A 222,931-nucleotide genomic window follows, 5' to 3' on the forward strand; every position below is an offset into this window, starting at 1 on the left:
AAGAACTGAATGAGGTGATTCAGCGAGAGCCTTCTGAGATGTTCTCCCCTGAGTTACTGGGCATGGCGTCAGCGATTGGCATCCAAAAAGGCAAGCCTTTTGCCCCGGATGCGGAGCAAAAAGCACTCCTTACAGAATCTGTAGCCATTGGTAATGCCACGGCTCGTTCGATCCTGTTTTCCCCTCAGGATCCCAAGGCTTATATCTACCCAGGCAAAGCTGGTTATTGGCAAACCGGCTTTCCTGGAGGCAGTCACGAGTATCTCGTGAACAATGGCAATGGTGGTCGCGATATGGATGGCCGCACTCTGTTCTTCTATCTCGCCACGGTGAACACACCGGCGATGGCCCTCGAGCTGCCTGGTGTGGGATCTCAATACGCTTTCTCTTCTCGGGATGGTAATGGCGCCTATCTCGATGGAGCTAACACGTACAAACTGAGAGTTCCGGCCAATGCTCCGGCGAATCGCTTCTGGTCGTTTGTGGTCTACGACCCTCAGACCCGTTCGATGTTGCAAAGCAACGAGTCGCCCTACCCAAGTAAAAACAACAAACGCAATCAGGACATGGTGAGCAACGCCGACGGGAGCGTGGACCTCTACTTCGGTCCTGAACCTCCCGTAGGCAAGGAGGCCAATTGGGTAAAAACGGTTCCTGGTAAGGGTTGGTTTGGAATCTTTCGTTTGTACGGGCCCGAGCAGGCTTGGTTCGACCGGACCTGGAGGCTGGGCGCGATCGAAAAGCTCTAAACAACGTTGATCTGAATTCCTTCGTCAGGAGCCAGATTCTTGGCTCCTGACGTTGTTGCGAAGACTGGCAATGAAGAACACAAGGCAAATTCCCCAGATGATGCCTTTCACGATGATGGAGTTCACATCCTCAATCGGATGATCTGGCCTGAAGGTGTTACCACGCAAATAGGCCTCTAAATGGGCAAAAAATGGAACAAACATTCCGCCTGCGGCGTATCCCCAGGACCCGGCAAGGTATAGAGAGGCATTCGCCATCTTTGCGGTGCATGCTGCGGCCGCAAGAAGCAATAAAAGTCCTGACCCGTAATCTTCCAGCATCGTCGTGGCGTTGATGCTGAAATAATCAAGACCGCGTCTCGATGTTTCGCCAAGGATGAAGATGGCGCCCATGGCGTATGCCATAGAATGAACTGCTTTCATGGATAACTTCTCTTTGGGTTGTTATTTGCAGGTTAAATATAGGTCGTTGTTTTGATGGTCCCGTGAGTGCACATTCATGGTGTGATCTTGGGAACACGTTGCTTTCTTCTTTAAAGTTGATGATGGTCAATGTGTTTGAAGTGATCTGATGGCTGCTAAGACTTCATACGATGTTGTGATCATCGGGGGTGGATTTGCCGGTGTTACTGCGGCACGAGATCTTCAGAAGAGAGGACTGAGCACCATTGTGCTGGAGGCGCGAGATCGCTTGGGAGGCCGTACCTATTACGAGGAGCGCAATGGCTTTCATGTGGAGCTGGGTGGCACATGGATTCACTGGACTCAGCCGTTTGTATGGGCTGAGAAAGAACGTTATGGGCTGGAGGTTCAGGAAACACCAGGTTGTGTCGCTGAGCGCATAGCGATCAAGATCGACGGCACGGTTCAGGAGCTGCAGGAAGGCCAACTGGGTGAATTCGTCGAAGGCTTCAACCGCTTCTTTGCCGAATCAAAGGGGGTGTGGGAGCGCCCCTATGACATTCACCACTGCTGGGATGCTGTGTGTGAAAGGGATGTTCTGTCCGTTGCTGACCGTCTCAATGCGCTCGATCTCACACCTTTGCAGCGCACCAGTCTTGGAGGGTTTTTGGAGATCCTTTCCATGAATCAACCGCAGAATGCCTCCTATGTGGAGATGATGCGCACCTGGTCACTCACCGGTTGGAACTATGAGCTGTTCAACGACACAGCAGCTCGCTACAAACTCACAAAAGGAACCGGTGCACTCGTGGAGGCGATCACCCGAGATGGTGGTTTCGAGGTAGCACTCAGCACTGCTGTGCGCTTCATTCAACAAACCAGCGAGGGTGTGAGCGTCACCACGGAGTCTGGTGAGCGGGTGATCGCTCAGCGCGCGGTGGTCACCGTTCCTTTGAATGTGCTCCACAACGTGCAATTTGAACCTCCCCTATCTGATGTGAAGCTGGCGGCCTCGAAGCTCAAGCATGTCGGTGGGGGTTGCAAGGTGTTTTTTGAAGTGCAGGGCGATCCCGGCGCGGTGATGACTCTTTCACGCTCAACGGATTCAGCCCTGATCGGCAGCTTCACTTACAAGCGGGGTGAGAAGCACTCGGTGCTCGCTGGTTTCAGCCTTGAACCTGACGCTTTGGAGAAGTCGGTCGAAGATTGGCAGCCCGTGCTGGAGGAATTCATTCCAGGGATAAAAGTGCTCTCCACTTTCGGGCACGACTGGGGTGGAGACGATCTCTCCCGAGGCAGCTGGTGCACCTATCGCCCTGGAACAGTTGCACGATTCACCGATGAATTACCCCGCCAAGAAGGTCATCTCTTCTTTGCCTCTGGAGATCATGCCCAGGGTTGGCGTGGGTTCATTGAGGGAGCGATTGCCAGTGGATCCCGCACGGCAGTCAATGTGGCTGATAGCTTCGCTTCTTGAAAGGTTAGGGCTCACGAGCTGTTCTTATCAGTTAAAGAACCAGCGCAGGCCGAGGTTCACGCCGCTTTGATCCACGCTGTAGGCGTTGCCTCCGCCTCCGGCGTAATCAAGCCCGAAATACTTGTAGGAAAGTGAGATCTGGGCAGAGTTTCCAAGGGCGTAGGCGATCCCTGCCTGCGCCGTTCCGCTCAGATCCTTTTCCCCACTTAGGCCAAATCCGCCGGCATCCAGATAGGCAAACGCCTGCCAGTCTTCGCTGATGGCATAGGTGCCAAAAGCACCGATCAGAGGTTGCACCCAGGTGTTGCCAAAGCTTTCTCTCGAGGCTCTCTCCAGTTTGCGCGTGTTCTCACGACTTACACGCCGACCCTCCACGGAAACTGTGGATTCGTTGCGAGCGGAAAAGTTCGTGTTGATGTTGGCATCGATCACTCGCGCTCCAACTATGCCAAGGAAACTGCCACTTCCTTTTTCCATCCGTGGTTTTTGAATCGCTCCTGCCCGGTAGCGGAATGCCAGATCAACGATGGTCTGATTGGCATCAACATCGACATCAAGATCTCCTTTGACACGAATCGTGCGCTGTCTGAGTGCGGAAGGAAGTCCCAGCTGATTGCGCAAGGGGTTCGTTGATTCCTTGAAGAAGGATTTGGATCCGCTTGTAGATAGGCTCCCGTAGTAAACACCGGCCATCAAACCTAATCGGCCGTATTCAACCTGAGCTTTGAAGGTGAGCGCTTCGTCGATGGTCTCGATTACATCCGAGAGGGAAAGTTCGGCATCATTTTTATTACCGTTGATCGTTGTCGAGCTATAGGTTGTTGGTACCAAGAATGCATAGAGGTCAAGATAAACACGCCAACTATCTTCCTCTTCTTTCTCGTTGTTTTGTGCATCTTCTTTACTCTCTTGACTAAGGATGAGAGGTGTTATTGTTTCTGTCTCGCTGATATCACTTTCAACGTTGGCGGCTAACTCAGTCTTGTTTTGAGATTCGCTGTGATCAATGTAGTCCGCCGCATTCAATGGTTTTGTCGCGACGTCCATGCACAACGAGCTCAGCGGTGCGAGGAGAGCCAGGGGGAGAAGGCGTGTCACGAGCGGCATTGAAAGTCCTCGAAACTTAGGGGGAGTCCTCTGTTCCTGCTGCGCTGTCTGATCCCATTCGTGCTTGTTTTGGTGAAATCCTATTGGCGATTTGATTGGATGCAATAAAACTCACTTGCTTTTATTTATCGATTAATGTCTTCGCGTTTCCGTGGGTGTTTTGCTCTGACGTGGCTGCTTGGATGTGCTGCCCTTCTGGCCCCTTCAGGTGTGCGAGCGCAAGATCAGGCTCAATATTTGGTAGCCGACCCCGTTGATTTTGATTTCTCACCTTTAGTCCATAGTGAGATCGCCCAAGCTTCCAATAATGCTGAGCCTGGCACGGAGAATCAACCGGTCACGGTGACTCCAGGCGAAGCGAAAGCGGCGGAAGAGGGTTCATTGGCCAAAGCGGCACAAAACCCGATTGCTAGCTTGATCAGCCTGCCCATTCAATGGAATAGCACCCCAAACACACAATGGGCTCCGAATCTTTTGGATCCCAATGCCAAGCGCAATCAGACTCAAAATGTTGTCAATGTGCAGCCGGTCGTTCCCTTCAAGGTGAGCGATGGCCTGACATTGGTGACTCGTACGATTGTGCCTTTTATTTCCCAGCCTTGGGTTGGCGGTACCTCGATTCAGGCGCTTGGAGATATCAATCCTTCGGTTTTCATTGTGCCAACGTTGAAGGGCAATTTCACTGTTGGAGTGGGGCCTACGGTAGTTCTTCCAACGGCTACCGACAGTAGGCTCAGTTCCGGGCAGTGGAGTGCAGGGCCTACGGGCGTTTTGGTTTATACCAAAGGAAAGGTTGTGGCCGGTGGCCTAATTAATAATATTTGGTCGTTTGCTGGTGATGGTAAGAAAAGTGATGTCAATAAAATGCTGATCCAGCCTTTTTTGAATTACAATCTTCCTAAGGGTTGGTATTTGACCAGTTCTCCAATTATTACTGCAAATTGGAACACGCCAGATAATAAGGGTTGGACGGTTCCTGTTGGTGCTGGCTTTGGTAGAGTCTTTGTAGTGGGAAAGCAGCCAGTTAACGCTTCTCTTAGCGCTTATTATAATCTTGTTAAGCCTGAAATTGCTGGAGAAACTCTCTTGGGAGATTGGACATTCCGTGCTCAAGTGCAGTTTCTGTTCCCCACTGGCAGCTGAAGTTAATTGATAGCTATGGCAGTTGAATTCAGGATTTATGGAGCTTTTTGATGATTTAAGAGTGGGATGATGGCATTAAAATTTCTCAATAAGCCGTAGATTTGTGTTTTCTGGTGGCTTGGATTCGCTCCGGATTTTTCTGCTAGTCTTGGATTGTTTCTTTGCTCCTATGAGTATTCAAAATGATCAAATGATCGTTATCCCGTCAGGCAAGTATGTCGTTGGTTGTGATTCTTTTTATCCAGAAGAAGCGCCCGTTCGTTCCGTTGAGGTGAAGTCTTTTAGGATTGACCAATCTCCCGTTACCAATGTTGAGTTTGCCCATTTTGTTTCTGAAACGGGGTATGTAACGGTCTCTGAGAAGCCTCCCGATCCTGTTTTGTATCCAAACCTGCCGCCGGATCAACAGAATCCGGAGTCAGCGGTGTTCATTCCGCCGCCGCCAACCGTCGATCGCAATCAACCGATGTCTTGGTGGGCCTTGATCGAAGGAGCCGATTGGCGGCATCCCCAGGGGCCTGATTCCAGCATCGGAGACAGGATGGATCATCCTGTCGTTCATCTCGCCTACGAAGACACGCTTGCCTACGCCCAATGGATTGGCAAACGTTTACCGACTGCTGATGAATGGGAGGTTGCTGCCAGAGGCGGCTTGATTCAGCAGAACTATGCGTGGGGTCAGGAAATGACACCTGGTGGTCAGTGGCTTGCCAATGTCTGGCAAGGACCTTTCCCCTGGAAGAACGAGCAGGTTGACGGATGGTTTTGGACGTCTCCTGTGGGATCTTTTCCACCCAATGGCTACGGCCTTGTCGACATGTGCGGCAATGTTTGGGAGTGGACCTCCACATTGTTTCCTGTTCCCAAAGGTGAGCAAGAGCGTCGGATCATCAAGGGGGGATCCTTTCTGTGTGCGGAGAACTACTGCCACCGCTTCAGGCCAGCGGCTTTGATGGGACAAACGATTGATACGGCAACTTGCCATATGGGATTCCGTTGTGCAGCGGATTCAGACTGAGATCTTTCGGAGCTGATCACGAATCATCAACACGCTGAGTGTGAGGTGAATCCCAGTTCCAAGCCAGACGGCAACTCCACCTGACAAATCCCGGACCGCCAAGGCGAACAAGAGGATTGAGGCAGTGCAGTTGTAAATCAGTAACCCACGTTTTGCAGCCGCTGGGCATGGGTTGCCCCAGCACGCCACCCCTAGCCCTATGAGCGCCAGTCCGTACAGCTGTGTGAGCTGTTCGCCTGCGGCACTGGGAGGCGATCGGAACAGTAACTGCATGGCCAATGTTGGAAGGACCAGCAGCGATGCCCCTGTAACCAGTTCAATGACGGCAGCGAAACGGTACAGAAGGGAGGTATGGGCCACGAGCCTTACTTTTAACTTGACGATCGAAGTCAAGGCTACCTGCACTTTGTTTGGATTCCTTTTGGTGGGTCAATCTTTGGCTTGGCTTTGACTCATATGAGGCCTAATAGGGAGTGCGCTGATCCTCAGGATTACCCCTTTGTGGTACCACTCAAGTTTCTAGAATTTGTTTGATTTAGCATTCTTGTGATAGCAGATGCTGAATTGTCTCGAACGAAGGATGGTGATCCGATTCGTGCGAAATCAACACCTTTCGATGGCTGTTCTCGAACCAAGTTGCTAGGTCATAAGGAAGCTTTTTTTCTCGGATGCACCGGCTTGAAATTAGTCTGTTGATGTTGGCTTTGCTTTGCGGGGGGGTGCCCCTAGGAGGCTCTGCCCAAGCTGCGGAAGCACCACCTCACTGTGAATCCAACATTGGATCCCCTCCCGTGCTGAAGGAATTAAAACGTGGTCTTCTAGAGGGATATCTGGCACAAGAAGCACGGCCCGATTCTTTGAAACTGCTCGATCCGCCTCCCACGCCAGGATCGGCAGCCTTTGCTCTCGACGAAGAGGTTGCCACGGCGAGTTTTCCTGGTCAGGGAAGTTCGCGTTGGCAACTGGCGGCCGGTGATGCCGAACTCTCCTTCCCAGCAGCAGCTGCAGCCTTTTCATGCACCCTCGGGATCGAGATCTCTGAGGAGGAGACCCCACGGCTCTACACACTTCTGCGTCGAACACTGACGGATGCAGGGCTTGCGACTTACAAAGCGAAGGAGCATTACCAGCGGCGAAGACCTTTTTTGATTAATGGGCAGCCGATCTGCACACCCGATGAAGTGGATGAGCTCACCACCGACTGGTCGTATCCATCCGGCCATACCTCAGTGGGCTGGGCTTGGGCTCTGATCCTCAGTGAAATTGTGCCGAACCAACAGGATCAAATCCTTCAGAGGGGAAGGGAATTCGGCAAGAGCCGGAATGTTTGCAATGTGCACTGGTACAGCGACGTGCAGGCGGGCCTTCTGATGGGCGCAGCAACGGTGGCACAACTCCAGGCCAATCCTGTTTTTCGTGCTGACTTACGTGCGGCAGCACTAGAAATTCAGCAGCAACAAGCGTTGAATTCCAGCGCAACGGGCCTCGATTGCGAGCTTGAGCAGAACGCGTTGCGTCCCTGATGGCCAAGGGGAAAACGATTTCTCACTCCATCGCTAGACGACGACTTATCCCAGGACCGAGCAATGCCCTCAACCCTTGTTCTGAATGCTGATCTCGATGTTTGCCCGGCTCTGGGGACATGGATCGTTAACAACACCCAACTCCTCTCCGGGTTTTCACTCTTGATCGGAGACGACGTGTTGCAGGAGCTCGCCCGGCGACATGACTTCAAGGACCTCTCGATCATTCGGGGCCGGGCGATTCGCCAAGGTGGAGACATTGCGATGGCCGCCACAATCCTCAACGGAGAGATCAGTGGTCTCATCCACTTCCCTTCACCACCTGAACGTCAAGCCAGAGATGTGCTGTCAGAACCTCTGGTTCGTGCAGCACTGCTCAGCGACCTACCGATCGCCCTGAATCCAGCGACAGCATCTGCACTGATGCAGGGCGTCAAAAGGAGTCGTAGGGGGTATCTGATTTTTAACCCAGTTGCCGGCCAGGGAGATCCTGAAACTGAACTTGCCGAAATCCGCGGCCATCTCGAACCGCAGTTCATGCTGCAGATCTGGATGACTCGACCCGACTTAGATCCCGCGGAACAAGCCAAAGACTTGATCAAGGAGATCCAAGCCTTTGATTCTGATGGGGAAGGACAATCGATCATTATTGCTTCAGGAGGCGATGGAACCGTTGGCGCCGTTGCTAGCGCACTTCAAGACAGCAATATTCCCCTTGGCATCATTCCCCGTGGCACCGCCAATGCCTTCTCGGTTGCGCTGGGAATTCCTACAGGATTAAAGGCTGCCTGCACGAATTTGCTTCTTGGCAATCTCCGTCGCGTTGATGTCGCATTGTGCAACAACCGACCGATGATTTTGTTGGCAGGCCTCGGTTTTGAAGCGGGAATGGTTGACAAAGCGAGCCGCGAATTGAAGAACATCCTTGGCCCAATGGCCTACATTTTTTCAGGTGCTCGGCAGTTAGTGGATCAACAACCTTTCCATGCCACGATGCAGATTGACGGACAGGAATACAGGCTTGATGCCAGTGCTATCACGATGGCAAACGCCGCTCCGGCCACATCCCTGATGGCCCAGGGTTTCGGCGAGGTTATTCCCGACGATGGATTGCTCGAGGTCATCGTTGCCTCTCCGAAGGACCGCATTAGTGGACTTTCAGTGCTCTCAAGTCTTGCTTGGTCAGCGATCATGAGCAGCAGCGCCAATCACAACAACAACATTGCTTGTTTTCGAACCAAACAATTACAGATTGAGTTGAATGATGTACAGAAACTGGTGATCGATGGTGAAGTTCTCGATGCGAAAACCATCACTGTGAGCGTGAATCCCGGAGCCTTGCAGGTTGTAGCTCCAATCCCCCTCAAATCTTGAACTTCGCCAGCGATCCCAGTATCCAGCGGAAGATCAGCAAAATGTCCGCTCGCGTGCGCTGGAACCATCCGGAACTGATTCGCCAAGGAATTGACCAGACCAGGCTCGTGATCGACCGGGGGAAGAACAACCCTGGGATCGATGAAGCCTTTCACTTTCTGGTTCTGGGCGACAGTGGCACTGGTCGTCATCGCTTCCAGAGTCCTCCCCGTCGGATTGCTGAACGACTGCTACCCCATAAAGCGGATGCAGCCTTTGTGTTGCATACCGGAGATGTGGTCTACCTGGTAGGCGCTTTGGATCAGTATCGCCTCAATTTTATGAGGCCTTACCGGGAATGGCTTCATCACGGTAATGATTGGAACAGCATCAGCCCTGAAGGCCTGGTCTTTAACCAGCCATTCCTGCCAGTACCAGGCAATCACGACTACTACGATCTATCTCTGCCTGTTGCCTTACTCGCGGGCCTCACCCTTCCGTTGCGCCGCTATTTGCAATGGTTCGATGATATCGACGCGGGATGGCGAGGTTCTAGGCAAGGCGAGGCCTACGCCCGTGTTTTTTTGGATGTTCTGAATCAAATACCTCCAGCCCGACTCACAGCCCATCTCAACTTGCATTACGACGCAGTTTGGGATGGACAGCGATGTTTGCGATACCGGCCCGGTGTGAACACCCGTCTGCCAAATCGTTATTTCCGTTTCCGACATGCTGGTGTCGATGTGTTCGCGATCGATTCGAACACCCTGATTACCCCTGAAAAACCAACGAGCAACCGACGCAACCTCAGGGGGGATTTACGGATTCTGGAAGAACGCCAAACCCTTATCTACAAAACATTGGCGAGTAGCAGCCTCGATGAAGACCATCGGGATGAACTGTTTGATGAGCTAGAGACGCTCCAGGAGGAATGCTTCGATCTTCAACGTCAAATCAATCAAATCAATCAGATCAAACAAGGCGTGATGGTTGACCATGAGCAACTGGAATGGCTCAAAGAGGGGTTAATCGCATCCCATCGCGATCCATCGGTGAGGGGCAGGATTTTGACGATGCATCACCCTGCATATGTCACTGAGAAAACAAAATGCAACCAGGCCGATACGCATGCGATTCGCAGACAATTGCGCGATGTGTTCGATGCCGTTGTGAGGGCTCTAGGGGAGGAGCTCGGATCGACCAAACCCGTTGATCTTGTGCTCAGTGGCCACGCCCATTGCCTGGAGGTGCTGCGCACCCATGACACCGGACATGCAGACAGCCACCTCAACTGGGTGATTTGCGGAGGCAGCGGCTATGGATTGCGATCTCAGCGACGCGAAGGAGCCGAGCTCATCGAAGACCAAGCGGAAGGCGAGGCCAAGGTGGTGGCAACCAGCAAGCTGTTTGTCGGTCGGAACTGGACAGCTGCGCAGGGACGCAATGGCTATAGCGGCCTGCGGGTCGACATTGCAGAGGGTCGCCCCCTCAGCATCCGTTTAACGCCTTTGGTTTCGTGTCGAGACAGCAACGGTTGGCTTGATGCAGACCCGGAGCCGATCACCCTACGGACGTGACTCAGGGCTCATCAGGATTTCAGTTCTGGCATCGACACCACCGTGATTGCAGGTTGAGCCCTAAGGACGGCTACGGACCCAGTGTTGAACGATGGCAAGGATCAATCTTGATGGGTCTTGTGAAGATTATTGAGACAGCTGAATGATGATCTTTTGTGATTGATCAATGGGCAAAAAGCATGAATCTGCCCATTCTCGTGGAGCTATCCAGCCGGCGACCTGCAAGGAGCAATGCCTGACTCCGCACTGAGGCTGGTCCTAATCGTGCAAATTTGCGGAGAGTCTCAGACAAACGTCGATGACCCGTCTAAACAATAAGTTCACCTTGAATTGGAAGTGTCTCCAATGGGTCACTGAAGATTCTGGTGTCGCTCCGGGTGGATACCTATCGATCCAATCGGCGGCAACAGCTCGATTACTCGTGATTTTTAACCATTTGCGCTTTGGAATTGTTTCAAAGCCCAAACGCCGTTGAACCAACCATTTTCATTTCCCTGCGTTATGTCTGTTCGATCCCGTTTCACTCGCCTATCCAAACAGATTGCTTTGGGCGGTGGAATCATGATTCTTTCAACAGCATCGATTAGCCAAGCCGCACCCAATCAAAATTCCAGAGCAGTTTTTAATCGAACCAGGCTCCCGATCGCTGAGCCGAGGCCAGAAAAGGTCACCAAGGTGCTCCCTTCGGAGGTTCCATTGCCAGCTCAGTGGGAGGTGACGGCACCAGCCGGTGCTCCCAATGTGGTGATCATTCTCCTGGATGATGTGGGTTATGCAGCTCCGTCCGCATTTGGCGGCGTGGTGAACATGCCGACGGCGGAAAAGCTTGCCGATAATGGGTTGCGTTACAACAAATTTCACACCACAGCCCTCTGTGCACCGACTCGGGCGGCGTTGAAGTCCGGTCGCAATCACCACAAGGTCAATACGGGATCGATCCCAGAGATCGCCACTGGTTATGCGGGGAATTCCACCGTGGTGCCGGACTATGCCGTGCCAGTTGCAGAAATCCTGAGACTCAATGGCTACAACACTGCGGCCTTCGGCAAGTGGCATGAAACACCAGGCCGTGAGACCACGGCGGCCGGCCCTCAGACCCGTTGGCCAACGCGCCAGGGCTTTGAGAAGTTCTACGGCTTTGTTGGGGCGGAAGACAATATGTGGGAACCCACCATTCACGATGGTGTCACCGTTGTCGATGCACCGAAGAAAGATCGATATCACTTCACAGAAGACATGACCGATCAGGCGATCGGCTGGGTACGCCAACAGAAGTCAATCAAGCCGGATAAGCCATTTTTCGTCTACTACTCCTCAGCCGGTGCGCACTCCCCGCATCATGTGGGTAAGGAATGGATTGCCAAATACAAAGGCAAGTTTGATGAGGGCTGGGATGTTCTTCGAGAGCGCAATCTTCAGAATCAAATCAAGGCAGGGATTGTTCCCGAAGGCACTCAGATGGCCAAGGCTCCAGACAGTATTCCCAAATGGAATAGCCTCACGCCTCAGCAGCAGCGAATCTATGCCCGTCAAGCAGAAGTTTTTGCTGCCTTTACTGAGCACTCCGATCACGAAGCCGGACGTTTGATCAAGGCGATCGACGATCTTGGCGAGTTAGATAATACTTTGGTGATTTACATCACTGGTGATAATGGCGCCAGTGTTGAAGGGGATAGGACTGGTCAGTGGAATTGGAACCACTACCTCAACGGTGTTGGAGAAACGCCTGACGAACAGGAGGCCAAGCTTGATGAGTGGGGAGGACCGACGACTTATCCCATGTATCACATGGGCTGGGCAATCGCCTTCAATTCACCCTTTGCTCTCTCTAAACAGGTTGCTGGTGATTTCGGTGGAACACGCAACGGCACGGTGATTCATTGGCCGAAACGCATCAAACAAGGTGGTGGGCTACGCACACAGTTCTCGCATGTGAATGATGTGGCCCCAACAATTCTTGAGGCGGCCAATCTGCCGATGCCCACCATGATCAATGGCATCCCACAGATCCCCATGCAAGGAACCAGCCTGATGTACACATTCGATAATCCAGGTGCGAAAGAAAGGCACAACACGCAGTATTTCGAGATTATTGGTAATCGTGGGATCTATCACAATGGTTGGATGGCGCGGGCAACAATCATGTATCCCTGGATGGCGCCGAAGAGAATGAACACGGTTGCGGCAGATGATGGTTGGGAGCTGTATGACACCACGGTTGATTTCAGCCTTTCGAATGATCTGGCTGCCCAATATCCTGAGCGTCTTGAGGCCATGAAGGCGAAGTTTATGGAGGAGGCGATTGAGAATCAGGTATTGCCACTGGATGATCGTCTTCTCGAGCGTCTTGTGCCTTCTGTTGCCGGGCGGCCAACGCTTTTAGGTGATCGAACCTCCATGGATTTGTATCCCTATGCCTGGAACATGGTCGAAGACTCGATCATCAATGTGAAGAACGTTTCGAACAGTGTGACGGCCTATGTTGATGTGAAAGGCGGTGGAGAAGATGGCGTGATCTTCTCGCAGGGCGGGCGATTTGGCGGCTGGTCGTTGTACGTTGAGAATAATAAGCCTGCATATACCTACAACTACATGGGAGATCTCTTTACCTTCAAGAGCAATAAGCCATTGCCTATGGGTAAATCTGTTGTTCGCTTTGAGCTCGATTACGATGGTGGTGGCACTGGGAAGGGTGCTGATGTGCGTATGATCCTCAACAACGAGGTGGTGGCTGAAGGTCGTTTAGATAAAACGATCGCATCTCGCTTCTCGATCGATGAGGGTGCGGACGTGGGTCTCGACCGCGGATCTGCGGTGACGGTTAAAACGATCGGACCTCGTCGCTATAGCGCTTACGGCGGCCAGATCGACAAGGTTACCCTTGAGATTTATCCCAAGGAGAGTGATGCAAAAAGCTGATTGAACCGATCAATTGCTTCAATAGCGGTGGTGTTTCCTTATGAGAAATACCACCATAGAAGTATTCGAACTTTGCCTTCGACCAGGATCTCAAATTTGCACGGATGGGATCGATGGCAAGGATCAACTATTTATTTGTTGACTTCAGCCATGTGTCGCTTGGGGCCTCTGCAAACAGGTTTTGGTAAGCCTTGGCGAAATGTCCACGACTTTGAAACCCATAGTGTTGAGCAACTTGGGTGATCGTTTTAAAATTTTCATCTGCACGCGCTTCGGTTGAACGCAAGATCCAATTCACTTGCTCGAGGCGTACACGTTTCATCATTTCCATCGGACCCATGCCAAGTGATTCTTTGCTTCCCTGGATCAGGGTCCGTCTCGATGCAAATAGCGATTCGCTGATTTGATCAAGGCTGAAGTCATTGCGAGAATTCTTGAAGGCCCAATCTATAAATTCTCTGACTAGTTCTTGACGGGGAGATGGTGCAAAAGTTATGTAATCCACATTGTGCTTGTCATTCAGAGCATTCAGGAATGAACTGTATAGATGGTTTGTTGCCTCTCGTCGATGCAGCGTTGTCAGGGGTGGATTTAGGAGTAAATTTTTAAACTTTTTCCGAAACTGTGCATGCATTACAGGCGTAATCTGCAATGAATTGTTGGTTTCTAGTTGAGGGATAAGCTCTTCTCCTGTGTAATGGCAGATGAAAGAGTTGAATCGACGGATCGACAGGATTGCTAGGAAAGTGGTGCTGTTGGCTGTGAGTTGGAAATGGGATTCGACTTGTCCCTGACGAAAACCATTGAGGGAGTAAGGGGCAATTGGCTGGTTGAATAACCGATGTTCATCGGCTACTCCCGTCGCTTCAAAACAAAAACTCATGCAGTCGTCTCCCCTCTCTCCATTCAGAAGTAGACGCTGATTGGTGCGAATTTCGAGCAGGCACATGTTGCCTAAGTTGAGCATGGTGAAGCATCCCTCTAGAGGGCCTGGGCTGAGTTGAACGGCATCAAGTGATTTGCCAATCCGTTTGAACAGCTGCTTTAGTTCGCTAGCAGAGTGAAAGGTGGTTTTCGTGCTCTGATCAGCCTGAGCACCCGTACCACGAGGTGTCAAGACTCCACTTCTCACAGTGCATGTGATGCTGGTAGACAAGAGATTGATTTGGTGAACCTTAGAATATGTGTTTTGTGTAGTGCGTGACGATTTGATCAACCCTTTCTGAGGTGGCCCATTGCTGAGACGATAGAAAGGTTGGTTGCGGTCAAGATAGAATGGCCGTGAGAATTAGCCTGAGCACGCTTGATTGACAAGCGAAAGTATATGTAATCATTCCTGTATTCGCTGTTAAGTAGGAGCAGTTGAATGCTATGGATGCTGAGATCTTTAAGGTGGACCACGGAGAAGTGGCCTTCAAGAGGACCGAGTGTCAGCTGCAGAATGTAAATATTTTCCCCAGCCTCGACAGGGCAACAGCCAACTCGCTGGCGCTGTTGAAGTTCGTGCTCAAGGAGCAGCTTGCAGACGTTGTGGAGGGGATGGAGCTCTGGCTGGGTGTTGCGCTTGGCATCTGCACCATGCGCACGCCTCTTTCAGCGACATTGCAAATCATGCATAAATTTTTCAATCGCTGGCGAATTGCTCACGCAAGTGAGGATTTGCGAAACATTGAAGATGCGCAAATCGCTGCATTTCTGCAGCTGTGGGCTGCTGTATCCAGAGGTGGTGTTGTCTTTTTCCAGCCTTTCTGACGCATTAGTTGCCGGGGGATGCATTCGTCCCACCACGTTGCTTGCGGGTTTAAGGCATGGCGCCGTGTCGCCCAGGCGTTTTCCCGTTGCTCTATTGCTCACGACCAGTGGCTTGGTGGTGGAGCCGTTTGCATGGCTGCAATCCCTTGGCTTTGGCAGCACGATTCAGACTTGCGCTGTCCCCGATGACCCGGTGGTGGTGATCGGCCACTGGCGCAGCGGCACCACCTATTTGCATCAGCTCTTGGCAGCTGACCCTTGTGCCGCCACCGCTCGCAACCACTTCACTATTGCTCCCCAGGCTGCATTAGTGCTGAAACCGTTGCTCAAGCCTTTGTTGAAGAGGTTGATGACACAGCATCGCCCGATCGACGCCGTGCCTTGGGGGGGCGATGATCCTCAAGAAGACGAGGTGGGGTTGGCCCGGCTCAGCATGGATACCAACATGGCTGGTATCGCTTTCCCGCAGCACTACCTAAGGCATTTCCGGCGCGCTGTGCTCAATAGTCCCCCCGAATTTGAGCAGCAGTTGCTTCATTTCACACGGCTCACCTGGCTGTATGAAGGTGCTGGGAAAACCCACCTCGTGATCAAAAATTCCGCCCACACCGCTCGGATTGCCTTATTGCTTCGGTTGTTTCCAAGGGCGCGTTTTGTGTATCTGCGCCGGCGGCCTATCGATTCGATTCGTTCACTCGTGCAGGTCAAGCAGCGTTTGGCCCACTTGGTTGGTCTTCAAGAGCCGCCATCCAGCCTCCAGCAAGTGGAGGAAACAGCGGCGGCCCATCACCAATTGCAAGAAGCCTTCGCGCGGTCGCGGCATTTGATCCCCAAGGGGCAGCTGGTGGAGATTGTGTACGACGACTTGGTGCAGTCACCGCTAGAGACGCTGCAGCGGATTTACAGCGCTCTTGAGATTGGCGGCTGGGACAGCGCACGCGATGCGATTGCGGCCCGTATTGCCAAGGGCAAGGCTTACAAAGCCAAGCCAGTTGTGTTGGAACCGGCGGCTGAGCAACGCCTGCAGGCCTTGCTCAGCTGAGCCGCTGGTGTTTGCTACTGACCAAAGGCCACCTGACAGGCCGCATTGAGCAATTGGGCCTCATTGGCATTCAAGGGAGCTCCGCCGTTGAGGGTGCCGTTGCGGCAGTTGGCGTTGAAGCGCACAGTGTCGTAACCGTTGTCGGCTTCAAAACTCACCACATCTCCAGTTGCCGTCACGCTTGGGTAGTAGAGCGAGTAATCAGAGTTTGGGACTTCGATGTAGCTCACCTGGTTGGATTGAGCTGAATTCACCAAGCTGTTGATGGTGCCAAAGGTGGCCATGCCAGCAAGACCCCAGGCGGCTGCTTGGCCGGGATACCAACGCCAATTGTTGTAGTAAGACCCGCCGTACCAGCCGTTGTTCCACGGGCGATTGTTCGACCAGCTCGATCCGCTGTACCAACCACTGCCGTAGCGATCCCAGTTGTTGACTGCATCGCGGCGGGTCTTTGAGCGATTGTTCACCCGATCATTGCGGCCGCTCTGGCGTTGATCCGTGCGGCTTGTTCGTCCCTGCTGACGGGAATCAATGTTGCTGCTGCGGGTGTTTTGTCGCGTTCCCCGGTTGTCGATTCGGCTGGTCTGACGTTGATCACGGGTCCCGCTGCGTGAGCTTTGGCGGTTGCTGCTCGAGCTGCTGCGTGAGGTTTGGCGGTTGCTGCGGGTGGATTGCCGCGTGCTTTGGCGGCTGCCGCTGTAGGAACTGAAACCTGTGCGTCCACTGCTGGACCGACTACTGGAGCGGGAACCACTGCTTCGAGAACCGCCTCCCCTTGAACCGCCTCCCCTTGAACCACCGCCTCTCGAGCCACCGCCGCCTCGACCACCGCGTTGGCTGATCAGTTGCTCGTCTGTTGCAGATGCTGTTGCCGCCTCAACTGTGAGAACACCATTGGCCTGATAGGCGGAAAGGACTGCGGCCGGTTGCAGCATCAGCAGAACGCCGATCGCTCCTACCAGACCGGTTTTTTTGACTTTCGATGTCATTTTTGAATCGCCTCCATCAGTCGATCGCAGCCTTGGTCAAAGCAGGTCACATCCACGCGGCCGTTATCTGCGAAAGCCATGCCGATGCGGGTGCGGCCTTGAATGGCATGCCCGCCTTGGATCAGCACATCGGCCAGGAAGGTGGGATTGTTCACACAAAAGGCCTTGTTGTTGAAGCAGAGCTGTTCGGTTTTGAAATTGATGGTGGCGTTTTTGACGGACGTCCACGCCTCGCTATTACTGGCTCGTCCTTCGATGCGGACGTAGGGGTCTTCGATCACGCGGTAGCTCACTGTGCGTGATCCAAAGCGATGGCGATATTCAGTGGAGTCATCTACATCAATCGCCTGCACCTGGCAGGAAAAATTGGGGGAGTTTGGGGTGCTGCAAGTGGTGTTGATCACGTAAAGCTCCTGGGCGAATACCGCTGGAGCGCCAAGGCCGCTGCAGAGCGCCAGCAGAGCTGTCAGCACCTTGCTTCGTTGGGAAACAAGCATTGAAAGGGTGGGTGCGCGGAGGCGTCAGACCTCCATCCCTTCAAGATGGCAAGAGATGTTGCGGTGCGAATTAAATGTGCACCAATGGGATCAATGAACGCCGGCAACGTCTGCACGACTTGCTGCTGGCCCTCTTGGCCCAACAGGGCGATCTGGAGTTGATGGATGCGGACAACCCCTCCGGTTTGGTGGGTGGGGGCAGCCGTGATGCGCCGGCCGATGCGGCCCGCTGGCTGGAGCGCAATCGACGAGTGTTGCAGCGCTATCAAGCGCTGGTGCGTACAGCGGTGACGCTTGATGCCCTGCTTGATGCAGAAGACGGCATCGCTCAGGAACCCTCTTGATGGAGCAGTTGTTGTTCGCGGCCAATGATCAACAGCAGCAAGCTGATCGCAAACAGCAGCGCCGTGATCACCGCCACGACCAACATCGTTCCCGCCAGCCCCTGGGTGTAGGCCTCTCGCAGAAGGTTGAGAAGCTGCTGAGATGCAGCTCCCTCAAGCGAAATTGGGCTGTTGCGCAGAAATAAACGAATGTGCTCATCGAGTTGGGGCAGGTGTTCCAATCCCAGGCCAGCGGCCTGCATGCGGCTGTGCAGATCGTTGAAGCCAAAGCCGCTGATCATCGTTCCGCTTGCGGCGAGCCCAAAGGCAAAGCCCAGTTGGCCGCTGGTGGTGCGAAACGCCAGCACCGACCCAAAACAATCCTCTGGCGCTTCCTGAACAAACAGGGCGGATTGCGGCACGGCCACAAAGGCCAGGCCGAGGCCGGCCAGCATTAAGGCGGGCAGCAATTGCCAGTAGGGCGTTTGCACTTGCACGACCGCGAATAGCGCCAGGCCGAGCACCAGCGCCAGGCTGCCCCCCGCCATTAAGACCAAGGTGCGCCGGCCCGGACCCATCCAGCGTCCTGCATAGATCCCTGCCACGCCAAAACAGATCAAAAAGGGGAGCTGAGCGATGGCCACAGCGCTGGTGCTGTAACCCTGCACCAGCTGCCAGAAGTTGCTGGTTTGCAGTTGCACCACCGCTTGGGCCACATTCCAGCCGATCCCGTTGATCACAGCTGCGGCAAAGAAACCGCGCAGGTAGAGCCTGGGCGGAAAGATCGGTTTGCGGCTGCGACGCTCAATGGTGATGTGCAGCACAAACAACAGCAGTCCGCTGCAGGCCGGCAGCCAGAAGCTAGGGCTGCGCAGTCCTAAGGCTGCGTGGTTGATGCCGAATAAAAACAGCACCATGGCGATGGCAATACTCGTCAGGCCGGGGAGGTCGGGCTTGAGGGAGCGATTGCCTGGAATGGCTGGCAGCAGTGTGGGTAAGAGCAGCAGGCTGGCGCTGCAAATCATTGGCACCAGCAAAAAGGACAGGCGCCAATGGATCGTGGCCATCCAGCCACCGATCAGGGAGCCGCTGATGAAGCCCACCACGATCAGCAGGTTCCAGAGGCCCAGGGCGGCGCTCACGCCAGCGGCCGGGGTGACGAAGCGCACGCTGGCAAAGGTGCTGGTCAGCACCGACCCCAGGGCGATGCCTGTGAGGGCTCGGCCGACCAGGAACAGGCCCGCTTCGCTGGACAGCATCGAGAGCAGATTCCCCAACAGAGCCAGCAGCAAGGAACCGGCGAGCACCCGCCGCCGCCCAAAACGATCGCCGAAAAAGCCCATCACCAACACCGATGCGGCTTGGGCCAAGGTGGAAACGCTCGCACCTAGGGCCAACACAGCGCCATTCATTTGCAAGGCATCGCTGGCTTTCACCAAGGCGATATTCGCCACGCTGGGGTCGATCAGCTGCAGGCTGGCAAGGATGCCCAGATAAGGGACGCACGCTAGCGACTGCAATTCCCTCAGAGTGCCTATTTTCACTGGGTTCTCACGCGTTCTCAATCAGGGCATGGTCAACGGCGAAAGGGTGTGGGCGTTGCTGCCGGTGCCCGTCCAAAGGATGCAGGGAAGAATGGTTTAGGCGCCTGTTGGCTGGCGGCGCTGGACAATCGATCCCCATGCCTGCTCCTAGCAAGGCCCTGGCTCTTCTGGCCAGTTCTGGCAATCTGGAGCCACTTTCGGCCTCTGCATGGCACCGCTCGGACTGTCCGCATTGCGTTCACGGCTGAGCCGCGGCTCATCAGGGAAGGGCTGGCAACCCCCAGAAGGAAGCTGGAGCCGTTCGTTTGGCTTGGGCTGGCAGACCCCGTTCACGGTGCGCTACGCCAGCAACCTCGACGATGGCCCCTGGCATGGGATGCCCCTTGGTGGCTTTGGATCAGGCTGCATTGGCCGTAGTTCCCGTGGTGATTTCAACCTCTGGCATCTCGATGGCGGTGAGCATTGGTACGGCAGCATTCCCGATTGCCAATTCGCCCTTTGGGAAAAGCAGGGCGATCAGGTGCGTGTCCATGCCTTTGCCACAGAACCAACGCGCGATGACTCCAGGCCGGAGTCAGGCAAGCCGCTGAGCAGCTGGCAGTGGTACCCCGCCAGCACGGAGGAGACCAGCACCGGGACCTATGCCGCTCGTTACCCCCTGAGTTGGAACCATTACGAAGGGGTCTTTCGCACTGAAGTGAGCTGCGAGGCGTTCAGCCCGATCCTTCCTGGTGATTACCAACGCAGCAGTTATCCGGTGGCGGTGTTCCGCTGGACCCTCACCAACCCCACCAACAAGCCTTTAGAAGTATCGCTTTTGCTGAGTTGGCGCAACACGGTGGGCTGGTTCACCAACACCGATGCATCGGCGGAGGTGCACTTTCGCGATGACGGCAGCCCCGAGCACAACTACGCCCCAGCGATTGGAGATGGCGAGGGCCAGAGCAACCGCTGGATCGATGGCAATGGACTGAGCGGAGTGCTGCTTGATGGCAAGCGTTCAACGCCGGTGGCGGAAGGGGAAGGGCAGTGGTGTCTTGCCCTGCCCGACACGCTGGAAGGGGTGGATCTGATGCGCTGCAGCCGTTGGGATCCCAGTGGTGATGGTGCCGAGCTCTGGCAGCCCTTTGCCGCTGACGGGGTGATCCCCGATAGCAACAACGATCGCGCCAGCCGTAAGGGCGAGCATGCCAGTGCGGCGATCGCCGTGAAACTCACCCTGGCGCCGGGTGAAACCCGAGAGATTCCTGTGGCGATCAGCTGGGATCTGCCGGTCACGAGCTTTGCGACGGGGGTGCGCGACCTGCGTCGGTACAGCGATTTTTATGGCGTTGATGGCTGCCATGCAGCTGCGATTGCGGCAGAAGCACTGCGCGATTGGCGGTCTTGGCATGAGCAAATCGAAGCCTGGCAAGCGCCGGTGTTGGCGCGTAAAGAGCTGCCCGAGGAACTGCGCATGGCGCTGTTCAATGAGCTCTATGACCTCGCCAGCGGCGGCAGCCTATGGACCGCCGCCACCTCGAAGGATCCCTACGGCCGCTTTGGGGTGCTCGAGTGCCTCGATTACGCCTGGTACGAAAGTCTTGATGTGCGTTTGTACGGCTCCTTTGCCCTGCTGCAGCTCTGGCCGGAACTCGATAAGGCGGTGATTCGCAGCTTTGCCCGGGCGATTCCAGCGGCCGATGCCACCCAACGGCCGATCGGTTGGTATTTCACCCAGGGCCGCGGCAGGGTGGAAGCGGATCGCAAGGTGAAAGGGGCCACACCTCACGATTTGGGAGCACCGAACGAGGTTCCGTTTGATGCCACTAATTACACCGCCTATCAAGATTGCAATCTCTGGAAAGATCTCGCCAGTGATTACGTGCTTCAGGTGTGGCGTACGTTCAAATTGGCGCCCACGGGAGAGGACCTCAGCTTTCTGGCGGAGTGCTGGCCTGCGGCGGTACAGGCCCTGCACTACCTCAAGCAATTTGACGTGAATGACGATGGCCTCCCTGATAACGGCGGAGCCCCAGATCAAACCTTTGATGATTGGCCGCTAAAGGGGGTAAGTGCCTACTGCGGTGCGCTCTGGATTGCGGCCTTGGAAGCGGCATTGGCGATGGCGCAACGGCTGCAATTGGAGCTCGGGCTAGACACCGGCGATGAGCAGCACACCTTTAGTGGCTGGTTGGAGCAATCACGCGCCAATTTCGACAAGCTTCTTTGGAACGGTGAGTACTACGACATCGATGCCGAAAGCGGCACGCCGGTGGTGATGGCCGATCAGCTCTGCGGTGATTTCTATGCGCGATTGCTGGGGTTGCCTCCGGTCGTGAGTGAGGAGAACAGCCGAAGCACCTTGAAGGCGATCAAGGAAGCCTGCTTTGACAACTTTGCTGGCGGATCCTTGGGGGTGGCGAATGGCTTGCGCCGCGATGGCACACCCTTGGATCCCAATGGCACCCATCCCTTGGAGGTATGGACGGGGATCAACTTTGGAATTGCGAGTTATTACCGCTTGATGGGTGAGGGCAAAACCGCAGAAGCGATTTGCTCAGCGGTCGTGACCCAGGTGTATGCCGGTGGCTTGCAATTCCGCACCCCAGAGGCAATTACGGCCGTGAACACCTTTCGGGCTTGCCACTACCTGAGGGCGATGGCGATTTGGGGCTTCTGGGCTACGCACACCGATTGGGAAACGATTCCAGGTGCGCAGCGGGGGTAGTCATGCCAACTCAGATCGCTGTTCAATCATTGCTGCCACATCAAGTCGCAGCATTGAAAAGAAATGGAGCCGTTGGAGTGAGGATTAAGGCTTCTTGGATGCTTCTAATCCCAATCTCAATGACTTTGTACTGTGCTTGATCGACTCGGCATTGTGTTGTTTGATGATCTTCACTTTTGAAAGGCAAGCTGTTGAAATCGATGATTAATGAATCGCAGTAAGACATTAGATTCTCCCTTTGCAGGATTTCTTGGTCTAGTGGGTTCCTGTTGGTCGATGTCTGTTGATTTTTCTAGCAGGGTGTTCTCAATCGGTTGATAAGGCTCTGTGCATTGGTGGCCCACGTGATGCGGTCGGAAGGCAAATGCTGTGTCGCTTGACAGCGTAATTTTGTTTTGTTTTCTGCTTAGATGCAGTTAGTCATAGAAGCTAAGCAGTTGAGTCATGGTTGTGGGATTTGAATTTGCAAGCATAGTTTCAGCGTTCGGAATTTGTGTTGCTGATTGATTTTCCTTCTTTGGTTGAAGGAAAATTTATGGATGGTCAGGCTCCTGGAGGGAGTCTGATGATCTGTTGTCAACTTTCATTGGATGGTGCATTGATGCCAGCTTTTGTTTGGAGCTGGTGCTTTTCTGCGACCTCAATTGATCGTTGATGTCTGATTCAGCAACTGCTTGTCTCTGCGCTTGTTTTTGTTCTTCAAGCCTGAATGATGACTGATTTCTTTACCAGTGGTTTGACCTATCAGGTCAACCCTGCAGGATCTGATATCACCGATTTTAATCCCACAGTAGATCGTCTTGATTTCGGACAGATTTCTGTTCATGGCTTAATTCTTGGCTCGTTGCCTGATGGCACGGCAGCAATTGTTAATCCCTGGGCTGATCAAGTGCAAACACTTCAGGGTTTGAGGTGGAACGATCTCAGCCTGGATAATCTTGGCGTTGTTGGCAATGAACATCTCCGACAGGATATTGGGGCGGTGCTTTCTTGGGAGCAAAATATTGGCGCGCGTCACTCAGGAACTGTGTATGTGCGCTCCCATCAATTTGGTGTTCAAGAGGTGATCAATGGCTTTGATCCTCAAACTGATAAAATTAATTTTCTCTACACAGGTACACGCGAACGACTGTCTGTTGTTGACACGGATCAGGGGTTGTTGATTCAGTTTCAACCTACAAATCAAAGTGTGCTGTTAACAGGTGTTCAGCGCAGTGATTTGATCGGTGCCAATCTCGAGTTTCATCACGATCAGGTGATGGAGGACAACCTCGAGGTTCCTTTTGGTTTCAGTGCTGAACAGGTGTCCTTGGTCAGTCGAGCTGGTCTCCTCACACCCCTGGCTCCTAGCGGAGCTTCCACTGACGGGGATCAGGTGCGTGTTGGCCTGATGGTGAATCCTGATTCCACGGTGATGGAGATGGAGTCGTCCCACTCCATGCATGACCACAGCAGGCATCATCACTCGATGTCTTCAGGGGGTATGGCTGCCATGAGCAGCGACTCGATGATGGCAGTGATGGTTCCTGCATCATCAAGTTCGGGAGAATTGCAGGCCTCGGTTGCGGGCACTCTTTATTCGGGTGGAATGAGTGGAACCCTCACGCTCTCGAATCTCTCCGATGTTGCATTGACCGAATGGTCGTTCAGTTTTTTGACCAATCAACCCGGCTTTGAGAGTTGGTCGTCTGAATCTTCGGTGACGAATCTTGGTGGCGGTCGTTATCAGGTGTTGTTGACCCCTCCAGCATGGGGTCTTGAAATTCCTGCTGGTGAGTCTGTTGATCTCTCCTTCAATGCCAGCAGCGTGGGCTTGCCAGATTCGGGCGTCCTGACCAATGCGCTGTTGTTTGTTGCCGAGCCTGATACCGGCGTTGTTAGCTCTGCTCCACCAGCAAACGGCGACAAATCTTCGCTGACTGTGGATGCAATACCGCCCGTTGTTGAGGCATCGCCTTCTCTTGAGGCTCCATCTCCGGTTGATCCAGCATCTTCTGTGGAGCGATTCCCTGAAATGGATGGGCCCTCCGTGATGGCAGATCTGCAGGGGCTTTCTGTATCGGCAACGATCAACGGTGGCTGGTCTGGTGTCTTCGCGGGCGAAATTACCGTTGCCAATCTTGGTGATGTTTCTGCTGGCGCCGACTGGAGTGTTGCTCTTGTGATGGATGCACCGCTCACATTGGTGAGCAACTTTGAGGTGCAGTCTGCGCTTCGGAGTGATGGCCGCTACGACGTCTCCCTTTCTCCAAAAGTGTGGTCTGCTCCCTTAGATCCAGGCGAATCACAGACGTCTTACTACCAAGCGGCAGGTGAGGCCACGGACCCTGCTCAGGTGTTTGATTTCGCCGATGTTGAGGCTGGAGATCGTTCAGTGACAACTTCCGAGCAGATAAATTCTCCAGCTGACATTTCGGAATCAGCGATCTCTGACGCAGCGGAAACTGAACTCAGCGGCATTGTGGAACCTAATGCCTCCATCGAGAGCAACGCTTCAAGTGGTCCTTCGCTAGAGGCTTCGAATGGCAATGCTGACAAGCGCATCGTTACCTATTTCGAGGAATGGGGTGTTTATGAACGCGACATCAATCTTTCCGATGTGAATGGGCAAGCGATGACCCACCTCAATTACAGCTTTTTTGATGTCAAAGCCGATGGTTCTGTTGAGCTCTTTGATTCTTATGCGGCGCAGGAGAAGCGCTTTGATGCAGTTGATCAAGTGAGTCGTACGTTTACAAAAGTCGAGTATCAGGCGGTTGATCCTGCTCTGATCGCTGTTTACAACTCAGATCAGTACACCATCACTGAAACTGCTGATTCGGTCACCGTTACCAGTGTTCCCGTTGGGTGGAATGATGCTGGTCCCAAGGATGCAGGGAATTTCGAGCAGCTTCGCCGTTTCAAGGAGCTTAACCCTCATGTTGAGCTTGGTTTTGCCTTGGGTGGATGGACGCTTTCCGATGAGTTCAGTACTGCTTTTGCAACGCAGAGCGGGCGCGATCGCTTCACCAGGGATGTGGTGGACATTTTTCAAAATAACAAGTTCTTTAGTGTTATTGATTTTGATTGGGAATATCCAGGTGGCGGTGGTGCTTCAGGTAATGCATCGAGTTCTAATGATGGGGCAAACTTTGCCTTAGTGCTGGAGCAGTTGCGTGCTGAGCTTGATGCTCTTGAATTACAAACAGGTGGAAGCTATGAGGTTTCCGTTGCTACGGCCGGTGGATCAGAAAAACTCTCCAATCTCAACCTTTCTGCGATCGATCCTTATGTCGATTTTTATAATGTGATGGCCTACGACTTCCACGGAGGTTGGGAGAATCAAACGGGGCATCAGGCAGCGATGACCGGTGATTTCAATAAGTATGATGTCACCACTGCGGTATCTTTCTTTGAAGAGGCTGGGGTCGATCTGAGCAAAGTGGTGTTGGGCGTGCCGGCCTACACGCGTGCTTGGGGTGGTGTCGACGATGGTGGAACGTTTGGTTATCAACAGTTAGGGTCTGGTGTTGAAGCTGAAGGTTCTTTTGAAGCCGGCGTGTATGACTACAAAGACATCGTGAATGATGTGATCACGGGGCAGACTGATCTCTACTGGGATGACAATAGTAAAGCTGCTTTTTCCTATGACGGTGATGAATGGAGTTCCATTGAGACTACGGCCACAATTGCCGGGAAAGCGGCTTATATTCAAGAAAAAAATCTGGGCGGAATGATGTTCTGGGCCCTGAGTAATGACGCTAAAGGTGAGCTTAGTTTGGTTGAGGCGGCAGACGACATTCTTCGTCAGGGTGCCTCCTCTGTGGGAGCGGTTGAAAATGCTCCGGAATTTGATTACATCCTTGGAGGTAATGGTGAATTTAGTATCAGTGATTTTACGGCCTTGGCTTGAGCTGATCTCAGCTGATTGCTGTTACCGATTTGAGTGCTAAAGCCCATAGCTGAGTGACAAACTCCTCCTGTGAATGGGGAGGAATGTGTTGTTGAATTCCTTGTGTTTTTGTCTTGGGTTTTGGTGGAGGCAAGAATCTGTCTTCATCTCTGGCTAACGACTCCCACAGTCCAGTCATGGAGCGCCGATGATGGCCGGACGGATTGGCTTGTTCTGATGGGTGTGCTGCGTCGACTTTTGGTCTCTTTCTTGGCTGCGATGCTCCTGCTTCTGCTCACTCCCAATGCAGCCTTAGCGCAAGTCCACCAGCACAGCGATGAGACTGGTGCGCCAATGTTGCGCAGCCTCGAAAGCCTGCGAGACCTCGATTACGACAGCTGGCAAGCCGTGGTGTATCGCACTGGCAAGCCAGGCAATCCCGTGGTTCTGAGACTTGTGGGCTATCCCGGCAAGGTTCGACTCGACCACCCGGTTTCGATGGCTGTTCAGGCAGGAGTGAAGACATGGGAATTAGACGACATCACTCTCGATAACCCCGCTCTCGCCAGCGATGGCCGTGAAGCTGCTGCCGAATTTGCTCTCGATCCGCTTCTCGCCGATCTGAGCAACAACCGGCCTTTGCGCTTGTTCCTTCCGGGAGTGTTCAATGAGTTGCCTATACCCCCTTACGTGGTGGGCGAATGGCGCGACGTGCAAACCCAGCCGCTGAGCTGATGCAGGCCGGTTCCCACCGCTGGACCCTTTGGATGCGCCGGGCGCTTCAGCTTGCAGCTTTGGCTGAAGGCCAAACCAGCCCCAACCCCTTGGTGGGTGCAGTGGTGCTCGATGCTCAAGGAGCCTTGGTGGGCGAAGGCTTTCACGCCAAAGCAGGTCAAGCCCATGCCGAGGTGGGTGCACTTGCCCAAGCAGGTGGGCGCGCCAAGGGGGGCACGATCATCGTCACGCTCGAGCCCTGCTGTCATCAGGGTCGCACCCCCCCCTGCTCAGAGGCTGTGATTCAGGCCGGCATTCAGCGCGTGGTTGTGGCACTCAAAGATCCTGATCCGCGCGTGGCTGGTGGTGGCATTCAGCGTTTGCGGGATGCGGGTTTGGAGGTGATCACCGGCGTGTTGGAGACCGAGGCAGCGCATCAAAATCGTGCCTTCGTTCATCGTGTTCAAACGGGTCGTCCCTGGGGCCTTCTCAAATGGGCGATGAGTTTGGATGGCCGCACCGCCCTGCCCAACGGCGAAAGCCAGTGGATTAGTGCTCCTCCAGCGCGGGGCTGGGTGCATCAGTTGCGGGCTGGTTGTGATGCGGTGATTGTGGGAGGTGGCACCGTGCGCGCTGATAACCCTCTGCTCACGAGCCGTGGAGCGCGTTCGCCAGAACCCATGCGCGTGGTGCTGAGTCGCAGTCTTGACTTACCTCCTCAAGCTCAGCTTTGGGATACCAGCCTGGCGTCAACCCTTCTTGCCCATGGGCCAGGTTGCGCTGATCGCCCCCTGCCTGAGGGCCCGGAACACCTTGAGCTTCTGGCAAGCGAGCCGTTGGATCTCCTGCATGCTTTGGCTGCAAGAGGCTGCAACCGCGTTCTCTGGGAATGCGGCCCGTCCCTAGCAGCGGAGGCAGTCAAGCAGGGCTGTGTTCAGGAGTTGGCGGTGGTGATTGCCCCCAAGCTTCTTGGAGGTCAATCGGCCCGAACGCCTCTTGGTGAGCTGGGTTTCTCGGCGATGGATCAGGTGATTCCTCTGTCCGCGCTGTCTGCAGAGTGGTTGGGGGGTGACCTGTTGCTGGGAGCGTTAACGCCTGTCCTTGACCCAACTGTTTAAGGGGTGTCCCAGAGCGTTTGCAATGTCCACAAGGACCACCCTCCATCACCCAAAATGCTCCGCTTCCAAGGTGGAAGTTTTGATCGAGCGCTTCAATCTTTTGCAAATCGGTGTGGCTGAGTTGGAGATCCGCAGCTTGTCAATTTTCAAGCAAGCGGGACGTTTTCACGGATTTAGGAATCGCTGAAATGCCCCTTTGCTCATCCCATGCCAGCACCAGCACCACCTGGGCGGGAGAACAGCCGCGCGTTGATTCCATCGCCTTCCCTGTTTCGCTGATCGGACTTTGTTCCGGTGTGAGTAGATCATCAACCGTCTCTGCAAAAGTCTTCTCTGGCCTGATTCCCACCGGCCAATGAATCAGGTAAAGATTCAGACAGTCCACTCCGAGATTCTCAAGTGATTGTTTAGGTGCCGCCTCTACATGAGTCTTTCTATGGCAGTTAGACCAAAGCTTTGATGTAATCCAGAGCTCCGATCTTTTGACCTCATGATTTTGAATGGCATCCGGTCACCGTCGGTCTTCGTGATTAAAAATGTCTTTTTCTTCCACTTGGTTGGTGTAGCGACCGATGAGGACTCCCATCACCACGGCTAAATAGAGCGGTCCAATGATTCCTGTGACGACCGCGAGCATCCGCGAGACCGGCAGCACCGGTTCGATGTCACCAAAGCCCACTGTGGTTAAGCAGATAAAAGCGAAATAGTTGATTTGAGAGAAGGCCCTCATCGACATCAGCACACTGGCGTCGGGGCCACTGGCTGCATCGTGGAGGATGTTCAGCGGCTCGAAACTGCCTGGCTGAATGGTTTCTACGGCGCTCATGACAAGACCAGCTGTGAGCCCCAACAACAAATAGCCAGCAGCTGCACCCATCAGTAATCCAGACGTGACTTTGCGTTCTTGGGACAACCGCTCCACCAAGCGGATCACACTCCAACCCACCAAAACACTCCAGGTGAGCACAAGTGGAACGCCACTCACCACCCAGCGCACAGGCGTGATTTGCCAAAGAAGCAGGGCAATCAGAGCTCCGAGACCTAGGAGCTGGTACAAACGATCTTCAAGCGTGAGCGTCTCTTTGCGGATCATCACTAACTGCGTGAGCAGCAAGGCGATCAAGGCGTAGCCGAGAGGGCCGATCCAGCTCAGGCGAGGAAAAGCAAAGCTCACCAGCACCACCAAGCACAGGCTTAGAAGTAGCTCATAAATTTTTTCTTGATGCCGGCGCTTCGATCGGTCTGATTTCATCTTCAGAGCATTCCGCCAGGCTCAGGATTCCAACAATCGCGAATGCCAGCGACCCCAGCAAGGTGGTCCGCATGGACATTGTGCTGTCGACGTTGAACAACACCGTGCCAAGGCTGTTCGTGTTTCGAGGCGCTTGAGGTGCTTTGGCTGGAGCAAAGCGAGAAGCATTCCCGTCTAACAGAGGACTGACCAAGCCCTCTGTTGATGAGCTTCATGGTTCTCGTCAGGGCGCCAACTGGTCCAAATGCCAAGGGTACTCAGCCTTTGGCTTGTGACCTAGGCGTTCGGTTCTCCTCCCAGCCCGCTCACCCATCAAGGAAATAATCGATTTAGTTTGGTGCGGAATTCGGAATCAGCTTCATGGCGATTCGAGAGGACGACAATCGCCCTAATCGGCGCTTCGGAATCATCAATCTGGTTTTGATTGGTTTCGGAGTGTTGTTGCTGCTCAGCAGCTTCATCCCTAACCAAGGCATGCAGCAGGTGCCTCGTGTGCCCTATTCACTCTTTATCGACCAAGTGAATGATGGAGCGGTTAAGCGCGCCTTCATCACCCAAGATCAAATTCGCTACGAGCTCAGTGAGGTTGAGGAAGGTGCCCCTTCCGTGCTTGCAACCACGCCGATCTTCGACATGGATCTGCCTCAGCGTCTTGAGAGCAAGGGTGTTGAGTTTGCTGCAGCCCCGCCGAAGAAACCCAATATTTTCACCACCATCCTGAGTTGGGTGGTGCCTCCGCTGATCTTCATTCTGGTGCTGCAGTTCTTTGCGCGCCGTTCAATGGGTGGTGGCGGAGCTCAAGGTGCGCTCAGTTTTACGAAGAGCAAGGCCAAGGTTTATGTGCCTGATGAGCAATCACGGGTCACGTTTGCCGATGTGGCAGGTGTTGATGAAGCCAAGGATGAGCTCAACGAAATTGTTGACTTTCTAAAAACACCTGAGCGCTATACCGACATCGGTGCACGAATCCCCAAAGGGGTGTTGCTGGTTGGTCCTCCAGGTACGGGTAAAACCCTGCTTTCCAAAGCTGTTGCAGGTGAGGCAGGCGTTCCCTTCTTCATTATTAGTGGTTCTGAATTTGTAGAACTTTTTGTGGGAGCAGGTGCTGCTCGCGTTCGTGACTTGTTCGAGCAGGCTAAAAAGAACGCTCCTTGCATCATTTTTATTGACGAACTTGATGCGATTGGTAAGAGCCGATCCGGTTCAATGGGTGTGGTTGGTGGTAACGATGAGCGCGAACAAACGCTTAATCAATTGCTGACCGAAATGGATGGATTTGCATCCAAAGACAAGCCCGTCATTGTGTTGGCTGCGACCAACCAACCTGAAGTTCTCGATGCAGCATTGCTTCGCCCTGGTCGTTTCGACCGTCAGGTGTTGGTGGATCGTCCAGATCTCTCCGGTCGTAAAACAATTCTCGACATCTATGCCAAAAAAGTAAAATTGGCCGATGACGTTGATCTGGATAAGATCGCTCAGGCTACTAGTGGTTTCGCAGGCGCTGATCTTGCCAACCTTGTGAACGAGGCAGCACTATTGGCGGCCCGTAATTATCAGAAAGACGTGTTACAAGGTGATCTCAACGAAGCGATTGAGCGGGTTGTGGCTGGCCTTGAGAAAAAGAGCAGGGTGATGCAAGACGATGAGAAAAAGGTTGTTGCTTATCACGAGGTTGGTCACGCAATTGTGGGTCACCTCATGCCAGGTGGCAGCAAAGTGGCCAAAATTTCGATCGTGCCTCGTGGCATGAGTGCCCTCGGCTACACGCTGCAACTTCCTACGGAAGAACGCTTCCTCAATTCTCGCGAAGATCTGGAAGGTCAAATTGCCACCCTTCTCGGAGGTCGTTCTGCAGAGGAAATTGTTTTCGGCAAAATCACCACGGGAGCTGCCAATGATCTGCAGCGCGCCACGGATATCGCCGAGCAGATGGTTGGCACCTATGGCATGAGCGACACCCTGGGACCTCTTGCCTATGACAAGCAGGGTGGTGGCCGTTTCCTGGGCGGCAATAACAATCCTCGCCGTGCAGTGAGCGATGCCACAGCCCAAGCGATCGATCGTGAGGTGCGAGGTTTGGTGGACCGTGCCCACGACCAAGCCCTTTCGATCCTTCGTCAAAATATGGCATTGCTCGAAACGATCTCTCAAAAAATTCTTGAAAAGGAAGTCATCGAAGGGGATGACCTCAAGGAGATGCTTTCAGCCAGCGTGATGCCTGATGAGCAATCCGTAGCGGCTTAATCTGCTGCGCTTGGTTCGTAAAAATTACGTTTTAGTTTTCAGTAACTGCATGAACTGTCTCCTATGGGGGCAGTTTTTTTGTTGCATTGATCAGCCGCAGCCGCAGCAAACGTTTCAATTCTTGTAACCGTTTGGCGTCAAGAAGAGCAACGGTTCCAGCACTCAGGGGCAAGAAGGCTTGACGAGCAGCCCTCTCATCCCCGATAACATTCCTTTGAAGCCGCTGGCATGGATAAGGGCGTTGCTGCTGTTCTCAGCTCCTTAAGCGGACGCGACTACCTGTCGTCAGCAGACATTTCTGCGCAGGAAACCCAAGCTCTGCTCGAACTTGCGCGCCAACTCAAGTCTGGCGACCGTCGCATCGATCTCGGGAATCGGGTGTTGGGGTTGATCTTCACCAAAGCGTCCACACGCACCAGGGTGAGCTTTCAAGTGGCGATGGCTCGGCTGGGGGGCCAAACCGTGGATCTCAATCCCCAGGTCACCCAGCTCGGTCGTGGTGAACCCTTGGAAGATACGGCCAGGGTCTTGAGTCGTTTTTGTGACGCTCTCGCTGTGCGCACCTTCGCCCAACAGGAGCTCGTTGATTACGCCTACTGGGCGTCGATTCCGGTCATCAATGCCCTCACGGATCTCGAACATCCATGTCAGGCCTTGGCTGACTTCCTCACGATGCAGGAGGCCTTTGGCGATTTGCAAGGCCAAACCCTGGCTTATGTGGGTGATGGCAACAATGTGGCCCACTCCTTGATGCTCTGCGGTGCTCTTCTTGGCGTGAATGTGCGCATCGGCTGTCCTGATGGGTTTGAGCCCCTTCCTGGGGTGCTGGATCAAGCCCGTGCTCTTGCCGTGGCTGGAGCTCAGATTGAGGTCACCAGCGATCCAGTGGCGGCGGTCCGCGGTGCCCAGGCTCTGTACACGGATGTTTGGGCGTCGATGGGCCAGGAACAGGAACAGGCGGAGCGCGAACAGGCCTTCAAGGGGTTTTGCTTGGACGAGGCCCTGCTGGCGCAAGCTGACCCCAAAGCGATCGTCCTGCACTGTTTGCCTGCCCATCGCGATGAGGAGATCAGTGCCGGGGTGATGGAAAGTCCGTCGAGCCGGATCTTTGATCAAGCGGAGAATCGGCTGCATGCCCAGCAGGCGCTCCTTGCCGTTTTGCTTGGTGGTTTGTGAGCGCATCACCCCAGGCGTTTTCACTGTCTGGGGGGGCAGTGACGGTGGTTCTCATTCATGGATTCACCGGATCGCCCTCTGAGATGCAGCTCCTCGCCGAGTCCTTGAATGCCGAGGGCTACGGCATAGAAGTTCCCCTGCTCGTAGGCCATGGCACCACCCTCAGCGATTTGATGGAGGTGCACCCACAGCAGTGGATCGACCCTCTCGATGCCCTGATCATGCGCCTGTTGTCAGAAGGTCAGAAGGTAGTGGTTGCAGGTTTGTCGCTGGGTTCGATTTTGTGCTTGCAATTGGCGTTGCGTTATCCCCAAATCAAGGCCCTTTTGCTGTATTCCCCGCCGATTCGCAGCGGAGATCCACGCCGGTTTTTAGCCCCTGTTCTCGTTCGTTTTACGCAATCGCTGCCGAAGCCTGCCTCTGATTTCTTTGACCCGATCGCGGAACAGCGGCTTTGGTCTTACGACCGCTATCCAGTGGTAACCAGTGCTCGCGTGCTTGATCTCATCTCTCGCACGCGCAAGCAGCTCACCAAGATTCAGCAACCGCTTTTGGCGATTGCAAGTCGTCGCGACAAGGTGATTTCAGCCAGTGGCATTGAGCTGTTGATGCGCAACGTGCAGTCTTCTCCCCGCGAACTTCACTGGTTAGAGCGCAGTGGTCATGCGATCACGGTGGATGCTGAATGGACAGCGGTGCGTGATCTCAGTCTCGAATTTCTACGTAAGATTTTTTGAATCTTTCCTTGAAGCATGGATCTAGTCGAACGAGACAACTGGAAACGGATTCTCGAAACCTTAGAAGCGGCAGGTGATCGCGACAGCGGCTTTTATCGCAGGGCTCAAGCGATCTGCAATGGAGAGCCAGACCCCTTGCTGGAGCAGGAGCGAAAGGATCAGGAGCAGAGGGAGCAGAACGGATGAGCATGAACCCGATTGAGCGAGGCCTGGAACAATCCTTTGAGCTCGAAAAGTGGGGCCGGTTCATCCGAGAGTGCGATGACATCGAAACCCTGAGAGAAACGGCGCTGTCTCTGGTGCAGCAACTGGCTCAGCTCAAGGCTTCAAGTTCCTGGATGGCGTCTCGCGCCTCCGAATCCGAAAATGCCAAGCTTGAAATATTGGCGGAATTGATCAAGCAAAAAAACGTCGACCAGGAGAAGTGATGAGCGTTTTTTCCATTCTGCGGACGTCCGTTGGATTGCGAACCATCGTGATCACTGGATCCACTGCGGCTTTTGTATCGGTTGCCTCCGCGTTGCCGAGCTATGCCAGCTGGGAGCCAAAACCTGAGCCCAAGTTTTGGAGTGAGGTGCGCCGGCAAATGAGTGATCAGGAGAAGGCAACCCAGGCTGATTGGACATTTATTGAGGCGATGCAATCCCCCAAGATTGATGCCGCTGAATATTTGCGTGATCCTCGCCGTGATGATCAGGCGGTGACGTTTCAGGCCTTGTTGTTGATGCGCAAAGGCGAGGAGAACCCTTGGGGAATGCGGCAGTTATTGATGCGTGCCCAGTGTGTTGATGGGGTGTTGGAGCGGCAGGATCAGCAGGGGCGCTGGAACCCCTATCCAGGGCGAAAGGGAACGGCTTCCAAGGTGAAGTGGATCTGCGCTCAAGCTCCTAATCCCTGAGGCCTTGCCAAATCCCCATTGAATAGGTACATATGTATTGACTGAATTGGATCGTCCTGGTGACCACTGGATCCCCCGAGCCGCTGACCACTGCTCAGCAGGAGCTGTACGACTGGCTGTCGGACTACATCGGTAGCCATCGTCATAGCCCCTCCATTCGTCAGATGATGCAGGCAATGGGGCTGCGTTCACCTGCTCCTGTGCAAAGCCGATTGCGCCATTTGCAGCAGAAAGGATGGCTCACTTGGCAGGAGGGGCAAGCGCGCACCTTGCAATTGTTGGGAGATGTGGCCTCTGGAATACCGGTGCTTGGTGCTGTAGCGGCCGGTGGCTTGGTGGAAACCTTCGATGATGTGCAAGAGCATCTTGATTTGGCTCCAGTGCTCGAAACCCGTGGCTTGTTTGCGCTCACGGTGAATGGTGACTCGATGGTGGATGCTCACATCGCTGATGGTGATGTGGTGCTCATGGAGCCCGTCATCGAGCCGGGGCGTTTGCGTCAGGGCACGATTGTGAGTGCTTTGGTTGCAGGGAGTGGCACCACTCTTAAGCATTTCCACCTTGATGGAAGTGTGGTGCGCTTGGAAGCAGCAAATCCTGCTTACGACCCGATTGAGTTGCCAGCGGAGCAGGTGCAGGTTCAAGGCAAATTAATGGCGGTGTGGCGCCAGGTTTGAGCTCTGTGGCGGTGTATGCTTCGCCTCGACAGCGAACAGGCTTGCGGGCTTCGCCGTTGTTGATGGGGCCATAGCTCAGCTGGTAGAGCACCTGCATGGCATGCAGGGGGTCAGCGGTTCGAATCCGCTTGGCTCCACTTCAAGAATAAAACCAGTTACTGACAGGTTTCTGGCGGCTTACAAGAGTCGCTTTTTTAATGCCGAAAAAGCTAAATATCATTTTTGATGCGCAAAATGATGCGCAAAAATTCGGTGTCCCGTATGGCCGCGGCTGTTTCCTTCGGTATCTCATGCGAGCTGACTCTGCCCAGCGCGTGGTTGGTTGTTCTGTCATCTCTGGAATCGATCTGGATGGCTTCGCACTTGTGCTGAGGGCTATGTGGCGCGCCTCATGCCCCGTGTTGAGCAACTTGCTTCTTCGAGAAGTAGCTGCTGCGGGTCACCAGGGTGGCTGTGTTTGCTTGGGCGATATGGCGGGTTTGGAAGACCAACGGCTGAAGCAATTGGGCTGAACTGGACTCATCCTTTCGAGTGAGTGGCTCTCACCCCAATGGGCGATCTCGCCAAACTGCTCAGATGTGGCAGCAGCAGCCTGATTACGCCCGATACAAAGAGAAGCTTGGCGGTGAAGGCTGGCTGGTCAACAGGCAAGAAGGGATGCTCATTCAGATCAAACCCGATGCAGCAACACAACATGCTCAGTTCGTTCTGGTGAGCTACTACCGCTTGTCAGCACGGCTGGGGCAACCCGTGAGGCAGCAGCGGATGCTCAGACACCTAGGCATCGAGATGTGGATCAATCTGCAGAAGATTGGTTGGCAACGCTGCACAACGCCCAACTGACTTCTTGCAAAGCCGAAACTGCCCACTGCAGCTGGCTTTCTGCAACCTTGTGAGCAAAATCACAGCCACTGTTGAGCCAGGGCATCGAGTGAACTCCTGAATTCGGAGATGGTGAGTTCACAGGGGGCAAACAAAGCTTCCAAACCTCACTTCTAATCTCATGGCTTATTTCTCTTTCAAAAAAATTGGATCACTTGTCATCTTGCCGATGATTGTTTTAGCAAGCATTACCGCCGAAGCCCATGCTGCTCCGAAAGTAAGAGTGTTGAGCCAATCTCAACGCGGACAAGTTTTCCGCAGAAGCAGGTTTACAGGAGACAGATTGCAATTAACAAGTACTACAAATTGTATCGAAGCCCTAGTTGCAGCGACGACTCAATACAATCACAAATCTGCGGAAGAAGCTCGACAAGCTGGAATAAAGAAATGGCAAAATAAAGCTTACGAAGCTTATACGGGGCCGGGAATGATTTCATGGAATTGGGCAGCCTCAAAATATATTCAAACTAGATCAAAGGAAATTTACATTCCTAATAATGCCTGGGACGGCAGTGGTGTTGGTAGCGTGCAAACGGTGTGGCAAGCAACCGTGAAAGGAAGACCATGCGGACAGCATGAACTCGACCCACCTGCTATTCCGTGACATAGTCCGATATTGATTTATGCATACTCTGCTCTTATGAGCAGGGTTTTTCATTGTCAAAAATGTCCAGCTGAGGCATGAGAAACGATGCGGAAGTCAGGCTGGTGGAAAACGCTGTCAGCCCAGAAGTGGTAAGTACTGCACACGATTAGAATATGAATGCAGTAGGATCTATTTTTATTTCAGCAACATCACAATGGATCAGCAGCGTTACGAACCGTTTGACATTGATAAAGGGGCAGACAAGTTGTTCTTTATTGGTTCTGCATTTATGATTATCTTCTTGTTTCTTATGTGATCCGAGGCACTCTATACTGAAAAATCTCAGAGAAATGGGATTGCAGAGTAACTCAGGTATTCTTAATTCAATTGAAAAGAAGAGCTTCAGGATTCTCTAATTACAATCCCCCCGCCACGAGCGGGGTTTTTATTGCATAGGGGAATGCTTTAAGCAGTTGCCCCCAAACCAATGACCCTTGATACTCAAATAACACTGGCTCTGCTGCAAGAGCTATTGATGGCACTAAGGGCTAACGACGTCGATGGCTGAACAAACCGATATAGACGCTGCAGCAATTCAACGCCTTGTTCCTGAACTCTTCAGAGTCACCGCAGCACTTGAAGCAGCAGCACCTGGTCGCCACTTCACACCTGATGGACATCTAGTCGGCAGCATCGGTGAGGTAATTGCAGCCGCTCGATACGGACTGACATTGACCACAGCCAGCACCAAAGGAATTGACGCTCACGACGCCAACGGCACCAGCGTTGAAATTAAAGCGACAACTGGCAGACGTGGAGTGGCGCTTCGGGGGATGGAACCAACAGCTGAGAGGTTGATCGTTCTTCAGATCGACACGACCGGAGAAGCAACAGAGATCTATGCAGGAGCTGCATCACCGGTATGGGCAGCAGCTGGGGCAATGCAATCAAACGGACAGAGAATCATCAGCTTCAACCGACTACGAGTACTCCAGTCCTAAGCGGCTTACAAAATCAACCAATGACTAAACCAACTGATGCCGATCTGATGCCGCGAAAGCGTTGGTGGCGAGTCTCTGCTTGGGGGTCGGGTTACGGAGCGAATGGAGGGCTCCGCGCCACACCCGAAGAGGCGGATGCTTCGGTGACTCACCTGATCGAAAATGTGGGCTGGTCTCCTGACCATGTGCTGGTTGAAGAGCTGAATCTGACTGAGGAGGAAAGGCAGGAGATCGCAGCGAAAAACAAACCGACGGAGTGGTTCACAGGCCCCAGAGGTGGTGTCTACAGGCTGAGCAGCACAGGGCGATCTCGCATCTACATCTGACGGCACAACACCCCTTACGGAACTAGTTCGGGTTAATCGGACTCATTCTTTCGAGTGAATGGGTCTCAACCCAATGGGCAAACTCGCCAAACTGCACTGATGTGGGAGCAGCAGCCTGATTACGCGCGATACAAGGAGAAGTCCGGCAGTGAAGGCTGGCTGGTCAACAGACAGGAGGGGATGCTCATCCAGATCAAGCCCGACACACCAACGCAACATGCTCAGTTCGATCTGGTGAGCTACTACCGCTTATCAGCACGGCTTGGGCAACCAGTCAGGCAGCAGCGGATGCTCAGACACCTAGGCATCGAGATGTGGATCAACCTGCAGAAGATCGGTTGGCAACGCTGCACGCCTCCTAACTGACTTCTCGCAAAGCTGAAACTGCCTACTGCATCTGGCATCACCAGCACAAGCGAGGCATCCTTCAGGCATCTAATTAACGCCCCATGCTGCGTCGTCTCTCCCTGGGGCTTTTGGCTTCTGCCATTTCTGTTGCTTCTCTACCTGCCATTGCGCAAGAGGGCAGTGCTGATGAGCTTGGTGTGATGAGCATCAGCCTTAAGGATGTGGTCAAGCCAACTCTTGGGTTTCAAGGGGCGTTGCAGGGTGCTGGCACGCCTAACCAAGCAGGTATTGGTGGCTTCCTTCCACTGTCTGTCGGCGACAACAGCGTCTGGTTTCTTGATGTCCTCGCTAACGCTAATTTCGCTGATTACGAGAACAACAGCAGCATCATTAACACCGATGTCGCTGGCACCACCATCTCAACCTCATCAAGGCTTGGTTACCGCTGGCTGAATGGTGACCGCAGTTGGATGTACGGGCTGAATGCTGGTTATGACAGCCGCCCAATGAATACAGGTGGAACCGATACCGGCATTCCGTTGTTTGGAACAGAAAAGAGTGCTTTCTTCCAGCAGGTGGCAGTCAATGCAGAAGCGGTCTCCAATGACTGGAACTTCAATGCCTATGCCTTACTTCCTATAGGTGATACCGAGCAAGATCTCAACTTCTTTTACCAAGGCGGTGCACTTAACACCTACGGGCTTGATGTTGGTTATTTCATCACGCCTGAGCTGAATGCTTCTGTTGGTTACTACTATCAAAATGGTGATCTAGGTACGGCTGATGGATCTGGTGTGCTTGGAAGAGTTGCTTATGAAATCAGCAACGGATTAACAGCAGGAGTGAACATCTCCTACGACGAAGCATTCGAGACAAGAGTTTCAGCTGATCTTAAAGTTCGATTTGGCGGTGCAGCTACAACAGCACAGCGCAAACAAGTTCAACAGCTACCTGTCATATCTGCATTAACATCATCGCCAAGCAATAGGAACGTGAGGGTGCATGATGATCTACAGTTTAAATGTTTTGTCGGTGGTGTATCTGTTGTACAAACTCTTGTCAGAAGTGGTTCAAATTTTGAGCAAGACCTTTCCTCATTCGTAAGAATTTGCAGAGCATGGCGCGGAGTCGTAAGTATATCGAATGACAAACTACCAGAGGATGCCTGATATGATAGATCAAAGAATAGATAAAACGAGATCGCTAAAATAAGGGTGTCAGCTAGGGGCATTGCAGCAGATAATGACATCATCATTTATTGCCTACCTATCAGCTCATTCCAGCTAATCGCTTCACCAGCCACTAACTGACGACCGCGAGCGTGCATTGCTTGTAGGTCGGTTTCGCTGTATTTAGACCACCAATCAGGCATCCTGCAGCTTTGCCTCTCGCCTGGATTCGGTAAATCCTCTTCAACTACAGGCTTTCGGTTGGCTTTCTCGTTCACCATCAGCTGTCCATCTTGGAACGCGGGTGTTGGATCGGTCAGTTGGTAGCGAACTTTCTGTTGCCTGATCGCCACCCAACTTGAACCGGGTTCGAATCTCCTGTGCTTCGAGCGACTCAGAAGAGAGCCATTGCTGTGACAGTTGCCGACAGTTCATGTCCAGAACCAGTTCACACTTCTAATAAGTGCTCATCACCACTGGGATGTCCAAGGCTTGAACACCTGCTTCGAAAGCAGGTACGTGGGACCATTGCGCCTGCGTAGGAAAGTAAGCGAACCGCTAGGTATCGTCGTCACCGACATCAATTAAGTAAATTTTAAATGGTTGATGTAGGCGGGTCTGAGTTATTTATTTAATAAAGTATCTAACATTTGGCATTAGAAAGCCACGTGAGAAAGAACCGTAAGACATGTCACTGAGCTGATCACCAATGCTTGGTCCAATATCCCAACCCTTTTCAATTATCTGTTGGCGAATTTGATATTTCCATGCTGATGCTGTCCCTATGTATGCTTGTGGCTTGAAATGAGCCTCATCCCACTCACCCATCCCAAAGCTTTCGAGGCAATCCATAGTTACTTTTTTCTGTTTTTCAGAACGACCAGTAATGACAATAGTGGCAACACCCCAAGATCGAAATGCCTTATAAGCTTTTCTGACGGGTTCAATAACTGGTGTACTGCAGGACTCAACAGCTCTATCTGAAGTTACGCTGTCATGGGTAAAAGAAGTTGGTGAAATCTTGTCACTATTGTATGAGCTTAAAATCGTATCATCAACATCAAATACTGCGGCTAGTTTGCATTGCGTGTTTTCTTTCGGTCTTGGTGTGTTGCATTTGGTTTGAACCCATTGATTGGTCCACTCAATAGCCGCACCGGCAATGCTTGCTTGATCGCGTGATGCCTGATGATTGTGATAACTCACAATTTCATCTTGGGGATAATCGCCGATTGCCCATATTCCCGTTGAGGATAGAGCAGGTAGGTTCTGCCCGGTTACTATTAGTGTATAAACATTATTCGATTTGCTTGTAATTTGCATTTCATATGTCTTCGCCAATGAAGAAAATGGAATCATCGTAATCATCATTGACTTCAGGGCTACAGTCTTTACTAAAAGCGAAAGACAACGACTTAAAGTATTCATGAAATCTGAGGATATTTTCGATACTAGAGATGATTGCCTGTTCTTTCGGCCAATGTTTTATAATTTAATAATCTAGAAGATCTCTGTAGCATTTGGTTTCAATACCTAGGTTTATTGAGGATAAGAAAAGGCAATATTTCGTGCCAATGAATATTCCTTTTCAATCTTAAAGCTGTCTTTGCGACCATAGATATCCCTGCGGCAATTTGTCGGAAGCTTGGACCTAGGTGGTTTTGGCCCCGTGGATAACTGACAAGTCATCAAAACAGTATGAAGGTATTAGACACTAGAGATGAACGCCACGCAGCCCCACTCGTTAAGTTGAAACTGACGATTGTTCGGTGTAAGCTTTTTAGAATTATTAAAATAAGGAAAGATCAAAATTGTCTGCAAGCAACCCGAGTCAAAACATCCAAATTGGTTTATGGTCGGCGTTTATTTCTAGTATTTATTTACTTCTTGCAGATTATTTGCTCAACTATTTTTCCTCATCATGGCTGATGCTAACGGCTCTAATGGTTCTGCCCTTGTCAGTCCGGACGGTATGGGTAAGTAGAAAAAGGTATGCAACATGGAGTAAAACTGCCTGGATAGCATTTGTCCTGGTTGGTATTCTCAGCGGCGCTTACAATTTATCGTTTTTATTAAGTGCTGATCAACTACCTATCTCGGTAGCCTCAATGTTTCTATCTATAGCCTCAGTGATGGTGCTGCCTTTGTCATGCATAATGTCAACTCGATGGCCGCAAAAACTTGAAATAGCATCAATTATTATGGTTTTGACTGGAGTGGCACTCATACTTCAATTCCAGCCTGGAAAATTTTCGTGGATTGGATTGATATTTGGCTTTACTGCTACTTTTTTATCAGCCAATGCAACAATTTTCTCTGGGAAGTCAAGACAAATACTATTGGCTAGTGAAGCAATGATTTCAAAGCAGATAGGAAAACTTTTTTTTGCTGTTGTGGGATTAACGATTTTTGTGCAACAGGATAATGATTCTCCTGGCTTAAATATCTATCTTTGGGCCTTACTTGGGCTATATGGTGTCATAAAAATATACGATACATTTATCGCGTCTCGGGCACAATTTGCTTTGCCTCCACTTATATTCCAAACCCTAAGTCTTTTAAGCCTCCCTTTTGTTTGTTTGGCCGAAGTAATCGTTTTCAAAGGAACTTTCACGTTATTGCAGTGGTTAGGTGTTGTCGCAATTGTTTTTGCTGGATTTTTGGCATCACGCTCGAAGCAAAATCAACTTAAACCTATTAAGTAAACCGATCCCTGAGTATTGTTTATGTTGTCATAGATTGATAGATGGCAATATAGTTTCAAGTAATGTAATGGCTTGCTTCCTGTTAGTGACACTGAGCAACAACTGAACTGTTTCCCCCAAGGCGGTTCACTCAACACCTACGGGCTTGATGTGGGTTATTTCATTACTCCAGTGGTGAATACTTCTGTTGGGTATTACTACCAAAATGGAGATCTTGGATCCGTTGATGGTTCTGGTGTGCTCGGGCGGGTTGCTTATGAGATCAGCAATGACTTAACGGCAGGAGTGAACATCTCCTACGACGAAGCATTCGAGACCAGAGTTTCAGCAGATCTTAAAGTTCGCTTTGGTGGTGCAAGTACAACAGCGCAGCGCAAAGATGTTCAACAACTACCTGTGATCAATGCCTTGACATCATCACCAAGCAACCGGGACGTACAGGTGCACGATTGCTGCTATAAGGATTCAGACGATAGTAATGATCCCGGTAAAAAAAAGGCGGCAGTTAGGGCTGTTCCAGCAGGGTGATATGTAGTTATTTAATTTATAGATGTCTATATGCTCGCAACTGCTTGGTCCATTGTCTTTGTTTGAAGCCTTGCGTTGGCTGCACCAAAGGCGGCATCAAGTCCTGCTTCATCAGTCCACTGCCCGTAGTACTTCATATGGGTGCTCACGTCATGGCCCATTGATGCAGCGAGTTGTCTGAGAGGAATCCCAGCTAACGCACCTCTGCAGGCGTAGCCATGGCGAAGGCTATATGGCGATATTCCCGGGTTGGCTTTCACCATTGCAGCCCAGTAAGGATGACGATCGAGGTATTGCCGGAAGGCGTGGCCACAGCTGAAGAGAACGCTGCAGCCCGTGAGAGATACCGGCAGCTCCTCACCGACGCAGACGGCTTTGCGCATCGATTCCTCGCTGTGCGGGGTAGAGCAAACGGCATTGATCACGACTGAGATCCCCCTTCGCGATGCAGTCTTTGTATTGCTGCGAGTGGCTGTAGGTCTCGAAAGCGAATGCAGCGGCAAAGACCAGTACGAACAGACTGGCGACAGCAATGACAGTCAGAGAGCCTGTGTTTTTGGTTGGTTTGTCCATCAATCAATTCCTTCCATCACATCCTCACCCCGATTGATCGGGGTTACATCACCCATTCGAGTGAAAATCACCACCTAGGCAGGCACCACGCAAGTGACTTTGGCCCGTTTGGGGGATGCGCCTTCATCACCCTTTCGGCGATGGCTACAAGTCTTGGCTGGTACTGGGAATTGAATAACTTGGACGTGATAGAGCTGGTGTGGTCAAGTCCGACTAGATGAAGCCTTTACGCTATTGGTTGAAGAAGAGAGGGACAGGCTGATGGCTTGGCAGCTGGGAGTGAGTCTCTAACCCGCTTGGGGGATTGTGCAGCACAGATGATTTTTCGATTCGGGGATGAGGAATAAGGATTCTGCGACATTAAGAAGAGAGATCAGCAGACATTACTGCTACAAAAGCAATGGGAGTAAATAGAGTCAATTATTTTCTAAACTGTCACGAAGCTTTCGATTCTTCTTATGAAACTTCCTCCACTAAAGCACTTCAGGAGATGCAGTAGCGAGAGCGCAGTCATTACAGATAGTTGACTTGGCTCTGCCTCCATACTTGCCAGCAAACTCAAAGCTCATCTCAACATCTTTACCGCATTCAGCGCATTTAAGAATTTTCATCGCCATAAATAGTAAGGAGAAGTGATCGGCCTATGGCTTGATCCAAAGGAATGCCCATTTTTGTGTGGTGCTCCACTAGTCCGGCCGACGATGAAAAACAATCAGCTCCCTACAATCAGAGTCAATAAGTCAGTTGCAATCGTTGCTTCGTAGCTTTAAAGTCCCCAAGTTTATTCTCTCTTGTTGGTGTTACAATGATAGCGCAAGAGGAAATAGTGATCGATAATTATTTATTAGAAGAAACTCACCAAGACCTCATTCGGGAAATAGAGACTGCGATCACAATGATTGCATCCAGGAGGGATAGCCTTCTGATTGCATCAAAAGAATGAAATCCATTAACAAATCACCCTATCCCAACCATCTCCCCTGCAACATATGCGGAGAGTTGGTCGAAATTGATAAGCGCTACAGAAGCCGCACAAAAACAGCTACTCATGCTAATTGCCAAGAGAAAGCTGATGGTGTCGAGCCTTTGAAATTCCTCAAGTATCTCAGAGAGAATCAAGAGAAAATCCATGAAATGTGGGAATCCGTTAGATCAGCAGAAAGAACAAATGCGATTCAATAAATGTATCTATCACCGTTAATGGGGCTAGTGGAGTTAAGTCTTGATGATGGCTAGTCAATTTGGGGGATGGAAGAGCCGTAAAGACCACTCGGATGGGGGATTCGGATTCGTTAAGTTTCAACGATGGTGAAGAGGTCCAGGAGTGGCGACCTCTACTACCTAAATCAATCAAATGAAACTCTTATCTTCCATCGCTGCCGCCTCTATCATCGGCGCCTCAATGTTTGTTACTCCACCTGCTGCAGAGGCAAAGGAGCATCATCACCACCATGGTCACCACCATAAACTTCATGAGCTAAGAAGAAGTCGTCGAGAGTTCCGCCATGATGTTCGCGCATTTAATCATTACGAAAGAGCATATGACCGTGATTGGCGTCATGCTCGCAGGGTGTACAACCGCGAGGTGTATGGCTATCCCCCAGTGATTCCTGTCTACGGATATAACCACTATCGTAATCCTGGATTCGGAATACAGCTTAGGTTCTGATTTGAATTGTTCTGTCGGGAAGCCTGATAAACCTGCCTTTATGAGAGGTCATAGGGCGTTGAGTAGTCGCTATCCATTTTCCGACTGAATATTCATTTATCCCGCCACGAGCGGGGTTTTTTATGACTGCCTGACCTACCAACAAAGCTGAAACCGGCTACTGCAGCTGGCATCACCGTTAGGAGTCAGTCAACGTGAGCCTCTCACCAAGTTCTCAGACATGCTCCGTCGTCTCTCCCTGGGGCTATTGGCTTCTGCCATCTCTATTGCTTCTCTTCCTGCCATAGCTCAAGAAGACGGCAGTGCAGAGGATCTAGGTGATGTGATGAGCATCAACCTGAAGGATGTGGTCAAGCCCACCTTTGGTTTTCAAGGTGCGTTGCAGGGCGCTGGTACACCAAACCAAGCAGGTATTGGTGGCTTCCTGCCTCTCTCTGTTGGAAACAACAGTGTTTGGTTTCTTGATGTCCTCGCTAACGCTAATTTCGCTGATTACGAGAACAACAGCAGCATCATCAATACCGATGTCGCTGGGACCACGATCAGCACCTCATCACGGCTTGGTTATCGCTGGCTCAATGGAGACCGCAGTTGGATGTACGGGTTGAACGCTGGTTATGACAGCCGCCCGATGAATACAGGCGGAACCGATACCGGCATCAATGTGAGCGGCACAGAGGAGAGTGCCTTCTTCCAGCAGGTGGCAGTCAACGCAGAAGCTGTTTCCAATGACTGGAACTTCAATGCCTATGCCTTAATTCCTATAGGTGATACGGAGCAAGATCTCAACTTCTTTTACCAAGGCGGTGCATTGAATACCTACGGGCTTGATGTTGGTTATTTCATCACTCCTGAGCTGAATGCTTCCGTTGGTTACTACTACCAAAATGGTGATCTTGGATCTGCTGATGGGTCTGGTGTGCTCGGACGAGTTGCCTACGAGATCAGCAGTGGCTTAACAGCAGGAGTGAACATCTCCTACGACGAAGCATTCGAAACCAGAGTTTCAGCTGATCTTGAAGTTCGTTTTGGTGGGCCAAATACAGCAAAATTACGCAAAGAAATTCGGCAACAACCTGTTATCAGCTCTTTGACATCAACTCCAAGCAATAGAATTGTGCGTGTGCATGACGCGACTAAAAATTCCTGCCTTGTATTCACCAGTGTCCTTGGAAAAGGAAATATTGAGGCAGATGTTGGCTTAGACGCTATTATTGTTGGAGGCAAATGTCCACCGGAAAGCGAGAGAACCGATCCAAACTTAAGATACGATGAAAGACCATTGTCAGCTGCCCAAATCATCAAGCTATGCACAACCAAATTTTCACAACCGGGCGCCAGCCAATATTGCTCTCTTCCTGATGTGTTTGGAAAATCGTAGATAAACTAAAAACAAGGCACTCAACATTTGTAATAATGGAAGTATGTTAAATGCTGAAGATGAGATCCCACTGGCAAGGTGCTAAAAAAGTTTTTGCTTCTTTGATCACCTCCTAATCACGCCTACATGCCAACAGATGCCTGGGTCTAATTAATAATTAGTTCCGCCGAGAGTTGGGTCTTTATTGCAGCGGGGAATGCTTTAAGTAGTACCTCTCAAACAATGACACTCGACACCAAGATGACGCTGGCTCTGCTGCAAGAGCTGCTGATCACGCTGAAAGCTAATGATGTTGATGGCTAGAAGTCTTGGCTAGCACTCGGCATCGAAGAGCTTGGGAGGGATGTAGCTGGTGAGGTCGAGTCTGAGTGGATGGTGCCGTTGTTGGTTGAAGAAGAGAGGGACAGGCTTATGGCTTGGCAGCTGGGCGTGCATCTCTAACCCGTTTGAGAGAGCAGAACATCAAAGCTGAGACTGCCCACTGCAGCTGGCTTTCTGCAACCTTGTGAGCAAAATCACAGCCACTGTTGAGCCAGGGCATCGAGTGATTTGTTGAATCCAGAGAAGCTGATGGAACCAGGAACAGAGAAGTGCTGATTTCTCAGCAACCTCTCACAATTTCTCAGCCACCTCTCACAACCCCCTCATCAGTTGTGGGTATAGAGGGATACAGCCCCTCGTCCTGGTGCTGCCAGTTCTGTCCGCCGCTAGTGAAGTCATGGCCATTGCAAAAGTAGTCAATCCACTGGCACCCGATCCACTCACCAAGATCGGCCACTACAGCAATCCACCGAATCCAGATCCATCGCTGCCTGGTGCGGTTGATGACCTCACAGGTGTAGGTGCTGCACCCGATCCACTCACCAAGATCCGTCACTACACCAATCCACCGGATCCAGATCCATCGCTGCCTGGCGGAATTGAAGACTTGATGCTGGTCATGGGCGCTGACGCAGTCATCACCTATGACCCCATGCCTGAAATGCTGGCTGGCTATGGCACGACAGTAACGATGGCAGGAGAACCTATGGATGAAAGCCAGCCTGGAATCGACGATCTAGCGAACGACGCCTATTTCCCTCGTTACGGCGCTGCTGTTTGTTATTCCTCTTCCAGCTCCAGGCGGTCGACGAAGTAACACCAGTGCATTGATGAGTTACAGCGAACCAGTTCGATTAAGCAATCAGGGTTATGGACATCAGGTCAAGATCACCCCGCCACAAGCGGGGTTTTTATTTTTTAATTAATTGGGTCCTTCCTGCTCAAGCGTGTGTGAGGCGTCAGAAGGCTCAATCATCATCTGGCGCCAGCAAGTTAAGCGGTGTATACATTGCTTTGGCTATTGCTCTATTGATATAGCTGATTAAATAATACTTACTAGTTTCGCAAAGATCAGACTGAGGCCAATAAGGATTACATAGGGAATAGCCAAGCAAAGAGGTAATAGTTCCAGGAAGCATTAATCGAGCACTCATCGTTTTCTCATTGAATTGCTGGATGTTTTTAATGATCTTTTATTTAGTCGGACATTAATCTTTCAGAAAGCTCTAACCCTAATGGCTTATTTAGGTTTTCCGCTCAATGGATTCCCCCCCCTCTGGGACGGCAGTAGTAATATTTTGAAAACTAAAAATTCTTTATACCTAGGCAGGAATGATGCTGTTATAACAATCCAGCCGCCAGTCGTTACTGTCAACACGTTTGGCGGGAATAATGCAATCAAGATAAAAGGAAATGAAGATTATGGATTATGGAATAATAATGGAGCTTTGGTCTTGGGAAATGGCAATAACAAGTTGAATATTTTAGGCTTAGATGCGGGAATTATCCTTCAGAGTAACGCTTTAATAGCTTTCGGAAACGGTAACAATAAGTTGATTGGTAAAGGCGAGAAGGCTGGAATAAACCTAATTATTAATTCTCTGATAGAATTTGGTGGCGGTAATAATAAGGTGGTTGCTTCTGGGTCAAGCAGAGGAATAGCTATAAGTGATTCTTCTTCAATGGAATATGGAAATGGAAATAACAAGCTAACTGCATCCGCTAGTAGTGATGAAGGGTATGGAATAGATCTTTCTGGATCTGGATCCTCAATGAAATTTGGTGGCGGCAATAATAAGGTGACTGCATCAGGTGGTCTAAACGGGATTGGAATATTTATGAGTCAAGCTGATTTCATGAAATTCGGGGATGGCAACAATAAGGTGACTGCGTCTGCTAATGGTGATCAAGGGTATGGAATATTTCTTTTTGATTCTAATATAGAATTTGGGGATGGCAAAGATATAGTTACTGGAGAAGCGCTTTCAGGTACAGGCATTTTTGTTGGTGCAGATTCACTCATTACTACGGGTTTTGGCAATGACACTATTAATGCAATTGGTGGTTTTGATGGAGTAGGGGAGATTGATTTAGGCGGTGATAATGACCAGTTGTTTGGATTTGGCGGAATTTCTGCAGATGGAGGTGCAGGTGAAGATACACTTTACTTGGATGACGGAGAATATAGATTTAATTTTGACACTAATGTCTTAAGTAGCAACGGGATATTGATGACTGTCACTAATTTTGAATTGTATGGAGGTAGAGAAACCGGCAAGTCGGATCTACTTCAATTATCAGAGACAACAAGTTTCGAAGTCAAAGATGGATTAGTCATTCCATCCGCTTTTGCATAAACCGCTAAGTCATGTTCGGATAAAGACTGGAAAAAACATCTTTTCCTGCCAAGTGATTAGTTATTAGCTCGCCATAAACTAAGTTGTTATTGTTTCTCGCTGAAAGGGAGGTGAATGAGAATCCTGCTTTCGCTGCTGATGGCACTGAGGGCTAATGACGTTGATGGCTATAAGTCTTGGCTAGCACTCGGCATTGAACAGCTTGGAAGGGATGTAGCTGATGAGATTGAGTCCGATTGGATGGTGCCCCTGTTAATTGAAGAGGAGAGGGACAGGCTTATGGCTTGGCAGCTGGGTGTGAGCCTCTAAACCTTTTTGGGATATGGCGTCTGTAATCACTAACCGCAATGCAATCTCACCAAACTGCATTCGTGTGGCAAAAACAGCCTGATTAAGCCCTACACAAGGAGAAGCTCAGCGGTGAAGGCTGGCTGGTCAACAGGCAAGAGGGGATGCTCATACAGATCAAGCCAGATGCAGCAACCCAACATGCTCAGTTCGTTCTGGTGAGCTACTACCGATTGTCAGCACGGCTTGGAAAACCCGTCAGGCAACAGCGGATGCTCAGACACCTAGGCATCGAGATGTGGATCAACTTGCAAAAGATCGGCTGGAAACGCTGCACGCTATCTAACTGATTACCCGTTCGGGGGATAGGTCAGCAGCGAAGACCACTCGAATGGGGGATTCGGATTCGTTGTGTTTCAGCGATGGTGAATACATCGAGGGGATGCCCCCTAGACTACACCTGAATCAAATGAAACTTTCTACTTTTGTCGCTATTGATCTCTCGCCCAAAATTACTTAGTAAATGCTCAGGAAGAATTTAATTATGATTGAAATACTACTCGGAATTGACAGAGTCGAGTTCAACCGATTTGTCATTTCCGCAACTATCTGCGTCTCAGGCTGCATCATACTAATAAAACTATTCAGCAAAACTACTGACTCCTAGTGAACAAAAACCACGACGTCCATCCAGCACTGATGGTTTCCTTCATTTTAATTCTGGGACTTACTGTCGGTACTGCATTAGCAATGGAAAAGTTTGGATTCGCGATGGGCTTAGATACTACCGAGCTTGAAATGGAGGATCTAATACCCGGTCGTTCAGATTTACTACAACCTCGAAATTGAAGTCAAATATGTGGCTGCGATTGTCGCTATCCATTTTCCGGCTGAATATTCATTTATCCCGCCACGAGCGGGGTTTTTTATGACTGCCTGACCTACCAACAAAGCTGAAACCGGCTACTGCAGCTGGCATCACCGTTAGGAGTCAGTCAACGTGAGCCTCTCACCAAGTTCTCAGACATGCTGCGTCGTCTCTCTCTGGGGCTGTTGGCTTCTGCCATCTCTGTTGCTTCTCTTCCTGCCATTGCTCAAGAAGACGGCAGTGCTGATGAACTTAGCGTGATGAGCATCAGCCTGAAGGATGTGGTCAAGCCCACCTTTGGTTTTCAAGGTGCGTTGCAGGGCGCTGGTACACCAAACCAAGCAGGTATTGGTGGCTTCCTGCCTCTCTCTGTTGGAAACAACAGTGTTTGGTTTCTTGATGTCCTCGCTAACGCTAATTTCGCTGATTACGAGAACAACAGCAGCATCATCAATACCGATGTCGCTGGGACCACGATCAGCACCTCATCACGGCTTGGTTATCGCTGGCTCAATGGAGACCGCAGTTGGATGTACGGGTTGAATGCTGGTTATGACAGCCGCCCGATGAATACAGGCGGAACCGATACCGGCATCAATGTGAGCGGCACAGAGGAGAGTGCATTCTTCCAGCAGGTGGCGGTCAATGCGGAAGCAGTTTCCAATGATTGGAACCTCAACGCTTATGCCTTAATTCCGATTGGTGATACCGAGCAAGATCTCAATTTTTATTACCAAGGAGGTGCACTCAACACCTATGGACTGGATGTTGGTTATTTCATCACTCCTGAGTTGAATGCTTCTGTTGGTTACTACTACCAAAGCGGTGATCTGGGATCTGCCGATGGGTCTGGTGTGCTTGGACGCGTTGCCTATGAAGTTAGTAGTGGCTTAACAGCAGGAGTGAATGTCTCCTACGACGAAGCATTCGAAACCAGAGTTTCAGCTGATCTTGAAGTTCGTTTTGGTGGGCCAAATACAGCAAAATTACGCAAAGAAATTCGGCAACAACCTGTTATCAGCTCTTTGACATCAACTCCAAGCAATAGAATTGTGCGTGTGCATGACGCACTCAAAAATTCCTGCCTTGTATTCAGCCTAGACTCCAGTGAGGCTAAAATTGAGGTGGATGTTGGTTTAACAGCTATTATTGTTGGCGGCAAATGCCCGCCAAAAGAAAATAGATTAAAAGGTTTTACTTTTAATGAAACCAGTAGCCCTTTGTCTGTTGCGAAAATCAATGAACTATGCAAGGAAACTTTCTCGTGGGGGGCTAGCAAGTACTGCCGTTTAGGTAACAGTACTGGTACACTTTTAGCTCCCTATTATCCTGGCAAAAAGCAGAACCCCGTTAAAACTATAAATCCAAGTCCAAAGGATGATATTTTCAATGACTCATTTGAAGACACTGATAATATCATAGTTGTAGAAGGATAGCCGCCTTTTGTAGACAAGCTCTTCGAGGCGTTGATGATAATCAGATTATCTGAGCAAGACTCGTTCAACAAGTGGGTCATTTCGATCTCCCAGGGGCAATTGATAGCACTTGAGAAAAGAAAGTCGGTTATTACTAGTAATCATGCCAGCTGTTACGATTGACCACAAAATAGATAAAGCGAGATCGCTAAAATAATGATGTCAGCCAGGAGTATTGCAGCCCATATCGAGCAAGGTTTTCCGAAGGGGGAATGCTTTAGGTAGTTGCCTCAGACTAATGACCCTCGACACTCAGATGACTCCGGCTCTGATGCAAGAGCTATTGATGGCACTCAGGGCTAATGACGCTGATGGCTTGGCAGCTGGGCGTGAGCCTCTAGTCCTTTCGGGGCTAAAAGCAGCAAAGCTGCAGATGCCCACTGCAGCGGACATCTGCAGTTCAAGAAATGCACCCTTAGTTGAAGTTATAACGTCCCATGCTGCGACTCTTTATCTACCCACTTTAACTAATACTGTTTTACCGACTCGAACCGATGCTTCACAATCACCACTTCCTATATCTTCGATAACCCACAAGTGCGTGGCGTATGACTGAATATTGGTGTATCCGCCTGGTTGTATCACTTCCCATTCTTCTCGACCACCTTGGAAATTAATCCATGAAAGGCGCACTGGAGAATCACCAACATTTCCAACTTGAATATTTGCCACTTGCTTTGAGCTTAAAGATGATCCTTGAACAACACATCCTTCTGCTTTGAGTTCAGCTGGAGTGAATGCCGCTAACAAGCACAAGCCCGATAGCGCACTAATGGACGTCATTAAACCTTTGAAATTGTTATGCATTGGTTGAGGGGCGGATTTTCAAGTTTTATAGCAACATTTCAGCAAAGTGGTTTTTTTTTATGACTGCCTGACCTGCCAACAAAGTTGAAACCGCCCACTGCAGCTGGCATCACCGTTAGGAGTCAGTCAACGTTGGCTTCTCACCAAGTTCTCAGACATGCTCCGTCATCTCTCCCTGGGGATTTTGGCTTCTGTCATCTCCATTGCTTCTCTGCCTTCCATTGCTCAAGAGGACGGCAGTGCAGAGGATCTAGGTGATGTGATGAGCATCAGCCTTAAGGATGTGGTCAAGCCCACTTTTGGCTTTCAAGGCGCGTTGCAGGGCGCTGGTACACCGAACCAAGCAGGTATTGGTGGGTTCTTGCCTCTCTCTGTTGGCGAGAACAGCGTCTGGTTTCTTGATGTCCTCGCTAACGCTAATTTCGCTGATTACGAGAACAACAGCAGCATCATCAATACCGAGGTGCTGGGACCACGATCAGCACCTCATCACGGCTTGGCTACCGCTGGCTGAATGGAGATCGCAGCTGGATGTATGGACTGAATGCTGGTTATGACAGCCGCCCGATGAATACAGGCGGAACCGATACCGGCATCAATGTCAGCGGCACAGAGGAGAGTGCCTTCTTCCAGCAGGTGGCAGTCAATGCAGAAGCAGTTTCCAATGACTGGAACTTCAATGCCTATGCCTTAATTCCTGTTGGTGATACTGAGCAACAACTGAACTGGTTTTATTGGGGCGGTGCACTCAATACCTACGGGCTTGATGTTGGTTACTTCATCACTCCTGAGTTGAATGCTTCTGTTGGGTATTACTACCAAAATGGTGACCTAGGAAATGCTGATGGTTCTGGTGTGCTCGGACGAGTTGCTTATGAAATCAGTAACGGAGTAACAGCAGGAGTGAATGTCTCCTACGACGAAGCATTCGACACAAGAGTTTCAGCTGATCTTGAAGTTCGTTTTGGTGGGCCAAGTACAACTGCAAATCGCAAAGAAGTTCAACAACTTCCTGTGATCAATGCTTTAATATCAACACCAAGCAAAAGAGATGTGAGGGTGCATGATGTCAATATTCTTGGTTCGGTTTTCTGTGGTTTTGAATTTGTATTCACTTTTGGCCAGGATAAACGTGCTTGCAGATGAACCCCTTATGATAGTTGTGGCTTGTTGTTTCTTCAATCAACACCATAAGCCCCCAAGTCAGCCTTTGATACCTGGCACGATTGAGCAGAAATTAAATAAAACAAGATCGCTAAAACAAGGGTGTCAGCTAGGGACATTGCAGCAGATGATTGCACTATTGTTTATTGCCTACCCATCAGTTCAACCCAGCTAATCGGTTCACCATTCACAAACTGCTGACCGCGAGCGTGCATTTCTTGTAGGTCGGTTTCGCTGTATTTAGACCACCAATCTGGAAACTTGCAGCGTTGCCTACCGCCTGGTTAGGAATTGTTAATTCAGCCGATCCATATTCCAAGAAGGATTCCAATGATCAATGCTGAAAACCAGACAAGGGCTCCCATCTGGTACTCACTAAGACCAAGCTTCTTTTTGATCCAGAAATAAGCATCACGATCTGCGCCAACAATTGACTTTAAGGGGTTTTTAGCCATTGGATTCAGTGCAACTGTTCAGATTCTTGCGCAAGAAGACAATGGATGCCAGAAGTAGCGATCAGCATTGCCCTTCGCGGCTTGAATCAGCGTGCCTGCAGGGGCACCATCGGTTCGAATTCTGCTCTTCGCTTCATTATCAAGTAAGCCCAGCCACGAGTGGGGTTTTTATTGCAGCGGGGAATGCTTTTAGCAGTTGCCCTACAACCAATGACCCTCGCTACTCAAATGACCCTGGCACTACTGCAGGATCTGCTCATGGCACTAAAAGCCAACGATGCTGAAAGCTGCAAGGGTTGGCTTGCACTTGGTATCGAGGCGCTTGGAAGGGATGTAGCTGCTGAAGTCGAGTCTGACTGGATGGTGCCTTTATTGGCTGAAGAGGAGAGAGGCAGGCTGATATTGAATCAATTAGATTGGTTTTAGAAGTTGTTTGAGGCCTTGCCTTGTGCCGATATGATTAAGAATTCATGCATTCTATTTTTTCTTTTGATTGGAGTTGATGCAGCGATGATTGCTCACGCCAATGCGGAAGGAACTGGTTTTCCGGGTTTTGCTATGCCATCGCTAACGACTACTTGGAACGGAGAAAAGGAAAACAACATTGCATGCGTTTTTTATAACAAAAGATTGCTCTGCGATGTTCATGATCATGCTTGGAAAGATTGGGGAATGGGTCAGCAGTGGGGTTCGATTGGGACTCGATTTATGCTTCCAGTGCAAGGGCTTGCGCAAGCGATCAGAAGTTCTGACTCGATTACTGGAGGTAATGTTTTGAATTATGGAGACAGTATCAAGTTTGGTCCTATTGCCTGCAAGTCTGAGAAAATCGGACTTACTTGTACAAATCAATCTGGCGGAATGATGCATTTAAATCGTGATTTTTACATGCTAAACAAGCCAGTGAATTCGATACCTAAATAAGCGCTTGTTTTGGTGAGAGTGTTTATCATCCTGCTTGACCTGGCAGCGAACGTCTAGATGATGATTCATCCAGTTAAATTGATGACCTCCCTGCCGTGTTTGAACAAAAATTAGACGAAATGAGATCTCTCAAATCATAATGTTAGCTAGGGAGCTGTCGTACTACATGAGTGGGTCTTTTTGAAGTTGGGGAATGCTTTAAGTAGTAGCTCTCAACCAATGACCCTCGCACTCAGATGACCCTGGCTCTGCTGCAAGAGCTACTGATGGCACACCGAGCTAATGACGCTGATGGCTTGGCAGCTGGGTTTGAGCTTCTAGTTCTTTTTTCCATCGATCAGCCAAGATCATTCCCCAATCGGATTCTTTGCATGATCTTCTATACCTCAAAAGAGTGAATGACCAAGAGGACATAGCAAATAATGATTTGCTTAGATCTATAAGAGATAATGCATTTAGCAAATAGCATTTCTCAATTAATTTACACAGCCTGTTGCTATTGCTAGAAAAAAGAAATTAACTCGGCCAGTAGTTGAATTTCTAATCAATGAGAGCTTCTGCCCAGGCATCTATGGTCAGGTTGCAGACGCTGGTCTCCATCTCGTACAGCTCTACCGCAAGGTTCTCCAGAAGTGTTCGGCCCCCGTAAACTGCTAATCACTGCTAGATGGCATATCTGTTGCTTTAGCTGTGATACTGGACCTATTGATTATCAGCTTCGCTGTAATGACTTGCATGGCCACCAAAGAAGAAATTGGAGAGTCTTGCAGGTGCACAACGCGATTGTATGCAAGCGCTTTACGAGGCCAATGGCGCAATGCTCAAAAATGGCGCTGACTTGGGGTGAGCTTATCCATCAGTTATTGAAGCTGGATCCGAACCAGCAAATACTTGGATTCGATTTTGCGTTCAATGTGCCTCGCGTTTTGATGCTCCACCAGATGAATCAGAATTTCTTGAAGTGCTTGAAGAATAGTGCTTATATTGAAATCATCCGGGGAGCACCCAGCTGGGTGATTCCTGGTCATCTATCGATGATATTAATTTTGGATTTTTCCAGCCAGGCAAGACACAAACAGAGAAAATTTCTTCTACAATGCTTTTAAACCAGAATCGTAGAATCTCTTTCCGAGTTTTCAGGTCGATAATTGAAACGCCAGCCTCAAGCTTCTTTTCTGATATTGGAAGTCCACCAAAAATATTTGTTTCTCTAATTTGTGAGAGGCCAACAAATGCAAATCCACCATAAAAATCTAAGCCACGAGTAAATCCAGGCATAATGGCAATCTTTTCTCTTTTGTATGTCTTCTGATCAATGCGTTCGAGGGATCCTTCCCCTGAATTAAGAAAATAGATTTCATTCTTATAATATCTTGGGGAATGTGGCATGGACAATTTCTCCGCGATCAGTGTATCTGTTTTAATATCAATAATAGCTCCGCTATTGGCCTTGTTTGCTCTCCAACTATTAATCTCGCTTCCTGTTCCAAGCACAGAGGCTAGAGAAGGATTTGATTCGTTCTCGCGAAAGGCCATTCCATTGAGATGGCAGCGGTCTCCTTCATTATCTTTTGGAATAAAATTAGGCTTCCAATAGGGCTTAAAGCTCCATGGCGGCTCAATGGTGCAAATTGAATTAAATCTAGTATTGACGACCCATAGTTTTCCACCTCTATAGAATAGTTCATGCCCCATTATTGGACCTGTGCTTATACTCTCTCTAGCATGAAAGATGATATCTGGATTGTTAGAGTTGTTTGGAATTGTTGTATTGTTTTTTCTAGCCATTAATTTCCAGATCATACTACTTGTCCCTATTGCAAGCCCACGATTAGTTTTTGCTATTCCCATTGGCTTGTCATAAATTGAAAATGAGACATTCAGGTCTTTATTCGATCCAATACACGCAATTCGGCTTGTTTGATATGTTGAGAGTAAAATTGATATATTCAAATCTTGCAGAAAATCGTTTAGCTTTTCTGAATGTTCATATTGAACATTTAATTTTTCTTTCGCCTGCATTTGATTGTTTCTCGATTGTTGATTTACTAGATCTATTCGGGTCACATAATGTTTATTCATTAATTCATCCTATTCTAACTGGTGAGCTTATTGTCTCAAAAAGCGATTTTGACTCTGCTTAGACTGAAATGTACTCGACAGCTCAGTTCGTTCCATCATCTAGTGGTCAAGAGGGAGAGGATGAGTGCTCTGAGTTGTACGTGCTTCCTCTGTAGACACATCAATTTTTAGTAGGTCGTGAATCAGCTGGATGAGACGATTGTCTATGCATATCTTGCATAAAACAAGCTGGTGAGCAACGGCGTGTTGATGAAAAGCCCTTTCAAAAGACACCTTAGCCAAAGTTTGTAATGAATCATTTACTTTATGGGTAAAAAATAAAATAAGGTTAGTATCTAATGAGTGTTCCGTGAGCATAATTGGCTATCCCCTCAATCGTAGCGGACGTAAGTGTGGGGAGCTCATCATCCAGCCCAATCATTATTGGCACACTCAATGGCAATGTTGTTTTCTTTGCAAAAGATCAACTAGGAGATGCTCCTTACAAGCTTTGGATTGAATCTCCAAATGGTGCTATCGAGTTACTCCCTGCTTACTCGTCTTTGCAAGATTTTGTATCGCTGGGGATAATTAGCAATGGTGTCGATGAGTTATTTATATTCTCAGCTAATGGGCAAATATGGAGTTCAAAAGGCATAGATGGTGACAACCCAATTAGTCTTGGTAGCTTTTCTTTTGAAAAACTAAATCAGTTTGATCCTAATCCACTTGTGGGGTATAGAGGGCAAAGCTTTGATAATATCCTAATTTTAGCAAATGAAGAGAGAAATTCCCTATTCAGAACTGATGGAACTCCTCAGGGATCATACGAGCTTCATGGATTAGGAAGCTTTGATGGCAATTTGACGCGAATAGATGATTATCAGATTGATCAAGGATTTGTTTTTACTACTTCCTCGCTTGATTCAAACAATAATAAGCAATATCAGTCCTGGTATTCTGATGGAGTAACTAGTAGCTCCTTGAAAATAATTAGTGGTGGAGAAATTTTGGTCAATGAAGCCAGCGGTGTGTTTGTTGAGGGTGTCAGTGATGATGGTTCAATCGTTTGGTTTACAGATTCCAGTGCGCGCCTGTGGGTTGGTGACCCAGACCTAGATCCAAATTCCTTTTCTTTAGTAGGAAATAGTGCTAATAGTGATGGTAATTCAGCCGTTCTTGGTAATAAATTTATATATAATTCTGGAGCGACCGGTCCGAACGGGGAAGAATATGGTGGCAATGAGTTATGGATCTCTGATGGAACATTAGAGGGGACGAAGATTCTCAAGGATATTCAGAATGATACAGGTTATGGATATGGTGAACCTGAAGGATTAGTTCGTGTAGGGCAAACTATAGTTTATGGTGGAGCTGATCAATTCCATGGTTACGAATTATGGGCTACTGATGGTACCGAAGAGGGCACCAACCTTTTAAAAGATATCAACAGCGCTGAAGGCACCTATTTGTTTAATGCTGGTGGCTCTTTTCCTTTTCCTGACGGGGGAATTATTAATGATGGTTATTTGTACTTCCTTGCTTACCAAAGTAATTACTCTGGAACTGGCACCCGAAATATTTGGAGAACTGATGGTTCACAAGCGAATACAGAGTTAGTTTTAGATGCTTCTTTCTTTACAAATAAAGGATGGAGCTCAACTGGAGAATTATTTGCAAGTGATGTTTCTCTATATTTTACAGCTCAGAATGATGAGTATGGCCAAGAAGTTTGGAAGATTGATTTTGCTGATATTGGTGAAATTGCCGACTCGTCTCAATATACTTTTGTGGCACCATCTAATGCAACTGATGTCTCTATCGAGGGTACTTCTTTTGTTAACGCTGATGGGAATTTACTTGATAATTCAGTAGCAGGAAACTCTTTGGATAATACTATAAATCCGGGAGATGGTGATGATATTGTCTTGGCTGGCTCCGGCTCCGACTCAATTATTGGCGGATCTGGCGAAGGAGATGATTTTTACGATGGGGGAGAAGATATAGATACTGTCATTTATACAAGTACTACCTTGGGTGTGAGCGTTAATCTTCAAGAAGGTTCCGCTATAGGTTCTGAGACTGATACTGATACTCTTGTTTCTATTGAAAATATCACATTTGGCTTAGGTGAAAATCATTTCTGGGGTAATTCTGAGTCCAATTACGTGATAGGTACCATGGGCGACAATGATACTGCCCATTTTAGTGAATCCTTTTCCTTTTATGAAGTCCTAAAAAAAGGGCCTCTAGACAATCATTATTTTATCGATAATGATGATTTTGTTGATATAGAATATTTTGATTTTAATGGAGATCTTTATAGACACGACAGCTCAACAAGCTCATTGGTTCTTGCTGTTCAAGAGGAGATCGTTCTTTTTGCTGATGACTTTGAAAGTTCCAGTACCTTTACTAGTCAGTGGCTCTTAAATCCTGCCAATGGTTGGGCACGTTCTTCCCGTAGATCAATCAGTGGTAGTTCCTCTGCTGAACTCAATGGTCGTGTCTCTAATGGTTCGATGGTTTCTGATGTGATTAATCTGTCAGGTATTTCAGATCCTCGGCTTGATTTTTCTTGGCGAATTCAACGCAACCTTGATATAGGTGAATTTGTTGCCTTGGATCTCTCGAAAGATGGCGAAAACTGGAAAGAAGGTATCGCAATCCTTAGAGGTAGCCAAGATCAAGAAAATACTTGGATCGAAGAATCTATCGACCTTAGTGATTGGGTTGGTGGTGATCTCCAATTCCGTTTCCGCGGTTCCATGAGTGGACAACGAGAACGAGTGAATGTTGATGATGTTGTGTTGTCTGGTTTTTCTTCAGGGTCTCGGGCTGAATTCAACATCGTTGCTGTGAATGAATCGCAAGCTGAGGATGTTGGAACGCCTTTGACATTCAGCGTGTCCCGTAGCGGTGATCCTAATCAAATCAGCTCGGTGCAATGGAGCTTGACTGGAGATGGAGCCAATCCTGCTAGTTCTGATGATTTTGTGGGTGCTGGATTTCCGGGAGGATTGCTGAGCTTTGCTGCTGGTGAGACAACCAAAATCATCAATGTTGATGTGGTGGCGGATTCAGAGTCTGAAAGTGATGAAGGTTTCCGCGTTGCACTTTCAAACCCTGTCAATGGCTCGATTGCAACTGACTCTGTCACAGGACTGATCGTCAATGATGACCTTGTACTCTTTTCAGAAGATTTTGAAACCGCGGGCACATTTAGTGATCAATGGACTCTGAGTCCAGCTAATGGGTGGAAGCGTTCTTCTCGACGAGCAACAGGTGGTAGCTGGTCTGGTGAAATCAATGGTCGAATCGAGAATGGTTCGATGCAATCGAACCCTATTGATCTCACTTACGTTTCATCTGCTGAGATGACGTTTAATTGGCGCATTCAGCGCAATCTTGACCCAGGTGAGTTTATTGCCTTAGATCTCTCGAATGATGGCGAAACCTGGAAAGAAGGTGTCGCCATCCTTAGAGGTAACCAAGATCAAGAAAATTCCTGGATCGAAGAATCTATCGACCTTAATGACTGGGTTGGTGGTGAAGTCCAAGCGCGATTTAGAGGGTCAATGTCTGCTAGCAAGGAACGTGTCAATGTTGACGATATTTTAATTACAGGGTCATTGATTCAAGAATCTAATCCCCTCTTTTGACCACTTCGGGGCTGATTGGTTAAATCTTTATCCCTCGAATTGCTATCGAAGAATAGGATGCTCTACATCAAGTATGTTTGGGCAAGATGTTGATTTCCTGCTCTTAAAGTGTTGTCTGAAGACTGATGAATGATCTCTGCCGTCCTGCTGATGGTTGCAATTTGTCTTATATCAACGCATCGCCGACATCTCTCGAAGCTGCCAACTCTCTACTTGAATTTCCTTTGGAGTCTAAGGCTTTTGTCTTTTTGCTGGGGTAGGCCATAACCGTTCTTGGAGGTGAGCTTTCTATGCATCATTTTCAGGCATAACGCCATATCAGAAAATGTTGTTAAAATGCTCTTAGACTACTTCTATCGTATATGCATGCAATTTGGCCAGTTGTGGGTGAGACGCTATTTGCTGAAAAGTTCCAGAAGAAGAGGACGCAATCTCTATTGTTTATTGTTGCTGGAATCGCTGCATCGGCTATTTTATTTCAAAGTGTTGGTAGGGCCATTCCTGATAACAGTTTGATTGTAGTGATTATTCGGCACGGAGAGAAAGCATCAAGTAACCACAACCTGTCCTGTAAGGGGCTGAATCGCGCCCTGCAGCTCCCGGCCCTGCTTGACAAGAGATTTCCAAAAATTAACCATGCTTTTGTTCCTGCCTTGGGGCGCGATAAATCTACAAGTCACGCAAGAATGTTTCAGACAATCACCCCCTTTGCGATCAAGAATAAATTGCTAATCAATAGTAAGTTTGGCGAGAAAAATCATGATGGTATTGCCAAACACATACTGACAAAAGACGGCACTGTCCTACTGGTTTGGAATCACAGTCAGATTCAAAATATCGCTCGAGACCTTGGGGTGAAAAATCCACCAAAATGGAGTGGTAAAGATTTCGATAGTATTTGGGCTATCTCTTTCAAACACGGCAAAGCTTCATTGGATATCAGCAAACAAGGGATAACTCCGTCGCCCGACTGCAACTATTAGTTTTTGCCTAACAATCTCCTCACTCACTGACTCAATGCTGAGGCTTATTGACCATGGCACGACCAACAGCAGTGGAGAACTCCGACCGCGTCGAGCCCCTCCAGGCAACCTTCCTTGCTGGTATTCCCCATACGGAATGTCTTGCTTTTGTCAGAACGGAGTGGCGGATTAGCAGGGATTGTGGGTATGAACTGCTAAGGCGTGCCTGGACTCAAATCAAAGCTGATGTTGATGAGCCCGGAATTGATAGACAGGAGCTATTGACATGGTCCATTCAATCCTGGAGCGGTCGTGACCTGCGTGCGTCAGTGGGTTGGATGACTGGCTTTGGCGTCAGCTCAACGGTTGGAGATCGCACTAGGTGCTGACGTTACTGGGCTTACGTCATTAGCCGCACCTGCTGTTTCGTCATGTTGTCTGCATGCCGATGTAGAACCACCCACAGGTCGATCGCCAGCAGGACGTCGGTTCGAGGGCAACTGGGTAGCTGACAATCGACTGACTGATCAGGCAATCCCGAAGACATGAAGGTGTACGCCCTATTCCTGCTGGCTCTCGCCGGCAGCTGTCACGTCAACGCTGAACCTTCTCCGGGGCCTTCCCCAGAGTCGATTCCTGATTTGGAAGCCCGTCAACAGGCCCTGAAACTTCTCTGCCCTATCGCACAGGAAGCTGGAGGCGGCTGGGGAGACGACAACATCAACAGAGGCATCGCCTCTATTCAGTACGGCGAAGAGTGGCCACCAAACCGGGCTCAGGTCTCGGCTTACAAGCTCTGTTTGTATGAGGGCTACTTGAATTGACCGACTGCATAACCCCAGTGGTTGGTTGAGGAATGATTCCTGACGTGATCTCCTGTTTCACCATCGTGTCGGCATGTCAAACAAGGACCGTCCACTGGTTGGTTGTCATGTACAGAAGAACGGTGTCTGCTGGTTGATGAACGATCACGGAGGGGAGGTCTGCAGCTTCAGCAACGCCAATCCAACGGCGTACCCGACGTGGGTTGTTGTGGAGACCAGGCCCGATACACGGCAGTGGTCAGCCGGTGGTCACGCGCATTTTGCACCATTACGCCATCGAAGCCTGGGAAACCATGCAGAAGTCAGGCGGGTGGAAGCGTTGCCCGCCTAAGTGGTGATGGATCAATCATTCCTGACTGAGCCACTGAGGCAAACGCCGATGTCCCTGTCCACGGTTATTCATTCGGGATCAATATCAGGAACTTGGCAAGCAAGTTGCATAGTGTCAATCTCGCCCAACTGCACTGATGTGGCAGCAACAGCCTGACTTCTACTTGTATTGGAAGGATGCCGCTAAAGACAGCCGAAGCGATGTGGCTGACCAGTACAAATCAGGGCATAATTCAGAAGATTCATGGAAAGACGTGGAAAACACAACAATTGAACGATTTCAAGCAACAAGGATTAAGCCCAATGAATTCAAACTCCTATTGTTGGCTTTATTACCAGTTGTTGTCTATATACTAGGTCAAATACTATTTGATATTATTGGAGTCTCATTTGCTGGTTATGCAATGCAATTGCTTTCTAGCAGTGCCAATATCGATTTTGCTGAGTCATCTATTGCTGCTGCTCAGTTATGGGGATCGGCTTCATTGATTTACTTGGTTGTGTCCATTGGTTTAATCGGCTATGTTTTTCGCTTTCTTGGTAAGAATGTTAAAGGCAAAGCCTTGTATCCTTTTTGGGGAATTGCGTCTTTTCTGATTGTAATAGGCGTTTCTCACTTGTTATGGGTAGACGAATCACGACGCCCACTCAGCATGATTTTCTATCTGACTTTTGAAAGCCTCAAGGCAAGCAGCCTAATGCAATCAAATAGCTTGGATAGCATAGATAAGCTTCTTGATGTGATCAATGTACTGAGCGTCGTTATCCCCTCGCTGTTTTGTGCATTTATGCCATCAGTGTTTATCACCCCCCGTGGAGGATGGACGGACGACATGTTGGTTAGTAGAATTAAATCAGGAAGGAAGTTTTGCGCATGTTCGTCTGTCTTTTTAGTGGTCGGAATATTGCATATGTTCGCGTGGATGAGGTTGTCATTCCTAGTTCTAGGTAGGCCGGAGTTAAGTCAACTGGCATCCGGGATTGTATTTTATTGGGCCTTTGTGTTTAGCACCATGATTGCAACTCTATATGCATGTATCATGTTAACCCTTGATGGACATCGTGAATCACTGGAGGCCTCTAGGAAATCCTCCTCTGCTGCCGGCCCACACTTATTGAGTGAGTTGGGAATCGCATTTGACGGAAAGGCACTGGTCAAGCAAGTGGTGATCGTATTTGCGCCAGTGATTTCTGCATTAGCTGTAACTACAACTGAAGTCCTACTTGAGAGTGGAATTTAAATCAATTGATTGACGTTGAATCCTTTTCTAGTGCTTTTAGGGTGAGCAATAAGCCGTTGAGCTAAAACAGCCAAAATGACAGAGCAATGAGAACAAGAGCCCGGTGAAGCGTATTGGCACCCGCTTCATTGACCGAAAAGGGCCTGCGATAACTGAACCCTCTCCGCTAGATGGCGAAAGCGCCTCGGGTTTGTTGTGCCCTGTGCCTGCCCGTTAACAAAGGCATGTCCCAGAACATTCAATGGAACAAAGACAAGCTCCGACACATTCAAATGATCCTTTGCTTGAAACAGATAAGGCCATCATAAGAAACACAACTGTTCCGGAAACTAAAACAACTTACCAAAGTTAAGCATCAGGATTCATTGATTCCAGTTCTCACCTTTTTTGGGTCTTCCGTTGCGTACTCGTTAGTCCAGTTTACGATCTTCATTGATGGATCTCAGGCATGCCTACGGAACTAGCTCACCAGTTGAGATCTACCCTCATGCCCTTACGATCATGAATGGTCACCTCACCGACTAATCCCGGATCTCGTTCAGATCAAACCAAAGCAATAGATGTCAGAAGATTCATTCAACCGTTTGGAGCGGGGTTTTTATTGCAGCCTGGGAATGCTTCAAGCCGTTGCCACCTGCTGATGTCCCTCGACACTCAGTTGACACTGGCTCTGCTTTAAGAGCTGTTGATGGCGCTAAGGGCTAGTGACGATGATGGCTTGGCAGCTGGGAGTGAGCTTTTAGTCCTTTTGTGAGTTAGGGCAGAAAAGTTGAAGCTGCCTATCGCTTCACAACTATTAAGACGATATCTGCTTAGCAGCAACTGTTAGGAGAGTAGTCTCATTAATCAGTTGGATGTAAATAATTCGACTCCTGGGTGATGGTGAAGTGGAGAATTGCGATCATGGTCTATAGCGAAAGCCCCGTCATCGTTAACCACGACTCTTGGGCTTGAAAGATTTCCGACTATTGAATCAAATTCAATCCCTGCATCATGCAATTTCTGAATTGTAAGGTCCAGCTGAAGTGAAGGAATATTATTATTCGAGCTTTTTCGAGCTGTAGTGAAAACGATGCTGTGACCTTCTGCTTTGATCTTTTTCAAGTAATTTAGAGCACCTTCATTGAATTCCATTGTTGAGTGCTTGAAAATTACACCATCAAGATCAAGTAGAAAAGTTGCCATTTGGCCAGCGTTATTGCATATAAGTTTCGCATGTTTTCCTCGTGATGTCACGCTTCAGTCCGCAGCACCGTGGTCACGATCAATCAACCATCAGCAAAGCTGAAACCGGCTACTGCAGTTGGCATCACCAGCACACGCTATGCATCGTTGTCTCATCTAAATTCGAGTGGTCTTCACTGCAGACCGATCCACCAGAAGACCTAGTGGTTCTGTTTACTGCGTAAGCCACTCAGACTTGACCTGAAACGTCAAAACCCCCACGTCGTCTCCCTCATCTCCCTCTGTGATGGCGACACAAGCCAAACAACCATCTTCAAAAGCTTTCTTCGACTTACTAGCGAACTTCGCAGCATCGTCATGGGACCAACAAGCCAGTCCTCTCTCGTCTCTTTCTTTTACGTAGGACTCCCACACCTCAGCGAACTCCTCACCGTCAGGAGCGTTGATGAGCTCAGTGACTGCTTGCCCCGCTCCTACCTCCTTGTTTCTCGCCATAAACGCCCTCATCAAAGGATGGTCGATGACATATGAAGTGGTGATCACTCCCGTCACTCCACGAATAGTCGTAGCAATCACTCTCTTGGGGTCTTGACGAGTGTCGATAACCATCACTGGACAACCCAAGTCCCAGCCATCTCTCATCTTCAGCTCTCTCGCTGACAGAGCCAGCTGACCTTTCAGCTCATTGATGAGGTTGCTGACGAGAGTGGTCGGGTCTGTCATCTGACGAGGCTACCGACGCAAGGCGCAAAGACGCCCTGCAACTTCAACTCGAAGTGCTTCCAACTGTTGGCGAAGATCTTTCCACTGAGCAGAGACGATGGAAATCACTCCTGAAGTAATGATTTTGAATCGTGTGCGAGCTTTTGACTCTCAGCGGTTCTGGATCGATAAAGGCCCAACAGATATTCCGACATTCGAATGGTTATGACTTCTCCAGTGTGTGCCGTAAACCGGATGCAGACCCCACCTTCAGATTCCAGAACATATTGGGCAGTTGTGTTCTCTGGGTCGATGGATGCATCTAGCTCTTGCTTGGAGATGTATTCCACCTGAATATTGTAATGGATGCAGTACACTGCGAGATCTTCAATTTCGTCCAAGCCATTCAATGCAGACCTCGTGACGCAGATCCCTCAAAGGGTTCCAGGTTAATAATCAGAATGCGCAGTCAGTTGGCATAACTGCGATATCTCGGATACAGATGTGTTGTGGCTGCTGCCAGCAGAAGAGGACAATTTTTGCAAGTTCTGCAGGAGCAATGAAAGTCGGATTGCCAAGCATTTCGCAGTATTCCTCAAAGCTGATCCCCATCTTTTGATGAATCGCTGTTCGGATCAGTCCAGGTGCAACGTTGATAACTCGGACGTTTTGCTCAGCCTCTGACATATTCAGGCTCTCGCCCAGTGAGCGCACAGCGTGTTTGCAAGCGTGATACACAGGTGCTCCTGGCGCAGGCTTTCGATCACCAATGGAACTGATATTGATAATTGTTCCGCATTTGCGTTCTCGCATGCCTTGCAAAACATGGTGAATGCCATTGGTCACCCCTTTGATCATGGTGTCGACTTCCTCATTGACCTGCTCGAGGCTGAGAGTGTCCAGTCCGCCGATGTGGATCATCCCTGCGTTGTTAATCAGACAGCCTGTGGGCCCGTACTGACTCTCTGCTGATTTGATGGCATCCCCCAGCGCCTGGCCATCGGAGACATCGAGCTGCCGGTAAAGCACTGGCTTATTGGCCAATGTGGGGTCCACCTCCTGGTTCCTTGAAATCAACAAACAGGGGTGACCAGCCGACGAAAAAGCATGTGCCAAAGCCTTGCCGATCCCTGCGCCAGCTCCTGTAATCACAACCAATTGTGCTGTCATGGCCTCGACCGACTGATTACTTGTTCACAGCTTGGCAAGAGCACCTTTGACTGGGGGACTCCTTAGATCTTTCGAGCCAAATCAGGCCGTGGACTCCAGGCAATAAACAGCGCAACATTTGCCTTCTCAATGCCAGGGCGAACACCGCCGAGCTTCACACTTCGCTCCTTTGCACGTTGCAGGCCGGCCTTGGTGCGCTGACTGATGAATTCACGCTCCTGCTCAGCCAGTGCCGCATAGATGTGGAGCTGGAACTTATCGGCATTGGGCATGCAGGCAACCTTGAACTCAAGGACCTTCACCTCGAGCTGACCTGCAATGAAGGAGATGCGCCGATTCAGGGCAACAACGCTTTGATGTCAGAAGCGATCGGCATGTGCGTTCGACTCAGAAAAACTTCAAACCAATAAAAAAGCCCCCTGAAGAAAGGGGGCAAAAAATAGAAAACCGTTTGAGAAGTGAGGATCAGAAGCGGAAGGTTGTCTTCACAAGTCCACCAAAGTTGTTGAATATGCCATCGGGGTCGAGTTCATTCAATGCTGTGGTTTCGAAGCCTAATGGTCGACTCAAGTAAAAGATGGCGGGAGTGACTGAAATGTTGTCAGTCACCTGGAACATGTACCACCATTCCCAGGCATAGTTGCCATCAGCAACGAAATCGCTTCCGCCATTGATGTTGGAATTATTGTCCCAGCTGGTGACGAAGGTGGGCTGACCAACCGCCATGCCAAGGGTGTTGCCCTTCATGAAGGCATCAGCCCACTGAAGACCCACGTACCAGGATTGGGAGATCGCTCCATTAAATGAACCAATCCCTGAAGAGCCAGGTATGGGAAAATTAGCATTTGTAATTTCAATGGAATTGTAACCCCAGCCTGTGCTGATGCTGGGGAACCAACCTGCATTTTCAGGAGTCCACCATGCACTCAAACCAAAGGAGTTGGTTGTACCCAGGCCGCTGAAGAATACGGCTGAGGGAGTTCCGTTTCCGGCATAAATGCCAGCTCCGTTATTACCCGATGCATAGTTGTAAGCAGCAGCTAAACCCCAATTTTCAGGAGCATAGGCAATCTGAACTGTGCCGCTAGAAGCTGCACAATCTGTGGCGATACCACCGCAGTCATCTGAATTTCTGAGTAAGGCGTTCGTGTTAGCAACACCAGGAGTGCTGTTACCACCGTTGCCACTCACGTAGTTGGCACTGATGCTGAAGTCGTTGGACTCCCAGCTCAAACCAGCACCAGCACCAAGCTGAAGGTTGTAGGTCTGAGGTGCACCGGCATAGGTGAAGAAGTCGAGAACAGTGTCAGAGGGATATGCGCTAGGCCATACGGCCAGCATGTCGTCCTGACGGACACGACCACCAATCGTTGCAGTGAAGTTGCTACCGATTGGGAATTGATACCAAAGGCGGTTCACCACAACGTTGTTAGGTGCACCTTCTTCAAAAGCTGTCTCCAGAGTGGACAGACCCGAAAAGGAACTGTTACCACCAAAAGCAGAGGTGTTGAAGTTGCCGGCACGCAGCATGGTGCGCAACAGATCCTTGCCAGTGAAACTGGTGTCAAGGAAGAGGCGCATGTCGTAATTGAACGTGGTTGCACCAGATTGCGCAGCCGCAAGATCAGCATTTTGATTACCAGGGAATTCGCCCGATGCAGAGGAACCCCCGTAGCTATTGGCACCGATCACGAAGGTCGCTTGACCTTTCAGTTTGGTGGTGGTGGAGAACTGAGTGGCTTCCAGTTCGCCAACGCGGGCTTCCAAGCCGTCAACACGGCCCTTGAGGATGGCGAGTTCTTTTTCGAACTCTTTCATCAAGCGCTTGAGCTCGTCGGTCACTTCGGTAACGCGGTCGAGACAGGCGTTCAACAGAGCAGCCGCTTCAAAGCGGGTCATCGCCCTGTTACCGCGGTAGGTGCCGTTGGGGTAACCGGCCACACAGCCGTAGCGCTCGATCAGGTTGCTCAGAGCCTGATAAGCCCAGTCGGTTGGGTAAACGTCGGAAAACTGAGTGATGCTGGTGACTTGCTCGCGGCTGCTCAATGCAGAGGTGGCGGCATAGTCAGAGACACCGTTGATATTGAGCTCAGTGGCGTTTGCAGCCACAGGCGCCAACAGGCCCAAGGCAGCTGGAGCCACCAGCAGTTGACGGAAAAGTTTCATTTCGGCCTCACACCAAAGATTGCGCAAAATGCGTCAGCACTCGAAAGCGCAGTTGGACCATCACGTCTTTGAAGCGTGAATGCAATCGATAGAGGCCAGTTTCGGTTTTGCTGGCAGACCTTTTCCCAAAGTGAGGACTCAGTTGGGCGATGAGAAGCGTTGCCAACGGTTTTCCAGGATGACCGTTTGTGAGTTGCACACGCAGCAACAACGCAAACCCGTCAGAACCTGACTCGGTTCACTAATGAAACAGACCCAAATACGAGCAATGGCAATCACGGACGGCTTAAGGCGTCACCTCTTGCTGAAGGTTTTCAGCGCCTACGAAATCTTGAATGTCTTCCTCTACGAGAAAGACGTTTAAGGCCAAGTGGCTCAAAACCTATTTGAGCTGTAATGAACGCATTGGGAAGGCAATGGAATTATTAAAAGCACCATTGCAGCAAGTAGCTTCCTTGCTGAGGAGGACTAATGATTCGCACCACTCTCACCGCAGCACTGGCTCTTGGCCCCATAGGCGTTCCAGCCATGGCATCAGAAAACTCTGGGGTTTGTAGTCAAGATCCAGTGGTCATGGTGGTTGATGGGGTAACCAATGATCGCGAGCAGATGGCAATTTACGGACAAGCACTAAAGGAATCTGGACTCCACCAACACGCTGGCTCTTATTACTTAAATGACCCACGACCTCTACGTATTCTTGAAGGAAACCGAGACCAAAACCATGTGACGTTGTTGATTAATTTCCCTTCAGAGTGTGCAGCAATTGACTTCTGGAGCTCTCCCATTTATCGGCAGAAAATCAAGCCCCTCAGGAACAATGCAGGCGATTACACCATTGAGCTTTACCGGCTACTTAGTCGTGCCAGCCATGGCTGATAGCACCAAGGCTTACTTCACCCTGGCTTGGCATGAAGAGACTGTCAAAAGACTGGACATAGCTGTGCCAGTGATCGAAGGTCCATGCACCATCAATCAATAGTCGGCAATTTTTTCGTTGACGACTTCAACTACTATAAGTTTGTCTTCCAGCAGCTGAACAGGGAAAGGCCGATCAGCAGGATAACAAAACAGGGAGTATTTCCTTTACACAGGGTATTAACCCTAAATGTGTTCTGGCAGAAGTTTGCCCATGATCATGGGGGATAATGAGATGGTGTGGAGAATCTTGGCTTATTGCTCATGACAACTTATTTTGTGAAATAATCTGGACATTTTAGCGAAGGGTTCGCTTCATCTACTCTTTCTTTTATACTATTGATTGTATTTATCAGGTTAGACAGGATATTGCGGTTTGAGGTCAAGGATTCTCGCCATAGTCTATGAGAGCTGAAATCGCAATCTTCCATAAGTTCGTCAAGATTTTTGGCTAACCTTTCGGTTGCCTCATAAGCAACGATTAAGTCAATTGAGATTTTCTGTTTGGTTGATTTGGGTAATGGAGTAGAGGACGTAGCAGTGCTTGGTGAGTAGAATTTTTCGTAGTCTTTTACACCACTTCGTCGTAGTGGGCGATGTAGTCTTCTTGATCCTTTCATTAAACTAGCCATTTAGTTTGTAAACTTTAACGGGGCATCTCTGGTTTCTGCGAGCTGCTTTCACGACAAGTCGACCCATCCTTTCAAGTCAGTGGGGCTCAACCCAATTAGCAAACTTGCCAAGCTGCGCTGATCTGGCAGCGGCAACCCGATTACGCCCGATCCACCAACGCAGCATGCATAATTCGTTTTGGTGAGTAACTACCGCTTGTCAACACGTCTGAACAACCCGGTAGGCAGCAGCGGAGCTCAGCTGCGGCGTCGTCGAAGCCTGGGAGATCACGTAGAAGACAGGCGGATGGGAGCGCTGTCAATGGCAACAGTCAACCGCAAGTAGACCCATCAATGAGCTTAGATCCACAATTATGATTCCATGGAAACAATCGGTTGACAAGTAAAACGGGCGTAAATTCTAATAGAATAGATTCGGTTTTTCCTCATCCATCCCTATCCAAAAAGATGTGAAATTACTCATCCTGATCCTTGTATCAATATACGGTCTTCCTTCTAGAGGCTTTGGCGGAAATTTTATGGAGGACACTAGAACAGATAAAGAAGCATTCAATACAGCAACAAGCTATCCTGTGTTTCACGCTAAATGCATGGAGAAAGAAATGGTCATGTGGGGGGAAGTTGCAGAGCTGATGGTTGATCTATCAACGTCTCATTGCTACTGCAAATATACTGAATTGCAAAATAGAGAAAGCTATAGCTTGGAAAGTCAAGATATTGCTGCATCAAGTTGCTATCGCCAAGCAACAATGGACAAAAAGGCCGAATTCATTTGGTGGGCTCTGCCTTTGCACAGACAGAAAATGAAAGAATAAAGATTGGATTATACCTTTTGCGCGAGTGCAATATTTTCATTCAGAAGATTGCCTTAACTCCATTTATAGAAGTCCCTTGCAGGCCTTTTCAAAGAGCAGCTCAAGAGGGTTTATCGGCATGCTTCGAGCATGGTGAGTTTGGTTGATCAGTTCCGCACACCTTTAATCAATCAGCTTGATAAGCAACCATGTGTTGTGGCTCTGACTGGTGATGAACCTTGGGGAAGGCTGGATGTTAGTTCTAAATAGTGCTGAAGACAACAAAGACCAATGCCCCGCCACGAGCGGGGTTTTTATTTTGCAGCGGGGATGCTTGATGCAGTTTGCATTAACGAATGGCCCTAGCACTCCTGCAAGAGCTATTGATGGCTCTCAGAGCTAATGAAGCGGATGTCAACAAGTCTTGTCTTTCACTAAGCCTTTCCCGGGAAATGATCGGTCATTGTGGCCAGATACTCTGACTACAACCTTGCAGGCTTTCCACTTGATACCTCCCAAAAACTTTCTAATCGCTTTTTGGTTTTCGTTTGAATACGATAAAGGATTGTCAAAGCTGACATGAAGCTTTGTTGGGTTTTCAACAAAACCAATAAATTTGCTGTTGAGTTGTAATGCCGATCTCAACAAGGAAAAGCAATTGTTAGACTTGCAAAGTAGTGGATATTCTACATAGCTGGGATAGCTTTTGCTAAGTCGAGGTTTGCCCCAATTTGAGTACCCTATGTGATAAGGCTTTTTGATTTTATTGTTGAAATTTCTTACGCCTATCGTCATGGCCTCATTGTGTTTTTTGCACTCTGGGCCTATTTCTGCTTTTGAATTTGATGGCAGTGCAAATCCCGTTAGCGTCATATGTGCAGGCACAGGGCTTGGTGCTCCCCAGTATTGATTTTGTACTATATGAGCTATTTTGCTTGGCGGTTTCCAGTTGACAGGAACTAAGTACATTGCGATGACCAGTTCTGTTCTGGGCTTGCATTTTCTGACTGGATTCTCTGCAAAAGCGGCAGGACCACTTAATAGAGACAAAAGAGTTGTTGAACAGCAACAAAAGAAAACTAATTTTGCTTTTTCAAAGACATGGATTTAACTAAATTGTAGATTTTATATAACATGACCAGGTCAATACCTTCTATTAATTTTTAAAAAGACCGTTTGAACCGCTCAGCCTTCGCAAAAAAGCTTGACCTTTCATCCCTTGATTACGTCTGTAGTCACCGTCGAGGAAACGGTGGTGAAGGCGCACTCCCCATCCGGGCCAAAGTCACCACTTTGGCGGGCACCGTTTCCGCCCGCCTGACTAGTCACCAACCGTGTTCAGGTGCGCTCTTGACTCCTGGCAAAAGAATGGTCCTTTCACGGCGAACGATGGCCGGTGTGACCCCAAGCTCCGTGGCGATTCTGGTGATCAGTCCCCGTGGCCAAACATCGGGATGCTGTTCGGCGGCCTCATAGATGGCCTCATCTAAATCAATTTTGACGAGGTGTGCAAGGCGGCTTTGTTCTGAAGTGAGATCGGGTTGAAGAACTGTTTTAGTCATGAGTACCACCAAGTGGAATCTCTTCGGTCTATGACCGCTAGATGGTTCTCGAAAGCCGTAACCGCCGCCCTGGAAGGTTCGGTTTCAGGAACTTGGCAAGCAAGGTTTCGAGTGAGTCGTTGTCCAGCCAATTGGCAAACTTGCCAAACTGCTCTGATCTGGCAGTGGTGGCCTGATGACTCCCGTACATCGAGAAGCTCAACGCTGAAGGCTGGCTGGTCAACAGGCAAGAAGGGATGCTTGTCCAGATCAAGCCAGAAGCAGAAACCCAACTGCTCAGTTCAATGTGGTGAGTGACTACCGCTTGTCAGCACGCATTGGGCAACCAGAACAATGCAGCGGACGATCAGGCGCCTAGGCATTGAGATGTGGAGCAACCTGCAGAAGATCCGTTGAGCCGCGGCTATTCCTAATCAACATCCAGCAAACGTCTACGTTGAGAACCACTTAGCAGCAATCCAACTGATAGCTGCAATCACAAAAGCAGACCCACGGCAAGACTTAAGCGACTTGGCGCTTCTCCAATGGCGTGGTATCCCAGCCGATGGGGTGAATCGGAATCACCTCACCACGTTTGGGGGCAAGCTCGGCAATCTCCTCACAAGCCTTGGTGTAGGCATGCCAACCGATCATGCGGCGAGGATCAGATTTGCCCGCCGCAGAAACCGCTTGATCCACGGTGACGCCAGCATTCTCTGCTTTTTCAAAAGCAGAGAGCAGGGGGATTTGCGCACGCAGAACTGAAATCCCTGCGGCATCAAGCGCCTGACGAATCTCCCGCGCAGCCTTGGCCTTGCGCGAGTCCACCTTCACAAGCAAGACAGCAAAAGGAACATTGAATTGCTTGAGATGTTCGGCCATCTCCAAAGTCAATTCCAACGAGCGCGTCTGGGCAGCAGTGGGAAGAATAATTACATCAGCGCCATCCACTAGATTTTTAATTTCCTCTTGGCTGCTGCTGGCTTGGCCATCGGTGACCACCACCTCGGCATAACGCGTGGCCTTGGCCGCCGCCTCGATCGGGGCCACCTCAAAGTTCAATAACCCGCGGGCCCCATAGGCACTGGCCGAACGATTGCGGTCGGCATCAACCAACACCACTGATTGGTATTGAGTCGACCAAATCGCCGCCAAATGAACACTGGTGCAGGTTTTGGCGACACCACCTTTTTGACCGAAAACTGTTACGAACATCACATCGTGTCAATGGGCGCTTTATACCGCTGATTGCGCATCGGGCAAGCCTGAAACATCAGGCCTTCATGTTCTTCAACTCAACTCTTGCTTGTGAAAGTACCGCAGGCTGGGCTCTTGAAATGGGGCGAGCCATGGCATAAAAAAAGAAGGCGACTCAGCCTTCTTTGGGGGGTGTAAGGAGCCAAACTTGTGAGGAGTTGGCAGAGCACATCCTGAGAAGATTCCACAGATCAGTCAATCAACTGATACGAAGGGACTTGCTCAGCGGGTTTTCTGAGGCATTATTGAGTTGTGAGGAGGGCTTCTTCACGGAGTGGAAACTAGGAAACACGCCCAACGAGAAGCCGAGAAACCCTGCCTTTGGCGGGGTTTTCTTTTGCCTAATCGCATCCATCAAAGCTGAAACTCATGACTGCATAGTCAGCTGATGCTCCTAGCTGCCATTGCCTCTGTCTTCATCGCCTCCTGCTACGACGGTGATACTTGCCTTACAAGTAGAGGAGAAAAGATCAGGCTTGCCTGCATTGACACTCCAGAACTGAGAGGCAAACGTGCTGATCCAGTCCCTGCAAAAGCAGCCAGGGACTATCTACGGAACTTGGTGGTTGGGCGCAATGTCGTCATCCGGCGCATCAGCACTGGCCGGTATGGCCGCACGGTGGCTGAGCTATTCGTGAATGGCTCAAACGTGCAACAGCAACTGGTGGCTGCTGCCCATGCAGAGATTGATTGGAAGTACGCCCACCAATGTCCTTGGGCGCGATAAGGATTAATTGCTCATTCACCCCCGAAAGGGAGACACAAAACTCGGCAATCATTACCCAAATGGGGGAAAGTTCAAATTAAATAAGTCAGACGCCTTCGACTTCCATACGTTGTTGTTCGAAGTGGTCACGAAAAGCCACGGCTTCTTGTCGGGAGTTAACTGTTTTAGGTATTACTTTTTTACCCAGAGTTGCTGCTGATCTTCAATTTGTACGAGCCGTGACGAGAGATAAGCATAAGTGCATGGGATTATCCCGAGCAACGCCTGCTGGTGAAGACAGATGTCCAACATGAGTGAGCCGACTGAGCCCTCAACCACGCGTTAAGCGTCTCGTCAGTGTCATTCGATGGAGGCCTAGACGTGCAGCCATTTGCTTGAGAGTCAACGGCCCTTCACCATTGAGCTACTACTTGTGGGTACTGCACCTGTTGTTGGCTTGCCTTTCGTAGGTGCACAAGGACACCAAGAAAAAGGGCCTCCGTAAGGAGGCGTGAGCTCAGGAAGCCATGAGAGGGATGGAGTCGCTGATCAGCCCGCCCGGACAGAGAGCCCTTTACATCTCGTTACAATAGGGTGTAACATTTCGTCATCCGATTCGAGCATGATGACGTCTTCGACCTCAACCGACAGTTGGTTTCAGGAAGCCGCTGCTGCGCAAATCCGTTCTGAGCGCTTTCAAAAGACGGAGCTTCTGAATGGTCGTGCTGCGATGCTCGGCTTTGTCATCGGGGTTATGACAGAAGCCATTACGGGCCATGGAATCGTGAGCCAGATCACTTTCGGAATATTCGGTGCCAGCTGAGGACTGAAACATGTCAATCGACAGCCGTTGTAAGGAGCAGCTTCGCGTCTCTGATCAGATGTTTATGGATTTCAAGTACACGAGTCCTGGTTCAAAGGAGCAGGTTCGTGCACTGAATACCCTGAGCTTCTTAGTTGGTATGTGGGCTGATTTCCTCTTAAGAGAAGAAAAGCGGATGAATGCTGCTTTGTCCCTCAGCTCAAGCAGCTGAATCAAGAGGACACACTCTTTTCAGAGAGAGTTGTCCTCGTATCAATTTTAAATCGGTAAGCAAGGGCTTTCGTCTGTTATCACTATTAATCAACCCCGAACTGCAAGTTAGTGAGATACGGAGAGATGGCTTGGAGCTATCCCGATACCTCAAAAGCATTCACAATGAAACGCGTAGACCTTGCCTACTTGTACGTCTACGCGTTTATTTTTTCTCCTCTGACCTCTTGGAACTGGAAGATTCAGGTCGTTCAACGACTCCTCCAGTGTCTTCACTCAGTTGAGTATTCACAATCTGAACGCCTACGGCGAGCACTGCAAGGCAGCCAACTAGAAAGAGAGCCCACATGTTGATTCAGTGTGTATGAGAGTTGGTGAATAGTCAAGCATTGTTAGTCTTTCACCCACAAAGGGACAGATAGAACTTGTTACCTAGCTTTTAAGAGCTACTTCGCTAACACTAGCAATAGTCTAAAACCCTGTGAGTAAAATCACTTGAGTTCTTGATTTGTATCACAACAGCTCAAGAGTCAATCATTGATAGTTATTGGGAAGAGCCTAATCGCTCATTCAGTCTCACTCACACCTCAAAACAATGACTTCAAAACTCTTCAGTACAACTCTTCTTGTTGCCGCTTCCAGCCTAATTGCTTCGAGTGCAGTCGTGATCAATCAATCAAACGCCTTCGCTAAACGACCAGCTCACGATAGTTGTCAAGCTAAGTATGGTCAATATGGGGCAGGTCCTTGTGATCCAAACGAGAATTTTCAAATGAAAAGTCCTCACGTAAGTTGGTGCGAGATTTTTCAAAAATTTGCTCCAAGTGCAAACATAGATTGCTTTTAGTTGATTAGCCAGATTGAGCTGATTCCCTTCCGGTGGGCGGGTTTTCACTTCTCAATTGATCAGCAGAACAAGTTTCGAAATTTGCTTGAGCAGCTGATCCGATTCGGAGCTTGTGCTGGTGTCCTGTTTTATGGGTCATGGTACCCATTAGGGTGGAACTGACTGGCATACATTATTGGTGACAGCTAGCACTTCGATATATTCACTAGCAGCGAAAGTAGGGACCCGTATTGAAAACTGTATGAGAGATTGAAGGAACACCTTTTGAGCTGTTGGCTTATTTCCGCCCAATTCACAGTAACCATAAGATTGCATCCAGTTGCCAAGCCATCACCCTGTGTTTCTCTTCTTCAGTCAGTAAAGGCACTATCCATTCCGATTCCACCTCAGCGGCTAAATCCCTTCCCCGCTATTCACATCCAGCATCTGGTTCAAAAGGGAAGAAAGAGAATGCTGAGTAGAGTGCTCTCATCGCTTCACAACCAGTACTACTCTTGGATCCGGAGTGTTGGGACGTCTGACAAGCTGGCAGAGATCACTTTTTTATTCTAAACACTCTTGAAGATGCCGATGCACCATCGCTTTAACTAGCTTAGATAGAAGTTGTCCTTATCGATTGCGATGAAAGCCTGTCTCGGATTAATTGCTGGATTATGTCTCTTTGGAGTGCAAGCTCAAGCCAATACTCGCTCGCTTACAAGGAGTGGAGTGAGTGAGGAGATCACGCTTAACCTCTTAAAGTCAAAGGTTCCGCAAGGCTCTACAGTTATAGATACGTCATGTAAGGAAATACAAACTGGCGGTTTTAATTATTCATACCGTTGCACGATTACTTGGGAAGAGGATTAGAAGTTTGTCTTTTGAGTCCTGTAGAATGCTCATGTCTCGCTGTACTGCATTAATCATCTTTTGCATTGGATAATCAATTGCTTCAAAGTCGCCTTTAATGCTGAACCCATGGAACATTGAGCAGGGACTCTGCCACTGAATCCCCTTGCTTTTGAGCGATGTTCTGGTGCCTTCATAGGCAGAGCTTCGATTTCTACAGTCAAAAGGTCGTCGACTTCTTCTGACGACCTTTTGACTCTTGGATTCCTGCAGCGATCGTTGATCAGAATGCAATTGCGAGTCGCTCTTGATTCATGCTTGCAATGACTCAATTATTGATAACAAAGACAGTGGTGGGGATTGATGATTGAGTTAGTCTGCAATCGACGACTTATAAGAACTCAGTAGAGGTTGATAATGATGACTCAACGGCTATAGGAGTGATGCTTCCGCTGAGACCATACGCGTCTGCTGTTGTACTTCCGAAGCTTTCTTCAGGAGCGAGTGTTACAACAGCGCTGTACATCCATAGACGATCGTCGTCAATGAGAGGTGCAGGCTCTGGCGGATATGGATTGCTGCTATCTGGAATATCTGGATTCTGAGGATTTTCATCACCCGGAACTGGATCAAGGGAACCTCCTCCAGGGGGTTGGTAAAGAGTGAGATCCCCATGGCCACCTGGATGGAATGGTCTCCCTGGAGCAGTGGAACCGCCGTCGTCGGGGCTGGAGGTGGATATGCCCGTTAGCAGATCAAGATCAAAGGGATTGTCGGTACGACGATTCATCGTCAGAGATGCGGTGGAAGCTCTCGCCTCCGGTGAACTCACCCTCTCTGGATTCAGCAGATCATTCGATGTCCTTGATCAGAAGCTGTTGTGAGTTTGCTCACAGGGTCTCAGAGAGCCTGTTGAAGTGGGCCGTTTCATCCCTGCCAACCGATCTTCAGCATGGTTGATCCATGTCTCGATGCCCAAAATGTCGAAGCATTCGAAGTTGCCGTACAGGCGTCCCAAGGCGAGCTGGCAAGCGGTAGTTGCTCGTCAAAATGAATGAGCATGTTGTGATGGCGCAACGGGCTGCTGCCACATCAATGTCGTTTGACGAGATTGCCAGTTGATTGGGTGACAGGCACCGCAGTCACAGACAGTGGCGTGGAGGCGTTAGGACGTTCACCGGATTGGTCAGAGAAGAACCATGCGCTTTCAGTTGAGCTGGTTATTAACTAATGATGGTTGGGTTTTCGAGCCTGTTTGGTGGGAGCAATGAAGCAGGAAAAACCCAAGCCAGCTATGTGTGCCCTGCTTGTTTTCATACGTTGCTGATGGAGCTTGATTGTCCGTCTTACAGATGAACTGATAGAAGCTTCAATCCTTGTTCCTAGCACTTGAGAGTTGCGATTAAAATCTTCTGCTAAGCTGAATCTCTCAACAACAATTCAAGATGTTGCAAGAAATCATGAGACGACTACTTGCAACATCAATTGGATCATTAACTCTGCTGAGCATCGGCATCCCTGTACATTCTGAAGATAAACTTGATAATTTTAGTTTTTGGTATGGCTTTGTCTCTGGATCTGGAGCATCAATTTGCTCTCTGCTGAAAGAAGGAATCATATCTAAGTCAACAGCTGAGCAATTTGGTGAGGGTTTTATGAAGGGAGGTAAAGATGATATGCCAAGATTGGCAGTAGAGGATGCAGTTAAAGTTGTTCAAGCGCGATTCAAAGGGTGCCCCTTTAAATAATGCATATAGTCTATTAAAGGTGTCTCCGTACACAGCCGATAACCCAGCAAATGGATAGCATTTGTTACTACCGCAATGACACGGTTTGACTGCATTGATGCCTGTAATTAGCATTAGGCTTTAAGGTTACCAGATGATTACGAGATCCATCGCATTATTGATAGTAAGCAGCCTAATGGGTGCTAGCACTGCACTTGCGGACAATTCAATCCCGCCTGAAGTTCTTAGTAATATTCAGCAGGAATGTAATGCATCTTTTGCTCAGAATACTTACCGTGATCTGTCAGCTGAGAACTGCATCGGTCTAGCTGTTGAGAAATATAAGAGGGCTAACCCATCGAAGTGATTTGCCAACTTCATCAGCTTAGTATCATTGTGTTTTTGTTGAATATTATCGAGAAGTTGTAGTGTCTACGTGTCTTTGGTCTGAATGTGGCTCCATCAGGACTGATCCAATAAAGGCAATTGCAGCCTAAAGATGCTGCCTTCGCCGACTGTTGAGCGAACACTAACCGTTCAGCCCATTGTTTTCATCAGTGTCTTCACGATTGAAAGCCTAAGGCCCGTGCTGCTTTCGCCACTAGGCAAGACAACCCCCTTGGCGTGGGTGAAGCGTTCATATTGTTGTCGAGTTGATCTGTGGGTATCCCCTGGTCACGATCGCTCACGCTGACCGTGACCTTTGAATCATCAGACACTTACTCTCTCAGGCTGTTCTTGATGCGCATTCGTTTGACTCCATCGATGCAAAATCTTGAGGTCTCATTAAAAAAAACCCGCTCGTGGCGGGTTTTAAAAGTCAAATTCACCTAAGACCTTGTTGGCTATTAAATCATCGGATAAACTCCGATTGTTAAAAAGGACACCCAGCCAAGGCTTTGAGTCGGTTAAAGACATGCCCCTATGTATTAACAATTGGTGGCGTCTTCGTGTAATCTATACTCCATCGGGAATAGGGTTGATAACAGGATCAATCGTGAATCCGCGGCTTTCACCTTTTTGATTACTTGCATCTCTTTCAGATGGTTGACCAGTGATATCTAAAAGAGTTGGGCGATCACTTTCATATGAATGCCATGGAACAGTGAATTCAGGGCCGAATGAACCATCTTCAGGGTTGCCTTGGCCCAGATCACCTTGGCTCAAATCGATTGGATTGGTTCGTGGTCCTGTGTAGATGCCGCTTTCATCATCCGGATCGGTTGGGCAATTGTTATTATTTTGATTTTGTGGTGCATTGTCTGATCCACGCATTAAATCAGCTCTATCTTCTTCCATCTGATTGTAATGAACCAATGCATCGACGTAAGGAACAACGGAGACGTCTGCACCAGCTTTGAGTCCTAAAGCGCCAGCGAGGTAACTAATTACTATACCTTGCCAACTTGTTGGCGCATCTGTAATTCCCGTAGGACTTGTGTTGTATTCACCGGCAATTGAACCTTCAATTCTTCCCCAAAGGTCTGATTCGGAGGATCCTTGATTATTGCCGATTCCAGTCACTGAATCACTCCCGGAAAGACTCACACCAGAAAAACCTGATGTTTCTTTGGTTCCTGAACCTTGAATTTGACCAGAAGGAGATCGATTCAGAAAGTCAAAAATATCTTGTTCACTTTTAAGCGATGATTGGACATCGTCGGGCCCATGCTCGGTAGCATTTGAAAATCCAGGGATCTGGTTAAGTGCTTCTGACCCATGCAGCCCATCAAAACAATCGCCGACCTGATTATGGAACCTAGCAAAGTCTTCTCGTTCCTGAAGATGTTCAAACACTTTGACCTGCAATTGATCGATTGAATCCTTCTTGAGGTTTTCTGTGTAGCTTCCCAGAGGGTGATCAAGCACTGAGGACCCTAAACTTGGAGATTGGACACAAGAACAATCTGCTTCAAATCCGTAAGCAGTGAAAAGTAAATCTGTGTCTTGAATGTCTTTCGCTGATTGCTTCGCATGGGCAAAACCCAGATCGGCAGACGTTTCGGTGTCAATCATGATTGGAAGGTTGGGTGGTTTGTGTCTTTGGGTGTTTCCCTCTGACGAACACACCATCTCCTGAATCAATGGCTGAAGCGATGACCGGCGTCAAATGTTGCTGTGACCTTGCTCACAACGTCAATTAGGCAATGAATATCCCGCCACGAGTTTGTGGTTGTTATTTCTTTGTACCCCCACGTCCCCCAAAAGAGGGATAGAAGTTGGTAATGAGCCCCCCGATAGAGGGAGGTGGATCCAGGATCTTACGCCTAATCTTTACGTAGAAGTCTTCATGGCCTGATGTCAGAACAACAGCACTACGTGCGGTCATCATTTTCTAAAGGTGCTACAAAGTTAGGAGTTTCTATTATGCAGACAGCAAAGCAACCTGAAAAAGTATTCCAACACGGTCGATATTTTGGTATTCCAGGAAATACTAAACTACAGCAAGAGTGTATGCAAAGGATTCTGGCTACTCCAAAGGTTCAGAATTTGCTTGCCAATCGACCTTCATCATTATGGCCAGATCTTGACCAAATGTCCGCCATGCCGAAAGGGAGCCTTGGATGGTGCGTACAACGGCGATTGCAGAATCTTGGACTTTCTTTTTTAGTGAATCAATCTCAAGTACCAGAATCTCAGGAGGATCTGGATTTCGTGATTAGTAGATCCGCACGTTTGCATGAAATTCACCATACGATTCTTGGTCTGCCGATCACAGTTGCAGGTGAAGCTGCTGCAACGGCGTTTTATGCGAGTACTGGGTCGATGCCTTATGACATTGGAATTCTGTCTTCATGGATGCTGCGTGGTGCCTATGCACCCAGTGAACGTCGATTGATTTGGGATGGTATCGGTTTTGGTATCGCTGTTGGTCAGAAGTTGCCTGAACTTTTCTCGCCTCGTTGGGAAGATGGCTGGGAAAGATCGATCATCGATTGGCAAAATGAACTGGGCATCACGAAGCTGCTGAAAACTTCTCCGTTTCAAGATGACTTTGTAACTATCTATGGATTAAGTCTCTGATTGCGTCATTTCAATGATGAAGAAGGTTTGGGTAAAACTCAAGAATTGTTGGAAATCAAATCCCGAACAAATTGGACCAGCCTTGGCAAGAACAGCGTCGAGTTTTTCCAATGATTCTTGGGAGGACTAGACTGTTCAGAAGGAACTCACGCATGAACCAGTAGTGCAGGTCCTGGTGGTGACGATGTCAACGTCAGAGTCAAGCAACGAATGACATTACAGCCCCGCTACGAGCGGGGTTTTTCTTGTAGAGGTGAATGTATTCATCATAGGATCTTTTAAATGGCTAGGGCCAAGCCCAACAAAGTGTCGTCAACTGATTCGACGTGGTGGGTCCTTTGCCCTCCGTGACATCAGTAGCTCTTGAAGCAGCGCCAGGGTCATCTGACTCTCAAGGGTTGTTAGTGGGTGGCCACTGTTTTAAGCATTCCTCTCCGCATTTAAAAAATCTCTTGGCGGGGATCGAAACTCTTGAGTCACCCGATCTAACGCCATTTGTCGATCACCTTGAAAGCAAAACGGCACAAACGCCAAAAGGAACAAGGAGCGAGCTGGCGAAGTCGAGAAGGTTAAGGACCGCTGCTGCTTCCTGCTTTGGTGGGCCTGGGAGCGATTCAAGGCTTACTAACCTCCCCGGGAACTCTCCTGTGTCTTGAAAAAGTCGCGGATCAGCGTCTTACTTGCTACTGCTCACTTGAACTCTTTAATAAGACCCCTCCTCTAATGCGGCTGTTGCAGAAGAGGAGTTCCTGAGCAAGGCCAGGTGAAGGGCTTGTCAGTTTGGTCAGTCTGTCGATGCAGCGGCTTGAACTCCAGGCCACATGGCCGCGAACTCAGCGTCAGAAACAACCGGCGTTACTTCGAACTCGAGGCCAAAGCCCTTGATCCAAGGAGCGAGATGGGTCCATACCTTGCCGATGTCGCTTGCAACCGCAATCGCCATTCCTGTTCCACCGATGGGCTCACAGACTCGATATTTGAGTTCAAAGCCCTCGAAGCAATCTCCAGCGCCGCCAGCGTTGATGTATTCAGCAAATGGAGTGCAGGCATCCCAGGACCCTTCAACTGTTGGGAAATTCCAGATGATCAAGTAGTGCTGCATTGAGTTCAACTAAAAATTTCTTATACCAGCGGCTCAAAGTAGTGAGTGTTACCGATCAGACAGAACTGATTCCTGCCCGAGCCCGCGCCAGCTGAAAAAGAATTGCCGAGTAGTATTTTGTGTAGTTAAGGTGTAACGCTAATGATGCGAACCCATATCTGCCTTTTAATGACCGCTTTTTGTGCATTGATAGGAGTGATGACTTCCTCTCCTATTATCGCAAACGACTTGGGATCAAATACGAAAGCAGAGGCACTAAAGAAAGCCGCAAAACTTGGTTGTGTAGGTGCCTATGAATGGGAGGGAGTTTGGATGCCTTGTGAAGAGGACAATGAAGGGCCTGATGACGACCATAGCGGTCATGATCACAGTCACGGCCACCATCACTAATCATGCTCATCATGATTGCAGATGCTGAGAATGTCTAACCGCTGGTGTTGCCATGGGCCTAGACGGTGACATCTGCACTGACCTCTTCAACCCTTGGCGCACAATCGCAATTGATCGGCTTGAAAGGCAAGTGGTCGATCCCTAATAAAAGCTCTAACTGATTCTGGATGACGGAGATTGCAAAGGTTATTTGGCTTTTTGCCTGGCGGCATTAAACGCCGACTCGTCTATTGAATAGCAGTCGCCACTCATTTCTATCTCGGTTGCGATAGCCCATGCAATAAAGTTAATCTTTGATGCTAGTTTCCCTACTGGATCGATTTCTATTTCTAGGTTGCCATTTACCGATAAACCATTTTCGTCTTTGTTGATGGTAGCTTTTAGCTTCTGATCTTTAATTTCCATCTCATCCCATTGACTGTCTTTGTAGGTGGTGAATTTCTTATTGCTAAGGTCGATCTTCAGCGTTAATGTCTCATCTTTGGTTCTCTCTTTGATGATTTTCTGGGTTTTTATTTCAGTGAAAATCGCTCTCGTGGTGTTTTCACACTCTAAATAAAGAAAGTCATCGGCTCTAGCAGGAGACACCGCAAGGGCCAGAGTGAAGAGAGTGGAAAGATATTTCATTGGTAGAGATGAGTCGTCAATTCAAGGCTGAGAGTCATGCAAAGGTTTTGAGGGAAGGGCTAGGGGCGCTGTTGGCGCTGTTCACTTGATATCTTTGAGGCAACGGTTTCAATGTAGCGAGAAGCCCCAATGGTGTTGATCAATCAGTTTCTATCCTCTCTACATTGACGATCATGAATTGATGTCACCGACTACCAGGATCGCCCCAAAAGTGTCATTCCTCAGTGAAAAGAAATGGGGCTAGTACAAGCTAATGATGTGTGCTTTTAGCCTGCCCAAGTTGTCTTGGCAACGACTTGGGTTTAGGCCCCCTAATCGCATTCGCAACATTAGGTTTCAGCTGAAAAAGTGAGGTGTCGTTTCAGAAGCCACAGGCGACTGCTCATGCGTTGTGGGTTTGAGTCGAACTGTGGTCACTGTCTGGCAATGGTCAGCGCCTCGGCAGATGGATGCTTCATCGCAACGCCATTGAACCCTGGGAGAGAATGCAGAAATAGGCGGACGGAAGCGTTGTTCACCCAAGTGTTGAGGCTGCATCTGTGCAGTGGCCGGATGGTGGCCGGTGCTTAGCTGACATTCGCCAGTATTACGGTTATGGGTGATGCTCTAAACAGCTCGACATCATGCGCGCACTCAATGCCGGTTGGGTCATTGACCACAATGACTTGGATGTCTTGACCCCTGAATGACCTTCCACTTGCAGCGCGAATTTGTGGATGCTCTTACCGAACACCAAAAGGTTGAGTTGTTCAGCATTGTTTGCGGATACTTGGAGGACAGTGGTGATTGCCTTGATCACTTCAATAGCGAAGCTCGATGGAGTAAAGAAATAGTCCTCGAGTACATCAATACCCAGTTTTGGAAGGACTTCTCGGCTGCTGCTACCGCTGACATCAAGAGTGGTGGAGATAGGGAACGCCTCTTTCAATTCGTTGTCCTGCCCCAATGTCGTCACTTGCTTCCCGACTCAGCAGATCAACCGCACATGGAAGAGACAGGGCAGGTCACTCGGCATACTGGTCACCTTGTAACTTGTCTTCTTGTACCAAAGTTCTGGAGCCTTGCCATCCCAGAAGAGTGGAAGAAGGAATGGTTTTTGTCGTTCTATGAGATCGAGGAGGAATGGATCGTCGGTGGGTTTTCAGGCGTTGGCGTGGATGGTTAGGTGTATCTGTTGCTATCTGAATTGATCTAAAAAGGTAGTGAGTGATCGAAGTTGAGAGAATCTCTGCGAAAATACTTTATGCAAAGAATCAAAGTACAGTTGCTTTGCTTTCTCAAGGACTTGAAGAAGGGAAACTATTTAAAACCAGTGATGGACTCTCTGAGGCTAAATCTTATTTCTTGAACTGAGAGATCACCCAAACCACCAGCCCTGGCTGGGTGATGATCAGCAAATTCGACGGTTCTCGATTCGATGACCACCATTGCATTGCTCGGGACCGGTTTGCTCGGTGAGGCGATCGGTTGCCGCTTGCTTCACCGGGGGGTGACCTTGAGGGTCTGGAACCGCAGCGCAGAGAAATGTGAGCCGCTCTTAAAGCAGGGGGCTGCGTTGATTGAAAACCTCGCTGGGGCAGCGAAGGGCTGTCAAGCGGTGATCACTGTGCTGCGCGATGGGCCTGTGAGTGCAGAGGTGATTGCTCAGCTGGGTGATCTCGATGCCGTCTGCTGCCTACCAATGGGCACGATGGGTATCAGCGAATCGAGGCAGCTGGAGCTGCAGGTGCAAGCGCAGCAGGGTGTCTATCTGGAAGCTCCAGTTTTGGGCAGCAAACCAGAGGCACTGAAAGGCACGTTGTTGGTGATGGCAGGAGGTAGCGCTGAAGTGTTTCAACAGCAGTTGCCCTTGCTCCGCCTGCTGTCTGAGGCCCCGAAGTGGATGGGGGCCACAGGAAGTGCAGCCGCCAGCAAGCTGGCACTGAACCAGCTCATTGCCAGCCTCACCCACGGCTATTCCCTGGCGTTGCGATTGGTTCAGGCCTCTGGTTTAGAGGTTGAGAGTTTTATGGAGGTGCTTCGGCCTTCTGCTCTCTACGCGCCCACCGTCGATAAGAAGCTCGAGCGGATGCTGACTCATGATTTCACCAATCCCAATTTCAGTACGGCGCTGATGCGCAAAGATTTGCAGCTGTTTGTGCGTGAGGCTGGCCTGGCTGGCCTGAATGCTGAGGCCCTCGCGGGCTTGGTGGAGCTCTTAACTCGCGCGGAAGGCACTCCTTTGGATGCAGCTGATTATTCAGCGCTGCATGCTTTGACGGCAGGGTCATTGCTTTGATGCTTATTGATCAATGCCAGCTGCCTCTTGGATTAACGAATGAGTCAACAGCATTAGCCGTGATCAAAGGGCTTAAGCATCGTCGAGTCAATTTCAGCTTCTGGATTGAGTTTTAAAACCATCCATAAAAGCATTGCTGAACATGCCTTGTCATTAGCGCCATAGTCGTATTTCCAGTCTTTAACCATGCTGACCAGCTCATGCTGAGCATTGGTGATGAACTCGTCAGTCCATTCCTGCATGGCGAAATGATTCAAGTAATGTATAGTTTCACAGACACCCTTCAGACTTGAGACAAATTTGTCATCATCATTCAAAGCGAGGCTATGGAGAACAGCGTCGTTTGATGGTCTCAGCTAATCCAGTAACTTAATTCATCTTGGCGGAATTCTGCAGGCAAAAGGTGGGTGCCTGATTGTCATCTTGGTGCGTCGCTAAGTGTGCAACGAGCTGAAGAGACGAATCCGACTGCTTTGAGCTGTGATTAGGTCAGTCAATGTATTGATACACATCTTGGTAAGTGGTTCTAGATTTGGAAATGCATACGTCTTTGAATGGACAATATTAAGCTTCTTGGTTATGTTTAATGTATTCTGATTGTGTGCGAGTGGATTGAATGCAAGATTGAAGATTCATCCCTAATCCTCTTCTTCCGCTTCTGGTGTCTCTGCTGCCCATGCTCGCTCGAGTGCATTCACGTTTGCACTCCTTTCAGGTGTCTCAATGATCACGTTGACGTTGCGTTTGGCAAGAATCAAGCGCACGAGAGAAACCAAAAACCAATACGCGGTCGCAAACAGCACACTGAAGTAGACGAAACGCATTCTCTCTCCATCAATATGGGCTTGATGCTAATTGCACTGGGTGGAGCCTTGCGGCCTTGACCAACGTCCTGGTGACGAGTTTGATGGAACACTTTGTGATGGCCGCGATGCAGGACGATGCTCTTAAAGCGTTGATCTCTGATTTGGGAGAGGGAATCGTGATTGATCCAGAGCTGTTGGAGGGCTGCTCGGTGGCCGCCCATGATCTTGACGATATGGATACTGTTCAAGCTGCTGAGGTGGCAGCACACGTGTTTTTCACATTGTTTGAAGCCAAGGTATCGGAGCAGTCGGGAGAGAGTGCAGAGCCTGAAGAAGGGGAGTGGTCTGGCTTCGTGAATGGGTTTCGCTTTGTCATTGAACGCGATGGAGATGGTGACCTTGTGGTCAATTTCAGTGAAGACTCATCGGCAAGTCGTTGATGACAGCTCAAATATCAAGGTCGTTGCATGCGTATTGAGAAAGTTGAGCAGGTTGCTGCCTTGATCATTACGGCTGGTCTTGTGCTTGGAAATTTTGTGATGTTCACTCCCTGGAGAAATGACCAGGATCCTCGCAACCGCCAAGTTCCTTCCCCTCAGTCGCAGCCAGTCCGACCTTGATCCCCATGGGCGTTTGGCCTTGACCCTTGAGAGGTTCTAGGCGTTGTGATCACGCGTAAGACCCTTTATGCTCTGACCCCACGGGCATTCAATTTTGGGAGATTACACAGTCGCTATTCTTGCGACCATTGGCCTCGTGATTGTTTTGACAATTCCTGTGGTCTGGCAGTTTTTACAACCTAACGATGATGATTTTGGCGATATTAGTAAAAAGCCAAGGCAGTAATGATGTTGATCCTCGGTTGATGTTGATAGCATTAGATTGCAAGGCTAAAGCTTAGGCTATTACGTGTATTTTATTGCCCTGTGTATTTTTAGGGTTTAGTCTTTGTAGTCGTTCGATATCCTCTCCTCTGGGGTTAGATACTCTTTGATGATTGGAGATTCTTCACCTGCTTCGAGGGCTTTTATATCTCGTTCGATATTTTCGATGAACAGCTTGTTGCCATTGGCTTTGGCGATGTTCAGTACTTTTTTTAATCCCTCAAGGAGTTGCTCGTGGTCATTCATGGATTCTTGCGGAGATTGCTGACGGGTGTTGATCGGTTGGCATCAGAACCACCGCTATCACAGGCTTCAACCTTGGATGGTTTTGCTGATTTGGCAATGAGCTATTACACCGATGCCAGTAGGTAGTGATTGACACAAACTATAGGAAGTCAGATCGGAGGCGCTTCGAAAGACGACACTCCACCTGGGTCTTCAGTCAAGCCATCTGACGTTATGTCCCTGTCAACAGGCACATAACTGGTATCAACGGGTGAGTCTGGCGGTCGTTTCCACTAGGCGTGCTGCCTGCCTGCATCTTCGAAATTTGGAGAATCTTCATGACCAAAGCTGCGATTTCCGGTTCTCAGACTCAGTCTTTACTGATGTCCGTTGGTGCTGCCTCTGAATGTCGTTCGCGAAATGACCGTCAGACCTATTTTTCAATCACCAGGAGCCTGGTCCAAGCGCAGTTCAAGTTGGATGATCGGGAGTTATCTCGACGACTCTGGCAGGAGGTTGCAGACCGTGATCTTGACGTCAGTCGGATCATCAATCTGATGTATGGATGCTGGTTCCATCAAGATGAGGAGGAAATGATTGAAGTTGATGATCGCCATCTTTCGTTATTCGTTGACTAGCTTGATGGTGTGAACAATCTCCGCGATTCAAGTCGTTTCTGGTGATACTCATCTCCTTGTCTTCCCCATCAAGTCTCCCTTAACGCGTTAGCGTGATATGAATTCTTAATGCATGATGGCTTCACAGCATGCCGCTTTGTTGTCACCGCTTAGAAGCTTTCTGATTAAGATCGCGATCTATTGGTTTGCAGAGTTAGTGATTTGTCAAATTGACGGATCAAGACTTATCTGTCAATTGATTGGGAAGGGATTTCTGCCTTGTCTCGTTAGCTTTGCGATCATGGATTTCATTGTTGTGCCATGGTTACGCAAAGCCTTGAAGCGTAGGCGACACAGGCTTGGTCCAATCGATGATTGATGAAAGAAGACGTTGGAATGCTTTCGAGGTCAATGTAAGTCTTTCTCTTGCTCACAACTGCTCTTTGACGATTCTATGTATATAGCCTTCAATAATTGGTCTTTGTCAATCATGCGAATAGCGTGACTGTTTTCTATTCTTCTAAGCCCACTTATGGTGATGATGAGATTGTGTGGCTGCATAGCGCCGTCCAGCGATATGGGCTTCGCTCACGGACCGGAAGTTACCAACGTGATCGTAATGAACCCCATTGGTCGTTGCGGAAACTGAATAGAGACTGGATGTAACCTTCTGCACGCACCAATGCATGAAACAGGACGGTGCATTGTCGAGAGAATTCATGTCCAACGCATCTTTGAATGTGTTGAAAGTAAGATACTATTTCAATAGGGGCACCTTTCCTTCATGAAAATCAATTCGGCTTAATTTTTTCTTTAGTATTGGGTCTTGTTGGTGTTGTCGCTCTTCGGCCTGTCACTGACTTGCCTTTTTATCATTTTTCCATGGCGTGCTCGCCTGGCGTAATAAGGTTTTCCCCTATGGCTCTTGATCAACTCAGGGCATTTCTCGTCAAGATGCAAGACGATGAGGCCTTGAAATCCACGGTTCTTTCGGCTTCGACAGCTGACGATGTGGCGAAAATTGCTGCCAATTTAGGTTATGAGTTTTCCGGAGATGAGTTGCTACGACAATCGGGAAAAAAAGTTGGACGCGTTACAGTCTCTAAGCAAGAAACGCCTGGTGAATACAACTAATTCGCAATTGATAGTTGGTCTATAGGCTTTATGTATCCACTGTCTTTGGCTTTGGATGATTCTTGAGTGCAACAAGAGGCAGGCTTTTATTGAATTCTTCGCCTATTCTATTGATTCTCCGTCAATACTAATCTCGAATTCAATTCCGAAACGATGTGCTGTGGCTCTAAAGCGTTTGGCTAGTTCTATGAATAGTTTTTTGACCAATTCGTCGTCAAATTCGTAAATTTCTAAATTTGCAGTCTTTGCCATTGCTTGGAGATCCTCAATCAGCTTTTCTACTCTTGTTGAAAAGACTTTTCCAAACCGAGCTCTTTTTTCTGTAGACGAATTGAAATCAGGGATATCTGTCATGGTTTGTTCTCCATACCCATTGGTGATCTAGAGCTAGTTTTGCATGTTTTTTATGGAATGTGTGCTCATTGACTCTCCATTCGCTCTTCAAGCATCTCTCCTGAAACTCTGAGTGGGTACGATTGTAAATAAAGTTGATTTAGACTGTCAAGCTTCAACTTAATTGTTTCACCACTTCTCTCTTCTTATTGGTGTTATGAGTGCTTAGAGGCTGCTTTGTATTCTCTGTTCGATGATATGTTTTCTAATGTGTTTGCTCATTCCAGTCTGATAGAAAGTGAGACTTGGGTCGACGGGAATGATTCTTGTTGACTGATGCGTCGCTATTTTGAGTCTGTTGAGGTTTCCATATGCTTGATAAGATCAATACATTTGCAGCTGTAGGCCCACTCATTGTCGTACCAGGCAACGAGTTTCATGAATCGATCATTCAGAGCCATTCCCGCACCGGCATCAAAGACAGATGTTGCACTGTCGCCGAGCAGGTCGTTGGAGACAACTTGGTCGTTGGTGTAGCCGAGAATTCCTTTTAATTCCCCTTCTGCAGCTGCTCTCATTGCAGCTTTTACCTCCTCGTAACTGGTTGACCTTTCCAGATTGACTGTGAGATCAACCACTGAGACGTCAGGAGTTGGCACTCTGAATGCCATCCCTGTGAGTTTTCCATTTAATTCAGGAATTACCCGCCCAACAGCTTTTGCGGCTCCTGTTGAGCTTGGAATAATACTTTGCCCGGCTCCTCGTCCTCCTCTCCAGTCTTTCAGTGATGGACTATCGACAGGCTTTTGAGTTGCTGTTGTTGCGTGGACTGTTGTCATTAATCCACTTACGATTCCAAAATTATCGTTGACTACTTTTGCTAGTGGTGCAAGGCAGTTTGTCGTGCAGCTTGCATTCGATACGATTTCCTGGCCTTGGTAATCTTTATGGTTTACACCCATCACAAACATGGGAGTTTCGTCTTTTGAGGGTGCACTCATCACCACTCGTTTTGCTCCAGCCTCGATATGTGCTCTCGCCTTGTCATCTGTCAGGAAAAAGCCAGTGCTCTCAAGCACGTAATCAGCACCGATTTCACCCCATTTCAGTTCCTTGGGGTCTCGTTCAGCAGTGATACGGATTAATTTCCCATTAACAATCAGATTTTTATCTTCGACTCTCACATCACCTTGGAATTGTCTGTGTGTTGAATCGTATCGAAGTAGATAGGCGAGGTAATCAACGTCGATTAAATCGTTTACTGCTACCACTTCAACATCGTCCCTAGACACAGCCTGGCGAAAAGCCAAGCGGCCAATACGGCCAAACCCATTGATACCAATACGAATGGTCATGGGTGGGAATCCTAAAAACTAGTTATAGTGCTTTTGCATGCTTCTGCATCTCCGTATTGGAAGATGCTCACATGTGATTGGGTATTATCACTCAGCATCATTGTATTGGCTCAATGGATGTTGCTCCTAGCTGTTGCATGGCTTATTTGACGTTACGAGTACTTCATCTCCTAGATTGACAGTCTTGATGAGTTGATTGATATCTCTGTTGTTCATATTGATGCATCCACCTGTTATGCGTTGACCGATGCGTGTTTCGTCATTAGTTCCATGAATCGCAAAGCTATACCAGCGGTAAGTTCCATCATATTCGTTAAAATTAAATGGTTGAGGTGATGAGGGCACTGGGGTGAGGCTGATATAGCCAGATCCATACTCACCTGTTTCTCCATCACCTTTAAAGTCTATTGAATTCATGTTGTTGAATAAATTTTTAGCCAGATAGTCTTTCGTTCTACCTGATTTTTTGATCAGTCCTTCATCCATTTCGAATCTATCTTTGCTCATAATTGCATTGACTTTAAATGTTCCGAGTGGTGTAATGCCCTCCTCAAAGGTGCTGCCTATACAGCCAACTCCATTTTTTCCATAGCCCACCTCGAATACCATCTCTTTGCCATCGCTTTTGGCTTTGCCTGTGCTTTGTTGTGGGAACACTTGATTGAGTTCGATTTCGATGGAGCCCTCGGCTTGTGATGAAACTTTTGGTGTTTGCTGTTGGTGCATGCATCCTGAAAGCATGAGTGCTGATGTTGTGACCATCAGCATCTGTGCTAAGCGCATGATCTTTTTTGATGATTTTCCTCATCATGGCGAGGTTTGTTTCCTCCGCCTGCAAAGATGAGCATGTTCTGAATGTTTTGGATTTGAAGCTTCTGATTGCGGCAGCTTTTTTGCTCGGTCTGTTGGCCCTCACCCAGTCTCTTGTTCGGCGTGGAATGTCGAGTGGCGATGACTAGAGGCACTGTTTGCACATCGTCTATTTGAAGCCTTTTTACGAAATTGTTTCAAATGATGCAATTGGCCTGATGATGAGCCATCTTCATTTTCAACCATGACTTCTCACCTTTTCGCGGTTGCTTCTCCTGAAACCTTCAGTTGGTCACCCAAGGTGGGTCTCTTGATGGTGGTATGCAATATTATTGCTATCTATATTGGTACAAAAATCTTTCAGGCTGGGGAGGGCACTCAACTTCCTAATCCTAAATACTTCGGTGGTTTGGGTTTAGAGGCTTTACTCGCTACCACTAGTCTTGGTCATGTCATTGGATTTGGTGTCATTCTCGGGGTTGGTGCTTCAGGTTTGCTTTAATTCGTTACTTTTTTGATTTCTCTTGGATCAGAGCCAGTCCAGAAGACGTGCTTTATTCATTGATGTTCTCCGTTGATGAAGTTTTCTGGCCTGGTTTTTTCCCTGATCCATTGTTGATCTAGGTGTACTCCACTGATTATTAAGGCTCCTTAGAGCCTTTTTTTTGATATTTTTTTACCATTCCAGCAATAATTGCCAGTGCGAAGACGCCTAGAGAAGCGATAATAAGCATTAATTTACCACCGTTAAAGACCCCAGCTCCTAGAGCCACGATTGGTAGGTCACTTAGGGTGACGCTGACAATAAGTGCTGTAGTAAATACCTTCCATTTTGTTCCGCTAAGGCCAGCTGCATAGCTCACAAAATCAAACAAACCAGTCATCAATAGTCCCGTTAGGAAAAAGGGATTTCCTTCGAGTTGTGATTGATTAAAGTTCTGAATTCGTTGGCTTGCTTTTTCGCCTACGAGTTTTTTGACTGGCTCCTGCCCGTACCGTTTTGCGACAAGAAATGCGATCTGGCAAAACACTAAATCAGTTATATAGATGGTGATGAGGCCTGTTTCAAACCCTAGGAGTGCCCCGGCAAGCAGTGAATACACCGAACTCGGCAAGGCTGGAAGGAGAATGCTGATTCCCCTAAGTGCAACGATTCCAAGTGGTGCCCATACACCCATGCTCTCAACCTGCGCGCGCAGGGGTTCCAGGGCATGGGTGTGTGCGAGATGGAGAAGAACAATGGCAAGGGCAACAACAGTGCTGATCCCAATGATTTTGCGTAGTCGCTGCACGTAATACTGATTGAATTTGTTCGTTCTTCACCTTTGCATTGTTCTCTCGCTGTTGTCAATTTTCCGCTCGATGTGGAATAAGTTGATGCAGCTTCTTGTGGGTGTTTGCTTTTTTGTTTGTGATTTTTAAGTGATGAATGCTTTTTATATGATTGCGATCCGCTTGTTTAGCGCCTGATGTATGCGTCCTGGGACCTCCTGACACAGAGCTACGTTCCTGTTGTTCGTTCTCAGCCATGTCATCTCCAATCCGCTGTTTGTCCGTGCTTTGACATCTCGCTCGCTCTGATCCACAGCTTTTCTTTGGGATTGCTTTGATTTTGATTGCTTTTTCAGCGTTACCTTTCCGGCAACTGCGCTGTCCCTATGGATTCGACTGATCTCGAAGTGGTCAATGTTCTGGTCTTCCAGCAGCTTCTGGAATCTGTCGAAAGCGAATCTTGGGCTGAGGCCGCCATGGCTCTTTACAAGCTGTATGACATCGAGGCAGGTCAGGATTTTCTCGATCTTGATGAGGTTGAGGACCAACAACTCTTGGCAGCCTGAGCATTGGCCCGTGCTGCCCAGCTTGACCCCTCTCAGGTCGGTTGAGTTTGAGCTTGTTTCAGTAAGGGCTTGAACGCTGTCTCTCGCGTGAAGAAGGCAGCCGTTACAAACGTGCAAAGTCCACTGAGGCCCACCCAGATCCCTAAATAAATTGGATTGCCGCTGGCCCAAGCAACCAGCACAGCGGCAATCAATGGTGTTGTTCCTCCAAACCAACCCTCAGCAAGGTTGTAAGCCAAGGCTGTCCCCGTACAGCGCACTTCCGCTGGCATCAGTTCCACGTTGGCTGGGCCTTTGCCACCATCCACGAGGGCAATCGCCAGCGTGAATCCCAGTTCTCCTCGAACGATCAATTGCGGGTCTTGGCTGTGAATCAGTTGCAGGAATGGAATCGCTCCAACACAGAGCAGGGCTGCACCACTCATTAATAACGCTCTCCTGCCGATCCGGTCTGAGAGCCAGGCTGTGATTGGGTATAGCAGCAGCAACACAGCCATCACGTCCGTATTCAGGCTCAAAGCCACGCTGTCTGCTATGCCATCCACCACTTCGACGTAGGTCACTAAGTAGACATAGACCGCATAAAAACCAACGCTGCTGGCAATGTTTAGCGCTAAGACTCTGAGGAAGGATCGTCGGTGAACTCCCAACGTTGATGTCAGCGGGGTCTTTGTTGTTGCGGATGCATCGTCTTCCCCGACGCCCTGGCGAATAATGACTCCCGTTAGGGCAACTAAGGAGCCCAGGGCAAAGGCCACCCGCCAACCCCAAGCATCGAGTTGTGGTTGTGTGAGGGTTCTCGTGAGCAGATCACCAAAGGCCGAACCCATCAACATTCCCAAGACTGATCCCCAGAGCCCCCAAATGCTGTAAAAGCCCCGTTGCCGATCTGGAGCTGCCTCAGCAAGAAAAATAATCGAGGTTGTGTACTCACCTCCTGCTGAAATTCCCTGAAGCAGGCGTAAAAGCACCACTGCAATCGGCGCTGCAATGCCGATCTGGGCATGGGTTGGTAAAAAAGCCATCGCCACGGTTGGGATCGCCATTGCCATCACCGACAGGCTTAGGGCTCGTCGTCGTCCGACTAAGTCGCCGATGCGTCCATACACAACCCCACCAAGTGGACGGACGATGAATCCGGCAGCAAAGGCCCCGAAGGCTCCAATCAATGACGCCGTTGGGTTGTTTGATGGAAAGAATTGTTGGCCAATCACCGTAGCGAAGTAGCCATAGAGGGCAAAGTCGTACCACTCCATCACGTTTCCGATCAGGCCGGCGATTAAGACCCTCGCTCTCGACGGCGGTCTCGATCCATTCCCGTGTTGTGTCTGCATCAACTCAGCTGCCCCGAATCTCCACATTGGACGATCGTGCATGTTTGAACTCCCTTTGCTAAGAGAGGTCAAAACTTCCTCACGCTGATGTGTCTCCTGGCTGCTCTGGGCCTATTCGTTCCCAGGTTGATACTGATTCTGCTGTGGTTTGTGAATGCGCCCTTTGTTCTCGGCCCTTTCAGTGACTTACCTCTTCCGGATTTTGTTGCACCCTTGATTGGTTTGGTGATGTTGCCCACCACCACCTTGGGGTACTGCTGGGCGAGTGCTTCCTATGGCGGAATCAGTTCATTTAGTGGACTCTTAATAGTAGGGATTGGTTTGTTAATTGATTTTGGTTTGATTGGCGGTGGGCGAGGAATTGCCCGTCGTTAATCACGAACCTGCAAGCTGATTAGGGCAAGGCCACTCCTTCAATACAAAGGGTGCTGGCTTTGGGCTGCCATGCCTTAATCAATGCGGCGTTAGCTTCGCACTGATCTCTTGAAACTTGGGGAACTTTTTCTAAGGCTGCAGTGGTGCGATGGGCTCCATAGGTGGCCCAGGTGATGATCAGCCAAGTGATCGGTTCCATGTTTGATCAAACGATGTTCTTCCAGCTTGACGTCTAAGGGTGCCCAGTTGTGGATATCCCATCCTTGTTGGCCCTACACGGGGATATCGTCTTCGATCAGCCAGCCTTGCAGAATCAGTTCTGATTTTTTGGTGCCGACGTCTAAAGCTGGCACGTCAACTAACAAAAACACTCCATTTCGGATGCAATAAAGCCTTCTCAGTCCAATCACTTGAGCGACCCCATCCTCTTTGTCCCCATGGTGATGAGAGCGCTTCAGATCTGCAGTAGCGTCTGAGACGAAGAACTGTGCGCTCAATTGGATCAGCTGTCGCTGATGTCATGCAATCTGTCGATCAACAGGTCAACATCGGTTGGATTTCCACCATCCTCAGCCCAGGCTTCGGGATGAATTCGGTCTTGAATTTGTTGATTCAGTCGCGTTGCGTTGCGCAGGTTGAGCAGGGTTTGGTTGCTGGCTGTTTGTGTTGTGGCTGCCTGTGTTGAGGTTGCTTGCTTCTCTCCGATCAAGTGGCATGCGATGCGCCTTCTGCTTCCGAGTTGGCGATGCTCCCAGAGATACACCGCTTGCCAGGTGCCCAGTAGCAAGCGACTGTTGTGAACGCTGAGCGTCATGGTCTGACTGGTGAGTGCCGTTCTGATGTGAGCAGGCATGTCGTCATCTCCTTCATCGTCATGGAGATAACGTCGCCGCTGGCCTTGGGCGTCCGCTGGTCCTTTCCCGTCCTGTGGGACGACAGCCTCCATCCACGCGGCTAAATCCTTGAGAACCCGTGGATCTGCGTTTTCGTTGATCGTGATGCTGCAGCTCGTGTGCTGCACGCATAGGGAGAGAAGTCCGGTTGTGATCCCACTTCTTGCCACAAAGTCATTGACCAGAGGCGTAATGTTTGAAAAACCTTGCCCTTGCGTCTGAACCGCGATTTCCTCTAGGGCCTGAACAGTTCCAGCCAGTACTTTCAAGAGTCGCCTACGCCTGCTAATGGTTTAGCAGTAAAGAACAGAGAGGGAAAGCTGATTTTGGGAATCAGCGCGAAGAGAAGGAGCCACTACCCTTCTAAGATTCACATGCATGTTGGACTAACATTGGAAAGTTATTCAAGTTGAGTATTCATATTAGCTAACTTGCTCAAACCGAAGTCTGTGATCTAATAAAAGAGGCAAAGATGTGTCAATCTTTTGTGCCGGCCTTTGGTGCTTCCATCTCGATGATGTGAGATGTGTTTTTTAACCACTTTGAACGCTTTGAATGGAGACCTGTGAAGGCGAGTCGGTGGTTTTGATGCCTCATGATCAAAACGATCAGTTTTTTGATCCTTATTCCATTCTTGATCTTTGTGTTTGACCACTTTGAACGCTTTGAATGGAGACCTGCGAAGACGGGTCGGCGGTTTTGATGCGTCATGATCAAAACGATCAGTTTTTTGATCCTTATTCCATTCTTGATCTTTGTGTTTAACCACTTTGAATCCTTTGAATGGAGACCTATGAAGACGAGTTGGCAGTCTTGATGCGATCGGTTCAAAAAGCCGAAGCCTTTTGGTCCGACTCCTCGTACGAACCTTGTGCTTCACTTCGTTGGATCCGCTGAAATCAAAGCGATGTCTCGCATGCTTAAGTCCGGTGACACGCGCAGTTTTATCAGCCAAGGCAAAACTGTGAGCTCTTAGCTTCTGATGAACTGTTCGCTCACATCTGGCTGGCACGGACCCGTGGAAGGTCACGAGTACCTTGCTCTGAACCGAATTCTGTGGGCCAGCAATCAACAGGCTGAGTGTTCCTAGCGACGCCCACCAACTCCTGCCAATGGAGATTGCAAATACATGACGAAGACTCAAGGGGCCAGGACTCGAGAAAGCACAGTGGAGCGCGTATGGGGCGCAAACGATCCCATCTCAACGCGTTCCACCGACTTGTCAAATGAGCCCATATGTTCAAGCTCATGAGCCCATTTTTTTTAGGGCAAAGGCCCGACGGTCTCCTTAATTCCTCAGAAAGTGCTTAGGTGATTCTCAGAAAGCCAAACTGATGGGGAAGATGGACTCTATCCATGAATTTCAAACGTATTTCAATTGCCGCCATCCCAGCCATTGGACTGGGTCTGATGCCTGCGGCAGCTTTTGCCCAAGTCACACAAGATACAACGTTTACTGGCTCTGTTCCTGGTAACTGCTCTTACACAACTGCTGCTCAAGACAGTGTCGCACTGTCGTATGATTCAGCTTCCAGCGGCACATTGTCAGGAGAATCTAACAATATTGGCATTCAGTGTAACTTTGCTAATACAAATGTTCAATTGAGTGCAGTTGAAGCAGACGGTGGTAATCCAGCCACTACTACAAATTCAGCAAGGTTGTTGGATTCTGAAGGAGGAGAAATTGCGGTCAGCGGTGAAGGCTCTTCTGGCTCAGAGGCACTTGGTAATTCGGCTAATGCAACAGAAAACGTCACGATCGAATTGACGTCAACCGGTGCGTCTGCACCGGGAAGTTATTCATACACAGTCACACTCACAACGTTGGAATCTTGATTTGAACCATTGGGCTTGATTTAATTAACCCTTGGCTCTAAAAACAACGATTTAGTTGTCTCAAAGAGCCTTTGTTAAATGCAAAGGCTCTTTTTTGGATATATCTAGGTATCAAGCCGAAAAAGTTTGCTAGTCAAATTAAGATTGGCGCTTTGAATTTTGGTGACTATGCACCCTTCTTGAAGAAACCTTTTTGTGTCTTTAACCAGCTTTGATGGATCAAGCAGCGTTGACATATTGCTCGCAGGTGACATCCCCAAAAAAGGGATTGCTTGCCTTGACGATTATATTCTCGATGTTTGCTTTGGATGCAAAAGTTGGCTCTGCAGCCATACAATTACCAGCAACATTTTCAGGCACGGTTCCATTCTCATGCGAATTTTCAGGTGGTAGTGACAACGTGGAAATGTCATACACACGCAATAACGATCAACCTGGTGTCGGTGGAACTGGTCTTCTCATTGGTACATCCGAGCCGCTATCGATTGAATCCAATAAGGTCCCACGATTAGGGGTAACACTTAACTCTGTGCTGGTTCCTCGTACTGTGAGCTTTCGAGGCGTTTGGGTGCGTTCATTGGCAACCAATAGATATATTCAAAATGCCACATCAAGTTCTTTGGGCAATGATCCTATTGCTACGATTATTCCAAGCTCCAAGCTCATTGAAAACGATTATGTTGTGGGGCAGCAAAATGACGTCACGCTTACTGTTTCAGCAACGTTGAGAAATTCCTATCCTTACGAGGTGTATCAATTTGATGTTGTGTTAACTTGCTTGGATTCATGATAATGTATAAACCTTCTAAACGACTTAAGATATATAGGCAACAGCAAGCCATGATTATTTTGCCAATACGTGGAGATCCTCTCGCTATAAAATTCTTTTAAATTGTTTGCCAATCATGCTTTCAACTCTTTTTTTTGCCGCTGCATTAGGCTTGAATCCTAATAACAAAACGATAACCCCAAGCTTGGGAAGTCGTGTTGTTGTTCGCACTCAAGCGTTTTTAGTGAACTCAGAACCAGGAGAATATTCGGTTGAAGCATTTAAGAATACTGAGGGTAATGTTCCTGGTGAAAAAATTGAAGGTGTTCGCGTTAATCCTCCAAGACTATTCCTGCGTGACAGTCGAGCAAGGCGTGTTGTTCTCAGTATCCCCACATCCTCTCTCAATCCCGGTCCATTATGGATTTGTATCACCGAAAAAGATTCGCAAAACAAATCGCGTTCTGCTTCTGGTTCACAATTAACTGTTTTAACGCGCTCGTGTTATCAACGCATACTGCGCACGCGCAGGTTGAATTTTCGCCTATAGACGAATTGCCTCTAGGAGATTTAACAGGTCTCACCTTCCAAAATCTACGTGGTGCTCGATTTGAGGTTGACCTTCCTGATGGGACTCGATGTTCCAGCGAGGATGGAACACCAGCGACTTTCAATATTTATGGTGGGTCTTCTGAACGTCAAGACGAAGTGATTCAAGATTCATTAATAGGGCAAAACTATGCAGGAGCAGGAGGTGGTTATGCGTTTGGAGCTGCAATTACCATTCCTCTGCATACGAGAAATTCGCGAAACTGCGATGAAGCCTATGAATTATCGATAGCTAATAAAAAAATAGAATTAGCGACGACCCTTCGTCAAGAAGGGCTTTTGTCAGATGAAGATCTCTCGTTGCTGCTCAAAGATATCAGAAAACTATTACTAAAAAAATAGATATTGTCTTCCACCATGAAATTGATTGCTTTGTTCGTCGGCCTTTAACCCACCGCTGAATCGGTCAAGCTGTATTATTCGATACTTTTGCCACGTTAACTGGTGGCTGAGTATCAGGATTAATGATAATCGTTGTCACTCTATATGGAATCCGCTATGGTAACTGTTGTGTTTCATTTTGCAGGGAAGTGTTAAGGCCGCTTTCGTTGCATATTAATAGTACGGTTGATTTTGCCTCTGTTTTAGACCGGCAATTGAATGACGCTTGTGTTTTGCCTTTAGAGAGAGGTCCTATTAAAGGTTCGGTCAAAGTCTTTCCGTTGCCGCATATTCGGCTTTGTTTAATTGAGAGCAATAAGGAAATCGCTATTTGTGCTAATCGTTCCCCAAGTAAATTAACGTTTACTATTGATCTTTCTTCCAAGCCGTCTTCTTCATCGGTTGTTGCTCAGGGCGTCAGTCTCTCAAGGCCTGCAATATTTGGATTTAACTCCTCGTTGAAAGATCTTGATTTGCATATGAATTCTTACTCTCGTCTGTGTTCAGTTGTTGTTCCGGTTAAATACCTTTCGTTTGTTTTGCGTCAGTACCGTTGCCTAGATTTGAGGGAATTTTTTGATCGCTATAACGTTTTTACTAGCGAGCTTGTTTCTTCGAGACTTGCTCCAATGCTTAAAAAACTTTTTTCAGCAAGTTCCTCTCTGGGAGCTCAGTTTACAACACAACATCTCGAAAATGAAATCATGTCAACTTTGATCGAGTGTTTTGTTGATAATCAAAGTAGAAAACTTGGCATCGTCATCGGTAGGAAAGAGCGACATGAGGCGGCTATGAAGGTTCTTTCTATGACAAGCAATTCCCCACGGATTGCCTTTGAAATTCAAGACTTATCGATGTTGCTTCATCAATCCAGGTCATCACTCTTTAGTGGATGCAAAGAAAAATTTGGGATGTCTCCTGTTGAGGTAGTTAGATCTGTGCGTTTGCATCAGGTTAGACACGCCCTTCTGGACACAGAGTTTTGCATGCAAAATAATCTTGATGGTGTTATTGATATTGCTAATTATTTTGGTTTTGCTGGTCGCTCCCATTTTACTAAATATTATAAACATCAGTTTTTAGAGACTCCCCGTCAAACCCTTGTTGCTCGTCGTGATAGTGAGAAAAAATTTTAGACAACTGACCAGGGCTTTTATTAGCACTCTTTTTTCAAGTGTCTGTTTTGTACTCCCTGCAGAAGCTCAATCTCAGCAAGTCAATCCTTTCACTGGAGTGAGTCGTTTATGGTTTGAGTGGAACACAATTCCTAATACGCAGTGGGCGCCGCGTGTTATTGACAGTGACGCCAAGCCAGATAAAATTCTGCAAATTTTGAAATTTCAGCCAGTTATACCCTTCAAGCTTTCAGACGACTTGACTGTGGTCACACGCACTGTGATGCGCTTTATCAATAAGCCAAGTGCAGATCCACTTCTTGGATTCAATCCAGTTACTCAGCAGCCAGGCGTGATCGGCTTCGATGAAAGGAATAAAGCCGGTCTTGATTCTGTTAATCCCAGCTTTTTCTTTGTTCCAAATACCGGTCAAAATTCAGCCATCGGCATTGGCCCATCGTTTGCAGTTTCGATTGATAACAACGTTGGAAGCAATCAGTTCGGTGTAGGTCCTGCAGTTATGGCTTTTAAACAATTTGGACGGTGGACCACAGGTGTGCGTGCCCGACAAATATGGGGTGTTAGCAATCGCAGTACTAATGAGGACCTCAATAATCTTGTGGCGCAGCCAATTCTTCGCTATCAGTTCGATAAGAATTGGTATTTGCTCAGCTCACCAATTATTATTGCAGATTTTAACTTAGATCAAGCCTGGACTTTGCCTATTGGTGGGGGCATTGGCCGCACCTTTAAGCTTTCACGGAGTACTCAGGCCTTGATTTCTTTGGAGGCCTACTACAACGCTATCAAGCCTGAGTTCGATGGGGGAGAGAGTCTTCTTGGTGATTGGACAATTCGCGCCCAATTTCAAATTGCTATTCCTGATTTGACTTCTGCTTCTCCAGGAAAATAAAAGCCTTTTGATTTCGTTGCCGTACTCAGGCCTTGGTTCTCAGCGGTTCCTTTCTAATGGTTTTTGGTTGTTGTTGATTATTGACTTTTTTGCTTTTTTGTTTTCCTAAGGGTTGCCCGAAAAGTACGTATACCAAATCTTCGAAGCTTGTATTTGCCTCGTGGCATCCATCCTGTTGTTTTGCGTAATGCCTTCATCCATCTGGCTACATAGTTGCGGTGAGCTTTCTGACTCAAGAACCAACCTGCAATGTATGAGGATCCAACTCCCAATAACAGGATCCGTCCTATCCACATAACAGTACTCCCTGAGGATATGTGGCCATATTGCCACTCGTCAATCTAAACTGTATTGGTATTTCGTGGAAGTTGTTACATAGTCAGAGGCTTCCAATTGAGTCTTTTTGCGCAAACTGGCTTTTGGCCTGATCTCTCGTTGATTTTGCGTTGTATTTGCAACTGCTTCGGTTGCTACTGCTGTATAGCAATCACTCAGAAACTAGATCAGGATTGATCCGTCACGATTGGTTAGGCGGTTTTTGGTAGTAATCCTGCACGTATTTTCTCGTCTCCGCCATGTTGGAGATAATCTTTGTCATATTGGTTTGTGCTTTTTTGGTCTCGAATTGTGTTTGCATCTGCAAGAGGCTTTTTCTGTGCTGATTTTTAATTCGAGCCTTTCGGAAGTGGGATGGGTTTCCCAACTTGTGGAGTTATCAATGAACATGTTTTTGGTATCTCTTCTGGGGCTGCCGTGGTTCCCTCGGCTTTTAAAATGTGACTAATGGCTCCACTAAATTCGACATCCCCACCTGTTGTGCTGGCCAAAATTGTTTGTGGTTGAAATCGATTGACTAGATCGGGCATCACCGTTGCTCCAGTGATGAATGCCCCTAGAAGCGGCAGCCCAAGGTCAACTGTTGGTGTGATCAGCGTATCAACTTTCCTGCTTTCGATTTCAGGATCGAGTACTCCATGAGGCTCCAGATAGAGTGAGCCAGTTGACCAAAAGAGCAGGTATCCATTCTCAATATTCGGCACGGCGGCCCCTGCTGTTGCTCGAATCTTTAGCCCTTTGAACTCTTTGCACTCTCCAGGTCGAAGCTGTGTGATGGTTTCAAAGCCCAGGCGTTTTGTGACGCGTCCTGCCGACTCTGATCCGACAACAGGTAGCGACTTCGGCAACTCTTTAAGGGTCTCTGGATGAGCATGATCCGGTAGCCCCTGGGTCAGCAGCAAGAGATCCAATTGACTTGGTATTGGGAATGGATGGGGTAGGACTCCCTTTAAAAACCACGAGCCAGGCGGAAACACTAGAGATCCGCAAAGCCATGGATCAACCAAGACACGCAGTCCATCAATCTCTAGTAGCCAGCCATTAGCTCCGTAATAGGTTGCTTGAGACCTCATGACTGTTCCGTGGCTGGCGTCTGCAGCGATTCATCGAGGCCCAGATCGATCTCCCCGATCCAGGCCACCATGGCCAAAAGGGCAAGAACGGAACCGATCAGTGGAACCAAGCGGCGCGCTTTCATGAACGTTCTGTCATTGGCTGAACCGTAGAAGGGTGTTGGCTTATCCCGCGAGTTAGGAGAGAACGGCCAAGGCGATTCCGCTCACCGCCAGGAGAGATGCGAACACTCCACCGGCATGGGGATGATCGCCTTCCGGTGCTGCCACGAACAACGCCATGACTGGTGCTGTGCTGAGCACTGTGATGCCGATACCGAGTGGTAGTTGCTTCAACACCACTTGCTGCAACACGATCCCTACATTGGTGCCGAGCACCGTGGCCAACAGCACTCTTGGCCAGCGTCTTTGGCTCGGTTGAGGTTTGGGAAACAGCGTGCGGAGCCGCAGCCAAGGCAGCAAGAGCAGTAGCCCTCCCAGCAGGCGCGTAGCTGCGCTTTGCCATGCCGTTAAATCCGTGCTGATTAAAATGCTGCGGGAGACGGCTGCTCCGCTGACGCCACACAACACGGCGAGTAGGGCAAACACAATCCCCTGCCATTGCACGTTGCGAGTGCGATCTCGCTCGCGCGTGCCGTCCGGTGGACTCTGACGCGCCACCAGCAAAACCGAAACGGACACCATTGCGGCGCCTAGCCAAGCTTGTCCTTCAATGCGTTCGCCCATTACGACAAGGCCGCCGAGGGCTGCGATCAAGGGTGCAAGCGACTCAACCGTGAGTGTGCGTCTTGTGCCTAGACGACGGAGGGCTGCCAGATAAAAGCTGTCTCCTAAGGAGATGCCGAGTCCACCACTGATTAATAGCCAGAGCAGTGCTTGGCTCGCGTGTGTCCATGGCAGGAACAAGAGCACTGGAAGTAGCAAGGCACAGGCGATGAAGTTCTTGAGCCCATTGAGTTCGATGGCCGTCAGTGAGGTGGAGAGGCCACGCCAAAGGCTGCTGGCCAGCGTCCAACCCAGCGCTGCAAGCAACCCTGCGATCACGCCCATGACTGAATCACCAGTAGGGATCTGTGGCGAATTCCACGGAAAGGGATCCGGAGCTTGAAGACGGCACCGTGCTGATGCAGGCACGCACCGTTTGACCATTCACTTCGATTTCGCAGGCGCCACAACTGCCCCCGAGACAACCTGTGGGGATGTGAACTCCTGCCGCTTGAGCAGCCCCGAGCCAGTCATCGCCTTTGGAGCAATCGCTTTGGCTCCCATTGGGCCATTGGATTGTGATCGTCGACTGCTTGTTCTCCATAGTGGCGTTACAGGCAAAACGACACCCTTGGGCGGATGCAATAACCACTGCTTGAGTATTGAATTCAGCCTAACGAGCCTTCGAGATCCAAAAGGGTCAATCGTTTGAGCTGTTCAGAAGTGGCTCGAGATTGATGTGTTCCTCAAAGGCATCAGCGAGGCGATCAAGCAGTGCGTCTCGCTGCCGGCTGTGATGCGGTTGCTGTTCACTGAGCGGTGGCAATCCCTTGCGCTCCCTCAGCTGATTCAGCCAGCGTCGCCGCCAAGGGCCACTTTCAAACACTCCATGGAGATAGGTGCCTGCGACCAGTCCTCCATGCTCCGAGCAAGGCTTCACCCAACCCAGCTCATCATCACGGCATAGGGGTTTGCAGGTTTCAGGGCCTTTGTTGACGCTGGTGAGGCCATGATGTAGCTCAAATCCTTCGAGTTTGAGAGCGCTGTCTCCAGGCGGCCATCGGGCCACACTGCTGCGTTGCCGTAGAGCCTTGTCTGCAGAGAACACGGTGCGAAGCGGTAAAAGGCCTAGGCCTGCCTCACTGTTGTTGCCGGATGGGGCACCACCTTCCAGGCCCTCGGGATCGCAAAGCTCCTCTCCCAGCATCTGCATGCCTCCGCAGATGCCAAACACGTGGCCACCGCCTTTGCGGTAGGCCTGGAGTGCTTCTCCAAGCCCACTGTTGTGGATCGCGGCAAGGTCGCGGAGGGTTTGCTTGCTGCCTGGGATCACTACGGCATCTGGTAAGCCAAGCTCCTCGCCCGGGGCGACCCAGCGCAACTGAACGGTGGGTTCGGCTTCCAGCGGATCGAGATCAGAGAAGTTGCTGAGGGACGGCAGCTTGAGTACGGCGATGTTGAGTTCGGCGCTGCGTTTGCGCCCGCGTCGTTCGAGGAGGTCGAGTGAATCTTCCGGGGGGAAAAGCTCATCCAGCCATGGCATCACTCCCAACACCGGGACGCCTGTATGGGCTTCAAGCCAGCGTTGACCCTCATCAAAGAGTTCACGCCGGCCGCGAAAACGATTAATCAATAGCCCTTTGATCAGAGGGCGTTCCACCGGGCGCAGCAAGTTCAATGTGCCCACGATTTGCGCGAACACGCCTCCCCTTTCAATGTCTGCGACGAGAACACAACGAGCCCGTAGATATTGGGCGAGGCGCAGGTTGGTGAGATCACGCCGCTGAAGATTCACCTCCACTGGGCTTCCGGCGCCTTCGAGCACAAGGCGACCACCTGGATGGTTGCTCTGCAACACATCTAAGCCTTGACGAATCGCCGTCCAGCCCGGTTTGAACCAGTCGCGGTAATAGTGCTCAGCGCGAGCGGATCCCACACTTTGGCCGAGGTGGATCAGTTCACTGGTGGAGTCGCCCTGAGGTTTGAGCAACACAGGGTTCATCGCGCACTCAGGCTCCAACCCAGCAGCCCAGGCCTGAAGAGCTTGGGAATAGGCCATCTCGCCTCCGGCCTGATCCACCCAGGCGTTGTTGCTCATGTTCTGCCCCTTAAAGGGCAGGGGTGTTTCACCTTTGCGGCGCAGCACTCTGCAGAGCGCAGCAGTCATTAATGATTTTCCGGCACCGCTTGAGGTGCCCAACACCATGAGGGCAGGCTGTGCGGTCATAGACGCGGCCGATGCCGGCGCAGCCAGTGATGCATCACTTGAAGAGCATCTGCAGTGGGGATTTCGCCATCCCAATCATCGAGCAGGTCTCGTCCCATCGGAGTGAGACGCACCCGCTCCGTGAGCCCTTGGCCATCCACTTCCCTGCGGAGAACGCCCACTTGAATGAGCCAGATCAGATCGTCTTCTGTGCTCGAGCGTGAGAGAGGCTTTCGGCTAATGGCCATCCAGTTTTGTTGGCTGCTGAGCTGCGTGCTGCTTCGGGCTTCCTGTTCTAGTTCGTCATAGAACGCTCGGCGAAACGGCAGACAGCGCATGGCCTGACGTGCCCGTTTCAAGGCCCGTACCGATACCAGGGTGATGGATGAGGTCACGACCTTGCCGCTTCGTGACTCATTCTCCTCCCGCTTCACTCCGAGCGTGGCTGGGACCAGCATCAAACTGATGGAGGTTGCTGGTTTGTTGTGTTGCTGTTGGCATCTGCGTCTCCAGCCAGGCGCCGTCTGTTGGAGCAAGCTCAGATTCCCCATCAGGTGATGGTGAGCGGTGTGGATGAAGATCAGATTCACCATCCTGATCCCGCTCAGTTAGTGCAGTTATTGGCTGAGGCCAAGGCATCAGCCGTGAGATTGAAAGTTGAGCAGAGCGCGGAGCTCAACGCATCGATCAAGGCCGTTCTCGGTTGTGACTCGGTGCTCGCGTTTGAGGGGGAGGTGTTTGGTAAGCCTGTGGATGCGGCAGAGGCCGTCGCGCGCTGGCAACGGATGCGCGGGAAGTGGGCTGAGTTGCATACCGGACACTGTTTAACACCTCCATCCTTTGCCCTGACAAGAGACGGCCGAGCCCCTGAGATGCAGTGCACGTGTGTCACCACCCGTGTCCTGTTTGCGAATCTCACGGATGCGGAAGTGGAGGCTTACGTGGCTTCAGGGGAGCCTTTGCAGTGTGCTGGTGGCTTCGCCCTCGAAGGTCGCGGTGGCTGCTTTGTAGAGCAACTGGATGGCTGCTATTCCAATGTGATTGGCCTCAGTCTTCCCCTGTTGCGATGTTGGTTGGCGCTTCATTGATTCCGTTGTCATTTCCCTCTTGCAGTAGCTAAATCAGGGATAGCTCTTGCGTTGTGCGCGCTATGTCTACCTTTTTGTGCCGTTTTCTAACGGTGGTGATCATGACGGCAAGTGCAGCTCCTGTGTTGGCTTTCGAGCCTCTTCAAAAATCCTTTGATGCAACGGCTCAAGATGCATCCAGTGAGGTCATTGTTGAGGATATGAATTTCTCCTCAGACGATCTAGGGGAGGCGGAATCTTTAACTGTGACCCCTGCAGCTCCTGGAGAAAGGGGGCGCGCTCCGAAGGGATATTCCCTCTTGAATATGGGGTTATAGGCATACACATCAAAGTTTTTGCATCATGCCGATGTTGAACTTCGAATGGCGCTGATGGTTTTGCAAAGGCTGTGTCTTTCTGCTCTCAGCCTTGGGTTGCTACTCACAGGCTGCAGGCCATGGACTGAGGCCGTTTCAGCTGACTCGCCAATCGTGCTGGGCGCAGGAGCCTCCTTTCCATCACCGTTGTATCAACGTTGGTTCAGTCATCTTCGAGTTCGTAAGGGAATCAGCCTGGGATATGACCCCGTGGGCTCTGGAGATGGAGAACACCAGCTTCTTGCTGGACTGGTGGACTTCGCTGGCAGCGATCTCGATGAGCGCACTGGTCTTTTGCCTGCATTAACAAGCGACAAATGGCTGCGCATCCCTATGACAGCTGGGGCCGTTGCCATTGCTTATAACCATCCTGATTGCAAGCTCTCCTTAACCCGTGAGCAATTGCGGCTGATTGTCTCTGAGCAGATTGATGATTTCGGCCAACTCGGATGTGCCAAACAACCGATCACTTTGTTCGTGCGTCAAAACGGCTCAGGTACAACGGCGCATCTGCGCCGCTATCTGGACGCCACTACCCAGATCTGGCATCACCCCAGAGCTTTAAGAGTGAACAGCAATGAGGCAATGGCGACAGCCCTGGTGCAGCATCCCGGTTCCATTGGATATCTCAATACCGTTTTTCTCAATGGACGCCGCACTTTGCAGGTGGCTGCTTTGGAGACGGATCAAGGCTCGTTTGTGACTCCTGAACATGTGCTTGAGGTTGAGGCTCATGAGTATTCCGGACCTGGATATCCACTGACTGCAGTCAGTTGGATGGTGATGCGTCGCAATGGGTTGGCCGATAAAGCAGCGGTGTTGAGGGAGGCCATTGCTTACGGTCTTTCTCCAGAGGGACAGGCTGCTGCCCTCGGCCTTGGTTATGTCTCCTTGCCTGAGCCTCTTTTGAAGAGAGCACGGATACAACTTGATTCTTTGCAGCCATGAGAGTTCGTGTTCCCCTCAAGCTTTCAGCGCAGGCCATCCGTGCCAAGGAGTCTCACTTCCCGATGTTTTTGCTGACGGCGCTATTGCCGATTGTGGTATTCCCCCTGGCTCGATTGGATGGAGTCCTGTTGCAAAGAATGGCACTGCCCTTATCGGTCACGTTGTTGGTGTTGGAGTCTCTTCGTGCGATGCCGGCTTGGGTGGCTCAATTGGGCCCGATCCACATCAATGGGATCTACCGCTCTCTCGGTTTGTTTTCAGTGGTTGCTGTGTGGATCCCTTTGCTACATGGGCAAAAGCTTCCTTTCACTCTTCAAATCATTTTGTTGGGGCTCAGAGCAGTGTTTTATTTGCTTACAGCCATACGGATTGTTCAGGTGCTTGCCAACTGTGAGCGTGTGTCTGGGAAGACCCTGAGTTTGGGTGCCGCTGGCTACGTGCACCTTGGGTTGACGGCAGGCTTGTTGGCAACCGTGCTGCAAATGGCTGATCCCGACAGCTTCAATCTTGGTGCCGTGCCAGTGCAGGAATCTTTGGCAGCACGGTTGTCGTATTTCTCGTTTGTCACCCTGGGAAGCCTCGGTTATGGAGATGTGGTGCCTGCGAGTCCTATCGGGGAATCTTTCGCCGTATTGTTAAGTCTCAGCAGTACGTTGTATCTCAGCTTGCTGATTGGTTTACTTCTGAGTCGCTTCATTAGCGCAAGGGAAGACGAGATTCAGGAGAGAACGCAATGAGTTCGTCATCTCTTCCGCTGCGGCTGCAGAAGTTGGAACCCTGGTTTTATCAATTTTTGCTTGCAACTTTGTTGCCGCTGTTGGTCATGCCTTTCACCAACCTTGATGGAAATCTGATTCAACGGGTGCTGTTGCCTTTGAGCACATTGTGGATGGTGTTGGTATTGGTACGGATTGTGCCAACAGATCTTTTGTTCATTGGTCGTTGGAAACCTTTTGGCTTGTATCGACCTCTGGCTTTGTTGTGCGCTGTGCTGATGTGGCTACCTTCTGCATTAGGGCATCACCATGCAGTTGTTTTTCATTGGCCGGTTTTGTTGATGATGTGCAGCTTTTATTTATTCACGGCAGTTGGGATTGTGCTGATGCTGGGGAAAGTAGGCCGAGTGAATGAACCCGTTCTCTGTCTCGGTGCTGCCGGTTATATCCACCTTGGTTTGACGGGCGGTCAGTTGGCGACAGCCTTGGAAGTGTTGCAACCAGGCACCTTCAGCCTTGGCCTGATGTTGCCCGGTGAGGAACTGGTGGAGCGTTTGAGCTATTTCTCATTCGTCACCTTAGGAACCCAGGGTTATGGCGATGTCCTTCCGTCAACAGCTACGGCAGAGAGCTTTGTGGTGTTGCTCAGTGTTTCAGCAACTTTGTATGTCACATTAATGATCGGCTTGCTGGTGAGCCGTTACCTGCAAACAAGAGAAAGTAGAGTTTAGGACTCTAATCTGCTTGGGCAGAGTTTGTTTGGACTTGATTGTTTTGAGCCATAAGATTTGAATTTTAATTGCTTCCCTTAGCTGTTTAAAAGGCTTAAATCCTGATCTTGCGTACTGTTGTCAGGTAATGGGGCTGCAGTTTGACTCGTGTCGCTGAGATCAGGTGGAGCCATGACATCATCATCGGTTTGCTGAGGTGATGTGAATGCATCCTCCATGGAAGTGACTGGCACGTCGCTGGGATCTTGAGGGCGTGTTGTTTGTGCAGCATCTCCGCTGAGACTGCTTTCATTTGCAGAATTGGTTGATGTGACTTGTCCATTCAGGGCGGCTATCGCATCGGCATCGAGTTGTTGCAGATCACTGATGGCATCAGCCAGGCTCTGCCCATCGATTGCGGGAGGGCTTTGAGTTGCATCGCTAAGGACAGAATCAAGCTGCCCAGGTTTTGATTCCGAATCGGAGCTGGACGTTTGAGCCTGGATGGTTGCCTGGAGATCTTTTTGGGTGTCGGCATCCAGCCCAGAGACATCCAGTTGCAGCGATGGCGCATCACCGTTTTGTGGATCGGTAATCGTTTCCAGAATGTCGCCTTGATCGGTGTGGATGGTTCGCGTGATTAGTTGAGAACCATCATCTTGAGTGCTCTGACTAAGATCAATATCATCATGGTCTGTTTTCAGTCCAAGAGAGATCAAGGCAGCCAATGTGGCTTCTGTATCGCTATCTGCTTGGGCCGATGCCAAGGCATCATTAGCAATGACTGAAATATCTGCTGTGAATCCATTCTGATCAGGCTCATCATGTTGCGTTTGGCTGGATGAGCCGGTTGTGTCAAATTTTGGAATTGTAAAATCAACGGTTTTTATGTCACCGTCGGCATCTTTGATGCCAATTTCTAATTGGAGATCAGAGGTTAATTTTGATCCAGGGAAGGCTTTGAACTCAATTGTTCCAACGTGGGATCCCGTGGTGATCAACGTCGATTGAGTATTAATTGTAAAAATGCCCAGATTTTGAACAGTGATTTCATACTCACCATTGGGAAGCTCTTTTACGTTTGGCCCTGATGAGATTCCTCCAAATGTTTCTAGGAAATGATGAATACCGCCAGTGGTCAGGCGACCTACTTTCTCAAGCGAAAATTCGACAATTCCAGACGGGGAAACATTTCCTGAGGATGCATCGTCATCGGCTCCAGGATTGAAAGTGAATTCTACCTTGTAGTTGACATCGGTGAATTGTTGCTGAACAACTTTGTGAATTTGTTGGGCGACGCTTGGTCCTGTCGAGTCTGTTGTTACTTTCGTGTATGTGCTTCCTTGCGGAAGGCTCCCGCTGAAGAGACCTTCTAGTTGACTGTTTAATGCATCATTATTTGAGTCAACTAGTCCAACTCCAATGACATTGGAGTTTTGGTGTCCAGCCATGCTGTCCAGTTTGGATAGGCTATCTGTGAGCATGGAGGCTACGCTCGCTCCATTGCTCGAGAATTGGCTTTGTGAAAGTTGCGTTGCGTGGGCAGGTTGTGGGTCATGGATGATGTCTCCTGAGGTTAAAACGGAATTCGCTGTATACCCTTTGGCTTCGTTGGGAGTAAAAACAAGTGGATTAACAGTTTGACTTGAGCTGTCTTTCATTTGAGGGAAGCCCAGCCAGCCAACTGTATGTTGAATGCCGTTGTTGTCGGTATAAGTTATGGGCATGCTGTCTGAATAACGGTGTTCAGAACCGTGTGTATTTATTCCGAGCTCATGAGTAGAGGTAATTGCTTCATAGACTTCTTGAGCGGTTACCTTAATGCTTCTGTGGATGCCAGCGCTATCTGTTAATTGTATCTCTATTCCTGCTTTGTTTCTGTCATTTGACGAACTAAGATTATGCCAACCGTTGATATGTCCTGCGACTCTTCTGAACAGGGCTTGAGCCTCATTTCCCTGGTCTTTGATGTTGAAGTAGCTGATTCCGTTGCCTCTGTTAGGTGTTGAATGGTCGTCTGCAATGATAAAGCTGTTTTTAGAAATTATTTCTTGCCCTCTGGTTGTTTCGCCATCGGTCATGATCAATAGATTGGTGTCGGTATTGATGGCGTGTTTTACTCCTCCCGAAGTTACGGAGTCAGGGTCACTTTTGTTAATCGCAAGCCAATCTGAAACAATTGAATTGGCTGCGTGCCATGCTGCTTCGTGATTTGTGTTGCCTTGGGAGGCTTGGTGGAGTGCGGTATTGATTTGAGATAGTGCGCTGTAGGAAACTTGTTTAGTGTTTTGGTTAAAGGTTATGTCACGCATTATTAGATCATTCGTATCTACGTTACTGCCAAATATAGCTAGACCTAAATGGACGTTTCCGGGTACGTGGCCTTGCTGGGTTTTTACTGTCCACTGATCTAAATTTGTTTGATTGCCACTACTATATTGCACCTCGTAACCTGCATTTTTAAGTGCTTCTTCTATTGTTTCTGCTGTTGCCTTGAGTTGTTGGTTGATCCTTGATAAATTATGTTGGGCATTTCGGCTCCATCCTGCGTGTTCACCCTTTAATCCGTTGTCGAACATTGAACCGCTGTAGTCAAGAATCAAGCCAAGATTTTGGTGTGGATCATAAATATCGGTTGTTTGAGTTGTAATTGTTCCTGGGTTGACAGGCGTCTGAGGGTTTGGTGATGGTGTTGATGTGGTTTGCTGCCCAGTTCCCATTGAGATGCTGGGCCCTGAATCTTGAAAGGCAAAGATGCCTGAGGAAGCATCAATTGATGTGGAAGCGGAATCACCATCTTGATCGGTGATGGTGGCTGTAATTTTTAAGGTATTTGGAATTGCTTTAAGGATAGTTTGTTCGTTATTGCTGCTGGTGTTGTCTTGCCAGATGGGCTTGATTTGATCAAGAACGAGATTATTTTTTCCATCAATAGTGATTGTGAAGAGATCCTCAGTCCCATCGGATTTTCCGCCAGATGGATAGCCGTGAATCACGCCGTTTGAATCTCTGTGGAGAAGGATTTCAGGCCCTTGATTGGGACCACCACTTGGATTCAGTGCGTGGAGACCGGAGTTAGCGTCTTGTGCGGAGAGAGCGAGTGAATAGGCGATGGACTGTGTGCCATCGGCGCCAGGTGTGAAAGCAGAAGAGAAGAGAGAGGAGAGGGAAGTGGTGGCATCAACGTTGAGAGTGTCGTCATCGGTGACGAGAGGAGAGAGAGTGCCGACTTTGGAGGGATCAACGCTTGGAGCGGTGTCATTGATGAGGAAAGCGCCCGAGATATCCAGGCTGTTGCTAGCGGAGGCGTGATCGCCATCGGCATCGGTGATGGTGTCAGTGCGTGTGATGCTGAGGACGTTGGGTTTGAAGGAGAGTTGATCGCCTGTGCCTGATTTGCTGGGGTCTGAATGTTGTAGATCCTGAGAGGAAGAGAAAGTGGCTTGGCCGTTTGTTGGATCGAGAGTGATTTGAAGAGCGTTGGATCCGTTTGGGTTGGGTGAGTTTGAGTTGCCAACAAGCCCGACGACGTTGTTTCCGGATTGGAAGAGGAAGATGTGATTGCCGTTGTGATCCTGGAGACCAGAATCAACGCCATTGTGATTTAAAGAGAAAGAGAAAGCGGTTGTGAGAGAGGCATTTTGATCAACGGCATTGGAGTTACCAGTGGAGAAATTGGAGGAGAAGTTATGGGAAGCAGCGCCATTGATGCCGCCTTGTTCAGTGACAACAAAGTCAGGAATTGTGCCTGTGGTGGCAGGTGGAGTAATGGATGGAGCGGTGTCATTGATGAGGAAAGCGCCCGAGATATCCAGGCTGTTGCTAGCGGAGGCGTGATCGCCATCGGCATCGGTGATGGTGTCAGTGCGTGTGATGCTGAGGACGTTGGGTTTGAAGGAGAGTTGATCGCCTGTGCCTGATTTGCTGGGGTCTGAATGTTGTAGATCCTGAGAGGAAGAGAAAGTGGCTTGGCCGTTTGTTGGATCGAGAGTGATTTGAAGAGCGTTGGATCCGTTTGGGTTGGGTGAGTTTGAGTTGCCAACAAGCCCGACGACGTTGTTTCCGGATTGGAAGAGGAAGATGTGATTGCCGTTGTGATCCTGGAGACCAGAATCAACGCCATTGGGATTTAAAGAGAAAGAGAACGCGGTTGTGAGAGAGGCATTTTGATCAACGGCATTGGAGTTACCAGTGGAGAAATTGGAGGAGAAGTTATGGGAAGCAGCGCCATTGATGCCGCCTTGTTCAGTGACAACAAAGTCAGGAATTGTGCCGGTGGTGGCAGGTGGAGTAATGGATGGAGCGGTGTCATTGATGAGGAAAGCGCCCGAGATATCCAGGCTGTTGCTAGCGGAGGCGTGATCGCCATCGGCATCGGTGATGGTGTCAGTGCGTGTGATGCTGAGGACGTTGGGTTTGAAGGAGAGTTGATCGCCTGTGCCTGATTTGCTGGGGTCTGAATGTTGTAGATCCTGAGAGGAAGAGAAAGTGGCTTGGCCGTTTGTTGGATCGAGAGTGATTTGAAGAGCGTTGGATCCGTTTGGGTTGGGTGAGTTTGAGTTGCCAACAAGCCCGACGACGTTGTTTCCGGATTGGAAGAGGAAGATGTGATTGCCGTTGTGATCCTGGAGACCAGAATCAACGCCATTGTGATTTAAAGAGAAAGAGAAAGCGGTTGTGAGAGAGGCATTTTGATCAACGGCATTGGAGTTACCAGTGGAGAAATTGGAGGAGAAGTTATGGGAAGCAGCGCCATTGATGCCGCCTTGTTCAGTGACAACAAAGTCAGGAATTGTGCCTGTGGTGGCAGGTGGAGTAATGGATGGAGCGGTGTCATTGATGAGGAAAGCGCCCGAGATATCCAGGCTGTTGCTAGCGGAGGCGTGATCGCCATCGGCATCGGTGATGGTGTCAGTGCGTGTGATGCTGAGGACGTTGGGTTTGAAGGAGAGTTGATCGGCTGTGCCTGATTTGCTGGGGTCTGAATGTTGTAGATCCTGAGAGGAAGAGAAAGTGGCTTGGCCGTTTGTTGGATCGAGAGTGATTTGAAGAGCGTTGGATCCGTTTGGGTTGGGTGAGTTTGAGTTGCCAACAAGCCCGACGACGTTGTTTCCGGATTGGAAGAGGAAGATGTGATTGCCGTTGTGATCCTGGAGACCAGAATCAACGCCATTGTGATTTAAAGAGAAAGAGAAAGCGGTTGTGAGAGAGGCATTTTGATCAACGGCATTGGAGTTACCAGTGGAGAAATTGGAGGAGAAGTTATGGGAAGCAGCGCCATTGATGCCGCCTTGTTCAGTGACAACAAAGTCAGGAATTGTGCCTGTGGTGGCAGGTGGAGTAATGGATGGAGCGGTGTCATTGATGAGGAAAGCGCCCGAGATATCCAGGCTGTTGCTAGCGGAGGCGTGATCGCCATCGGCATCGGTGATGGTGTCAGTGCGTGTGATGCTGAGGACGTTGGGTTTGAAGGAGAGTTGATCGGCTGTGCCTGATTTGCTGGGGTCTGAATGTTGTAGATCCTGAGAGGAAGAGAAAGTGGCTTGGCCGTTTGTTGGATCGAGAGTGATTTGAAGAGCGTTGGATCCGTTTGGGTTAGGAGAGTTTGAGTTGCCAACAAGCCCGACGACGTTGTCTCCGGATTGGAAGAGGAAGATGTGATTGCCGTTGTGATCCTGGAGACCAGAATCAACGCCATTGGGATTTAAAGAGAAAGAGAATGCGGTTGTGAGGGAGGCATTTTGATCGACGGCATTGGAGTTTCCAGTGGTGAAATTGGAGGAGAAGTTATGGGAAGCAGCGCCATTGATGCCGCCTTGTTCAGTGACAACAAAGTCAGGAATTGTGCCTGTGGTGGCAGGTTGAGTAATGGATGGAGCGTCATCATGAATTGTTAATGATGAGCCAAGATCAATTTGAGCACTTGATGTTGCACTATCTCCATCCTTATCTGTAATTGTATCAGTGCGTCTTAGTGCTAATAATCCAGGAGATAGATGTATCTCTTCATTAGTATTTGTGGGGTCTGGATGGATAACTGATCGTTCAGTTGTGAATGTGATGTCTCCTGTTTGAGTTGTGCTGATCTGTAAGGCTTCTCTGCCTGTGTTTTCAAGTATTCCTGTGATATTCCCGTTTTGAGTATTGACATGCAACAGGATTCGTTCCCCGGTTTCACTATCGATCAACCCAGAGAAAACCCCGTCTTTGCTGAGATGTAGCCCATAAACAGATTGAAAGGTTCCTGATCCATCGGCGCCGAATTGGTGGTTGCCGCTAAAGACGGAGGCAAAAGTTTGTGTGGAGCTTCCGCCGGTTTGCCCGATGAAGGTTTCATCAACCCCAAGAACTGGGGGGTTTCCATTGGCTGTGAGTTGCAGGCTGGGTGCATCGTCTTTGAAGTGAAAAGCCTGGCCAATGCCGATGGTTGCCGAAGCACTGTCCCCACCAGCACTCACCGCGGTGCCGGTAATGGTGATCAGGTTTGGATTGTTGAGAGTGATGCTTTCATCTGTGTTGGTTGGATCGGGATGAACGATTGAGCGCAGTTGATCCAGCTCAATGTTCCCGACTTGATCCGTTGTGATGTGAAAGCCTTCCAGCCCACTAGCGGTTCGGCCGCTGATGCTGCCGTCTGGGTTCTGGAATAGCAGCAGATGTTGACCGCTCCCCTCATCCACAAGGCCACTGTCGGTGCCTGGCTGCACCACTCCGATCTTGAAGGACATGCCACCGATACCTTTGCCGTTTACCCCGTAGGTGGCTGAGAAATAAGCACCGAAATTGGCGGTTGCATCTGTGGTGAGATCGGTTTCATCAACCGTGAGATCTCCTGGTGCGCCAGATACGGAAATCGTGGCGCGATCGGGATCAGGTTTGGGAGTCCTGCCAGGAGGATTCGATCCGTTCGTTGTTGTGGAGGGTTGGGGCTCGGGTGGCTTGGCAGGCGTGGTGGTGTCTACACGGTTGTCATGATCTGAAGTTGGTGACGGATTGCTACCACCGGTAGTAGGTCTTGGTGACCCAGGCTCAGGAGAGGCATCGGCTTTAGGCGCCAGAGGAAGTGGCGTTTGCCTGTCGAAGCTCTCCGGTGCGCCACTGCTACTTGCACTTCCTCCCACATAAAGAGGGGATTCATCGGTTGTCAGGCTGGGTGGGGTTTGTTCTGGTAATGCGTCATTACTCCATGGCCTGTCAAGTAAAGCGTTGGGCAGTGAGCTGTTGTTTGACGGCGCCTGTTGCCCGTAGCTCTGGGTGTCGCTGCTCGCCCCTTCGGGAAGAGATGTAATGACGTCATCTCTCTGTTCTCGATCTCCATCGTGAAGATTCGCAAGGTCAATGAGACGCTTGAGTTTTTCGTTCAGAAGTTGACTCTGATGATTATTGATGTTGTTGCTTAGGATCTCGTTTTGCGCAGCAGCGTTCTCGAGAGCCATAGCGATTTGGTGAATCAGTCTAAATTTAGTTTAGGTAGAGAATGTGAGCATGTCCGAGTATTATAAAGATTTTTTTAAAATTTCTTGCTGGGTTCTGGGTTGATGGCCATTATTGGTTAATACTTTTACAAGTATTAATTGTTGAATGCTAAGCAGGTGCTCAATTCTTTTTTGATGCAGACTTTGCCTGCCTCTTTGATTTCATCATTGCGTTCTCGTGATGTTCGGATTTTGGTTGCCGCGTCGGTTTCAATTAACTTGATTGTTTTAGCTATTCCGCTCTATATCAATCGTATTTACACCTCTGTCGTCCCTCAGCAGGCAAGCGAAAGTCTTGCTGCCATCACTCTTCTGTTGGCTGCTGTTCTACTTCTTGATGTTGTCCTCAAAGTGTTGCGTGCCTGGGTGGTGACCTGGCTTGCGGCATCGACGGAGCATCGTTTGCGAATGTCTGCTGTGCGGTCTGTGCTGGGAAGTGATTCGACCGCCGTACGCTCACAACCCCTTAAAGCCAGGTTGGCTCAATTACGCAGTCCCACAGTGCTTCGCAACCAGTTTGAGCAGCAATGGCTTGTGCGCTACGTGGACGTTCCTTTTTCGTTGGTCTACTTGGTAGTGCTCGGTTGGATTGGCGGCTGGTTGGTCATTCCCCCACTCGCACTAGCCCCATTCTTTGTGATATTCGCTCGCCAGGCAGCTTCTGATGTGGTCAGTAGCACGCGAGAACATCACCATTTGGAAGTCAATCGTAATCAGATGGTTGTCAACGGACTTGGGCTTTCACCCACGATCAAGACGCTCAATTTGGAGGGGTTTTTGATTCGTCGTCTTGAACCTTTGCAGGAAGCTTTGAGTCGCAGAAGTTATGAACAGGAATCTGCCACGGCGCGACTTCAGAACCTTTCCACTTTGTTTGCTCAACTCAATCAACTCCTCATCGTGAGTATGGGGGGATGGCTGGTCATTCAGCAAGATCTGTCCACGGGTGCTTTGGCGGCCTGTACTTTGTTGAGTGGTCAGGTTGCAGCGCCACTGGGCAAACTTTTTGCTGCTGATGGTCAGAAAGCCAATCTCGATCAGGCCACCTCTGATTATCAGCAACTGATCAATCTTCCTCAGGAGCAAAATCTTCTTATAGGAGCTGATGAAACGCCTTTAAACACAACGTTGGCGTTTTGTGGACAGCATTTGCAGCCTGGAGCGATCATGATTCTTTTGGGTGGCAGTCCTGGGCAGTCAACGGCTTTGCTTGATGCGATCCAAGTTGCTGATGATGATCCTGCCTTCGGTTTCGAATTTGGAAGACAATCGCTTTCCGCCTTCCGTAAAACATGGCTGAGAAGAAGCTTGGCTCGATTGAAATCGGCACCCGATCCTTTTCGCGGCACGTTGATGGACTCGCTCACTGGATTTGAAGCCAATACCCGTTCCGCCGATGCTGTTGCCTTATGTCAGCAGCATGGTGTTTCGTCTCTGATTCAGGCATTGCCCAGGGGGTACAACACCATCATTAGTGAAAGTCAGGATTATCCACTTTCTCTTGGGTTGCGATTTCGGATCAGTGTGATTCAGGCCTTGCTGAACAATCCTTCCGTGTTGCTTTTGGATGGAACGTTCCCTCAGCTCACTCCTGATTGTTTGAGTTGGTTTCTTGATTTAAAGGTCTCTTGTTCACGCCTGATTGCGTTGCAACGGGAGACTCCTGGACTGCCCGGAGACATTCAATATCTTCGTTGGAACGCTGATCAACTCGAAGAGGTGGTGTTGTGATGTCGAGGGATATCTTGTTTGAAAAGCTTGCTCAAAGTGAATCTCCATCGGCGAGGCTGTTGCCAGAGCTTCTTGATGCCCTTGCATGGTCTGGTGAATCCGTTCAGCTTCGCAATGCGCTTAGCGGTAGTCCTCTGAGCATGGACGGCGTTGATCTTCTGAATACGCTTGCGAATCTGGGATTCCGCTGGGATGTGCGTCGCTTCCGCGGAGCACTGACGCCTGAACGTCTTCCTCCCCTCGACTTTCCTGTGCTCATTCGTTCGCAGTTAGGTAAAACGTTTCAGTTGATCGAAAATGAACAGGACCTCCGTAAGGCTTTGCCGAGTCTGCGTCGCCTGTTCGTTTATAGCTTTCGGTTTGAGCCGCAGAGGTTGGCTGAGCAACGTCAATGGTTTCAAGCGCTTGTGCTCCGCTTTCGAGGCAGCATTGCTGAGCTTTATGTGATGAGTCTGTTGATCGCTCTTCTTACCTTAGTTCTTCCCTTTTATATACGAGCTGTATACAACATCGAGATTCCTGGTAATCAGTTTAGCGATCTGTTGGGGCTTGTTCCTTTCGCACTGCTCGGTGTTGTGCTTCAGGTTTGGTTGACAAATCGACGTCAAGTTCGGCTTGCGGATCTTGGTGCTGAATTAGATATCACCATCAGCATCAGAGTCCTTGAAAAGTTGATGTTGTTGCGATTACCACAGCTCGAACGTTACACACCTCTCTCGCTTGCGAGTCGGTTACGCAGTTTTCAAGGACTTCGTTCATATCTCACAGGACCGTTGGCCCAGGCAGCTTTAGATCTTCCTTTCATTGTGATTTATCTGATTGCCATAGCTGTAATGAGTGTCCCCTTAATGCTGCTCACCTTGGTTATGGTGCTTATTTGTTTTGGTGGAGTTTATTTAGTAGGTAGTATTGCTCGCTCTGTTCAGCAACCTTTAAGTCGTAATCCTTCTAATCTTGAACCATTGCTCCTCGATCTTCTTGATCATTACGAGCGAATTAAGCGTACTGGGATGGAACGCATCTGGCATGCGCGAATTGAACGGGCATCGTCAGAAACTGCCATACAAGGTTTAGCGCCTATGCGCTTGCAACAGCTCCTAGCAATTCTTACGGGTGAGTTTTCTCAGCTCACAGGTGCACTTGTGCTTGCGACCGGTGCAGGAATTGCAATTGCAGGCGGAAGTGGTATCGAACTGGGCACAATGATTGCCGCCATGTTTTTTGTTTGGAGGGTATTTCGGCCGATTCAGATGGGCTATCAGGCTTTAAGTCGCTGGTCTCAAGTCAAGCCAACGCTCGAACAACTCAATCGTTTCATGGCATCGTCTGATGTTGAACCCAGTACTTCAGTGACCCAACCCTGGATCCTTCCGATGCCGCGAGGCCAAATTGAATTTTGCAATGTTACTTTGCGCCTTAATGCGTTGCAGGAGCCTTCTCTGTCTCAAGTGAATCTGAAGATCAAACCTGGCAATCTTGTTGTGCTAAATGGCCCAGAGGGTTCAGGTACGTCTTCGCTTCTTAGATTGCTTGATGGGCAAATTCAACCTGGAAGTGGTGTGATTCGATTTGATGGAACTGATTCACGTCAGTTCCCATTGATGCAGTTGCGGCATGCAATTGATTTCCTTTCGGATCGTCCGGGAGTGTTCTCTGCGACGTTGCGTGAAAATATGCGATTGGCTGATCCATTTGCTGATGATTCTTTGATTGTTAATTGCCTTGAAATAATGGGTCTTGAAGATTTGATCGAAGGATCAGGATTGGATCGTCCAATTGCAATGCACGGCGTCAATGCCTTAGCTTTACATCAGCTGCAAGCTGTGGCGATTGCTCGAATGTTGATCAAGGATCATTCCATCTTTCTTCTTGATCATCCTTTTCGCTTGCTCGATAACAAAGGCACCGATTCGCTTCTTCGTCTTTTTCAGAAGCGTCGTGGGCTGGTTACCACAATTGTTGTTTCTGATGAGCCTCGTCTATTGGAAATGGCTGATCAGATCATTTTGATGAAGGCTGGCACTGTCAGTTTTTCTGGAACTCCTAAGGATCTGATGTCTGCCAAGCAAAAAGCATCGATGCAGCAAGCTGCGATGGCTGGAGGTTCATCACCAAGCAATTGATGAGACATTGACTGCGAATCTCCAAGTCCCAACCACCATCTTCTTTTTTCACATTGTCGAGTCCCTCACACCAGCCTCCTTCTTCAAAAATGACTGATCCATTGGTTAAGGCGGAAGCTTCTCTATGGCAGATGCAGGCAGAGGAAACTGATCAAGCCTTTGGTCATGGAAGACGGGCAGAAGCGTTGTCTCTTGAATCTGGACAAGTTCCTCCGAACTTGTCCAGATGGCTGCTTGGTGCGACTGCGGTCATGGCTGGTTCGGTATTGGTTTCTGCATTGGTGCCAATTCAGAATTATGTAGTGGCTTCTGGTGAAATTGAACCGGCGGGAGAGATCCAGAAGGTGCAGCATCTTGAGGGTGGACTCATCCGGGATCAGTTGGTTGAGGAAGGAGAGAAAGTTCGTCGTGGTGATGTGTTGCTCACACTCAGTGAAGGACAGATTGGTTCACAGCAGCAGCAAACTGCGACACGCATCACTAATTTGACGCTGGAACAACGTGAGCTGCGTAAAGCTCTTGGACAGGAGGCCCTGAATCTTGACCTTCCCACTCCTTCCTCGCCATCTGCGGAAGTGGAAAGGGCCTTTGCGGATCTTCTCGAACAAAAAGGATTAGACATTCAGCGTCAAATCAAGATTGGTGATCAGCGCCTTAAAACGCTTCAGGCGAAACGCAAGGAATATCTTGATGAAGTTGCACTATTGAAGGAGCAGACGAACTCCTATGCGTTTCTCGAAAATGCTGGGGCTATTTCGCATAACGACGTGCTTGAAGCGGAACGTAGGATTGCATCAACTGAAACAATGCTTGCAGAGCTTGATGGCACTATTTTAGAAACTCAGACGCAAAGATTTGAGCTCCGTTCCAAGTTGCGGACTGACATTCTCGAGCAGTTGGCTGATGTTACTAGTGAAAAGGCTGAGTTGCAAAGTGTTCTTGGTGAGCAACTTGATGAGGTCCGGAGATTGCAAGTCCGTTCTCCTGTTGATGGAATTGTTAAGTCATACACTGTTAAAACTATTGGTGGAGTGATTGCGCCTGGAAGTGTTGTTGCAGAAGTTGTGCCTCTAGGTGATCAACTTGAGGGGTTTTTGCGTGTTAAACCCTCAGATATTGGAAATGTCCAAAGAGGACAAAGGGCTGAGCTTAAGGTTTTGGCCTATGACTACAGCCGCTATGGAACGATTTCTGGTGTGGTTAGATCTATTTCTGCAGGTACTTTCCAGGATGAAAAAACTGGGGAACCTTATTACAAAGTTCGCGCTTCTTTGTCTCGCGATTATGCCGGTCAGAATGAAGGGAGAAATTTACTGGTGCCTGGCATGACGCTTACCGCTGATATCCTTACGGATCGTACTAATTTGCTCATGTATTTGCTTGGTCCTATTCGTCGTGGATTTGGTGACGCGATGCAACAATAGTTCGTTGATATGGATCAATGTTGGCAATCTGTAGGTTCTAGAAAGTCTCTTAAATATTTTTCTTTTGTGTTTGGTGCTCAATGATTGATCAGGATTGATTTTGGCGGATTCCGTCGTAGTCGTTTTGATTTCTACGTTGTTTGTTCATTTGAGCCGCTCTCCTTTGCCATTTGGGTTTCTCATTAAAAAAACCCTCGCCGCAAGGCGAGGGTTGCTGAGCCAGATCAATGAATGATCAGTCGAGGTCAGGCATTGCCAAAGTTGGTTCTGCTTGACGATCGATTCCTTTTTCGAAACCAGCAGCGGCTGCGCGGGCGCGGCCTGCGTGCCAGAGGTGACCCACCAAGAAGAAGAAGGCGAGCACAAACTGGGCTGCACCCAGCCACTGGCGAAGGTTCACGAAGTTCACCGAGTTGGGCTCGGTGATGATGCCTCCAACAGAGTTGAGTGAGGCATTAGGAGCGTGAGTCATGTATTCAGCTGCGCGGCGAACCTGCCAAGGCTGAATATCGTTTTGGAGTTTGTCGAGACTGAGTCCATTCGGACCACGCAGGGGCTCGAGCCAGGGACCTCGGAAGTCCCAGAAACGCATGGTTTCACCACCAAAGATGATTTCTCCGGTGGGGGAGCGCATCAGGTACTTACCAAGACCGGTGGGGCCCATGGCCGAACCGATGTTGGCGCCCATGCGTTGGTCACGCACAAGGAAGGTGAAGCTCTGTGCTTGAGAGGCTTCAGCGTTGGTTGGTCCCCAGAACTCTGAGGGATAGGCGGTGTTGTTGAACCAGATAAAGGCTGAACAAATGAAGCTCATGAAGCTGAGAGCTCCAAGGCTGTAGCTCAGATAAGCCTCACCATTCCAGATGAAGGCGCGTCGCACCCAGCCGAAGGGCTTGGTGATGACATGCCAGATGCCACCGAAGATGCAGGTCAAGCCAAGCCAGATGTGGCCACCGATGATGTCCTCCATGGAGTTCACACCGATGATCCAGCCTTCGCCCCCAAACGGAGCTCGGAACAAATAACCAAAGATCACACCTGGATCAAGAGTTGGATTCGTGATCAAACGAACATCTCCACCACCTGGGGCCCAGGTGTCGTAGACGCCGCCAAAGAACATGGCCTTAAAGACCAAAAGCAGGCAGCCAACGCCAAGAAGGATCAGGTGATAACCGATGATGTTGGTCATCTGGTTTTTGTCGCGCCAATCCTGGGAGAAGAAGGTGGAGTAATTCTCCAGAATCTCGGGACCGCGCAATGCGTGGTACAGCCCGCCTAGGCCGAGCACGGCAGAACTGATGAGGTGCAGAACACCCACCACGAAGAAGGGGAAGAGATCAGTGACCTCACCGCCAGGACCAACGCCATAGCCGAGCGTGGCGACGTGGGGCATGCAAATGACACCCTGCTCATACATCGGCTTGTCGAAGGTGAAGTGACTCACCTCAAACAGAATCATCGCTCCAGCCCAGAACACCATCAGACCAGCGTGGGCCACGTGGGCACCTAGCAGTCGGCCAGATAGGTTGATGAGACGAGCATTACCGGACCACCAGGCATAGCCGGTGGAGTCGAGGTCTTTACCGCCAGTGGCGATAAGACCGGAATTAAAGGGCGTTTCCACGGGGCAGAACCTCTTCAGGGAAGACGAAGTTTTCGTGCGGCTGGTCAGCCGGTGCCATCCAGGCACGCAGACCTTCATTCAGAAGAATGTTCTTCGTGTAGAAGGTTTCAAATTCAGGATCCTCTGCTGCGCGAATTTCCTGTGACACGAAGTCATAGGCACGCAAGTTGAGGGCAAGGCCGACGATGCCGATGGCACTGGTCCACAAGCCCATCACTGGCACAAACAGCATGAAGAAGTGCAGCCAACGCTTGTTGGAGAACGCAATTCCGAAGATTTGGCTCCAGAAACGGTTGGCGGTGACCATCGAATAGGTCTCTTCTTCCTGGGTGGGTTCAAACGCCTTAAAGGTGTTCGACTGTTCACCATCCTCAAACAGGGTGTTTTCCACCGTTGCACCGTGAATGGCGCAAAGCAGTGCACCGCCAAGAATGCCTGCCACTCCCATCATGTGGAAGGGGTTCAGGGTCCAGTTATGGAAGCCCTGGAGGAACAACAGGAAGCGGAAAATTGCAGCCACACCAAAGGAGGGCGCAAAGAACCAGCTGCTCTGTCCCAAGGGGTACATCAGGAACACGCTGACGAACACCGCAATCGGACCTGAGAAGGCGATGGCGTTGTAGGGACGAATGCCGACGAGACGAGCAATTTCGAACTGACGCAGCATGAAGCCGATCAATGCGAAGGCGCCGTGGAGAGCCACGAAAGCCCAGAGGCCTCCGAGCTGGCACCAGCGGACAAAATCACCCTGGGCTTCTGGGCCCCAGAGCAAGAGAAGGCTGTGACCCATCGCATCAGCGGGGGTGGACACAGCAGCAGTGAGAAAGTTGCAACCCTCGAGGTACGACGACGCGATGCCGTGGGTGTACCAGGAAGTTACGAAGGTGGTTCCCGTTAACCAGCCACCAATGGAGAGGTAGGCCGTGGGAAGGAGGAGAATGCCGGACCAGCCGACAAACACAAATCGGTCGCGCTTGAGCCAGTCATCGAGGACGTCGAACCATCCCCGCTGCGGCATGCGACCTGCAGCGATCGTCATGAGTTGAACGGTGCGGTTAACCCGCAAGCATTGGGTTCCGGCTGACCTTAACAATGTTGTTGGCTAGTTCGGGGCTGAGATGGCTCAGCTGAAACCCGTTGTATCGGAAAGCATCTTCTGGGTTTCTTTAGATTTGATTCTTCGTTTCGTGGCAATGCTTTGTATTGGGCGCATCCCATTGGCTTTGCAGTCCAAACTGTTCTCTGATTTCTGGCTTTGATGGCCGCTGACCTGCTCGAGCAACCCGTCCTCGGTTCACGCCGGCTTTCAAACATTCTTGTTGCCCTAGGGGTGACGATTGGCGGTATTGGGTTTTTGTTTGCTTCCCTGTCCAGCTATCTGGGTAGGGATCTCCTTCCCTTGGGCCATCCCGCTGGCTTGGTGTTTGTTCCCCAAGGCCTTGTGATGGGCTTGTACAGCCTGGCGGCAGCCCTTCTTGCCACCTATCTCTGGGCCGTGATCACGATCAACGTGGGCTCGGGTAGTAATCGTTTTGACCGCTCCGCTGGTGTGGTGACGATCTCCAGGCGTGGATTTCGTCAGCCGATCAGCGTGGAAATTCCCATCAAGGACATTCAAGCGGTGAAAGTTGAGGTGAGAGATGGTTTCAACACGCGACGCCGTGTTTCTCTTCGCGTTCGCGGAAGACGAGACATGCCCCTCACCCGTGTTGGCGAACCCCTCCCTCTGGCCCAGTTGGAACAGGACGGAGCCGAGTTGGCGCGTTTCTTGGGTGTGAATCTCGAAGGCCTTTGATGTTCTCTTTTATGCAGCGCTCAATTCTGCGGACGCTTTTATCCCTTGCCGTCTGCTTGCCGCTTCTTGTTGGTTGCTCTCAGTCCAATACTGCGTCAACGGCTTCCGTCCCTTCGGGCTGCAGCCAGGCCAGTAGTCCCTGTCTTCAAGGGAAGGCCGAGGTTGAGCTCACGACCACCCGCGGAGTGGTCAAGCTTGAACTCGATGGTGACGCGGCCCCCGTTACGGCCGGGAATTTTGTGGATCTTGTTAAAAGAGGTGTGTATGACGGCACCGTGTTCCACAGGGTGATTCGTGAGCCGGTGCCCTTTGTGGTGCAAGGCGGTGACCCTGCATCTAGCGACCCCAGCACGTTGAAGTCTCAATACGGCCAGGGAAGCTTTATCGATCCAGATCGTGGGCAGGCGAGATTCATTCCCCTTGAGCTGTCGTATCAAGGCGAAGATCAGCCGCGTTATAGCCGCCAGAGCACCAATCCCAGCGATCTGCAGCAGCTCAAGCTGAGTCATGAGCGTGGAGCCCTTGCGATGGCTCGCTCCCAATCACCTGATTCGGCCAGTGCCCAGTTTTATATCGCCCTGAAACCGCTCCCAGAGTTGGATGGCCGTTACGCCGTTTTCGGTCGTGTGACCGATGGCTTGGATGTCGTGGATGCGATTGAACAGGACGACACGTTGCTCAAGGCGAAGCTGCTCACCCCAGGCCTTTGAAAGCTGCCATCAAGCGGGCACACGCCCGCCGCTGATGGCGGCTTTCAGTAATTCGGTGTTGACACCTGAAGCGCGTTCCAGGGCCACTTTCCCGGTGCGGGCGATTTCTAGGATTCCGTAGGGAGCCATGAGGCGTTCTAGGGCTACCAATTTGCCCGGATCTCCCACTACTTCAAGGGTTAGAGCGTCATCGGCAACGTCCACCACTTTGGCGCGGAAGACCTGCACCAATTCAAGAATGGCGCTGCGTTGTTCCGCCGGTGCTGAAACCTTCATCAGCATGAGCTCCCTCTCCACCGCAGGCAGTTGTGAGAGATCGAGCACCTGGAGCACATTCACCAGCTTGTCGAGCTGCTTGCTCATTTGCTGCAGGGTGTGTTCGTCGCCTTCCACCACCATGGTGAGCCGCGACTGGCCGTTGGTTTCAGCTGGACCTACCGCAAGGCTGTCGATGTTGAAGCCGCGTCGAGCGAAGAGGCCGGCGATGCGGCTCAGAGCGCCGGATTCGTCCTCCACCAGGACGGACAGGGTGTGCTTCATGCCCGGTGCTGTGATTCCAGCGCGCTTGTTCTTCCTAAATTAAGGTCCAGCCAGTACAAAAGCTCTCGATGGAAGTGTTCGGGGCTTTCATCGTGGGGGCAATGCCCACTGCCATCGAGCACGCGGAGCTTTAGCCAGGAATGTTGTTGATGGAGTTTTTCGCCGATCATCAAGGGCACAAATCGGTCCTGCTTGCCCCAGAGAAGCAGGAGGGGGATGGGCCGATCTAACTCGGCTAACCGCTCCAGCAGCGCCGGTGCTGTGGCTTCCCGGGGGCGTAAGGCCATGCCAATGCTCATGGCACGGAGGCTGCGAGCGGCGGTACGGCGACGGGCTGGGCTTGCAATCAGCTGATGCAATTCCCGGTCTGAGCGGATGGAACGCGAATAGGCACCTTGAAGGCCCAAGCGCAGCAGGGGGGTGCGGCTGATCAAGGGAACGAGAAGTTCGAGGGGAAGCAGTCGGCAGAGCAACTGCACGGTGACTGTCCGTAATCGGCGACGGCGGCGGGATTGCCGTTTTGGCAACGGCTGCATGAGGGCGGGATCGGGCAATGGTGCCGCAACCACTGCTGTGACCCATTCAGGACGAAAGGCCGCGGTGGTGAGCGCGGTCAGGCCGCCCAGGGAGTTGCCAACCAACACTGCTGGTTGTTGAACCACCTGCTCCAGAAATGCTGCTAATTGCCGAGCCCAAAGACGGTTGTCCAAGCGGATCTGGGAATGAAGGCCCGGTTGTTCGGAGCGGCCGAAGCCGATCAAATCAAGGCCATACACCCGATATCCAGCTTTTGTGAGTGGAGCTGCGTTGTGACGCCAATGGCTGCTGCTGGCACCAAACCCATGCAGCAAAACCATCGGAGGAGCTTGGGGATCCCCGAGTACGCGCCAGTGACAGCGGTAGCCCTGCCAGGTCCATACCGCACTTTCGCCCCAATCGGCACCGTTCGAGGCAGGCTGGAGAGCGGTTGCGTGCACACGCCTGACGGAGTTGAACGGTCACTATCGCGAAGGGATGGCATCTGTGCGGCCCGGGGGTGGTTTCTTTCGCCCCGACTCCAGACCGGCGAGAGATCTCTCTGTGTTGTTGGCTGCCTCAACCTTGGAGGGCGCTTCCAGGGATCAACCCCTGCGCTGGCTGGACCTCATGGCTGGTTGCGGGATCCGATCTCTTCGCTGGGGACTGGAGGGGAGGGGGGCGTCCCAGCACCCCGTGGAGCTCTGGGTGAATGACGCGGATCAAGAGCGTGGGCCCCTGCTAGCCGCCAATCTCGAACCGTTGCAATCCTGTGCTGGGGTGGTGCTCACCCAGAGCCATCAGGCGGCGGAGCGGCTCCTGCGTGAGGCCTATTTGGAGCATCGTTTTTTTGATCTGATCGATCTCGACCCTTTTGGATGCCCGAATGTGTTGCTCCAATCCACACTCCAGGCGATGCGGTTTGGAGGCGTGCTGTTGCTTGCGAGCACCGACGGTCGCTCACCGACGGGGCATGACCGGTTTGCGGCTGTGCGTCGGTTTGGTGCAGCGGCTCGTGCGCACCCTTCGAGTTGGGAGCTGGCTCTGCGCCTTCAATTAGCTGCCTTAGCCCGTGAAGCTTGGCTGCTGGGACGAGGTCTAGAGCCCTTGTTTTGTTTTAGCGATGGCCGCACCTTCCGTGTTGCGGTGCGCATGCGTCAGCGGATCCGTTCGGGTGAAGAGCAGCAGCTGGGGTTTTTGGCCCGTTGTGACCGCTGCGGTGACCAGGCGGTGCAAGCGATGTTGGACCTGCAGGGTTGGAGACCCTGCACCTGTACCGATGGCTGCGGACGTTGGGCGGTGAGTGGTCCGCTCTGGATTGGTCCGCTGCAGGATGTTGGCCAGATCAACGGCCTCTTGGAGATCAGTGACCAGTTGGATGCAGCTTCGAGCACGGGGTTAAGCGAGGGGCAAGACCGAACCCTTGCCCCTCGCAGCAGGAGGATTCTGGAGGGGTTGATGGCGGATCCTGGTCAACCGGCCTGTTGCTGGTCGACGGGTGAATTATCCCGACGACTTCAGCTCAAAGGCCCCCCTGCGATCGAGCCCTTGGTTGCAGTGCTTCGGGCCTCCGGTTACAGCGCGTCGGTGAGTGGAGTCATGGCTGGGCAGGTGCGAACCAATGCGCCTCTCGGCATCTTGTTGCGACGATGCGCCGAATTTGGCGGGAAAGATCGTTAAATAGATGTTGATTGTGAATCCCGTTTCATGGCTTCGGAAATTTTCGGAATTGCTGTCGTGTTCTGGGTGTTGATTCCCGTGGGCCTAGCTGGTGGTGCCTTGCTTTTGAAACTCCAAGGCGACTGATAGGCGCACCCGGACTTTGGGCCCTTTAGGCTCCTCGCTTGGAATGACTGACCCGATGCAGGTTCTGGTGGTTGGTGGGACAGGAACGCTTGGTCGTCAAATCGCAAAACAAGCGATTGATGCTGGCCACAAAGTGCGTTGCGTAGTGCGCTCACCTCGTAAAGCAGCCTTCTTACAGGAGTGGGGCTGTGAGCTCACTCGCGGTGACCTTCTTGAGCCGGCCAGCCTGGATTACGCACTCGATGGCATGGATGCGGTTATCGATGCCGCCACGAGTCGTCCAACCGATCCCAAGAGCATTTACGTCACCGATTGGGACGGCAAGCTCAACTTGCTCAGGGCTTGTGAGCGTGCCGATGTGAAACGCTTCGTGTTTCTCTCCCTCTTGGATGCCTCAAAGCACCGCGATGTTCCGCTGATGGACATCAAACACTGCACTGAGCGGCTGCTGGAGGAGTCGGATCTGGATTACACGATCCTGCAAGGAGCGGCGTTCATGCAGGGCGTGATCAGTCAGTTCTCCATCCCCATTTTGGAAAGTCAGACGGTGTGGGTGAGTGGAAGTCCAACCCGCATCGCCTACATGAACACGCAAGACATGGCTCGTTTCGCGGTCGCGGCCGTGGATCGCCCAGAGACGATTCGTTGCTCGTATCCCGTGGTGGGACCGAAAGCCTGGAACACCGGAGAAGTGATTCAACTCTGTGAGCTGGCTAGCTCCAAGTCGGCAAGGGTGTTTCGCGTTCCAGGGAGCCTGCTGAATTTGATGCAGGGGATCTGCTCATTTTTCGAACCCGCTGTCAACGTGGCTGAGCGTCTGGCGTTTGCTGAGGTCACGGGTGGAGGCGGATCTCTTGACGCTCCAATGGAGGCTAGTTATCGCGCCTTTGGCCTGGATCCCAGTGAAACGACGCAGTTGGAGACCTACATCCGCGAGTACTACGACACGATCTTGAAACGCCTCAGAGACATGGAGGCCGATCTAGACAAGGACGCCAAAAAAAGCTGCCTTTTTAACCCCCCTTGACGGCGTGAGTGGTGTATTTGTACTATTTGCTCGCTAGTATTTGCACATTTCTGGATCATTCTCATGTCTGCCGCCCAAGTCAAAAACCTTCAGAGACGGCTCGACAATCTTGCTCGAGAAGCGGAAACGGAGCTCAACCGTGCTTGTGGGCATGAGCTCTGGCAAAGCGTTGGTTTCGATGCGTTTGATGGGATGGAGGATATCGATCGCCGCGCTAGCGCCAATTACTACTACGGGCAATGGCAAACCGTTCGTGAGCTTCAGGACGTCCTGAGCTAGGGACTGGCTCTCTTAAGGGCTTGAGCTCTGTTCAAAATGGGGGTAATCAAACGCTGTTGCCGATGTCGTCTTGCTGCGGTCCTAATCCCTCTTCATTCGATCAAACGCAGGCGGTGGAGGACCGTTATGGAGCGGCTGCCTCGGAACAAGAAGCCTGTCTCTGCACTCCAGTGGCGTTTGATCCCTCGTTGTTGAAGCCCCTCCCCCAGGCTGTGGTGGAGAGGGATTACGGCTGTGGTGATCCCACTCGTTGGGTGCGCTCTGGAGATACTGTTTTGGACCTCGGTAGTGGAAGCGGAAAGAACGCCTTTATTTGTGCTCAGGTGGTTGGGGCGACAGGCCAAGTGATTGGTGTGGACCGCAATACGGAGATGTTGGCCCTTTCTCGCTCTGCTGCACCCGTGGTGGCAGAGCGGATTGGTTACGCCAATGTTTGCTTTCTCGAGGGTGCGATCGAGGCGCTTGATGCCACCGATGCCACGGGAGCGCCTCTGGTGGCTGATTCCAGCATTGATCTGGTGCTCAGCAATTGCGTGCTGAATCTGGTGAACCCTTCCGCCCGGGAGAGGTTGTTGCAGAACATTCGGCGCGTCCTTCGGCCTGCGGGGCGCGTAGCGATCAGCGATATTGTTTGCGATCGCCCGGTGCCGATGGCTCTTCAGCAGGACGCCGAGCTTTGGAGTGGCTGCATCAGTGGGGCCTGGTTGGAGGAGGCTTTTTTGGAGGATTTCCGAGCGCTGGGGCTTGAGCAGGTTCAGTACGCCGAGCGTTCTGCCACTCCCTGGCGGATTGTTGAAGGAATCGAATTTCGCGCGGTCACGCTGACCGGTGCGCTGCCGAACGGTTAAGCAGCCGCTTGAGGCGTTGATCTTCCGAGCGGCTGACCTCGCGCCACATTCCTGGACTGAGGCCATTGAGGCTCAGGGTTGTCTCTCCATCCATTAAGTCGATGGAGTGACGAATCAGCCTCAGGGTGGGGAGGCCCACCGCTGCGGTCATGCGACGCACTTGGCGGTTGCGTCCCTCACGAAGTTCAAGACATAGCCAGGAGGTTGGAATCGAACGACGTTCTCGAATCGGTGGATTGCGATCGCCAATTGTTTGTCTTTCTTGATCGGCTAAGACCCTCGCTTTCGCAGGCCTGGTTCGGCGCCCTTGAATCATCACTCCCCGCTGAAGTTGATTCAATTGGCTGTTATTCGCGCAGCCCTCCACCTGGACCCAATACTGTCGCCAGTGGCCAAATCGAGGATCGGTGAGGCGTTGCTGCAGCCGGCCGTTGTCGGTGAGCAACAGCAACCCTTCACTGTCGGCGTCGAGGCGGCCAGCAGCGTAAACATTTGGGATTGGGACCCACTCAGCTAGGCATCCCCAGCGGCTCTGCAGTTCAGGTGTGAACTGACTCAGAACCCCATAGGGCTTGTGCAGCAGAAGGATCAGTTGTGTGCTCCAAAGCAAAGCAAAAGTGCTTCGCCCCAGCTGGACGCGTTGTTGAGATGGTCATCGTGAAGATGCTTCATCTTCTCTGCTTGCATCTTCATGAGTGTGGCTTGGTTGAAGACGTGCCCTTGTTCAGAAGCAAGATTCACAACGTGAGCTGGTGTGGGTGCCTGGCGTACCTGCTCCCGTAGCTGAGAATCGGATTGAACCAGGGATGTGAAAGCAATCAGAGCTGATTCAGACACAAAAACACTTCAGAACTTGCCAACAAGCTAATTCGCATTCTGACGGTTACGCCAGAGATTCACAGCGCCGATAGAAATCAGCAACAGGCCCAGGTCGAGGGTGAGCGGGGGGAGCATCAAATGGCTTGAAGTAGCGGAGACGACCTTAAACAGACTCACGGGGCAATGGTGGAAAAGCGTTGAAGGTGGCCTCCTAAACTGGCATCAATGACGACGTTGACCTTGGCGCATGATTGAGACCTCGGGTGTGATTGAAAAAGAGCAGGGCAACGGGTTCTACCTCGTGACCCTGGAGCAGCCCGCTGGTCACCAGTGCCTGTGCCGCGCCGCCGGAAAGCTCACAAAATTCCGAATCAAACTGCTGGCAGGTGACAAGGTTCTGGTGGAAATCAGTCCCTATGACCTGACCCGTGGTCGGATCACTTACCGCGAGCGCAATGCGGGTGCACCGGGTGGGCGTCCAGGTGGTAACCGTCCTGGTGGCCCACGCCGCCGTTAAGTCACTGGGCGTTGAGAAGGGCCTCGATCGCACCCTTGAATTCACTGCGCTGTTTCACTCCGCGCCACTGCTGTTGCAGCGACTTGTCATAAAACAGCTGGACCGTTGGTGTGCCGTTGACGCCAGCCTGTTCTGCAATCTCTTGATCGGCTTCGATGTCAATTTCGACGCCCTGAGCCTGACCATTCAGTTCTGAGAGCACCCGCTTCAGCTGTGGCTTCAGCACATGACAGGGGCCGCAGCTTGGGGAGCTGTAAATCACGAGCAGGGGTTTCTTGCTGTCGTGATAGAGCTTGCGGAGGGCATAACTTCCTTTTTGCCATTCAGCATTGGCGTCGTAGCTGGCTTCCGTTGTTGCTTCTAAGGCTTGTGGCGCACTGGCTTTTTGCGGCTCAACCGCCTCACGACTCACAAGCGTGGCCAAGTCGTGATGGCTTAACCAGCGTTCTGCGGCAAGGGCCGCTTGGCAGCCACTGCCTGCAGCCGTAATCCCTTGTCGCCATTCCGCATCGGCGACGTCGCCTGCTGCAAACACACCTTCCAGGGAAGTCTCTGGTCTGCCGGGTTGGGTGACGAGATAACCGCTGCGATCACAATCCAGTTGGCCTTTCAACAGTTCGGTGTTGGGCGTGTGGCCAATGGCATAAAACATTCCACGCACGGCCAATGTTTCCTCGTTGCCACTGTCTCGATTGCGAAGTCGTAGGCCGTTCATCCAGTCCGTTCCTTCAACGTCCACCACCTCGGTGTTCCAGTGGACCGTGATTTGGGGATTGGCTTCAACCCGGTCAGCCATGGCTGCACTGGCTCGCAAGCGGTCCGAGCGAACCAACAGGTGCACATGACTGCCGTACTTGGTGAGATATACCGCTTCTTCGCAAGCGGAATCTCCGCCTCCAACCACCGCCAATTCCTCCTTGCGGAACTGGGGAGTTGCGCCATCGCAAATGGCGCAAGCACTAATTCCCTTGCTCCAGAAGCGTTCTTCGCTGGGTAAGCCCAAGCGGTTGGCGCTCGCGCCAGTGGCGATGATGATCGATTGGGTTTGGATCGTCTTGCCGTCGGCCTGAATGAGGTAAGGACGCTGGCTCAAGTCGATCAGGTCAGCATCGGCTTCGAGAAGATGAGTGCCCCAGCGCTCCGCCTGAGCTTTCATGAGATCCATCAGATCGGGGCCTAGGACCCCATCAGGAAAGCCGGGAAAATTTTCAACATGCGTGGTGGTCATCAGTTGACCGCCCGGGATCCCGCCGCGCTGAAATCCCGTGATAAGGAGCGGATTGAGGTTGGCTCTTGCCGCGTAAATGGCTGCCGTGTACCCAGCTGGGCCGGATCCGACGATCACTAGGTTCTCGCTCGCGCCCATGGCTTATGCGTATTGAGTATGAGTTGAATCTAAAGGGGCTCTCTGAGCGGTCGCTTTGTTTTTAATGAGAAACGCTGTGCAATTTCCGGGAGAATATGTGTCGCAAAAGCAAGATTTAATAATTTATTTAGATTTCAACCGAATCCTCGGCCCCTTCTTCGAGGTCGAAACCTTGTCGTTTCTCTGAAATTTGCCCCACGCTCATCACGGATTCAGCAAAGAGTTCCGGACTTTCCCCGATACATGTGATCCATTCCCTGAATTCTTGAGTCAATGCGTAGCTGTCCTCATAGCGCTCAGCGCTGTCTAGGGCATTGATTCTGGTTGTTGCCCAGCAGGTGGCAACACTGACTCGGCGTTCAAGTGCTGCGTCCATGACTGACTCCCTGATAGAGACCACATTGCCTGTTGGAGGACCAACATCGTGTGTGATTTCGCACAACGTCGCATTTTTTTTTCTGCGGAGAAGTTTTCATTGATGCAAAAAATTGGGTAATTCGGGGGTTCTGAGGCGAATCACGGCACCAGCTCCGTCATTAACGGCCTCCAAGGGAAGGCTGGGACCTCTCCATGCGCCCGACTGCAGCGGGTCATCGGAATCTGCTTCCTGTTGTTGGGCTTGAATCCGATAGGGCTCTGAGAGAGACCAGCTGCGCGCGTAGCTCATCAGCAATGGGTCCGCAGGAGCAAACACATAAGAAGGGTCTCGAGGCACCGTTTCAGTGGCTGCCCTGGCGCTGCACATCCGAACAGCGCGGGTGATGCCCTGCACGAAGCGACTGCGGGTGACGACTGTTGTGAGATAGGCGACAACGCGCAACCTTGGGGCGTCGAAGCCTTCGGCGCACATGTCGATGCTGACGAGCCAGTCGGCACCACCCTCTTGAAAGCTGCTGAGTCGTTGGGCGGCCTCTGGATCTTGCGAATGCACCAGGTCCACCCGATCACCCTGCTCCCTCAGCAGGGAGCTGATCGATCGGGCGTGAGCAATGTCTTTGGCAATCACGAGACCGCCAGCACTCGGGTGCTGTTCACGCACCTGCTCCAGTTTGCGTCTGGCCCTGATCAAGAGTTGCTGAGCAATGCTGCTGCTATCGGAGAGACGGATCGCCCTGCGCAAATTGCGTGCTCTCCAGCTTTCACGCATCTCCTCAGAGAGAGGCGAGACGTCGCGATCAGGCTTCCCAGCACGATTGTGCTCCACCCAACCGTCTTGGAAGCGAAATTCCAGCGGTCGTACGTCACCAGCGGCAATCAGCTCTCGGGGCTCAACGCAGAGGTCAGGACTGATCTGCTCCACCAGTTGTTCCCCCTCCTGGATTCGGATCCGTCTCGCGGCACAAAAGGCGAGATTGTCGGCTCGAAAGGGGGTCCCTGTGAGCCCCAGCCTGAGTCGGGCCTGGCTGCTCAGCTCTAAGAAGGTGCGTCCCCAGACCGGACCATCCGGCTCATCCGGATCTACGCCCAGGTGATGCGCTTCATCCGCAATCGCTAAAAGCTGATCACCAGCCCATGGCTCGAGCGCCTGTTTGAGCCCGTCGAGCTGACTCGCTGCCCCTTGGTAGGTGACGAGCCAACCATCGGCGTGCTGGAGATTTTGGCTCTGGATGTTGGGTGTCGATTCATTCCAGTGCTCAAGGCGTAACCCCACCCGTTCGGCTGCTGTGCGCCATTGGTTGAGGATCGATGTGCGGTGACACATCACCAAAAAGCATTTCAACCTCCCCTCTTGCTGCATGGCTTGAAATCCGAGCAGGGCCCCCAGGGTTTTGCCCGCACCTGGTCCTGCATGGATCAGCACGTCGCGCCCGTGGCTTGCGTCTGGATCCAGGCGTCTGCGCAGCAGCTGAACCAGTTGCTGTTGCCACTGACGCGGTTGGATCCTGGCTCCTGGGCCGTCTCCTGCGAGCTGAAACGAAGGACGTGCGATCGGTCAGCCGCAAAAGTTAGGTCTTTCTAACCATTCCATCCGTGGATGCCACCCTTAGCTTCCAGCCAACAGCTCTTGGGGTTTCCGGCCCCCTGCCGCCATGGCCAAAAGCCGTCCTCGTTACCCATCCAATCCTGATCAGCGCCAACGGCTTGAGCAGTGTTGGCCCCTTGAATGCGATATCGATCCGTTGATTCTGCGGCTGCGTTGGTTGCAGCACCAGAGGCAATGGCCCCTGGTGCAGGCGGTTGAGCAAGAGCTTTTGCCGCTCTTTTAGCCGGGATCGAGATCTATGGCTAAAGGGATTCGCTGTGGTTATAGAGCAAGCGCTCTACTTCCATGAACCCCTCTTCTGCAGCGGTTTGCGCCCGTTGCGCATCGCCGTCAGCCGCACTGGTGAGTTGGCTGACAATGCGCTGCAACATGGCCGTTTTCTGGTCTTGAAGCATGGTCAGAATTTCGTCTTCGATCAGCTGACGCACGGCGTTGCTACGCAGATGATCGTCTGACGCTTCTTCAAAGGTTCCCTGGACGAGTTCTTGAATGAACAAACGGTGAACTTCGCTGCTGCGCAGGAAGCTTTCGGTGGCGTTGATCATTCCGTCAACCAGAGTCCGATCCGGCTCGGCCTCTGTGTCGGACTGTTTGTCTTGCAATTTGAATTCCCAATCCAGGTGGCGTCGTTGCCAGCCCGCTGCGTGCAGGCTGGGCATCACCGATTGAGAGAACGTGTCCACGGACATTTCGTAGACCCGTTCTGCGAGTCGCTCGCACCATTCCCGGCCGTGTTCGGCAAGAAGTTCTTCCATGGTGCGGCGATTCACGGCATGCCCGCCGTGATGGCTGTGGCAAACGCCATCGGGACATTCGATTGCGGAGAGACCCATACGCCTAAAGACAGAATCCCCTGACTAGCCACAGCTGCTTCACTAAGTCAGCTTCTACAGAAAAGATGCGTTTCGGGAGCCACGACCTCGTAATCTCGACTGGGTGGCGGCACAACGAACTTGCCCAGACTCCTTATCCCGATTGAAAGCGCAGCGGCTGAAACCCGTGTGGCTGCTTCACCCGAGACCCTTAAAAAATTCATTGCCCTCGGCTGCTCCGTAGCCGTCGAGCGTGGTGCCGGAGTGTCCTCCGGTTTTCTTGACGAGACCTACGCCAGTGCTGGAGCCGATTTGGTTGCTCCAGGAGAGCCGCAAGCCTGGGGTCAGGCCGACGTTTTGCTGTGTGTTCAAAGCCCTGGTCCGGCATCGCTCGGTCGCTTGCGCCGGGGTGCCCTGGTGGTGGGGATGTTGTCCCCCTATGGCAATCACGAGCTAGGGGAAGCCTTGAAGGGATGTGGTCTTTCAGCCATGGCCCTTGAGCTCCTGCCCCGGATCAGTCGTGCCCAGTCCGCTGATGTGCTCTCGTCTCAGGCCAACATCGCTGGCTACAAGGCTGTGTTGCTTGGCGCTGCGGCCTTGGATCGCTATTTCCCGATGCTGATGACCGCAGCAGGCACCGTGCAGCCCGCCAGGGTTGTGGTGTTGGGTGCTGGTGTTGCAGGTCTTCAGGCCGTGGCCACTGCTCGCCGTTTGGGGGCAGTGGTGTACGTGAGCGACATTCGCCCTGCCGTGAAAGAGCAGGTGGAGTCGCTGGGAGCCCGTTTCATCGATCCCCCGGAGATGGATGACAAGCCAGCGGAATCGGGTGGTTACGCCAAGCAAGCCTCAGACGCGTTTCTGGCCGCGCAGCGACAACAGCTATCTGACCAACTAGCCCAGGCTGATGTGGCAATTTGTACAGCCCAAGTTCCTGGCAGGCGAGCCCCACGCTTAATCAGTGAGGACATGCTTGATCGCATGCGCCCTGGATCGGTGGTGGTTGATCTGGCCGTTGCTCAAGGAGGTAACTGTGCCGACACCGTTCCGTCCCAAACGGTGCACCGCAAAGGCGTGAAGCTGATTGGTGCGAACGAACTTCCTTGCAGCGTTCCGAATCACGCCAGCGCGTTGTACGCCCGCAATCTGTTGGCTTTACTGCAGCCCACCCTTCAAGACGGCCAGCTCACCCTCGACAACGAAGACGAGCTGATTGCCGGATGCCTGATCAGTCAGGACGGCACCATCTGCCGCGGAGACGTTCTCACCCCAGGAGCCAACTGATGGATTCTCTTTTACTCATGGGTGCGGCCACTGCCTCCCAAACCCCACCTCTGGTGAATGCTCTCTGGGTCCTGCTGCTCGGAAGCCTGCTTGGCTTCGAACTGATCGGCAAGGTCCCCCCAACGCTTCACACGCCATTGATGAGTGGTGCCAATGCCATCTCCGGGATCACGATGCTGGCCGCTCTTACCGCGATCATCAAAGCTGATGGAAGTACCCCTCTCCTGGTTCTCGGCTCGGTCTCTCTTGGTTTCGCTCTTTTCAACGTGATTGGTGGCTTCTTGGTCACTGACCGCATGCTCGCCATGTTCAGCCGCAAGCCCGCCCGCAAGGAGAACAGCTGATGGAGTTCCTGAACTACGCCATCGATCTCGTCGCCGTTCTGCTGCTGGCACTCGGCATCAAAGGTCTTTCCAAGGTGCGTTCCGCACGGAGTGCCAATCAGCTCGCCGCTGTTGCCATGGCCCTCGCTGTCATTGGTCTTCTGATCAGTTATGTGGGCTTCCCAAGCTTCGATGGACAGGCCTGGGCCTGGATCATCGCCGGCACTGTTGTGGGTGGAGTCCTGGGTGCGATCACGGCGCAGAGGGTTCCCATGACCTCCATGCCCGAAACTGTGGCGCTGTTCAACGGCTGCGGCGGCATGTCATCGCTGTTGGTGGCCCTGGCTGCTGCACTGTTCCCCGGCACGCTCGATGACGGCACGCTCGTCGCGGTGGTGTCGATTGTGATCTCGGTCTTCGTTGGCTCGATCACCTTCACAGGCTCGATCGTGGCGATGGCCAAGCTGCAGGGCTGGCTCTCAACGCCTCCCTGGATGCAGAGCAAGATCCGCCACCTTGTGAACATCGCTCTGGCCGTTGTTTGTCTTGTGGCTGCGATCAAGTTGATCGCTTCCGACGGCAGCAGTCAGGCCGCGCTGTGGTTGCTGGTGATCGCCTCCGGCCTTCTGGGCATCGGCGTCACCCTGCCGATCGGTGGAGCGGATATGCCAGTGGTGATCTCTCTTCTGAATAGCTATTCCGGTGTGGCTGCCGCTGCTGCCGGTTTCGTTGTGGGCAGTCAGCTGCTGATCGTGGCTGGCGCGATGGTGGGCGCTGCCGGTTTGATCCTCACCCAGGTGATGTGCAACGGCATGAATCGCTCGCTGGTGTCGGTGCTGTTTGGCGGAGCTCTTGGCGCTTCATCCACAGCCTCCGGTGGTGGTGGCGAATACACCAACATCACCAGTTGCAGTGTTGAGGAGTGCGCCCTCACCCTTGAAGCGGCAGAACGCGTGATCATTGTTCCCGGCTATGGCCTGGCTGTGGCCCAGGCCCAGCACACGTTGCGAGAGGTAACCCGCTCCTTGGAGGCGGCTGGGATTGAGGTGGCCTATGCGATTCACCCTGTGGCGGGCCGCATGCCCGGTCACATGAATGTCCTTCTGGCTGAGGCCGATGTGCCTTACGAGCAGCTCAAGGAGATGGATGTGATCAATCCTGAGTTCCCTGCTACCGATGTGGTGCTTGTGTTGGGTGCCAATGATGTGGTGAATCCCCAGGCCAAGACCGACCCCAATTCGCCGCTTTATGGGATGCCTGTGTTGGATGTTCAGCAGGCCCAGACTGTGTTTGTGGTGAAGCGCGGCATGAGTGCTGGTTATTCCGGCATCAAAAATGACCTGTTTGAACTCGGCAACACCTCCATGGTGTTTGGCGATGCCAAGAAGGTGCTTGGAGATCTGCTGGGAGAACTCAAGGAGTTAGGCGTCGGTAAGAAATGATGCGCCTGTGAGCTGGCCTGATCTAAACCCAGAACCCCAGCTGCTGAAGCAACTGGGGGTTGCTCCCTTTCGGCAGCGTTTTCCCTGGTGGGGGGGCGACCTTCAGACCTTGAGGGATACGCTCCGACCCGTGGATTTGCCGATCGATCAGGGTCAACCCCTGGAGATCGAAGTACCTGCTTTGAGCAGCGGTGCCGCGGGCTCTGGAGCCCTGCTGGCTTTCTTGGAGTGTCCACCAGCTCCGAAGGCGCTGGTGGTTGTCTTGCACGGACTCGGGGGCTCGAGTCGACGGGAAGGCCTGCGCAGGCTTGGTATTGCCCTGTTTGAGGCTGGATATGCGGTGCTGCGCCTCAACATGCGTGGTGCCGATCCTGGCCGACATCTTGCGGGTGGCACCTATGCCGCCCAATGCAACACCGACCTTCTCCCTGTGTTGCAGCGGGCGCGACAGCTCTGCAGCACCCTGACCACAGAAGGGACGCCACTGCCGTTGTTTGGCGCTGGCCTTTCCCTCGGCGGAACCATGCTGCTGAATGCGTGCCTTTCAACGCCAGCTGAGCGCATTGCCGCCGGCCTCGACCCAGCACACCAGCCTCTGGATGGATTGTTCTGTGCCAGCAGTCCCTTGGATCTGGCTGCCTGCAGTGCATCGATTGAACGTCCTCGCAATCGTGTTTACCAACGCTGGTTGCTGCAGCGCCTCGTGCGTCAGACGCTCGCCGATCCCTTTGGCGTGAGTGATCTGGATCTTGGACAACTGAGTGGTGCTGAGCGACCACGCACCATTCGTGACTTCGATAGCACCGTCACCGCTCCGCGATGGGGATTTGCGGACGTGGATGCTTACTACCGGGAGGCTTCACCGCTCCAGCATTTGATCCAATCACCCCAGAAATTGCCGCCCACTCTGTTGCTACAGGCTCTGGATGATCCATGGGTGCCTGCTCGGGCGGCCTTAGACCTGAGGGAGGCTGTCTCTACGGATCAGCCCATTCAATTGATCTTCACCCGCGAAGGCGGTCACAACGGATTTCATGGACGGGCCGGCTGTTGGGCCGATGCGCTTGCTGCATCTTGGTTGCAAACGCTCAAGTGAATGGGCTGGTTTTCAGGACCCACTCTTCGATCGGTTGTCCTTGGATGATGTGTCGCTGAAGAATGCTGCTGATGCGTTCTGGCGTGACACCTCTGTACCAGGTGCCATCGGGCCAGACCAACAAGATTGGGCCTTGCTCACAGATGCGTAAGCAATCGACTTTGCTGCGCAGAACGATTCCTGCGGCCCTGCTGGGATTCTCAAGGTCCAATTCACGCACCTGCCGCTTGAGAGCATCCCAGCTCGCGGCACCGATCTCTGGATCACAGCACTTGGCTTTCGTGGCTGTGGCGCAGAGCAAAAGGTGATGGCTAATCCGCTGGCTCATGCAGCCATCGATGCCCTGCTCAAGCGCGTCGTGCCTCGTTTCACGTGCTCGCGCACAGCCTGGCGTGCCCACTGATCAACCGCCAACACATCATCAAGACTGGGGTTGGCGGCAAGATCAGGTTTGTGTTGTTCACAGGCTGCCTCAATCATCTTGGGAATGTCGAGAAAGTGAATCTTTTCCTCGAGGAATTGGGCCACGGCCTCTTCATTGGCCGCGTTGAGCACAGCAGGCATGGTGCCGCCGGCACGCCCTGCGGCGTAGGCCAGATCCATGCAGGGATATTTGGCTGGATCCGGTGCGCGGAAACTCAATTGCCCCACTTCGGTGAGATCGAGCCTTCGCCACGGGGTCTCCAGCCTTGAAGGCCAACTCATGCAATAGAGGATCGGCAGTTTCATGTCGGGCCAGCCGAGCTGGGCGAGGACCGAGGAATCAGCAAGTTCCACCATCGAATGGATGATGCTTTGAGGATGAATCACGATCTCGATGTGGTCGTAATCCAGTCCAAATAGATAGTGAGCCTCAATCACCTCTAAGCCCTTATTCATCAATGAGGCTGAATCCACTGTGATTTTTTGTCCCATGCTCCAGTTGGGATGGGAGGTGGCATCGGCCACCGTTGCTTTTTCGAGATCAGCGGCTGACCAATCGCGAAAGGCACCACCAGAGGCGGTGAGTTGAATACGGCGCAGGCCAGGGGTTGGAACCCCGGTGGAGAGACGGGCGGTATCGCTCCAAGGTGTTCCTTGCAGGCACTGGAAGATGGCGGAGTGTTCCGAGTCGGCAGGAAGCAGTCGACTGCCGCTTTTCTTCAGCTCAGGTAGGACCACCGGCCCTGCGGCAATCAGTGTTTCCTTGTTGGCCAGGGCCAGGTCTTTTCCTGCGCGAATCGCCGCCAGGGTGGGCAATAAACCCGCGCAGCCCACGATTCCTGTGACAACGAGATCCGCTGAACCCCAGGACGCCACCACATCAAGGCCTTCCGGTCCACCCACCAAGTGCGGCAAGGGCTCAGGGCGTGTTTCGGCAGGCAGGGCGATCAGTCTGTCTTTGAGCTCAGTCAGTAGCGCTGGATCCGCTAAGGCCACAACATCAGGGCGGTGCCTCTGGATTTGGGACACGAGCAGGCTGAGATTGCGTCCAGCGCTGAGGGCCACTACGCGGAATTGATCGGGGAAATCCTCAACGATCTCCAGCGTCTGGGTGCCAATTGAGCCAGTGGAGCCCAGAACGCTGATGGCTTTCACAGGGATCCAGGCAATTGGTCACAGTTTCCCACCTCAATGCCTATGCCTGGCAAACTTCGCATGATTGCAGTTGGCTTCGGGTTTATGGCACTGAAGGAGCGCTGGCGGTCCGGATTGGGGTTTGTGCTCGCAGCAGCCGGTAGCGCCGTGGGTTTGGGCAACCTCTGGGGCTTTGCTTATCGCGCGTCTCAGGGAGGTGGTGGTGCCTTTCTACTTCTCTATGTGCTGATTGTGTTGGTGGTCTGTCTGCCAGTTTTAGTGGCAGAGATGGTGCTTGGTCGCAGTACGGCCCAAAGCCCTTTGCTGGCTCCTGTTGCGGCGGCTGGAGAGGCTTGGCGGCCAATGGGATGGCTGTTTTTGATCGCGTCCTGCGGAATTTTGGCCTTCTATGCGGTGCTGATGGGGTGGACAGCTCACACGCTCGTTCATGCCCTATGGGTGGGGCTGCCAGATGACATGAAGACAGCTGAATCGCTGTTTGGATCGGTGAGTACGGGCAATAGCGCCCTCCTTGGCCAGGGGGCCAGCCTGGCCTTAACCGCCGCGGTGGTGGCCGCTGGTGTGCAGGGAGGAATCGAGCGTTTGTCGCGTTGGGCCTTACCTCTGTTGTTTGTGTTGCTGGTTGGTTTGGCTCTCTGGGCTGCCACGTTGTCTGGGGCTGTGGGGGGATATCAAACCTTTCTGTTGCGTTGGGATGCGGCTCAGCTGCTCAACCCCACCACCATTCGCAATGCGTTTACCCAGGCCTTTTTCTCCATCGGCACCGGAATCGGTTGCATCCTTGCCTATTCGGCCTATTTGAAAAGTAGTGCGCGTCTGCCGAGGGAAGCGATCGCGGTGGTGGGTTTGGACACGGCCGTGGGTCTGTTGGCTGGACTGATCACATTCCCCGTAGTGATCAGCTTTGGTCTGCAGGAAACGGTGACCGAGTCCACCGTTGGGGCTTTGTTTTTAGCGATTCCCACGGGACTTGCGTCCCTTGGCTCTGCCGGACGCTTGGTGGCAGTGCTCTTCTTTTCCTTGGCCTATCTCGCGGCCATTACGTCATCGGTGTCGTTGCTGGAGGTACCGGTGGCTTCTTTGATGGATCGCTTGGGCTGGTCCCGCAGGCGATCGGCATGGCTGATGGCATTGCTGATTTTTGTTGCAGGCCTCCCGGCTGCGATGTCGATCCCGGTCTTGGAAGTGATGGATTCGATCTTTGGCGGTGTGCTGCTGATTTTGGGAGGACTCTTAATTGCACTGCTTGTGGGGTGGGTGGTTCCGAAACGGTTCCGGAATGATCTCCAGGGATCGAAAACCTCAGCAGGTTTAATCGGCTTGATGCTCTTTTTCCTGCGCTGGGTGTCTCCTGTTGTGATCACTGCTGGTTTATTGATCAGTGTTGTTGATTTATGGCGTCAATGGTTTCCAGCTGCTTGATTGCTCGCAGAATGCTGTGGCGTTTTTAAAACTTTCTCTGCACAAATTCACTTGCCAATCGCACTTCCAGGAGGAACGAGATCGAGGCCATCATCAACATTCCCATCGTGGTGATGAAAAGAGGTGCCACGATTGACGTGAGGTTCACTTGAGTGATCACACTCATAAACATCGCTGAAACCACGATAGAAAGAAGGAGGGTGGCGCAGGTGAGAAGCCATATCGCACGAAGAATGTGTTGCATTCGTCGCTTGCAATGACTACGTTCAAAATCATTTCCTGTGGCATCCGATTCGCTGATCCGGCGATAGTGATCTGCAATTCGGCCGAGCCTGGCGGAAAGAACGTTGAGAAGGGCCCCGATCCCCGCGAGCAAAAACACCGGTGAGACCGAGAGCTGAATCGCCTTCGAAAGGCTTTCTGGATGCAAGGTTGTCAATTCCAAGAGTGGGTGAGTGCGTCAAAAGGTGTCAGCAATCCGGTAGACAGGAGCCTCTGTGGACGCCTTTCAATGTTGTGGCTTAAACGTTGGAACTTTATTGAGCGGGCTCGGTTGGAGCGGGAGCTTTGGGATGCATTCGAGGCCAAGGAGGATATTGAAGCGATGGTGAATGCGCTGCAGGCTCGTATCGAAGCGATGGAAACGACTGACCCTGAGTTGGGAGATCAAAGGTTCCGTCTTGATGTCTGGATGACCACCTTGGAAAGAATTAGGAAGATTGAAGCGATGATGGCTGGAAAGGAGCGTTAAACCACTCTCCAATCGGTAAGCCCACCAGGCTTGTCGATGAGTTCAATGCCTTGGTCGCTGAGGGACTTGCGAATGCGATCGGCTTCTTGATAGTTCTTCTCCTCTTTCGCGGCTTTGCGATTAGCAATGGCCTGCTCAATCGCTTGGGGATCAATAGCGCTGTTTTCAGAGGGTTTGGACTCATCGCTTTCGCTGCGTAGACCAAGAACGGCCGCCAGCTCGCGCAACAGCATCCAGCGTGAGTGCAGTTGGGTCAGCTCCTCGGCTGGCTGCTCAGGCTGGTCGCCGCGATCCAGACGGTTGGCTAAGCCTCTGAGTGGACGTGCGAGTTCAAACAGCACGGCTAAGGCTCCAGAGCTGTTGAGGTCATCGTCCATGGCGGCGATGAAACGTTGCTCTAGGGCTTCAAACTGACCATGGGGGGTTGGTCCAGCGCTAACCGCTGCAACGCTGAGAGCCGTGTGATCACCCCATCCCAAGACGGCAGCATGGCTTTCCCCCAGCTTTAGGGCAGCATTCAATCCCTTCCACCCAGTGGTGGCTGCCTCCAGCGCTTCGGCTGTGAAGTCCAGGGGCTTGCGGTAGTGGGCCTGGAGAACAAAGAGGCGCAGGGCCATGGCCGAGAGTCCGCTTTCTAAAAGTGCGCGGATTGTGGTGAAGTTGCCCAGCGATTTCGACATCTTCGTTCCGCCCACATTGACCATTCCGTTGTGCATCCACAGCCGGGCTAAGGGTGCGTCGTTAGCCGTTTCTGATTGGGCGATCTCGTTCTCATGGTGAGGAAACACCAGATCGCCACCACCTAGGTGGATATCGATGGTGAGGCCAAGTTCCTGGCGCACCATCGCCGAGCATTCGATGTGCCAACCCGGCCGTCCTGGTCCCCAGGGGGAGTCCCAGCTGGGCTCATCGGCCTTGCTCCCTTTCCACAGCGCGAAATCAAACGGGTGTTTCTTGCGACTTTCCTCTCCATCAGCTGTACGGCCGCTTGCCCCTTGTTGTTGCTCGTTGGGGTCGCGACCGCTGAGCTTGCCGTAGTCCTTGGCTTTGGAAATATCGAAGTACACATCACCATCGGAGCTGTAGGCAGCCCCTTTTGCTTCCAGTTCAGCAATGAGTGTTTGGATGCCGTCGATGCAACAGGTGGCTCGAGGCATGCGATCGGCCGGAAGGATGTTGAGCCGGCCCATATCGAGCTCAAAGGCTTCGATGTTGCGCTCGCTCACCGCTTGCATCGTGCTGCCCTCTTCGGCAGCACGATTGAGGATCTTGTCGTCGATATCGGTGTAATTCTGGACATAGGTCACGTCGTAGCCTCGCCAAATCAAGTAGCGGCGTAGAACGTCCCAATTGATGTAACTGCGGGCATGACCCAAGTGACACAGGTCGTACACCGTGACGCCACAGCAGTAAATCGTTGCCTTTCCTGGCTCTAAGGGCTCAAATGCTTCCGTGCGACTGGTGAGGCTGTTGGTTAAGCGCAGGGAAGACATCAGGCTTAGGAACGGGAGTCAAATCGCGGTTGATGCCTGCCTGCGCAGATCAAAAACCTTCGATCGATGTTAGATCCGTGCTGGTGATGCCCCTTAGGCCCGCCGGTAGGTGAGATCCTTGCCCAGCGCAAGCTGAACTCAGATCCCTGAACCTCAAGAGCGGCGGATTGAAGTGGTTGTATCACGGAAATAAGGCTTGCTTGCCAGGACGCCAAGGGATCAATCATTCGCTCTTCTTGATGACTATCTTTCTGGAACAACTATTCGTTGGTTTGTATTGAAAATCAATGTTTTGAAACTGCCTGACAGCTGAGGCGCGTGAACATTACCTGAGGTCAATTGATGTCAGTGATCAGCCTCGGTATTGGTGCTGATCATGTTCTTGCTAGTTTTTTGAAAGGAAATTAATTAGATGGGGGATTGGATGTCGCTTGCGATTTTCGCATTGATGTTTACTTGTTTTGTTGATGTGATGGGTCAAGGCCTTGCCTTCCCTATTTTCGCGGCCTTGCTGATGCAACCCAATGGTGGGTTTCTTCCACCGGGTGTTTCGCAATCTCAAGGCGCTCTTCTCTATGGAGTAGCCATTGGCACATTCTTTTTGACTTGGTTTTTTGGATCGATTTATGTTTCAAGGCTTTCAGACAGTATTGGACGTAAGAGGGGGATCCTGATTTGTTTGATCGGTGCCATTGCCGGTTACGCCATTGCAGCAGTGGCGCTGATTTCACATAATTACAGTCTTTTGGTGATCTCTCGGGGGATTACTGGCTTTACTGCTGGAGCACAGCCAATCGCTGCTGCAGCCATGATTGATCTTGCGAAGAGTGATCGAGAAAGCGCGCGTAATTTAGGGCTGACAACCGTTGGGATGAGTTTTGGTCTTGTGGTGGGACCGATTATTGGAGGACTCTTCTCAGATCAGGATCTTCTTGGCCGCCTGGCATCCTCACACTTGCCATTTGTGATTGGTGGTTTGTTGTGTTTTGTGGGGTTGATGCTTGTTTTCTTTGGATTTGAAGATGTCAAGACAGAGCTCAATCCGATGGACGCTAATCCATTGGTGGTATTTAAGTTGTTAGCGGATGCCCTTAATCGAGATTCGGTTCGACGTGTTTCAACGGCATTTTTTCCCTATATGTTGTGTGTCTTAGGTCTTTATGTGTTTGTGTCAGCCAACCTGTCCACACGGTTTGGCTATGGGGCTACAGGCTCCAGTGTTGGAATGTTTTTGATGGGTGTTGGCTTGATTGCTTCGAGCAGTGTTCTTGTTGAGCCTTTGAATGCTCGGTTTTCTAAACGGGCCATTATGGCGAGCTGCACCGTGTTGTTTTGTTGTTGTGTGACGGCATTCTTGCTTGTTCCCTCTGGACCTTTGGCCTTGGCAATCATGCTGCCTTCTGGGGCCTTGCATGGTGTCGGTTATCCAACAATGTTGACAGGATTCTCTGAATCTGTTTCCAAAGAAGAGCAGGGCTGGGTCATGGGTTTTGCTACGTCACTCTTTACCCTTGCGGCCGCCATTGTTTCCTTCTTAGGCGGTCAGTTAATGACCTCTGTTGGCCCCGAGGCACCATTTCGATTTGCGATTGCCTGTGGTGGAGTGGCAATCATTGCCTTGGCTGCGAATTGGAAAAATGCTCCTAACTTAAACAAAGTGATCTCATAAAGTTTGGAACGTATGGTTCACTCTTTCAATATGGATAGAAGCCTTGATGGAGTGTCTTTTTGCTTCTTATTTGCATTCCATCCAATTGTTTCCACTTCCTGTTTCAACCTCTAAGGGAACAGACAACTCGATGGCATTTTTCATGGTTTGCACCACCAGTGTCTCAACAACGGCTAGCGCCTCGGGTTCCGTTTCGAGCACGAGTTCATCATGCACTTGTAGAAGAAGTCGGGCGGGCAAATTGTTGCTTTCAAGTTTTGCTTGTAGCTGCACCATGGCCAGCTTGATGATGTCGGCACTGGAGCCCTGGATCGGAGCATTGGCCGCGGCGCGAAGTTGCTGTGCTTCCATCCCGCCGCGTCGCGCTACCTCCAAATTGATCTCCAGTGGATCCATGCCGTTGAGGCGGCCGAGCCCATTGCGGTCGAAGTGGAAAGGGCGCCTGCGTCCCAAAATCGTTTCCACATAACCCTGACTAAGCGCGAGACGTTCCTGAAGTTCCAGAAAAGCGAACACCTTGGGATAGCGCTGTTTGTATTTGCTCAAAAAGTCTTTGGCCTCGCTTTGGCTAACACCTGTTTCGCGAGCAAAGCGTTGGGCGCCCATGCCGTAAATCACGCCGAAATTGATGGTTTTTCCCAGTCGTCGTTCATCCGGCGACACCTTGTCTTTGTCAAGAAGCAAGCGTGCGGTGAGGGCATGCACGTCGTCTCCATCGCGGTAAGCCTGTTGCAAGACCTCTTCTCCAGAGAGGTGCGTGAGAATCCGTAGCTCGATTTGCGAATAGTCGGCACTGAGGAGGGTCCAGCCGTCTTGGGGCAGAAAGGCCTTGCGGATGCGCCTGGAATATTCCGTGCGTACAGGAATGTTTTGCAGATTGGGGTTGCTGCTGCTCAGCCGGCCTGTTGCGGTCACCGCTTGGTTGAAATCGGTGTGGACCCGCCCGGTTTCCGCTTCCACCAGTTGGGGCAACGCATCCACATAGGTGCTCTTCAATTTGCTCAGCACCCGATGTTCAAGCACGAGGGGCACGACTGGGTGATCATGTTCCAGCTTCTCGAGCACGGTGGCATCGGTGCTGTATCCGGTTTTGGTGCGCCTTGATTTTTTGCGGTCAAGCCCGAGGGTGTTGAACAGTAAGTCGCCGAGTTGTTTGGGTGATGCGAGGTTGAAATCAATCTCTGCAGCCTCTTTTGCGCTTGCTTCCAGCCGTTCCAGGTTGGTTCCGATTTCGGAGGAAAGCGCTTCGAGATAGGGCACATCAATGCGAATACCGGTGGCCTCCATCACGGCCAGCACGGGCTCTAGGGGCAATTCCACCTTGCTCAGCAATTTTGGAAGCTGGGGCCCTAAGGCCTCCAGTTGTTGGTTGAGGTCGATGGCGAGCTTGCGGGTGAGATGCACATCCATGCCGCAGTACTGAGCTGCTGCTTCGAGGGGCACCTCGGAGAAATTGCTGGCCTTGCCCTCTTTGGCTTTTCCTACGAGATCACTAAACAGGGTGGGACTGATGCCGTAATCCCGCTGGGCCATGACATCCAGGCCATGTTTTGCTGCTGCATCCCTGAGGTAATCAGCCAGCAGGGTGTCCATGACGACACCGGCAAGGGGTAAGCCATGGCGCAACAGAATCAAGCGGTCGTATTTGGCGTTCTGAAGGGCTTTGGGGTGCTCGCCACTCGCCAACCATGGAGCAAGGGCATGTAGCACCGTTTCCAGTGGTAACTGCTCTGGGATGGGATCGCCTTGATGACTCACCGGGATGTAGGCCAGATCGTCAGATCCAGGCCCCCAACACAGACCAATGCCGACCAGCTGAGCGCGGAATGGATTGAGATCGGTGGTTTCCGTGTCGAGGGCAATGGGGGCTAGGGAATCACGGCAGTTCATTAACTGCTTCAGCAGTGCTTTGAGCTGATCAAGGGTTTGAATGATTCCGGGTCGCAAGAGCGGTTGGGTTTGGCTGGCCGACACCTCGGATGGCGCCTCGGGCCCTGATGGTTGAGCTGATGTTGTGGCTTCACCCTTGACGGTGCGTGTCTCCTCATCTGCTTTGGCGAGAAGGTGGGCGTTAGCCGCCAATCCACCAGTGGAAAAGGTGGCCACAAAGTTGGGAACCTGACGAACCAGGCTGTTCAGCTCGAGCTCCTGAAGACGCTCACTCAGGCCCTCTCCGTCAACGCTTCCCAGGTCGAGTTTGGGCTCCTTTGGCAGCGGAATGTCCACCAGGATTTCAGCCAGGTGCCGCGACAGGTAGGCATTGTCTTTGTCGGTCGCAAGTTTGGCTTTGAGCGCCCCTTTGATTGCTCCCCGACTCGCTTTGGGCCCCTCCTCTTCCACTTCGGCTAGGGCCCGATACACCCCGTCGAGATCCTCGTTGTCCTTCAGAAGGCTGATCGCTGTTTTCGGGCCCACCCCCTTCACTCCAGGAATGTTGTCGGAGCTGTCTCCGGTGAGAGCCTTGAGATCAACCACCTTGGTGGGAACTACGCCGAGCTTGGCTTGAACGCCGGCTTCGTCGATCAAGGTGGGGCCACTGCTTTTGGCGTAAGGCCCACCGCCCATGTAAAGGACAGCGATGTTGCGACTGTCGTCGACCAGTTGGAAGAGGTCGCGATCGCCGCTCAAAATGCGCACGCTCCATCCATCAGCTGCTGCGCGGTTAGCCAAGGTGCCGAGCACATCGTCAGCCTCGAAGCCAGGCGCCAGGCAGAGGGGCAGTTTTAGCTGCGTCTTCAGAATCGCTTGGAGCTGCTCAAGGTCTTGGAAAAAGTGAGCGGGTGCGACGTCGCGATGGGCTTTGTAGTTGGGGTCGGCCTTGTGGCGGAAGGTGGGTTCAGCCGTATCGAAGGCGATCGTCACACTGTTGGGTTTCAGCCCTTTGCAGTTATCGAGCAGGGCCTTGAGGAATCCATAGGTGACGCTCGTAGGAATTCCCTCTTTTGTGGCCAGTCCTCCCTCCCCACCTTTGCTGAAGGCATAAAAACTACGGAATGCCAGTGAGTGTCCATCCACCAGCAGGAGCAGGGGTTGATCGGAGGTGGAGCTCATGGGTTTCGGCAGGGGTGGGCTGGATTAGTCGCGCTGTTTGGCCCAGGGTGGCAAGTCGATGAACACCCGGGTTCCCGGTTTCACTCCCGAGAGAATCGCACTCTGGCTGCCGCCGCTGGAGCCCAGTTCGATGGCCTGGAAGGTGGGTTGGTCGTTCTTGCCCACCAGTAAAACCCCTGGTTTCCCGTCTTCCGTCACGATTGCCACGGTGGGTACCAAGGTGCTCTCAGCCGTGCGTCCGGTTTGAAAGTTCACGTCTGCGGTCATGCCGATGCGCAGGATGGGAGGCGGATTCAGAAGCGTGAGTTCCACCTCAAAGGAAATCACGTTGTTGGTTTTCTCAGCGCGCGGGGCGATATCGCGTACTTCAGCGGAAAAGCTTCGATCAGGGAAGGCATCAACGCGGACGTTTGCGACTTGACCGATTTGGATACGACCAATATCACTTTCTGGCACTTTTGCTGTGACTTCGAGGCCCTGGGAGAGCTCCACGATCGAAGAGCTGGTGGCGCCTGCTGAGGAGGATGCTGAGGTGGTGGGCGTCACGAAAGAGCCTGGTTCGGCGTAGCGCTCCGTGATCAAACCACTGAACGGCGCCCTGATTAAAAGTTCATCACCCTCAACATCCCGTTGTTGGATTCTTTCCTGGGTCGCTTCAAAGGTGGCTTTGCTGCTGAGGTAACGGGCTCGGTAATCATCCCGATCTGCTGCGCTGATCACGCCGCTTTCAAATAACGACTGACGTCGTTTGTAGTCAGAGGCTTTGGCGTCGTAGTCGGCTTTGGCTTGACGTGACAGAGCCATGAGTTCGTCCAGACGGTCCTGAAAATCACCCCGGTCCATGCGGGCGAGCACCTGACCCTCCTCAACGCGGACCCCTTCATCAACGAGCAAAGCTTCGAGTATCCCCCCCTTTTTTGGACTCACGTTGACGCGGCGAATCGCCTCTAACTCGCCGCTAGCGGTGATTACACCAGGAAGGGAGCCACGGGTGGCTTCAACGGTGTAGTCGGAGAGGTCGCGACCCCCGCTGCGACTGCTGCTCAGCATCCAAAACAGACTTCCGCCGCCTACAAGCGCTGCCGCCACAGCAGCAATAACCAAGCGTTTGCGTCGTCGTCGATCTCCGCTGAGGCGAGTGAGAGAAGTCAAGTCATGGTCCTTGGCGAGTGATGGGGTTTGCCGTTGTTGGCTGACCATGACAGCGCCTGTATCAGAACTTCACACATAGTCTCGCCTGTGCGTGGGTGAATCGAGATGTCAGCTTGAAATTTGCACGCCACAGTAACGCTGCCGTCGTGCAAGCGTGTATTTAGCGGGGTTGTTGGGCGCAGACGCGGTTGAAGGTCGGTGGATAGATTTGCCCACATGCTTAAAGCTGGAATCGTCGGATTGCCCAACGTTGGTAAATCCACCTTGTTCAATGCCCTAGTGGCCAATGCGCAGGCTCAGGCTGCGAACTTTCCGTTCTGCACGATTGAACCGAATGTGGGGACCGTGGCGGTTCCCGATGACCGTCTCCAGAAGCTGTCTGACCTCAGTCAGAGTAAGGAGCTGATCCCCACGCGGATGGAGTTCGTGGACATTGCCGGTCTGGTCAAAGGGGCCAGTCAAGGCGAAGGCTTGGGCAATAAGTTCCTATCCAATATTCGTGAGGTCGACGCGATTGTTCACGTGGTGCGTTGTTTTGAAGACGATGATGTCATTCACGTGTCTGGATCGGTGGGACCTGCTCGCGATGCAGAGGTCATCAATCTGGAGCTTGGTTTGGCCGATCTCTCTCAGATCGAAAAGCGACGGGAGCGACTGAAGAAGCAAATGCGCACGAGTAAAGAAGCGCAAGTGGAAGATGAGGCTTTAGAGCGCATCCAACAAGTGCTCGAAGCCGGAGGCGCCGCCCGCAGCATTGAGTTGACTGATGAAGAGGCATTGATGATCAAACCGCTTGGACTGCTTACCGCCAAGCCAATTATTTATGCCACCAATGTGAGTGAAGACGATTTGGCTGCGGGCAATGCCTATTGCGAAGAGGTTGTGGCCCTTGCCGAGAAAGAAGGTGCTGAGTCCGTCCGCATTTCTGCTCAGGTAGAAGCCGAGTTGGTTGAGTTGGGTGATGAAGAATGTGCTGATTACTTGGAAGGTCTCGGCGTGAGTGAAGGAGGCCTGCGCAGTCTTATTCGTGCCACCTATCGATTATTAGGCTTGCGGACTTACTTCACAACAGGTGAAAAAGAAACACGTGCTTGGACCTTCCGTGCCGGAATGACTGCGCCGCAAACGGCAGGAGTGATTCACACTGATTTTGAGCGTGGATTCATCCGTGCACAGACCATCGGTTGGGAGAAGTTGCTGGAGGCTGGCTCCTTGTCAGAGGCCCGAAATAAGGGATGGTTGCGTAGTGAAGGGAAGGACTATCTCGTGGCTGAAGGTGATGTGATGGAATTTTTGTTTAATGTGTAATCTGTGATTTAAAAAATATTTCCCTAAGTAATGAAAACATTGCATGATTTGGCGTTTAGCTTTTGAAACGGTCGATGAGCCTTTTGCTGAGCGTTGTGATTACTAGGAATCATGGCTAATGCTCAAGTGATTGAGCATTTCGGCTAGGTGCGTTTGTTTGATTAGCGATAGGCCTTGTGATCAATCTCACAGTTCACGTTGATTGAAATCGGAACATCTGATTGCTAAGCAGGCGATGCTGTCGTCATCAAAGGATCTTCATCTTCTTGACCCATGTCTAAGGAACATGAAAACTCTTCAAAAGGCAGTATTGCTTTTGCGCTTTGTTGGAATCCTTTGGATCATGGATGGTTTGGCGTTAAATCCTCTCAGATTTTGGGTTTGCTGAGAAGTGTGGGAGCTTCTTTGGCCATAGTTTCTTATGTGTTCCTAGCTCAAGGGCATACCGAGATTGGTGTGTGCATCAATCTTGGTTGTCAGTTGCTTCTCATCCCTTTCAATCTTCATTATCGACTTTGGGACATGGTAGGGGTTAGCGTTTTCTTTGCAACGATCAACCTGCATGAGATCAGTCGTTTGCTTATGGCTTATCTGTAAGGCTCATTCGTGATCAACTGGTTTCAAGGTTCTGCGTGCTTTCTTCTTGCAATCCCCCTTCAAGGCCAAGCTTGGGCTTGACCACATCCTTGAGGATGATGCTCGTTGCATCGCCCAGGACGTCTGATCTTTTTGGGCGCGAGATCGATTTGATATCTATGTTGTAAATCATTTTGCTACAGGCTTATTGTATTTCTTGGTTGAAGAAGTGGTTTCTTCAGTGGTTTGGGTCTAGTTCAGCTTCCTTTGAGAAAGGCGATAGACTGACTCTCGTGAAAACAATTATTGGATAATTTTTAGGCCAGAATGTTTATTCTGTTTGGTTCTCAAAGGGCTTCGATTGCCTCCATGGCTGGAATGAATTGTGTGCTGTTTTGATTGAAATCTGTGCATTCTTGGTTCATGGCTTCGCTCACCAGCTTGATGGTTTGGGTGGCTTGTGAGGACTTCAGCCAGCCCTTTTGGGACTCCCAATTGTTTTTTTTGATAGCGGTTGCCACGATGAGATCAGCACGCTTTTGGCTGTAGTCAGCGTGAATCATCTTGCAGGCTGCGTACGCAGATTGACCCACGAGTCCTCGACGCATGTCTTGCTCGGACATTTGGGCTTGTGCCCCAGTCCAAAGGATCGATTGATTCAGCATCAAACCAAGGCCGATCCAAAGGAAATTTGTGCGGGGCATCATGGGCTTACTCGTAGTTCGCGCTGAAAGTCTCGCCTGTGGCCATAGGGATGGCGAGTTCCTCTCTCCATTGGCTTAGAGGTTTCTCCCAGCCTTCCTCCCAGCGCTGTAAGACGAGGGGCTTGGCCTGCAGGCCGATGCGCTGTCCGTGCGCAATGGCTCGACTGATGGCTTCGTATTCAGTTGGTTGAAAGCGGAATGCCTTAAAACTGGCCAGAAGGTTGAGGAGTACGTAGGCGGGGAAGCCAATCTGATTGGCGGTGATTGCCAACACTGCTGACTCTCCCTGTACTTGGGTGTTGAGCCCAGCGACCACGTGATGAATGTCATGGGTGGTGGCGATGCGTTGGGTGAGCCAGAGCGCGTCTGTGCTTGTGTCTCGGGGACGGAAAAAGTCAGCGTCGTAATTCAAGCGGCGAATCATTCCTGCATAAGCCCTGCCCAGTGTTCCTTCCGGAAGCAACTCCAGCGTCTCAATCTGTGGCTGAAAGGCTGGGAAGCGCTGCTCCATCATGTCTGCACCGCCAGGTAAGGCCTTAAACCGCGCGATTGAAACCGCCATCGCCTCACTGTCGAGGAAGTTGTCGATCAGGTCGCCTACCCCTTTGAGTCCCCCATCGGTGACTGCAATCTCGCGCAGGATGCGCAAATTTTTAACGGAGCGCAGCAGTTCTCGGGTTCCTGACATCTAGAGGTGCCTCAATGGGGCTTCCACTCAAATTTGGCTTGTAGCGGGGTCTAACGGCCTTCAGCAGGGGCACCACTGCTAAGCAGGTGCCAGCCATCAACAACCAAAGCACAAAGCCGTGACCCTGCTGGTCTAAAAGGGCACCTGCTAGAAGAGGTGCGGCAATGGCACTGAACGCAAAGCACTGCGAGAACAAGGCCATGGCTAAACCGCGATGTTGCAGTGGCGTTTCCTCCACCATGGCTTCTGCCGCCGTTGGTAAAAAAGCAGCCTCTCCAAAGGCGATCGGAACCATCGCAAGCGCAATCAGGCTGCTGCCTCCCGCCCAGAGCGCTGACCCAGCCAATAACAGGCAGCCCGCGATGAATCCAAGCAGACCCATGCCTAAGCCAAAACGCAAACTGCGCTTTGCCACCCAGTTGCCGATGGGCCACTGAAGCACCGTCAACAGAAGAAGCTGCCAAGCAATCAAGCCGCCGCTGGAGGCTTCGCTGAGGGGTTCGCGTGCGAGCCCTCCTCGCACCATGTCGAGCGGAAGGGCGCTTTGCATTAAAGACACAATCCCAGTGGCGATGACGCTCACAATCAGCACTGGAATGAGCGGTAGAAGCCAGTGCCAGTCTGCCGCTGAGTGGGCTTTGGCTTCAGTCTTGGAATCGCCGGTTGACGCCGTCTCAGCTGTGAGTTTGTGGTTTTGGGTTGTCGCGGCGCTGGCATGTAGGAATGCGGCCCGTCCGTCTGGCAGGGGCGTGATCCACAACACCACCAACATGCTCAAAACGGCCGCGGCCTCGACCGCATAGACCATTCGGATCATCTCCATGGCCGTCAACAGCGCACCAAGTAATGCGCCGGCGGCAACTCCTAAGGCGTCAGCGCTGCGAGCGAGAGCGTATCCACGGCTGGACGTGAAACCACTGCAGCTCAATGGAACCGCCAATTCAATTGCAGGGAAATACAGCCCGGCCGCCACACCGATCAGCAACTGTCCAACGAGGTATCCGTTGAAGCCTGTGGCCCGAAACAGCACCAAATCCGCCATGACGGCGAGCAGGGCAGCCGCTCGGACTGGCCATGAGCAGGTAAGCCCGCGGTCCAGCATGACGCCACTCAACAGCCTTGCCACCGTGCCGATCAAGGCAGAGGCCGCTAACCCTTGACTCACTTGCACTGCCGTGAAGCTGGCCTGGTGAAACACGATCGGTGTCAGATAAATGACACCACCCGCTCCAAAAGAAGCGAGCAGGCGAATAAACGCCACTTCTTGCAAAGGTGCGGGAAACTGGTTCCACCAGTGGACTGGTCTTGGCCTTGCGACGACGCTCAACAGGACTGCGAATAGCTGCAGGTTGTGTGTGCAGTCTGCTGTTTTTAGGCGTCTTACCGCGTCCGTTATGGGCTGCTTCTCAGCTGGAAGTCCAGATCGATGGCACGGTTATTCCCTTTTCCATTGCTGATTTAGCGAAATGGGTGCGCTCGGATGGAGGTCATCGCTCCGAGCTCAGTACTTGGTTCTCCTTGTTAGCGCCGGAGAGTCGAGCTGGCATGTTGGAGCTGCTTAAGGCTCCTGTGATCTTGGATCGCAGCATGGCGCGCCAGCTCTTGAATAGCTGGGCTGGCCGGCAGTTGTTAGATCAAATTGCTGATTTGGTGCGGGTGGACGATGACACAGAAGGGGTCATTGTTCTACAAACGATCAATGAACTCCTAACCCAACAGCAGCAGATTTCGAGCTTGGATTTGCTTGAGGCATTGCCTGCTGAAAGCGTTCGTCTCGATCTCGATCTTTTGGTTCAGCTGGCATCCGGTTGGCGGATGCAACTTGAGCGCCAACAAAACTTGGTGCGTCGCCTCGATCGCATCCCCCTCACGGCCTCAGCTTCGAAGCGTCCGGCTGTCTCCTCTCAAGACTCCGACCCATGGTTAGAGCCGCGTTTGATGTCCCTGGAGGTCAGCCATCGCAAGGAGCCTTTGGAGTTTCAGCTTTGGCTGCCTGCGGAGGGGGCCCCAAAGCGAGAGCAATGGATGGTGCTGATGCCGGGTTTAGGGGGCAGCCCAGATCATTTCCGCTGGCTTGGTCGCGGCCTCAGTCGTCGAGGTTGGGCCGTCGTAATTCCAGAGCACCCTGGCAGTGATGACGAGGCGGTCCAAGCGCTCTTGGAAGGGCGTCTTTCCCCTCCCGGTGCCGAAGTGCTTCCCGCTCGGCTCAAGGATCTAGATGCCTTGCTGAAGGCTCGCGCTCAGGGATTGTTTCAGGCTCCAGGTCAACGCTTGGTCTTAGCTGGCCACTCCCTGGGTGCATTCAGCGCACTGCTGTCCACAGGTGCAAGGCCAGCTCCAGGTCTTGCGCGACGTTGCTCTTCGGTTTTGGGCGATTTGCCGCTGAGCAACTTGTCGCGTCTGTTGCAGTGTCAGTTGGTGGATGTTTCTTTGCCCAAGCAAGCCGCACCTAATACGTTGTCGGCTGTGATTGGCTTCAACAGTTTTGGCAGCTTGCTTTGGCCTGCCAACTCTCTTTCGAAAATCGTCAAAGTGCCTGTGTTGTTGACGGGCGGCACCCTTGACCTGATCACGCCACCGATCAGCGAACAGTTGGGTTTGTTGTTGGCGATGCCTGCCGATCCTTCCAGTCGAGTGGTGCTTGTGGAGGGAGCGAGTCATTTTTCCCCCGTGCGGGTGGAGGGGCAAAGACAAGGTGGGCGGGGTGAGGATCTCTTTCAGCTGGGAGAAGAACTCGTGGGTGTTCAGCCGCTCCAGGTCCAAGCGCTCTTGGAGCAGGAGGTGGTGCAGTTTTTAGTGGAACAAGAACAGAGCAATGCTGAGCCCCGATCTACGGCCAAGACGCTGCATTTGAAGCTGGGCGAGCTTCACCTTCATCGGCTCGATCGAGAAGCGGCGTCAGCCTTGGTGCATCAGTAACGGATGCGTGGATCGAGCACTGCCACCAAGAGATCAACGGCCACGCTCACCATCACAACGAGGGCGGCGATGGCCACAACGATGCCTTGAACAACGGGATAGTCGCGTTGGTTGATGCTCTCTTGAAGGCGCATGGCAATACCTGGCCAGGAGAAGGTCACTTCAATCAGCAGAGCTCCACCGATGAGCGATGCAACCGTGATGCCTGCAATGGTGAGTACGGGCAGCAGAGCATTGGGTAAGGCATGGCGCAGCACGACCTGCGTTTCGCTCAGTCCTCGGCTCCTTGCCGATTCCACATAATCCGATTTCAAGGTGCGGTTCAGATTCAGCCTTAGCGCGTTGGTGAACACTCCGCTGAGCAGTAGGCCCAAGGTGCAGGCCGGAAGCACGAGGTGACGAATGGTTCCTTGGAGGGCCGACCAATTGCCGCTGATCACGCTGTCAAAGATCAGAAACCCGCTGCCCTCTGGGGGAATCAAGCTGGGAGGGAATCTGCCGCCAACGGGCAACCAGCCGAGCATGACCGCAAACACGAGCTGGATGAGCATGGCCGCCCAAAAGGGGGGTAACGCATAGGTGCCAATTCCGTAGAAGCGGCCTGCGAGGTCAAATTTCCCCTCGGGTCGTGCAATCCCGCTAAATCCCACCGCCAAGCCCAGAACGGCCGAGATGATTAAGGCTGTGATGCCCAATTCCAGGCTGGCTGGCAGCGTTTTACTGATGATCGAACGCACCGACTCGTTATTAATCAGGGCAACACCTAAATCTCCATGAACGAGCCTGCTTAGAAAATCTAAATATTGATTCCAGAGCGATTGATCGAGGCCCAAGCTGCTCCGCAGGGCAGCTTTGGCCGCTTCTGGGGCCCTACTCCCAAGCACTGCATCCACCGGGTCCCCTGGGGCGACACGCAGAAGCAGAAACACCAGGCTGGCGATCAGCCAAAGCATCAGTGGAGCTAGTGCGAGTCGGGTTGCGCAGTAGCGAAAAAGCTCCCTTCCCCGTGCCATTAGCGTCGCTCTCCCAGTTGGGCCAGATCCACGAACCCGTTGCCATTAAAGATGGGAGGGTTCAAATGGATTTGAGCCCAGGCTTTTGGAGCCACAAACCAGACCGGAATGTAAGGCGCTCCTTGAGCGGCTATCGCATCCACGGTTGCCAGTTCTTGAAGTCGTGGAGTGCCCTTCAGCATGTCGCTACGGGTCAAGGCCTCTTGCAGCCCTGGTGTGGTCCAGAACGTGCCGCCATCGACGGCTTCACCCTTCTCGCAGATGTTTCCTTTGGCGCGCTTGCAACTGAGCAATGGGGAGAGATAGGCCTCGGGATCTGGATAGGAGCCACTCCAGTCAAGAATCACCGCCTCGAACGAGCCCTCGCTGAGCTGTTTGTAGACCGTGGTCGACTCCACTCCATTGAGGGTCATTTGGACGCAATTGGGCAGATCGCGTTTCAGCTGAGCTTGCCAGGTGAGTGCCATTAAGCGATCGGAGGGCACGTTGGTGCGGAATGTGAAGGGCACTTGCAGTCGACGTCCTTTGCAGTACCCGGCCTGTTCAAACAACTTGCGGGCTGTGGCGAGGTTGTAGGCCGGCCAGGGTTCAGTTTTGCCTCCTCGCAAACTTGGTGGAATCAGCGAGCGCAATGGCTCTCTTTGCGAGTAGCTAACCCGGGTGCTGATCAGCCGGCGATCGAGGCTGTGGGCGAGTGCCCGACGCACGGTTTGACTTTGCAGCGGCGGGCTGTTGCTGCGCAGGGTCACGAAGGTGATGTTCATGGCAGGCCCTTTGCTCTCTTGAAGAAGCGTCTTGCCAGCCCGTTGGCTCAAGGCTCGTTTCTGATCTTCATCAATGGAGTTCGACAGCAGCACATCCACCTCTCCGCTGATGAGGGCTCCAAACAGTGCGGTGGAATTGCTGAGATTGATGAGGTCGAGTCCCACATTGTTCGGAGGGGCTCCCCAGTACTGACGGAATGGGAGGAGACGCTGTTGGGTGTTGCGAAAGCTGCTGAGGGTGTAAGGGCCCGTTCCAATAAACCGATCATTGAGAAATCGATCGGCATGGTTGGCGTAGGCCTTCGGAGATACGGGGGTGAGATAGGGCGATGTCAGCAGGCTTTCGATCGAGCTTGAGGGCTGCTTCAGGCGCAGACGGATCTCAAACGGGTTGGGCGTTTCAATGGCTGCGATGCGATTGCTCAACAAATAGCGCTGGGAGCCGATGCGTAGGAAGCGATTCAGACTGAAGGCCATCGCCTTCGCGTCAAAACGGCTGCCGTCGTGAAACAGCACATCCCGCCGCAGAGGGATGGTGATGCTGAGGCGGTCCAAACTGACCTCTGGCTTGGATGCAGCCAATTGGGGCTCAAAGTCTCCGTTGTTGCCTCGGATGTAGAGCGTGTCGCCGAGGGCACTCAGCACTTGTAACGCCCCTGTCGTACTGGCCAGTGCTGGATCAAGTGAGGAGATGCGCCCGGCGCTTGCCACCGTCAGGCGTTCGCTCTGGCGTTTGGGTTGGCAAGCGCTTTGGCTGCAGGCAACGGCCAAGATGATCAACACGCTGGCCTGAAGGCTGAAGCGACGGCGATCAGTCACGCAGCGATTCTTGAGATCAACCGCCATTCAACGTCCTAGAGGCTCTGACGTTGTTAGTCGACTTCTTCTGTAGGGCTTGAGATCTGTTCAAGAGCGACTTCAAACACGGGGCAACCATGGGGATCGAGAGGCCACTGGCGGATCCAACAACGGTCATGGTCGTCATCAATCCCAATGACTTGAAACGGACCTTCGCCTGAGCGGAGTTTGATGCAGTCACCCTGATGAAGCGTCATGACAGACCGAGAACTCTGCTGATCGCAGTGTGATCCGTAGGTCAGTGTCAGTTCGTTCGACATGAACGGTTGCCAGCACAAATCTGCAAATGCAGATTTGCTTTGTGATAGTTCTTACAATTTTGCCTCATCTTCGGGCTTGAACGCCGGGTGGAGGGTTAAGGATGTGAGCCTCATCAAAGGCAGCCGAGATGGGCATCCAGGCTCAGGACCCCGGGCAGTGCATGAATAGCTTTGAGCGCTGCACTCATTTGCCCATTCCCGACAACGTGGGTGATTACAACGATTTCAGCTCCCGCATCACTGGCTTCGAGCTGAACGATCGATTGGATTGAGACGTTGTGGTCGCCGAAGCAGCTGCCAATTCGGCCGATGACGCCTGGTGCATTTTCTGTTTTGAAACGCACATAATTTCGTTGACTCGTTTGCTCCGTGTTCGCTAGGTGGCAGGCGCGCCAGCTGGAGGCTGCCAGCAGAGGGTCCAAATTTCCCTCTGCTGGTTTGAGTTGGCGAACCCCAGCGATGTTGAGGATGTCGGCAACCACAGCCGAAGCGGTGGGGCCAGAGCCTGCGCCTGGTCCGTAAAACATCACCCTTCCGATCGGATCCCCCTCGACCAAAATGGCGTTGTTCACCCCATTCACTCCGGCGAGGGGATGGTCATTGGGGACCAGGGTGGGTTGAACGCTGACCGCCAGAGGTAGGGACGTGGGATGGCTGGGGTCGGGCTCCATGCTTTCGGCCACTGCGAGGAGCTTGACGCCATAGCCCAACTGCGAGGCGTAATCCACGTCTCTGCTTTGCAGCGTGCTGATCCCTGCTGTATAGATGCCGTTGCGATCAATGGGACCGCCAAAGGCCAATCCAGACAAGATGGCGATTTTGTCGGCAGCATCAAGCCCTTCGACGTCTGCAGCTGGGTCGGCTTCGGCGTAGCCCAGATCCTGGGCGTCGCGAAGAACAGCGTTGTAATCCGCGCCCTCGTCAGCCATCCGACTCAGGATGTAATTGGTGGTTCCGTTAATGATTCCGCTCACGCGTTGAATGCGGTTGCTTCCGAGCGATTGTTTGAGAGGCTCAATGATCGGAATCCCGCCGCCAACTGCGGCTTCAATCAGCACGTAGACACCTGCGGCCGCTGCTGCTGACGCAATTTCTTCGCCATGCCTGGCGATCACAGATTTGTTCGCAGTAACAACCGACTTCCCAGCCGAAATGGCGCGCATGATCAGAGTGCGAGCTGGCTCAATGCCTCCCATCACTTCCACCACAACGTTCACCGCGGGGTCGTCGACGACGGCTTCAGGGGATGTGGTGAGGATGTTCTCGTCCAGAGCGATGGGCCGTGGGCGGTTTCGATCTCTCACCGCCACCCGCACTAAATCCAGATCAGCGATCAGAGGGTGTCTCCCTTCAGGTGTCTGGAGAATGCTTGCCACTCCGGCACCCACAGTGCCGAGACCGAGAAGGCCGATTCCGATCCGGGTGGACATTGGACAGGTTCCGTTTGCGTCGCTAATCAGAAGACTCTATGAATCCATCGCATCATCGGTGTTTTTTAAGGCACGAGCCTGGGATTGCATCGCGCGCAAAATATTGAGAAAGCCGTTGGCCCTCGAGGGGGTAAGGCTTGCTTGCAGGCCGGTGGCAGCAATGAATGCAGGGTCGACAGCCAAGACCTGATCAGGGGTGAGATCACTCATCCCCTTAATCAGTAGGGCGAGTAGTCCTTTGGTGATCAAGGCATCGGACTCTCCCTGCCAACACACGTGGTTGTCCTGGAGAGCGGCGTGAACAAACACCTGAGACACACAACCTTGAACCTTGCGGTCTTCGGTTTGCAATTCGGCTGGCATGGCCGGGAGCTTTTTGGCCAGCCATAACACGTATTCGTAACGCTTGCGTGGGTCTGGCGTGCCACTAAGTCGATCTACTAGGCGGTCGAGTGCTTCGCTTCCGTATTGACTTGAAGAGCAGCTTGGTTCTGCCATGGACAGATTCAGCGATTCAGGCTGGAAGGTCGCACCTTAACCATCAGGCTCACAAGTCCGAGCAGGGCTGGTGCCCCCACCCAGGCCAAATGCGATCGCGCTGGGGCTTGGTTTCGCGTTTGCACCACCTCGTCCAGCAAGACGCTTCCCTGGCGGATCGGTAATTCCAAATAGTCGCGATGGCCAGGGCCGCCGTCTACTTGTAAGTCCAAGACGCCTTCAACAAGGTCTGGGAGTGTCAAGACCAGTTGTCCATTCACTCCGATCTCACCGAGTTCATCTCCAGGGGTTCCATCGGCATTGAGCAGGCGCACCATGGCACCCTCAACAGGTTCACCTGTGGAAAAGCTGCTACTCAGCTCTAATTGGCCATCGAGATAGCGCAGTGAGCTTTCGATCCCATGCGCCTTGGCCTGCTGGCCAGCCATGACGCCAAGGCCTATGGCGGTGCAAGTGACCAGCAAGCGGCGTGAAAACACGGTCATGGCAACGGGCTGACGAGGATTTCATCTTGCAGAACATTCGCTCTGCTGGCTAGCCCTACGCAAGCTGCAGCCCTTCTCAGTGATCCAACCATCCAAGGGCCGATCCCAGGGGTCTGTCGGTAGCAAGGTGGGATGAATGCACGCCTCTGGGAGGACTGCGAAGGTCGGCAGCATTGACCACCCTGGTTGGATGAGCAAGCGGTCATAACAGCCGCCTCCGTAGCCAAGGCGTACGCCCCGTTGATCGACCGCAAGGGCGGGAATGAGCAAGAGGGCTATTCCATCCGGTTTCAAGGCTGGTGATGAAAGTGGGGCTGGAATGGAAAAAGCATCACCGCGAAGCTCTGTTGGCGATGGAGCATCTCGCCAAGGGTGATAGGTAACGCTGTAGTCCTCTGCCGTTGCAGGCAGGGCAAGCGGGGCATGCTGAAGTTCGGCCAGCCGGCGCAGATCGGGTTCTCCAGGAAGGGGCCAGGTGATTCCAATGGCTCCTCGGCGGTGAGGACGTGGTTGGGCGTTCAGATGGGCGAGCACGCTTTGAACCAGTGACGCATTCAGCTTTGGCATCAGCGCATCTCGCACACGGCGGTATTCAGACCTCAGTTCCTTTTTCTTCATGAGCTTGCTTCGCAGACTGCGATGCAGGGATCCTCAGGTTGTATCAGGCGTCGACCCATGCCCGCATGTTGGTTAGGGGTTGAGTTTTACGGCTGGGTTGGGAGTTGGGGGGTGGTTGGGTCATGATTGAGGTAACTTCGCGGTCAAAAAAAAGGCATCATGAAGAAGATCAAAACCTGGCTGAAGCAGCTCAACGCTTATGCCGATAAGCATCTTCAGACCTGGGAGATTGAAAGAAAGCGTTGAAGAACGGCGGTCTTGCTGACCACTTCTTGTTTGAAAACTAGATCACACGCTGAGTTGAAAGATGAGAACCGTTTTCTTTTGTGTTTCTCTGCTGTTGGCCTTACCAGTGGATGCCGCTGAGAAGGGCAGCTCGACGGCCCAGGGTGTTAATGAACAGATGGCTACGGCTCAAGCGATGCGGAGTGTCCCGAAGGGGGCAACAGTTGTGGATACCACCTGTAAAGAAATTGGAGTTGGTGCCTTTACTTATCGGTTTCAATGCTCAGTGCATTGGGCTCAATAATCAGCGCAGGTTGCACTTCCGTTCTAGATCCCGACTCGGGGCCTTTGGCCTTTCGATTGGAGGCAAACCAGGTCAACAAGTGAATGCGTTGTTCTCTGCTACGAAAGCCCTTGTCAGTGGGGTGGTTTGAGATGATGTCTTCCCAATCCGACCAAGCTGAACAGGCGATTGAAAGGAGCGAGTCAAGTGTTCTTCTCTCATTAATAGATGACTTCACTCCCTCCTGGTGTCCTTACTTGTTTCCGGTAAAGACTGCCTAGCACATGGATGTGGAGAGGTGGGATCAACGTTGACCCGTCTTCATTTGGTTCGTGAAAGGAAGCAAACAACAGGCCGTTCTGATCCAGGTCCTGCACCAGGAGGTGTGATAACAACGCTGAATCGTTTGCCCAATGCAAACTCAGATGATCGAGACTTTTCCGGAGGCAATGTCGAAATACCCTGCCACGATCTGAAGACTGCCCCTTTGAACTGCGTTTGCTAAAACATCGCTGTATGTGATGAGCCGTTGAGCGGTCACACTGGCATTATTCTTAATAGCATTCTCTAAGTTGTTGCCTGGGATCAAGTTGGTTCGTATCGGCATAACCAGCTGATCGAACAGTGGTGTGAGTGAATCACTTGATCGAGCTGCCTTGACAGCGCCACAATTGCTGTGGCCCAAGACCAATATCAAGGGTGTTTTTAAGACTGCAACCCCAAACTCAAGAGAAGCAATCCCTTCGTTAAAAGCCGTGTTCCCTGCACTGCGAACGACAAACAAATCACCAGCAGCAGCATCAAAAATCCATTCCGGAGCAACTCTTGAGTCAGCACAGCTAAGGATAGAAGCCCATGGGGATTGAGTGTCTTCCAGAACGCTTGCAGGAAGGAAGCAATTGTCTAACCAAAGGTTGGACATCACTTGCGCACGATCGCTCAAACTTGTTGCCTTGTTCTTCGCTTGCCAAGCTGCCGCAAACCGCCTATTTCCCTCGATGAGGGCAGTGAGTGAATCGTCTGGGCGGCAGGAACGGGCAGATTCCTTGGGCGCTAGAAATGCTGCGTCGGCCTTGGCTGGCTTGATCAACTGCATGGCAGCTGCCAGACCAAAAGCGTTTAAGCCACTACGAAACAGAAAAGAGCGTCGATTGAGTGTCACGAAACCTGCTTGTCGTGATGTTCAATTCCGTTGACAGACACGTCCTTCAGGGCAGGCAGCTCCTGGCGTTGTAAATCGAGCTGGCAGGAGTGAGCTAATACTGTTGTCACTCTAATCCCAAACTGTTGGAAGCATTGACTTCATGCAGGTTAGTGGCGCGGTGAGGTTTATCGTCGATTTCTGAGCGACTACGACGTTCACTAGAACGATCGGTGCCACCTATCAGTCTGTGCGATCCCTTCCTTAATCTCTTTATGGTAAGACCCGATTTGAGTCTTTGTTCCATCCGCTTACTGGCTGTTGTCTGATCGCTTCTGCGTGTTGGCTTGCTCGCAGAAGTAGGGGGCTTTCAAATCGATTCTGCCGCGAGATAGAGCGAACCAGCAAATCCATCACGACGTTTTCGATCACCCCAAACACTTTGCAGATCTCCCTGTGTTTCCTTGTGGTAGAGATCTTCTGCGAGCTGTACAAGATTTCCGCCGGTCTGCAAATAGTCATCGGCGCTCTCGTATCCATTGTTTTGAAGCCACTGCACGGTGAGATTGATGGCAGTTTCTTCGACCCTGGTCATTGCATCATGACGTCATCTTGACGTTCTACTCGGCTGATCACGTGAGCGCTTGGCAATAAAAAACCCCGCTGGAGGCGGGGCTTAACTCAATCGTTGAAAGAAGGACTCAATCGTCTCCTTCTTCCTCACCACCAACAGGAATCAGACGAATGGCTTTTTTGCCAAGCTTGATTGTGAATTCGTCACCAACTTGGAGATCAAGCATTGCTGTATAAGCCTTGCCGATCAGCAGATTGCCGTTGCCTTGAACTGTTGCAACGTAAGAAAGCTTGCGTCCACCTTTACCAACGCCAGCGTTTCCGCCGCCGAGGTCAATGCCCTTGGCATTAAGGAGAGCCTCATAAAAGGCTGTGAAATTGACCCGATCGCTTCCGTCTTTCTTTTTGGAGACGTAGCCGCAAGCAGTGGCGAGATCAGTCTTGGAAACATCGCCTAGGTCTTTGACCTTGGTGAGCAGTTCGGATCCGGTAAGCATTTGAAACTTGCGTTTCACTATTACTAACAAACTCCATGCCTACTAGTCAACTATTTGCCCATATCAGCTGTTTTCCCTCTTGCCTCTTTCTCTCACAGGAAACGATTCTGATTCGATAGTTCCGCACAATGCAGGAAGCTCTGACCATTTTTTTCTAGCTACTGCAATGCTTTTGAGGTTTTATGGATGATGCTCTCTCGCTAGAGCAGAGTCAGATCGCCCACTTCATTTTAATTCTGGACTCATTTGCTTCCTGATCGAGTGGTGCGCCTTACATCCTCATGGGTTGGAGCTGATGTCTGCGTTCCTGGTGCCCAAGATCAATGGGATAAACGAGCTCGTCGAATGGTTTCGGGTTGAGTTGACTACCAAGAAGGTTGTCAACATGGTGGCAGCCTTAGGTTGTGCTGAGTGGAGCTCCTGTTATCACAGATCGTCCGGCAACAGCTTTGTTTCGCGTGCTCAATCCAGCATTAGGATGCCGCATACAAATTCCGTTTAATCCAAGGAAGTAGGCAGGCTTGGCAAAACCGTTGTTCAGCGCTTGCTGATCCAAACCTTGAAGACAGTGCAGTACTAAGTCACCTCGGCTCTCTCGGAGGTCAATACCGCTCAGCTGAGGTTTGTGCTGGCACTTGATGCATTCCCTAAAAAGCTAGATGAGATGGTGCTTCTCAGATCTGTCGCTGGTCTACAGCAGATGGATCAATCATCAGCTCACGATTTTTACTCAGTGAGTGGATTTCAAGCTTCCAGCCCTTTTAAGTGCTTGCTGTTTTTGTCGTCAGCAGATAACTCAGTCACCGCTGCTGCTTCATTATCTGGCGTGCCATAAAGCCTGCCCAGGGCTTTGATGCATTTTTGGACAATGATTGGCGATTTCTTGCCCTCGGTGTGTTAAGGCTCTCAAATCAAGCCAATGCTGATGGGCGACCGCCCGTTGAAGCTGTTGTGGTGAACCAGTTATGTTTCGACAATCTTCTCTTGATGGCTCACGAGTGATCCAGCCTCTGGTTCCGTCCTTAGTTTGATAACAAGCCCTTTCTTTGCAGCGACTTTCAATGTCCAAGTCTTTGTCGCAACTGTGCATGGCTGGAAATCAGGGTGGAGCGAGCGTCTGGGAGAGAAGGATGCGTACTTCTTTGGCGACCATGGATCAGACCGTGTTGTGGAGACACCCTCTCAATCCATAGGTGCAAGCTTTGGGCTGAGTGGGGCGCTGGAGTCTCTCTTTGGTTGCAATGATGGTCCTCGTCACTGGCTCTCGCCCTTTGTTTCTGGTCAGCGATGGTTTCTATCTCGAGGTGAGTGAATGCCTGCACCAAAATCCACAACACAACCCAATGCCCGTTGCTGGGTTTGGTTCAAAGGCGATCCGTTGAAAACAGAGGGAAGTTGGAAGGGGGGATGGTACGGAGCTCCTTCCGTGATTGGTGGGGTAAGGATTGAGCATCACGACTATGTGCCGTGCAGGGTGCCTGAGTGGCGGGTGGTGTTCTCGGAGCCTGCTGATCTGTTAACACCTCCATCGGTTCCAGATCATGCGGAGTGGAAGCTCTATCCCACTGAGCCTCAGTGATCGTTTTCGAGTTTTTCCGGAACAACTCCATACGCCAATCCACTCGTCAGATCCTGACGTGTTAACCAACGCTGGATTCTGATGGATTTCCCGGGGAGGTGAAATTGATAGTTGGGTTGTTCCTTGAGTGCTTTCTTACCGGTTTGATTTGGAAGGTATTTGGGTTATCACATAATGGTTTTGCAGCTTTGGTTTGATGTGTTGAAGGTGCGAATGACCTCATCTAATTTGCTTTGAGTGCTGCTTGCCCTAGTAATTGCAAGTTTTCCAAGCTTTTTAGTGTCTGCTGTGCCTGCGCCAGCATGGGACGCCCTTGGGGGGCACAATCTGCGATTAAGGAAGCCGCTAATGATGCTTCTGTTTTGACCAACTCGATACAGTGATGGACTCGGGATATTGGGTCTCTGGCCATAGATTCGCTTTTTTTGCTCAAGGATGGAGTGAGCTCGTTCAGAAGTTGATTGATCGCTTCTTGTATTGTTTTGATGCTTGCTTCTGCTGACACTAACTGGTGATCAGATTGGCTTTTCATGGTGTATTGGTATGGTAAGTGAAGATTTTCGATTTGAATTTGGTATATTTTAGAGTATTAGTGCTGTTCGAGAGGTCTATTTTTTGTCATGATGTGCCCGCATGCATGCTTGTTTGCTGGCAATTTTAGCTGCCGTTTCAGTCGCGAGCTGGGTTTTCATTGAGTATCTAGCGTTTCGATGATATTAGCTAAAAACTATGATGAGCAGCTGTAATGAGAAATTCCTCCTGTATTGAAGTACTGAGCAGGTTTTAGGCGATAGTATTTTTCTTCGATTGCTTGTGATTGCTCTTCATAGGGATGGCTAAAGACCTCCTGCAATTCTTTGAAAAGCGCATAATCACCTTGCTTCGCTTGTTGATAAGCAGGGGCAATGAGCCACTCGCGCCAGGTGTATTTTGGATTAACGCGCTTCATCTTTTCTGCGATCTCGGTTGGATTCCTACGTTCTTGTATCAGCTCGTTCCAGCTCTGAAGCCAGGTTTGCCATTGATGCTCTAGCTGTGTGGGGATCGATGCATAAAAGCTTATTTTTAAATCAGACAGATCAATTGGAATCTTGCAGAGCTCGCGGAAGAAAATTGTAAAATCAACTTTGGTTTGAACCATGAGCTGGAACAATTCATTGACGAGAGCTTCGTTGTAGTGGGTGAGGCCAAGTTTGTCTGCCCACATCTGTTGAATAGTGGTGTTGATTTTTTGTTTAAACCCATCATAGATCTTGTCTAATTTCTCCAGAGCTGACGCATCATCTGTGATAAGCAGCCTTATGGCCTTCCAAAACATATGAAAATTGGCTTCAGCCGCTACTGGCTGGTTAAAGAATGAGAAGTGTTCACCACCCCCAATCCAAGGCTGGTAAAGCGGATCAAAGACCTCACAAAATCCAAACGGTCCATAGTCCAGGGTGAAGCCACCAGCTGCACAGTTGTCACTATTGAAATTACCTTGGCAATAACCAATGCGTAACCAATGCGCAACTAAGGTCGTAAGGCGTTCTCTGTAGAGCTCTGCTAGCTGTATGAGTTGAGAAGAAAAATCTAAAGTCTGATCAATTTCAGCTTTGTATTCTCGATCGATTAAATGCAATACGATCATGCGTAACTCCTTTAATATTTCTGGATGCTTGTTGTTTCGAGCGCGTCGTGCAAATAACTCCAATTGACCAACGCGTATAAAGGAGGGTGCTACACGTGTTGAAATTGCAACTGGATCCGCTACTAAAATATCGGGCTCAGACGAGTTCGAGCTTTCTGAATACCAAGGTCGCCTAACTGTCTCTGTCTGTGATACATAAAGTGTTAAAGAACGCGACGTAGGTACCCCTAGGGCATGCATCAATTCCTGCGCAAGAAATTCTCTTACGCTTGAGCGCAGCACTGCACGTCCATCTGCACCTCGACAATAAGGAGTGGGCCCTCCCCCTTTCAATTGCATCTCCCAACGTTGACCTTTAAGGATTCCTTCAAAGATAGAAATGGCACGACCATCCCCATAGCCATTGCCGTTTCCAAATGGACATTGTTGATTATATTCAGTTCCATAAATTGATAAGGCGTACCCTGTTGCCCAACCAAATGGTCTCATCGGGGCTCGAGTTTCAGAGAGATCACCCGAGAATAGTTTCTTAAATTCTTCATTCAAGGCTAGTGCTTGATCTAAGCCGAGTTCGGAGAAAAATGTTTCGCTATGGCCTATGTAGTTGGGCTGTTCCAGGGGCTTTGGAGTGACAGGAACAAAATGACCAGAGCGGACCTGCCGAGGGCGATGATCATTCCCATCTTTTGTGGATTCTGGATCAGGATTAAGAGTGTCTAGTAGTGAATAATTTGCGTTTTTAATAAAATTCTCAAAAGAAGATAATGATTGTTCAGGATTTTGCTTGGCTGGATGTGACATTCTCGTTGACTACTCATGTGACCTTATGACCATCATACCTAGTGGCATCTCCTGTGGTCATGTTGCCGCATTGAGAATGTCGTTCTCTGTGAATTCATGTGCTTGCATGAAAAATTCAGCCACAAGACTCTTCTTTGCGTCTTTTTGTTAAACGATTGCCTGATAGGTCTCCAATCGTTCTTCTTATTCAGGGTGTATTGATTTAGATCTGATCAGTGACTATAATTCAAAGGATATAGGCTCCGCTGCTTCTTGTCTGCTTGAAAGCCCCTGCCGTTGACGATGGACTTAATTCAATCCAATGCTATTACCACTCTCCATCGACTTGCATCTGTTGAAGATGTGGTTCAATTTGTACGTCTCTGTGTAGACAAGAATCTCGTTATAGATTTTATTTTGAAGGAGGAGTTGGATGCTTTTATTAAGCCAAGTAACAACTCTGGTTCTTGGGTTCGTCAGCAAATCGATGGAGTCAGGGTGAAGGCTGTCGACCGAAATGGTTTTACAGTGTATGCGATTTGGATGAGGGAATCTTTGATGAAGGATTACGTCACATATTTGGAATCGATTGCGAAGACACTTTCTGAAGCTACTGCCTTCTCGTTTCCAGTAATTTGAATATTCTTGTTATTTTCTAATTAGCAAATTGAGAACTCACCAATGTGCTCTTTTCTGACGCCAATATAATCTTCTAATACAGCATTTTCATTGAATGTGCCTGTTAGGCATTCAATTACTTGGGTGTGAATAAAGGCTGGCTCTTCTGCTCTCCCTTCTTGGTATGCAAATCTGTCTGGGTAGAGGTTGCGATACTCATTTGGGATTGTAATAAACCAGCTGCTGTCATCGCCCGCATAATAAATCTCTCCATTGATTCTGTAAAATTCCCCGTACTTTTTTGCTTTGTCAGGAATTTTTTTGTAGATCTTTGCTTGCTCGTCTGCCGTGAGCCCTAGCCAATTTAGGCTTTGTTCCATCTTTTCGTTCATGGAAGTAGGGCGACGAATATTTCAATTGATAGCAGTTTTTCTCTGTTTGTGCGCAGTACAGCCACATTCCGCTTTGAGCGCCACAGGGCATGAGCGCGATCGATTGTGTTCTTCGTCGACCCTCTTGTTAACGCATGGATGATGTTGTTGGGCGATGCTCTTGAGGGGCATCAGTTTTTAAGGGCATATTCTCCTCGCTGCTGGGAAGTTGAGTTGGTTTGCTTCCCACAGAATGCATGCTTTCTATCCGCAGGCGCCTATGCATTCGAAGGTTCCAGTGCTGGAGGCTGCCATCGCCATGAACAGAATCACAGTCGATGCTGCCACGAGAACCACTGGCCAAATTTCCGTATCGGGTCCCATTCCCTTATGCCAGCCGTGATGTGCTTCTAACCATCCAAGCTCATGATAACGATCTCATCAATGCGCATTCCGGAAGGCTAGGGGGTTCGGATTCAAGGGCTGCATTGACGATGCACTGTCTTTCCTGGCTCCGCTGAGTGCAGAGCGCTGCCTTGTCTCAGCTCGGCTGCTTGTGATTTTTGGCTTCACTACAGATTTGGGCTCACAGTGCGGCTTTCGTCTTTGTCAAAATAATTACATGATTACTCTTTCGGTTGCTGGGCTGCTTTTACTGCTCAACGTTGCTCTGATTTCGTCCATCCTTTCCTTTGATAAATTTATGGGTTAGATGCTTCTTAGCGTCCCTAAGTTCTTTATGTGGCTTGCAATCAATTTGCCCTCTTTTCTTGGTTTTCTCATGATGATCAGTGTTAATTAAATCCGCGTTTTGATGTTTTTTCAGAGCCTTTCGGCTGCAGACTGTTTTTTAAGTGTCCGTCTTAGCGCTATGTTTAAGGTGCATGTTGTATGTAAGTCGTGTCAATTTCTTCCGTAAGATTCAAGGGTTTGTCTGGTCGTTTTGATAACAAGCGATTGCTTTGACTTGTCGGATGACGGTGAGAGTTGTGGAGACTTCGATGGCTGTTTGTTCCTCTAGGTGAAGGGATTTGTTCGGCGATTGGTCTATGGATTTTTTCTCTCTTGATGCATGCTTTTGACACTTTGTCTCTGTGTCACGAATTAATATGGATCCCTTTGATTGCTCAGTCAGCGTTGAAACCATCCTGTCAGTGCAACGGCTAGAGCGTCGGCAGCATCATCGGGCCGCGGGGGCGTGTCGAGATTGAGTTCACGCATTACGGCCTCTAGGACTTCGTCTTTGTCTGCATGGCCATGTCCTGTTAGCGCCTGCTTAATTTGCATCGGCGGGAATTCCAAAATCGGAAGCCCAAAGCGTGCGAGCGTCATGATCAACACCCCTCGAGCCTGTACAACGGCGATGGTGTTGCTGGAGCGGTAAAAGAAAAACTTCTCCACGCTGGCTAGTTCCGGTTGATGGATGCGAATGATTTGGCGAAGGTCTCGGGCAATTTCCACCATTCGCTCCCCCTCGCTTCGGCCTGGATCGGTGCGAATGATTCCGCAGTCGATCATCTGTTGCGAACCTTCCTGTTTGCCCTTGCGTGGCTCTACGTCGATCACGCCGTATCCAACCCTTGCCAAGCCTGGATCAATGCCGAGGATCCGCAACGTGAACTAGCTGGCCAAGGCCAGTTCGAACTCCGAGCGATCACTCGATTCATTGCGCTCAAACACCTTGCAGAACACCTTGACCACCCGATCGCCGGAGTCAATTTGTTCTAAAGGGTCTTTGCGCAGTCGATGGCGCAGGCAGCAAGACACCACGCGGGCAACATCGTCCTCACTGACCTCTGTGCGCCCCTCAAAGGCGGCTAGGGCACGTGCTGCCCGATTGGTCACAATGTCGCCACGCAAGCCATCCACGTCCAATTCCCCGCAGACCGATGAGATGCTGAGGCGCAAGTCATCGTCAATGGTGACCTGCTCAAGGCGTTGCTGCGCTTCCACCACCCTGGCCTGCAGGGCATCTTGGCCGGCCGTCACGCTCATGCTGAAGGCGTCGGGGTCACTGTCGAAGGCCGTTCGCTGGTCCACCACTTTCACTCTTAATTGTGGATCGCGAACGGTGCGCACTTCCACACTCATTCCAAATCGATCGAGCAGTTGGGGGCGCAGCTCCCCTTCTTCCGGGTTTCCTGATCCAATCAACACGAAGCGGGCGGGGTGACGCACGGAGACACCCTCGCGTTCCACTGTGTTCCAGCCAGAGGCTGCGGAGTCGAGCAGAACGTCAACCAGGTGATCATCGAGCAGGTTGACTTCGTCGACGTAGAGCAGGCCCCGGTTGGCTTTGGCCAGCAAACCTGGTTCAAAGGCGCGGACGCCCTCACTCAATGCTTTTTCAATGTCGATCGTCCCGCAGAGGCGATCTTCTGTGGCGCCAAGGGGAAGGTCCACCATGGGCACCTGGCGTTGTTCAGTGCCAAGTGCTTCGCCGTGTTCCAAGCGCTGCCTCACGTCACTGCTTTGCAGGTCAGGATCGGTCGGAGAGCTGTTGTAGGGATCGCCTGCAACCACCTCAATGCCGGGCAGCAGGTCTGCAAGCGCTCGGATCGTGGTGGATTTGCCCGTCCCCCGGTCTCCCATGATCATCACGCCGCCGATGCGCGGGTCGATCACGTTGAGCAGCAGCGCCAATTTCATCTCTTCCTGGCCGATGACGGCGGTGAAGGGAAAGACTCTGCGCTTGCGCGGTGAACTCACGGGTGAACGTCGGTTGATGAATTGGATTGTTTCACAGGCAGCACGGTGAGCACCTGCGGTGGTGTGGCATCTGCGGGATAAACCAGTCGTACACGCACCCTTCGGCTCTCTCCTGGAGCTAGAGACACCGTCCCAAGCTGTGGTCCTTCTTGACCACGTCGCAAAACGAGGTGAAAGCGCCTCCGGCCCATCGCCCTTCCGTTGGCTCCATCCAGACCCGTTACCTCAATGGGGCCGCGAAACATGACCGGTCCGCTGCCGCCAGGTTTGAACTGCAATTGGCTGTTGCTGCTACCCCGTTTGTCGGGGGACTCCAGGGCGATCGCCACCGTTCGAGAGCTGCGCTCAGGGTTGCGTAACGGAAGGGTGAGGTCGTATTCCACGCCGTAATTTCCGTGGGCGGCCCAGGCCGTTCCCTTGTCAAATCTTTTCAGTTCAGCAGTTTGCACTTGAGCGGTGCCGAGGTCACCTCGCTCCAGGCTGCTGATCGGCCATGAGATCGGCGCTTCATTGATGTTCAGGGTTTTGGAGCCTGGATCTGCCAAGGTTCCGGTCCAGGTGCTGCCGATCTGGACGCCGCTCACCCTCGAGTAAATCATCCGACCCTTGCTGCCCCGTGGCGTGGGCTGATGCTCTTTCGGGCTTCGCGTCCCGGCGCTCAGCAGTGCTCTCCAGCGTTGATCGCTGGGTGGCGAGTCGTTGTTGCCGTAGGCCGCTACCGTTGCGAGATACACCGGTGCAGAACTCTTCAGCCGAAGCTGCAGATTGCGGCCGTTGAGCAGTGGGTCAAGCCCTGCTACGGGAATCGGAAGGACCAAAAGTGCACTGGCATGTCCAGGGGCAAGCTTGATTTGCTTGGGAAGCTCAGGAGCCTGATCGCCTCGGAGTAAGTCCCCAGCCACCCGGCTCCCTGGTCCAGAGGCGATTGGGGTGGTGGTTTCTGCCATGAATGCGGGCAGGGGTAGGAACGGGGCTGCTGTTTGCCCTGGTTTGGTCGCCTGAGATAAGGAGGTGCTGCCGCTAATTACGTCAATCGTGACGGGTTCGTCTCCTAGTGGTTGGGCAAGCACTGCCAGCCAGAGGGTGGAGGCGAGCTCCTCGGCTTTGCCGGCGTAAACGTGGTGGCTGAACAGATCAAAACGGCCGTCAAAGGCCACATCCAGCCCTTGGTTGGTTGGAAAGGTGGACAGCAGCACCCCTTCACCGGTGATCAGCTCGGGGTTGTTGTCATTGAGCAGTAGTCGTTCATCCAATTGGCCTGGAAGTGGACGCAGCTGCTGCTGACGAACCAATGAATCCGCCTCCTGGTTGTCCGCCTTGGATGGCGTGCCCGGGATGGTGATAAGGCAGAAGGCCGCGACGGCCAGCAGCAAAGAATGACGCATGGTGAAAACAGGATCAGCGTTGACGTGGAGGCGCTGGCTTGGGTTTGAGCACCGGTGCCATGGCGGCAGCCATGTTTCGGATCAGCTCTGTGGAGCGGGGATCATTGAAGGGACCTTTCACAACGAAGGCAGCAACGGCACGGCGACCATCGGGAAGTTCGATCAGTCCAGCATCGGCGTAAGCGATCCCGATGTCGCCGGTTTTGTTCAACACGCGATAGCCCTTAATCATCAGGCTGTCATCGGGTTTCCCCTGGGAGCCCCCCAGGCCCTTCAGGAGTCCACCGGGGAGGAGCCGATTGGTGACGGAGGTGCCCATCACTTCGCGAAAGAGATCGCGGCCGCGAATCGAGAGCGCGTCTCCGGTATCCACGAGGGCGATCGCTCTGGCTAGATCACGGGCGCTGGTGGTGTTGGTGCCTTTGAGGTCTGGCAGCCAGTTGTTCACCTTGGTCGCACTGAGTCCCAGGCTGTTGAAGCGCTCGTTCAGATCCGCTTGTCCTCCCACCCGTTCAATCAGCAGATTTGTGGCTGTGTTGTCGCTGACGCGAATCATCTCGGTGGCTACTTCATAGGTTGGGAAGCGAGTCCCAAGTGGCTTGCTGGCCATCCAGCCGGCGCCGCCTCCCACCACCGTTTTGCTGAGGGTGAGCGGTTCATTCCAGCTCAGCCTGCCCGCATCAATTTCTTCAATAGCTACAAGCAAGATTGGCGTTTTGATGGCGCTAGCGGCCGGCAATGCCGTGTCTGGATTGAGTTGGGCGTAGCGGCCATCGTCGAGCGCCAGCATGAAGGCACTCACTTGAAGATCTGGGTCCTGGGCTGCTAGCGCCTCCCAGCGTTTGCTTAAGGCGGTGAGCTCTTGTTTGGTCTCGAAGCGTCCGAGCGTGTCTGTGCTGCTCGGGGGATTCAAAATGGCAGGCTTTGAATCGCTCTGGACTGGCTGGTCCGGTTTGACCCTTGGCGTGAGCCAGCTGGGAAGGGTGAGATCTCTGCGCTGGACAGCAGGACCCGCAAGCTTCAGGGCAGAGCCTGTGATGACGCCCAGGCCCACACCCATCAGTACCAGTCGCAGCAGCAACCTCAGGGGACGTCCCCAACCAGGGGGCTTTTGACTGGAACGACTGGAGGCCAAGGGGGGGGGTGCAGGAGAGCCTGAGGTTACGGGCGGTTGCGCCTCGCTGCCCAACGCAATTGACGCACCATCCCGCGCAAGAGGGCCACCTCATCGCTGCGAATCAGGGCCCGTTGCACGAGCCCTTTCACCTTGGCCATCCGAGCGCTTGCTGTGTGGTCCAGGAGGAAGCCCACCTCGAGCAGAAGGTCTTCTGCATCACGCAAGCAGCCATCCAGCTCAGGAGCGCTGGCAGGGATCTCACTGACTGGCGCATCAGGTTTAGCCGGCAAGCGCCGTTCCCGCTCCAGTTCATGCAGAACCACTGCCACGGCATGGGAGAGGTTGAGAGATGGGTAGACATCTCCGGTGTGCAACTTAAAAACCCGATGGCTGATCAGGAGTTCGTCATTGGAGAGCCCTCGATCCTCCCGTCCAAACACCAGGGCCGAGCGCAGGCCTTGCGTCCTGGCCGATTGAATCCAGGGCGCGATCTCCTCGGGTGATTGCAGGGGGATCTCGCCGTGATCGATCCGCCCGCAACTGGCTACCACCTGATGACAATCCGCGACGGCCTCGATCAACGAGGGAAAAATCGCGGCGTCTTGAAGAACGGCATCACCGTGGACAGCCATGCGCACAGCATCCGGATCACCTGGATCACAACGGGGTGCCACCAGCCTGAGATCTTGAATGTTGTAGTTGGCACACAATCGGGCCACGCTGCCCACATTGAGAGGTCCCGCTGGCTCGACCAGCACCACAGCCAATGTCAAGAGAGTGTTTTGAGATAGGCGAGCAGGTCAGCCATGTTTTGAGGCTCGATTTCAAAGCGGGGCATGGGTGGTGTTTCACCACTCACCACCTGGTGAATGATCTGCATGTCCTTACGCCGATCACTGACGCCTTTCAAGCTCGGTCCAACCAGTCCCTGGGCTGCGATGCCATGACATCCGGCGCAATTGATGCGGAACATCTGACCGCCGTGCTGCTCCGATCCTTCCAGGGCAAGAGTTGCTTTGGTGTATGGATCTTGTCGCGTGTTGCCCAGCATCCAGACCAACAACACGATGCAAGCCATCGCCGCGAAAACGGTAAGGGCCGCGATGAGCCCTCGACTCCGCTCTGGGATTGCTGCAGCAGTTGATGACGGTGCCGTCACAGAAGAGACCAGATTATGAAACAATTGTGCTTGATCTTTTCATTGCGCGCGACGGCATGATCGAACCCCTTCTTTGCGGCATTGTGTTGGGTTTGATCCCGATCACCCTGATGGGGTTGTTTGTTGCCGCTTGGAATCAGTACCGCCGGGGTAGTGCTCTGGGGGGCTGAGCAGCAAGAGGGCGCTTGTTCCATACCGGCGTTGATCCATCACCCGCCAGGGCGCCGGTGGGGTCAATTGTTGATGGCGGGCATGTTCACAAATCACCAATCCCTGGCTGCTCACCCAGTTGCCCTCAAGCAATGCAAGCAAGGTGGGTTCATAAAGGTCTGATCCATAGGGAGGATCGAAATAGACAACATCGAAGGCGGTTAGGGCGCTTGGACGGCCCGTTTTAAGCCAGCTCACCAGATCTCGACGGATCACTTCAATGGCAGGAGAGGGTGATCGCCCTCCCGCGATCATCACGAGATTGTCTCGGCAGATGGATGCTGTTTTGGGATCCTTCTCCACGGCCCAAACCCTGCTCACGCCGCGTTCGATCGCTTCGCACCCCATGACGCCGCTGCCGCTGCAAAGGTCTAGCCAGGAGGCATCCTGCAGCTCTGAGGCGAGCATGTTCATCACTGCTTCGCGGACACGGGCTGTGGTGGGTCTGGTATTGGTTCCAACAGGACTGCGTAAGCGACGGCCTCCGCTGAGACGTAGCAGGCCGCTCACGGCATCAACGGAGCGCCCTGGTGCAGCCATTCCAGCCATCTCGACAGCAAATGCTGCCCTGTAAGGGCCGATTTCTCAGGGTGAAATTGACAGGCCCCCAGCCGTTTGCGCCAGACCGCAGCCGTGGCATGACCTGATCCGAATTCCACGCTTGCAGCTCGATCCTGAGTGTCCTCGGGCACAGCGGCAAATGAATGAACGAAATACATCCATTCAGCGCTGGACGGATCTGGAAGAAGGGGTGAGGGGCGATCGATCTGCAGCCTTCCCCAGCCCATGTGAGGGATGCGCTCTCCCTGCTCCTTGGGAAGCTGTTTGACACGTCCAGGGAGCAAGCCAAGACCCTTGCGTTGGCCTTCCTCGCTGGACTCAAACAACAGCTGTAAACCTAAGCAAATTCCAAGGAGTGGACGATCTGCTTTGTTCCAAGCAATCAATTTAGGAATCAGCCCTGTGGCTTCTAAGCGATCCATCGCTGGATCAAACGCGCCCACCCCAGGAAGGATCAAGGCCTGACAGCCTTCTAAATCCCCAGGATGTTGCACAGCCTTGAGGGAACTCCCCAAGCGCTTAAAACAGGTTTGAACAGAAAAAAGATTCCCCATGCCGTAATCGATCAGTCCAATGGTCTGAACTGAACGAGACATGGGGATCAGTTGCAATGCGAATGGAGAAGACCAGCTACGGGTCAGAGATGCTTCGAAATCGTGCCGGAGAGCGTGGCTTTGGGAACTGCGCCAACGACGGTGTCAACCTTCTGCCCGCCCTTGAACACCATCAACGTAGGAATGCTACGAATCCCGTATTGGCTAGCGACGTTCGGGTTCTCGTCGGTATTGAGCTTGAAGACTTTGATTTTGCCTTCGAATTCCTTGGAGATCTCGTCAACAATTGGAGCCACCATGCGGCAAGGGCCACACCAGGGAGCCCAGAAGTCAACTAAGACCGGAACGTCACTTTGAAGGACATCCTGTTCAAAGGATGCGTCGGTTACAGCGGTAGCGCTGGACATTCCATTTGTCGTCGTTACCAAGTGAATTTAGCAACCACTTCCCAAGTTTTCTCGGAATCTTTGGGGGCTCTACAGATCTGTGACGGTTTTGGGTCGAGCCGCGAGCCGTCAGGTGAAGACAGAAAGCCCGAACGCGTCGGGCCGGGGGGTGTGAGGAGTGTGTGGGCCGCAGCCCGCACATCCTGAGATTAATGCTTATTTCCCCATTCCTAATTGTTGGGCTTTTTGATACACCTTGCCTTCTGTGAGCAGTGATGGCGCCACCACCACTTCAACCTTCTGCATTTCCTTGATGGTGCGTGCTCCAAGAGTGCCCATCGATGTCTTCAGGCAACCGAGCAAGTTGTGGGTTCCATCATCAAGTTTGGCTGGACCTCGCAGGATGCGTTCGAGGCTGCCGGTGCTGCCAACGTTGATTCGAGTGCCCCGAGGTAGCACTGGGCTTGGAGTGGCCATCCCCCAGTGGAATCCACGGCCTGGTGCCTCTTCTGAGCGGGCGATGGGCGATCCAATCATCACGGCATCAGCACCACAGGCGATGCACTTGCAGATGTCACCACCGGTGACGATTCCTCCATCAGCCACGATCGGGACGTAGCGACCGCTTTCCTTTTCATAGTCAGAGCGTGCAGCGGCGCAATCGGCAACAGCGGTGGCTTGGGGAATGCCGACGCCGAGGACACCACGGGAGGTGCAAGCTGCACCAGGGCCAATCCCCACCATGACGCCTGCAGCACCAGCGCGCATGAGTTGCAGGGCGACTTCGTAGGTGACGCAATTGCCGATGACCACGGGCACACCCATGTCGCGGCAAAGCGTTTCCAAATTGAGGGTCTCTTGCCCTTCTGGACCGATGTGATCGGTGGAGACCACGGTGGCTTGGACAAAAAACAGATCGGCCCCCGCCTCTGCAATTGCCTTGCCAAAGCGCAAGGCCGCCACTGGGGTGCCGCTCACAGCCGCAATTCCGCCCTGAGATTTGATCGCTTCAATTCGCTTGCGAATCAGGCCTTCCTGAACGGGTTGGCTGTAGATCTCTTGCATCAACGGCACAAATTCGTCCTTGCCGACGGATGTGATGCGATCCAAGGCCTCGGTGGGGTCCTCATAGCGGGTCTGAATTCCCTCCAGATTCAAGACACCAAGAGCTCCGAGTTGGGAGAGATGTACCGCCATTCCCACGTCCACCACCCCGTCCATCGCGCTGGCGATGATCGGGATTTCTCGTTCAATTCCTCCCAGTGACCAGCTGGTGTTGGTGACCTCCGGATCAACCGTGCGACCCCCTGGCACCAAGGCGATCTCATCGATGCCATAGGCCCGGCGAACAACTTTGGAGCGTCCGAGCTGAATGTCCACCGCTAGTCGTACTAAAGATCAGCACAAACTACCAACTGGTCATGCATTGCGTGGCAGTGATCAGGGTCGAACCGAGCCCCTGAAGGCGGACCAAATGCTGCTCAGATTTGCAAGCAGAGCTTTTCTTTCTTCGCTGCGAATCAGTCGTGTCACGGAGAACCAAATCATCCAACCCAGGCCAACCAGTTCAAACAATCTTGGAGCGAGAGGGATGGTGCCAATCGCCGCTAAGACTCCGCTGTAAATCCTGATGAGCAGGGTCAACGCAATCAAGCCAACGACCAAAAACAGGGGCCTGCGGGAGCGTTGCCAGAGGTCAACGAGGTTGTTGTCATCCCACCACTGCCGGACTTTGGAGCTGAGTAGGTCCCATTCCCCACCCTCGCTGGAGTTGTCGTCGGTACTGGATGAGGTTGTGGCTGCAACCTGGATGCGCTCAGCGATCGCTTCGGATGCTGCTGGCTCGGCTTTTGCTGGCTCGGCTTTTGCTGGCTCGGCTTCTGTGGGCTCGGCGGCTGCGGGTGTTGAATGCGATGCGACGACAGGCTCCTGAGTTGTCACAGGGTCTGGTGCTTTGTTTTCGGATTGAAGCGGGGTTGTTGCGTTAGCGACTACGGGATCGGTTGGTACTGGAGCGGCTGCTGCTTCGCCTGATTCGATCGGCTCGGTACTTTTGATCTCCATCGATGGACTGGAGTCAGAGGATGCCGGATTGATCGGATCGGTTTCCATGGCTTCAGCAGCACTTAGCGAGTTGCGCAAGCTTAAGGGCGTTGTCACGTGCTGTTTTGAAGACGCAGCAAAAGCTGACGTTTTGCATCTTCCTTCTCGCGATAAGCTGACTTAAGGCAAATAGGTCTTGTATGGCGGATCCAGTGGGACCCGGCAGCGGCGGTCCCGGCGAATCCGACGATCGGATCATCCAGACAGATTTGCGCAACGAGATGTCGCGCTCCTATCTGGAGTACGCGATGAGCGTGATCGTTGGGCGTGCGCTACCCGACGCTCGAGATGGTCTCAAACCTGTGCACCGGCGAATTTTGTACGCCATGTACGAGCTTGGGCTCACCAGCGATCGGCCCTACCGCAAGTGTGCCCGTGTGGTGGGTGAGGTGCTGGGTAAGTACCACCCTCACGGTGATACGGCCGTTTACGACGCGCTCGTGCGCATGGCCCAGGATTTCTCGATGTCCATGCCGCTTATCGATGGCCATGGAAATTTCGGCTCGGTCGACAACGATCCACCTGCTGCCATGAGGTACACGGAATCGCGGTTGCAGGCGCTCACCACCGACAGCCTTCTCGAAGATATCGAGGCTGAAACGGTTGACTTCGCCGACAATTTCGATGGCTCGCAGCAAGAACCCACCGTTCTGCCATCGCGGATTCCCCAGCTTCTTCTCAATGGATCAGCAGGGATTGCGGTGGGCATGGCCACCAACATTCCCCCGCACAACCTTGGAGAGCTGATTACGGGTTTGTTGGCTTTGATCCGAAACCCTGAGATCACGGATCAGGAGCTGATGGCTCTGATCCCTGGACCTGACTTCCCCACCGGCGGACAAATTCTGGGTCGCAGCGGAATTCGTGAGACCTACCTCACCGGGCGCGGCTCGGTGACGATGCGAGGGGTTGCTGGTATCGAAACGATCGAGGCGCCCGGTCGCCCGGATCGTGATGCGGTGGTGATCACGGCCCTGCCTTACCAAACGAATAAGGCGGCGATGATTGAACGCATCGCTGAGATGGTCAACGACAAGAAGCTGGAAGGTATTTCCGATATTCGCGATGAGAGTGATCGCGATGGCATGCGCGTTGTGGTGGAGCTGCGTCGCGATGCTTATCCGCAGGTGGTGCTGAACAATCTCTATAAACTCACCCCACTTCAGAGCAATTTCAGCGCCCACATGCTGGCGTTGGTCAACAGTGAGCCGATTTTGCTCACATTGCGCAAGATGCTCGAGGTGTTCCTCGACTTCAGAGTTGAGACGATTGAACGTCGTACGCGCTATTTGCTGCGGAAGGCTGAAGAGCGCGATCACATCCTCTTGGGCTTGCTCCTGGCCCTGGACCAACTCGATCCGATCATTGCCCTGATTCGTGCAGCACCCGATACGGCAACAGCGCGCACGCAGTTGCAGGAGCTCCATGGCCTGTCTGCTGTGCAAGCAGATGCCATCTTGCAGATGCAACTCCGGCGTCTGACTGCTTTAGAGGCTGACAAAATCCGCCTTGAGCATGAGGATTTGGTCACCAAGATCGCCGACTACAAGGACATTCTTGGCCGCAGGGAGCGGGTCTTCGGAATCATTGAAGATGAACTGGGGCAGCTGCGAGATCGCCACGCCGTTCCTCGCCGCACCGAGATCCTTGATCTTGCTGGTGGCCTGGAAGACATCGATCTGATCGCTAATGAGCGTTCTGTGGTGCTTCTTACCGAAACCGGATATCTCAAACGGATGCCGGTGAGTGAATTTGAAGCCACCAGTCGTGGCACCCGAGGCAAGGCCGGTACGCGCAGTCAAGGAGAAGAAGCGGTCAAGTTGTTCATTGGCTGCAACGACCACGACACCTTGTTGCTGTTCAGCGATCGGGGTGTGTCGTATGCCGTTCCTGCTTATCGCGTTCCCCAGTGCAGCAGGACTGCAAAGGGCACTCCGATTGTGCAGCTGTTGCCGATCCCTCGGGAAGAAGCGATTACGTCCTTGTTGGCCGTGTCGGAGTTCAACGATGACACCGACTTGTTGATGCTCACCACCGGTGGATACATCAAGCGCACCAGGCTTTCGGCCTTCAGCAACATCCGCTCCAACGGTTTGATTGCCATTGGTTTGGAAGAGGGTGATGCCCTCACATGGGTGCGGCTTGCTGTGCCAGGAGACAGCGTCTTGATTGGCTCACGGGCGGGAATGACGATTCACTTCCGGCTCAGTGATAACGAGTTGCGGCCCCTAGGCCGAACAGCTCGTGGTGTGCGCTCGATGAATTTGCGAGAGGGCGACAGCTTGGTAAGTATGGATGTACTGCCGGTGGAGTTGGCTGATCAAATCGCTGCCAGTGTCGATGAGGACGTCGAGGGAAGCGATGGCGGCGAAACCGCTGCAGCCGAGGGCCCTTGGGTCCTGGTGGCCTCGGCCTCCGGTTTAGGGAAACGGGTGCCGGTGACCCAGTTCCGTTTGCAGAAACGGGCTGGGATGGGGCTGCGCGCCATGAAGTTCCGCACCGATGCCGATGAGCTTGTGGGTTTGCGGGTGCTGGGAGCCGGAGAGGAGCTGCTGCTGGTGAGTGAAAAGGGAGTGATTGTGCGCACTGGCGCTGATGCCATTCCCCAGCAATCCCGCGCAGCTACTGGCGTTCGCTTGCAGCGGCTGGATAAGGGCGACCGTTTAGCCGATGTGGTGCTGGTTCCACCTGAGGCCGAAACGGATGACGACACCGAATCCGATTCCGCCGGTGACCCCAACAGCGATACCGCACCTGACGTTGTTGCTGAACAGGCACCCACTCCAGAAGAGTCGTCTGACCCATCAGCTGAGGGTTGACCTTGGCCGATTGCGCGGATGTTTTGGTGATTGGGGGCGGTCCTGCCGCCCTTTGCATCAGCTCAGAGCTACATCGGCGCGGGGTTTTGGTCGAGGGAATTGCACCGAATTCGGTGGAGGCACCTTGGCCGAACACCTATGGGATCTGGGCAAAGGAACTGGAGCTGTTGGGTCTCGAACATTTGCTCGAGCACCGCTGGAGCAACACGGTGAGTTTTTATGGCGCTGGTGGCTCGGACTCAGAAGATCAACCCACGCCCCATGGGATGGATTACGGGCTGTTTGATCGCCAAAAGCTTCAGGAGCATTGGCTGGGGTATTGCCAGGGCATGACCTGGCATCAAGACCGTGTTGAGCGCATCGAGTTGCAGGGTGCTGTCACCAGCGTGCATTGCGCATCGGGGTTGCAGCTCATGGCTCGGGTGGTGATCGATGCCTCAGGGCATCGCAGTTCCCATATTCGTCGGCCAGATCAGGGGCCAGTGGCTGGCCAGGCTGCCTATGGCGTGGTGGGTCGCTTCAGCAAGCCTCCGGTCGACCCAGGCCGCTTTGTGTTGATGGATTTTCGCTGTGATCACCTCACTGCGGAGCAACGCAACGAGCCCCCCACCTTCTTGTATGCGATGGATTTCGGTGACGGGGTGTTTTTTGTGGAGGAAACGTCGCTGGCCTTGGCACCGGCTGTCTCTGAGGCTGTGTTGAAGCAGCGATTAACACAACGTCTAGCCAACGCGGATGTGGAAATCACTGAGGTCATGGAGGTAGAGCATTGCTTGTTCCCGATGAATTTGCCGCTGCCGGATTTCAATCAACCGTTGGTTGCCTTCGGCGGCGCGGCGAGCATGGTGCATCCAGCCTCGGGCTACATGCTGGGGGCTTTGCTTCGTCGTGGACCTGGATTGGCGGATGCCCTGGCCGCGGCACTGAAGCAACAACCCAGGCTTAGTTCAGCAGATTTGGCTCGTCTTGGTTGGCAGGCGCTGTGGCCTTGGGAATTGGTGCTTCGTCACCGCTTATTTCAGTTTGGGCTGGGCCGCTTGATGGGTTTCGATGAACAATTACTGCGCCGACACTTCACCAGTTTTTTTCAATTGCCCCAAGAGGAGTGGAGCGGTTTTCTCACCAACACGTTGCCCCTACCTCGCTTGATGGGTGTGATGCTGCGCCTCTTTGCGATTTCGCCTTGGGATGTTCGGAGAGGGTTGGTGCTTGGGGCGCCCGCGAAGTCGTCTTGATCTCTTGATGAGTTGTTTAGCTGTTAATTGCCACGCGTTTCCAATCAGCAGGCTGAATCAAGGGGAACAGAGAATCTTCCGCCTCCACGTCACTTAGCCAAGCGTCGTTCATCCTGTCTCGGCCATCGATGCAGGCCATCAAGGTCCAGAACCGTTCCAGGTGCCGCTTGATGCGTTCTTTGGCTAAGTCGGTTGTGGTTCCCGCCCGAAGGATGAAGCTCCAGTCCGACGACTGTGCGAGCAGCAGTTCGCGGCCCGCTTGATCGAGCATGCGCATGCCGATTTCACTTCCCACCCCACGACTGCAGCGCTCTTTCATCGCTCGTCCCGCACGGCTCCACTCCGGAATGATCCAGGCGTTGCTTTCGTTGAGCCAATAATCGTGAAATCCCCCCTGTCCCCAGCTGGAAGGGGAGGGATCGCAGATTTGCAGGTTGGGTTGTTGGTCGAGCACGCCACGCAGGGTGGTGAACCTCACTTGCTGCTCCGGTCCTTGGCGGAAGAGCTCAGCCAGAAACGATGGACCCTCGAACCACCAATGTCCAAACAATTCAGCATCGAAGGGTGCCACCAACAACGGGGCGTTATCCATGCGCTCTTCAAGGGCTTCGAGTTGGAGGCGCCGCCCCTCCAGGTAATGCTTGGCATGGTCTGTTGTGCGGGCCTGAGCGAGCTCAGGTTCATAGGGCTGTTTGGCCTCAAGGGGAGCCCGTTGATCACTCACGCGATGCAGTTTGAGGCCGAGGGGGCGTTGGGTGGGTAAGCCAAAGGATTCGATCTGTTCTTGCGGCAGATCCCAGCCCAGATCGCGGTGGAATTCGCGGTAGGCGGGATCACCGGGGTAGCCATCGCGAGCAGACCAGACCGGCAGCGTTGCGTCACTGTCCCGCCCGAAAAAGGCCACACCGTTGCGGCTGCAGATCGGCGCGTAAACCCCATACCTCGGCCTTGGTTTGGCGTGGAGAAGTCCGTGGCCATCGAGCACCGCGTAGCGCAGTCCGGCATCGCGCATCCAGCGATCCAGCCCCTCGTAATAGGCGCATTCCGGCAGCCAGATCCCTAGAGGCTGTTCGCCGATCAGGCGTTGGTGCTCGCGGACTGCCGTGCGCAACTGGGCCCGCACCGCTTCTGGATGTTCTCGCAGCAGTGGCAAGTAGCCGTGGGTTGCCCCGCAGGTGAGCAGGTCGAGCAATCCTTGTCGTTGCAGGGCTCGGAAACGGCTGATCAGATCACCATTGCTGTTCTGCCAGCTCAGGAGATAGCGCTCAAAGCAGCTCTGCAGGTGCACGGCAGCTGCTTTGCGATCGCTGGGGGCCTGTTGCAGCAGCAGCAAACGTGATTGAACCCAGCTTGGGAAGCGTTTGTGGAGTGTGTTGTCTGCAAGCAGCGACAACAGGGTCGGTGAGATCCCCATTGTGAGGCGTGCTTGCTGGGCAGGGTCGCTCGCCGCAGACTCCAACATCTCCAAAAGTGGGAGATAACACTCGACAAGCGCTTGAAAAAACCAGTCTTCTTCGAGCGAGTTCGCCTCGCTTGCCCGCACGTAAGGAAGGTGCGCATGGAGAACAAGGGCTAGTGCTCCTTGGGCCAATGCTCACTCTCTCTGTTAGTCATTTGAATGTACCGGCATTTCTCCCTAAAACAGCCGGCTCGTAACGCCCGTCTCGCTTAGAGTGGCGTAACTCATAGTCATTCCGACTAAAACCCTTCGAGGCTTTAGCCATGGCCAAGGATCCAGGTCGCGTTTTGATCTTCGACACCACTCTTAGAGATGGTGAACAATCCCCAGGGGCCAGCCTCAATCTTGAGGAGAAGCTTGCGATTGCCCAGCAACTGGCCCGTCTTGGCGTGGATGTCATCGAGGCTGGATTCCCGTTTGCGAGTCATGGAGATTTCGCTGCTGTGCAGCGCATTGCCCAACAGGTTGGTGGTGAAAATGGCCCGATCATCTGTGGTTTGGCCCGCGCCTCTCGCGGCGACATCAAGGCCTGCGCTGACGCTGTTGCACCGGCCCCTAAACGACGCATCCATACCTTTATTGCCACCAGTGATATCCACCTCGAACACAAGTTGCGCAAGAGCCGTAAAGATGTGCTCGGCATCGTTCCAGAGATGGTGGCCTACGCCCGCTCCTTTGTGGATGACGTTGAATTTTCTTGTGAAGACGCGGGTCGCAGCGACCCTGAGTTTTTGTACGAGGTGATCGAAGCGGCCATCGCTGCTGGTGCTAGCACCGTGAACATTCCAGACACGGTGGGCTACACCACCCCCTCTGAATTTGGGAATTTGATTGCTGGTATCAATCAGCATGTGCCAAACATTGATGACGCGGTGATTTCCGTGCATGGCCACAACGATCTTGGGCTGGCAGTTGCCAATTTCCTAGAGGCCGTGAAATCGGGGGCGCGTCAGCTGGAGTGCACCGTGAATGGCATCGGCGAACGCGCCGGTAACGCTGCTTTGGAAGAGCTTGTGATGGCGATGCATGTGCGCCGGCGCTATTTCAATTCCTTCTTTGGACGTGAGGAGGATTCACCAACCCCGCTCACTGCAGTGCGTACGGAGGAAATCACGAAGACCTCTCGCCTGGTCTCCAATCTGACCGGAATGGTGGTGCAACCTAATAAGGCGATTGTGGGTGCCAATGCCTTCGCTCATGAATCGGGAATCCATCAAGACGGTGTGCTGAAAAACCGGCTCACCTACGAAATCGTTGATGCGCGCACGGTTGGGCTCACCGATAATCGGATCTCGTTGGGCAAGCTCAGCGGCCGCAGCGCTGTTCGGGCCCGCCTCGAAGAGCTCGGCTATGACCTCAGCCGTGAGGACCTTGATGATGCCTTTGCCCGCTTCAAGGACCTTGCTGATCGCAAGCGGGAAATTACAGACCGCGATCTCGAATCGATCGTCAGCGTTCAGGTGCAACAACCTGATGCCAAATATCAGCTCAAGCTGGTGCAGGTGAGCTGTGGCAGCAGTCTTCAGCCAACAGCCACGGTGACCCTCGCCGATGAGAACGGCCAGGAGCAAACCGCAGCTTCTGTTGGTACCGGACCGGTGGATGCCGTTTGCCGTTCTCTCAACCAACTGGCAGGTGAGCCCAATGAATTGGTGGAGTTTTCTGTGAAGTCGGTCACAGAAGGCATTGATGCCATGGGTGATGTCACCATTCGTCTGCGTCGAGATGGCCATCTCTATTCCGGTCATTCCGCGCATACGGATGTGGTGGTGGCCGCCGCTGAAGCCTTTGTGAATGCTCTGAATCGTCTTGTTGCAGGAACAGCAGGACCCACTATTCATCCGCAACGGGATATGGCTGCGCTGGATTCAAGCCCTGTTCATTAATTAGGGCCCATGTCGCTCAAATCCACCCTGCGTCCAGCTCCCCTGCTGCAGCTGTTGCTGTTGATCCTGCTGGCACTTGCTGTGCTGGTTCCGCTTCTATGGCTGGTGAGCACGTCTTTGAAAGGCCCTGCTGAGGACATCTTCACGAGTCCGCCTTCGCTCTTTCCGACCCAGCCCAGCCTCGATGCCTACGGGAGGCTGTTTCGTGATAACCCGCTTTGGACCTACATCGTCAACAGCTCAGTTGTCAGCTTCCTTGCAGTGGTGGCGAATCTTCTGTTCTGCTCCCTGGCGGCTTACCCCCTGGCGCGTATGCGCTTTTTTGGTCGGGGGCTTGTCTTGGCCCTTGTGGTGGCAACGATTCTCATCCCTTTCCAGGTGGTGATGATTCCGTTGTATCTACTGATGGTTCAGCTTGGCTTGCGCAACACCCTGATCGCCCTTGTGATTCCTCAGGCGGCAACCGCCTTTGGGCTGTATCTCTTGCGTCAAAGCTTTCTTGGTGTCCCCGTTGAGCTGGAAGAAGCTGCACGCATCGATGGTTGCAGCAAGCTCGGCGAATGGTGGAACGTGATGATTCCTGCCGCTAAGGCTGATCTGATCACCCTGGCGATGTTCGTGTTTATCGGTACCTGGAGTGACTTCCTCTGGCCCTTGGTGATCCTGGATGATCCAGCTCTGTTCACCTTGCCGCTAGGACTGCAGCAATTGGCCAGCAGTTTTTCTCTTGATTGGCGGATTGTTGCGGCCGGCTCTGTGGTGTCGATCCTTCCCGTGTTGGTGATGTTTGTGCTGCTTCAGCGTTTCATTCTTCCCAGTGCCAGTGGGGATGCGGTTAAGGGATAGGGATGAAGTCCATCGATGGTGGCGGCGTCGGCTCTGAGCGCTGCATCCGTTGCCGTTCTTGCATGCGCCATCGCTGCTGGGCTCGCCTCATGTCTCCAATTTGTGTTTCGAGGGATTGTTGGCGGCGTTGCAGGAACTCCAGTTGTTCCTCCATCAGGCTGGTGTTGTTCACCTCAGTGTGTTGCTGCTCAAGCTCATGAAGTTGACGTCGAAGGGCGCGCATGGCTTCGGTGTGATGACGGAATCCCTGCCAAAGTCCCAGGAATAAAAGGGTGAGCATTGGTAGGGCCACCGCTTCGATGACACGCCATCGGGAACCCATGGTGAGCGAGAAGGCTGTTTCTTGTCTGAGCATGATGCTGACTTCAGGATGACTGTGCCTGAAACGGTGTCAGGTTGTTGCGGGCTGAACCTTGAAAGGGTGGGGCGCTGGTGTAAATCAAGTTCAGTTGCCCCTGGGCTATGTCGCTGCAAGATCTCGATCAATTGCTTGGCTCACGTCATGACGATCCGGATTTGGCAGCGCAACTTGCCCAGCCATTGCCGTTGGAGGAGTTGATCACTCTGGCCCAATCGCGTGGTCTCACGATCACCGAAGACGATGTCTTTCAGGCTCAGCAACGTGAGCAAACCAACGCCAGTGCCGCCGATCTCCAACAGCAAATGGCTCCTGAGTCTCGCCGGCTGAGGCACTTCATTCCAGGGTGATGCTCGCGATTAAGCGTTAAGGATCTCTGACGATCCAAGACTGTGCACTCAAACCTCGTTATCAAGAAGCTGATCTCTTATTGAGTCATGGCTTCTTTCACAATCAGCATCGAGGGTGGATCCAGCTTTAGTTGCGCCGATGATCAATACATCCTCGATGCAGCCGAGGAGCAAGGCATTGATCTGGCCTATTCCTGTCGAGCTGGTGCGTGCAGCACATGCGCTGGAAAGATCCTCAAAGGAAGCGTTGATCAGGCTGATCAAAGCTTTTTGGATGACGATCAGATGTCGAAGGGGTTGTCCTTGCTTTGTGTGAGCTATCCCCTCAGCGATTGTTTGATCAAAACCAGCGTCGAGGATGAGCTCTAAGCGAGTTTGACCACGTCAGGCGTTTCTCCATGGGTCTGGCCGATTAATAAGGCGTGGTTCACAGCCCCTTCATGGCTGTGATAGTTCCAAGCCGCTTCCACGCTGGACACCCCTTCAATCGACTGGGTTTGATGATTCAGGCTCAAGTAGCTGCCAGTGCAGTTTTCACGCAGTACGTAGCGTTCAGCAGCAGGGGCTCTCATGGAATTTTCACTCAAGGCTTAATTCCGGGTTAGCGGTGGCCGCTGCTCGATCTTTCGGCCTACAGGTTTTCCTTTGTTTTCAGCCCTTGTCATTGTTACGGAGCCTCGTTTGCCTCCTGGCTGTCTCTGGAATTGTGATCTGTGAAGGCAGAGCGGCGGGTCCAGATCAACCCCTCAGGGGCCTGTGCTTGGCTCTGATAACCCCCGTTCCTAAACCAGGGCTCGTTGACCGCCTTAAAACAGCTGGGATCTAGTCCCCAGGTGTTTTCGAGGTAGTCGGCACATGTCTGTTCTGATGCTGGATCGTTCTGTTGCCAGTGCACCAAAGAGAGCAGTGTTGGCCGAATCGTTACGACAGCAATCTTCCCTGTGGGTGCTGTTTCCGGGTCTGGCTCGACCCATTCTTCGACCCGTTCTTTCGCCACAAACAAGCGCAATGCACTGCTGGAATCGCGACCGTCTAGGGGGTATTTGTCGAGATAGAGGCGTCGCGCACGTTTGAACAGGGCCGAAGGCGCGCGTGCCATCAGTTGTTCAAAGGCGACTAGGAGTTTTGGGTGGCTCATCGTGAGCTGAACGTGACGTTTCGGCTGTCTTCTAGCTTCGTCTTTGATTCTGTCGCATAGAAGTGGAAGACTGGGGACAGATGCGTGATTGGAACATTGTCAAAACTTGTTCGTTCTTTATATCGATTGATTGCTTTGGATGGCAGTCCTCATCCTGTGCTTGACGCTCCCTATGAATCGATGGATGCCGCTGAAGCGGCGGCCCAGAGCTGGTGTTCTGGTCAGGGGCGTGATCTCTCCATTCAGCAGCGTGGGATCGGCTTGGAGGTGCAAACAAGCTGTGGCGCTTGGAGAACGATTCGCTACCCCCAGGCTTGTCTTCGTGATGGAGGAGAGAACACCTCGGTCCATTGAGCTCGAATGCCATGAATGTGAGCGTGGATCTCTGTGTTGTGCCTGTGGGGCTTGAAGGTTCGCTGGCGCCGTGGGTGGCGATTTGTCATGAGCTGATCAAAGAGTCGGGGCTTGAGTACGAGCTCGGGCCCAATGGAACGGCGATTGAGGGGGACTGGGATGCAGTGTTTGCTTGCGTGAAGCGCTGTCATGAGCGCCTGCATGGCGAGGGGGTGCCGAGGATTCACACCACTCTTCGCCTCAATACGCGAGTGGATCGCGAGCAGTCGTTCCGCGACAAAGTCCCCAGCGTTGAGCGTTTGATCCAGCACTGACAGTATTTGCACGTTTGGGCCTTGCCTGTCTGACGTTGAGTCAGGGCAGGGGGTTGGGTCTGGCGCAAATCTGTAGATCCGAAACCGTGCATTCTCATTTATCTCTCCCGTGTCTTGAATGAGATCAGGCGTCGGCTGGGTCGTTGATGTGGCAATCCGTTCTTCGTTCCTCGTGGCTGGTTCTCGTTGTGATGGGGGCCCCTTGGATGGGGGCAAGCTCGCTTGGAACTCCAGTGAATGCCCAGTCATGGGCTGATATCGGTAGCTATTCCTCTCTTCTGCGGCGGGCAGGTACGCAAACCTTGGTGGCCAAAGACTGCCCCCCTGGGCTCTTTGGTGCCTTTCATACCGGACGCAATGTCTTGCTCTTGTGCTCGAACAACCTTGAGAACGATCCTGCTCACGTTTGGACTGTGCTGGCCCATGAATCAGCGCACGTGATGCAGCATTGTCAACAGGGGCCTCTCTTGCCAGATCATCTGATTGGCAGCGCCCTTGCCCAGATCGCGAAGCAATCGTTGAGTTCGTTTCAGGAATTGCGGTTGTATCACCAGTCCCAGCGCCGCGATGAAATTGAGGCAAGGCTGGTGCAGGGATTACCGATGGCTGAAGTCAAGGCATTGTTTCGAGGCTTTTGTGGCGATCGCTTGAGGCGACTTGCTCCCAAGAGCTCTGCTGCAGCGGGGTTAGGCGATGGATGAGGACGCACCGATCACGCCTATTACGGGTCCCAATATCGATGCAGAGGGCCGTCTGACCTACATGGGGGAAGACGGACGTCGTTATGTGGTGATGGATGGTGATGAACGGGATGAAACCTCCTCAGCCGCTGTCATGGAGGCACTGCGTAGTGCTGGCCCTTTGTTTGAGGAAATTGAAACGCTCTGCCAGGGCTGGGTGGATGAGGTCAGTGACGCTGCCTTAACCAGGGCAGAAGCGATTGCCTTGCTGCTCGCCACCCTTGAGACTTTGCTGGATGACGAGAACTGACACTCCGGTGTTTACGGTGGCAATTCCTGGTCTGATCTTCGATGGGTCCCAAGTTGCCCGGCTATTGGTTGATGACCTGGCTTGGACTAATCGGGAATTTACTGGCATTGCCAGTCATTGGTCTTGTTGCTTTCCGAACATCCAGCCTTCAGGCCGCCACGATCAGCGTGGCGTTCGCGTTGGCCTGGCCTGCGGCAATCGTTGGGATCGTGGCCTCTGCTGGTTTGCTCTGTGAGCGTCACTGGGGCGTGATTTTGGCCATCGTCTCGTTGTCGATGGCCTTGGCTGGATCTCTGCCCTACGGCATTGTGCGCCTCTCTTTGCTGGCATTTGGAGGTGGCGAACAAGCGATTGTGTTGGGGGTGGCTTCGATTGTGTTGGGCGTCCTCAATGTGATGGTCTTGCTTTATTGGTGTCGTCCGGGCCATCGACGTGGTGGTCGCCTCTAAGCGATGTCCGAGGCATCGGAATCGTCTGAAGCACGATCCCTCGCAGGGCTTTGGGTTCATGTCTGGCATCCTCATTTTTTGGTGGTCGAGAAGCCTTCCGGTTTGTTGAGCCAGCCCGGCCTTGGTGATTCCCAGAGCGATTCCTTGATCACCCGTCTACAAGGTGTTCGGCCAGAGCTCCGGCTCGTTCATCGTCTCGATCGCGATACCTCCGGTTTGTTGTTGCTGGCTAGGGATCAAGAGAGCTTGAAAATTCTTGGAGGTTTGTTCGCTGATCGCAAAGTGCACAAGCTGTATGCAGCCGACGTGCATGGTCATCCCAAATCATGTTCAGGAGCGGTGCGCTTTCCCTTGGCGCGTGTGTCGACTAACCCACCCCGTTATGGCCCTCACCGGGATGGACGCTCCTGCTTGACCTTGTGGCGTTGTGCCCAGCTGGGTGATGATCGCTCACGTCTATGGCTCGCTCCTCGTACAGGTCGCTCCCATCAATTGCGGGCGCATTTGGCGGCGATTGGATTGCCTGTGATCGGCGATCCGATTTATGCAACGCCTGGGTTGAGCGCTTCTTTGGATCGTCTGCACCTGCATGCGCTTGGCTTGAGCTTTTCTGACCCATTCAGCGGTGAACGCATTCGGGTTCGCTCTCCCCTGCCATGGCCCTAGGAGGTGCTTAGGCGCTAAAGCTGCGTTTCGCTGGGATTGGGTAGGGAATCCGTCGGTGCCTCATGCGCCTCCAGACGCGCACAAAAGCATGCATCACCAGATCAACTTCGGCGCGACTGAGACTGCTTTGACTGAGTTGTCCGTCGGATAGGCGCGCTTCCACGATGCGCTTCACCGTGGTTTGCGCCTCTCTGTCGCTGGTGTCGGGGGGGAGTGATCGCAACGCGGCCTCACAGCCATCAGCCAGCATCAAGATTCCGGTTTCTTTCGAGCGAGGAGTGGGGCCTCGATAGCGGAATAAGTGTTCTGAAACCGTTGGATCCTTTTGCTTGGCTTGATGCAGGAAAAAGCCCATGCGCAAGGTGCCTTGATGCTGCGGAATGAAATCCGCGATCGGCCGCGGCAAGCGGTAGCGCCGGGCCAGTTTTAGGCCTTCGTCCACATGGGCTTGGAGAACTCCGGCACTCGCGACCGGGTCGTTCAATTTGGTGTGTGGATTCTCTTCACCGGTGGTTTGATTTTCAATGAACCAGTTCGGGGCATGGAGTTTGCCCACATCGTGATAGAGGGATCCTGTTTTGATCAGATCCACATCGGCTCCGATGGCACGAGCTCCCTCTTCTGCCAACCCACAGATCATCAGCGTGTGCTCAAACGTTCCAGGTGCTTCTGATGACAACCGGCGTAGCAGCGGGCGCTCTTGATCGGCCAGTTCCATCAAACGGGCCCGCGTGAGCAGGCCGAATGAGCTTTCCAGAAGCGGAATCAGCAGGATCGTGAGCATCATCAGCAGACCCATCAGTAGGGCTTCTGACGCAAGTTCTCCGGCATCGGGTCTGAGCCGTGTCCAGGACAGGTTCACGGCTTCAAAGGGTTGACGCAGCACCACCATTTCGGCGACTAACGCACCCAGTGGCAGCAACACGGCCAGTTGCAATAACTGCGCTCGGCTGCGTAATCGTCCGGCTTGAATGGCGGCGATCGCAGCCACGGCAGCCGTGATCAGCAGCCGGCCTTCGCCCAATCCACTCACTGGAGTCGGCCAAAGCAAACAGCTCACCGCCATCCATGCCAGGCCACTGGTAGTTCCGAGGCCTTGAGCTAAAAGCAGAGTGGGTGGCACGATCACCGCCAGTGGGCTCACCGCTGCACCAAACCAAATCTTGCTGAATTGGCTGATCAATAGCAGGCCGATTGCCAGAAACCCATGGGAGGCCTCAAGGCAGGGCCTTTCCCGTTTCATCACAAGCAGCATCACTCCGCAACTCGCGAGAGCTTCGGTGAAACGCAACAACCAGATCCCCAGCTTGGGACTGCGATTGATCAGCCCAAAGAAATCGAGCACGTCATAGGCCTGGGAGCTAATCGGTTCGCCTTTGCGGGTAATCAGATCGCCAGCTTTGACTTCGATGGTTGGAATCCCCTGCTTCGTGATCAGTTCTTCGATCAGTCTTTGACTGCGCAGGGGATCGGTCTGAAGGTTGCTAGCTCCTTGAAGCGTCGTTGTGGCGATCTTGCTGCCGAGGGTTCTGGCTGGAGCGTCCTCAGCTCCCAGAGCTTCGAGTTGCAGTGAGGAAGCCTTTTGGAGCTGTTCAATCGCCAGCGTGTTCACAAGCCCTTGACTGAGCATCCGATCGACAGCCCTGCGGATCGCCATGTCCCAGTTTTTGCGATCGTTTTGCGAGCGTTTTTCCAGCCAAAATTGCTCGTCTGTGGTCAGATTGACGGGGCCAATTCGGTCGACGTTCTGGCTTCTCGCGACGCGTTCCAATTCGGCGAGATGACGTTCAAGTCTGAGCTTGAGGAGTCTTGATTGCTGCTCATCCACCACCTGCACAAAGGTGTTGGGCATCAAGCTGGATCGTCTTTGTTCAAGTGCTTCGCTATCCACCACCCGCGCTGCCTTCGGAGCAATCGAATCGGATGGTGCTGGAATTCCAGGTCGTAAGTCGGGTTCCACCAGCCAAGGCCAGCTGGAGACCAGGGCTACGGCAATGCAAAAGAAAAGCAATCCGGCCTTTTGAAGGCGGTTCCAACGCAGCACAGGGCGTCGCGGTGACTCACTCCGCAACCAGCTTCTCCAGAGCTTGGCCAGAGGATGAGATCGGAACACAGCTGTTGATTACTGATACAGACGCTAGCCCCACTGAGGAAGCATGCTGGGGTGAGTGTCAACAGACCTCGATGGCTCTCAGGCTGGATGGCAAGCAGCTCGCCGCGCAGCTTGAAGTGCGGTTGCAGCAGCAGATTCAAAAAGGAATTGCATCAGCAGGGCGTTCACCAGGCCTGGCTGTGCTCCGAATTGGTGACGATCCCGCCAGTGCGGTCTACGTGCGCAACAAGGAGAAGGCCTGTGCTCGCATCGGGGTGGAGAGCTTCGGTTCCCATCTCCCGGCTCATGCCTCGCAGCAGGAGGTGTTAAAAGCCATTCGCGAACTCAATGCTGATGAGCGGGTGGATGGAATTCTGCTCCAGCTGCCGCTGCCGGAGGGCTTGGATGAGACCCCGTTGCTGGCTGAAATCGACCCGAACAAAGATGCTGATGGATTGCATACCCTGAATCTCGGGCGCCTGTTGAAGGGTGAACAGGGGCCACGAAGTTGCACACCCGCAGGCGTGATGGTGATGCTCCAAGATCAGGGCATCGATCCCGCGGGCAAGCGGGCCGTCGTGGTGGGCCGCAGCATCTTGGTGGGTCAGCCGATGGCCCTCATGCTTCAGGCGGCGAATGCCACGGTCACGGTGGCCCATTCGCGCACGCCACATCTGGAATCGATCACCCGTCAGGCTGAGATTCTTGTGGTGGCTGCAGGTCGGCCTGAAATGATCGGTGCAGATCACATCACGCCTGGTTGTGTTGTGGTGGATGTCGGCATTCATCGCCGCCCTGAAGGCGGGCTTTGCGGAGATGTGCGTGCTGATGAGTTGGAGCCCGTCGCCGCTGCTCTCTCTCCTGTCCCTGGAGGGGTTGGCCCCATGACGGTCACGATGTTGCTGGTCAACACTGTGGTGGCCTGGTGTCGACGCCATCAGGTTGCAATGGAATTGTCTGATTTGGTGGTTTGAACCCCTCGGCCTGAGAGACTTGCATCAGCACTGCGCTCACCATGTCCGCTGCGGCCACTAGCCCCGAAAGCGTGCCCTCCTCCGGTGAGCGCCCCTCTACGTTTGACTTTGCGGCTTACCTAAAGCTCTCCCGCGATCGCGTGGAGATCGCCCTGGATGCCTCGATGGGACCTGAGCGTCCTGAATCCTTGCGTGATGCGATGCGCTACTCCCTGCTGGCAGGGGGGAAGCGGTTGCGCCCGATTTTGTGCCTGGCTGCTTGTGAATTAGTCGGGGGATCGTCCGAACTGGCCATGCCAACGGCGGTGGCTCTGGAAATGATCCACACCATGTCGTTGATTCACGACGACTTGCCGGCCATGGACAACGATGACCTGCGCAGGGGGCGTCCCACCAACCACAAGGTGTATGGCGATGCGATGGCCATCCTTGCCGGTGATGCCATGCTCAGCCGCGCTTTTGAAATGGTGGCTGTGCGCAGTGCCAACGTTCCTGCAGATCGCTTGCTGCGGGTTGTTGGGGAGTTAGCTCTTGTCTCGGGTGCTCCCGGCTTGGTCGGAGGTCAGGTTGTTGATCTTGAGTCCGAGGGCCAAGCCGTTGATCTCGAGACCCTTGAGTACATCCACCTCCACAAGACTGCGGCTTTGCTGCGTGCCTGTGTGGTGACAGGAGCTCTGATCGGAGGAGCGAATGACGAGCAATTGCAGGCGATGCGCACCTATGCCAATGGCATTGGGTTGGCCTTCCAGATCATTGACGACATCCTCGACGTCACCGCCAGCAGCGAAGTGCTCGGTAAAACGGCCGGGAAGGATCTGCTAGCCGATAAAACGACCTATCCCAAGCTTTTGGGACTTGATGCTTCGCGGGAGAAAGCGTTGCAGTTGGTGCGGGAGTCCAAGGCCGCGCTTGAACCTTGGCGTGATAAGGCGGCGCCCTTGTTGGCTCTCGCCGATTACGTGGCAAGTCGGGATTGTTGACCATGGCGATTGCAACGATGGCTTCAAGCGTTGGTTCACCCGTGTTTTCAACAGTGATCTCGACCCTGCCTATGCCTGCTCAGATTTTCGATAATGCTGTGCTCGCCTGGGGATTGGCGGCCTGCGGCTTGGCACAGTTATCCAAGCTGTTCCTGGAATTGCTGCTACATCAGCGCTGGAGGCCGGCGGTGCTGTTTGAGACCGGAGGGATGCCCTCGAGTCACTCGGCATTAGTGACTGGTAGCGCCGCTGGAGTGGGCTGGCAGATGGGTTTTGATCAGCCTGCGTTTGCGCTGGCTGCCACGGTTGCTTTTGTGGTGATGTACGACGCCAGTGGGGTGCGCCGGGCGGCAGGATTCACGGCGGCTCGCCTCAACGAACTTCCTGATTCGCTCTGGCCCAACCCCCCGGAGAAGCCACTGAAAGAACGGCTTGGTCACACCCGCACGGAGGTCTTAGTGGGCAGTCTGCTGGGACCTTTGATCGCACTCCCAGGACTCTTTTTTGTGGGCTCGCCGCTGCATTTGGCCCAAACGTTTGGTTTGTTTAGCGGGTGAGCAGGCAGAAGCCCTCTGAGGCCATCCTCACCGACGATCAGCAGACGGCAGCTGCCTTGTTCGAGCGGTGGCTTTCAAGCGAAGACCCAGGCATTCCGTTTGTGCTGAGCGGTTATGCCGGTAGTGGCAAAACTTTCCTCTCCATGCGTTTGCTGCGCCAAGTGGAAGCCACAGGGCTGTGTTGGACCGTTGTCGCTCCCACCCATAAAGCCGTTGGTGTGTTGCGCCACGCCCTTGATTTAGAGGGGCTTCACCCCACTTGGTATCCCTCCACCATCCATCGACTGTTGAGGCTCAAGTTGCGTCGCCAAGGGGATCGGGAGGTTTGCGAATCCACTGAACAAACGGCGGCCTCGTTGGAACATCTCGGCCTGGTCCTGGTCGATGAATCCTCCATGGTTGATAGCTCGCTGTTGTCGGTCGCCCTGCAGTGCGCTCATCCGTTCAAAACCAGGCTTGTGTTTGTTGGCGATCCGGCCCAGCTTCCCCCCGTGGGAGAAGCGGATAGCCCTGTGTTCTCCATGGACCGCGCGATCGCTGCGTCGCTCAAGCAAGTGGTTCGTCATCAAGGTCCTGTGTTGCAGCTGGCGAGCTGCTTACGCGATGGACGCTTGCCCTGTGAGCTGCCGCCATTAATGCCTCCGTTGCGCAGCAAATTGGGTCAGGTGGGTGTGCTCAATCGCTCGGCTTGGCTGATCCAGGCTCAAGATGGCCTGCGTCGTGCTGCGGCCTGTGACAACCCTGATGCAGCACGCATTCTTTGCTACACCAATCGCACCCTGGATGCACTGGTGCCCCATGCACGACGAGCCATTCATGGTGAGATGGCCGACCAGATGGACGTTCTTCCAGGCGAAGTCCTGATCAGCCGTACGGCGGTGATGGCTCCTGCCTCACGCGATGGGGCAGAAACAGGGGAAGAACCCGATCTGGTGCTGGGCTCGAATCGGGAAGTGGTGGTGGAGGACGTCACCACGGAACGTTGTGACCTCGCTGAATTTGGGTTTGCGGGGGAGACGCAGATGGCATTCGCTGGATTCGAGGCCCCTGTCATCGATACCGTGACGGCGAAGGTCCGTAGTGGAGAGTTAGAACTCAGTTTGCGCTTGCAGCCGCCTTCCGGGAGTGCTGCACGGCAGCGCCTTGATCGGGTCCTTCAGGGTCTACGCACCCAGGCCAGGGATGCGGGAAAGAGAGGCGGGAGGCCGCTTTGGCGCCGGTATTTTTTGATCCGTGATGCTTTTGCCTCGTTGGGTCCTGCCGCCGTGCTCACGGTTCATCGCAGTCAAGGCAGCAGTTTTGGAGAGGTGTTTGTTGCTGATGACGTGTTCTGGCCGCAGGACCTTGTTCTGCGACGGCAGTTGGCTTATGTCGCTGTCAGTCGGGCCCAAGAGGCGGTCTGGATGGCAGGAAGGTCATCATCAGTCAAAGCGGTGGAACGCTGGACGCGGGCGCTGAAGAATGAAGAACAACAATGAAATGTTGGTTCTCATCTGTCGAACAACAAAAATGAGGAATCGCAAAGCGAGTGAGTGGCTACAACATCATTTGTAATTGGGAGGGATGCATCAAGGGCTTGTTCATCTGCCATCTTGTGCCTGAGCTGATGCATGTTTATAGCTCGTGAAAGTTCAAGATGCCAGAAGAAGTCTGATCTGAAGCATTGTCACGTCTCTTGGTCACCTCTGTATTGCCCCGGGCTTAAAGTGTTGGCTGATTTCAATAAATTGATCGATCAAAAGGGTTGTCAGGACTGGATTCCTTCCACAGTCTTAACTGATTCAAGGCTCTCATCTGAAAATCTATTCGCAAGTGTTAAGTCAAAGAAGGTGCTCGCTCTTGAGGTGATCTCTCAGTCACGATAGAGATTATTCTTTGGCGAGCTTTCGGTCTTCGTGATTCACGGCAAGGATTGTGTGTAATGAATGGATTGGGATTGATGTTTGTGTCTTGATTGAGTTATGGGTAAGAATGGGTTATTGAGGTCACTATTGATTGGGCTTGGGCCTTTGTTGTGATTGACTTAATCGCTGGAATGGTTGGAGTTGTTGTGTAGAAAACAATTCAAGTTGTCAAGGAGGGGTTTGGGATAAGTATTAATGCTTGGGTATATTGAATGTCTGTCTCTCTCTGTCCTCTAAAATAGTCCCAGGTTCAAGATGCTTTGTGATGCACGTTGTTACGCAGGCTCCATCCTTGAGCCCACAACTAGTAACGCACTCAAGATAGGCATCAATGGCGTCCCATCGTTCGCTGATTGATTTGCAGGTGTGTTCATTTTTGAATGCTCTCATTTTTTACTCCCGAGTGGGAATCAATTACGATGATTTTTATTTGTTGGCAAGTGAATGATTGCGATATGCATAGTTCCTAAGTCTATTTGCTCACTTGAGATGTGCTAAGGGCTGAGAATGCATGCCCAAGCGTTTTGTATTTCCTTGATAGTTGCCTGGCGTTGTCTTTCTGTGGGCAGTGAAAACCACCCAAGCTGTGGAGCGAGAGCGGTTTTCTTCTTTGAATGAACTCGTTTTGGGGGCAATTATTGCGTAAGATGTGAAAAGCAGAGGTGAAATAATGTGTATGTGACGATACCAATTGAGATGGCTGGAACTGTAAAGCTCATTGCTACTCCTGCTGTATGTCAATAATTTAATAACGGGGATTTGCGGCCTCGGCATCATTAACTACATAATTCTTCTAAGGAGTAATAATGCCTAGGTTGATTTGCCGGGGTTGATATTCGAGCATGTACAACGAGGTGTGGTTGTTCCCCTTCATTGATGTTGGCTGTCGATCAGTGGATTAAGTAAGTGTGTCTGGATATTGGTTTCAATCGGGTTTAGGTCCGCATGATTCGTTTGAATCTGTTTCTAGTGGTTTGTTTGGTGCGCAAAATGTTTTGAGTGTATTGAAATGAGTGCTTAAAAATCTTGCGTTAACTCATGTGATACTGGTGTGCTCTCTTGGCCTAAGGGGGAGTTTGATGGAGCATTAATGAGATGATTCTGGATTAAAACTTCCACGTTTGGCGATCAAGTGTTGGAATAAAAGGTCATCTATGTTTTTTCTAGGCGCCTAGTTCGTTGCCTTGCTTGTGAATCTATTTTTGCTTTTGGTGCTTGATGGTGATCGAAGAGTTTGTGGTCATTTGATCTATAGGGCGCATACTGGAGGTAGGGTAATGTTTTTGAGGTCTGATATTAGATCTCTGTTTTGATCGTCATTTTGGCTTGATTCAACCGTTTTGCTCATGACTTCTAAGGCTAAATGCATCAGTTGTCCATTGGGGGTTGCTTCGTTTGCTGAGGTATGTGGAGGAATCATAGATTCAAGTCGCTGAGCGATGCTGCGACCTTATGGTTTCCTTTTGCCACTGTTTGTATCCATCAACACCCTCTTTAGTAGAGAGTCGATCCAAAAGCTGTCTGGGGACATAAAGGTAGCCTGGTTTTGAAAGTTGAGAGGTCTGACTTTTCTAGTGACTGAAGTCACCAATTAAGGCCTCTTCCCGTATTTGTTTTCAGTGCTGCCTACTTGCAGGCTTGGCTTTGGAAAAATCAGAGGATCTGTTGAAGACGTTCAAGCTTTGGCAAACAACCGGTTAGTTCTTCGTTGGTGTATGTGAATTGGCATGATCGAGCAGCTCTGCCGTTAAGAGATCCTTGGCCAACATCGTTAAACCCACTCCCATCAGAGCGAGAGCAACGCCTTGATCGGTGTCTGCAGTATTAGACACTTTTCTGGAAAGTTCTTGGTGTTGTTTCCAGGAGAAGTGCATTGAAGTCAGGCGTGACAATGCTTTTTAGGCTGATTAGTGGTTGCAATCCAAGGGATAAGGGCAGTTCGGAAATGATCTGTAATGAGAGGAATGTAGTGAGTTGAGCATGTAATCGTCAAATCGGTTGCAATCACTACCTGCTTGATTTGCGTTGCCATGCCTTACGGGCTACCTTCGGCTTGCCGAGAGCAAAAAGACCAATGGATCCAATTGCTTTGACCATCGGACAAATGTTCGAAATCGAAAAGTACTCAAGAGAAATTGATAGTTCTAAGGATGTTGAAGAGCTTCAATCGATTGCGAAGCATCTTCTGGTGGCGTGGAAGCAGCAGCAGGCGGCATCAGCTTGGGTTATTCGTCAGCAACAGGGTCTTTGACTCCGTCGATTGACAGCATCGATTCACCTGTGAGGAGTGTTCACTTCTCTGTCTATTCGATGTGGATGCATTATTTAAAATCCTGAATAATCAATTTCAAGCATTTGTTGCTCTTGATTGATCACGTTGAGTCGCGTTTGAAGATTGAATTGGGACATCCTGAAAAGCATTGTTTTCATCTGGTTTCTGATACTCAATGCTTTGCTCCTATGTTGCCCCACATCCCTTAGCTCGTTCCCTTACGTTTAGGTCATGGTGAGGCCGCTGATTCCTTGCCAACCGAGATAGCTCCCGATCCCAATGCTGACGGCGGCTACAACCAGCTCGCCTCGCGCAAACAGAAGGTCTTTTCCACGCTCCAATACAGGTATAACTTTGTTGCGACCTATCGCAACGGCAACCAAAGGGGTAAGCATTAACAGGCTTGCCCCGATTGTGAAGGCCAAAAGACCAATCAGTTCTTGCCATGTGGGAAGTTGAGCCGCCAAGACAACCCCTGCTGATTTTGCGAACAGCACGAGATCATCAGGACTGGCAACTTCCGCGATAGCACCCAAGAACAACAGCAGTGGGAGGGGCATGTTCACAAAGCGATCAACGCTTGCGGTCCATGCCGGTGGTGTGTCTCCATCGGTCAACGAGCGCAGTAGCTCCCTGCCGCCAACGGCAATTAAGGCCCCGCCAGCGAGGAGATCCAAGCCGGTGCGGTGATGGGAGCCTTGCGTCATATCCAGCACCAATGAATGACCCACAGTCACGAGTAAGGCTGATGTCGCCATCGTGGTTAGCACCCATCCCGCTACGAACCAGCCGCCTCGCTTCAAGGGCTGCGGTCCTAGGAGCAGCAGCAATAGAACGGCGATATGGATCGGGGATAGGCCGATGCCAGTGCCATAGGCGAGCAGCTCAGCCCAGAGCGTGGTGTCGCTCATCGTTCAGTGGAAACACAACATTCCAGAGCGATCGTATTAGGGCTTGCGCTTAGACAAGGGCTTAAAACAAGCCGTTGGTGGGGGCATTCCAGCGGGCGATTGCTCGCTGCCCTCGCTCGAAGCCCAAGATGCAGATGGTTCCTGTGCCGAGCTGGAACAAACGTCCACCTGTGGCACCGAGCCCTAACCATGTGCCTGTTAAGGCGCGCAGCACATGACCATGGGCAAACAGTGCAACATCCCCTTCGCTCGGTTCCGCTAAGGCGATGGCAATGCTTTGTTCGCAGCGTTGCTGTACGGCCTCGGCATTTTCGCCATTGGGGCAGCCATGGCTCCAAACGGTCCAGTTGGGTATGCCCTTGCGGATCTCTGGGGTTGTAATCCCCTCGTAATCGCCGTAATCCCACTCTCGCAACGTTTCCATGATGCGTCGTTGTTGGCCAAGACCGCCTAGCTCGCACGTGCGTTTTGCCCGTTCAAGGGGTGAACTAAACACGGCTGCAAACGGATTGGATGTGAGTACCGGCGCAAGTTGCCGAGCCTCTTCTTCTCCTTCAGGCAGCAAAGGAAGATCGGTGCTGCCTGTGTGCCGTCCGTTTTTGGCCCATTCAGTGGCTCCGTGACGAAGCAACCAGAGCCGACGTTCGTTGCCCATGGTGTGGATCAGTGCGCTGTGAATTGGGTTGTCTGGTGCTTGCTTTCGCTGTTGATTGTCTCAGCTGCAGATTGTCGCTGTTTTCTTTCTCTTAAGGCCTTACGTCAAACCAGTCATTGCCAGTCACGGGGATTTTGGACAGTACGACTCGCTTAACGGTTGCAGCGCTTGGTCCACGTTCACACCACACACGAAGCTCGTTCAAGGCCATCTCGCCTCCTTCCGCCTGAATTTCCACAACACCGTCCTTGAGGTTTCGAACCCAACCACAAAGGCCTAGGTCGAGGGCTCGTCGCCGGCAACTGTTTCTGAATCCAACTCCTTGCACGCTGCCTTCGACCAGGAAGCGCCAGCGCTCCTTCAAGGGCTGCTGTCGCTGGCGAGTGGTTTTTATGAATTCTTCTCGATCTGTGTCGCCACGGTTTCGAGAGCGGCGCGCCATCGGCATGAGATCGTCGAAGAGCTGGCCCAGTGAAGATGCACCCAGCTTGCGTGAACGGTCGGAAGTGCCCATCCTTCTTCTCTGCGATCAACATGCCAGCCATCAACCTGCCACAGCGTTTGCCATTTGCCCACAGGTTCCTCGCTGAGCTGCCAGCGGTGAAATTCATGGCCCATCCACTGATCACCCGCCTTCAGCAGCAAGCTGTTGCGGGTTGCCGTTAGGCGGCGATACCCCACCTGCAATCTCCCGCGCTGGGCGTGAAACGGTAAGACCCCCGCCATTGCATGAGTTTGGCCCTCCCCGTCCATCAAGCTGGTCCCCAGCATCAACATGCCGCCACATTCGGCGTAAAGCGGTTTGTGTTGCAGCCAGTCGCGGAGGCCTGAAAGGCTTTGTTTGCAATGACTGAGTTGTTCCGCATGAAGTTCTGGGAAGCCTCCAGGGATGACAAGTCCATAGGCCGCTTGCGGCAATGGCTCATCCTCTAAGGGGTGCCAAGGGATGACCGGCATCCCTAATGCCTCGAGGCAATCTTGCATCTCGGGGTATCGGAAATGAAAGGCGTTGTCTTGAGCAACGGCCACTGGCAGTGGTTGTCTCTGGGTGTCCTGTTCCAATGCGGTCCCCAACACGGTTTGGATGGGCTCTGTCCCTTTTGTTGGCGCTGCCATTAACCGCTCAAAGACCCCCATCTCGAGATGTTGATCAGCGATCGCTGCCCATTTCCCCAGACGAACGTTCAGTTGATCAAGTTCATGGGCTGGAGCCAAGCCCAAATGCCGACTGGGTAATTCAAGGCTTGAATCCCGTGGAAGACAGCCCAGGCAGGGCACATCAATGGCTGATAAGACATCCTCGAGAAGCAAGCGATGGCGCTCAGTGCTCACTCGATTGAGCACCACACCAGCCAACTGCAAGTCGGGGTCAAGATCACGAAATCCGCTCACGAGGGCGGCGAGCGACCGCGCCTGGCCGCCGGCATCCACCACCAACACCACGGGCAACTTCAGATGTTTGGCCACGGCTGCGCTGCTTCCTTCTCCTGTTGAGCCGATCCCATCGAATAGGCCCATGACCCCCTCCACGAGGGCCAAGTCGCAGCGGCCTCCATACCCATGAAAACTGGTCTTGACCCAGTCAGGTCCGCACAAGGGCAGATCAAGGTTTCGGCAAGGGCGCCCGGCAGTCGCCCCAAGGACTTGGGGGTCGAGGTAATCAGGCCCCACCTTGAAGGGTTGAATGCTCAGTCCCTTCTGTTGTGCCCAGGCGATCAGGTTGAGGCTGAGCAGGGTTTTGCCGCTGCTGCTCGATGGAGCAGCGATCACACAGGCCATGCTGCTCAGCTGGGAATCAACTCAGAAGCTTGGCAGCCAGAGGGGCCGCTGCAGCCAAGAGCGGGTTTGAGGAATCGTGCCCACCCTCAAGAAGACGGGCCATGTCGGCTTCCACGTGCGTATGGAGCAAGGGCACCACTTCTTCCACAAGTTCCATGCTGGCCATGCCCCCGGCTTCAAGGCGCATGCAACCTCCGGATTCCGCGCAGAGAATCACACACATAGCCCCGCCGTGCTCGGGTTTGGAAATCATCCGAAGCCCCACGATTTGCCCAGGATGAATACTTGGCTGTCCCATGGGCACCGGAGACACGCGCAGCGGCACCTCGGTGCCGTCAGGACGTTGGAACACCGCGTTGATACTCGCATCGCCGGTTTTGGCATCATGTCGATGGGACTCCCTGAGGGTCCAACCCAGTCGATCGGCAATCCAAGCGGCCAATAGGAGGCCTTGGACCGGGTGATCTCCTTCAACATCGATGTCGAGTTGCACGACGTGGCTTAGGGCATCGCGACGATGCGGTGGATCAAACACCATCGCCAGCGTTTGATGCCAGCTGCCGAGCCGTAGCCAATTGAGATCATTCACGGCCTGGCCACCTGCGAGCCTGTTGGCGAGAAGGCTCAGGCTGTACACGGGATCACCAAGAGCAGAATCCAGAATGAGTCTGCGAGGAGCGATAGAGAGCTGCTCAAATAACTCAGGTGACTCATCAAGGGGCCCGTTCCACCACACCCAAGAGGGCAGGTCGTCCGGGAGTAGGGGTTGCAACGTGTTGAGTCCTTCCTGCAAGGCCTCTGTTCCGCCGCGGAGTACCACCACATCTCCACAAGCAACGGTGCCCCCCCCTTCTTCCGGTAAGGGGCAGTAGGCGGCCACCAAGGTTTCTAAGGGGCGGCTGGAATCCAGGCTGGGGGCGAAGGTGATCAAACGCCGAGGCCTCAGTGCGCTTAAGGCCCCATCCACATGTTGACCACGAAGGTCATCACTGGTTTTGTTGCCATCAACTTTGGCCAGACTGTTTGATACCGAGCTCCCTAGTGGCGGGGTGCTGAGAGGGAGATCAAGCGCGAGAACTGCTTGACGCCCAGCCTCTTCCACTTCGTCGCGTTGGATGCCCATGATGGGACCCTCGATCCTTCCCGTGCGGACAAGTTGTTGTTCCACCCAGGCTGGCTGCCAGATCAACAGACAAAAGGTGTGGGCCCCAATGTTGCTTGATTGATCGCGGGACCACAACTGATCGAGATAGTGAGGAACTTCCGATGGCGGTAGCTCGAGGGGAGTTTGAAGCGTGAGCTGAGGAGACATGCTGCGACCTGAGGAGAGGCGGTATCGAGGTGAGCTTGGAATCTTGTTGGGGGCTTGAGTTAGGGGCGACGCCAGAGCAGGCCGTCTCGCGCTAGCAGAGCATCGGCAGCGGCAGGTCCCCAAGTGCGTGACTCGTAGGGATGGATGGGCAGTTTCCAGGGACTGTCTTCGATCAGTTCCAGCAGCGGGGTGTAAAGCCTCCAAGCTGCTTCGACTTCATCACTCCGGGTGAAGAGTGTTGGATCACCCAACATGGCGTCCGCCAAAAGGCGCACATAACCCTCATCTGATGGCTCGCCGAAGGATTCGTCGTAGGAGAATTCCATCTCGACAGGCCGGCTGCGCATACCGGAGCCTGGAGACTTCACTTCAAATTTGAATTCAGCGCCTTCATCGGGCTGAATGCGCAGGATGAGCTGATTGGCTGTTGGACTGCCACCGGCAGCATCGAAGAGGTGAACGGGTGCTTCTCGGAAGGTCAAGACCACTTCGCTGAGACGCTTGGCGAGGCGCTTGCCGGTGCGCACATAGAAAGGAACTCCCTGCCAACGCCAGTTGTCGATGAACAGCTTCATTGACACGTACGTTTCCGTGGTGCTCTGTGGATCGACGCCTGGTTCTTGCCGGTAGCCACTGAGAGGTGAACCGTCGCTGCCTCCAGGCCCGTATTGTCCGCGAACGCAGCAGTTCCAGGGTTCAAGTTCATCGGCCAGGCGTGCAGCTTGAAGAACCTTGGCTTTCTCACTGCGAATGGCCTCCGGATCAAAGCGTCCAGGGGTTTCCATGGCGGTAATCGCCAACATTTGGGTCAGGTGGTTTTGCACCATGTCTCGCAGTGCACCCGAGGTTTCGTAGTACCCGGCCCGTTCCTCGACCCCAACGGTTTCAGAGGCCGTAATTTGAACACTGGAGATGTAGTTGCGATTCCAGATTGGCTCGAAAATCGCGTTGGCGAACCGCATCACCATGATGTTTTGGACCGTTTCCTTCCCGAGGTAGTGGTCGATGCGAAAGATTTGGTTCTCTTGGCCGCAGCCTTGAACCACTCTGTTCAAGGATTGGGCGCTGCCGTAGTCCCGTCCAAATGGTTTTTCAATGACAACACGACTTCGTTGGGGATCCTTTAGCAGGCCTGCATCAGCGAGGGCTCGACAGCCGCTCGCATAAAACTTCGGTGACACCGAGAGGTAAAAGGTGCGGTTGCTTCGTGTGGCTCTCAGGCGGTCGATCTCTTGAAGACGACCCCCGAGCTTCACGACGTCCTCCGGTTTCTGAAGGTCCACCGGCTCATAAAACATCCCGGCGGCAAATTGCTCCCAGGCCTCGGGATGGTCGCGCACTTTCTCTCCCATGGCCTCAGCCATTTTGCTGCGGAATTCGTCGTCGCTCCAAGGCCTTCTGGCGCAGCCCAGGAGCGCAAATTCGCTGGGGAGTCGTCGTTGTTGAAATAACTCGAAGAGGGCTGGAACCAGCTTGCGATGGGTGAGGTCGCCGCTCGCTCCAAAAATCACCAGGCACTGCGGAGCGATGACCCGTTCCTGGCGCAGCCCAACCCTCAGTGGGTTCGTGATCGTTGCGGTCATGGCTACTGCACCTCTTAGGCAGGTTTAACCAGGATTTCTCGATCGGACAGCGCAATTGTTCTCACAGGTTGTGTTTTGTGGCTGTCTCCTGAAAAACAACAGCATTAGACATTAAAAAAGCCCGCCGAGGCGGACTTGATTCAGTCATAGATGAGGTTTAGTAAGTCTCAACGTGCCAGCGGTGAGCCTTCTTGAGTTTGGGTCGAAGTTCAGACCAATCAAGGCCTTTGGCTTCCGCTGCGGCGGACATGGCTTCGTCAATACCAGGCTCCATCCCACGCAGGCCACACATGTAGACGTGCGTCTTGGGATCTTCGATCATTGCGAAGATCTCTTCAGCGTGCTCAGACACGCGATCTTGGATGTACATCCGCCCGCCTTTTGGATTCTGTTGTTCCCGACTGATGGCTTTGGTGTAGCGGAAATTATCGGGGTATTCCTTCTCGTAATGAAGGAAGTCATCGTCATAAAGCAGGTTTGCTGTTTTGGGTGCTCCCATAAACAACCAAGCTTTGCCTCGGAAGTTCCAACCGTTCTCCTCTCGCTCTCTCGGCTCAAACATGCGACGCAGGTAGGTGCGCATCGGGGCGATACCGGTGCCAGTGGCCAGCATGATCACATTGGCTTCTTCGTCCTCGGGAAGGAGCATTTCCTTGCCGACAGGCCCTGTGATTTTGACCTTGGTACCCGGCTCAACATCGCAAAGGTAGGTGGAACAAACACCGTTGATGGTTTCTCCATCCTTTTCATACTGAAGCTGGCGGACGCAGAGGGAGACGGTGTTGTCCTCGAGATTGTCGCCGTGGCGAGTACTTGCAATGGAGTACAAGCGCAGTTTGTGGGGCTTCCCTTTGGCATCTTCACCAGCGGGAACAATCCCGATGCTTTGACCTTCCACGTATTCCAGATGTGGATCACCACCGCTCAGATCGAACGTGATGTGCTGCACACGACCAATCGCGCCATCTTTAAGTAGGGAATAATTCTCGGTGACAGTTCCTAGGAAAGGAGCTTTCGGCTTGTAGAGATTCACCGGCACAGGTTTAGCCGCGGGCTTTGCTTTGGCAGCGGGCTTTGCTTTGGAAGTGGTCACAGGGGCGGAAACAGGTGGTGCAGATGGAACGGGTGCGGCTTCCTGCTCTGAGCCCGTTGGACTCACGGACTGGATGCGTGCTCCCCGAGCGAGAAGAACGCAAATGGTGTCCCGAAGACGGCCGTACGAGACGTTTAAGCGAGATAGCTCTGCCCGACGCCCACCCAAGCCTGTGAAGACAATCGTGAATGCCCGTTCATCAGTTGTCTGTGGTGTCGCGCTGACTCGCATTGAAAATGCCCAGTTATGGCGCGACTATAAGCGTCACCACTGACTTGCCAATCAGTTTGCGCTGAATTGAGGTTTCTTCCTTAGAGTCAACAACGTCAATCTCTCAGGATTAGAAGCGAAAACGGTTTGGCATCTTTCAGTGGTCTGACACAACTGAAGCGTGGCGAAATGCCCACAGGAGAGGCGATGTTGTCGCATCATCAGCCTATTGAACAGACTGTTGAAAGGATGTCTGATGGCGTCCGCCGCCTTGCTGCTCAGCTTTTGACACCGGTATCAGCAGATCAGATTTGGACTGTTCTGACGGATTACGACCAGCTGAGTGCCTTCATCCCCAACCTTGCAAGTAGTCGACTTTTGCGGCGAGACGACAACATTGTTCATCTGCAGCAAGAGGGATGTCAGCAATTTCTGGGAATGAAGTTTTCGGCTTCTGTAGAGCTGGAGCTTGAAGAATTTGCGCCTGAGGGGACGCTGAAATTCAAGATGACGAAGGGTGATTTCCGGCGTTTTGAGGGGACCTGGCGGTTGAGAACCATGCCCGAGGCAACGGCCCTTTTCTACGAACTCACTGTTCAGGGTTGTTTGGGTATGCCCATAGGCCTGATCGAACAACGGCTGCGTGACGATCTCACCACCAACCTCAAAGCTGTTGAAGCCGAAGCGAGACGCAGAGCTGCTCGTTAGGGATCTTGACGTCTCTTCAGAGCTTTCTGGCATTGGATTTCATTGGAATTCGGTCTCTCGTCCGTCCCTGCAAGAGAAAGAGCGTCGTTGTCTCCTGGCCATGGTTCTGCTCCTCAGGAGATGTCTCGATCTGAGCCCCAAGGGCCTCCTGAACAGTGCATAAAAAAACTCCCCTGGAGAGGAGAGTGTTGGTCCAACCAGATGAAGTCTCATCTAGTTATTCAGTAGCCCCAAGGGGATTCGAACCCCTGTCGCCTCCGTGAAAGGGAGGTGTCCTAGGCCTCTAGACGATGGGGCCAAGAACGTGATCGAGAGCTCTTCTGAACTTCCGGCACCCTGTGAAATTACGGTTCAGCCTGACCCTCCGTCAAGACAACGTTCTCCTTCTCTTGACCTTGGCCCTGCCAGATGGGCACGTTGAAGGTGAAACATGCTCCTTTTTCTGGTTCCGAAATCACCCAGATCCTGCCGCCATGCACTTCAACAATGCGTCGGCAAACCGAGAGTCCAACCCCAAACCCAGAAGCCCCGGCTGATGTTTGAGGAAGCCTTACGCGGTCAAGAAAAATGCGCTGTTGCTCTTCTTCCGGAATCCCTGGCCCGCTGTCGCTGATGCTCACCTGCACCCATTGACTGGTTCGATGAAGCATGGTCAATGAGATCAAGCCTCCATTGGGTGTGTACTTCAGAGCGTTTTCCAGCAAATTCAGAAGCACCTGGCGCATTCTGCGCTGATCCGCAAACACCTTGGGGAGATCTGCCGGGATGTCGGTGTGGATGGTCACATCTCTACCGAGCCAAAGTTTCTCCAGTTCGAGAATCGCTTCAGCTGCAACGCTGGCTAAATCCAGCCTTTGAGGGTTGAACAATGCTTCCCAGCGTGTGCTTCCCACTTCCAAGAGATCTTTCGAGAGCAGGGCGATTTCCTCGAGGCGTCGTTTCAGAACATCCCTGAATCGATGGATATCGATCTGGCCTAATTCCTGGCTTTGCACGGCCAAGGTTGCCGCCGTAAGTGGCGTACGCAGTTCATGAGCCACCATCCTCAGCAAGCGCTCTTGAGCCTGCAGACGGTCGATCAACGTTTCGTTTTCCTGACGCAGCACTAATAATTGATCTTCCAGCTGGAGCTCTCGTTGGGTTCTGCTTCCATCCAGCTCTGTGGGCTTCAGGCTTAAACCGAGTCCGCTCACCACCTCGTCTTGCTGCCAGCGAGGCAACCAGCCTCGGAGTTGTTGAAAGATGCTGCTGCCTGCAAAGACTTGCTTGGGTTGTGGTTGCAGCTTCACCAAAGAGGGTGTGACCACCAAGCGGTGGAGTTCCAGCAACTCAGGTTGTTGGGTTGGATCTGAAATTTGAAGGCTGACGTCGAATCCGCAATCTTCGTTCTGCAAAAATTCCACCAACTCACGAAGATCGCGGCTGGACAAATGGTGGCGACCAGCAACGAGTAACAAACTCAGTTTTTGGCGCGGATTGCGATCAATCCCATCCACCGAGAGGGCTTCGCAATGTTGAGACTTACCTTATGGGTTTTTGCTCAGCCTCGCAGATCCGCTAAAAGAAGGAGAACACTCTGTTGTTACTGAGGAGACGGCATGCCCCTTCTGCCGCTTGAACAACGAGGCTCAAACCCACCCAACGGAGCGCCCCCACCTTCTGAGCGCCTGCATCTTGATAGCAATCTGAGGCGGTGGTTTGCGCGCAACCTTGGCCTTTGGCGATCAAGACGTCAGTACCTCTTCAAGAATGAGGAGGTGTTTTTCCTGGACATGATGATCCGGGTTGAGATCTTCTCGGAATTTCAATTCGGTGAGCCCCGCTACCGATTTAGTTGGTGGCCTGAACGCGACACCGACTTTTTTGATCAGAAGCCTCGCTATGAGAAGGCCGGAGTCATGGAAGCCACTTTGATGGGCCACCAACTTCAACGCAATCGTGCTTATCTCGAGCAAACCCCCCATCGCACCCGAATTCGGCAGGTCGATGAACATGAGATGGTGTTTGAATCCCATTACGGAGACTGGGATGTGCAGGAGTACACCCGGCTGATTGATGAGGACCGCTATCGCTCTCGAGCGATTTACAGCTGGCAAAACAACGTGCTCGAGATCGTTGAACATCACCACGAAACAAGGATGGAGGATGCTTCAGCTCCGATCCAGCGCTGAAAAAGATCCGATTTGAATCAGATTGAGTCAAATTTAGACATCTCTCCCCTAGCCCGAAACGGTGAACATGCGGCACCATGGCTGCGTATTCCGGTTTGATCCTTTGCGTCCCTTTAACCGACTCCGTTCTGCTCTGTCGGCACCATTGCTTTTGCTGCCTCTCTGCTTAGCAGGTCCTGCTGCGATGGCTCAGTCGGCCGGCAAGGCGCCCACATCGCCTGCAAGCAATGAAGACGTGTTCCTCTATCGCGGCATGGGGTCGTCCTACGTGTGCAATGCACGCACGGCAGGCATTGAGTTCCCGAAAGCTGTTGGCGTAGCTGCGGCAACCTATGTCCAACTCCTCAATGGACGGCATGGCGGCATGGTTGCATCCACAGGCAGCAAAAAGCTCACCAATGAGCAGTTGTTCGCTGGCGCTGAATTTCAAATCATCACCGGTGCCATGCAGTTCTGTCCCGACAAGGTTCCCGCCGATGTCAAGAAAAAGGTGGAAGAGGCGTTGAAGAAACAGGCTGCCAAATAATCAGCACCAGACGAATGAAAGTGGAGACACCAGCTCCTGGCTTGGTGCCTCCACGGAGTGGACCTCTGCACGCCAAGATCGTTGTAGAGACTCCTGCCCATGGCTTCCGCCTCCACCACTGCTCCGACGATTCGGCTGAAGGATTACAAACCCTTTCCCTTTCGTATTCCATCCATTGCTCTGGATGTGGTGATCGGGTCCGATTCGGTTGAGGTCACCTGTCGAATGGAGCTGACGCCGGTGTTGGGACCGGAGCCCCAAGCGCTTGAGCTTCAAGGGGTGGATTTGCTGTTGCAATCGATCGCGATCGATTGCAACGAGCTCCAGCCTTCCGACTACAGCCTTACCGCGGAAGGACTGGTGATTCATCAGCCCCCGCAGGTGCCGTTTCAGCTCACGACGGTGTGCAGGATTGACCCGCAGGCCAACACTTCGCTGGAGGGCCTCTATGCCAGTGGGGGGATGTTGACCACTCAGTGCGAAGCCGAGGGGTTTAGGCGTATTACGTATCACCCGGATCGCCCCGATGTTCTAAGTCGGTTCAGCGTTCGTATCGAGGCCGATCGCGATCGTTATCCGGTGTTGCTCTCCAATGGCAATGCCTTAAGTGCTGGACCACTCGTTGGTGATCCCTCTCGCCACGAGGTGACATGGGAGGACCCATCCCTGAAGCCCTCCTATCTGTTCGCGCTAGTGGCCGGCGATCTTCGCGAGGTTAGGGATCGGTTTGTGACCCTTTCCGGCCGCAAGGTGAGCTTGAGGCTTCACGTTGAGCCAGGAGATGAGCCCTTCACGGCCCATGCCATGGAGTCGTTGAAACGTTCGATGGCCTGGGATGAGCAGGTTTATGGCTTGGAATATGACCTTGATGAGTTCAACACCGTTGCGGTGCGCCACTTCAACATGGGGGCGATGGAGAATAAGAGTCTCAATATTTTTAACTCCAAGTTGGTTCTTGCCGATGCTGAAACAGCATCAGATGCCGAACTGGAGCGCATTGAAAGTGTTGTTGCCCACGAGTACTTTCATAATTGGTCTGGAAATCGCATCACCTGCCGTGATTGGTTCCAGCTCTCCTTAAAGGAAGGACTCACCGTCTTTAGGGATCAATGTTTCACCGCTGATCTTCATTCAGAGGCCTTAAAGAGGATTGAAGATGCAGCCATGCTCCGCAATACGCAGTTTCGAGAAGATGCGGGGCCAACAGCCCATCCGGTCAAGCCAGATGCCTATCAGGCGATCGACAATTTTTATACCACCACGATTTACGAGAAGGGCGCTGAGTTGATTCGCATGCTCAGAACTCTTCTGGGTGAGAAACGATTCATGCGTGGTATGGCTCTCTATTTCAAACGCCATGACGGTGAAGCTGCCACGACGGACGACTTTGTATCGGCGATTGCTGAAGGTGCGTGCATTGAAGGTGAACGCCTTGGTTTTGATTTAGATCAGTTCAAGCGTTGGTATGACCAAGCTGGTACTCCCACGGTGACCGTGAAACGTGACTGGGATGCCACTCGCGGGCTCTTGCGCCTAAGACTGCGTCAAAGCACACCGCCAACGCCGGGGCAACCAGATAAGCAGCCCCTTGTGATTCCCTTGCTCTGGGCCCTGGTCCCTGCCAATGGTGTGCCTGGGGAAGAACAGCTCCTCGTCTTGGATCAGGAGGAGCAAACGCTTGAGCTCACGGGTCTGCCCTGTTCAGAACAGCCCCCTGCCCTTTCCCTTTTCCGGCAATTTTCTGCTCCAGTGCATTGGGAGGCGGGTCAAGAGCCAGCTGAGCTGTTCACCCTTTTGGCTTGTGATAACGATCCTTTCGCCCGTTGGGATGCGGGACAACAACTGTGGAGAAGGGTGTTGCTGGCTCGGGCATCTGGAAGCCCGAATGCCGATCTGGAACACCAGATGCTGGAGGCGTTGACCGTGCTCCTGGCCCCAGATGGAGAACAGGATCCTGCGGTGCTTTCCACTTTGATGGCATTCCCTGGTGGCCCTGAGTTGGAAGCACTCCAGCAGGAGGCTGATCCGCCAGCTCTCTATCGAGCGGCTTGCGAGCTCCGCGAGCAATTGAGTCAATCTTTGGCGCCACTGCTGCGCGAGCGGCTGAATGGTGTGGCGGCCGATCTTGACTTGGCTTGGCCCGAAGGGCAGGGACAGAGACAACTCACCGGTTTGATCTGGGCCTGGCTAGCCGCAGCCGGTGATTCAACGGTGCGCGCCGCTGCTGTGACTGCTGTGAGTGGTCCTTCAATGACCTTGGCTCGCGCAGCTCTGAAGGCGCTACAGCCTTTGGATTGCCCAGAACGCGAGGAAGCGTTGCGCCAATTCCACGACCGTTGGCAAGAGAAGCCAGTGATCTTTGACAGTTGGTTTGCTTTGGAAGCGTCGACGCCTCGCGCAGATGGTTTGCAACGTGTCACCTCTCTCTTGCAGCATCCGCGGTTTGATCCGATGGCGCCCAATGCTGTGCGTGCGGTGTTGGGAGGATTCGCTGGCAACCTTTTGGTGTTTCACGCGGACGATGGCAGCGGTTATCGCTTCATGGCTGAACAAATCATTGCCTTGGATCAGCGCAATGCGATTACCGCGTCGCGTTTGGCCAAGGTTTTCAGCCGCTGGGGTACATACAGCAGCAAGCGTCAAGCGCTTGTGAAGGCAGCGCTGGATCAACTCTCCGCGGCTCAGCTTTCCTCTAACACCCGCGAAGTGGTTGAGATGATGTTGGGGTAAGGTCCGCTCTAGCCATCAGCATTGATGCTTGAAAGGGAAGCTCGTATTTGATTCTCTTGTCTGTCTTTTCAGTGGTTGTAATGAAAATGCTGAATTGATTTCAGGCCTTAATCATTGTTGATTCCCCATCTGTTTAAATACTTCTTGACGGTATTGAGCCCCCTCGGGACCTGCATGTTTTCCCCACAATCCTTCCCAGTAAAAGTAAATCACTCCGTAACCACGATCATTCGCTAGCCGCACCTTTTCCTTCAAAACATCCATCGAGGTTGTTCGTTTGCCAAAGCCTGCCAAGACGCCAATCTGGATGGGGATGCCCCATTCGCGGGCTTTCCGTAAGGCGGGTTGGTCAAGATCTTTGGCATAACCCCTGAGCGAATAGGCATAGTTTTGAACGACGAGATCATCAATCAGCTGTCCAACGGCCCAGAGCTCCCAATCTTGAAGCCAGTTGTTATAAGCAAACCTGAATGGACCTGGTGAAAGGCTGATTCGCACGGGCAACGACTCTTGCTCCAGGCGAATGCGCAGGTCGCGAAGTAGACCGGTGAGTTTGCGGCGACGCCAGGTCATCCAATAACGATTGGTGTAGTCGCGGGGGGGAGCAATGCCGAATTCATTTTGATAAAGCGTTGATGTGTAAGGGTCGTAGCCCAATTCCACAGGCCAAGCAAAGTGGTCATCGAGTTGCAGTCCGTCCATCCGGCAGCGTTTCATCACTTCCACCACGAGGCCGATGAATCGCTCGCGGACTTGTGGGTGCGCAGGATTGAGCCACACCATCTCTTTGCCGTGCATCGTCATCACCGGGTCACCATTGGCCCGTGACAACACCCAGTCCGGATTGTCTTGCACGACCTCTGCGGAGGCGGGCTCCATGAGTCCGTACTCAAACCAGGGGACCACTTTCATCCCGCGTTTGTGAGCTTCCTTGCTCAGGGTGCAAATGGGATCAACCTTGATACCAGCGGTCTTTAGGGCTGGCTCCAGCGGGGCAAAGTCACTGGAGTGAAACGTCGTTCCACGACTCCAAACATTGGGATAAAGCACGGAGAATCCTGCTTCCTCAAGCTCATCAATGGCTTTCTTGATGTTCCGTTGGTCGTAGTAAAGCGGGCTAGGGCTATTGGTTAGCCAGACCCCTAGGGCCTGTTTTCGCTCAACACGCGGTAAACGACTTTTGCTCAGCAGGATGTTGGTGCTCTGGCCAAACGTGGCTGGAGGAGCCATGAGCAGGGTGAATGGCAAGCTGAGTGCCCAAAAAAAGTGTCTCAACAGCACAGATCAAGCTTGGGTTGAGTTAGCGGAACATCGAGCTAACAGAACTCTCCTCATGGATGCGCCAAATTGCTTCGCCGAGCATGTTGGCGACAGACAGCACATGCAGCTGGGGAAAGGTGTGATTGGATGCGATTGGGATGCTGTTGGTGACCACAACCTGTTCAAACAGGCCCTCTGCCGACAAACGTTCGATCGCTGGTGGAGAGAAGACGGGATGGGTGGCACAAGCGATGACGCCTGTCGCACCTTGATCTCTCAGCAACTTGGCACCGGAGCAGATCGTGCCTCCGGTATCGATCATGTCGTCGATCAGGATCGCCGTGCGGCCACTGACATCACCAATGACTGTGAGGCTTTCAGCCATGTTGTGACCGGTGCGGCGCTTGTCGATGATGGCCAGAGGAGCACCGTTCATTTGTTTGGCAAAGGCCCTGGCCCTTGCTACGCCACCGACGTCAGGCGACACGACCACCACCTCTCCCAGGTCTTGGGCGGAGAGGTAATCGACAAGCACCGGAGAGCCGTAAATGTGATCACAGGGTATATCAAAATATCCCTGGGTTTGAGCTGAGTGCAGATCCATCGCCAGCACCCGATCGACTCCCGACTTCACGAGCAGATTGGCGGTGAGCTTGGCTGCAATGGATTCCCGACCGGCTGTTTTGCGGTCCGCGCGTGCGTAGCCGTAGTAGGGAACCACCGCGGTGATCTGTCGTGCCGATGCCCTTCTGCAGGCATCCACCATGATCAACAGCTCCATCAGGTTGTCGTTCACCGGAGCGCAAGTGGGTTGGATCAGGAAGACATCGCAGCCGCGAATCGATTCCTGAATTTGAACGTACAGCTCACCATCGGCGAAACGTTTACACACCTTGGGGCCGTCAGGCACTCCGAGGTATGCCGCAATTTCCCTTGCGAGTGCAGGGTTTGAGGTGCCGCTAAATAGGCGAAGACGTCGGGTGTCGTGCTGCAACGTCTCTTGCTCGGCTCGGGCAGCAGTGAGAAAACTTGTCACGATGCCCGCGCTTGAGATCGGCGATAAACCGATCGTAGTGGTGCATCGTCTTCCTATCCATAAACGGTGCGGATCGGATCTTCCTAATGTCGCTTGATGCTTGATTTCACCTTGGCTCTTGTAGGAGCTGGCCCCCTTCCTGAGCTCTCGATGCGCGAGGGTGCTCAACAGCTCGCCAATCGCTTTTCGGCCGAGTTGGTGCCATTGGCCTGTGGGTCGGATCCTCAAACCGGTTTGCAAGCCCTGGCATCGCGTCAGCACGAACGAAGCCGACCCACATTGCTGCTCTTAAGCGGTGATGCGGCGATGGCGCATGGCTCTACTGGAAGTTGGCTTGATGCTCTTGCTGCTTGGCGATGTCCTGTTTTGTTGTTAGCCCAGCCCAATGCAGCTGGTTTGATCCCTGGTTTGGCACCTGCCTCAGTCGCCCTGTGCCACTCGCTGAACATCCCTTTGGTTGGTGTGGCGCAACTTGGAGGCAGCTGGGATCTTGCGGCCCGGCGCATGGATGGCTTGCCTTGGTGTGGCCTCTTGGACACAAGAGATGCTGGTGGGCTTGTCTCTGATGCGCTGGTCCGTTCTATTCAGCAGCGATGGAAACGTCTGAATCCAGGAATGAACGCTTTGATGCGTTGATTGGCACAACTTGCGCATCATGGTTGATGCCAAGCAGGGAATACACCCTTGAAGGTGGATCAAGGGTGGTTGACCTGGGTGAACTGAGATGCAGAGACACAACGTCATGCCCTGCGACGATTCTCAAGTTGGTCTCAATCGAGACAGACGAAGGGCGTCGCGAGGGGGATGATTATTGTGTCTTCAAGTTCCTCCTATGGGCTTTCTTGCTGTCGCTAGTTGCTTGGCTCTTGCGGCTGTCGTATCGAATGCGCTGATTGAGAACTTGTGACTTGGATGTCCCTTGTGTTTGCTTAGGAGTACTTTGCCTATATTGCTGAATTCTTTAGGTATGAGAGCTGATATCCGTCGGCTATGATGCCTGTTTGTCTGGTCAAAAGCTTACAAGCTTAGTATATTTATAGTCAGCAATAATAGATTTTAGTTGTTAATTGGTAGGTCTCTTTTGCCTGCTCCTCGGTGTTCGTTGCTCCAAGGGGTGTCGAGTATATTTAGCAAGGTAAGTAGTGTCTATTCGGTTTGCGATTGATTTGGTCGTCAATCCATAGATTGCTTTGCCGTATCAATCAGTGTTGCGTAAATGTTGCGTTGCTGTGACGAACTCGTGGTATTAAAAAGTGCTATCTGCACTTTTCGGGCATTTGTTGATTGCGTCGCTCGATTAATATTTGGTTATTCATGCCGTAAGGATGCATCGTTGGGTCGCTTACTCGATCCTCTGCCTTGCAGGCTGGAATTGGTTAGGCTGATCTGTTTGCGTAGATAGAATTTACCGATTCCGGATCTTTCAGCGCTGTTAACCAATCTGTTAGTTGTTATCTACTCCAACCTTTCTAAATTCTTCCTATTAGGGCGCCTCAAGTTCAGGGCTGATATCTAAATTTGTTTGAATTGAGTTGTCTCATTGAAGTGAATGGCTTCTTTCTTCGTTCAAAGTCAGAAGGATAGAGTAATCACTAGTTCTGTCAATTAACTTGAAATAATTAATGGGCTCTTGTTGGGCTAGGCCCA

232 protein-coding genes, 2 tRNA genes and 4 pseudogenes (1 of these 238 cut by a window edge) are annotated in these 222,931 nt (G+C 52.0%); 127 read left to right on the forward strand and 111 right to left on the reverse strand.

Annotation, left to right across the window (positions count from 1 at the left end):
* A protein-coding gene (locus SIC18_RS06740; protein ID WP_413430468.1) for a DUF1254 domain-containing protein crosses the window boundary here: on the forward strand, positions 1-749 show its final stretch. Its footprint begins 805 nt before the window's first position; only the last 749 of its 1,554 coding nucleotides appear in the window; its start codon lies beyond the left edge, outside the window; its stop codon occupies positions 747-749.
* Between the two features lie 24 nt (positions 750-773).
* Here SIC18_RS06740 and SIC18_RS06745 read toward each other — a convergent pair whose 3' ends face one another.
* Entirely contained in the window at positions 774-1,142 is a 369-nt protein-coding gene (locus tag SIC18_RS06745; protein ID WP_413430469.1) for a hypothetical protein, read from the reverse strand.
* A 178-nt stretch (positions 1,143-1,320) separates the two neighbouring features.
* On the opposite strand from SIC18_RS06745, the gene SIC18_RS06750 reads away from it, so the two are divergent.
* A complete protein-coding gene (locus tag SIC18_RS06750) occupies positions 1,321-2,628 on the forward strand; it encodes a flavin monoamine oxidase family protein (protein WP_413430470.1) in 1,308 nt (435 codons plus the stop codon).
* 27 nt (positions 2,629-2,655) lie between these two features.
* On the opposite strand, the gene SIC18_RS06755 is transcribed toward SIC18_RS06750, so the two are convergent.
* A complete protein-coding gene (locus SIC18_RS06755) occupies positions 2,656-3,726 on the reverse strand; it encodes an outer membrane protein (RefSeq protein WP_413430471.1) in 1,071 nt (356 codons plus the stop codon).
* Positions 3,727-3,870: 144 nt separating this feature from the next.
* On the opposite strand from SIC18_RS06755, the gene SIC18_RS06760 reads away from it, so the two are divergent.
* Together SIC18_RS06760 and SIC18_RS06765 are read left to right on the forward strand one after the other, a co-directional pair.
* On the forward strand, positions 3,871-4,878 hold the full coding sequence (locus tag SIC18_RS06760; protein WP_413430472.1) for a neuromedin U: 1,008 nt from the start codon (positions 3,871-3,873) through the stop codon (positions 4,876-4,878).
* Positions 4,879-5,068: 190 nt separating this feature from the next.
* On the forward strand, positions 5,069-5,896 hold the full coding sequence (locus SIC18_RS06765; protein WP_245407248.1) for a formylglycine-generating enzyme family protein: 828 nt from the start codon (positions 5,069-5,071) through the stop codon (positions 5,894-5,896).
* Here the strand turns inward: SIC18_RS06765 and SIC18_RS06770 are convergent.
* Positions 5,888-6,289, reverse strand: a complete 402-nt coding sequence (locus SIC18_RS06770; protein ID WP_245407249.1) for a hypothetical protein — start codon at positions 6,287-6,289, stop codon at positions 5,888-5,890. The two genes, SIC18_RS06765 and SIC18_RS06770, sit on opposite strands and share 9 nt — an antisense overlap.
* Before the next feature lie 275 nt (positions 6,290-6,564).
* Here SIC18_RS06770 and SIC18_RS06775 point away from each other — a divergent pair, with 275 nt between their 5' ends.
* The 4 genes from SIC18_RS06775 to SIC18_RS06790 all read left to right on the forward strand — a co-directional run bounded on the left by SIC18_RS06775 (position 6,565) and on the right by SIC18_RS06790 (position 13,268).
* Entirely contained in the window at positions 6,565-7,419 is an 855-nt protein-coding gene (locus tag SIC18_RS06775; RefSeq protein WP_048346081.1) for an acid phosphatase, read from the forward strand.
* 63 nt (positions 7,420-7,482) lie between these two features.
* Complete coding sequence (locus SIC18_RS06780; protein ID WP_048346082.1) at positions 7,483-8,793, forward strand: diacylglycerol kinase family protein; 1,311 nt, start codon at positions 7,483-7,485, stop codon at positions 8,791-8,793.
* Between the two features lie 41 nt (positions 8,794-8,834).
* Entirely contained in the window at positions 8,835-10,349 is a 1,515-nt protein-coding gene (locus SIC18_RS06785; RefSeq protein WP_413430473.1) for a metallophosphoesterase family protein, read from the forward strand.
* Positions 10,350-10,850: 501 nt separating this feature from the next.
* A complete protein-coding gene (locus tag SIC18_RS06790) occupies positions 10,851-13,268 on the forward strand; it encodes an arylsulfatase (protein WP_053068507.1) in 2,418 nt (805 codons plus the stop codon).
* Between the two features lie 127 nt (positions 13,269-13,395).
* Here the strand turns inward: SIC18_RS06790 and SIC18_RS06795 are convergent, their stop codons facing one another.
* On the reverse strand, positions 13,396-14,235 hold the full coding sequence (locus SIC18_RS06795; protein WP_413430474.1) for a helix-turn-helix transcriptional regulator: 840 nt from the start codon (positions 14,233-14,235) through the stop codon (positions 13,396-13,398).
* A gap of 404 nt (positions 14,236-14,639) precedes the next feature.
* Between SIC18_RS06795 and SIC18_RS06800 the strand changes: the two genes are divergently transcribed.
* Positions 14,640-15,020: a hypothetical protein gene (locus tag SIC18_RS06800; RefSeq protein WP_413430475.1), complete on the forward strand. Its 381-nt coding sequence runs from the start codon at positions 14,640-14,642 to the stop codon at positions 15,018-15,020.
* The gene (locus tag SIC18_RS06805; protein WP_413429109.1) at positions 14,944-16,062 is read left to right on the forward strand and encodes a sulfotransferase family protein; all 1,119 of its coding nucleotides are present in this window, start codon (positions 14,944-14,946) and stop codon (positions 16,060-16,062) included. Before SIC18_RS06800 ends, SIC18_RS06805 begins: the two co-directional genes overlap by 77 nt.
* Before the next feature lie 14 nt (positions 16,063-16,076).
* On the opposite strand, the gene SIC18_RS06810 is transcribed toward SIC18_RS06805, so the two are convergent.
* Together SIC18_RS06810 and SIC18_RS06815 are read right to left on the reverse strand one after the other, a co-directional pair.
* The gene (locus tag SIC18_RS06810; RefSeq protein WP_413429110.1) at positions 16,077-17,051 is read right to left on the reverse strand and encodes a hypothetical protein; all 975 of its coding nucleotides are present in this window, start codon (positions 17,049-17,051) and stop codon (positions 16,077-16,079) included.
* Entirely contained in the window at positions 17,048-17,548 is a 501-nt protein-coding gene (locus tag SIC18_RS06815) for a hypothetical protein (RefSeq protein WP_284498576.1), read from the reverse strand. Before SIC18_RS06815 ends, SIC18_RS06810 begins: the two co-directional genes overlap by 4 nt.
* A gap of 74 nt (positions 17,549-17,622) precedes the next feature.
* Here SIC18_RS06815 and SIC18_RS06820 point away from each other — a divergent pair, with 74 nt between their 5' ends.
* The gene (locus SIC18_RS06820) at positions 17,623-17,892 is read left to right on the forward strand and encodes a hypothetical protein (RefSeq protein WP_048346088.1); all 270 of its coding nucleotides are present in this window, start codon (positions 17,623-17,625) and stop codon (positions 17,890-17,892) included.
* Here SIC18_RS06820 and SIC18_RS06825 read toward each other — a convergent pair.
* A complete protein-coding gene (locus tag SIC18_RS06825) occupies positions 17,877-19,415 on the reverse strand; it encodes an MFS transporter (RefSeq protein WP_413429111.1) in 1,539 nt (512 codons plus the stop codon). The two genes, SIC18_RS06820 and SIC18_RS06825, sit on opposite strands and share 16 nt — an antisense overlap.
* A gap of 208 nt (positions 19,416-19,623) precedes the next feature.
* Here SIC18_RS06825 and SIC18_RS06830 point away from each other — a divergent pair, with 208 nt between their 5' ends.
* The 4 genes from SIC18_RS06830 (at position 19,624) to ribD (ending at position 27,828) form a co-directional block, all read left to right on the forward strand.
* Positions 19,624-22,125 (forward strand): GH116 family glycosyl hydrolase, encoded by a 2,502-nt coding sequence (locus SIC18_RS06830; protein ID WP_048346090.1) that lies wholly within the window; start codon positions 19,624-19,626, stop codon positions 22,123-22,125.
* Between the two features lie 712 nt (positions 22,126-22,837).
* The gene (locus SIC18_RS06835; protein ID WP_413429112.1) at positions 22,838-26,017 is read left to right on the forward strand and encodes a glycosyl hydrolase family 18 protein; all 3,180 of its coding nucleotides are present in this window, start codon (positions 22,838-22,840) and stop codon (positions 26,015-26,017) included.
* Positions 26,018-26,233: 216 nt separating this feature from the next.
* The gene (locus SIC18_RS06840; RefSeq protein WP_245407359.1) at positions 26,234-26,731 is read left to right on the forward strand and encodes a DUF3122 domain-containing protein; all 498 of its coding nucleotides are present in this window, start codon (positions 26,234-26,236) and stop codon (positions 26,729-26,731) included.
* Positions 26,698-27,828 (forward strand): bifunctional diaminohydroxyphosphoribosylaminopyrimidine deaminase/5-amino-6-(5-phosphoribosylamino)uracil reductase RibD, encoded by a 1,131-nt coding sequence (gene ribD, locus SIC18_RS06845; RefSeq protein WP_413429113.1) that lies wholly within the window; start codon positions 26,698-26,700, stop codon positions 27,826-27,828. Before SIC18_RS06840 ends, ribD begins: the two co-directional genes overlap by 34 nt.
* Positions 27,829-27,967: 139 nt before the next feature.
* Here ribD and SIC18_RS06850 read toward each other — a convergent pair whose 3' ends face one another.
* The 3 genes from SIC18_RS06850 to SIC18_RS06860 are packed head-to-tail and all read right to left on the reverse strand — an operon-like array spanning position 27,968 to position 29,273.
* Positions 27,968-28,330 (reverse strand): aldo/keto reductase, encoded by a 363-nt coding sequence (locus SIC18_RS06850; RefSeq protein ID WP_371190335.1) that lies wholly within the window; start codon positions 28,328-28,330, stop codon positions 27,968-27,970.
* 9 nt (positions 28,331-28,339) lie between these two features.
* On the reverse strand, positions 28,340-29,080 hold the full coding sequence (locus tag SIC18_RS06855; protein ID WP_048346093.1) for a potassium channel family protein: 741 nt from the start codon (positions 29,078-29,080) through the stop codon (positions 28,340-28,342).
* Positions 29,034-29,273: a hypothetical protein gene (locus SIC18_RS06860; protein WP_071840715.1), complete on the reverse strand. Its 240-nt coding sequence runs from the start codon at positions 29,271-29,273 to the stop codon at positions 29,034-29,036. Before SIC18_RS06860 ends, SIC18_RS06855 begins: the two co-directional genes overlap by 47 nt.
* A gap of 167 nt (positions 29,274-29,440) precedes the next feature.
* On the opposite strand from SIC18_RS06860, the gene ftsH reads away from it, so the two are divergent.
* From ftsH to SIC18_RS06935, 15 genes are all read left to right on the forward strand, one after another.
* Positions 29,441-31,324 carry an ATP-dependent zinc metalloprotease FtsH gene (ftsH, locus tag SIC18_RS06865; RefSeq protein WP_048346095.1) on the forward strand — a complete coding sequence of 628 codons (1,884 nt, stop codon included), beginning with the start codon at positions 29,441-29,443 and terminating at the stop codon, positions 31,322-31,324.
* Positions 31,325-31,552: 228 nt separating this feature from the next.
* Positions 31,553-32,500: an ornithine carbamoyltransferase gene (gene argF, locus SIC18_RS06870; RefSeq protein ID WP_413429114.1), complete on the forward strand. Its 948-nt coding sequence runs from the start codon at positions 31,553-31,555 to the stop codon at positions 32,498-32,500.
* A complete protein-coding gene (locus SIC18_RS06875; RefSeq protein WP_048346097.1) occupies positions 32,497-33,237 on the forward strand; it encodes an alpha/beta hydrolase in 741 nt (246 codons plus the stop codon). Before argF ends, SIC18_RS06875 begins: the two co-directional genes overlap by 4 nt.
* A 15-nt stretch (positions 33,238-33,252) precedes the next feature.
* Complete coding sequence (locus SIC18_RS06880; protein ID WP_413429115.1) at positions 33,253-33,423, forward strand: hypothetical protein; 171 nt, start codon at positions 33,253-33,255, stop codon at positions 33,421-33,423.
* Positions 33,420-33,665, forward strand: coding sequence for a hypothetical protein (locus tag SIC18_RS06885; protein WP_048346098.1), 246 nt, complete (start codon positions 33,420-33,422; stop codon positions 33,663-33,665). The genes SIC18_RS06880 and SIC18_RS06885 overlap by 4 nt, the downstream gene beginning before the upstream one ends.
* Complete coding sequence (locus tag SIC18_RS06890; RefSeq protein ID WP_048346099.1) at positions 33,665-34,135, forward strand: hypothetical protein; 471 nt, start codon at positions 33,665-33,667, stop codon at positions 34,133-34,135. The genes SIC18_RS06885 and SIC18_RS06890 overlap by 1 nt, the downstream gene beginning before the upstream one ends.
* Before the next feature lie 59 nt (positions 34,136-34,194).
* Positions 34,195-34,812, forward strand: coding sequence for a transcriptional repressor LexA (gene lexA / locus SIC18_RS06895; protein ID WP_048346100.1), 618 nt, complete (start codon positions 34,195-34,197; stop codon positions 34,810-34,812).
* Positions 34,813-34,876: 64 nt separating this feature from the next.
* Positions 34,877-34,949: transfer RNA gene (locus SIC18_RS06900), tRNA-Ala, on the forward strand.
* A 153-nt stretch (positions 34,950-35,102) separates the two neighbouring features.
* Positions 35,103-35,324 (forward strand): hypothetical protein, encoded by a 222-nt coding sequence (locus SIC18_RS06905; RefSeq protein WP_413429116.1) that lies wholly within the window; start codon positions 35,103-35,105, stop codon positions 35,322-35,324.
* Between the two features lie 64 nt (positions 35,325-35,388).
* The gene (locus SIC18_RS06910) at positions 35,389-35,655 is read left to right on the forward strand and encodes a DUF1651 domain-containing protein (RefSeq protein WP_413429117.1); all 267 of its coding nucleotides are present in this window, start codon (positions 35,389-35,391) and stop codon (positions 35,653-35,655) included.
* 160 nt (positions 35,656-35,815) lie between these two features.
* Positions 35,816-36,298, forward strand: a complete 483-nt coding sequence (locus SIC18_RS06915; RefSeq protein ID WP_413429118.1) for a hypothetical protein — start codon at positions 35,816-35,818, stop codon at positions 36,296-36,298.
* Between the two features lie 542 nt (positions 36,299-36,840).
* Positions 36,841-37,281: a DUF6998 domain-containing protein gene (locus tag SIC18_RS06920; protein ID WP_413429119.1), complete on the forward strand. Its 441-nt coding sequence runs from the start codon at positions 36,841-36,843 to the stop codon at positions 37,279-37,281.
* A 20-nt stretch (positions 37,282-37,301) separates the two neighbouring features.
* Positions 37,302-37,607: a hypothetical protein gene (locus SIC18_RS06925; protein WP_413429120.1), complete on the forward strand. Its 306-nt coding sequence runs from the start codon at positions 37,302-37,304 to the stop codon at positions 37,605-37,607.
* Between the two features lie 99 nt (positions 37,608-37,706).
* Complete coding sequence (locus SIC18_RS06930; RefSeq protein ID WP_413429121.1) at positions 37,707-37,973, forward strand: DUF1651 domain-containing protein; 267 nt, start codon at positions 37,707-37,709, stop codon at positions 37,971-37,973.
* Positions 37,974-38,056: 83 nt separating this feature from the next.
* Positions 38,057-39,124, forward strand: coding sequence for a carbamoyl-phosphate synthase (locus tag SIC18_RS06935; RefSeq protein WP_413429123.1), 1,068 nt, complete (start codon positions 38,057-38,059; stop codon positions 39,122-39,124).
* An 86-nt stretch (positions 39,125-39,210) separates the two neighbouring features.
* Here SIC18_RS06935 and SIC18_RS06940 read toward each other — a convergent pair whose 3' ends face one another.
* Both SIC18_RS06940 and SIC18_RS06945 read right to left on the reverse strand, forming a co-directional pair.
* Positions 39,211-39,477, reverse strand: coding sequence for a hypothetical protein (locus SIC18_RS06940; protein ID WP_413429124.1), 267 nt, complete (start codon positions 39,475-39,477; stop codon positions 39,211-39,213).
* A gap of 274 nt (positions 39,478-39,751) precedes the next feature.
* Complete coding sequence (locus tag SIC18_RS06945; RefSeq protein ID WP_413429125.1) at positions 39,752-40,552, reverse strand: HAD family acid phosphatase; 801 nt, start codon at positions 40,550-40,552, stop codon at positions 39,752-39,754.
* A 383-nt stretch (positions 40,553-40,935) separates the two neighbouring features.
* Here SIC18_RS06945 and SIC18_RS06950 point away from each other — a divergent pair, with 383 nt between their 5' ends.
* Positions 40,936-41,829 (forward strand): EamA family transporter, encoded by an 894-nt coding sequence (locus tag SIC18_RS06950; RefSeq protein ID WP_413429126.1) that lies wholly within the window; start codon positions 40,936-40,938, stop codon positions 41,827-41,829.
* Between the two features lie 72 nt (positions 41,830-41,901).
* Positions 41,902-42,357, forward strand: a pseudogene (locus SIC18_RS06955) (carbamoyl-phosphate synthase); the annotation flags it as partial.
* A 26-nt stretch (positions 42,358-42,383) separates the two neighbouring features.
* Here SIC18_RS06955 and SIC18_RS06960 read toward each other — a convergent pair.
* Positions 42,384-42,740 (reverse strand): hypothetical protein, encoded by a 357-nt coding sequence (locus tag SIC18_RS06960; protein ID WP_413429127.1) that lies wholly within the window; start codon positions 42,738-42,740, stop codon positions 42,384-42,386.
* A complete protein-coding gene (locus SIC18_RS06965) occupies positions 42,715-42,930 on the reverse strand; it encodes a hypothetical protein (protein WP_048346119.1) in 216 nt (71 codons plus the stop codon). The genes SIC18_RS06960 and SIC18_RS06965 overlap by 26 nt, the downstream gene beginning before the upstream one ends.
* Positions 42,931-44,819: 1,889 nt before the next feature.
* Here SIC18_RS06965 and SIC18_RS06970 point away from each other — a divergent pair.
* Positions 44,820-45,980, forward strand: coding sequence for a carbamoyl-phosphate synthase (locus SIC18_RS06970; RefSeq protein ID WP_413429128.1), 1,161 nt, complete (start codon positions 44,820-44,822; stop codon positions 45,978-45,980).
* 312 nt (positions 45,981-46,292) lie between these two features.
* Here the strand turns inward: SIC18_RS06970 and SIC18_RS06975 are convergent, their stop codons facing one another.
* The gene (locus tag SIC18_RS06975; protein ID WP_413429130.1) at positions 46,293-46,415 is read right to left on the reverse strand and encodes a hypothetical protein; all 123 of its coding nucleotides are present in this window, start codon (positions 46,413-46,415) and stop codon (positions 46,293-46,295) included.
* 250 nt (positions 46,416-46,665) lie between these two features.
* Here SIC18_RS06975 and SIC18_RS06980 point away from each other — a divergent pair, with 250 nt between their 5' ends.
* The 5 genes and pseudogenes from SIC18_RS06980 to SIC18_RS07000 form a co-directional block, all read left to right on the forward strand.
* Positions 46,666-47,118, forward strand: coding sequence for a hypothetical protein (locus tag SIC18_RS06980; RefSeq protein ID WP_413429131.1), 453 nt, complete (start codon positions 46,666-46,668; stop codon positions 47,116-47,118).
* 352 nt (positions 47,119-47,470) lie between these two features.
* Positions 47,471-48,658 carry a hypothetical protein gene (locus SIC18_RS06985; protein WP_413429132.1) on the forward strand — a complete coding sequence of 396 codons (1,188 nt, stop codon included), beginning with the start codon at positions 47,471-47,473 and terminating at the stop codon, positions 48,656-48,658.
* A 138-nt stretch (positions 48,659-48,796) separates the two neighbouring features.
* Complete coding sequence (locus SIC18_RS06990) at positions 48,797-48,967, forward strand: hypothetical protein (protein ID WP_413429134.1); 171 nt, start codon at positions 48,797-48,799, stop codon at positions 48,965-48,967.
* 143 nt (positions 48,968-49,110) lie between these two features.
* Complete coding sequence (locus tag SIC18_RS06995; protein ID WP_413429135.1) at positions 49,111-49,296, forward strand: hypothetical protein; 186 nt, start codon at positions 49,111-49,113, stop codon at positions 49,294-49,296.
* A gap of 676 nt (positions 49,297-49,972) precedes the next feature.
* A pseudogene (locus tag SIC18_RS07000) lies at positions 49,973-50,884 on the forward strand (carbamoyl-phosphate synthase); the annotation flags it as partial.
* Between the two features lie 855 nt (positions 50,885-51,739).
* Here the strand turns inward: SIC18_RS07000 and SIC18_RS07005 are convergent.
* Entirely contained in the window at positions 51,740-52,096 is a 357-nt protein-coding gene (locus SIC18_RS07005) for a hypothetical protein (RefSeq protein ID WP_413429136.1), read from the reverse strand.
* Between the two features lie 157 nt (positions 52,097-52,253).
* Between SIC18_RS07005 and SIC18_RS07010 the strand changes: the two are divergent.
* Positions 52,254-53,242, forward strand: a pseudogene (locus SIC18_RS07010) (carbamoyl-phosphate synthase).
* 317 nt (positions 53,243-53,559) lie between these two features.
* Here SIC18_RS07010 and SIC18_RS07015 read toward each other — a convergent pair.
* A complete protein-coding gene (locus SIC18_RS07015; protein ID WP_413429137.1) occupies positions 53,560-53,715 on the reverse strand; it encodes a hypothetical protein in 156 nt (51 codons plus the stop codon).
* A gap of 210 nt (positions 53,716-53,925) precedes the next feature.
* Between SIC18_RS07015 and SIC18_RS07020 the strand changes: the two genes are divergently transcribed.
* Both SIC18_RS07020 and SIC18_RS07025 read left to right on the forward strand, forming a co-directional pair.
* Complete coding sequence (locus SIC18_RS07020; protein WP_413429138.1) at positions 53,926-54,141, forward strand: hypothetical protein; 216 nt, start codon at positions 53,926-53,928, stop codon at positions 54,139-54,141.
* A gap of 3 nt (positions 54,142-54,144) precedes the next feature.
* The gene (locus SIC18_RS07025) at positions 54,145-54,639 is read left to right on the forward strand and encodes a hypothetical protein (RefSeq protein ID WP_413429139.1); all 495 of its coding nucleotides are present in this window, start codon (positions 54,145-54,147) and stop codon (positions 54,637-54,639) included.
* A gap of 990 nt (positions 54,640-55,629) precedes the next feature.
* Here the strand turns inward: SIC18_RS07025 and SIC18_RS07030 are convergent.
* On the reverse strand, positions 55,630-56,661 hold the full coding sequence (locus tag SIC18_RS07030; RefSeq protein ID WP_413429140.1) for a TIGR03032 family protein: 1,032 nt from the start codon (positions 56,659-56,661) through the stop codon (positions 55,630-55,632).
* A gap of 419 nt (positions 56,662-57,080) precedes the next feature.
* Between SIC18_RS07030 and SIC18_RS07035 the strand changes: the two genes are divergently transcribed.
* The 6 genes from SIC18_RS07035 (at position 57,081) to SIC18_RS07060 (ending at position 63,719) form a co-directional block, all read left to right on the forward strand.
* Positions 57,081-60,362, forward strand: a complete 3,282-nt coding sequence (locus tag SIC18_RS07035; RefSeq protein WP_413429141.1) for a Calx-beta domain-containing protein — start codon at positions 57,081-57,083, stop codon at positions 60,360-60,362.
* A 383-nt stretch (positions 60,363-60,745) separates the two neighbouring features.
* Positions 60,746-61,345 carry a histidine phosphatase family protein gene (locus SIC18_RS07040; RefSeq protein ID WP_413429142.1) on the forward strand — a complete coding sequence of 200 codons (600 nt, stop codon included), beginning with the start codon at positions 60,746-60,748 and terminating at the stop codon, positions 61,343-61,345.
* A gap of 53 nt (positions 61,346-61,398) precedes the next feature.
* The gene (locus tag SIC18_RS07045; RefSeq protein ID WP_413429143.1) at positions 61,399-61,713 is read left to right on the forward strand and encodes a hypothetical protein; all 315 of its coding nucleotides are present in this window, start codon (positions 61,399-61,401) and stop codon (positions 61,711-61,713) included.
* Between the two features lie 156 nt (positions 61,714-61,869).
* Complete coding sequence (locus SIC18_RS07050; protein ID WP_413429145.1) at positions 61,870-62,148, forward strand: hypothetical protein; 279 nt, start codon at positions 61,870-61,872, stop codon at positions 62,146-62,148.
* Between the two features lie 73 nt (positions 62,149-62,221).
* Entirely contained in the window at positions 62,222-62,479 is a 258-nt protein-coding gene (locus SIC18_RS07055) for a hypothetical protein (RefSeq protein ID WP_413429146.1), read from the forward strand.
* 136 nt (positions 62,480-62,615) lie between these two features.
* The gene (locus SIC18_RS07060) at positions 62,616-63,719 is read left to right on the forward strand and encodes a hypothetical protein (protein WP_413429147.1); all 1,104 of its coding nucleotides are present in this window, start codon (positions 62,616-62,618) and stop codon (positions 63,717-63,719) included.
* An 846-nt stretch (positions 63,720-64,565) separates the two neighbouring features.
* Here the strand turns inward: SIC18_RS07060 and SIC18_RS07065 are convergent.
* The gene (locus tag SIC18_RS07065; protein ID WP_413429148.1) at positions 64,566-64,955 is read right to left on the reverse strand and encodes a hypothetical protein; all 390 of its coding nucleotides are present in this window, start codon (positions 64,953-64,955) and stop codon (positions 64,566-64,568) included.
* Here SIC18_RS07065 and SIC18_RS07070 point away from each other — a divergent pair.
* A complete protein-coding gene (locus SIC18_RS07070; protein ID WP_413429149.1) occupies positions 64,949-65,128 on the forward strand; it encodes a hypothetical protein in 180 nt (59 codons plus the stop codon). The genes SIC18_RS07065 and SIC18_RS07070 overlap by 7 nt on opposite strands.
* Here SIC18_RS07070 and SIC18_RS07075 read toward each other — a convergent pair.
* From SIC18_RS07075 to SIC18_RS07095, 5 genes are all read right to left on the reverse strand, one after another.
* On the reverse strand, positions 65,118-65,627 hold the full coding sequence (locus SIC18_RS07075) for a hypothetical protein (protein ID WP_413429151.1): 510 nt from the start codon (positions 65,625-65,627) through the stop codon (positions 65,118-65,120). The two genes, SIC18_RS07070 and SIC18_RS07075, sit on opposite strands and share 11 nt — an antisense overlap.
* Positions 65,628-66,062: 435 nt before the next feature.
* Positions 66,063-66,776, reverse strand: coding sequence for an SDR family oxidoreductase (locus SIC18_RS07080; RefSeq protein ID WP_413429153.1), 714 nt, complete (start codon positions 66,774-66,776; stop codon positions 66,063-66,065).
* A gap of 62 nt (positions 66,777-66,838) precedes the next feature.
* Positions 66,839-67,048, reverse strand: a complete 210-nt coding sequence (locus tag SIC18_RS07085; RefSeq protein ID WP_250395364.1) for a recombinase family protein — start codon at positions 67,046-67,048, stop codon at positions 66,839-66,841.
* Between the two features lie 193 nt (positions 67,049-67,241).
* Positions 67,242-68,942, reverse strand: a complete 1,701-nt coding sequence (locus tag SIC18_RS07090; protein ID WP_413429154.1) for an iron uptake porin — start codon at positions 68,940-68,942, stop codon at positions 67,242-67,244.
* Positions 68,943-68,949: 7 nt separating this feature from the next.
* A complete protein-coding gene (locus tag SIC18_RS07095) occupies positions 68,950-69,153 on the reverse strand; it encodes a hypothetical protein (RefSeq protein ID WP_413429155.1) in 204 nt (67 codons plus the stop codon).
* Between the two features lie 260 nt (positions 69,154-69,413).
* Here SIC18_RS07095 and SIC18_RS07100 point away from each other — a divergent pair, with 260 nt between their 5' ends.
* Together SIC18_RS07100 and SIC18_RS07105 are read left to right on the forward strand one after the other, a co-directional pair.
* The gene (locus tag SIC18_RS07100) at positions 69,414-69,821 is read left to right on the forward strand and encodes a DUF1330 domain-containing protein (RefSeq protein WP_413429157.1); all 408 of its coding nucleotides are present in this window, start codon (positions 69,414-69,416) and stop codon (positions 69,819-69,821) included.
* Between the two features lie 1,120 nt (positions 69,822-70,941).
* Positions 70,942-71,307, forward strand: coding sequence for a hypothetical protein (locus SIC18_RS07105; RefSeq protein WP_413429159.1), 366 nt, complete (start codon positions 70,942-70,944; stop codon positions 71,305-71,307).
* Positions 71,308-71,700: 393 nt separating this feature from the next.
* On the opposite strand, the gene SIC18_RS07110 is transcribed toward SIC18_RS07105, so the two are convergent.
* Positions 71,701-72,255 carry a hypothetical protein gene (locus tag SIC18_RS07110; RefSeq protein WP_413429161.1) on the reverse strand — a complete coding sequence of 185 codons (555 nt, stop codon included), beginning with the start codon at positions 72,253-72,255 and terminating at the stop codon, positions 71,701-71,703.
* 4 nt (positions 72,256-72,259) lie between these two features.
* On the opposite strand from SIC18_RS07110, the gene SIC18_RS07115 reads away from it, so the two are divergent.
* A complete protein-coding gene (locus SIC18_RS07115) occupies positions 72,260-72,397 on the forward strand; it encodes a hypothetical protein (protein WP_413429162.1) in 138 nt (45 codons plus the stop codon).
* A 214-nt stretch (positions 72,398-72,611) separates the two neighbouring features.
* Here the strand turns inward: SIC18_RS07115 and SIC18_RS07120 are convergent, their stop codons facing one another.
* The 3 genes from SIC18_RS07120 to SIC18_RS07130 all read right to left on the reverse strand — a co-directional run bounded on the left by SIC18_RS07120 (position 72,612) and on the right by SIC18_RS07130 (position 74,042).
* The gene (locus SIC18_RS07120; protein ID WP_250395359.1) at positions 72,612-72,848 is read right to left on the reverse strand and encodes a hypothetical protein; all 237 of its coding nucleotides are present in this window, start codon (positions 72,846-72,848) and stop codon (positions 72,612-72,614) included.
* Positions 72,849-72,885: 37 nt separating this feature from the next.
* The gene (locus SIC18_RS07125) at positions 72,886-73,071 is read right to left on the reverse strand and encodes a hypothetical protein (RefSeq protein WP_413429163.1); all 186 of its coding nucleotides are present in this window, start codon (positions 73,069-73,071) and stop codon (positions 72,886-72,888) included.
* Positions 73,072-73,349: 278 nt separating this feature from the next.
* Positions 73,350-74,042, reverse strand: a complete 693-nt coding sequence (locus SIC18_RS07130) for a ParA family protein (RefSeq protein WP_250395358.1) — start codon at positions 74,040-74,042, stop codon at positions 73,350-73,352.
* Positions 74,043-74,472: 430 nt separating this feature from the next.
* On the opposite strand from SIC18_RS07130, the gene SIC18_RS07135 reads away from it, so the two are divergent.
* Positions 74,473-74,811 (forward strand): thermonuclease family protein, encoded by a 339-nt coding sequence (locus SIC18_RS07135; protein WP_048346133.1) that lies wholly within the window; start codon positions 74,473-74,475, stop codon positions 74,809-74,811.
* A gap of 310 nt (positions 74,812-75,121) precedes the next feature.
* Here the strand turns inward: SIC18_RS07135 and SIC18_RS07140 are convergent, their stop codons facing one another.
* A complete protein-coding gene (locus SIC18_RS07140; protein WP_157028656.1) occupies positions 75,122-75,181 on the reverse strand; it encodes a hypothetical protein in 60 nt (19 codons plus the stop codon).
* Between the two features lie 234 nt (positions 75,182-75,415).
* On the opposite strand from SIC18_RS07140, the gene SIC18_RS07145 reads away from it, so the two are divergent.
* The gene (locus tag SIC18_RS07145) at positions 75,416-75,613 is read left to right on the forward strand and encodes a chlorophyll a/b-binding protein (protein WP_413429165.1); all 198 of its coding nucleotides are present in this window, start codon (positions 75,416-75,418) and stop codon (positions 75,611-75,613) included.
* Positions 75,614-75,623: 10 nt separating this feature from the next.
* On the forward strand, positions 75,624-75,824 hold the full coding sequence (locus SIC18_RS07150) for a hypothetical protein (protein WP_048346135.1): 201 nt from the start codon (positions 75,624-75,626) through the stop codon (positions 75,822-75,824).
* Positions 75,825-77,889: 2,065 nt separating this feature from the next.
* Here SIC18_RS07150 and SIC18_RS07155 read toward each other — a convergent pair.
* Positions 77,890-78,288, reverse strand: a complete 399-nt coding sequence (locus SIC18_RS07155; RefSeq protein ID WP_413429166.1) for a hypothetical protein — start codon at positions 78,286-78,288, stop codon at positions 77,890-77,892.
* 655 nt (positions 78,289-78,943) lie between these two features.
* On the opposite strand from SIC18_RS07155, the gene SIC18_RS07160 reads away from it, so the two are divergent.
* Positions 78,944-79,246, forward strand: a complete 303-nt coding sequence (locus SIC18_RS07160) for a hypothetical protein (RefSeq protein WP_413429167.1) — start codon at positions 78,944-78,946, stop codon at positions 79,244-79,246.
* 936 nt (positions 79,247-80,182) lie between these two features.
* Here SIC18_RS07160 and SIC18_RS07165 read toward each other — a convergent pair.
* Complete coding sequence (locus SIC18_RS07165) at positions 80,183-81,241, reverse strand: hypothetical protein (RefSeq protein ID WP_413429168.1); 1,059 nt, start codon at positions 81,239-81,241, stop codon at positions 80,183-80,185.
* Positions 81,242-81,523: 282 nt separating this feature from the next.
* On the opposite strand from SIC18_RS07165, the gene SIC18_RS07170 reads away from it, so the two are divergent.
* A complete protein-coding gene (locus SIC18_RS07170) occupies positions 81,524-82,249 on the forward strand; it encodes a Coq4 family protein (RefSeq protein WP_413429169.1) in 726 nt (241 codons plus the stop codon).
* Positions 82,250-83,033: 784 nt separating this feature from the next.
* Here the strand turns inward: SIC18_RS07170 and SIC18_RS07175 are convergent.
* On the reverse strand, positions 83,034-83,351 hold the full coding sequence (locus SIC18_RS07175) for a DUF3303 domain-containing protein (protein ID WP_413429171.1): 318 nt from the start codon (positions 83,349-83,351) through the stop codon (positions 83,034-83,036).
* Between the two features lie 198 nt (positions 83,352-83,549).
* Here SIC18_RS07175 and SIC18_RS07180 point away from each other — a divergent pair, with 198 nt between their 5' ends.
* Positions 83,550-83,741, forward strand: a complete 192-nt coding sequence (locus SIC18_RS07180; protein ID WP_413429172.1) for a hypothetical protein — start codon at positions 83,550-83,552, stop codon at positions 83,739-83,741.
* 186 nt (positions 83,742-83,927) lie between these two features.
* Here SIC18_RS07180 and SIC18_RS07185 read toward each other — a convergent pair whose 3' ends face one another.
* Positions 83,928-84,368, reverse strand: coding sequence for a hypothetical protein (locus SIC18_RS07185; RefSeq protein WP_413429174.1), 441 nt, complete (start codon positions 84,366-84,368; stop codon positions 83,928-83,930).
* 685 nt (positions 84,369-85,053) lie between these two features.
* On the opposite strand from SIC18_RS07185, the gene SIC18_RS07190 reads away from it, so the two are divergent.
* The 3 genes from SIC18_RS07190 (at position 85,054) to SIC18_RS07200 (ending at position 86,646) form a co-directional block, all read left to right on the forward strand.
* The gene (locus SIC18_RS07190) at positions 85,054-85,533 is read left to right on the forward strand and encodes a hypothetical protein (RefSeq protein ID WP_048346143.1); all 480 of its coding nucleotides are present in this window, start codon (positions 85,054-85,056) and stop codon (positions 85,531-85,533) included.
* Between the two features lie 41 nt (positions 85,534-85,574).
* A complete protein-coding gene (locus SIC18_RS07195; RefSeq protein ID WP_157028542.1) occupies positions 85,575-85,721 on the forward strand; it encodes a hypothetical protein in 147 nt (48 codons plus the stop codon).
* Positions 85,722-85,785: 64 nt separating this feature from the next.
* The gene (locus SIC18_RS07200; protein WP_413429175.1) at positions 85,786-86,646 is read left to right on the forward strand and encodes an NAD(P)-dependent oxidoreductase; all 861 of its coding nucleotides are present in this window, start codon (positions 85,786-85,788) and stop codon (positions 86,644-86,646) included.
* A 53-nt stretch (positions 86,647-86,699) separates the two neighbouring features.
* Here the strand turns inward: SIC18_RS07200 and SIC18_RS07205 are convergent, their stop codons facing one another.
* Entirely contained in the window at positions 86,700-86,903 is a 204-nt protein-coding gene (locus SIC18_RS07205; RefSeq protein WP_413429176.1) for a hypothetical protein, read from the reverse strand.
* Positions 86,904-87,284: 381 nt separating this feature from the next.
* On the reverse strand, positions 87,285-87,470 hold the full coding sequence (locus SIC18_RS07210; RefSeq protein ID WP_048346145.1) for a hypothetical protein: 186 nt from the start codon (positions 87,468-87,470) through the stop codon (positions 87,285-87,287).
* 83 nt (positions 87,471-87,553) lie between these two features.
* Between SIC18_RS07210 and SIC18_RS07215 the strand changes: the two genes are divergently transcribed.
* Positions 87,554-87,892, forward strand: a complete 339-nt coding sequence (locus tag SIC18_RS07215) for a hypothetical protein (RefSeq protein WP_048348058.1) — start codon at positions 87,554-87,556, stop codon at positions 87,890-87,892.
* A gap of 27 nt (positions 87,893-87,919) precedes the next feature.
* On the forward strand, positions 87,920-88,072 hold the full coding sequence (locus tag SIC18_RS07220) for a hypothetical protein (RefSeq protein WP_245407266.1): 153 nt from the start codon (positions 87,920-87,922) through the stop codon (positions 88,070-88,072).
* A 321-nt stretch (positions 88,073-88,393) separates the two neighbouring features.
* Here SIC18_RS07220 and SIC18_RS07225 read toward each other — a convergent pair whose 3' ends face one another.
* The gene (locus SIC18_RS07225) at positions 88,394-88,582 is read right to left on the reverse strand and encodes a hypothetical protein (protein ID WP_413429178.1); all 189 of its coding nucleotides are present in this window, start codon (positions 88,580-88,582) and stop codon (positions 88,394-88,396) included.
* A gap of 317 nt (positions 88,583-88,899) precedes the next feature.
* Between SIC18_RS07225 and SIC18_RS07230 the strand changes: the two genes are divergently transcribed.
* Both SIC18_RS07230 and SIC18_RS07235 read left to right on the forward strand, forming a co-directional pair.
* Positions 88,900-89,199, forward strand: coding sequence for a hypothetical protein (locus tag SIC18_RS07230; protein ID WP_048348059.1), 300 nt, complete (start codon positions 88,900-88,902; stop codon positions 89,197-89,199).
* A gap of 897 nt (positions 89,200-90,096) precedes the next feature.
* Positions 90,097-90,312, forward strand: a complete 216-nt coding sequence (locus SIC18_RS07235; protein WP_011618809.1) for a Nif11-like leader peptide family natural product precursor — start codon at positions 90,097-90,099, stop codon at positions 90,310-90,312.
* A gap of 102 nt (positions 90,313-90,414) precedes the next feature.
* Here the strand turns inward: SIC18_RS07235 and SIC18_RS07240 are convergent, their stop codons facing one another.
* The 3 genes from SIC18_RS07240 to SIC18_RS07250 form a co-directional block, all read right to left on the reverse strand.
* A complete protein-coding gene (locus tag SIC18_RS07240) occupies positions 90,415-90,666 on the reverse strand; it encodes an RNA polymerase-binding protein RpbA (RefSeq protein WP_048346147.1) in 252 nt (83 codons plus the stop codon).
* A 323-nt stretch (positions 90,667-90,989) separates the two neighbouring features.
* Positions 90,990-92,000, reverse strand: a complete 1,011-nt coding sequence (gene gap / locus SIC18_RS07245; RefSeq protein WP_048346148.1) for a type I glyceraldehyde-3-phosphate dehydrogenase — start codon at positions 91,998-92,000, stop codon at positions 90,990-90,992.
* Between the two features lie 126 nt (positions 92,001-92,126).
* Positions 92,127-92,783 carry a L,D-transpeptidase gene (locus SIC18_RS07250; protein WP_413429180.1) on the reverse strand — a complete coding sequence of 219 codons (657 nt, stop codon included), beginning with the start codon at positions 92,781-92,783 and terminating at the stop codon, positions 92,127-92,129.
* Positions 92,784-92,794: 11 nt separating this feature from the next.
* Between SIC18_RS07250 and SIC18_RS07255 the strand changes: the two genes are divergently transcribed.
* Both SIC18_RS07255 and psaK read left to right on the forward strand, forming a co-directional pair.
* Complete coding sequence (locus SIC18_RS07255) at positions 92,795-92,959, forward strand: hypothetical protein (protein ID WP_250394845.1); 165 nt, start codon at positions 92,795-92,797, stop codon at positions 92,957-92,959.
* A gap of 95 nt (positions 92,960-93,054) precedes the next feature.
* On the forward strand, positions 93,055-93,312 hold the full coding sequence (gene psaK, locus SIC18_RS07260; protein WP_413429182.1) for a photosystem I reaction center subunit PsaK: 258 nt from the start codon (positions 93,055-93,057) through the stop codon (positions 93,310-93,312).
* Between the two features lie 139 nt (positions 93,313-93,451).
* On the opposite strand, the gene SIC18_RS07265 is transcribed toward psaK, so the two are convergent.
* A complete protein-coding gene (locus SIC18_RS07265; protein ID WP_413429183.1) occupies positions 93,452-94,102 on the reverse strand; it encodes a TVP38/TMEM64 family protein in 651 nt (216 codons plus the stop codon).
* Positions 94,103-94,468: 366 nt separating this feature from the next.
* Between SIC18_RS07265 and SIC18_RS07270 the strand changes: the two genes are divergently transcribed.
* Entirely contained in the window at positions 94,469-94,648 is a 180-nt protein-coding gene (locus tag SIC18_RS07270; RefSeq protein WP_048346152.1) for a hypothetical protein, read from the forward strand.
* Between the two features lie 32 nt (positions 94,649-94,680).
* Here the strand turns inward: SIC18_RS07270 and SIC18_RS07275 are convergent, their stop codons facing one another.
* Positions 94,681-95,982, reverse strand: a complete 1,302-nt coding sequence (locus SIC18_RS07275; protein WP_250394849.1) for an MFS transporter — start codon at positions 95,980-95,982, stop codon at positions 94,681-94,683.
* Positions 95,983-96,069: 87 nt separating this feature from the next.
* On the opposite strand from SIC18_RS07275, the gene SIC18_RS07280 reads away from it, so the two are divergent.
* Positions 96,070-96,357, forward strand: coding sequence for a hypothetical protein (locus tag SIC18_RS07280; protein ID WP_048346153.1), 288 nt, complete (start codon positions 96,070-96,072; stop codon positions 96,355-96,357).
* Between the two features lie 19 nt (positions 96,358-96,376).
* Here the strand turns inward: SIC18_RS07280 and SIC18_RS07285 are convergent, their stop codons facing one another.
* The 3 genes from SIC18_RS07285 to SIC18_RS07295 all read right to left on the reverse strand — a co-directional run bounded on the left by SIC18_RS07285 (position 96,377) and on the right by SIC18_RS07295 (position 97,519).
* Positions 96,377-96,556 carry a hypothetical protein gene (locus tag SIC18_RS07285; protein ID WP_048346154.1) on the reverse strand — a complete coding sequence of 60 codons (180 nt, stop codon included), beginning with the start codon at positions 96,554-96,556 and terminating at the stop codon, positions 96,377-96,379.
* 73 nt (positions 96,557-96,629) lie between these two features.
* Complete coding sequence (locus tag SIC18_RS07290) at positions 96,630-96,854, reverse strand: hypothetical protein (RefSeq protein WP_413429184.1); 225 nt, start codon at positions 96,852-96,854, stop codon at positions 96,630-96,632.
* Positions 96,855-96,859: 5 nt separating this feature from the next.
* Positions 96,860-97,519, reverse strand: coding sequence for a secondary thiamine-phosphate synthase enzyme YjbQ (locus SIC18_RS07295; protein ID WP_048346156.1), 660 nt, complete (start codon positions 97,517-97,519; stop codon positions 96,860-96,862).
* 1,087 nt (positions 97,520-98,606) lie between these two features.
* Here SIC18_RS07295 and SIC18_RS07300 point away from each other — a divergent pair.
* The 6 genes from SIC18_RS07300 to SIC18_RS07325 all read left to right on the forward strand — a co-directional run bounded on the left by SIC18_RS07300 (position 98,607) and on the right by SIC18_RS07325 (position 102,873).
* Complete coding sequence (locus SIC18_RS07300; protein ID WP_413429185.1) at positions 98,607-99,086, forward strand: hypothetical protein; 480 nt, start codon at positions 98,607-98,609, stop codon at positions 99,084-99,086.
* 214 nt (positions 99,087-99,300) lie between these two features.
* Positions 99,301-99,876 carry a hypothetical protein gene (locus SIC18_RS07305; protein WP_413429186.1) on the forward strand — a complete coding sequence of 192 codons (576 nt, stop codon included), beginning with the start codon at positions 99,301-99,303 and terminating at the stop codon, positions 99,874-99,876.
* Positions 99,877-99,991: 115 nt separating this feature from the next.
* Positions 99,992-100,405 carry a hypothetical protein gene (locus SIC18_RS07310; RefSeq protein ID WP_413429188.1) on the forward strand — a complete coding sequence of 138 codons (414 nt, stop codon included), beginning with the start codon at positions 99,992-99,994 and terminating at the stop codon, positions 100,403-100,405.
* The gene (locus SIC18_RS07315; protein ID WP_413429189.1) at positions 100,357-100,806 is read left to right on the forward strand and encodes a hypothetical protein; all 450 of its coding nucleotides are present in this window, start codon (positions 100,357-100,359) and stop codon (positions 100,804-100,806) included. Before SIC18_RS07310 ends, SIC18_RS07315 begins: the two co-directional genes overlap by 49 nt.
* A gap of 122 nt (positions 100,807-100,928) precedes the next feature.
* The gene (locus SIC18_RS07320; RefSeq protein WP_413429190.1) at positions 100,929-101,981 is read left to right on the forward strand and encodes a helix-turn-helix domain-containing protein; all 1,053 of its coding nucleotides are present in this window, start codon (positions 100,929-100,931) and stop codon (positions 101,979-101,981) included.
* Positions 101,947-102,873 carry a neuromedin U gene (locus SIC18_RS07325; RefSeq protein WP_413429191.1) on the forward strand — a complete coding sequence of 309 codons (927 nt, stop codon included), beginning with the start codon at positions 101,947-101,949 and terminating at the stop codon, positions 102,871-102,873. Before SIC18_RS07320 ends, SIC18_RS07325 begins: the two co-directional genes overlap by 35 nt.
* A 665-nt stretch (positions 102,874-103,538) precedes the next feature.
* Here the strand turns inward: SIC18_RS07325 and SIC18_RS07330 are convergent.
* The 6 genes from SIC18_RS07330 to SIC18_RS07355 all read right to left on the reverse strand — a co-directional run bounded on the left by SIC18_RS07330 (position 103,539) and on the right by SIC18_RS07355 (position 107,651).
* Positions 103,539-104,282, reverse strand: a complete 744-nt coding sequence (locus SIC18_RS07330) for an MBL fold metallo-hydrolase (RefSeq protein ID WP_413429193.1) — start codon at positions 104,280-104,282, stop codon at positions 103,539-103,541.
* Positions 104,279-104,407: a hypothetical protein gene (locus SIC18_RS07335; protein ID WP_413429194.1), complete on the reverse strand. Its 129-nt coding sequence runs from the start codon at positions 104,405-104,407 to the stop codon at positions 104,279-104,281. Before SIC18_RS07335 ends, SIC18_RS07330 begins: the two co-directional genes overlap by 4 nt.
* Positions 104,408-104,459: 52 nt before the next feature.
* Positions 104,460-105,332: a DMT family transporter gene (locus tag SIC18_RS07340; RefSeq protein WP_048346158.1), complete on the reverse strand. Its 873-nt coding sequence runs from the start codon at positions 105,330-105,332 to the stop codon at positions 104,460-104,462.
* A 7-nt stretch (positions 105,333-105,339) separates the two neighbouring features.
* Complete coding sequence (locus SIC18_RS07345; RefSeq protein ID WP_048346159.1) at positions 105,340-105,591, reverse strand: 2Fe-2S iron-sulfur cluster-binding protein; 252 nt, start codon at positions 105,589-105,591, stop codon at positions 105,340-105,342.
* Positions 105,592-105,687: 96 nt separating this feature from the next.
* Positions 105,688-107,214, reverse strand: coding sequence for a cobyric acid synthase (locus tag SIC18_RS07350; protein ID WP_413429195.1), 1,527 nt, complete (start codon positions 107,212-107,214; stop codon positions 105,688-105,690).
* Positions 107,211-107,651 (reverse strand): Npun_F0494 family protein, encoded by a 441-nt coding sequence (locus tag SIC18_RS07355; protein WP_245407268.1) that lies wholly within the window; start codon positions 107,649-107,651, stop codon positions 107,211-107,213. The genes SIC18_RS07350 and SIC18_RS07355 overlap by 4 nt, the downstream gene beginning before the upstream one ends.
* A 27-nt stretch (positions 107,652-107,678) precedes the next feature.
* Between SIC18_RS07355 and SIC18_RS07360 the strand changes: the two genes are divergently transcribed.
* The 5 genes from SIC18_RS07360 to SIC18_RS07380 all read left to right on the forward strand — a co-directional run bounded on the left by SIC18_RS07360 (position 107,679) and on the right by SIC18_RS07380 (position 111,032).
* Positions 107,679-108,281: a Maf family protein gene (locus tag SIC18_RS07360; protein WP_048346160.1), complete on the forward strand. Its 603-nt coding sequence runs from the start codon at positions 107,679-107,681 to the stop codon at positions 108,279-108,281.
* Positions 108,282-108,343: 62 nt separating this feature from the next.
* Positions 108,344-108,598, forward strand: coding sequence for a hypothetical protein (locus tag SIC18_RS07365; protein WP_048346161.1), 255 nt, complete (start codon positions 108,344-108,346; stop codon positions 108,596-108,598).
* A gap of 45 nt (positions 108,599-108,643) precedes the next feature.
* Entirely contained in the window at positions 108,644-109,585 is a 942-nt protein-coding gene (locus SIC18_RS07370; RefSeq protein WP_413429198.1) for a PstS family phosphate ABC transporter substrate-binding protein, read from the forward strand.
* Complete coding sequence (locus SIC18_RS07375; RefSeq protein ID WP_048346163.1) at positions 109,582-110,322, forward strand: ion channel; 741 nt, start codon at positions 109,582-109,584, stop codon at positions 110,320-110,322. The genes SIC18_RS07370 and SIC18_RS07375 overlap by 4 nt, the downstream gene beginning before the upstream one ends.
* A complete protein-coding gene (locus SIC18_RS07380) occupies positions 110,319-111,032 on the forward strand; it encodes an ion channel (RefSeq protein WP_048346164.1) in 714 nt (237 codons plus the stop codon). The genes SIC18_RS07375 and SIC18_RS07380 overlap by 4 nt, the downstream gene beginning before the upstream one ends.
* A gap of 77 nt (positions 111,033-111,109) precedes the next feature.
* Here SIC18_RS07380 and SIC18_RS07385 read toward each other — a convergent pair whose 3' ends face one another.
* On the reverse strand, positions 111,110-118,447 hold the full coding sequence (locus tag SIC18_RS07385; RefSeq protein WP_413429199.1) for a DUF5801 repeats-in-toxin domain-containing protein: 7,338 nt from the start codon (positions 118,445-118,447) through the stop codon (positions 111,110-111,112).
* A 207-nt stretch (positions 118,448-118,654) separates the two neighbouring features.
* Between SIC18_RS07385 and SIC18_RS07390 the strand changes: the two genes are divergently transcribed.
* The 3 genes from SIC18_RS07390 (at position 118,655) to SIC18_RS07400 (ending at position 123,764) form a co-directional block, all read left to right on the forward strand.
* Complete coding sequence (locus SIC18_RS07390; protein ID WP_413429200.1) at positions 118,655-120,217, forward strand: ABC transporter transmembrane domain-containing protein; 1,563 nt, start codon at positions 118,655-118,657, stop codon at positions 120,215-120,217.
* Complete coding sequence (locus SIC18_RS07395) at positions 120,217-122,340, forward strand: ATP-binding cassette domain-containing protein (RefSeq protein WP_413429201.1); 2,124 nt, start codon at positions 120,217-120,219, stop codon at positions 122,338-122,340. The genes SIC18_RS07390 and SIC18_RS07395 overlap by 1 nt, the downstream gene beginning before the upstream one ends.
* 89 nt (positions 122,341-122,429) lie before the next feature.
* Positions 122,430-123,764 (forward strand): HlyD family type I secretion periplasmic adaptor subunit, encoded by a 1,335-nt coding sequence (locus SIC18_RS07400; protein ID WP_413429203.1) that lies wholly within the window; start codon positions 122,430-122,432, stop codon positions 123,762-123,764.
* Between the two features lie 235 nt (positions 123,765-123,999).
* On the opposite strand, the gene psbC is transcribed toward SIC18_RS07400, so the two are convergent.
* The gene (psbC, locus tag SIC18_RS07405) at positions 124,000-125,388 is read right to left on the reverse strand and encodes a photosystem II reaction center protein CP43 (RefSeq protein WP_048346170.1); all 1,389 of its coding nucleotides are present in this window, start codon (positions 125,386-125,388) and stop codon (positions 124,000-124,002) included.
* Positions 125,372-126,427, reverse strand: a complete 1,056-nt coding sequence (psbD, locus tag SIC18_RS07410) for a photosystem II D2 protein (photosystem q(a) protein) (protein ID WP_048347340.1) — start codon at positions 126,425-126,427, stop codon at positions 125,372-125,374. The genes psbC and psbD overlap by 17 nt, the downstream gene beginning before the upstream one ends.
* 219 nt (positions 126,428-126,646) lie before the next feature.
* On the opposite strand from psbD, the gene SIC18_RS07415 reads away from it, so the two are divergent.
* Both SIC18_RS07415 and SIC18_RS07420 read left to right on the forward strand, forming a co-directional pair.
* Entirely contained in the window at positions 126,647-127,183 is a 537-nt protein-coding gene (locus tag SIC18_RS07415) for a photosystem I assembly protein Ycf4 (RefSeq protein WP_048346172.1), read from the forward strand.
* Between the two features lie 11 nt (positions 127,184-127,194).
* On the forward strand, positions 127,195-127,893 hold the full coding sequence (locus tag SIC18_RS07420) for a peptidylprolyl isomerase (RefSeq protein WP_048346173.1): 699 nt from the start codon (positions 127,195-127,197) through the stop codon (positions 127,891-127,893).
* A 9-nt stretch (positions 127,894-127,902) separates the two neighbouring features.
* Here the strand turns inward: SIC18_RS07420 and ilvN are convergent, their stop codons facing one another.
* Both ilvN and SIC18_RS07430 read right to left on the reverse strand, forming a co-directional pair.
* Positions 127,903-128,433, reverse strand: a complete 531-nt coding sequence (gene ilvN / locus SIC18_RS07425; RefSeq protein WP_011618839.1) for an acetolactate synthase small subunit — start codon at positions 128,431-128,433, stop codon at positions 127,903-127,905.
* Positions 128,430-129,410 carry an alpha/beta fold hydrolase gene (locus SIC18_RS07430; protein ID WP_048346174.1) on the reverse strand — a complete coding sequence of 327 codons (981 nt, stop codon included), beginning with the start codon at positions 129,408-129,410 and terminating at the stop codon, positions 128,430-128,432. Before SIC18_RS07430 ends, ilvN begins: the two co-directional genes overlap by 4 nt.
* Positions 129,411-129,447: 37 nt before the next feature.
* Here SIC18_RS07430 and SIC18_RS07435 point away from each other — a divergent pair, with 37 nt between their 5' ends.
* From SIC18_RS07435 to SIC18_RS07455, 5 genes are all read left to right on the forward strand, one after another.
* Entirely contained in the window at positions 129,448-130,629 is a 1,182-nt protein-coding gene (locus SIC18_RS07435; protein ID WP_413429204.1) for a N2,N2-dimethylguanosine tRNA methyltransferase, read from the forward strand.
* A gap of 27 nt (positions 130,630-130,656) precedes the next feature.
* Positions 130,657-130,755 (forward strand): cytochrome b6-f complex subunit PetM, encoded by a 99-nt coding sequence (gene petM / locus SIC18_RS07440; RefSeq protein ID WP_006852199.1) that lies wholly within the window; start codon positions 130,657-130,659, stop codon positions 130,753-130,755.
* A gap of 55 nt (positions 130,756-130,810) precedes the next feature.
* Entirely contained in the window at positions 130,811-131,782 is a 972-nt protein-coding gene (locus SIC18_RS07445; RefSeq protein ID WP_413430522.1) for an NAD(P)H-binding protein, read from the forward strand.
* A 63-nt stretch (positions 131,783-131,845) separates the two neighbouring features.
* Entirely contained in the window at positions 131,846-132,061 is a 216-nt protein-coding gene (locus SIC18_RS07450; protein ID WP_250395142.1) for a hypothetical protein, read from the forward strand.
* Between the two features lie 62 nt (positions 132,062-132,123).
* Positions 132,124-132,909 carry a methyltransferase domain-containing protein gene (locus SIC18_RS07455; RefSeq protein ID WP_250395146.1) on the forward strand — a complete coding sequence of 262 codons (786 nt, stop codon included), beginning with the start codon at positions 132,124-132,126 and terminating at the stop codon, positions 132,907-132,909.
* Here SIC18_RS07455 and SIC18_RS07460 read toward each other — a convergent pair.
* A complete protein-coding gene (locus SIC18_RS07460) occupies positions 132,878-133,519 on the reverse strand; it encodes a pseudouridine synthase (protein WP_413429205.1) in 642 nt (213 codons plus the stop codon). The two genes, SIC18_RS07455 and SIC18_RS07460, sit on opposite strands and share 32 nt — an antisense overlap.
* Positions 133,498-133,746: a Nif11-like leader peptide family natural product precursor gene (locus tag SIC18_RS07465; RefSeq protein WP_011618846.1), complete on the reverse strand. Its 249-nt coding sequence runs from the start codon at positions 133,744-133,746 to the stop codon at positions 133,498-133,500. Before SIC18_RS07465 ends, SIC18_RS07460 begins: the two co-directional genes overlap by 22 nt.
* A gap of 229 nt (positions 133,747-133,975) precedes the next feature.
* Here SIC18_RS07465 and infA point away from each other — a divergent pair, with 229 nt between their 5' ends.
* Positions 133,976-134,245 carry a translation initiation factor IF-1 gene (infA, locus tag SIC18_RS07470; protein WP_006041809.1) on the forward strand — a complete coding sequence of 90 codons (270 nt, stop codon included), beginning with the start codon at positions 133,976-133,978 and terminating at the stop codon, positions 134,243-134,245.
* 1 nt (position 134,246) lies between these two features.
* Here infA and trxB read toward each other — a convergent pair whose 3' ends face one another.
* The 3 genes from trxB to SIC18_RS07485 all read right to left on the reverse strand — a co-directional run bounded on the left by trxB (position 134,247) and on the right by SIC18_RS07485 (position 137,457).
* The gene (gene trxB, locus SIC18_RS07475) at positions 134,247-135,611 is read right to left on the reverse strand and encodes a thioredoxin-disulfide reductase (protein ID WP_413429206.1); all 1,365 of its coding nucleotides are present in this window, start codon (positions 135,609-135,611) and stop codon (positions 134,247-134,249) included.
* A 127-nt stretch (positions 135,612-135,738) separates the two neighbouring features.
* Positions 135,739-135,987 carry a hypothetical protein gene (locus SIC18_RS07480; RefSeq protein ID WP_011618848.1) on the reverse strand — a complete coding sequence of 83 codons (249 nt, stop codon included), beginning with the start codon at positions 135,985-135,987 and terminating at the stop codon, positions 135,739-135,741.
* 96 nt (positions 135,988-136,083) lie between these two features.
* The gene (locus SIC18_RS07485; protein WP_371190337.1) at positions 136,084-137,457 is read right to left on the reverse strand and encodes a DEAD/DEAH box helicase; all 1,374 of its coding nucleotides are present in this window, start codon (positions 137,455-137,457) and stop codon (positions 136,084-136,086) included.
* Between the two features lie 184 nt (positions 137,458-137,641).
* Here SIC18_RS07485 and SIC18_RS07490 point away from each other — a divergent pair, with 184 nt between their 5' ends.
* Positions 137,642-137,818, forward strand: a complete 177-nt coding sequence (locus tag SIC18_RS07490; RefSeq protein WP_245407270.1) for a hypothetical protein — start codon at positions 137,642-137,644, stop codon at positions 137,816-137,818.
* A 19-nt stretch (positions 137,819-137,837) separates the two neighbouring features.
* Here the strand turns inward: SIC18_RS07490 and SIC18_RS07495 are convergent, their stop codons facing one another.
* Positions 137,838-138,428 carry an EF-1 guanine nucleotide exchange domain-containing protein gene (locus tag SIC18_RS07495; RefSeq protein ID WP_250395138.1) on the reverse strand — a complete coding sequence of 197 codons (591 nt, stop codon included), beginning with the start codon at positions 138,426-138,428 and terminating at the stop codon, positions 137,838-137,840.
* A gap of 120 nt (positions 138,429-138,548) precedes the next feature.
* Between SIC18_RS07495 and SIC18_RS07500 the strand changes: the two genes are divergently transcribed.
* Genes SIC18_RS07500 through SIC18_RS07515 form a run of 4 tightly spaced genes read left to right on the forward strand, consistent with a single transcriptional unit; the run spans position 138,549 to position 142,549 of the window.
* Entirely contained in the window at positions 138,549-139,688 is a 1,140-nt protein-coding gene (locus SIC18_RS07500) for an NAD(P) transhydrogenase subunit alpha (RefSeq protein WP_413429207.1), read from the forward strand.
* Positions 139,688-140,032: an NAD(P) transhydrogenase subunit alpha gene (locus SIC18_RS07505; RefSeq protein WP_371190319.1), complete on the forward strand. Its 345-nt coding sequence runs from the start codon at positions 139,688-139,690 to the stop codon at positions 140,030-140,032. Before SIC18_RS07500 ends, SIC18_RS07505 begins: the two co-directional genes overlap by 1 nt.
* Complete coding sequence (locus tag SIC18_RS07510) at positions 140,032-141,453, forward strand: NAD(P)(+) transhydrogenase (Re/Si-specific) subunit beta (protein WP_413429208.1); 1,422 nt, start codon at positions 140,032-140,034, stop codon at positions 141,451-141,453. The genes SIC18_RS07505 and SIC18_RS07510 overlap by 1 nt, the downstream gene beginning before the upstream one ends.
* Positions 141,454-141,460: 7 nt before the next feature.
* The gene (locus tag SIC18_RS07515; protein WP_413429209.1) at positions 141,461-142,549 is read left to right on the forward strand and encodes a YheT family hydrolase; all 1,089 of its coding nucleotides are present in this window, start codon (positions 141,461-141,463) and stop codon (positions 142,547-142,549) included.
* On the opposite strand, the gene SIC18_RS07520 is transcribed toward SIC18_RS07515, so the two are convergent.
* Positions 142,542-142,877 carry a (2Fe-2S) ferredoxin domain-containing protein gene (locus SIC18_RS07520; protein ID WP_048346182.1) on the reverse strand — a complete coding sequence of 112 codons (336 nt, stop codon included), beginning with the start codon at positions 142,875-142,877 and terminating at the stop codon, positions 142,542-142,544. The genes SIC18_RS07515 and SIC18_RS07520 overlap by 8 nt on opposite strands.
* The gene (locus tag SIC18_RS07525) at positions 142,874-144,127 is read right to left on the reverse strand and encodes a 1-deoxy-D-xylulose-5-phosphate reductoisomerase (protein WP_048346183.1); all 1,254 of its coding nucleotides are present in this window, start codon (positions 144,125-144,127) and stop codon (positions 142,874-142,876) included. The genes SIC18_RS07520 and SIC18_RS07525 overlap by 4 nt, the downstream gene beginning before the upstream one ends.
* A gap of 84 nt (positions 144,128-144,211) precedes the next feature.
* Here SIC18_RS07525 and SIC18_RS07530 point away from each other — a divergent pair, with 84 nt between their 5' ends.
* On the forward strand, positions 144,212-145,549 hold the full coding sequence (locus SIC18_RS07530; protein ID WP_048348070.1) for a sodium-dependent transporter: 1,338 nt from the start codon (positions 144,212-144,214) through the stop codon (positions 145,547-145,549).
* Between the two features lie 25 nt (positions 145,550-145,574).
* Here the strand turns inward: SIC18_RS07530 and SIC18_RS07535 are convergent, their stop codons facing one another.
* Positions 145,575-145,994 (reverse strand): DUF2721 domain-containing protein, encoded by a 420-nt coding sequence (locus tag SIC18_RS07535; protein ID WP_250395426.1) that lies wholly within the window; start codon positions 145,992-145,994, stop codon positions 145,575-145,577.
* Between the two features lie 66 nt (positions 145,995-146,060).
* Here SIC18_RS07535 and SIC18_RS07540 point away from each other — a divergent pair, with 66 nt between their 5' ends.
* Positions 146,061-146,300: a hypothetical protein gene (locus SIC18_RS07540; protein WP_048348071.1), complete on the forward strand. Its 240-nt coding sequence runs from the start codon at positions 146,061-146,063 to the stop codon at positions 146,298-146,300.
* Here SIC18_RS07540 and cysS read toward each other — a convergent pair.
* Entirely contained in the window at positions 146,297-147,793 is a 1,497-nt protein-coding gene (gene cysS / locus SIC18_RS07545) for a cysteine--tRNA ligase (protein WP_413429210.1), read from the reverse strand. The genes SIC18_RS07540 and cysS overlap by 4 nt on opposite strands.
* A 424-nt stretch (positions 147,794-148,217) precedes the next feature.
* On the opposite strand from cysS, the gene SIC18_RS07550 reads away from it, so the two are divergent.
* Positions 148,218-149,462: an MFS transporter gene (locus SIC18_RS07550; RefSeq protein WP_413429211.1), complete on the forward strand. Its 1,245-nt coding sequence runs from the start codon at positions 148,218-148,220 to the stop codon at positions 149,460-149,462.
* 66 nt (positions 149,463-149,528) lie between these two features.
* Here the strand turns inward: SIC18_RS07550 and polA are convergent, their stop codons facing one another.
* Both polA and SIC18_RS07560 read right to left on the reverse strand, forming a co-directional pair.
* A complete protein-coding gene (gene polA / locus SIC18_RS07555; protein ID WP_413429212.1) occupies positions 149,529-152,513 on the reverse strand; it encodes a DNA polymerase I in 2,985 nt (994 codons plus the stop codon).
* A 24-nt stretch (positions 152,514-152,537) separates the two neighbouring features.
* Positions 152,538-153,713 (reverse strand): efflux RND transporter periplasmic adaptor subunit, encoded by a 1,176-nt coding sequence (locus SIC18_RS07560; RefSeq protein ID WP_048346188.1) that lies wholly within the window; start codon positions 153,711-153,713, stop codon positions 152,538-152,540.
* Positions 153,714-153,881: 168 nt separating this feature from the next.
* Between SIC18_RS07560 and ychF the strand changes: the two genes are divergently transcribed.
* Both ychF and SIC18_RS07570 read left to right on the forward strand, forming a co-directional pair.
* On the forward strand, positions 153,882-154,973 hold the full coding sequence (gene ychF, locus SIC18_RS07565) for a redox-regulated ATPase YchF (RefSeq protein ID WP_048346189.1): 1,092 nt from the start codon (positions 153,882-153,884) through the stop codon (positions 154,971-154,973).
* A 273-nt stretch (positions 154,974-155,246) separates the two neighbouring features.
* Positions 155,247-155,570, forward strand: coding sequence for a hypothetical protein (locus SIC18_RS07570; RefSeq protein WP_413429213.1), 324 nt, complete (start codon positions 155,247-155,249; stop codon positions 155,568-155,570).
* 326 nt (positions 155,571-155,896) lie between these two features.
* Here the strand turns inward: SIC18_RS07570 and SIC18_RS07575 are convergent, their stop codons facing one another.
* From SIC18_RS07575 to SIC18_RS07585, 3 genes are read right to left on the reverse strand one after another with little or no spacing between them, the layout of a single operon-like run.
* Complete coding sequence (locus SIC18_RS07575) at positions 155,897-156,253, reverse strand: hypothetical protein (protein ID WP_250395620.1); 357 nt, start codon at positions 156,251-156,253, stop codon at positions 155,897-155,899.
* A 7-nt stretch (positions 156,254-156,260) separates the two neighbouring features.
* Positions 156,261-156,941, reverse strand: coding sequence for a Coq4 family protein (locus tag SIC18_RS07580; RefSeq protein WP_413429214.1), 681 nt, complete (start codon positions 156,939-156,941; stop codon positions 156,261-156,263).
* The gene (locus SIC18_RS07585) at positions 156,907-158,202 is read right to left on the reverse strand and encodes an MFS transporter (protein WP_413430523.1); all 1,296 of its coding nucleotides are present in this window, start codon (positions 158,200-158,202) and stop codon (positions 156,907-156,909) included. Before SIC18_RS07585 ends, SIC18_RS07580 begins: the two co-directional genes overlap by 35 nt.
* A gap of 50 nt (positions 158,203-158,252) precedes the next feature.
* Between SIC18_RS07585 and SIC18_RS07590 the strand changes: the two genes are divergently transcribed.
* Positions 158,253-159,860, forward strand: a complete 1,608-nt coding sequence (locus SIC18_RS07590) for an alpha/beta hydrolase (RefSeq protein ID WP_413429215.1) — start codon at positions 158,253-158,255, stop codon at positions 159,858-159,860.
* Here SIC18_RS07590 and SIC18_RS07595 read toward each other — a convergent pair.
* The 7 genes from SIC18_RS07595 to SIC18_RS07625 all read right to left on the reverse strand — a co-directional run bounded on the left by SIC18_RS07595 (position 159,854) and on the right by SIC18_RS07625 (position 165,735).
* Positions 159,854-160,873, reverse strand: coding sequence for an ABC transporter permease (locus SIC18_RS07595; protein WP_048346192.1), 1,020 nt, complete (start codon positions 160,871-160,873; stop codon positions 159,854-159,856). The genes SIC18_RS07590 and SIC18_RS07595 overlap by 7 nt on opposite strands.
* Positions 160,873-162,483 carry an ABC transporter substrate-binding protein gene (locus SIC18_RS07600; protein WP_413429218.1) on the reverse strand — a complete coding sequence of 537 codons (1,611 nt, stop codon included), beginning with the start codon at positions 162,481-162,483 and terminating at the stop codon, positions 160,873-160,875. The genes SIC18_RS07595 and SIC18_RS07600 overlap by 1 nt, the downstream gene beginning before the upstream one ends.
* A gap of 26 nt (positions 162,484-162,509) precedes the next feature.
* On the reverse strand, positions 162,510-162,755 hold the full coding sequence (locus SIC18_RS07605) for a hypothetical protein (protein ID WP_048346194.1): 246 nt from the start codon (positions 162,753-162,755) through the stop codon (positions 162,510-162,512).
* 113 nt (positions 162,756-162,868) lie between these two features.
* Entirely contained in the window at positions 162,869-164,185 is a 1,317-nt protein-coding gene (locus SIC18_RS07610; RefSeq protein WP_048346195.1) for a homoserine dehydrogenase, read from the reverse strand.
* Between the two features lie 36 nt (positions 164,186-164,221).
* A complete protein-coding gene (locus tag SIC18_RS07615) occupies positions 164,222-164,683 on the reverse strand; it encodes a SufE family protein (protein WP_048346196.1) in 462 nt (153 codons plus the stop codon).
* 8 nt (positions 164,684-164,691) lie between these two features.
* Complete coding sequence (locus SIC18_RS07620) at positions 164,692-165,168, reverse strand: hypothetical protein (RefSeq protein WP_053068514.1); 477 nt, start codon at positions 165,166-165,168, stop codon at positions 164,692-164,694.
* Positions 165,169-165,189: 21 nt separating this feature from the next.
* Entirely contained in the window at positions 165,190-165,735 is a 546-nt protein-coding gene (locus tag SIC18_RS07625; protein WP_413429220.1) for a 5-formyltetrahydrofolate cyclo-ligase, read from the reverse strand.
* 358 nt (positions 165,736-166,093) lie between these two features.
* On the opposite strand from SIC18_RS07625, the gene SIC18_RS07630 reads away from it, so the two are divergent.
* Positions 166,094-166,315 carry a hypothetical protein gene (locus SIC18_RS07630; protein WP_048346198.1) on the forward strand — a complete coding sequence of 74 codons (222 nt, stop codon included), beginning with the start codon at positions 166,094-166,096 and terminating at the stop codon, positions 166,313-166,315.
* Positions 166,316-166,715: 400 nt separating this feature from the next.
* Here SIC18_RS07630 and SIC18_RS07635 read toward each other — a convergent pair whose 3' ends face one another.
* The 3 genes from SIC18_RS07635 to SIC18_RS07645 all read right to left on the reverse strand — a co-directional run bounded on the left by SIC18_RS07635 (position 166,716) and on the right by SIC18_RS07645 (position 168,505).
* Positions 166,716-167,456: a carbonic anhydrase gene (locus SIC18_RS07635; protein ID WP_413429222.1), complete on the reverse strand. Its 741-nt coding sequence runs from the start codon at positions 167,454-167,456 to the stop codon at positions 166,716-166,718.
* 349 nt (positions 167,457-167,805) lie between these two features.
* Positions 167,806-168,030: a hypothetical protein gene (locus SIC18_RS07640; protein WP_048346201.1), complete on the reverse strand. Its 225-nt coding sequence runs from the start codon at positions 168,028-168,030 to the stop codon at positions 167,806-167,808.
* A gap of 106 nt (positions 168,031-168,136) precedes the next feature.
* Positions 168,137-168,505, reverse strand: a complete 369-nt coding sequence (locus SIC18_RS07645; protein ID WP_048348076.1) for an AbrB family transcriptional regulator — start codon at positions 168,503-168,505, stop codon at positions 168,137-168,139.
* Positions 168,506-169,817: 1,312 nt separating this feature from the next.
* Here SIC18_RS07645 and SIC18_RS07650 point away from each other — a divergent pair.
* Positions 169,818-170,084, forward strand: a complete 267-nt coding sequence (locus SIC18_RS07650; RefSeq protein WP_048346203.1) for a hypothetical protein — start codon at positions 169,818-169,820, stop codon at positions 170,082-170,084.
* A gap of 223 nt (positions 170,085-170,307) precedes the next feature.
* Here the strand turns inward: SIC18_RS07650 and SIC18_RS07655 are convergent, their stop codons facing one another.
* Positions 170,308-170,616: a hypothetical protein gene (locus tag SIC18_RS07655; RefSeq protein WP_053068515.1), complete on the reverse strand. Its 309-nt coding sequence runs from the start codon at positions 170,614-170,616 to the stop codon at positions 170,308-170,310.
* A gap of 195 nt (positions 170,617-170,811) precedes the next feature.
* Positions 170,812-172,515: a protein adenylyltransferase SelO gene (locus SIC18_RS07660; protein ID WP_413429224.1), complete on the reverse strand. Its 1,704-nt coding sequence runs from the start codon at positions 172,513-172,515 to the stop codon at positions 170,812-170,814.
* A gap of 282 nt (positions 172,516-172,797) precedes the next feature.
* Here SIC18_RS07660 and SIC18_RS07665 point away from each other — a divergent pair, with 282 nt between their 5' ends.
* Positions 172,798-173,133 (forward strand): hypothetical protein, encoded by a 336-nt coding sequence (locus tag SIC18_RS07665; RefSeq protein ID WP_048346205.1) that lies wholly within the window; start codon positions 172,798-172,800, stop codon positions 173,131-173,133.
* Positions 173,134-173,153: 20 nt separating this feature from the next.
* Here the strand turns inward: SIC18_RS07665 and SIC18_RS07670 are convergent, their stop codons facing one another.
* From SIC18_RS07670 to SIC18_RS07700, 7 genes are all read right to left on the reverse strand, one after another.
* Entirely contained in the window at positions 173,154-173,504 is a 351-nt protein-coding gene (locus tag SIC18_RS07670) for a hypothetical protein (protein WP_048346206.1), read from the reverse strand.
* Between the two features lie 1,110 nt (positions 173,505-174,614).
* Complete coding sequence (ruvC, locus tag SIC18_RS07675; RefSeq protein WP_048346208.1) at positions 174,615-175,097, reverse strand: crossover junction endodeoxyribonuclease RuvC; 483 nt, start codon at positions 175,095-175,097, stop codon at positions 174,615-174,617.
* A gap of 6 nt (positions 175,098-175,103) precedes the next feature.
* Entirely contained in the window at positions 175,104-176,192 is a 1,089-nt protein-coding gene (gene bchI / locus SIC18_RS07680) for a magnesium chelatase ATPase subunit I (protein ID WP_011618897.1), read from the reverse strand.
* Positions 176,189-177,577 (reverse strand): DUF3370 domain-containing protein, encoded by a 1,389-nt coding sequence (locus SIC18_RS07685; protein WP_048346209.1) that lies wholly within the window; start codon positions 177,575-177,577, stop codon positions 176,189-176,191. Before SIC18_RS07685 ends, bchI begins: the two co-directional genes overlap by 4 nt.
* 13 nt (positions 177,578-177,590) lie before the next feature.
* Positions 177,591-178,712 (reverse strand): serine hydrolase, encoded by a 1,122-nt coding sequence (locus tag SIC18_RS07690; protein WP_413429226.1) that lies wholly within the window; start codon positions 178,710-178,712, stop codon positions 177,591-177,593.
* 26 nt (positions 178,713-178,738) lie between these two features.
* Positions 178,739-179,455 carry an RNA methyltransferase gene (locus SIC18_RS07695; RefSeq protein ID WP_413430524.1) on the reverse strand — a complete coding sequence of 239 codons (717 nt, stop codon included), beginning with the start codon at positions 179,453-179,455 and terminating at the stop codon, positions 178,739-178,741.
* Between the two features lie 8 nt (positions 179,456-179,463).
* Positions 179,464-179,853 carry a c-type cytochrome gene (locus SIC18_RS07700; RefSeq protein WP_413429227.1) on the reverse strand — a complete coding sequence of 130 codons (390 nt, stop codon included), beginning with the start codon at positions 179,851-179,853 and terminating at the stop codon, positions 179,464-179,466.
* Between the two features lie 56 nt (positions 179,854-179,909).
* Between SIC18_RS07700 and petG the strand changes: the two genes are divergently transcribed.
* On the forward strand, positions 179,910-180,023 hold the full coding sequence (petG, locus tag SIC18_RS07705; RefSeq protein WP_071778027.1) for a cytochrome b6-f complex subunit V: 114 nt from the start codon (positions 179,910-179,912) through the stop codon (positions 180,021-180,023).
* 58 nt (positions 180,024-180,081) lie between these two features.
* Here the strand turns inward: petG and rsmD are convergent.
* From rsmD to SIC18_RS07730, 5 genes and pseudogenes are all read right to left on the reverse strand, one after another.
* Positions 180,082-180,612, reverse strand: a pseudogene (rsmD, locus tag SIC18_RS07710) (16S rRNA (guanine(966)-N(2))-methyltransferase RsmD); the annotation flags it as partial.
* Positions 180,570-181,220, reverse strand: coding sequence for an imidazole glycerol phosphate synthase subunit HisH (hisH, locus tag SIC18_RS07715; RefSeq protein WP_250394923.1), 651 nt, complete (start codon positions 181,218-181,220; stop codon positions 180,570-180,572). The gene hisH and the pseudogene rsmD, both read right to left, overlap by 43 nt.
* 41 nt (positions 181,221-181,261) lie before the next feature.
* The gene (trxA, locus tag SIC18_RS07720; protein WP_011618905.1) at positions 181,262-181,585 is read right to left on the reverse strand and encodes a thioredoxin; all 324 of its coding nucleotides are present in this window, start codon (positions 181,583-181,585) and stop codon (positions 181,262-181,264) included.
* A gap of 195 nt (positions 181,586-181,780) precedes the next feature.
* Positions 181,781-182,944: a GuaB3 family IMP dehydrogenase-related protein gene (locus SIC18_RS07725; RefSeq protein WP_048346214.1), complete on the reverse strand. Its 1,164-nt coding sequence runs from the start codon at positions 182,942-182,944 to the stop codon at positions 181,781-181,783.
* A gap of 60 nt (positions 182,945-183,004) precedes the next feature.
* A complete protein-coding gene (locus SIC18_RS07730; protein WP_413429229.1) occupies positions 183,005-183,724 on the reverse strand; it encodes a CAAD domain-containing protein in 720 nt (239 codons plus the stop codon).
* A gap of 83 nt (positions 183,725-183,807) precedes the next feature.
* Here SIC18_RS07730 and gyrA point away from each other — a divergent pair, with 83 nt between their 5' ends.
* A complete protein-coding gene (gene gyrA / locus SIC18_RS07735) occupies positions 183,808-186,486 on the forward strand; it encodes a DNA gyrase subunit A (RefSeq protein ID WP_048346216.1) in 2,679 nt (892 codons plus the stop codon).
* Positions 186,487-186,488: 2 nt separating this feature from the next.
* The gene (gene crtL, locus SIC18_RS07740) at positions 186,489-187,721 is read left to right on the forward strand and encodes a lycopene beta cyclase (RefSeq protein ID WP_413429230.1); all 1,233 of its coding nucleotides are present in this window, start codon (positions 186,489-186,491) and stop codon (positions 187,719-187,721) included.
* Positions 187,722-187,737: 16 nt separating this feature from the next.
* Here crtL and SIC18_RS07745 read toward each other — a convergent pair whose 3' ends face one another.
* The gene (locus SIC18_RS07745) at positions 187,738-189,312 is read right to left on the reverse strand and encodes a glycoside hydrolase family 57 protein (RefSeq protein ID WP_048346217.1); all 1,575 of its coding nucleotides are present in this window, start codon (positions 189,310-189,312) and stop codon (positions 187,738-187,740) included.
* A gap of 131 nt (positions 189,313-189,443) precedes the next feature.
* Between SIC18_RS07745 and SIC18_RS07750 the strand changes: the two genes are divergently transcribed.
* Together SIC18_RS07750 and SIC18_RS07755 are read left to right on the forward strand one after the other, a co-directional pair.
* The gene (locus SIC18_RS07750) at positions 189,444-191,066 is read left to right on the forward strand and encodes a 2-isopropylmalate synthase (RefSeq protein ID WP_413429231.1); all 1,623 of its coding nucleotides are present in this window, start codon (positions 189,444-189,446) and stop codon (positions 191,064-191,066) included.
* Between the two features lie 9 nt (positions 191,067-191,075).
* Positions 191,076-191,912 carry a carbohydrate ABC transporter permease gene (locus SIC18_RS07755; RefSeq protein ID WP_250394927.1) on the forward strand — a complete coding sequence of 279 codons (837 nt, stop codon included), beginning with the start codon at positions 191,076-191,078 and terminating at the stop codon, positions 191,910-191,912.
* Here the strand turns inward: SIC18_RS07755 and SIC18_RS07760 are convergent.
* On the reverse strand, positions 191,902-192,234 hold the full coding sequence (locus SIC18_RS07760; protein ID WP_413429232.1) for a hypothetical protein: 333 nt from the start codon (positions 192,232-192,234) through the stop codon (positions 191,902-191,904). The two genes, SIC18_RS07755 and SIC18_RS07760, sit on opposite strands and share 11 nt — an antisense overlap.
* 140 nt (positions 192,235-192,374) lie before the next feature.
* Between SIC18_RS07760 and SIC18_RS07765 the strand changes: the two genes are divergently transcribed.
* On the forward strand, positions 192,375-192,620 hold the full coding sequence (locus SIC18_RS07765; protein WP_011618914.1) for a Nif11-like leader peptide family natural product precursor: 246 nt from the start codon (positions 192,375-192,377) through the stop codon (positions 192,618-192,620).
* A gap of 87 nt (positions 192,621-192,707) precedes the next feature.
* Complete coding sequence (locus tag SIC18_RS07770; protein WP_011618915.1) at positions 192,708-192,989, forward strand: 2Fe-2S iron-sulfur cluster-binding protein; 282 nt, start codon at positions 192,708-192,710, stop codon at positions 192,987-192,989.
* Here the strand turns inward: SIC18_RS07770 and SIC18_RS07775 are convergent.
* Both SIC18_RS07775 and SIC18_RS07780 read right to left on the reverse strand, forming a co-directional pair.
* Entirely contained in the window at positions 192,986-193,192 is a 207-nt protein-coding gene (locus SIC18_RS07775; RefSeq protein ID WP_048346220.1) for a hypothetical protein, read from the reverse strand. The two genes, SIC18_RS07770 and SIC18_RS07775, sit on opposite strands and share 4 nt — an antisense overlap.
* Positions 193,193-193,287: 95 nt before the next feature.
* Positions 193,288-193,758 carry a hypothetical protein gene (locus tag SIC18_RS07780; protein WP_250394929.1) on the reverse strand — a complete coding sequence of 157 codons (471 nt, stop codon included), beginning with the start codon at positions 193,756-193,758 and terminating at the stop codon, positions 193,288-193,290.
* Positions 193,759-193,854: 96 nt separating this feature from the next.
* On the opposite strand from SIC18_RS07780, the gene SIC18_RS07785 reads away from it, so the two are divergent.
* From SIC18_RS07785 to SIC18_RS07810, 6 genes are all read left to right on the forward strand, one after another.
* On the forward strand, positions 193,855-194,112 hold the full coding sequence (locus tag SIC18_RS07785) for a hypothetical protein (RefSeq protein ID WP_048348081.1): 258 nt from the start codon (positions 193,855-193,857) through the stop codon (positions 194,110-194,112).
* A gap of 11 nt (positions 194,113-194,123) precedes the next feature.
* Entirely contained in the window at positions 194,124-194,426 is a 303-nt protein-coding gene (locus SIC18_RS07790; RefSeq protein WP_048346222.1) for an MTH1187 family thiamine-binding protein, read from the forward strand.
* Between the two features lie 146 nt (positions 194,427-194,572).
* Positions 194,573-195,127: a hypothetical protein gene (locus SIC18_RS07795; protein WP_053068516.1), complete on the forward strand. Its 555-nt coding sequence runs from the start codon at positions 194,573-194,575 to the stop codon at positions 195,125-195,127.
* On the forward strand, positions 195,120-195,416 hold the full coding sequence (locus SIC18_RS07800; protein WP_250394931.1) for a hypothetical protein: 297 nt from the start codon (positions 195,120-195,122) through the stop codon (positions 195,414-195,416). Before SIC18_RS07795 ends, SIC18_RS07800 begins: the two co-directional genes overlap by 8 nt.
* A gap of 41 nt (positions 195,417-195,457) precedes the next feature.
* Positions 195,458-195,865, forward strand: a complete 408-nt coding sequence (locus tag SIC18_RS07805) for a hypothetical protein (RefSeq protein ID WP_048346224.1) — start codon at positions 195,458-195,460, stop codon at positions 195,863-195,865.
* A 3-nt stretch (positions 195,866-195,868) separates the two neighbouring features.
* Positions 195,869-196,531 (forward strand): RluA family pseudouridine synthase, encoded by a 663-nt coding sequence (locus SIC18_RS07810; RefSeq protein WP_048346225.1) that lies wholly within the window; start codon positions 195,869-195,871, stop codon positions 196,529-196,531.
* Positions 196,532-196,538: 7 nt separating this feature from the next.
* Here the strand turns inward: SIC18_RS07810 and SIC18_RS07815 are convergent, their stop codons facing one another.
* Entirely contained in the window at positions 196,539-198,644 is a 2,106-nt protein-coding gene (locus SIC18_RS07815) for an HDIG domain-containing metalloprotein (RefSeq protein WP_413429233.1), read from the reverse strand.
* A 71-nt stretch (positions 198,645-198,715) separates the two neighbouring features.
* Here SIC18_RS07815 and folD point away from each other — a divergent pair, with 71 nt between their 5' ends.
* The 4 genes from folD to SIC18_RS07835 all read left to right on the forward strand — a co-directional run bounded on the left by folD (position 198,716) and on the right by SIC18_RS07835 (position 202,612).
* On the forward strand, positions 198,716-199,597 hold the full coding sequence (folD, locus tag SIC18_RS07820) for a bifunctional methylenetetrahydrofolate dehydrogenase/methenyltetrahydrofolate cyclohydrolase FolD (protein WP_048346227.1): 882 nt from the start codon (positions 198,716-198,718) through the stop codon (positions 199,595-199,597).
* Positions 199,598-199,638: 41 nt separating this feature from the next.
* The gene (gene crtE, locus SIC18_RS07825; RefSeq protein ID WP_048346228.1) at positions 199,639-200,577 is read left to right on the forward strand and encodes a geranylgeranyl diphosphate synthase CrtE; all 939 of its coding nucleotides are present in this window, start codon (positions 199,639-199,641) and stop codon (positions 200,575-200,577) included.
* 71 nt (positions 200,578-200,648) lie between these two features.
* On the forward strand, positions 200,649-201,134 hold the full coding sequence (locus tag SIC18_RS07830) for a divergent PAP2 family protein (protein WP_048348083.1): 486 nt from the start codon (positions 200,649-200,651) through the stop codon (positions 201,132-201,134).
* A complete protein-coding gene (locus SIC18_RS07835) occupies positions 201,131-202,612 on the forward strand; it encodes an AAA family ATPase (protein WP_413429234.1) in 1,482 nt (493 codons plus the stop codon). Before SIC18_RS07830 ends, SIC18_RS07835 begins: the two co-directional genes overlap by 4 nt.
* A gap of 2,123 nt (positions 202,613-204,735) precedes the next feature.
* Here SIC18_RS07835 and SIC18_RS07840 read toward each other — a convergent pair.
* Positions 204,736-204,912, reverse strand: a complete 177-nt coding sequence (locus SIC18_RS07840) for a hypothetical protein (protein ID WP_245407278.1) — start codon at positions 204,910-204,912, stop codon at positions 204,736-204,738.
* Positions 204,913-205,112: 200 nt separating this feature from the next.
* Between SIC18_RS07840 and SIC18_RS07845 the strand changes: the two genes are divergently transcribed.
* A complete protein-coding gene (locus tag SIC18_RS07845) occupies positions 205,113-205,289 on the forward strand; it encodes a hypothetical protein (RefSeq protein ID WP_245407279.1) in 177 nt (58 codons plus the stop codon).
* A 245-nt stretch (positions 205,290-205,534) separates the two neighbouring features.
* Here the strand turns inward: SIC18_RS07845 and SIC18_RS07850 are convergent, their stop codons facing one another.
* The 7 genes from SIC18_RS07850 to SIC18_RS07880 all read right to left on the reverse strand — a co-directional run bounded on the left by SIC18_RS07850 (position 205,535) and on the right by SIC18_RS07880 (position 212,874).
* A complete protein-coding gene (locus tag SIC18_RS07850; RefSeq protein WP_250395630.1) occupies positions 205,535-206,221 on the reverse strand; it encodes a GAP family protein in 687 nt (228 codons plus the stop codon).
* 61 nt (positions 206,222-206,282) lie between these two features.
* Complete coding sequence (locus SIC18_RS07855) at positions 206,283-206,876, reverse strand: histidine phosphatase family protein (protein ID WP_413429235.1); 594 nt, start codon at positions 206,874-206,876, stop codon at positions 206,283-206,285.
* Positions 206,877-206,967: 91 nt separating this feature from the next.
* Complete coding sequence (locus SIC18_RS07860) at positions 206,968-207,318, reverse strand: acylphosphatase (RefSeq protein ID WP_048346232.1); 351 nt, start codon at positions 207,316-207,318, stop codon at positions 206,968-206,970.
* Positions 207,267-208,655 (reverse strand): cobyrinate a,c-diamide synthase, encoded by a 1,389-nt coding sequence (locus SIC18_RS07865; protein ID WP_048346233.1) that lies wholly within the window; start codon positions 208,653-208,655, stop codon positions 207,267-207,269. Before SIC18_RS07865 ends, SIC18_RS07860 begins: the two co-directional genes overlap by 52 nt.
* Positions 208,656-208,671: 16 nt before the next feature.
* Positions 208,672-209,967: a glucose-6-phosphate dehydrogenase assembly protein OpcA gene (locus SIC18_RS07870; protein WP_413429237.1), complete on the reverse strand. Its 1,296-nt coding sequence runs from the start codon at positions 209,965-209,967 to the stop codon at positions 208,672-208,674.
* A gap of 59 nt (positions 209,968-210,026) precedes the next feature.
* Positions 210,027-211,550: a glucose-6-phosphate dehydrogenase gene (gene zwf / locus SIC18_RS07875; RefSeq protein WP_048346235.1), complete on the reverse strand. Its 1,524-nt coding sequence runs from the start codon at positions 211,548-211,550 to the stop codon at positions 210,027-210,029.
* 157 nt (positions 211,551-211,707) lie between these two features.
* Complete coding sequence (locus SIC18_RS07880; protein WP_048346236.1) at positions 211,708-212,874, reverse strand: FAD-binding oxidoreductase; 1,167 nt, start codon at positions 212,872-212,874, stop codon at positions 211,708-211,710.
* Positions 212,875-213,060: 186 nt separating this feature from the next.
* Here SIC18_RS07880 and SIC18_RS07885 point away from each other — a divergent pair, with 186 nt between their 5' ends.
* Positions 213,061-213,561: an SRPBCC family protein gene (locus SIC18_RS07885; protein WP_048348084.1), complete on the forward strand. Its 501-nt coding sequence runs from the start codon at positions 213,061-213,063 to the stop codon at positions 213,559-213,561.
* Between the two features lie 225 nt (positions 213,562-213,786).
* Here SIC18_RS07885 and SIC18_RS07890 read toward each other — a convergent pair.
* Both SIC18_RS07890 and SIC18_RS07895 read right to left on the reverse strand, forming a co-directional pair.
* Positions 213,787-213,859 (reverse strand) — tRNA-Glu (locus SIC18_RS07890).
* Positions 213,860-213,905: 46 nt separating this feature from the next.
* The gene (locus SIC18_RS07895; RefSeq protein ID WP_048346237.1) at positions 213,906-215,057 is read right to left on the reverse strand and encodes a histidine kinase; all 1,152 of its coding nucleotides are present in this window, start codon (positions 215,055-215,057) and stop codon (positions 213,906-213,908) included.
* Between the two features lie 102 nt (positions 215,058-215,159).
* Here SIC18_RS07895 and SIC18_RS07900 point away from each other — a divergent pair, with 102 nt between their 5' ends.
* The 3 genes from SIC18_RS07900 (at position 215,160) to pepN (ending at position 218,988) form a co-directional block, all read left to right on the forward strand.
* Positions 215,160-215,732, forward strand: a complete 573-nt coding sequence (locus SIC18_RS07900; protein ID WP_048346238.1) for a hypothetical protein — start codon at positions 215,160-215,162, stop codon at positions 215,730-215,732.
* Positions 215,733-215,799: 67 nt separating this feature from the next.
* Positions 215,800-216,258: a cAMP phosphodiesterase gene (locus SIC18_RS07905; RefSeq protein WP_413430525.1), complete on the forward strand. Its 459-nt coding sequence runs from the start codon at positions 215,800-215,802 to the stop codon at positions 216,256-216,258.
* Positions 216,259-216,357: 99 nt separating this feature from the next.
* Positions 216,358-218,988, forward strand: coding sequence for an aminopeptidase N (pepN, locus tag SIC18_RS07910; RefSeq protein ID WP_413429239.1), 2,631 nt, complete (start codon positions 216,358-216,360; stop codon positions 218,986-218,988).
* A gap of 111 nt (positions 218,989-219,099) precedes the next feature.
* Here the strand turns inward: pepN and SIC18_RS07915 are convergent, their stop codons facing one another.
* Together SIC18_RS07915 and SIC18_RS07920 are read right to left on the reverse strand one after the other, a co-directional pair.
* Positions 219,100-220,218, reverse strand: a complete 1,119-nt coding sequence (locus SIC18_RS07915; protein WP_048348086.1) for a glycoside hydrolase family 10 protein — start codon at positions 220,216-220,218, stop codon at positions 219,100-219,102.
* A 70-nt stretch (positions 220,219-220,288) separates the two neighbouring features.
* The gene (locus SIC18_RS07920) at positions 220,289-221,284 is read right to left on the reverse strand and encodes a ribose-phosphate pyrophosphokinase (RefSeq protein WP_048346240.1); all 996 of its coding nucleotides are present in this window, start codon (positions 221,282-221,284) and stop codon (positions 220,289-220,291) included.
* Positions 221,285-221,380: 96 nt separating this feature from the next.
* Between SIC18_RS07920 and SIC18_RS07925 the strand changes: the two genes are divergently transcribed.
* Positions 221,381-221,920 carry a hypothetical protein gene (locus SIC18_RS07925; RefSeq protein WP_048346241.1) on the forward strand — a complete coding sequence of 180 codons (540 nt, stop codon included), beginning with the start codon at positions 221,381-221,383 and terminating at the stop codon, positions 221,918-221,920.
* The last annotated feature ends 1,011 nt before the right edge of the window (positions 221,921-222,931 follow it).

The organism is Synechococcus sp. Cu2B8-bc1011 (assembly GCF_047302735.1).
In the GTDB taxonomy this organism is placed as follows: Bacteria; Cyanobacteriota; Cyanobacteriia; order PCC-6307; family Cyanobiaceae; genus Synechococcus_C.

What these genes read in the sequence shown, in the direction of transcription:
- SIC18_RS06745 (WP_413430469.1), bottom strand. Translation starts at nt 1,142, where the DNA reads ATGGGCGCCATCTTCATCCTTGGCGAAACATCGAGACGCGGTCTTGAT.
- SIC18_RS06750 (WP_413430470.1), top strand. Translation starts at nt 1,321, where the DNA reads ATGGCTGCTAAGACTTCATACGATGTTGTGATCATCGGGGGTGGATTT.
- SIC18_RS06760 (WP_413430472.1), top strand. Translation starts at nt 3,871, where the DNA reads ATGTCTTCGCGTTTCCGTGGGTGTTTTGCTCTGACGTGGCTGCTTGGA.
- SIC18_RS06765 (WP_245407248.1), top strand. Translation starts at nt 5,069, where the DNA reads ATGATCGTTATCCCGTCAGGCAAGTATGTCGTTGGTTGTGATTCTTTT.
- SIC18_RS06775 (WP_048346081.1), top strand. Translation starts at nt 6,565, where the DNA reads ATGCACCGGCTTGAAATTAGTCTGTTGATGTTGGCTTTGCTTTGCGGG.
- SIC18_RS06780 (WP_048346082.1), top strand. Translation starts at nt 7,483, where the DNA reads ATGCCCTCAACCCTTGTTCTGAATGCTGATCTCGATGTTTGCCCGGCT.
- SIC18_RS06785 (WP_413430473.1), top strand. Translation starts at nt 8,835, where the DNA reads ATGTCCGCTCGCGTGCGCTGGAACCATCCGGAACTGATTCGCCAAGGA.
- SIC18_RS06790 (WP_053068507.1), top strand. Translation starts at nt 10,851, where the DNA reads ATGTCTGTTCGATCCCGTTTCACTCGCCTATCCAAACAGATTGCTTTG.
- SIC18_RS06795 (WP_413430474.1), bottom strand. Translation starts at nt 14,235, where the DNA reads ATGCTCAACTTAGGCAACATGTGCCTGCTCGAAATTCGCACCAATCAG.
- SIC18_RS06800 (WP_413430475.1), top strand. Translation starts at nt 14,640, where the DNA reads ATGGATGCTGAGATCTTTAAGGTGGACCACGGAGAAGTGGCCTTCAAG.
- SIC18_RS06805 (WP_413429109.1), top strand. Translation starts at nt 14,944, where the DNA reads ATGCGCAAATCGCTGCATTTCTGCAGCTGTGGGCTGCTGTATCCAGAG.
- SIC18_RS06810 (WP_413429110.1), bottom strand. Translation starts at nt 17,051, where the DNA reads ATGACATCGAAAGTCAAAAAAACCGGTCTGGTAGGAGCGATCGGCGTT.
- SIC18_RS06815 (WP_284498576.1), bottom strand. Translation starts at nt 17,548, where the DNA reads ATGCTTGTTTCCCAACGAAGCAAGGTGCTGACAGCTCTGCTGGCGCTC.
- SIC18_RS06820 (WP_048346088.1), top strand. Translation starts at nt 17,623, where the DNA reads ATGTGCACCAATGGGATCAATGAACGCCGGCAACGTCTGCACGACTTG.
- SIC18_RS06830 (WP_048346090.1), top strand. Translation starts at nt 19,624, where the DNA reads ATGGCACCGCTCGGACTGTCCGCATTGCGTTCACGGCTGAGCCGCGGC.
- SIC18_RS06835 (WP_413429112.1), top strand. Translation starts at nt 22,838, where the DNA reads ATGACTGATTTCTTTACCAGTGGTTTGACCTATCAGGTCAACCCTGCA.
- SIC18_RS06840 (WP_245407359.1), top strand. Translation starts at nt 26,234, where the DNA reads ATGGGTGTGCTGCGTCGACTTTTGGTCTCTTTCTTGGCTGCGATGCTC.
- ribD (WP_413429113.1), top strand. Translation starts at nt 26,698, where the DNA reads ATGGCGCGACGTGCAAACCCAGCCGCTGAGCTGATGCAGGCCGGTTCC.
- SIC18_RS06855 (WP_048346093.1), bottom strand. Translation starts at nt 29,080, where the DNA reads ATGAAATCAGACCGATCGAAGCGCCGGCATCAAGAAAAAATTTATGAG.
- ftsH (WP_048346095.1), top strand. Translation starts at nt 29,441, where the DNA reads ATGGCGATTCGAGAGGACGACAATCGCCCTAATCGGCGCTTCGGAATC.
- argF (WP_413429114.1), top strand. Translation starts at nt 31,553, where the DNA reads ATGGATAAGGGCGTTGCTGCTGTTCTCAGCTCCTTAAGCGGACGCGAC.
- SIC18_RS06880 (WP_413429115.1), top strand. Translation starts at nt 33,253, where the DNA reads ATGGATCTAGTCGAACGAGACAACTGGAAACGGATTCTCGAAACCTTA.
- SIC18_RS06885 (WP_048346098.1), top strand. Translation starts at nt 33,420, where the DNA reads ATGAGCATGAACCCGATTGAGCGAGGCCTGGAACAATCCTTTGAGCTC.
- SIC18_RS06890 (WP_048346099.1), top strand. Translation starts at nt 33,665, where the DNA reads ATGAGCGTTTTTTCCATTCTGCGGACGTCCGTTGGATTGCGAACCATC.
- SIC18_RS06905 (WP_413429116.1), top strand. Translation starts at nt 35,103, where the DNA reads ATGCGAGCTGACTCTGCCCAGCGCGTGGTTGGTTGTTCTGTCATCTCT.
- SIC18_RS06910 (WP_413429117.1), top strand. Translation starts at nt 35,389, where the DNA reads ATGTGGCAGCAGCAGCCTGATTACGCCCGATACAAAGAGAAGCTTGGC.
- SIC18_RS06915 (WP_413429118.1), top strand. Translation starts at nt 35,816, where the DNA reads ATGGCTTATTTCTCTTTCAAAAAAATTGGATCACTTGTCATCTTGCCG.
- SIC18_RS06920 (WP_413429119.1), top strand. Translation starts at nt 36,841, where the DNA reads ATGGCTGAACAAACCGATATAGACGCTGCAGCAATTCAACGCCTTGTT.
- SIC18_RS06925 (WP_413429120.1), top strand. Translation starts at nt 37,302, where the DNA reads ATGACTAAACCAACTGATGCCGATCTGATGCCGCGAAAGCGTTGGTGG.
- SIC18_RS06930 (WP_413429121.1), top strand. Translation starts at nt 37,707, where the DNA reads ATGTGGGAGCAGCAGCCTGATTACGCGCGATACAAGGAGAAGTCCGGC.
- SIC18_RS06935 (WP_413429123.1), top strand. Translation starts at nt 38,057, where the DNA reads ATGCTGCGTCGTCTCTCCCTGGGGCTTTTGGCTTCTGCCATTTCTGTT.
- SIC18_RS06945 (WP_413429125.1), bottom strand. Translation starts at nt 40,552, where the DNA reads ATGAATACTTTAAGTCGTTGTCTTTCGCTTTTAGTAAAGACTGTAGCC.
- SIC18_RS06960 (WP_413429127.1), bottom strand. Translation starts at nt 42,740, where the DNA reads ATGCGCAAAGCCGTCTGCGTCGGTGAGGAGCTGCCGGTATCTCTCACG.
- SIC18_RS06965 (WP_048346119.1), bottom strand. Translation starts at nt 42,930, where the DNA reads ATGGACAAACCAACCAAAAACACAGGCTCTCTGACTGTCATTGCTGTC.
- SIC18_RS06970 (WP_413429128.1), top strand. Translation starts at nt 44,820, where the DNA reads ATGCTCCGTCGTCTCTCCCTGGGGCTATTGGCTTCTGCCATCTCTATT.
- SIC18_RS06975 (WP_413429130.1), bottom strand. Translation starts at nt 46,415, where the DNA reads ATGCACGCCCAGCTGCCAAGCCATAAGCCTGTCCCTCTCTTCTTCAAC.
- SIC18_RS06990 (WP_413429134.1), top strand. Translation starts at nt 48,797, where the DNA reads ATGGCACTGAGGGCTAATGACGTTGATGGCTATAAGTCTTGGCTAGCA.
- SIC18_RS06995 (WP_413429135.1), top strand. Translation starts at nt 49,111, where the DNA reads ATGCTCATACAGATCAAGCCAGATGCAGCAACCCAACATGCTCAGTTC.
- SIC18_RS07005 (WP_413429136.1), bottom strand. Translation starts at nt 52,096, where the DNA reads ATGCATAACAATTTCAAAGGTTTAATGACGTCCATTAGTGCGCTATCG.
- SIC18_RS07015 (WP_413429137.1), bottom strand. Translation starts at nt 53,715, where the DNA reads ATGGCTAAAAACCCCTTAAAGTCAATTGTTGGCGCAGATCGTGATGCT.
- SIC18_RS07020 (WP_413429138.1), top strand. Translation starts at nt 53,926, where the DNA reads ATGACCCTCGCTACTCAAATGACCCTGGCACTACTGCAGGATCTGCTC.
- SIC18_RS07030 (WP_413429140.1), bottom strand. Translation starts at nt 56,661, where the DNA reads ATGCAGGCGAAAGAAAAATTAAATGTTCAATATGAACATTCAGAAAAG.
- SIC18_RS07045 (WP_413429143.1), top strand. Translation starts at nt 61,399, where the DNA reads ATGGCACGACCAACAGCAGTGGAGAACTCCGACCGCGTCGAGCCCCTC.
- SIC18_RS07050 (WP_413429145.1), top strand. Translation starts at nt 61,870, where the DNA reads ATGAAGGTGTACGCCCTATTCCTGCTGGCTCTCGCCGGCAGCTGTCAC.
- SIC18_RS07055 (WP_413429146.1), top strand. Translation starts at nt 62,222, where the DNA reads ATGTCAAACAAGGACCGTCCACTGGTTGGTTGTCATGTACAGAAGAAC.
- SIC18_RS07060 (WP_413429147.1), top strand. Translation starts at nt 62,616, where the DNA reads ATGTGGCAGCAACAGCCTGACTTCTACTTGTATTGGAAGGATGCCGCT.
- SIC18_RS07070 (WP_413429149.1), top strand. Translation starts at nt 64,949, where the DNA reads ATGTCACGCTTCAGTCCGCAGCACCGTGGTCACGATCAATCAACCATC.
- SIC18_RS07075 (WP_413429151.1), bottom strand. Translation starts at nt 65,627, where the DNA reads ATGACAGACCCGACCACTCTCGTCAGCAACCTCATCAATGAGCTGAAA.
- SIC18_RS07080 (WP_413429153.1), bottom strand. Translation starts at nt 66,776, where the DNA reads ATGACAGCACAATTGGTTGTGATTACAGGAGCTGGCGCAGGGATCGGC.
- SIC18_RS07085 (WP_250395364.1), bottom strand. Translation starts at nt 67,048, where the DNA reads ATGCCCAATGCCGATAAGTTCCAGCTCCACATCTATGCGGCACTGGCT.
- SIC18_RS07090 (WP_413429154.1), bottom strand. Translation starts at nt 68,942, where the DNA reads ATGAAACTTTTCCGTCAACTGCTGGTGGCTCCAGCTGCCTTGGGCCTG.
- SIC18_RS07100 (WP_413429157.1), top strand. Translation starts at nt 69,414, where the DNA reads ATGATTCGCACCACTCTCACCGCAGCACTGGCTCTTGGCCCCATAGGC.
- SIC18_RS07110 (WP_413429161.1), bottom strand. Translation starts at nt 72,255, where the DNA reads ATGTACTTAGTTCCTGTCAACTGGAAACCGCCAAGCAAAATAGCTCAT.
- SIC18_RS07115 (WP_413429162.1), top strand. Translation starts at nt 72,260, where the DNA reads ATGACCAGTTCTGTTCTGGGCTTGCATTTTCTGACTGGATTCTCTGCA.
- SIC18_RS07120 (WP_250395359.1), bottom strand. Translation starts at nt 72,848, where the DNA reads ATGACTAAAACAGTTCTTCAACCCGATCTCACTTCAGAACAAAGCCGC.
- SIC18_RS07130 (WP_250395358.1), bottom strand. Translation starts at nt 74,042, where the DNA reads ATGTTCGTAACAGTTTTCGGTCAAAAAGGTGGTGTCGCCAAAACCTGC.
- SIC18_RS07135 (WP_048346133.1), top strand. Translation starts at nt 74,473, where the DNA reads ATGCTCCTAGCTGCCATTGCCTCTGTCTTCATCGCCTCCTGCTACGAC.
- SIC18_RS07145 (WP_413429165.1), top strand. Translation starts at nt 75,416, where the DNA reads ATGACGTCTTCGACCTCAACCGACAGTTGGTTTCAGGAAGCCGCTGCT.
- SIC18_RS07150 (WP_048346135.1), top strand. Translation starts at nt 75,624, where the DNA reads ATGTCAATCGACAGCCGTTGTAAGGAGCAGCTTCGCGTCTCTGATCAG.
- SIC18_RS07155 (WP_413429166.1), bottom strand. Translation starts at nt 78,288, where the DNA reads ATGAATCGTCGTACCGACAATCCCTTTGATCTTGATCTGCTAACGGGC.
- SIC18_RS07160 (WP_413429167.1), top strand. Translation starts at nt 78,944, where the DNA reads ATGTTGCAAGAAATCATGAGACGACTACTTGCAACATCAATTGGATCA.
- SIC18_RS07165 (WP_413429168.1), bottom strand. Translation starts at nt 81,241, where the DNA reads ATGATTGACACCGAAACGTCTGCCGATCTGGGTTTTGCCCATGCGAAG.
- SIC18_RS07170 (WP_413429169.1), top strand. Translation starts at nt 81,524, where the DNA reads ATGTCAGAACAACAGCACTACGTGCGGTCATCATTTTCTAAAGGTGCT.
- SIC18_RS07175 (WP_413429171.1), bottom strand. Translation starts at nt 83,351, where the DNA reads ATGCAGCACTACTTGATCATCTGGAATTTCCCAACAGTTGAAGGGTCC.
- SIC18_RS07180 (WP_413429172.1), top strand. Translation starts at nt 83,550, where the DNA reads ATGACTTCCTCTCCTATTATCGCAAACGACTTGGGATCAAATACGAAA.
- SIC18_RS07185 (WP_413429174.1), bottom strand. Translation starts at nt 84,368, where the DNA reads ATGAAATATCTTTCCACTCTCTTCACTCTGGCCCTTGCGGTGTCTCCT.
- SIC18_RS07190 (WP_048346143.1), top strand. Translation starts at nt 85,054, where the DNA reads ATGACCTTCCACTTGCAGCGCGAATTTGTGGATGCTCTTACCGAACAC.
- SIC18_RS07200 (WP_413429175.1), top strand. Translation starts at nt 85,786, where the DNA reads ATGACCACCATTGCATTGCTCGGGACCGGTTTGCTCGGTGAGGCGATC.
- SIC18_RS07210 (WP_048346145.1), bottom strand. Translation starts at nt 87,470, where the DNA reads ATGCGTTTCGTCTACTTCAGTGTGCTGTTTGCGACCGCGTATTGGTTT.
- SIC18_RS07215 (WP_048348058.1), top strand. Translation starts at nt 87,554, where the DNA reads ATGGAACACTTTGTGATGGCCGCGATGCAGGACGATGCTCTTAAAGCG.
- SIC18_RS07220 (WP_245407266.1), top strand. Translation starts at nt 87,920, where the DNA reads ATGCGTATTGAGAAAGTTGAGCAGGTTGCTGCCTTGATCATTACGGCT.
- SIC18_RS07225 (WP_413429178.1), bottom strand. Translation starts at nt 88,582, where the DNA reads ATGAATGACCACGAGCAACTCCTTGAGGGATTAAAAAAAGTACTGAAC.
- SIC18_RS07230 (WP_048348059.1), top strand. Translation starts at nt 88,900, where the DNA reads ATGACCAAAGCTGCGATTTCCGGTTCTCAGACTCAGTCTTTACTGATG.
- SIC18_RS07235 (WP_011618809.1), top strand. Translation starts at nt 90,097, where the DNA reads ATGGCTCTTGATCAACTCAGGGCATTTCTCGTCAAGATGCAAGACGAT.
- SIC18_RS07240 (WP_048346147.1), bottom strand. Translation starts at nt 90,666, where the DNA reads ATGACAGATATCCCTGATTTCAATTCGTCTACAGAAAAAAGAGCTCGG.
- gap (WP_048346148.1), bottom strand. Translation starts at nt 92,000, where the DNA reads ATGACCATTCGTATTGGTATCAATGGGTTTGGCCGTATTGGCCGCTTG.
- SIC18_RS07250 (WP_413429180.1), bottom strand. Translation starts at nt 92,783, where the DNA reads ATGCGCTTAGCACAGATGCTGATGGTCACAACATCAGCACTCATGCTT.
- SIC18_RS07255 (WP_250394845.1), top strand. Translation starts at nt 92,795, where the DNA reads ATGATTTTCCTCATCATGGCGAGGTTTGTTTCCTCCGCCTGCAAAGAT.
- psaK (WP_413429182.1), top strand. Translation starts at nt 93,055, where the DNA reads ATGACTTCTCACCTTTTCGCGGTTGCTTCTCCTGAAACCTTCAGTTGG.
- SIC18_RS07270 (WP_048346152.1), top strand. Translation starts at nt 94,469, where the DNA reads ATGGATTCGACTGATCTCGAAGTGGTCAATGTTCTGGTCTTCCAGCAG.
- SIC18_RS07275 (WP_250394849.1), bottom strand. Translation starts at nt 95,982, where the DNA reads ATGCAGACACAACACGGGAATGGATCGAGACCGCCGTCGAGAGCGAGG.
- SIC18_RS07280 (WP_048346153.1), top strand. Translation starts at nt 96,070, where the DNA reads ATGTGTCTCCTGGCTGCTCTGGGCCTATTCGTTCCCAGGTTGATACTG.
- SIC18_RS07285 (WP_048346154.1), bottom strand. Translation starts at nt 96,556, where the DNA reads ATGGAACCGATCACTTGGCTGATCATCACCTGGGCCACCTATGGAGCC.
- SIC18_RS07300 (WP_413429185.1), top strand. Translation starts at nt 98,607, where the DNA reads ATGAATTTCAAACGTATTTCAATTGCCGCCATCCCAGCCATTGGACTG.
- SIC18_RS07305 (WP_413429186.1), top strand. Translation starts at nt 99,301, where the DNA reads ATGGATCAAGCAGCGTTGACATATTGCTCGCAGGTGACATCCCCAAAA.
- SIC18_RS07310 (WP_413429188.1), top strand. Translation starts at nt 99,992, where the DNA reads ATGCTTTCAACTCTTTTTTTTGCCGCTGCATTAGGCTTGAATCCTAAT.
- SIC18_RS07320 (WP_413429190.1), top strand. Translation starts at nt 100,929, where the DNA reads ATGATAATCGTTGTCACTCTATATGGAATCCGCTATGGTAACTGTTGT.
- SIC18_RS07330 (WP_413429193.1), bottom strand. Translation starts at nt 104,282, where the DNA reads ATGAGGTCTCAAGCAACCTATTACGGAGCTAATGGCTGGCTACTAGAG.
- SIC18_RS07335 (WP_413429194.1), bottom strand. Translation starts at nt 104,407, where the DNA reads ATGAAAGCGCGCCGCTTGGTTCCACTGATCGGTTCCGTTCTTGCCCTT.
- SIC18_RS07340 (WP_048346158.1), bottom strand. Translation starts at nt 105,332, where the DNA reads ATGGGCGTGATCGCAGGGTTGCTTGCAGCGCTGGGTTGGACGCTGGCC.
- SIC18_RS07345 (WP_048346159.1), bottom strand. Translation starts at nt 105,591, where the DNA reads ATGGAGAACAAGCAGTCGACGATCACAATCCAATGGCCCAATGGGAGC.
- SIC18_RS07350 (WP_413429195.1), bottom strand. Translation starts at nt 107,214, where the DNA reads ATGACCGCACAGCCTGCCCTCATGGTGTTGGGCACCTCAAGCGGTGCC.
- SIC18_RS07355 (WP_245407268.1), bottom strand. Translation starts at nt 107,651, where the DNA reads ATGCTGGTCCCAGCCACGCTCGGAGTGAAGCGGGAGGAGAATGAGTCA.
- SIC18_RS07365 (WP_048346161.1), top strand. Translation starts at nt 108,344, where the DNA reads ATGTCTACCTTTTTGTGCCGTTTTCTAACGGTGGTGATCATGACGGCA.
- SIC18_RS07370 (WP_413429198.1), top strand. Translation starts at nt 108,644, where the DNA reads ATGGCGCTGATGGTTTTGCAAAGGCTGTGTCTTTCTGCTCTCAGCCTT.
- SIC18_RS07375 (WP_048346163.1), top strand. Translation starts at nt 109,582, where the DNA reads ATGAGAGTTCGTGTTCCCCTCAAGCTTTCAGCGCAGGCCATCCGTGCC.
- SIC18_RS07380 (WP_048346164.1), top strand. Translation starts at nt 110,319, where the DNA reads ATGAGTTCGTCATCTCTTCCGCTGCGGCTGCAGAAGTTGGAACCCTGG.
- SIC18_RS07385 (WP_413429199.1), bottom strand. Translation starts at nt 118,447, where the DNA reads ATGGCTCTCGAGAACGCTGCTGCGCAAAACGAGATCCTAAGCAACAAC.
- SIC18_RS07395 (WP_413429201.1), top strand. Translation starts at nt 120,217, where the DNA reads ATGTCGAGGGATATCTTGTTTGAAAAGCTTGCTCAAAGTGAATCTCCA.
- SIC18_RS07400 (WP_413429203.1), top strand. Translation starts at nt 122,430, where the DNA reads ATGACTGATCCATTGGTTAAGGCGGAAGCTTCTCTATGGCAGATGCAG.
- psbD (WP_048347340.1), bottom strand. Translation starts at nt 126,427, where the DNA reads ATGACGATCGCTGCAGGTCGCATGCCGCAGCGGGGATGGTTCGACGTC.
- SIC18_RS07415 (WP_048346172.1), top strand. Translation starts at nt 126,647, where the DNA reads ATGGCCGCTGACCTGCTCGAGCAACCCGTCCTCGGTTCACGCCGGCTT.
- SIC18_RS07420 (WP_048346173.1), top strand. Translation starts at nt 127,195, where the DNA reads ATGCAGCGCTCAATTCTGCGGACGCTTTTATCCCTTGCCGTCTGCTTG.
- ilvN (WP_011618839.1), bottom strand. Translation starts at nt 128,433, where the DNA reads ATGAAGCACACCCTGTCCGTCCTGGTGGAGGACGAATCCGGCGCTCTG.
- SIC18_RS07435 (WP_413429204.1), top strand. Translation starts at nt 129,448, where the DNA reads ATGGCATCTGTGCGGCCCGGGGGTGGTTTCTTTCGCCCCGACTCCAGA.
- petM (WP_006852199.1), top strand. Translation starts at nt 130,657, where the DNA reads ATGGCTTCGGAAATTTTCGGAATTGCTGTCGTGTTCTGGGTGTTGATT.
- SIC18_RS07445 (WP_413430522.1), top strand. Translation starts at nt 130,811, where the DNA reads ATGCAGGTTCTGGTGGTTGGTGGGACAGGAACGCTTGGTCGTCAAATC.
- SIC18_RS07450 (WP_250395142.1), top strand. Translation starts at nt 131,846, where the DNA reads ATGTCTGCCGCCCAAGTCAAAAACCTTCAGAGACGGCTCGACAATCTT.
- SIC18_RS07455 (WP_250395146.1), top strand. Translation starts at nt 132,124, where the DNA reads ATGTCGTCTTGCTGCGGTCCTAATCCCTCTTCATTCGATCAAACGCAG.
- infA (WP_006041809.1), top strand. Translation starts at nt 133,976, where the DNA reads ATGATTGAGACCTCGGGTGTGATTGAAAAAGAGCAGGGCAACGGGTTC.
- trxB (WP_413429206.1), bottom strand. Translation starts at nt 135,611, where the DNA reads ATGGGCGCGAGCGAGAACCTAGTGATCGTCGGATCCGGCCCAGCTGGG.
- SIC18_RS07480 (WP_011618848.1), bottom strand. Translation starts at nt 135,987, where the DNA reads ATGGACGCAGCACTTGAACGCCGAGTCAGTGTTGCCACCTGCTGGGCA.
- SIC18_RS07490 (WP_245407270.1), top strand. Translation starts at nt 137,642, where the DNA reads ATGGCCAAAAGCCGTCCTCGTTACCCATCCAATCCTGATCAGCGCCAA.
- SIC18_RS07495 (WP_250395138.1), bottom strand. Translation starts at nt 138,428, where the DNA reads ATGGGTCTCTCCGCAATCGAATGTCCCGATGGCGTTTGCCACAGCCAT.
- SIC18_RS07505 (WP_371190319.1), top strand. Translation starts at nt 139,688, where the DNA reads ATGGATTCTCTTTTACTCATGGGTGCGGCCACTGCCTCCCAAACCCCA.
- SIC18_RS07510 (WP_413429208.1), top strand. Translation starts at nt 140,032, where the DNA reads ATGGAGTTCCTGAACTACGCCATCGATCTCGTCGCCGTTCTGCTGCTG.
- SIC18_RS07520 (WP_048346182.1), bottom strand. Translation starts at nt 142,877, where the DNA reads ATGAGCCAGCGGATTAGCCATCACCTTTTGCTCTGCGCCACAGCCACG.
- SIC18_RS07530 (WP_048348070.1), top strand. Translation starts at nt 144,212, where the DNA reads ATGGCACTGAAGGAGCGCTGGCGGTCCGGATTGGGGTTTGTGCTCGCA.
- SIC18_RS07540 (WP_048348071.1), top strand. Translation starts at nt 146,061, where the DNA reads ATGTTGTGGCTTAAACGTTGGAACTTTATTGAGCGGGCTCGGTTGGAG.
- cysS (WP_413429210.1), bottom strand. Translation starts at nt 147,793, where the DNA reads ATGTCTTCCCTGCGCTTAACCAACAGCCTCACCAGTCGCACGGAAGCA.
- SIC18_RS07550 (WP_413429211.1), top strand. Translation starts at nt 148,218, where the DNA reads ATGTCGCTTGCGATTTTCGCATTGATGTTTACTTGTTTTGTTGATGTG.
- polA (WP_413429212.1), bottom strand. Translation starts at nt 152,513, where the DNA reads ATGAGCTCCACCTCCGATCAACCCCTGCTCCTGCTGGTGGATGGACAC.
- SIC18_RS07560 (WP_048346188.1), bottom strand. Translation starts at nt 153,713, where the DNA reads ATGGTCAGCCAACAACGGCAAACCCCATCACTCGCCAAGGACCATGAC.
- ychF (WP_048346189.1), top strand. Translation starts at nt 153,882, where the DNA reads ATGCTTAAAGCTGGAATCGTCGGATTGCCCAACGTTGGTAAATCCACC.
- SIC18_RS07570 (WP_413429213.1), top strand. Translation starts at nt 155,247, where the DNA reads ATGTCTAAGGAACATGAAAACTCTTCAAAAGGCAGTATTGCTTTTGCG.
- SIC18_RS07575 (WP_250395620.1), bottom strand. Translation starts at nt 156,253, where the DNA reads ATGCCCCGCACAAATTTCCTTTGGATCGGCCTTGGTTTGATGCTGAAT.
- SIC18_RS07580 (WP_413429214.1), bottom strand. Translation starts at nt 156,941, where the DNA reads ATGTCAGGAACCCGAGAACTGCTGCGCTCCGTTAAAAATTTGCGCATC.
- SIC18_RS07595 (WP_048346192.1), bottom strand. Translation starts at nt 160,873, where the DNA reads ATGGCACGGGGAAGGGAGCTTTTTCGCTACTGCGCAACCCGACTCGCA.
- SIC18_RS07600 (WP_413429218.1), bottom strand. Translation starts at nt 162,483, where the DNA reads ATGGCGGTTGATCTCAAGAATCGCTGCGTGACTGATCGCCGTCGCTTC.
- SIC18_RS07605 (WP_048346194.1), bottom strand. Translation starts at nt 162,755, where the DNA reads ATGTCGAACGAACTGACACTGACCTACGGATCACACTGCGATCAGCAG.
- SIC18_RS07610 (WP_048346195.1), bottom strand. Translation starts at nt 164,185, where the DNA reads ATGTCCACCCGGATCGGAATCGGCCTTCTCGGTCTCGGCACTGTGGGT.
- SIC18_RS07615 (WP_048346196.1), bottom strand. Translation starts at nt 164,683, where the DNA reads ATGGCAGAACCAAGCTGCTCTTCAAGTCAATACGGAAGCGAAGCACTC.
- SIC18_RS07620 (WP_053068514.1), bottom strand. Translation starts at nt 165,168, where the DNA reads ATGACCGTGTTTTCACGCCGCTTGCTGGTCACTTGCACCGCCATAGGC.
- SIC18_RS07625 (WP_413429220.1), bottom strand. Translation starts at nt 165,735, where the DNA reads ATGCCAAAGCTGAATGCGTCACTGGTTCAAAGCGTGCTCGCCCATCTG.
- SIC18_RS07630 (WP_048346198.1), top strand. Translation starts at nt 166,094, where the DNA reads ATGAGAACCGTTTTCTTTTGTGTTTCTCTGCTGTTGGCCTTACCAGTG.
- SIC18_RS07640 (WP_048346201.1), bottom strand. Translation starts at nt 168,030, where the DNA reads ATGACCAGGGTCGAAGAAACTGCCATCAATCTCACCGTGCAGTGGCTT.
- SIC18_RS07645 (WP_048348076.1), bottom strand. Translation starts at nt 168,505, where the DNA reads ATGCTTACCGGATCCGAACTGCTCACCAAGGTCAAAGACCTAGGCGAT.
- SIC18_RS07650 (WP_048346203.1), top strand. Translation starts at nt 169,818, where the DNA reads ATGCCTGCACCAAAATCCACAACACAACCCAATGCCCGTTGCTGGGTT.
- SIC18_RS07655 (WP_053068515.1), bottom strand. Translation starts at nt 170,616, where the DNA reads ATGAAAAGCCAATCTGATCACCAGTTAGTGTCAGCAGAAGCAAGCATC.
- SIC18_RS07660 (WP_413429224.1), bottom strand. Translation starts at nt 172,515, where the DNA reads ATGTCACATCCAGCCAAGCAAAATCCTGAACAATCATTATCTTCTTTT.
- SIC18_RS07665 (WP_048346205.1), top strand. Translation starts at nt 172,798, where the DNA reads ATGGACTTAATTCAATCCAATGCTATTACCACTCTCCATCGACTTGCA.
- SIC18_RS07670 (WP_048346206.1), bottom strand. Translation starts at nt 173,504, where the DNA reads ATGAACGAAAAGATGGAACAAAGCCTAAATTGGCTAGGGCTCACGGCA.
- SIC18_RS07685 (WP_048346209.1), bottom strand. Translation starts at nt 177,577, where the DNA reads ATGCGTCATTCTTTGCTGCTGGCCGTCGCGGCCTTCTGCCTTATCACC.
- petG (WP_071778027.1), top strand. Translation starts at nt 179,910, where the DNA reads ATGATCGAACCCCTTCTTTGCGGCATTGTGTTGGGTTTGATCCCGATC.
- hisH (WP_250394923.1), bottom strand. Translation starts at nt 181,220, where the DNA reads ATGTCTCGTTCAGTTCAGACCATTGGACTGATCGATTACGGCATGGGG.
- trxA (WP_011618905.1), bottom strand. Translation starts at nt 181,585, where the DNA reads ATGTCCAGCGCTACCGCTGTAACCGACGCATCCTTTGAACAGGATGTC.
- gyrA (WP_048346216.1), top strand. Translation starts at nt 183,808, where the DNA reads ATGGCGGATCCAGTGGGACCCGGCAGCGGCGGTCCCGGCGAATCCGAC.
- SIC18_RS07750 (WP_413429231.1), top strand. Translation starts at nt 189,444, where the DNA reads ATGGCCAAGGATCCAGGTCGCGTTTTGATCTTCGACACCACTCTTAGA.
- SIC18_RS07755 (WP_250394927.1), top strand. Translation starts at nt 191,076, where the DNA reads ATGTCGCTCAAATCCACCCTGCGTCCAGCTCCCCTGCTGCAGCTGTTG.
- SIC18_RS07760 (WP_413429232.1), bottom strand. Translation starts at nt 192,234, where the DNA reads ATGGGTTCCCGATGGCGTGTCATCGAAGCGGTGGCCCTACCAATGCTC.
- SIC18_RS07765 (WP_011618914.1), top strand. Translation starts at nt 192,375, where the DNA reads ATGTCGCTGCAAGATCTCGATCAATTGCTTGGCTCACGTCATGACGAT.
- SIC18_RS07770 (WP_011618915.1), top strand. Translation starts at nt 192,708, where the DNA reads ATGGCTTCTTTCACAATCAGCATCGAGGGTGGATCCAGCTTTAGTTGC.
- SIC18_RS07775 (WP_048346220.1), bottom strand. Translation starts at nt 193,192, where the DNA reads ATGAGAGCCCCTGCTGCTGAACGCTACGTACTGCGTGAAAACTGCACT.
- SIC18_RS07780 (WP_250394929.1), bottom strand. Translation starts at nt 193,758, where the DNA reads ATGAGCCACCCAAAACTCCTAGTCGCCTTTGAACAACTGATGGCACGC.
- SIC18_RS07790 (WP_048346222.1), top strand. Translation starts at nt 194,124, where the DNA reads ATGAATGTGAGCGTGGATCTCTGTGTTGTGCCTGTGGGGCTTGAAGGT.
- SIC18_RS07795 (WP_053068516.1), top strand. Translation starts at nt 194,573, where the DNA reads ATGTGGCAATCCGTTCTTCGTTCCTCGTGGCTGGTTCTCGTTGTGATG.
- SIC18_RS07800 (WP_250394931.1), top strand. Translation starts at nt 195,120, where the DNA reads ATGGATGAGGACGCACCGATCACGCCTATTACGGGTCCCAATATCGAT.
- SIC18_RS07805 (WP_048346224.1), top strand. Translation starts at nt 195,458, where the DNA reads ATGGGTCCCAAGTTGCCCGGCTATTGGTTGATGACCTGGCTTGGACTA.
- SIC18_RS07810 (WP_048346225.1), top strand. Translation starts at nt 195,869, where the DNA reads ATGTCCGAGGCATCGGAATCGTCTGAAGCACGATCCCTCGCAGGGCTT.
- folD (WP_048346227.1), top strand. Translation starts at nt 198,716, where the DNA reads ATGGCTCTCAGGCTGGATGGCAAGCAGCTCGCCGCGCAGCTTGAAGTG.
- crtE (WP_048346228.1), top strand. Translation starts at nt 199,639, where the DNA reads ATGTCCGCTGCGGCCACTAGCCCCGAAAGCGTGCCCTCCTCCGGTGAG.
- SIC18_RS07830 (WP_048348083.1), top strand. Translation starts at nt 200,649, where the DNA reads ATGCCTGCTCAGATTTTCGATAATGCTGTGCTCGCCTGGGGATTGGCG.
- SIC18_RS07840 (WP_245407278.1), bottom strand. Translation starts at nt 204,912, where the DNA reads ATGCACTTCTCCTGGAAACAACACCAAGAACTTTCCAGAAAAGTGTCT.
- SIC18_RS07845 (WP_245407279.1), top strand. Translation starts at nt 205,113, where the DNA reads ATGGATCCAATTGCTTTGACCATCGGACAAATGTTCGAAATCGAAAAG.
- SIC18_RS07850 (WP_250395630.1), bottom strand. Translation starts at nt 206,221, where the DNA reads ATGAGCGACACCACGCTCTGGGCTGAGCTGCTCGCCTATGGCACTGGC.
- SIC18_RS07855 (WP_413429235.1), bottom strand. Translation starts at nt 206,876, where the DNA reads ATGGGCAACGAACGTCGGCTCTGGTTGCTTCGTCACGGAGCCACTGAA.
- SIC18_RS07860 (WP_048346232.1), bottom strand. Translation starts at nt 207,318, where the DNA reads ATGGCGCGCCGCTCTCGAAACCGTGGCGACACAGATCGAGAAGAATTC.
- SIC18_RS07865 (WP_048346233.1), bottom strand. Translation starts at nt 208,655, where the DNA reads ATGGCCTGTGTGATCGCTGCTCCATCGAGCAGCAGCGGCAAAACCCTG.
- SIC18_RS07870 (WP_413429237.1), bottom strand. Translation starts at nt 209,967, where the DNA reads ATGTCTCCTCAGCTCACGCTTCAAACTCCCCTCGAGCTACCGCCATCG.
- zwf (WP_048346235.1), bottom strand. Translation starts at nt 211,550, where the DNA reads ATGACCGCAACGATCACGAACCCACTGAGGGTTGGGCTGCGCCAGGAA.
- SIC18_RS07880 (WP_048346236.1), bottom strand. Translation starts at nt 212,874, where the DNA reads ATGCGAGTCAGCGCGACACCACAGACAACTGATGAACGGGCATTCACG.
- SIC18_RS07885 (WP_048348084.1), top strand. Translation starts at nt 213,061, where the DNA reads ATGTTGTCGCATCATCAGCCTATTGAACAGACTGTTGAAAGGATGTCT.
- SIC18_RS07900 (WP_048346238.1), top strand. Translation starts at nt 215,160, where the DNA reads ATGCCCCTTCTGCCGCTTGAACAACGAGGCTCAAACCCACCCAACGGA.
- SIC18_RS07905 (WP_413430525.1), top strand. Translation starts at nt 215,800, where the DNA reads ATGCGGCACCATGGCTGCGTATTCCGGTTTGATCCTTTGCGTCCCTTT.
- pepN (WP_413429239.1), top strand. Translation starts at nt 216,358, where the DNA reads ATGGCTTCCGCCTCCACCACTGCTCCGACGATTCGGCTGAAGGATTAC.
- SIC18_RS07915 (WP_048348086.1), bottom strand. Translation starts at nt 220,218, where the DNA reads ATGGCTCCTCCAGCCACGTTTGGCCAGAGCACCAACATCCTGCTGAGC.
- SIC18_RS07925 (WP_048346241.1), top strand. Translation starts at nt 221,381, where the DNA reads ATGCTTGATTTCACCTTGGCTCTTGTAGGAGCTGGCCCCCTTCCTGAG.